Source organism: Bradyrhizobium iriomotense, assembly GCF_018130765.1.
In the GTDB taxonomy this organism is placed as follows: domain Bacteria; phylum Pseudomonadota; class Alphaproteobacteria; order Rhizobiales; family Xanthobacteraceae; genus Bradyrhizobium; species Bradyrhizobium iriomotense_A.
The window spans coordinates 106,946-334,193 of the sequence record NZ_JAFCJZ010000003.1; the positions used below are offsets into that span (position 1 = coordinate 106,946).

The window sequence follows — 227,248 nt, forward strand, 5'->3', positions numbered from 1 at the left end:
GCTCTTTTCTTAGGATGCAGTTGCCGACCACCAGCATGTCGAGCTCGTTGCCCATGAAACAGCGGAAGGCATCCTCCGGCGTGCAGACGATCGGTTCGCCGCGAACGTTGAAGCTGGTGTTGACCAGCACCGGGCAACCCGTGAGCGCCTTGAAACGAGACAGTAGGCGATGGAAGCGCAAATTGGTGTCGGCGCTCACCGTCTGGATTCGGGCGGAATAGTCGACATGCGTCACGGCGGGGATCGACGAGCGCACCACGTTGAGCTTGTCGATGCCGAACAATGCTTGCTCGTCCGCGCTCATCATGTGACGGCGGTCGCCCCTGACGCCGGCAACGAGGAGCATGTACGGACTGTCGCCCTCGAGTTCGAACCAATCCGCAACGTCCTCGCGCATAACCGCCGGTGCGAACGGCCGGAAGCTCTCGCGAAACTTCACCTTGAGATTGAGGTTCTTCTGCATGGAGGGCGAGCGTGGATCGCCAAGGATCGAACGTGCGCCGAGCGAGCGCGGGCCGAATTCCATCCTGCCCTGAAACCAGCCGACCGCGAGCTGGTCGGCCAGGGCCGCCGCTGTCGTCTCGATCATTGCATCTTCGCTGAGGACATCGAAGCGGCCGCCGGCGGCGCGCAGTCGCTGCTCGATCGCCTCTTGCGAGAATTCAGGTCCCAGAAAAGCGCCGGACATGCCGTCGCCGGCCACGGCATGGCGCGGTTGCTGCCTGAACTGATGGTAGGCAGCGAGTGCGGCCCCAACCGCACCGCCGGCGTCGCCGGCTGCAGGCTGAATCCAGATCGAATCGAATTTGCCGTCCTGCAACGCCTTGCCATTGGCGACGCAATTGAGCGCAACGCCGCCCGCAAGACACAGATTGCGCGCACCGGTCTGAACCGCAAGGCTGCGCGTCAAACGAAGTACCGCCTCCTCGAGGACTGCCTGGATGGAGGCTGCGATATCCATGTGGAAAGGCGTGAGCAGTTCGTCCGGGCCGCGCACCGGCTGGCCAAACAGCTTGGCGAAGCGGTCATTGGTCATCGTCAGCCCGGTGCAATAGTCGAAATACGACATGTCGAGGCGAAACGAGCCGTCCAACTTCAGATCGATCAGTGAATCGAGGATGAGCTGCGCGTATTTCGGCTCGCCATAGGGGGCAAGGCCCATCAGCTTGTATTCGCCGGAATTGACCTTGAAGCCGGTGTAGTAAGTGAAGGCCGAGTACAGCAGACCGAGCGAGTGGGGAAAATGAATTTCCTGGAATATCTCGAGGCGGTTGCCATCTCCCATCGCCGCCGAGGTCGTCGCCCATTCGCCGACGCCGTCCATCGTGAGCACGGCCGCCTTCTCGAACGGGGAGGGGAAAAACGCACTTGCCGCGTGACTCAGATGGTGCTCGGTGAACAGGAGCCGGTCGAGGGCGAAATCAGCGTCAAGCTTGGCAAGTTGTTTCTGCAGCAGGCTCTTCTGAAACAGTTTCTCCTTCAGCCAGAGCGGTACGGCCATCTGGAAGGAGCGGAAACCGCGCGGCGCGAGGGCGACATAGGTCTCGAGCAGCCGCTCGAACTTGAGGAACGGCTTGTCGTAGAAGGCGACCTGATCGATGTCGGAAAGCCTCGCGCCGACGGCCTCCAGACAGTACGCGATGGCATAGTGCGGAAACGCTGCGTCGTGCTTCTTTCGGGTGAAGCGTTCCTCTTGCGCCGCGGCAATCACGCGGCCGTCTTCGATCAGAGCCGCAGCGCTGTCGTGATAGAAGGCCGAGATGCCGAGAACGCGCATATATCAAGGCTGCGTGCTGATGAGTGGCGCGGCCACGCCGGGAAAGCGCCAGATTTCGGGAAGCAAGCCGATCATCAGAACTGATCTCGCATGGTTTCGGGCGCGGGGCCGGGCGTGCGGTGAATCCAATAGCTCTCGGCGCTTTCGTCGCGCTTCAGCCGCAACGCATCCTTGCCGCGCCAGCGCATGACGAGGCCGGTTGGCAGGATCGTGCCGTAGAAGATCAGACCCATCAGAATAGGGTTGGCAATCTTGTGCAGAAGCAGACCAAGCTTCGTCCAGGCGCGGTTCAGCGGGTGCAGTGCGGCGGGACGGATTGCGGCAGTGACCGCGAATACCGCGGCAAGAAGAAGCGTCCATGGCCACAAGCGGCCGGAATGCCAGGCGTTGAAAAGGGTGACGAGCGCGAGGGCTGCAGCCATCACCCATCCAAAAGCCCGGTCGGAGCCAACAACCACTTGCTCCTCTCGGGCGAAAAGCTCGTGAGTGTTCTGCTCCACCCTCACTCCAAGCAAGCCAAAAAACGGTGGTGCGTTGCGGCAGTCATCTCGTTTGGCTCAGCTTCGCTTCAAACGTTTTTCGATTGTGCACGAAGTGCATGCCACTGCAACGCGAGCCGAGTCAATTCGACTGAGAACGAATCCCTTCCGGTGAGGCCGATCCCGGGCGCCGTGTCCAACCGCGGTCACATCGAGCGCCGGCACCCGTCATTTATTTATTCCTTTAAGGAATTGATTATATTGCATTTTTCTACTGTGCATGGGGTTGTTTTTGCAGAAAAAGCTTGGCCGGGGCCCGTCGCTGGCCTGTGGTGAGCGGATCCCCTGTGATTGGCGACCGCCTCGGTCAATCCGACGACGGTGACACGGGGACACCGAGGAGTTCCGTGAAGCGGTCGGCAACCGCGGTCTGATCGAACTGCCGCGACCGGAAGTGTCGGTAGGCCGCCTGCTTGTGCTGCTTCAGCAGGTCCGGATTTTCCAGATAGCCGACAATGGCAGCGGATAGCTCCCGCCTCATGTCGGCGTCCGACGTCGCCGACAGGATTTGCCCGGTAACGCCATCTTCCACCGCCTCGCGGCATCCGGGGTGGCTGGAGGCGATCGACGCGAGGCCAGTTGCCGCAGCCTCGATCAGGATGCGGGGGATTCCCTCGCCATATTGTGTCGGCAGGCAAACGATGTCGCATTGCCGGAGCAGGTTCGGCATGTCCCTGACATGGCCGAGGAAACGGATTTCCGTCATTCGTTCGAGATCTCGGTGCGGTATCGCGTCGGGATCGTTATCTTCCGGAACGCCGGCGACAACGAACTCCACGTCGCCCCGATGTGCCAGATCGCGGGCCACCTTCAGAAAAGTGCTCAAGCCTTTCGACTTTAGGAGCCGCGAAGCAAACAGGACCTTTGTCGCGCGACGAGGTCGTGGGGCCTCCAGCGGGTAGAATAGATTGGGGTCCACGCCAGCGCCGTCGATGAGTGATGAATTCCCGTCATTGGCGATGCCCCTGTCCGCCCAAAATTCGCAATCGTGTCTTGTCTCGAAAGTGAAGTGCACGTAGTCCCGCCGCGACAGTATTCGAAATGCCAGAAGCGTAAGCGTCCTTGCGACCGGGTAGCGCCGCTGGCCCGGGACCTTTGGCGACATCATCCGGCCCAAACCCGGAAGCGTGATCAGAACTTGTTTCGGGTCCGCATGGAAAAAGCGCGAGACGATCGACACAAGTCCGGAAAAGATGGCAGGCTTGAGCGTGACGAGATGCACGGCGTGCGGCTTGAACGCGTGGATCGTCCGCGCCGTTCGAATCATCAGCGCCGCATCGCCAAAGGGATCGAATCTGAAGCGCTCGATCGGCACATAGATGTATTTCCAGCCCTGAATGCTGTCTGCAGGAATTGGATAGCCGCCGGCGATAACCGTCACATCGACACCGATGGACGCAAGATGGCTGACGACCGACAGCCGATGGCGAAGAAAGTAGGCGCTATCGTTGCAGATCACGAGAACCCGATATCCGGACCCGCAGTATTGGGGGCTCTCGAATGTTGCGGGCAGGTTTCCCTGACGCTCAGAATTCCGCCCGCTCATTTGTCCACTCTGGATCATGTTGCCTTTCGAGGCCTTCCTCCTGAAAGGTGGACGGTTCCTCGACAAACCGCTACCCAAATATCGGCATTTACTGAAAAAATGACGCGTCCAACCTCGTCAAAGGCCCGGAAACGTGTTCTTGATAGCATCCAGCGCACGGTTGTCATGAGGGAGAAGTTCAATCGGTCGCCGAAAGCGCTGCCTGCCAGCCCTATGGAACCGGTGCAACAGTCCCCGAAATCCTGCACGACGGTCGAACATGACTGAAGCCGGGCGTCGCGTATCGACGGTTTCGAACTGGGTCGCCCTTGTTGCCTCCAAGTTCAGCCGGGCCGCACTGCCTCTCGAGGCCAATCTCCTCGTGGTTCTCGCGGCGGTGGCCTTGCCCTGGTCCACGAGCGCCGTCGCGATATTGTTCGGATTCTGGCTGCTGTCGCTGGTCCGGCTGCTTCCGACCTTCGATTGCCGGGCGTTCCTGCGCTTGCTCGCAGATCCGATATGTCTGTGGCCGCTCGCCCTGGTCTTCCTCGCGCTGGTTGGAATGCTGTGGGCGGATATTCCGTGGCAGGAACGGCTTCAGGGCTTCAGTCCCGTCGCCAAGCTGCTGGCCCTTCCGCTCCTGCTCTACCATTTTTCGCTCTGGCAGCGGAGCATCTGGGTTTTCGTCGGGTTTCTTGTCTCCTGCACGATTCTGATGGGGCTATCCTGGATCGTGTGGTTCGCGCCGGAACTGGCGTTGGCGTCGGGCAGGAGCCCCGGCGTACCTGTGAAGAACTATATCGACCAGAGCCAGGAATTCGCGCTGTGCATGGTGGCTCTGACGCCGTTCATTTTCGCCTTCTATAAGCAAGGCAGATACGCGGCGGCGCTGGGCTGCGCGGTCTTGGTGTTGGGCTTCTTTGCCAATATGGCGTTCGTCGTGTCAGCGCGCGCGGCGCTGATTTATGTCCCGGTGCTGCTGGCGGTGTTGGCCTTCGTGCACCTTGATCGTCGGGCGACCGCGCTGTTGTTCGCAGGCGTTGTCGTGCTGGCCGCCACGGTGTGGTTCACGTCGCCCTATTTGCAGGGCCGGATCGCAGCGTTTGCGGTTGAATATCGCGACTATCAGCAAAATATTGCTGCATCGACCGGCAGGAGGCTCGAATATTGGCAAAAGTCGCTCGGCTTCTTTGCGGATGCGCCGCTCATCGGTCATGGAACCGGCTCGACCCGGCATTTGTTCGAGCAGGCTGCGGTCGGACAAACCGGGCTTGCCGCGGAAATCACCAAGAACCCGCACAATCAGACACTCAGTGTCGCGGTCCAATGGGGGATCGTTGGAATAGCGGCGCTGTATGCGATGTGGGCTGCGCATCTGCTGTCATTCCGCGGCCAAGGCCTGGCGAACTGGATCGGACTATTGGTCGTCGTCCAAAATCTGGTGAGCTCGCTTTTCAATGCTCATCTGTTCGATTTTGTCGAAGGATGGATGTACGTGCTGGGCGTGGGAATTGCGGGGGGTATGAACCTTCGAGCGCAACGACGCAGTGGAGGATATCAGGGCCTGTCGGCTGACGATCCACGGACGGATTGTGCCGATGCGCCCGGCCATTCGCGGCTTTGAAACCGTTCGCAGTTCGTTTAATGAGAACAGGTGCCCTGGTTCGGCAACTTACAAGGGTGGGATCTGGTCGCGGAAGCTGAATGAGAGTTTCAATTATTACGTTGACCATTGATTCGTCGGACTATGTCGATGAAGCTATTGGCAGCATCGAGCATCAAGGGCCTTACGAACTCGAGCATATTGTCGTCCACGATGGTACCGAGGGCTTCACCCGGCGCCTGGCGCAGAAATATCCGCACATCAAATTCGTCGGAGGAAGCGGGGCCGGTGCCACGGCGGCGGCGGCGCTCGGGGTCGAGGCGTCGACCGGCGATTTCATCCTGCTTGTTCATAGCGACGACCGAATTCGTCCGGGCGTGCTCGCCCGATTGGCAAGCGAGGCAGCCGCTCGGCCTGACGTGAAAATCTGGACCGGTGGCGCACAGATGTTCTGCACGCTCCCCGACGGCGAGGAGCTCGTCGTGCGCCGAATGGTCGGCGAGGACATGACCCGGTTGTCGCTCGAGAACGTCTGCGATGATATGCCGCTGTTGTCGGCGCGGTTCTGTCATCGCTCTGTATTTTCCCAGATCGGCAATTTCGATCCGTTGTTTTCGGAGAGCAGTGATCGCGAGTTCCTGCTGCGGGCGGCCATTGCCGGGGTGCGGGAAGGCTCGCTCGACGTTGTCGTGTCCGAAATGAGGGTGCACGATGACTCGCGCACCATGCACTTTCGCAAGGACTCGACGCCCCCCTACCTGGAGGAGCATGTGCGCATCGCGGACCAGTGGCTGGCCCGCAAGGACATCCCCGGCGAAGTTCGGCGCTTCCTGCGAAACTGGCGGGCACGCGAGACGGTGAGGTTGATCGTCTATCAATACCGCGCCCGGCACTGGAGAGAGGCGACGCGGGCATTTTTTCGCGAAGAATTGGCTGACCCCTTGTGGATTTTTCGCGCCTTGAGCATCGTGGAGGCGCGTCGGCTCCGGCACAGGCTTTACAACGCGAAGGCTGTCGACCGCCTCCGCGTGAGCGAAACGAAGTGAGGCATGAACTCCCGAAAAATCGCCCCCGAATTCTCGTTCCGGTTCACCGCTGAAGATATCCGCCATACCTATGGTTCGGCGGACAATGCGTTCGCGCGCGGCGACTTCCTGAACGTTACGCAGATGGCGCCCGCGGATTCAGAGCTGCGGGGTTGTGCGCTGATCCTCGGCGGACTGCTCGAGCAGGGCCTGGCGCTGCTCGATGGCCTCGCGACCGTCGGTGACCGGGCGAGACTGTGCAGGGCGCTCGCGTTCTGGTCGCTGAAGCGGGATGCCGAGGCGGTCGCGGATCTGGCAAAGGTCAGCAGCGCGGAGTTCATGCCGGCCGCTACCGCCTTCCGGACCCTCATCGAGCGCGACAATGTGACCATCTTCGTGCCCGGCGCGATCCTGTCGGTCTTTCCGGAGCACTATTCGGAGAGCTTCATTGCGCCGGTCTACAAATATGGTTCGATCACGGTCAAGTACGTCGGAAGTCAGCTTGCCAGCAATGCCTACGATTATTCGCCGACGGACTCGTTCAGCGAGTTTATCGATAATCTGCCTGCGGACCAGCGGCCCGACCTGATCTTCTCATTGAGCCCGCAATGGCTGGTGGCAAAGGACTTCCATAAGGTCACCGTTCCGAAGGTGATCTGGTGTCACGACTCGGATGCCTTCCAGTACCGCAACGCCGACAATTATGCCCTCTACGACGTTGCGATCTGCAACTGCTCGCAGGAACATTTTGAGCTCAGTCAGGGGACGCCGGGTCTCTACTGTGCCGCCAATATGCTGTTGCATCCGATCGCGACACCGTTTCCCGAGGCATCGCCACATCGCGAAAAGCTCGTCGATATCATCTTCACGGGCTCGGCGTTGGCGCCATTCCATTCCGAAAAGCCCCGATTCCTGTTCAACCTGTCGAGCCTTGCCCCGCGTTACAAGGTCAAGGTGATCGAAGGGCATATGCCGGAGAAGGACTATTTCGAGGTCGTCTCGCACGCGAAATTCCTCCCCATCGTCAATCGTTATGCCGGTTCGCCGTCGCCGCGATGGCGGGATGCGCTTTCCAACGGCGCGTTTCTGCTGTTTCCGGAAGGGGCGTTCTACGACGAGATCGCGCCCGGCTGCTATTCGTTTCGCGCGGAGACCATGACGGCCGATATCGCGGCGCATCTGGATCGCTGCGCGGCCAACCATCCGGATTACAAATTTGCGACCGTCGTACCGGTGGTGAACGAGCGCTTCGCGATCCATCGCGAGCCGCGTGAGGAAAGCTATCAGCGGCTGCTGAAGTACGCTCTGTTCATGGGATTGGTCTGGCCGCATGCCACGCCGGTTCCCAAACAGCAGCGCCAGCGGAGGCTGGTATGGCTGACGCCGGCAGTCGATTGCGGTTGTTTCGGTACCGATAACATCCGCGAACAGATTGCAAATTTCGGCGAGAAGGTGGGGCCGGGTGATCTTTCCGATGAGATCGATTACAACAACGCTGCGCATCTGCACGCCCAGGCAGTCTTCACGTTCCACGAAAACAGAAGCGCCGGGAAATGGGCGGCGCGCGCCGATCAATACTTCAGGGAAGGGCTGGCGCGCTTTCCGAATTCGCTCCTGCTGCTGTTCAACGAGGCGCACTGGAGCTTTTTCAAGCCCGGCGCCGATTTTCGAGCGGCTGAGGAAAAATTCCTCAATATTATCGATCGGGACGCGGCGCTCGTCTTCGATCCGCGCGGCGCAGACGTCGCGTTTGCCTATACGTTGCACGGCAATGACGAGGTGTTTCCCTGTTACGAATATGCCGACGTCGCGACCAGCGAGTTGGTGTTGGAAAATACTCCGGAGCTTCGTGATCGAAAGCAGCTGCCTTACAGCACGCGCGACATGATCATCGCCGCGTGTCATGGCTACGTCGGTTGGGCGAAGCTCAAGCGCAACGACAATGAGGACGGCGTCGCATGGTTGCGGCGTGGCACCGAGCTCTATCCGCATGGGTTGCCGATGTTGCGTCTCTACTTCGACACGCTGCTTCGTCTGGCCGCGAAGGTTCCGAAGCTTCCGGCAACGCTGGCGTCCGATCTGGCCGAGGCTTTCATTGCGGTCGCGAATGTCAATCCGTCGATCCTGCTGACGCATGTCTATACCATCGTTCCGATCCTTGCGGAGAACGGCGAGCGTCAGGCGGCGAGAGAGGTGCTGGCGGGCTGGCACCAGCTGTCCAACATCGTCCACAAACTGCGGGTCGACGACGAGGCGCATCAACTGGCGCTGTACGGGTTGCTCTGGAATCACCGCTCCCTGCTGCCCAAGACGCTGCTGGATCGGATCGATGAAACGCTCTGGGACAGGGAATCCGTGCAGGATCTGACACAGCTTGAACGGCGCATGATCGAAGTCGCGCGGATCAGCAATTCCCCCGAGAAGAAGCGGAAATGGTGGACCCTCAAGTCTGAAAAGGCCCAGGCAAACGACCAGATTGCCAGGTTGCTGGCCGAGAGTGGTTACGGGCATGAGCGCGTGCTGTTTTCCAGCATCCTGCGTGCGATGGAGATCTGGCTGCGCGCGCCGAGCGATGTGCGATGGATCTACCTCAAGAAGGCCGTGCGCCTCGGATTGCGCGGCGAGGTCAAGCAAGCGCTGGTGCGTACCCAAAAATGGTCGGCGGTCAGCAAATGGTCCCAGGGGGAAGGCTTGAACGCGCTTCCGCGGCGGCGAAGAGGGGGAATCTTCTCGTTGCGGATGTGGCTGACGCGGCTGGGCGGGGGTCCTTTCCGGCGTGAGTGATCGGTGCGCATCGATTTGCCGGTGGTTTCGGAAGGTGCGGGGATTGCTCTGGGGGCGGTCGTCGCTCAGGAACACGGTTGTGACGTGGTGAGGAGTGGCTAGATGGGGCGTGGCGTTCGACTCCTGATGAAGGTTCCAGCCGTACGGCGCGTAATGCTGCGACTGTGGAATTTGGAAGATGGGCTTGCGAAGCAGCAGGCTGCGCTCAACGCGCTTGAGAGTCATCGGGGCCAACTCAGTGCGGAGCAGTCCAATCAACAGGAGCGGCTCGCCCAGCTAAGTGACCTCGTTCAGATCCAGCGAACGCAGATCGAATGGCTTATCCAGAACCAGCAAGCAGAAATCAACGAGCTAATGGCGCAGCAAGCCCAGCCGGCCGTGCGTGAGGCGGCCCAATCCATGCAAAGCCAGATCAATGGGCTGATCGCGCAGATCGACCGATTGGTCGCCGATGGCGATAGATACAGCGCTGGGTTGGCCGAGGTCTCGCAGCATCTGCCTCCGGCGCACCGCATGAACCTGGAGGCCGCTCTCCACGGACAGCAGCTCCAACTCGGAGCGTTGAATTCGACGATCACCGCGCAGCAGATGCAGCTTGCGGCGCTCAACGACATCGTCCGACAGATGACGGCGGCGCCGGCGAGCGCGCCGGCTGCCGTTGTCAAGGCCGCGGAGGTAAATCGGAGCGAGCAACCCGCGCGACGCGCCGTGCAGCCCTACACGTTTGAGCAGTTGTTGAATCGGGAGGTGGAATCTCTCGGACTAGACTTGGTATTTAACATTCATATTCCAAAGGCTGCGGGCAACACCGTCAATGCACTGTTCCGGCAGTTGGGCTTCGTTCCGGTGCCGCTCGATATGAACACCAACGATTTCTTCGCCACCATTCGGGAGGATCGCTGGTTCGAAGGATATGCTGCGCCGCCACCGCGTGATGCCTATTTGATGACGGGGCATATGCGGCTCGATCAACCGATGTTCCGCCGGCTTTGGATGCCGCACATGATCGTATCGGTGTTGCGCGATCCCGTGGAACGTATGCTGTCCAACTACAATTTCACGCTACGCAGGCCCGCCAATCCCTGGCACGACGAGGTGGTCAACAAGGGCATGTCCTTCGTGGAATATTCGTCCAGAATGCTCGACGCGATCGGCCCGCAATACAGCTTCTTCGATGAGACGGGCAAAGGCGTATTCGCTCGCACCGGCAATGCGACGGTGGAGGACTGCCTGGCCAATCTGCTGACGAAAGTCAGCTTCTACGGATTGAGCGAACGCTTCGACGAGTTTGCGGCGCTGACCGGATACCTGCTCGGCCGCGCAAAGATATTGGCGATCGCTCCGGCCAACGTCACGAGCGAGATCAAGGATTTGACCGGACTTCCGCTGAAGACGGAGCTGACGGCGGAGGAGCGGGATGGTCTGGGAACCGTGATGAAAGACGATATCTGGTTCTATCAAGAGGCGGTCAAGGAATACGAAAGGCGCATGGCCGATCATCGATTGCAGGCTGTTCTTTCCAGCGTGCTGCCGCTGATCAAATCGAGTCGCGAGGCCATGAGTGAGATTCTGACGCTGAGGGATCCGGCAGAACCCGGCCGCCGCGCATTCAGGAGACAGAATGACGACTGAGACGTTGATGGCGCCCGCCGGAATGCGCTTTTCGAGTGCTGATCGCTGAGCAATGGAAGTGGTCGCGTGACCAAGCCAAGACTGACCATCGTCATTCCGATCAGGAATCGGCAGGAGCTTGGAGAGCGAGCGCTGAGGAGCGCCGCGGCCCAATCCGTTTCGCAAGCCGAAATCATCATTGTCGATGATGCGTCGGAGCCGCCGTTCCAGATTCCGGTCGACCTCCGTTCGAATGAATCGATAAGATTCATCCGCCACCCTGACAACCTTGGGGCTGCCTCGGCAAGAAATACCGGGATTGCCAACGCCGGAGCGGATTGGATCGCATTCCTCGACTCGGACGATTACTGGCTGCCGGGGACGTTGGCGCCCCGGCTGGAAAATGCCGAGGCCGGTTTCGCCATCGACCGCAATCCGCTGGCGGTCCACGCCGCAGGCTTCATCCTGGAAAGCTCGATCGCGAAGCGGCTGGAAACGCGCATCCCCCGCGAAAGTGCGGATCCCCTGGATTTCGCAAGCGGCTGCTGGTTCGCGCCCGGCTCGACGCTCTTGGCACGCAAGGAGGCATTTGATCGGATCGGTCCTTACGACATCGAATTGCGTCGTCTCGAGGATTTGGACTGGTTCTTGCGGTTGGCGCTTCGAGGAGGGGAGCTGAAAGTCTGGAACAAGCCGGCCGCGCTTATCGGCTTTGACTCTCATTTTGCCGAGGTTCATTTGACGCGAGCCGTCGCGCGCTTGAGCGACAAGTATCTTGCGAAACGGAGCCCGGATCGTCTCTCTGGAAAGCTGGCACGTCGATTCAGGGCCTATATGAACATTGAACGAGCGGCGTCTTGCTCGAATCGAAAACGATGGTTCGGCGTGTTGTTTTATCTTGGGTGGTCATTCTTTCAGGTCCCCCGCACGGCCCTGCATCTCACGAGATTTTGGCGTTTCGAGGCGCCGCCGATCGATATCGCGCCGGCAGGCGACGTCGGTGGGCGCGCCAAGCACGACTTTCCTGCCAGCAGCTAGCGTGGACCTCTGGTTGAGTGCGCGCGACCTGTCGGGTTTCGCTTTGGTGTGCTGGATTTGCTCGGCTAAGTATAGAATTTAGCCCACTCGTGCTGGGCAATGAACGAGGGGAAGTGCGCCTTCCTTCGATCGTAAAGGGCGACAGCTTCCTCATAGAACGCGATGTCGTCAGCCAGGATAGATCTCAGTTCGGAGACCTCTTCACGGCCAACTTTGGCCGCGTCGAACGACGTTCTATTCAAGGATTTGTAGACCCACGTTTGAAATCCGAGCAGCGACGAAAGTGCCGTGGTAAATTCGTCAAACTTCGATGAAAGACCAAAGAGCGACACTTCATGCTCCAGTCGCCGGACGGCATCGTTGACGGTCCCATTTGGCGCGAATACGCCGAACTGGGTGCCGATCGCTCCAGCGAACTTGTGATGATAGTCGAGGACGGACATGCCCTCTTCATAGATGGTTTTCTGGAATACGCCCGGTTGCGTCGAGTTGAAGCGATAGTGGGAGATCACGCGCTCGACCGGGTCGCGCAGGACCGCAACGGTTACGAAGCGGCCGGGCATCAGGCTGAATATTTCGTTGTCCAGATCGACATGGCCGGTGAAGAAGGTTGGCCGGACGCGATCATCTTCTGATCGAGGTGGCCCGGCAAGAGTAATGATTTCATCTCTGGTGTAGCGAGGAATGAAGTCGACGCCACGCGAAGACGCTCGCATCTTGTAGTTCTTCATCAGGAGCCCATTCAACGTCGAACCAGCGGACTTCTGCACATGAACGTGGATTAGCGGCGGAGCCAGAGGCTCTCGCCGATTGAGTAAATCGTCGAAGCTGTAGACGCTCATCGAGGCAAACTGGAACTGGTCATTCGCGGATTGGCTACCAGCATGTTGCGCTGGACTGCTGGTTGGATTTACTCGGTTTGCTTGCATCACGTGCTATGTTCGATGCCAGCTCGGATTGCGCGGCCCATTTTGCGACATTGTTCGCTCCCTCAGCCAAATGAGCATCGACGTTCGCCGACGTCAAGCGAACCCCGAAATCTTCATGAGTTGCACGACCGGGATCACGGTAATCGAACAGCCGATCAAGGATGAGATCGCCTGTTTCCTTTCGATAGTGCGACCGTTCCCAAAACCAGCGCATCGGCGAACGGTCGCCCAGCTTCGGTATTGGCTCGGTGGTAATGGAGCTCGGCGCACTGAAGTCCCAAAGAGGAAAGGGTTGGCGTCGGGCTTTTGATGCCTCTTCCTCGTTGATCCGTACCAATTCCTTGAGCCAGAACGTATAGCGCTCTCCGAGCCCCAGAGCCTCGATCGTGCTGCGTACCACGACATGAAGTGGTGTAACGAACAGCCGCAGATCAGTGCCCTCGGCGTAGGCCTTCCGGATCATGAAGCGATACGGATCGAACGTCGTCATTCCCGTTTCGGTATTCGTGAAGCAATATTGCATTTTTGGCGGGACCAGCATGGGATTCCATGCCTTTACGAGCCTGTGAATGACCGCGGTCGCGCCGCCGACGCGATCCAAGACTGCTTCCTGGCCGTGCCAGACCCGCATGCCCAGCGAATTGAAAACGGCCGGCTCGGACTGCCCGCGGAGCGTCGCGATGGCGTCGCGCAGAGTTGTCGTCGAGAACAGCAGACTGGAGCGATCGCCGGCGACATAGGCCGCGTGGTTCAACGACGGATGTTGCAGCAACAGCCAGTCGAGCAAGTTCGCGGGAGGGACGGCGCCAGGGAGGCCCTGTTTGCTGCCCGTCGCCGCATAGTGCAGGTAGCCGTCCCGATATTCCCCGCGCGCTATCCGAATCCTTACGAAGGGATTGGCGGCGAGATATCGCGCTTCATCCCAATCCACACGCCTGAACCCGCCCAGCCGTCCTTCGGCCCGTCCTGCTGCGAGCCAATGGTGATAGCCGCTTACGAATCTGCCGTCTTCGACAGCGGCCGTAACGTCGGGGTTGACCTGGAGATAGCCCACCTCATCCCAATCCGCGGGCACGACGGCTCCCTTGCGGCCTTCGGCGCGTCCGGCGAGCTCGAAATGCTCGCGGCCGGATTTGAATTCCTTGCGACCGATCGCCGCTGTCACATCCGCGTTGACAGCAAGGTAGAGCGCCTCATTCCAGTCGCGCGTGGCGGTCGACGCCGGCGCGGATTTGGCGCGGTTGCGAAGCGCGTCGTCGAGATATAGTGCAAATTCGTCGGCCGCACTTTCATAAAAACGTTGTTCCTGCAGCGTGCCCGCAAGTGGAAAGTTGATATTGTAGGCAAAGAAATCGAGGCCGACGACGGCCTGCTTCAGCGGAGCGCCATACTTCTGCGCATGCAGGAATGCGAGCATGACGGCGTAGGAATTGGACGAGGGAAGGGCGAAGTTGAAGACAGTGCCCGGTGTCCAACCCTTGTGCCTGGGATCGAGACCGACCTCGACGCGCGAACTTCCCAATGATACGGCGCTGGGGTGCAGGCGGGCGACCTGGTACGGCTTGGCTATGATCACCTTCGATTCGTAGGCGGGGCGCACCACATTGATGCCAGGCCAACTCGGCGATCCCCAAACGAAATAAGGATCCACCGCGATCGTAAAGCTGGCGAAGGCCGCCGGCGGAATCAGCAGGAACGCCAGCACGGCAAATGCGAATCGGCGATAACCGGTCTGCGGTCTCGTGGCGTCGGTCCTGAACGGGACGTCGCCCGGTTGCCAAATGAGCGTCAAGCTGACGTCCCGATCAGTTGCGTGTTCCGACTATACCCGGTCTGCGCCGGACCGAATAGTCTGCGCAGGTCGGACCCAGATGCCCAACCCATGGTGATGCCGCCGGAAATCCACTGGGAAGGCATACTGGTCTGTTTTGCGATCGTGTGGCAAGGTCTCGACATGCTCCTGATATCCCTTGCACGAGCTGAATGTCCCGACTGCTTCCGCTTGGGCGAGGGCGGATGTCGGTGATGACACATTTGCCCGCCGATCTGCATCGCCTGGAAGCGGAAGCGATTTTCATTCTTCGTGAAGTCGTCGCCGAGTGCCGCAAGCCGGTCATGCTCTATTCGATCGGCAAGGACTCTTCGGTCATGCTGCATCTGGCGCGCAAGGCGTTCTACCCGGCGAAGCTGCCGTTCCCGCTGCTGCATGTCGACACCACCTGGAAATTCCGCGACATGATCCGGTTTCGCGACGAAACCGCAGAGCGTCTTGGGCTCGAGCTGATCGTCCACGTCAATCGCGCAGGGGTCGAGCAAGGCATCAACCCGATCCAGCACGGCTCGGCCGCCTATACCGGCGTGATGAAGACCGACGCATTGAAGCAAGCGCTGACGGCGCATGGGTTCGATGCTGCGTTCGGTGGGGCGCGCCGCGACGAGGAGCTGAGCCGGTCCAAGGAGCGCGTGTTCTCGTTTCGCTCGAAAAACCATGTCTGGGACCCGAGAAACCAGCGTCCGGAATTGTGGAACGTCTTCAACTGCCGCATTGCTCCGGGGGAGTCCATTCGCGTCTTTCCGCTGTCCAATTGGACCGAGCTCGATGTCTGGCGCTACATCGAGTATGAGGATATTCCGGTCGTCCCCCTGTACCTTGCGGCACGACGGTCGGTGGTAAGGCGCGGCGGAAATCTCATCATGGTCGATGACGCGCGGCTGCCGATCGGGGCCGACGAGGTGGTGCAGGAGGTTGCCGTCCGTTTCCGCACGCTGGGCTGTTATCCGCTGACCGGTGCGATCGAATCCAGTGCCACGACGGTCGGCGATATCGTGCGCGAGCTGGAGACGGCCTCGACGTCGGAGCGGCAGGGCCGGCTGATCGATTTCGACCAGGCCGGATCGATGGAAAGAAAGAAGCGTGAAGGCTATTTCTGATCCGAAATCGAAACCGCCGTCAGGCCTGAGTGCGGACCCGGTCCAGCGCGATTTGCTGCGCCTCATCACCTGTGGCTCGGTTGATGACGGCAAGTCGACATTGATCGGACGGCTGTTGCTCGATTGCGGCGCGGTGTTCGAGGACCGCCGGCAGGCGCTGGAGCGGGATTCGAAGGTTGTGGGAACGACCGGCGATGCCCTCGACGCTGCGCTGTTGCTCGACGGGCTGCAGGCCGAGCGCGAACAGGGCATCACGATCGATGTCGGCTATCATCACTTCGCGACGCCGCGCCGGCGTTTCATCATCGCCGATACGCCCGGTCATCTGCATTATACCCGCAACATGGTGACGGGGGCGTCGAACGCGGATCTGGCGGTTCTGCTCGTGGATGCCGGCAAGGAAATGCTGGAGCAGACCCAGCGGCACAGCTTCATCTGCGCATTGCTTGGCATCCGGGATATCATCCTCGCCGTCAACAAGATGGACCTCGTCAATTTCGAGGAGAGCGTTTTCAATCGCATCCGCGACGTCTTTGCGCGGTTTTCCGCGTCGCTTCACTTTCGGAGCGTCGTGGCGATACCGACCTCCGCGGTGCAGGGCGACAATGTCACGCGGCGTAGCGAGCGCATGGCCTGGTATGACGGGCCGACGCTGCTGGCGCAGCTCGAGGCCGTCGAGATCAATCCTGATGCGCCGCAGAGGCCGTTCCGGATGCCGGTGCAGTGGGTCAATCGGCCGGATGCGGCCTTTCGCGGCTATGCCGGAACAGTGGCCTCCGGCGAATTGCGGCCCGGCGACGAAGTCCTGGTCAGCCGGACCAATGTTCGCACGCGAATTGAGCGGATCGTGTCGATGGATGGCGACCTGGCGCGGGTCGGTGCGGGCGATGCCGTCACCGTGTTGCTGGCCGACGATATCGACGTTTCGCGCGGGGACGTGCTCGCCACCCCGGACAAACCGCTCCAGGTCGCCGACGCGTTCGCCTGCGACCTCGTCTGGATGTCGGAGGCCCCCTTGCTTCCCGGGCGCAGCTATTTGTTGAAGTGCGGCAGCCGAACAGTCGGTGCCACGGTCACAACTCTGAAATACCGCGTCGATGTTGCGAATTTCGCGCATTTGGCAGCCAGGCAGCTCGAGCTCAATGAAATCGCCTACGTCAATATTGCGACGGTCGAGCCGATCGCGGTCGACCCATATCAGGAGAACCGCACGACCGGCGGTTTTGTCCTGATCGACCGGTTGACCAACGAGACGGTCGGGGCCGGCATGATCCGCTTCGGCCTCAACCGCTCCGCCAATATTCACCACGCCGATTTCGACGTCACCAAGGCTGCACGCGCGCAGTTGAACGGCCAGCGTCCCATCATTCTCTGGTTCACGGGGTTGTCAGGCGCGGGCAAATCGGCAATCGCGAACTTGCTCGAACGGAAGCTTTACGCGCTGGGCAAGCGAACGTACCTGCTCGATGGCGACAATGTTCGTCAGGGATTGAACCGGGACCTCGGCTTCACGGAAGCTGACCGGGTGGAAAACGTCCGCCGCGTCGCGGAGACGGCCAAGCTTTTTGTCGATGCCGGCCTGATCACGCTGGTTGCGTTGATCTCGCCGTTCCGCGCTGAACGACGGATGGCGCGTGCGATCGTGGCGGAAGGCGAATTCGTCGAAATATTCGTCGATACGCCGGTCGAAATCTGCGAGCAGCGCGATCCGAAGGGACTCTATCGCAAGGCCAGGCGCGGCGAATTTCGCAATTTCACCGGCATCGACTCGCCCTATGAGCGCCCCGAGAATTCGGAATTGACTCTCGATACATCGGCCGAGAGCGCCGAACAGCTCGCCGACCGGATCGTGCAATATCTGCGGCGACGTGGCGCGTTGGATTGACCTGGCATCCAAATTCAAACGAGCGCTAGAACTCGAAATAGATGAATTGGCCCGAGCTCTGCGAGCCAATCGCATAGGCCAGAACGCACGCGACCGCCATGACGGTGCAGACCACGAGCGGAGGGGCCTTCCGCGCGGCAATGCGAACGCGGCGCGCGTCATCCCATGGGTGAAGCAGAAAGAAGCCGACGATCAACGCGAGCTCGAACGCATGCGCCGTGAGGAACGTCGATGCGTTGGCGAACGACCAGGAGAAAAGACAACCCGAGAGTATGGTGAGGGCCGAACCAAAATCCTGTGCCCGGAAGAAGACCCAGAGCAGGGCCACGATGTGAAAGGTCAGCAGAATGAGAACCCATCGAGGCGGCTTCAATCCGCGTAACGACAGCCGCTCCTGGAGCCGGTTCGCCGCCACGCCCAGCCCGTGCAGGACGCCCCAGACCAGGAACGTCCAGTTGGCGCCATGCCACAGGCCGCCCAATGCCATGGTCAGCAGGACATTACGCAAAGTCTTGACGTCGCCGTCCCTGCTTCCGCCGAGGGGGATATAGACGTAGTCGCGCAGCCAATGGGACAGCGTGATATGCCAGCGCCGCCAGAAATCGCCGATCGAGGTCGCTAGATAGGGGCGGCGGAAATTGCCCGGCAAGCGTACGCCGACCAGCCGTGCGAGGCCGATCGCCATATCGGTATAGCCGCTGAAATCGCAATAGATCTGCACCGAATAGCCATAGAGCGCGAACAGATATTCGGCCGTGCCGAGCCCGGCCGGCCGGGCGTAGATTTCGGTGACGACCGATCCGATCGGGTCGGCAAACACCAGCTTCTTGATGAGGCCGACCGTGAACAGCGCGAGGCCCGGCAATATATTCCGGCGCAGGATCGGCATTTGCCGATGCAGTTGCGGGATCAGTTCGTGCGGACGCAGAATCGGCCCGGCAATCAGATGAGGAAAGAACAGCACATATCCGAGCAGCCAGCGAAGCGATGCGCGGTGCGGATACGTGTCCGTTGAAACATCGACCAGGTAGGCAATGAGCGTGAAGGTGACGAACGAAATGCCGAGGGGCAGCCCGAGGCTCAGCAATCTTTCATCGTTTGCAACGCCGGCCAGACGGCTCACGGCGCCGACCACGTCATTCCAGATGAAGTTGGTATATTTGAAGAACAGCAGCGGCGTGAGAAGAATGAGCACGCTGATGCCGAGCCGCCATCTGCGGTATTTCGGGTCAACCGATGTCGTCCAACGTGTTGCGATGAATGTCGCCAGCGTGAGAAGGAACGGCAGGCCCGCGTAGGCCCAGTTCCAATACCCATAGAACACTGCACTGCCTGCGATCATCGTGTAGATGCGAAGATGCCTCGGGGTGAGCCAATGCAGGGTCAAATAGCAGGCGAAGAAAAGGATGAAGACGGGCGAGCTGAACAGCACCTGTCATTCTTCCTTGGAAGGAGGCGTGGCGCCCGAGGCAAGAACCGGATAGATCGCGTCTGCCATCAGTGCGTGCCCTCGTGCGTTCGGGTGAGGGTCGCCGGGCATCGCCCAGATGTCACTGGAAGCTATTCCATTGAGCGCGGGAAGCAGGTCCACGTAGGCGAAGCCATTGTCGCGGGCCGTCTTGCTGAAGATGGCGTGGACAAACTGAAGTGGGTAGTGATCGAGATTATGGATGTCCGGTACCATCGCGAGCGTGACGCGGATGCGGTGCTCTCGCGCATAGGTGGCGAGTTTGGCGAATTCCGCATTCATTCTGGTCACCGCGGATGAACCCGGCGCATAAATCCGCCGATAGTGCGCGATGAGATTTTTCTCGCCGCTCTCGCCAAACACGCGATTGACGACAGTCCAGACGGTCAAGGCGAGCTGGTTGTTGCGCAGCAGGAAATTTCCACCGCCTTGCTCGAGCGGCTCACCATCCCTGACGAAGGCAAGAACCAGCAGTTCGGTCGGCTTGAGCGGCGTCAGCCGGTGGAGAAACCGTTCGACGTAGCGCTCGGTATTGTAGTTGCCGATGCCGGCATTGAGGATCTCGACGTCTTGTCCTGTGGCCTCGAATTTTGCCTGCAGCACACTGGATACGACGCTTTCCTCCGGCACGCCCCAACCGAGGGCAATCGAGCTGCCGAGCATCAAAACGCGTCGGCGACCCGGGGCAGGGGTCTCACTCACGGCACCGCCGCGAAGTCCCCAGGCATTGGTGCGTATGTCGACCGATTGCAACGTCGCCCTTGTATTCGGCTGGTGCTCGTGCCCGAGGACGGCAAGCTCGCTGGCGAATTTAAGCTCGCGGCTATAGCGCCACATCTCGATGTCGTAGTTCCGCATCGAGGCGTTCTTCAACCGGAGCAAGCCCTCGGCTGCGGCGGTGCATATCAACAGGGTCAGGATGACGGTCAGTGCGCCGGACACGAAGAGTCTGACGCGGCTCTGGCCCAATGGCGACCCGTTATTCATATCCACTATCCCGGCGAGGAGAGCAATAATGCAACCTGTAGCGGTTCACACGGGCGGCGTCCACTGCCTGCCGGCGACCGGGGATTGACATGCGCAATGGCGGCAAGCCTTATTTCGAATCTATCGGTCTTTTTCATGGAAGGTGATGTGGGCGGTGCGGCATTTGACCACGCTGGGAACGTTTTTGCGAACGACGTCGCTGATCGTCGGGAATACTGTTCTGCTAACCATCGTCTGCCTGGTGATCGGTGAATGGTGGGCGCGTTCGGTCGCCCCTCCGGTTCCAGAGACGACGAAGATCACGGTCCAAAATCAATACGGCGCCTACCATCCGTGGGCCGGATTTCGCAACACGCCCGGATTCCGCTACGAACTCGGCAATTGGGTGCCGGTCGTCATCAACAGCTGGGGTTGGCGCGGTCCGGAGCCCAAGGTCGAGCGTAGCAAATCGGTCAGACGCGCGATCCTGCTCGGCGACAGTGTCGGGTTTTCCTGCTGGGGGTGTCGCGAGGAAGCCTCTCTCGGAGGCGAGCTCAAGCGGGCGCTCGAACTCAGGACGGACGAGGAGTGGGAGGTCATCAACACATCGGTCGGTGCCGGCTTCTCGAGCGTATCTCTCGGCACTCTGGCGCACGATGCCATGCAATTCCGGCCCGACGTCGTGACCTCGCTGAACGGGATCAACGATATACTTGTGCTGGACGACCGAACCGTCTTGCGGTTCGGAGAAGGTCTTTTCAAGCACTCGCTGTATTACAAGACGCAGGTCGATATGGCCAAGGTGTTCGATCCGCGAACCGGAAAGATACAGCAGCAAGGTGTCCTGCAACAACTCGCAGCCGGTTCTGCGCTGGTTCGCCTGGCCTCGCGATTGCTCGGCGCGCCTCAGGCTCAGCATCCGTTCCAGGGCGAGACCGGCAAGCGGTACGCACCCACGAGCGAGGGCTATTCCACGGCAAACCCCGAGCGTCTCGATGGTTACATCGGCAACCAGCTGGCGATGTCGTATCTCGCGGAAGGTGCGGGCGCGAAGTTCGTGGGATTTCTGCAGCCTTATTTCTCCCTCCAGCACAAGATCGTCGGTGAGGCCGACAAGGAGGTCATCAAGAGGACGGAGCCCTCGTTGCTGAAATGGATGGACGATGTCTATCCGGTCGTGCGTTCGAAACTGCAGGCTGCGGCCGAGCGCAACCCGTCATACCATTATGTCGATTTGAGTTTGATGTTTACCCGCGAACAGGTCTTCGACGATCTCGCGCACATGAAGTACGAATCTTTCGAGCTGAGCACCGGAGGCGAGATGATGGCCGGCCGGATGGCGGACGAGATCGTGCGCGTTCTCTATGCGGGAAAGGCGCTGCCGGACTGGCGGCAAAGCCATATCCCGGGAACGCCGCATGATTGGAAGGAAGCAGCCTATTTGTCGGCCAATTCGGACGTGGCGGCCTTGATCTCGGAGGGCAAGTTCAAGAACGGTTTCGAGCATTACCGGGCCGTCGGCTTTCTTCAGTTCCGCCACAGCGGGTTTCCCAGCTGGAACGAGAAAGCGTATCTCGAAGACAATCCGGACGTCGCCGCCTTGATCCGCTCGGGGGCCTTGGCGAGCGGATATGAGCACTACGTCAAGCAGGGACGGGCGGAGGGACGCCGCAAGGGATTGCCCATGCGATGGATCGAGGAAACCTATCTGGCGGCAAACCCCGACGTCGCCGCGGAGGTGAAGGCCGGCAAGTATGGCAGCGGCGAGGAGCACTATATGAAGGTCGGTGCGCTTGAGAACCGGCGAGGCGGGTTCTCAGGCTGGGATGAAGAAGGTTACACCATCCCCTACGGTGACGTACGAAACGCAATCGTCAGCAAGATGTTCCGGTCCGGAATCGAGCACTATCTGGCGGCCGGCGCGGCCGAGAAACGGAATATTTCGCTGGGGCTTCCATCCTTCCACTAGCGCCGGGGCCTGCATGCCCCTGGACTATCGGAGGTGGCAAATCACGGCCGCTAAAATCTGTTCCGGATCGACCTGAGACATGCAATAGTTTCGCGGTACTTGTTGATCACCGCGAAGGCTGTCGGCGTCCTGCCCGGACTCGATGCATCATCGCTTCTGGGGTTGGACATGCTCTCGTTTCTGAGCGAATTCTGGATGTTCCTGCGGGTACGGAAGAAGTTCTGGCTATTGCCGATCTTCATCATGATGCTGCTGTTCGGCTCGCTGCTGGTATTGTCGAAAGGCTCCGCGGTCGCGCCCTTCATTTATGCAATTTTCTAGATGGACAATATCGGGCCCATGACGAGCCATTCGCTTGAGACGAGAGACTTCGCGCGGCTTCTGGGACATCCGGAGGATCAACTGCCGCCAGGCTGCCTCGCCGAGATCGCGCGATGCGACTGGCGATATGACTGGATCGAGGGCGAGCAACTCGACGATGTCGTGACCGGCTTGCTCGAACGTATCCGCCGCAAGGAGTTTTCGATCGTCGTCCCCGGCGACAAGTCGCGCTGGGTCAAGGGATGGGGCGAGAACCTCACTGATTTCGTGACCAGCAAGGGTGATGTCGACGCGCTGGCGCCGAAATATGTTCGACCGAACATGCCGGTCCGGCTGTACCGGCGGTACGCCCAGCCGGTCGAACCGAACTTCGAGCAGAACTGGCGCAAGGTGTATCAGGAATGGCTGTTCCGCACTTATATGGCGGACAGCGAGCAGATCTTCGAATTCGGATGCGGCTCCGGTGGCCACGTCAGCGTGTTCGCGCAGATGTTTCCGGACAAGAAAATCACGGGTCTCGACTGGGCCGAACCGTCCTGCGAGATCATCAACAACATGAAGAAACTGCGCGGCTGGAACACCGAAGGGCGCCTGTTCGACTTCTACAAGCCCGACTACGATATTGAAATTCCGCGCAACAGTGTCGTCTACACGTTTGCCGCACTCGAACAGGTGTCGGATTCGTTCGGTGCCTTTGTCGAGTTCCTGCTCGCGAAGCGCCCCAAGCTGTGTGTTTTCGTCGAGCCGATCTACGAATGGTATGACCCCGCCAATTTCATAGATCATCTGGCCATGCGCGGGCACGCGATCCGCAACTTCCTGCATGGAATGCCGCGCGCGCTTCATGCCTTGCAGGGGGAAGGGCGCATCGAAATCCTCAAGGAACACCGCGTGGAATTCGGCAGCCTCCTGCACGAAGGCTATTCGCAGACGATCTGGCGGCCGGTCTGAGCGGTCGTCGCGTCGGGCTAGCTCGCCGCCTGCGCGGCGTACCACCGGACGAGGTCGCTCAATCCGGCCTCGATCGGGATCTGTGGCTCAAATCCGAGCACGCGCCGGGCCTTTGATGTGTCGACCGTCCGGATCGGGATCGTCGTCGGCTTGGATGAATCGAAGTGCGGGAGGACGTCGTGTCCTGCCGCGTTCAGGATGGTCTCGACCACCTGACGAATCGAAACGGCCGACCCATATCCGATATTGATGGGATCGCAGACCGCATGCTTTTCGATCGCGAGCAGACAGCCGCGCGCGAAATCCTCGACGTGGAGGAAATCGCGCATTTCATTACCGCTTCCCCACACCTCGAAAGGCTTGGCCTTTTCGACGGCCCTGCGCACCAGCGCGGGAATGACGTGGCTGCGGCTCGGGTCGAAATCATCATGCGGGCCATAGACCGCGGTCGGTCGCACCAGCGCGACCTTGACTGTCGATCGGCTGGCGACGAATTCGGCGAGGTGTTCGAAATAGCGACGCATCCGGCCATAGCCGAGATAGGACGGGTGCGGCGGTTGTTCGTGCAACTCGTCTTCCCGGACCGGGTGATCGGTAGCGGGATAGACCGTGCTGCTGCTGAAGATCAGGATGCGCTCGACCTTGGCCGCCCAGGCGGCGTGCAGCACCTGTGCCGTCAAATTCAGGTTCTTGACGATCCCGGCCATGGCGTCTTCCGGGGACCCGCCGGCGCCGGACACCGCGCCGGCCGCGTGGAAGACCAGTTGCACGCCCTGCATCGCCCTGAGGCAATCCTGCGGGTTGGCAAGATCGCCATGGACGGTCTCCACGCCGGGATCGGAAATGATCGGTGCACGCTGGTGAACGGCAAGGCGCACGCGGCCGCCTGCATTCAGCAGTGCCTGGGCGAGGTGGGTGCCGATAAACCCGGCTCCTCCGGTCACCAGAGAAAGGCGGCGTTGAAAAAACATCAGCGGCTCAACAACCCGTCAGCGCAACCGGGCGCGGTGGTCTCCGTCGGTGTTCAGCGAGGCCGCGCTGCCTGCGAGCGGTCCTCGAGCAACGTCTGGACAGCAGCCCGGATCGAAGCTGGATCCAGGCCGATGCGCTTGCGGATGTCGTGCACGGTCCCGTACCAGCCGCAGAATGCATCCGGCAGGCCGTGATAGCGCATGCGCAGGGCCGGGACTTCGGAAATCGCTTCGTAAAGTCCGTAGGCGTCATGGACGACCAGGATCTCGGTATCGCGGAACTGCTCGATCAGCGCCTTGTCGATCGGCTTCAGGGTATGGAAATAGACGAGGTTGACCGGCAGGTCGCGGCACGCCTCCATCACGTTGGTGAGGATCGGGCCTGCGGTCATCACGGTCAGCGGCGCGCCTTCGTTCTTCAGCACCGTGCCCTTGCCGAATTCGGTATTGGTCTCGATCGTGTGCGGATGATCCGACAGCCGGTAATAGGTCGGCCGCGGGCTCTTGTATTGCGACCGGATCAGCGCGTCGACTTCCCGCTTGGAGCCGAGGTGGAGGACCTCCATGTTCGGCAGCATGCGCAACGACGCAAGATCGGTATAGGCATGATGGGTGGCGCCGTCCCAGGCGTAATCGAAGGTGGCGCCGCAGGTCACGATGTTGCCGGCGAAATTGTTGTAGCACATGTCGAGCTTGATTTGCTCGAGGCTGCGATCGGTCAGGAAGGGGCAGATCGTGTGCACGAACGGGTTGAAGCCCTGCGAACTCAGGCCCGCGGTGACGCTGACCAGCGTGTTTTCGCAGATACCCATGTTGTAGAACCGGTTCGGGTGCTTCTCCCAAAAGTCCTTGAACATGTAGACGCTGATGTCGCCGAGCACGATGACGATGCTGTCGTCCTGCGCGGCCAGCTCCGAGACGGTGTTCTTAAATTGCGCCCGCATGGAGCTCCTCTTGAAGCTTATTCAGTTCGTCCGGTTTCGGCGCGCGGCGATGCCATTCGTAGACGTTCTCGGAGAGGGTTTGGCAACCATAACCCTTCACGGTGTTGCAGACGACGACGCGGACCCGGTCGGTCGGCCTGGCGAGCGCCTGCTTGATTGCCGACAGATCATGGCCGTGCATCTCCGCTACGTCGCAGCCAAATGCACGAAAGCGCTCGGCCGGGTTCATGATCGGCAGGCAGCGTCCCTGTGACTGGTTGTTGTCGTACAGGACCGTCAGATTATCGAGCTTGGTGTTGACCGCGACCATGATGGCTTCCCAGACGCTGCCTTCATTGGATTCGCCATCGCCGATCAGGGTGTAGACCTTGCGCGTCGTGCCGGCGATCTTCGCGGCCAGCGCCATGCCGACCGCGATGCCGATCCCGTGGCCGAGCGAACCGGTCGAGGCCTCGACACCGGGAACCTTGGTGCGATCGGGGTGGCAGCCGAACCGGGAGTCGAACGCGCCGAACCCGTAGACATCTTCGAAGCTGAAATAGCCGTGCGCGGCGAGGGTGCAATAGTAGCCGAGCGAGGCGTGCCCCTTGCTCAGGACGAACAGATCGCGCTCCGGCATGTCGGGCCGCTTGGGATCGTGCCGCATGGTCTGGTAGACGGCAGTCAGCATTTCCACGATCGAGAACGACGTCGGAATATGGCCGTGTCCGCTCTTGTGCGAGATGTTGAGGATTTCCGACCGGATCTTCCTGCAGATATCGTCGTTCATCAAAGCACCACGTAGGATACGCGCGCCGTCATCGGCATTCGCTCCACTCTGAGGTTGGTGACGTCGAACACCTCGCGCAACGCTATCGTCTCGCCGGGGAAGATGTCATCTGCGAGTTCGTCGAACACGAGGACGCTGCCCCTGAACAGATGCGGCTTGATTGCTTCGAGCGCCGCCTTGGTCGGCTGGTAGATGTCGAAATCGAAGATCGCGAGCGACACCAGCGTTTCCGGCTGGCGCTTCAGATAGGCCGGGATCGTTTCCGTCGCGTCGCCCTGCACCAGCTCGAATTTCTTCAGATGCGAGATCGGGTTCAGCGCTTCCTGCAGCGCAAGTACCTCGCCGAGATACTGCTGATAATTGTCGCTGACCGAGAATGACCCGTCGGTGGTCTTGCAGAGCTTGCCGTCCTTGTCGCTCATGCCCTTGAAGCCGGCGAACGTATCGAAGCCGATGATCTTGCGGTGCCGGTTGAACGGCTCGAAAATTCCGCGCAGCGCCGACAGCAGCGAAAGGGTCTGGCCCCAGCGAACGCCGAACTCCATCACCACACCATGGGTGTTGATGATCTTGCGGTAGATTTCATAGAAGAACAGAATCCGCGAAAGCGATTTCGAGGATAGAAACAGACCGAGATTGGCGAGGAGCTCGTCCTCCGGCAACGGCGCCTGCTTGAGCATCTCAACGAATTTGAGCTGCAGGTCCTTCTCGCTTTGGCTCGAAAGCACGATCGCATCGTGCTTCTGTGTCTTGATGTCCGCCATTATGCTTGCCTGGGGTGTCGCGGATGAAAGGTCAGCCGGATCTCGCAGCTGGTTTTATCTACACTGCGGATCAGGGGCGCGTCTAGTGAGTGCCGCAGACCGCGGACACCTACGGGAAGTTGCCTGAAATGCATGCGGGATCTCACGTCACGACATGTCTTCGAGCATTAAGGTCCCTGCAGCCGGCCGGTGCCGACATAGGCTGGACCGAGCCAGTCGATATACCTGTTCAGCGTCTGCCAGGACGGGCGGGCAAAGGCGGGATGCAGCGCGCCGGCTTTGCGGCTGTCGACCGGCCCGATGTCGTACGGATATTCGCCGTAGCGCACCGAGAGGCCAAGTTGATCGACGATGCTGGACAGGTGGACCAGGCCCTCCGATCCCAGGTTGAACGCACCGGTATGGCCGCAATCCATAGCCTGGACCATGAACTCGATGATGTCGTCGTGCATCACGAAATTGTAGCGCGCGGTTGGCGCCAGGAACAGCTGGCAATCCCTTTGGGTCAGTGCCCGGTGAACCGTGCTGGGGCGAATCGAAGGGCCGAGCAGGGTCGTCGTGCGCAGGATCAGGGGCGCGGTTGCGTGTTCCCGCACATAAAGATCGGAAAACAGTTTTGTAAAAGCATAGGGGCCGGCGAGCGGAAGCAGGTCGATGTCTTCGTCCTCGCGGATGGCGCGGCCGGTCGGCGGATAGACCGCCAGTGTCGACACGAAAATGAACTTGCGATGCGGAATGTCGACCAGTTGCTGCGTCAGCAGGAAGTTGTCGGCCATGTAGCCGTAGGCCGTCTTCATCGAGACGTCCTTTGCGGCGTTGACTGCGCAATGGATGATGGCATCGAACGGCGCTGCAGCGCGGATCAAGGGATCGTCGATCGACATCCCGCGCACAAAGGCGATTCCGCCGAGCGCGCGATGCGCGGAATGTCCGAGGCCGCTGCGCGCGCCGGTGATCAGCACATTGCGCGCGGGCCGGGTGGTGCTTGCAGGAAGATTTGCCGCGACGACGTCGGTCATATTGTCTTTCACCGGGCACCGGGGGAGGAAACTGGTCCGGATTGTCCGACACAAGCGGCGCGCCGGAAGCCAAAGCGCGACAGTTGCTCGAGCGGGGATGTGATGAATGGCCGGCCGGAGACTTCAGCCAGGGGCTTTGGTCGATTACCGATGAATGTACGGAGCCGGCTACCTAGACCGCCGACGGTGATGAGCGCTTCACGAGTTATGATTTCACCTTTGGTTGCAAAGCAACTTCGAGTTTGCGCGGTTTCGAAACGTAGCTATAATCAACGTCACGCGCAATAATGGTGTTTAAGATGACGGCCGATTTGCCGCCGAGGATACGAAAAACCCCGCTGGATGGCGTGCTTGTCGTGGAGCCGCTCACCGTATTCGAGGACTTTCGTGGTCAATATGTCGAGCTCTACAACGAGCCGGCGTACAAGGCCGGCGGCATTTCCTATGATTTCATCCAGGACGATATTTCGGTTTCGCGGCAGCATGTCCTGAGGGGCATTCACGGCGACCGGAAGACGGCGAAATTGGTTTCGTGTCTTCACGGCGCATTCTATCTGGTGGTGGTCAACAACATTCCTGACTCGCCGCAGTACCGGCAGTGGACCGCATTTACGCTCTCGGACCGGGACCGCGAGCAGGTGCTGGTTCCACCGGGGTTTGGCAATGGCCACGTCGTGTTGACTGAATCGGCGATGTTCCACTACAAACAGACCACAACCTATGATCGTTCCTCGCAATTCACGTTGCTGTGGAACGATCCCGAGCTGAAAATCTGGTGGCCCATCCACAATCCCATTATTTCGCAAAGAGACGGCGGAACGTCCGCATGAAATCATGAAGGTATTGATTACCGGCATTACGGGGATGGTGGGGAGCCATCTGGCGGAATATTTCCTGTCGACATTTCCCGAGATCGAAGTCCACGGGCTGGTGAGGTGGCGGAGTCCGCTGCGCAACATCAAGGGCATTTTGTCGCAGATCAGACTGCATCAGGGCGATTTGCGCGACCTGAACTCCATGGTGGTGCTGTTGCGCAATGTGAAGCCTGATCGCATCCATCACCTGGCGGCGCAGTCCTACGTCGACATGAGCTTCGTCGCGCCTGCGGACACCCTGAACAGCAACATCGTCGGCACGTGCAATCTGCTGGATGCGATCCGGATCGTTGGGATCAATCCGCGCGTCCATATCTGCTCGTCGTCCGAGGTCTATGGGCAGGTCAGGCCCGAGGAAATCCCGATCACGGAAAAGGCGCCGCTTCGTCCTGCGAGCCCCTATGCGGTCTCCAAGGTCGGCGAGGATCTGATCGCCTTTCAATACGGGCTGTCGTATCAACTCGACCTGGTGCGAACCCGCATGTTCACCCACACCGGTCCGCGTCGGGGCGACGTCTTTGCGGAAAGCTCGTTTGCGCGCCAGATTGCGGAGATCGAGGCGAACAAGAAGAGCGGTCCGGTGCTGGTCGGAAATCTCGACAGCGTGCGTACGCTCGCGGATGTGCGCGATGCGGTGCGGGCCTACAAGCTGTTGCTCGACCATTGTCCGAGCGGAGAGGTCTACAACATCGGCGGCAACGAAACGATGACGGTGGGGGACATCCTGGAGACCCTGAAATCGTTGGCGCGCGTGCCGATCGAGCACAAGGTCGATCCGAAGCGGTTGCGGCCGTCGGACGTCACATTGCAGATTCCCGATACCGGAAAATTCCACAAGGCGACGAACTGGACGCCGCAAATTTCGGCGCGGCAAACCCTGAGCGATCTTCTCGACTACCAGCGCGAGGCGATACGGCTCGAGAGCGTTAGCTGAGATATCGATGGCCGTATACCGGGCCCCATTGCGAGGGTGTCTTTGGAGGCGGCCGCGGCGATCCGGAACGGTGTCGTGACGAGCCGGGCGTGGCGATCGACGACGATCGCCAAGGACATCGTTAGCTGCCGCTGTTAGCGGTCGTTTCCCGGCGCCAGGAGCGCGAAAGCGTGCATGCGGTCCACCAATCGAACAATGTGATTTTGCCACATGACGGCTGAGTTCGGGACGGTCTTTCGGACCCCCTGGTTTGAAATCAGAACTGTTGATCCCGGTCGGGAGCCGAGTGGAACCACGGAACCCTACTACTGTGTGATTCGCCCCAATGGCGTCCTTGCTTTCGTGCTCGATCGCGCGGGAGCGGTCGTCATGGTCGAGCAATACCGCCCGCCGCTCGGCCGGACGACGCTGGAGATGCCGGCAGGCTCGGTGGACCCGGGGGAGACCCCCGAGGTCGCCGTCGTTCGAGAGGTTCTGGAGGAGACGGGGCTGGTCTGCGAGAGCTGGCACGCGATAACGCCCTGCCGCTTTGCCCTTCAGCGGGAAGATGCGATCGACTATTTCTTCGTGGGCCTGGGGGCCCACGAGGCCGAGGGATACCGGCGGACGGAGCATGGAACCGTGCGGTCCCTGCCACGGTCCGAGTTGCTGGATCTGGTGAAATCGCACCGTTTCGACCAGACTGCGGCGCTGAGCGGGCTCTATATAGCCGAGAAGTTATTTGGTATTGACTTACTGACCGCTGATCTGGCGTGTATCCAATCGGCGCTGGCTACTTCAGCGGGTGGGGACCTGGGAACTGACAATGGTTCGGATCGGGCTCGTCCAAATCAACAATAGCTTTTCCGGCCAGAACTACCTGCCGTATTCGATTGCCTGCCTGCAATCCTACGCCGAGCACCGGCTGCCGCCCGGCAAGTTCAGTTTCCTCCCGATGATCTACAAGCGGATTCCGGTGTCCGAGATCGTGGATCGGCTGGAAGGCGCCGACGTCATCGGCTTCAGCATCTATGTCTGGAACGCCAGGATATCGCTCGAGGCGGCGCGGCGCGTCAAACGGCTCCATCCTGACCGGCTGGTGATCTTTGGCGGGCCGCATGTGCCCGACCATGCCGAAAGCTTCCTGCGCGACAATCCGTTCATCGATCTCGTCGTCCACAACGAGGGCGAGAAGACTTTCGTCGAGCTGCTGAACCGGCTTCCGGAGCGCGACTGGAGCGGAATCCGCGGCATCAGCTACATCGACGCCGCCGGCAATTTCGTGCGCGCCGCACCCGTCGAGCGGATGCGCGACCTGGAAGAGCTGCCGTCGCCGTTCCTGAACGGCATTTTCGACGACCTGATCGCCAGCAACCCGGAGGAGCAGTGGATCGGTCTCTGGGAGACCAATCGCGGCTGCCCGTTCCAGTGCACGTTCTGCGATTGGGGCTCGGCGACTGCCGGCAAGGTGACCAAGTTCGAGTTCGATCGCCTGCGCGGCGAGCTTGATTGGTTCGCCGGGCGCGAGGTCAAGTATATCTTCGTCTGCGACGCCAATTTCGGCATTCAGAAGCGCGACGTCGAAATTGCGGAGGCGGTGGCGGAGATCCGTGCGCGAACCGGATTTCCCCACGGCTTCTCGGTGCAGAACACCAAGAATGCCACCGAGCGCGCCTACCAGACCCAGAAGATCCTGTCGGATGCAAAGCTGAACAAGGGCGTTGCGCTGTCGATGCAGAGTCTTGATGCGACCACGCTCAAGAACATCAAGCGCGACAACATCTCGCTGGAAACCTATTTCGAACTGGCGCGGCGATTCACGGCCGACAAGGTCGAGACCTACAGCGATATCATCCTCGGCCTGCCCGGCGAGACCTATGACACGTTCCGGAACGGCGTCGACAAGCTGATCCGCCTCGGCCAGCATAACCGCGTGCAGTTCAACAATCTGACCATTCTGCCCAACGCAGAAATGGGCAACCCGGACTATCTCAAGAAGTTTGGGATGGTGACGGTTCAGTCCGAGATCATCAACATCCACGGCACCCGCGAAGAGATGCCCGACGATGTTCCCGAGGTTCAGGACCTCGTGATCGCGACCTATTCGTTGCCGCCGGAGGAATGGCGCAAGACGCGTGTGTTTGGCTGGATGGCGGCGTTCCTGCATTTCGACAAGCTGCTGCAACTGCCGATGATGGTGGCCTGCGAGCTCGGGGGCCTCGCCTATCGCGATATCATCGATGCGTTCCTGACGGCCCCGAAGGAAGAGTATCCCGTCATCAGCAGCGTGCGCGAGCTCTTCGACAGAGAGGCGCTGTCGATGCAGCATGGCGGGCCCGAATACGTCTATTCGAAGGAGTGGCTCGGGATCTATTGGCCGGCCGACGAATACATGTTCATCAAGCTGACCGCGGAAGGGCAGCTGCAGACGTTCTACGCGGAGGCGGAGAGGCTGCTGCCCGGTCTGCTCGCAAAGTCCATGGTCGATCAATCCTGGCCGCTGCTCGAAGGCGCGGTGAAGGAGGCGATCAAGCTGAACGCCGCCCTGATTTCGCAACCTTTCGTGCTGGACGATCTCCGGATGTCCACGCGCTACAACATCCTTGAATTCTGCGACAATGTCCGTAAGGGCGCGCCTGCGGCGTTGCGTGAGATGCCGTCGGAGGTGTTGATCGAGCGCAGCAAGTCCAGCTATTCCGATATTCTCGACTGGTGCCGTGAAGTCGTGTGGTGGGGCAACAAGAAGGGCGCCTATCTCTATATCAACCGCAGCATCATGGCCGAGCCGCAGCTCGCCGGCCATTACTGATCCCGTAGCGAGCCAAGCCCTTGCACTACCGGCCGCTCGGTTCCACCGGAATTATGGTTTCGGCCATCGGCTTCGGCGCCTGGGGGATCGGGGGCTGCACGCCGGGCGCTACGTCCTACGGCGAGACTGACGATCAGGAATCGCTTCGCGCCCTGAACGCGGCGTTCGATCGCGGAATCACCTTCTACGACACGTCGAATGTCTACGGAAACGGTCACAGCGAAGAACTGATCGGCGCGTGCTTCGAAGGCCGCCGAAGCGACGTCGTCATCGCGACCAAGGCCGGCATCACGGCATCCTATCGCGGGTACGACTTCAGCCCGGCGGCGTTGCGGACGTCGCTCGAAGGCAGCCTGCGCCGGCTGCGGACGGATTATGTCGACGTGCTCCAGCTCCACAACGGCAGTCTCGACATCGTGACGGGCGACCTCGAGGTCGTGGAGCTGATGCAGCGGTTTGTGACCGAGGGCAAGGTCAGGTGCTGGGGCATCTCGACGCTCTCGCCGGAAGATGCGCTCGCGCTGATCGATGTCGCCGGCGTCGGGTGCTTTCAGGTCAACTGCAACATACTGGACTGGCGCGCGATCGATGCCGGATTGCCCGGTCAGGCGGCGTCGCGAGGCATTGGCATGATCGCCCGTACGCCGCTGGCCTCGGGATTTCTGGCCGGAGGCGTCGGCAAGGACACCGTATTTCCTGCCAACGACCATCGCAGCAGATGGCCGCGCGATCGGATCGTCACTTGGATGGAGGCCGCCCAAGGGGTTGTCGACAGCGTCGATCTGGCCGATACGCCCGGGAATCGCGTTGCCTTGGCACTGCGATTTTGCCTTTCGGTGGACGGAGTTGCCACGGTGATTCCAGGCATGCTAACGCGTAACGAAGTTCTGGCCAGCGTCGCGGCTTGCGAACAGGGGCCGCTTGGGCGAGATGTCATGCTGAGCATCGAAGGCGTCTACCGCCGTTACGAAGCCCGGTTGCGGGCCTGACGTCTGGCGCAATCTTGCGGGGCATCGCAAGTTCCTTTGCGCGGACTTCTGGTCCGGCCTGCCTGTCGGGTGCGATATTCAGAACGCGACGCCTGACGCGGAGTGGTGCACGAAGTTGGGAGTGGTCTTGGCCTCAACCGCTGTAAAGCCGATATCAGAACCGCATCCGGTGGCATCAGCGATCCACGGGAGCTTGAACACGTTGTCCAACGCCCTGAGCTGGGCGTGGCTCGACACGGTCTGCCAATATCGGCGGTCGAGAATCGGCCCATTGTGGGAGACCCTCAACGTTCTCGTGATGCTGCTGGGCCTGAGCGTCGTCTCTTCGGCGATCTTTGGCAGCAGCGTCTCCGACATTATCGCCTATGTCGGCGTCGGAATCATCGTCTGGTCGGCCATATCAGCACTGGTCATCGAAGGGGGCGGCGTCTTCGTCAGAAATGCCGGATATCTCAGCAATTCGACGCTCGGTCTCGGTCTCTATGTCGGACGAACCGTTTTCAAGATCATGATCACCTTCGGGCATCACGCGATCATTTATGTGATGGGGGTCGTGTTTGCGCTCGTGCCGCTCAGTTGGACCAGCCTGCTTGCGATCCCCGGGATCGTGCTGCTGTTCGTCAACGGCTTCTGGGTCGTGATGGTGCTCGGCTTCATTTGCGCGCGGTACCGGGACGTCGAACTGATCGTGCGAAACTTGATGCAACTTGCTTTTTTCGTGACGCCGGTATTCTGGAACTACCGGCAAATCGCCAGCAACCGGCAGTTTCTCGTCGAATACAACGTGCTGTTCTATTTCATCGAGATCATCCGCGATCCGCTGCTCGGCCAGGTCCCGCCACTCGCGCACTATCTGACGGTTCTCGGGTTTACCGTGGCCGGTTATGGGCTCGCCTTTTTCGTTTACCGGCGGATGCGCGGTCAACTCGCGTTCTGCGTCTAGAGCATGTCCGGAAAAATGAATACCGGCCTTCCGATGAGATCATGCTCAAACGTTGCCCTGGGAAACGGCTGACCCATGACCTACGTGCGTCTGAAGAACGTCAACGTCAGCATACCGATCTACGATAGCCATGCGCTCCGCCTGATCCGCCTGCCGTCGTTCAGCAATGTCCGGGTCGGCTCCGACACGGCAAGCCGCACCAACGGCGTCATCGTCATTCATGCCCTGAAGAATCTCTCGCTCGAACTGGAAGAGGGTGACCGCGTCTGCCTGATCGGCCACAATGGCGCGGGCAAGACCACCCTGTTGCGGCTGGTGGCCGGAATCTACCCGACGTCCACCGGTTCGGTGGACGTGAAGGGGAGTGCATTCACGCTGCTCAGCGGCAGCATCGCGTTGAATGCCGATGCCACTGGCTACGAGAACATCAGGCTGATCGCAAACCTCTACAATTGGCCGAACGACAAGTATCAGGGCCTGGTGCGCGACATCGAGGAATTCACCGAGCTCGGCGTCTATCTGTCGTTGCCGACGCGCATCTACTCGGCGGGTATGCAGGCCCGGCTCGCCTTCGCGCTTGCGACGGCCCAGAACCCCGACATCCTGTTGATCGACGAAGGCATCGGCGCGGGCGATGCACACTTCCAGGAGAAGGCGCGCGAGCGCGTTAATCAGTTCGTCAGCCGCGCGCGGATCTTGATGCTGGCGTCACATTCGAAAGAGCTGTGCCGGTTGATGTGCACAAAGGCGCTGGTCCTATCCAAGGGCGAGAGCGTCTTCTTTGGCGGCGTCGACGAAGGCTTCGCCTTCTATGAGCAGATGAGCTGAGCCGTTGTCACGAGGCGGTTCTATGTCATGCAGCTTCAGAACGTGAAGTAGATGAATTCGCTCACGCGATTGACCGCCACCAGATTGTAGGTGAAGGCGACGCCGAACAGCAGGCCGAGCGCCGCCGCCCAGCCGAGCGTCGGACGCCATACCAGCCAGGCTTTTTTCGGTCGCCCTTCGCCGAGGAGAAATTGCTGGGTGTTCGGCAGCCCCCACACGATCGCCAATGCCGCGATGAACCAGCCGAGCAGCACACCGCCGGCGAGCCAGTCGCCCTCAACACCGACTCCGATCGCCTTCAGCCCCTCCGAGACTCCCGGAGCAGGGTCGAGCAGAGGGCCGTGGAGCCAGCCATGCATACCCCTCATTCCATCGAGAATGCGATTCGCTGCATCGAAGCTCTCGGCCCGGAAGAAGACCCAGGCGATCACGACCAGGAGAAACGTGGCAATCTGCGCCATCCACTGCCTGAAGACGTTGACCTCGCGCTCGCCGCGAAGAGCCCGCCAGGCGTGGTTGACGAGCAGGAACAGGCCGTGCAGTCCGCCCCAGGCGACGAACGTCCAGTTTGCGCCATGCCAGAGGCCGCCGATCAGCATGGTGAGCATGACGTTGACATAGCGCCGCGCCGGGCCGGACCGGTTGCCACCCAGCGGGATGTAAACGTAGTCACGCAGGAACAGCGATAGCGTGATGTGCCAGCGCCGCCAGAAATCGACGATACTGGTCGCCTTGTAGGGTGAGTTGAAATTGAAGGGGAGCACGATGCCGAACATCAGACCAAGGCCGATCGCCATGTCCGAATAGCCGGAGAAGTCGAAATAGATCTGGAAGGTGTAGGCGAGGGCAGCTCCCCAGGCGTTGACGAACCCGGGCGTTCCGCCATTCGCCGCGGAGGTGAATACGGGCGTCGCGTACGCGGCCATGCTGTCCGCGATGATGGTCTTCTTGAACAGGCCGAACAGCAGGAAGCTGATGCCGAGCGCGAAGTTTTGCCAGGAGAAAAGCGCGAACGTCGGGGCCGAAAACTGCGGCAACAGCTGATGAGGGCGGATGATGGGCCCGGCGATCAGATGGGGGAAGAAGCTGACGAACAGCGAATAGCGTGCCAGCGACGATTCAGCCTGCTTCCGTTGCCGGGTCTCGATCAAATAGCTGATCTGCTCGAAGGTGTAGAAGGAGATCCCGACCGGCAGCGCAATGGTCGGGATGACGAACGAAGCCGAAAACAACTGGTCGATGCTGGAGATGATCAGGCCGGTGTATTTGAAATAGCCGATCAGCGCGAGATTGAGCGCAATGCCGCCGATCAGCCATGCCCGCGATCTCAGGCGAGAATGAGCGATGGCGTAGCCGAAGAGGAAGTTCGCAACAACCGAAACGAGGAAGAGAGCGAAGTTGAACAGGCTCGAATAGGCGTAGAATGCCAGGCATGCCGCGAGCAGGAACAGCAGCGCCGCATTTGGCCGCCGCGAGCCGAGCAGGTAAAAGCCGCCGAGCGTGATCGGCAGGAAGACGAACAGGAAGATGGGCGAGTTGAACAGCAAGGGTTACCAACACGTCGCTTTGTTTTGACGATTCTGAACTTTCGAGCCTTGGGTTGCGGCCGAGATCTGCCTGGCAAATTCGGGATTGGCGGCCGCCCAACCGGCAATTCCCTCCCGGCTATGCGCAAGATGCGCATTGATGTTCTCACCCGTGAGGTGGACGCCAAAATCCGCCGGTGGCGCGGATTCCGGACGATCATGTCCGAAGATGCGATCGAGGATGAGATCGCCGGCGGCACGACGGTAATGCGAAAGTTCCCAGAACCAACGCATCGGCGTCAGATCTGTGCGCTCCGGCACGATTTCACGCGTAACCGAGTTGGCGTCGCTGAAATCCCACAGGGCGAACGGCTTGCGTCCGGCTCGCGCCGCCTCTTCTTCATTGATTCGGACCAATTCCTGCTGCCAGAACTCGTACCGGTCGGAGAGGCCGAGCGCGACGAACAATTGCCGAACCGAAGCGTGCAGCGGCGTCATGAAGAGGCGCAGATCGGTTTCCCGTTCATGGGCTCGCCGAACCAGGAAGCGGAATGCTTCGAAACTGCTCATTCCGGTTTCGCGGTTGTTGAAGCAATACATGTATCGCGGCGGCATGAGCCAAATGTACCAGCGCCAGCTCAGAACGTTGTTGCGGAAGACCCGGCCGTTGCCACCGTTCTTGTGAATGTTGTCGTCTTGCCAATCCCAAACGCGCATGCCACGGCTGTTGAACGACACGGGCTCCGATTGCCCACGAAGTGTTGCGATCGCGTCGTGCACAGCCGTTGTCGAAAAAACCAGGCGGAATAGCTCGCCGATCTGAAACGCCGCCTTTCCGAGCGCTTGCCAACGTGACAGGAGGACGTCCGAATAATCGGCGGCCGGAAGGCCACCCGTCAGTCCCTGCTTTTGACCGACTGCAGCGTAGTGCGAATAACCGTCGCCGTATTCGCCAAGCGCCAATCGGACGCGTGCATCGGGATTTTTGGACAGATAGTTGGCTTCGTTCCAGCCGTCGGGCAGAAAGCCGCCCATCCGCTTTTCCGCACGCCCGGCCGCCAGATAGTGGTGATAGCCGTTCAGAAAAGAACCTTGCGAAATCTGATACTCGACGTCGCGGTTGACCTGTAGATATCTCCTGTCGTTCCAGGCTTTCGGTGTGAAGCCGCCCTCGCGATGCTCCGCTTTGCCGGCGGCGAGATAGTGGTGATAACCGCTGATGAAGGTGCCGCGAGCGACTTCCGCTCTCACGTCGTGATTGACGCTCAGATAGAGCTCTTCGTTCCAGTCGGGCGGTGGCGTGCCGTCCTGTCGGCCTTCAGCGCGCCCGGCGGCAAGATAATGGTGATAGCCGCTGACGAAGGTGCCTCGCCGAACCTCGGCGGCAACATCCGGATAGATTCGAAGATACTGCGCCTCATTCCAGCCGGGTGGCGACACTCCATTCTGCCGACCTTCGGCGCGTCCGGCAGCAAGATAGTGGTGATAGCCGCTGACGAAGGTGCCTCGCCGGACCTCGGCAGCAACGTCCGGATAGAGTCGAAGATAGAGCGCTTCGTTCCAGTCGGCAGGGGGACTGCCCTCCAACATCACGGTAGGATCCGCGGCCGCTTCCGTGCGGGCCACGTCCCCCGGGGTAGGCGTCGCAGCGGAGGCGGAAGGTTCGCCGGCGCTGTCAGACCGGCGCTTCGCAAGCTCGGCTGTCAGAAAATCGGCGAAGGCCCGAACCCCGTCGCCGGAGAATCGACCCTCCAGGTAGGCCTGGTCGCGCGGAAAGAAGATATTGAATCCGAAGAAATCCAGGCCGATCACAGTTTGCTGGAGCGGTGCAACTGATTGTGCGTGGAGAAACGCCAGCATGACCTCATAGCTGGTGGCCGAAGGCAGTCCGAAGTTGAAGACGTTTTTGCCGTTCCATCCGGGATGCTGCGGATCGAGCGCGACCTCGGCACGGGAGCTGCCTAATATGACCGCGTCGGGCTTGATCCGCCGTACCTGATACGGCTTCACGGCGGGAACGTAATTTTCGTAGCGCGGCCGCACGAGATTGATCCCTGCAATGTCAGGGGTTCCGAACACGTAGTAGGGGTCAACGAATAGGATGAGCGCGGAGAGGGCGAGCGGAGGGAAAGCTAAGAATGCAATGAATCCAACGGTGAAGCGTCGAAAGCTGGAACCGATTGGCGACGCGGGATCGGCGGCCTTGCTGTTCGCAGAGACGAGTGCGCTCACCTTGGTCGTGGCTCTCTTGGGGGGACATCGGAGGTTGAGAGCAACCTATCCAAGGACTCCACGAGGGTCAAATAGGCAAAAATGTGAACATCGGAGCGTCGCTTGGGCTGCTGGTGGCGATCCGCGGCACTTGCGATACTGACGGCACGCAGTGCCGCACCGAGGTCGAGAGCTTTTCCAAGATCGTCTCGCCCGGCACCGGCAACAGTGCGACCTCGCTCACTGCCTGGTGCGGGCAGCAACTGTGCGATCCCGAAAATCTGCATCTCATCCTACGCGCATCAGGTGCGGTCTCAGCCTGTTTCGCCTCGCTGTCAATCCGCCTGCGAAGAAATATTCCGCTTTACCGAAATTCGGATTTGTCGTATGTGTTGCCCATCCCGGCTCATTCTTGAGGGGCGATCATGTGGTCGTCATTGTCGCGAGCCGGGTCTGCGGTGGACGCGGCAGCGTCGGGCGCGAGAGGTGCGGGCAGGGCGGATTGCTCTCCGTGAGCCCAAGGTTTCGCGCGGACGAACGGCGCTGACAGGCTCGTCTCGCCAACAGGTCGACGGCAACGTGCACAACGTCGTCGAACCCTGTGGTGAACAAGCGAGCCGCGCGTACGGCAAAACCGTGTGGTCCTGGCCGTCGTTGCTACGGTCAAGCCTTTGCGGATGCGGCAGTCGCGTCAACCGGTGCGGCGCCGGCGACTTTCGCGAAGGCGAGGGAGGCCAGAAGGAATTCGGCTCCCGGGAGAGCGCGGCATAAGCCGCCCGACCATCGCGCAGGGAAGGCCGTGTGTTGGGCTTCACCTGTATGCTGCTGTGCGGTCTCCTTGCGCACCATCTTCGCGCAGCGGACCGCGGGTGCCGCCGGCACCCGGCCTTCCCTGCGCCCTCTTGGCTTTGAGGGGACAGTGACGAAGCAAAGCTCGGGCGAAATCCGCCGCGAGAATGCAGAGGTGTGTCCTTGAAAGAGGTGCAGGAGGATCGCAATGCTGCCGCTTGCTCCGTCATTTCGAGAAGCCCCTTGGCCCGGATATCTGCCTCAGCCGGAGGAACCCGGTAGCCCCCGAAAATCCGCAGCAATAAGATGGGTCACCTTGGGCTCGGCAGCAGCGCCAAACTCGCGGACGGAATCCTGAACGATCCTGTCAGCGTTCGTTACGCGTTGATGTTGTCGTAGATGCTCCAGCCACGAGGCGACCATAAACGTCTCCAGAAAGCGTCCGCTGTCGGCAGCATCTTCGAAGACGTCCCAGGAATAGGCGCCATCACGCCGTCGTTGCTGCTCCAGTTGCTTGATTGCATCGAGAAAGGCGTCTCTTCGCTCAGGAGCGATACGGTACTCCACCGTGACCAGTACCGGCCCGCGGTCGGCATCCGCGTCGACCGCCAGCACGGGGGCCGGCCAATGCATGGAGGGCGCGAGGTCCACCCCCTGGCCGCCCCGCAGCTTCCAGCGCCAGGTCAGCGCGATGCCCGCTACCGCTCCGGCGGCCGCGATGAAGTGCGCCGCGGGCAGGCCGAACGCCGAGGCAAGCTGCCCCCAAAGCGCGCTGCCGGCGGTCATCGCGCCGAAGAACACGGTCACGAACATGGCCAGCCCGCGCCCGCGCACCCAATCGGGCAGGGACATCTGGACCGAGACGTTCAGGCTCGCGAGAACGGCGATCCATGACATGCCTGCGAGGAGGCAGGCCGCGAATCCGATCGCGGAATAGCGTGCGGCACCCAGCAGGACCAAGCTGGACGCCGTGCCGAACGTGCCGACCGCGACGAGCCGGTCGGGTCCTAGAACCGCCTTCAGCCAAGGCAGCGCAAATGCGCCGCCGACGGCACCGATGCCGATCGCGCCGAGCAGAATGCCGTAGAGTTCGGGACCGCCCGCGATCTGATTGCGCGCGACGAGCGGGAGCAGAGCCCAATATGCGCTGGCGAAGAAGAAGAACGCCACCGCCCGTATGAGAGTCGCGCGCAGATCGGGGTTGTATCGCGCATGCCGAAAGCCGATCACGAGGGCTCCGGTCAGGCGCTCCGGCGGAAGTCTGCTTCCTTGCGATGTCGGTGGGCGCCACCAGAGCAGGGCGCCGATCACGGCGAAGTTGCTCAATGCGTTGATCCAGAACGGCGCCGCGATGCCTAGCACGCCGATCACGACGCCACCGAGCGCCGGTCCGATTGCCCTGCTGATATTGACACCGACGCCGTTGGTCGCCACCGCCGCAGCCAGGTCTTGCTTCGGGACAAGCTGCGGCACGATTGATTGCCATGCGGGAGCGGTGAAAGCAGAACCCGCACCGAGGAGGAATGTGAACAACAGCAGAATCGACGGATTGATCAGGTCGAGCCAGACCAGAACCGCGCTCACCGCCGCGACGACGGTGAGTAGGATTTCCGATCCGATGAGAAAGCGGCGCCTGTCGACGATATCGGCCAGAGCGCCGGCGGGCAGCGCGAAAAGGAACATGGGAAGGCTGCTCGCGACCTGGACCAGGGAGACCGTGAGTGGATCCGGATTGAGGCTCGTCATCAGCCATCCGGATGCCGCGTTGTACATCCAGGTGCCGACATTGGCGACGACGGTCGCGATCCAAACTACCGTAAACGCCTTGTGTCGGAACGCGATCCATGGCGAAGCGCTCTGCGTTCGATTTTCGTCAATCTTTGTCATGTGCTCTGCTGTGGCAAATCGCATCCTTTCGCTCTGGCTCAACGAAGGATCGAAACGATGGCGCAAGGGATCAGCTGGAAGCGAAGCTACACCTCCTAGGGTGCAGGGCGGATCATGTCGCGCGCATATGCGAGGCCGATTCCGTATCCACCGCCGTGGGTTTCCACGATGGATCGAGCGCCGTCGTACGTTTCCCGACGGGTCCAGTCTCGCTGAAACTCCAGAAGAACCTGGATCCATGATGTCATATGCGCGCCTGCGTCGCACATACGTCGCAAGGCGAGATCATGGCTCACAGGGGTGAGACCGCCGCACGCGTCGCCAACCACAAAAACATCAAAGCCCTCGTGAAGCGCCGAAAGCACCGGAAACGAGACGCAGGCTTCTGTCAGAAGGCCTGAAACGATCAGCCTTCGCTTGCCCGTTTGAATGACCGCTGTTCGAGCGGCATCATCATCCCACAAGTTCATATTCCGGCGCTCGATGGGGTGGATATCCGGAAGAACCTCCCGAATTGCCGCCATTAACGGACCGCTGTAGACCTTTGAGGCCGACGTTGATGCGACAATCGGTAGCCCAAACACCTTAGCGGTCCGTGTGAGCGCAATCGTGTTGTTGAGAAGCACCTGACGGTCGATCGAACCGACCCCGAATGCGAGGCCTGCCTGCTGATCGATCAGCACGAGAGCACAATCGCTGGGTTGCAGCAGAGTCTTACTGTCGCTCATGACGGGTACCTCTCTCCGAAATGCGCTGTTGAGTTCTCGGGGATTCCAAGTTCGTTCAAACAGACGGCAGTCGGGCAGCCTATATGAACTGCTCCCCCGGCTCTTGAACAATTGGACTGCGCGGTTCGGGCAGGAAGCTCTTCCTTTGTGTGGCCAGCAGTTGGGGCCGGCGACCACGGTTCAGACGCGCGGGTCTGCCTTGCGAGCCGAAGGACGCGCCTCCTCCGAAGAGGCTACCCGTCGCAATTCGTCGAGCAGAGCCTTGGCGCGCCGGAACGGGACGGACTCAAGACCCTCTGTGAATTTTCCGAGCGTTCGGTCCAGTACCGCCGAAGCTTCTTCGTTTTGGTGCTTTCGACGCAAGAAATTTGCAAGGCTCTCGGCCGATTTAAGCTCCCATCCAAGGGCCGCCTGCCGTTCGGAAATCTCCATCGATTCACGCAAATTGACCTCTGCCGACTGCGAGTCGGGGCCCTCCAATGCGGCAAGGACGTCTCCGTGAATCCTCAGCGCATCTGGTAGCAACCAGAGAGCATCGGTCGCCTTTGTTCGCTCCAGGCACTCCGCCGACGCCAACAGTCCCTCTTCGGGGCGACCGTCAACAGCCAGGAGCTCCGCCAAGCGCCCGAGGAATGGAATGGACACATTGTCGTATTGGGCGCCGCTTAGCTTCGAGAGCGCCTCCCGCAACAACCTTTCGGCGGGCTCGATCTCGCCTCTCAGGAAAAGCAACCTGCCTTCGTAGCCGATCGAGGCAAATACATAGCTCTTGATGCTGTTCTCCTGAGCCACTTGCCTGAACCTCTGTAAAGCGCCGGCCGCCCGATCCAAGTCTTCAAGGCTCAGGAAGAGAGAAACCCCGCACCAACTGAGCGCCTGACAGATCGACGTCGGATTGCCGGTCTTTTCTGCCTCGGAATGTGCCGAAAGGCAGGCCAGAACAGTTCGATCGAAGCGCCCAAGATTCCAATAGCACCGCGCCATCACGCACTGCGCATAGATCGAGTGGTTCAGGCCCCAGCGGCCTATGTGCGACGCGTCGCTGTGAATTCGGAAGTATTCGTGCGCCTCGCGTGCGAGATTCAGGGCCGTCGCATACTCCGCTCGGAAAAAGAGCGAGGCGCTCTTCACGCTCTTCGTCATCGCCACGGCCGCGGGCTCGCCGGCGTCCGCCACGAGTCTCTCGATCTTGTTCGTCCCTTCCAATGCGCCCTTGAAGTCGCCGCGCCGGTGCAGGAAGAGCACGAGGCCCAGCCGGGCCCGAAGCTCCCATTGCCGATCGCCGAGCTGCCCCGCCAGCTCGATCGATCTGTTCAAAGCCTCTCGCGACTGACTCGTCATCCCCTCGGTGAACATCACCGCGAGTCCGAAGGCGGCCTTCAGGATCATTTCACTTCGTTCGCTTTCGACGGTGGCTTCGAGAGCCTCGATCGCTTTCGTCGTCCAGACGATGCACTCCGTCAGGAGCGAGTTCTCCAACCAAACCGGCACGGCGGCGGCCGTGAGCGCAATGCCCGCCTGCGGCTGGCCGCCCGGCGAGAACGCCAAGTTCAGCATCCCGCGCACGTTATCGAGTTCCTGGACCGCGTCCCTGAGCGTTTGCACTCGCTTCGGTCCATCGGCGCATTTGCGCAGCATTTCAGTAAGACAGGACGCGAGGCGGACGGCGAGTTCGTTCCGCTCCGATTCCTCGATCAGCTTCGCAAGCGCGAACGCCTTTGTGATCTCCAGCAGCCGAAATCTCGCCGCCTCGGAACCGATGTCGACGGAAACCAACGATTTGCAGACCAGATCCGCGATGATCGATGCTGTGTCGGTCCCCTCTGTCGTTGGAATCACCGCGACGGCCGCCTCGAGACTGAAGCTGCCGGCGAAAATTCCGAGGCAGCGCAGAACGTGTCGCTCGCGCTCGCTCAGCAGTTGGTAGCTCCACTCGAGCGCAGCCGCGATCGTGCGGTGTCGCGCCGGCGTGCCGCGGCGAGCGTCCGCAAGCAGGTGCATGCGGTCTTCGATCCTGGCGGCCAGTCCCTTGACACCGAACGCGTCGACGCGCGCAGCGGCGACCTCGATCGCAAGCGGGTTGCCGTCCAGTTCTCGGCATATCTGCGCCGCGAAGGCGGCATTGGCATCGGTGAGTTCGAAATCATTGACGATAGCGGCCGCCCGTTCGACAAACAACTGAACCGCCGGGTAGCTCAAGACGTCCTTCGCGCCGAGGGTCGCTGCCATCGGAGGCACTTCTAGGGGAGGTAGCCGGAAGACCTGCTCGCCTTCGATGCGCAGCGGCTCCCTGCTCGTGATCAGCGCCTTGATGTCGCCGGAGTTGCGCAGCAGCTGACCGATCGGGGCCGCCGCCCCGTCGATCAGATGCTCGCAATTGTCGAATACCAGAAGCAGGTTCTTGTAGCGTAGCGCAGCGGCGATGCCGGACAGCATGTCGCTCGAGCGGACGTCGATCGGGAGCGCGGACGCAATCATGCTCGCAATCAGCGAGGCGTCTGCGATCGACCCGAGGTCAATCAGCCAAACGCCATCCCGAAACTGCGACAACATCGTTTCCGCCAGTTGAAGCGCGATCGAGCTCTTTCCGACGCCCGGCGGCCCGACGATACTCAGGAGGCGCCCGTCGGTCAGCTTTTGCTTCGTTGACCGAAGCGCTTCCGCTCGTCCGACCAGTCGGATCAGTTGTGCCGGTAGGTTGTGGGCTTCCGGTGACGCCGGCTGGTCGAGGGCCGGGCGCTCCTCTTCGAGCACTCTTATGGGCGCGACGAAACGGTATCCTCGTCCCGGACTATTTACGATGTACTGATTGGCGCGATCATCCTCCCCGAGCGCGCGGCGAAGCGCCGCCACCTGGACGGTGAGGTTGGCTTCAACGACGAACGTATCGGGCCAAGCGATCTCGACGAGTTCGCGCTTGCTCACAAGTTCCCCTGCGCGCTCGAGGAGCGCGATCAGGATCTCGAGGGCTTTGCCGCCAAGGCGAACGACGCGGTCGCCCTCGAGCAGCACCCGCTTTGCGGTGGAAAGGCGAAACGGTCCGAAGAGGAATGTGCGCTCTGGTCTGTTGTCGCGATCGGACATCCTTCAAGCAATCGTCGGCTTTTCGCAAGGGTCCTCCTTACGCCACCGGCCGGTGCGTGTCCATCCATCGAGGTCGCTCGAAAAGGTCATCAGAGGTCGCGCTGAACCTGCACGGCAACCGCTTGTCGGCGCGCGATGATCGCGGTCATCGTGATGCGTTCGGCTTCGACGGCGGACAGGGTCGCCAATTCCGCTGCGACCGTAGCCAGTTGCTCGATCATGTCGGCGCGGGCGTGAAGCTGCGCCGTCTGTCGCCGGGCTATCCAATTGGACAGCGTTTCGGGCACGAGTGCGGTGTCGCGTTCGATGCCGGCCTGCAGCGTGTCACGGAGCTCTGCTGCGCGCGTTGAAAACTCCTTCATGAGAGCGTGCATTCCTTCCAACCGGGCCGCGAGTTCCGCGTCGTTGGCGATGGCGGCCCCGGCGAACAGTCCGTTGATGTTGTCAAGGCTTGCCTGCAGACGAAACAGATGGAGACGCAAATCTTCGCCAAATTGTGTCAGATTCTTCATCGCATCCGCGTCCTTCGAGCACGCCACACCCTGTCGCGAGGATTGGTCGAAGCCAAGTAAAATGTTCCAAAAACGCCGGCCCGGACCGCCACTTTATCCGGCACATCCCGTCCGGGAAATTTTGGAACGATTTATTTCCCTGGCGACGGTCCAGCGAATAACGATCCCAGACCTGAACATGAGAGGTCGAGGATGCCGACGATCAGGACGAAGGACGACGTCGAGATCTTTTACAAGGACTGGGGCTCTGGCCAGCCGATCGTGTTCAGCCATGGTTGGCTGCTGTCGTCGGACGACTGGGATGCCCAGATTCTGTTCTTCCTCGATCACGGCTATCGCGTCATCGGATTGTGTCGCTCATGACCGCTCCGCACGACCAGTCTCAGGGGCACTCGGCTTTGCAGAATCACGCAGACTTCCCTGTGTGGAAGCGTCCGTTCGTCCCGACGAGGCGGGAAGGCGCGACGGTGAAAAGCCTCCATTCCCGATCCTGGAACGGGCTCACCGCCAGCGTGACCGAACTTGTCTGCGCCAAGTCGTACTGCGCAGACCTGTGTTACGATTGCGCCCGGCTGTCGATCATGCTCGACCTCGACGGCAACGTTCCGGAAATGCGTAGCGAGAAGAGTCGGAGCGGCCCGGATCCGGCGAATACCATCCACAACATGAACTTTACGCCCGCCAAGACGGAAATGTGGGCAATCTGCAATGAGACGCGCTACACGCGCCACATCTCCTTCACGTTCGCAGATGACGCTCTCAAACAGTTGGTTGACGAGGAAGTGAGCCCGTCTGCATTCGCTCCGCGTCTGTTGTTTTACGATCCCGCCCTTTTGCATATCGCAAGGCTCTTCGAAGCCGAGGTCAGTCGGGAAGAAGACTCTCCGCGGCTGTACGGGGACAGTTTGTCGGTGGCGCTGCTCCTGCGCCTTGCGGCCTTCGGGAAGGCGTACCGAACGCCGGCCAGGGGTGGGCTGCCGCCCCGGCGCCTGCGGATGGTCACCGATTATCTGCGAGAACATCTTGCGGACAATGTCGGTTTGCTCGAACTCGCGAACATCGCTCAGCTGTCGCGGTCGCATTTCTGCCGGGCTTTCAGAATGTCCACGGGGCAGTCGCCTCACCAATGGCTGCTTGTCGCGCGCATAGAGAAGGCGAAGGAGATGCTGGTGTCAGATCAGTTTCCGATCGCGGAAGTAGCGGCCCTCACCGGATTCGCCGATCAGGCCCATCTGAGCAGGCATTTCAGCCGGATAGTCGGTTGTAGCCCTGGTGTTTGGCGCCGCCAGGCAGCCTCTTAGCGCAGACCGTTTGGAGCGAGCCCTTCACTCGCTGCAAATCCGATCCCTTCGAATCGACGCTCAGGAGCACATCAGCGGAAGAGGGCCGAAAGGAAAATCCGAGCCATGAGTTCGTCCCGCTTGCGAATAACTCGGCTGCGCGGCACTCGCTCGCAAATCACGCGAGCCCCCGCTTCCGCCAGGCATTTTTCGATCTGTAGCGCGGTTTCGTCGGCTGACCCAACGCCCCGTGTTAGGGCGAGCATCACGTCGATCCCGTCAAGGTTCGTAGCTGGCGAGCGCATGGTGTGAGTTGGGTTAATGATGATGGCGGCGCTTATCGCATCTGCATGGCAGGCGATCAGATCAAGCGCAGCGTCCGCTCCTTCGGCGTGGCCAACCACGACCATCGGCACCAGCGTGAGCCCGTGCGCATGTAGTGCATTCCGGATCGTCAGAGCTAGATCATCTGCAAAATCTCTCGATCGGGTTTTGCCGTTGCCGGTGGAGTGCGGGGTCGAGACCGCCAGAATTCCCGAGCCGGCGCTGATGGATTTGCAAAAATTCAAGAAGTCGAAGGGACTGGCCGCGCGACCAGGGATGGCCAGCAACAAAGGCGCACTTTCGTCGCTGCCAGGATGAAACCTGCAGCTTGTTTCCAATCGCCGCAAAGGCACGCCTCTCGCCTAATTCGACATCGTCCGGTGCCGGGACGACCGCCTGCATCTTGCACAAATGGCTACATTCACTGTGCGATATTTCGTCGTGGCTGTATCGCGGAAATTGCGAAAGACGGCAGAACTTGAGCCGTTTGTTCAAAATGCGCTTCGTTCAGCAGCGACCGCCGAACGCATCCGCAATATCACTTAGCTCCGAGAGCGGGCGCACTTGGTTTCGTCGCCACTCAGTTTCCGCCAGCCCGCTCACATGAGCGATTCATCACAGAGAGATCAAAAATGTCGAAACTCGATATGCTCACCCCCGACAACAGCGCCATCGCACTGATCGACTATCAGCCGGCGATGTTCCAGGGCGTTCAGTCGCATGACCGTCTGGTCACGATCAATAACGTCCAGATCCTCGCAAAGGCCGCCAAACTGTTCAAAATCCCGACCGTGCTGACCACGGTGGCCAGGGATTCGTTTTCCGGACCGTTCATTCCGGAAGTGACCTCGCTGTTTCCGAAGCACGACGTCATCGACCGCACGTCCATGAATTCCTGGCTCGATGCGAACTTCCGCAAGGCGGTGGCTGCCACCGGTCGCAAGAAATTCGTGCTGGCCGGTCTGTGGACCGAGGCCTGTGTGATCTTTCCGACCTTGGACATGCTGAAGGAAGGTTATGAGATCTACATTGCCGCCGATGCTTGCGGCGACCTTTCGCTCGAAGCCCATAACCGGGCAGTGGAGCGCGCCATCCAGGCGGGAGCGATCCCCATCACCTCATCGCAGTACGCCTACGAGCTTCAGCAGGACTGGGCGCGCACCGAGACTTACGAAGGCATGATGGACATCCAGCGTGCGCATTCGCCGTACGGAATTCAGATCCGGTTCTCGAAGTGGGCTCTGGGCGAGCACGCATCGGAGGCGGGACCCAAGTAAGGGCCCGGCTTGCTCATGAAGATTTATCTCCTGTCGCTCGGCGCGGGCGTTCTCGTCGGGGTGATCTACAGTCTCCTCAACGTGCGCTCGCCCGCGCCCCCTCTGGTGGCCCTGGTCGGCCTCCTCGGCATTCTCGCCGGCGAGCAGATTGTCCCGGTCGCCAAGCAGATGGTTGCGGGTCATGGCCTTGCCGCCGCATGGCGGCAGGCGAAGTGCGCGCCTCACATGTTCGGCATGCTGCCTGGGCGGCATGCCGACGAGGCTAAGGAAACCACTAACGTCGCGGAGAAAGCATCATGAACGCTCCCGATACTATCTTCCACCGCGGCCTCTTCACCACGCTCGACCGTTCCAACCCGACCGCAAGCGCGGTCGCCATCAAGGATGGCGTCTTCACTGCGGTCGGCCACGACAGCGAGGTCATGAAGCTGGCCGGGCCTTCGACCAAGATCATCGATCTGAAAGGGCGCCGCGTCCTGCCGGGGCTGATCGACAATCACCTGCACATCATCCGCGGCGGGCTCAACTTCAACATGGAATTGCGTTGGGATGGCGTATGGTCGCTCGCCGACGCGATGGCCATGTTGAAGAAGCAGGTCGCCATCACGCCGCCGCCGCAATGGGTACGCGTCGTCGGTGGGTTCACCGAACACCAGTTCGCCGAGAAGCGCTTGCCGACCATCGACGAGCTCAACGCGGTCGCGCCGGACACCCCTGTCTTCATCCTGCATCTGTACGATCGTGCCATCCTGAACGGCGCAGCGCTGAGGGCTGTCGGCTATACCAAGGATACCCCGGAACCGCCGGGCGGCGAGATCATGCGCGATCCGAAAGGCAACCCGACCGGTCTGCTGCTCGCCAAGCCAAACGCCAACATCCTCTACGCGACGCTGGCGAAAGGCCCGAAGCTGCCATTCGAATATCAGGTCAATTCGACCCGCCACTTCATGCGCGAACTGAATCGGCTGGGCGTGACGGGCGCCATCGACGCCGGCGGCGGCTTCCAGAATTATCCGGAGGACTATGCGGTCATCCAGAAGCTCTCCGATGAGGGACAGCTCACGATCCGGCTCGCCTACAACCTGTTCACCCAGAAGCCGAAGGGGGAGAAGCAGGATTTCCTGAACTGGACGCAGACATCGAAGTACAAGCAGGGCACGGACTATTTCCGGCACAACGGTGCCGGCGAGATGCTGGTATTCTCGGCGGCCGACTTCGAGGACTTCCGCGTGCCACGTCCGGACATGCCGCCGGAGATGGAGGGCGAACTCGAGGAGGTCGTCCGTATTCTGGCTCAGAACAAGTGGCCATGGCGGCTGCATGCGACCTACGATGAGACCATCTCGCGCGCGCTCGACGTGTTCGAGAAGGTCAACCAGGAGATCCCGCTGGATGGTCTGCACTGGTTCTTCGATCACGCCGAGACGATCTCCGACGCATCGATCGACCGCATCGCCGCGCTCGGCGGCGGCATCGCCGTGCAGCACCGCATGGCCTACCAGGGCGAGTATTTCGTCGAGCGCTATGGCTATGGCGCCGCCGAGGCGACGCCGCCGGTGAAGAAGATCATCGACAAGGGAGTGAAGATCTCCGCGGGCACCGACGCGACGAGGGTAGCCTCCTACAATCCCTGGGTCTCGCTGGCCTGGCTGGTGACCGGAATGACGGTCGGCGGGCTCCGGTTATATCCGCAGCGAAACTGCCTCGACCGCGAGACGGCGCTCAGGATGTGGACGGAGAACGTCACCTGGTTCTCGAACGAGGAAGGCAAGAAGGGGCGGATCGCAGTCAGACAGCTCGCCGATCTGATCGTTCCAGACAGGGACTTCTTTTCCTGCTCCGAGAGCGAGATCGCCGACACGACGAGCGACCTCACGGTGGTGGGCGGGCGCATCGTCTACGGTACTGGAGCTTTCAAGTCGCTCGATGACGCACCGCCTCCGCCGGCGATGCCGGACTGGTCGCCCGTGCGCAGCTTCGGCGGTTACGGCAACTGGGTGGGTTCGGACGGTAAGGCCTCCGCGATCAGAACCCACGCGATGCAGTCGTGCGGTTGTGCCAACCTCTGCGGTGTGCATGGTCACGACCACGCGCGCGCTTGGGCGGGCAAGTTGCCGGTGTCGGATCTCAAGAGCTTCTGGGGGGCGCTCGGCTGCGCCTGCTGGGCGGTGTGAGATGCGTGCGAACCGCGACACTCCAGGCTGGACAGCGGCCATACTGTTCTGGCCGCTGCTGCTGCCGATTTCGAAGGTCGCGCTGGTCTCGGCCTTCCTGATCGGCGGAATCCAGAAGCTTGTCGATTTCCCCGCAGCGGTCGCGGAGCAGGCGCATTTCGGCCTCCAGCCAGCCTGGCTGTGGGCCGCCGCGGCCATCATCGTCGAACTCGGCGGCTCGGCGCTGGTGATCCTCGGTCGCTGGATATGGCTTGGCGCGGGAGGGCTTGGCGTGCTGACAGCAGTCGCCATGCTCACCGCGAACGATTTCTGGGCTAAGGCTGGCCATGACCGCTTCCTGGCCGTCAACGCATTCTTCGAGCATCTCGGCCTGATTGCGGGCCTGGTGCTCGTCTCCATCCTGTCCCTGCGCCAGCGGGACGCATGAACGCAACGAGGCTCCCCATGTCCGGCAAACGACATCTGATCAACATCCTGCTGATTTCATCGATCCTGATGAGCGCGTCCGCCGCCGCGGCGAAGAATGCGGCTACGCCACAACTCGGCGTCGGCGCGCAATACGATACGACTCACGTCTACGTGGCGCCGGAAGAGGTTGATAAGTTCGTGGCGAGCTTCCTCGCCACCTTCGGCGGACAGAGCACGAAGCAGGTCGTCGCCACCGTGACGCCGACACCGAGCAGCACGACGTCCCAGCTTCTTCAGACGCCGGTCGGCACCGTCTCTCTGTTCGGGTTCAAGACGCCGATCCCCTATCCCTTCGGCGCCGAGCGGACGGGCTATCTCGTCACCGACATCGATGAGGCCGTGAAGGCCGCAAAAGATGCGGGTGCGGATGTCCTGGTGGCGACCTTTCCAGATCCGATCGGCCGGGACGTGGTGATCCAGTGGCCCGGAGGGATCAACATGCAGCTGTACTGGCACACGACCAAGCCGTCCTATGCGGCGTTCACGACCGTGCCCGAAAACAGGGTCTATGTGTCTCCTGAGCGGGCCGACGCCTTCACGCGCGCCTTTCTCCGTTTCTCGCATGGCAAGGTGGTTTCAGACGACGCAAAGGCCTCCGGCATCGAAATCGGCCGTCCCAAGGACATGTACCGCCGCATCCGGATCGAATCCGCGTTCGGCAAGATGATCGTATTGGTCACGGATGGACACCTGCCATACCCCTATGGACGCGAACTCACCGGCTACGAGGTTGCCGACTTGAAGGACACGCTGACGAAGGCGACGGCAGCGGGGGCGACGGTTCTCGTGCAGCCTTTCACCTCGGATCGCCGGGACTCGGCCATCGTGCAGTTCCCGGGCGGCTACGTCGCGGAGATCCACGCGGCGGCGAAATAAGCCCCGTTTGCGGTGCTCATCGAGAGCCCGTACCTTGAACCGATCCGGAGCAAGTGACCGAACATGTTTTCGACGAGACAAGGCAGAGCCGGCGCATTCTTGGCGGTGAGCATCCTTGCCGCTCCCGGCTCCCTGGCCATGTCGTCCTCCGCGCTGGCCGACGAAAAGCCGGCCCGCCCGGAGATCAAGACCAACCGCTGGCAGGAGGATTGGTCGGCTCTCGCCGATCCGGCGCTGCGCACGGAAGTCTTCGATCCCATCAAGTACATCCCGATCATGCCGGGCGATCCGAAGAGCTATGTGTCGTTCGGTATGACACTGCGGGAGCGGTTCGAGGCCGTGAACGCAGCCGCGTTCGGTGTTGGCGGGATCAGGAGCGATGCGTACCTGCTTCAGCGTCTACAATTCCATGCCGACTTCCATCTGGACGAACACTGGCAGCTTTTTCTGCAGGTCGAGGACGACCGCGCCTTCGGCAAGAACGTTGTCACGCCTGTTGACCAGGATCCGCTCGACATGCGGCTCGGCTTCCTGGCTTACGTCAACGCGACCCAAGTGGGGACCTTCAAGGCGCGCGTCGGCCGGCAGGACTTCGACTTTGACCTTCAACGCTTCGTGTCTTCGCGTGAAGGCGCGAACGTGCGCCAGTCCTTTGATGCCGTGTGGGGCGATTGGGAGAGCGGACCATGGCGCTTCCTCGGCTTTCTCAGCCAGCCGGTCCAATACGACTTCCAGCATCCGTTCGACGACACCTCGAACAGCCATTTCCGCTTCCACACGCTGCGCGTCGAGCGGCAGGTGCTCGGCACCAACGAACTGTCCGCCTACTACTCGTTCTACCAGAAGGACAACACCCATTACCTCGACGCCAGCGGCGACGAGAAGCGCAATGTGTTCGATGCCCGGTTCGCCGGGAAGCTCAACCAATTCGATTGGGATCTCGAAGCGATGGCTCAGAACGGCGTCATTGGTGGTAAGGACATTCGAGCTTGGGCCACCGGTGCCCGGGCCGGCTACACGTTCGCCGGCATCACGTGGCAGCCGCGCCTGGGGATGCAGGTCGATGCGGCGTCGGGCGACCACCACCCCCGCGACAACGTGCTAGGGACCTTCAACCCGCTATTCCCGAACGGCTACTATTTTACGCTCGCGGGCTTCACCGGCTACGTGAACCTCGTCCACGTGAAGCCTTCGCTCACGGTGAAGCCGATCACGAACCTCTCGATCATGGGTGCGCTCGGCTTTCAGTGGCGCGAGACGATTGCTGATGCGATCTACGTGCAGCCCAATATTCCGGTCGCCGGCACGGCCGGGAAGGGCAGCGCCTGGTCCGGAGCCTACGCGCAGTTACGCCTGGACTATCGGTTCGACGCTCATCTGACCGGCGCGGTCGAAGCCGTCCATTACAAGATCGGAGACACGATTCGGCAGGCAGGCGGGCACGACAGCGACTATGTCGGCGTCGAATTGAAGTATTCTCTCTGATGGCTACTGAAACACAAGACCGGCTGTTGCTGCCTTTGCTCTTGAGCCTCACCGCGGGCTATGTCGACACGGCCGGGTTTCTCGCCCTGCAGGGGCTCTTCACCGCCCACGTTACCGGCAACTTCGTCACGCTCGGCGCATCCCTGGTACTCGGGACGTCTGGAGCGGTAGCCAAGCTGTTGGCATTGCCCGTGTTCTGCGTGGTCGTGATCGCAGTGCGGCTCCTTGGCTCCTGGCTCTCACCGCGTTTTCATCCGGTCCTTGAAGCCATGCTCGGCCTCAAGATCATCCTGCTGGTCGCGGGGGGCGCGCTCGCGATCCGATTTGGTCCCTTTCACGACGGCGATAGCTGGCAAGCCATAGTCACGGGAATGGTGCTCGTCGCCGCCATGGCAATCCAGAACGCAGTACATCGTGTCTATCTCGGCAGCGCGCCGCCTTCGACGTTGATGACCGGGACCACGACGCAGATCATGATCGATTTGGCCGACGTGATGATGCCAGGAAGCGCAAAGAACCAGGCGACTGGTCGACTCACGAGGATGTCGGTGAACGTCTTGGTGTTCGCACTTGGATGCGGCGCAGCGGCTCTTCTATTCATGCGGTTCGGAGTCTGGTGCTTCGTGGCTCCGCCGCTTTTGGCAGGGTTCTCGCTGGCCGCACGCATCGCGGAGCCGGCAGATAGGTGATCTTATGGCTAGAATGACGGATGCACCCATGCTCCGGTGGGAACGAGCCGACTAGTGCAGTGTTGAAGCAAAGCCGAGGGCTCAGTCGAAGGCGCGAAGTTTAACGTGCAAATTCCTTGCCGCGCTGAATGGCATGTCCGTTCAGAGTCGAGCAGACGGTGGGTGCACTTGATGGCCGGTCTACGACAAATGCCGACACAACAACGGTCTGGGCGCCGTTCAACTCAGGATCACACCAGTCTTGCGAGGATCGCACCTATTGGCGCAAAAGCTGCTGATTTTCGCTCAACCTTTTCGTCTGCTGTAATTAGCTCAAATTGGCCCCATGATGGATTGGACCGAGAGTTCAGTATTTTCAGTTGGTTGGAAGACGACGTGTGCACCGGGAGATCAAGAGAAATCTTGCAACAACCGACGTGAACAAGCTCTCCGGAGTGGGCGAAGCGAGTCCCAAAATTGGCTCCGCGACGAGTTGCCATAGAGGCCCTCTGTAGACCTCAGCGAAGTTGCGCCAACATCGATGCGGGAGCGTTCGCTGCAATCTCCGGCGCCCTCTCTCGCTGCTCGTGAAGTACATTACGTCGGCGTCCTGTGCCGCCGACCTTACCGGCGGCTACGCAGCTGTGGGCGTAGCGCAGCCACACCCAAGTCAAGCGTTTACTCCAGCACGCTGCTCGCTGGTCGATGCCATTCATCTAAAGCTATCAAGCTCACTATCATCACCTGGACCTGGTGATCGCCCTTGCTCCGTCGACGCTCCGGCTTGTCCGCAACAGCGATCAGCTCGTAACGAGAAAATTGCAATCGGCCGAGCGGACGACCAGCCAAACTGCGCTTGCAATGTTTAGTAAATCGTGCATTACTAAACAAATCGAGCCTGCCGGGCCTATAGAATCCGGGTGGCGCGAGGAAACGCCAGTTTAGTTGTTCAGCTCGTCATGGACTGTGTCGCTCTGCTCGAAGCATTCGAGCGGGTAGGAAAGCCGCGCCATGTCGATGGCCGGCCCACTCGGAGGGAACGTGTAATGAAACGAACGATGAAGACGCTTGTAGTGGCATGCGGGGCTGTTGCCGCCGCGTTCGTCGTCGGAGCGGGCACCACGCCCGCGCAGGCGCAAGGCAAGACCATCACGCTGTGCTGGGCCGCATGGGATCCCGCCAACGCGCTGGTCGAATTGTCGAAGGACTTCACCGCCAAATCGGGTATCGGTATGAAGTTCGAATTCGTGCCGTGGACTAATTACGCCGATCGATTCCTGAACGAACTCAATTCGCACGGCTCGCTGTGCGACCTCATCATCGGCGATTCACAATGGATTGGCGGCGCTGCGGAGAACGGCCAGTACGTCAAGCTCAACGATTTCTTCAAGAAAGAAGGAATCAGCATGGACGACTACATGCCGGCCACGGTGGTCGGCTATTCCGAGTGGCCGAAGAACACGCCGAACTATTGGGCGCTGCCGGCGATGGGCGATGCGGTGGGCTGGACCTATCGCAAGGACTGGTTCGCGCGGCCGGACGTGCAGAAGGACTTCAAGGCCAAATACGGCCGCGACATCGGCGTGCCGAAGACGCTCGGTGAGCTCAAGGACATCGCGCAATTCTTCCAGGGCCGCGAGATCGACGGCAAGAAGGTCTATGGCGCCTCGATCTACACCGAGCGTGGCTCGGAAGGCATCACCATGGGCGTCTCGAACTACCTCTACGATTACGGCTTCAAATACGACGATCCGAAGAAGCCCTATGCGATGGACGGGTTCGTGAACTCGGCCAGCGCCGTGAAGGGGCTCGAGGCTTACAAGGACCTCTACAAGTGCTGCACGCCGCCCGGCGCCTCCAATTCCTACATGTCGGAGGGACTCGATGCCTTCAAGTCCGGCCAGGTCGCGCTGCAGATGAACTTCTTCGCCTTCTTCCCGGGCCTCTACAAGGACCCGAATGTCGGCGGCGACAAGATCGGCTTCTTCGTCAATCCGGCCGGTCCCGCCGCGCAGGCGACGCAGCTCGGCGGACAGGGCATCTCGGTGGTCTCGTACTCCAAGAACCAGGCCGAAGCGCTGCAATACATCAAGTGGTTCTCCGGCGGCGACGTCCAGAAGAAGTGGTGGGCGCTCGGCGGCTATTCCTGCGCCAAGTCCGTGCTGAACGATCCGAGCTTCCCGAACAGCGCGCCCTTTGCAAAGGAGTTCCTGCAGTCGATGGGAATGGTCGTCGACTTCTGGGCCGAGCCTTCGTACGCCCAGCTGCTGCAAGCCGAGCAGAAGCGCGTGCACGACTATGTGGTCGCCGACAAGGGCACCGCGCAGGAAGCGCTCGACGGTCTGGTGAAGGACTGGAAGGCGATCTTCAAGGAAGAAGGCAAGAAGTTCTGATGCAAGCTGCCCGGAGCGCGTGCGCTCGCGCTCCGGGTTTCCTTCGAGATGACCGGAATTCGTCGCTGTGTCGACGCCGGGTGCCAGGACGGTTCACGCAATGAACGAATTGAGTGCCTCTTCGCGGATCACCTATCGGGCCGTCATGGTCCGGCCAGGCGTGGCGCGTCGTATCCGGGGCCTGTCGGACAGGACGCTCGCCTGGCTCTTCATCACGCCGACGATCGTGCTGCTGCTGGCGATCAATATCTTTCCGCTGCTCTGGACGATCTATCTGTCGTTCACGAACTACCGCGCGAACAGGGCCAACGTGCCGACGATCTGGCTGGGCGCTGACTGGTACCAGTCGATCCTGACCGATCCTGACATCTGGGCGGCGATGCAGGTGACCGCGCATTTCGTGATCTGGACGGTGGTGATCGAGACCGTCCTCGGATTCGGCCTCGCTTACCTCATCGACAAGAAATTCCGCGGCCACGGGATGTGGACCACGATCATCCTGCTGCCGATGATGCTCTCGCCGGCCGTCGTTGGCAATTTCTGGACGTTCCTGTACCAGCCCCAGATCGGCCTGTTCAATTACGTCGTCGCCTTCTTCACCGGCCGCGCAGCCTCGTCTTTCCAGATGCTGGGCGACGTCACGCTGAGCCCCTGGGCCATCGTCATCGTCGATACGTGGATGTGGACGCCGTATGTGATGCTGATTTGTCTCGCCGGCCTGCGTTCGATCCCCGATTACATCTACGAGGCGGCCGAGGTCGACCGCGCGTCGAAATGGCGGCAGTTCTGGTCGATCACGCTGCCGATGGCGCTGCCGTTCATCATGCTGGCGGTGCTGTTCCGCGGCATCGAGAATTTCAAGATGTTCGACATGGTCAATCTGCTCACCGGCGGCGGGCCGGGATCGACCACGGAAGTTGCCTCGATCACGCTCAAGCGTGCGGCGTTCGAGAGCTGGCGCACCGGCTATTCCTCGGCCTTCGCGATCATCCTATTCGTGACGGTCTTCGGTCTCGCAAACATCTATGTGAAAGCGCTGAACAAGGTGAAAAGCCGATGACATCAGCCACCACAGCCCATTCGGTCGTCGAGCCGTCGGCAACGACACGGCGCTTTGCCGGCTCGCTCGTCGTGCTCTACGCAATCATCACCATGATCCCGCTGGTCTGGATCATGCTCACCGCGTTCAAGTCGCCAGACGATGCGATCTCCTATCCGCCGAAGGTGATGTTCAAGCCGTCGCTCGAAGGCTTCTGCAACCTGTTCACGACCCGCTCGCGCCAGACGCCGGAATTCATCCGCTCGCTGGGGTCGCCGCAGGGCCTTTGCGACAGCATCGCGCGCAGCCGCAACATGGTGGTCGCCGGTCCTTCGAACTATGTGCCGCGCTTCGTCAATTCGCTGATCATTGCGTTCGGCTCGACGGTGCTCGCCGTCGCGCTCGGCACCTTGTCAGCTTACGGCTTCTCGCGGTTCCGCGTGCCCCTGAAGGACGATTTGCTGTTCTTCATCCTGTCGACGAGGATGATGCCGCCGATCGCGGTCGCGATCCCGATCTATCTGATGTACCGCACCATCGGATTGTCGGATACGCGGCTCGGGATGATCCTGCTCTACACCTCGGTCAACGTCTCGCTCGCGGTCTGGCTGCTCAAGGGTTTCATCGACGAAATCCCCCGCGAATACGAGGAGGCGGCGATGATCGACGGATACACCCGCTTCCAGGCGTTCGTGAAGGTGGTGTTGCCGCAGGCCACCACGGGAATCGCGGCAACCGCAATCTTCTGCCTGATCTTCGCCTGGAACGAATACGCCTTCGCGGTGCTTCTCACCTCGGGTAACGCACAGACGGCGCCGCCGTTCATTCCGATCATCATCGGCGAGGGTGGGCAAGACTGGCCCGCGGTAGCCGCCGGCACGACTCTGTTTCTGGTGCCGATCGTGGTGTTCACGGTCTTGCTTCGCAAGCATCTGCTGCGCGGCATCACTTTTGGAGCTGTCCGCAAATGAGTATCGACGCCACCCCATCCATTGCGCGTCGCGGTCTTGCGGACCGCCTTCTGCGCCGCGGCCCGCTCGAAGCCATCGCGACGACGATCATCGCCGTCGGCGTCGTGATGCTGATGCAGCCATTGTCTCTGACACTGTACTCGTGGTCGTTTGCGACGACTCTGTTCGGCACGGTGATGTTCACCATCGTGTCCAAGGTTCGGGAGTAGGGCGCGATGGCACAGATCAAGGTCGAGGCGCTCGACAAATCCTTCGGTGCATTTCATGCGGTCAAGTCCGCCAGCTTCACGGTGGAGGACGGCCAGTTCCTTTGCTTGCTCGGACCGTCCGGCTGCGGCAAGACCACGACGCTCCGCATGATCGCCGGCTTGGAACTGCCGACGGCGGGCACGATCCGGCTCGATGGCGAGGACGTGACGATGAACCGCGCATCGGCGCGCGACATTGCCTTCGTGTTCCAGCTCTTCGCGCTCTATCCGCACATGAATGTCCGGCGCAACATCTGCTTTCCCCTGAAATGTGAGGGCATCGGCGTGGCCGAGCGTGATCGGCGGGTCGTCGAGGCTGCGCGCATCCTGCGGATCTCGCACCTTCTCGACCGCTCCGTCTCCGGCCTTGCCGGCGGCGACCGGCAGCGTGTTGCGCTGGGGCGGGCGATCGTGCGCAAGCCAAAGTGTTTTCTGATGGACGAGCCACTCGGCGCGCTCGATACCGAGATGCGGGACGCCATGATTCATGAATTGCGGGCCCTGCATGACCGGCTGGGCGCGACGACCGTCTATGTCACCCATGACCAGCTCGAGGCCATGGCGATGGCCGACAGGATCGCGGTGATGAACAACGGCGTCGTCGAGCAGGTGGCAAGCCCGCGCGACATCTATGACCGGCCCGCTTCGCTGTTCGTCGCCGACTTCATCGGCTCGCCGCCCATGAATTTCCTGCCGTTCCGTGGTGGCCTGCGAACCGGCGCAGAGGCGATCAGGCTCGGGGAGCGCGATGTAGCGATTCCTGCGGCGCGGGAGGCGACGGCGGAAAGCGAGCTCGTGCTCGGGGTACGGCCCGAGCATGTGCGTTTTACCGATCGTGGCATGGTCCGCGGCGAAGTCTACGGCACCGAATACCTGGGCACGACGCAGATCGTGACCGTGACGACGCACTACGGCGCGCTCAAGGCCCGCTCACCCAGCAGCAGATCGTTTCGGACCGGCGAGACTGTCGGGCTCGATTTCCGGCCCGATACGCTCTCGATCTTCGACAAGGCATCCGGCCGGGCGATTCGCACCGCGCTGCATGAAGGAGGCGCGCATGGCTGAGGTCGAGATCAATGCCGTCTCCAAGGCCTTCGGCAAGACTCAAGCCTTGAGTGATCTATCGCTGACCGTCGGCGACGGTGAGTTCGTGGCATTGCTCGGGCCGACCGGTGCCGGCAAGACCACCGCATTGCGCTTGATCGCCGGATTGGAGCAGCCAGATTGTGGCTCGATCCGTATCGACGGGCGCAGTGTGACCGGCGATGCGCCGGCGGACCGCGATGTTGCCTTTGTCTTCCAGCAATATTCGCTGTATCCGCACCTCACCGTGTTCGAGAACATGGCCTTCGCGTTGCGTGCGCCGACCCGCCGTGTGCCCGAAGCCGATATCCACGCGAAGGTGCAGGAGGTGGCGCGCCTGCTTCATATCGAGACCAAGCTGGACAACAAAGCGACGCAGCTGTCAGGCGGGCAGATGCAGCGCGTCGCGATCGGCCGTGCGCTGGTCCGCTCGCCCTCGATCTATCTGATGGACGAGCCGCTCTCCTCGCTGGATGCCAAGCTTCGCGGCGAACTCCGCCTCGAGCTCAAGCGGATCCAGGTCGATCTCGGCGCGACGATCCTCTATGTCACCCACGATCAGACCGAGGCGATGACCATGGCGTCGCGCATCGGCGTGATCGAAGGCGGGCGGCTGATGCAGATCGGCACGCCGCGGGAGATCTACGAGAACCCAATCAACGCGCATGTCGCGGCGCGGCTGGGCCAGCCGACGATCAATCTGCTGCCGGCGGCACTGTTCGCGGGGGCGCCCGTCGGCGTCGAGACGATTGGCGCGCGGACCGAGCACCTGACGATTGCTCGCGGCGGCGGCGACATATCGGCAACCGTCAAGCGGGTCGAGCATCTCGGCGACCAGAGCCACCTTCATCTCGATCTCGCGGGCCGGCCTGTTGTGACCCTGGCAGATCCCGAGGCGGGTTTTGGGGCCGGAGACGTCGTTTCGCTCCGTCTGAATGAACCACTGTTTTTCGATGCGAAGGGCTGGAGGGTAGCGGCATGAGCCTTGATCGGGTAGCCAGGGAAAGATTGGTGCGTGCGCTGGCAGCGTCGGTGATCGAACACGCGGACGAGTTGACGAGCCTCGACCAGGCGATTGGCGATGGGGATCACGGGTTGAACATGAAGCGCGGTTTCGAGGCGGTGCTGGCGGCATTGCCGGGCCTTGCCGACAAGTCGCTCCCGGAAATGCTGAAGGCGATCGGAATGACGTTGGTGATGAAGGTCGGCGGGGCTTCGGGGCCGCTGGTCGGGACATTCTTCATGGAACTGGGCAAGGCACTTCCGGGGCAGCCGAGCCGGGCCGATCTGGTCGCTGCGACGGAGAAGGCAATCGAGGCCGTCAAGGCGCGCGGCCGTTCGGATGCAGGACAGAAGACGCTGCTGGATGTCCTGGTGCCGGTTCACGCGGTTCTAGCGGGAGGCGGCGATGCCAAGGCGATCGCCGCCGAGGCGATGCAAGCGGCCGATCGCACCACGCCGATGCAGGCGCTTCGCGGCCGCGCGTCGTTTCTTGGCGAACGTTCCATCGGTCATATGGACCCGGGCTCGCGCTCGGCGTCCCTTCTGATCGGTGCAGCAGTTGAGACACTGGAGCTCGGGGTCAATACATGAGCAACGTCGGAATTGTCATCGTGTCGCATTCGCCGAAAGTCGCGGAAGGCGCGGCCGATATGGTGCGCCAGATGGTCGGAGACGCAGTACCGCTGGCCTGGACCGGTGGCGATGTCGATGGCGGGCTCGGTACGAACGTTGCAGGAATCCTCGAGGCGATCGAGACGGCCTGGTCACCGGCAGGCGTTGCGATCCTCGTCGATCTTGGCGGTGCCGAGACCAATTCGGAGATGGCGGTCGAGATGCTCCCCGAAGACCGGCGCGCGCGCGTGCTGGTCTGTAATGCTCCGGTGGTCGAGGGGGCCGTGATCGCTGCGACCGAATCTTCGGGCGGCTCATCGCTTGCCGCCGTCAAGCGCAGTGCGGAGGAATTCTATGCATGATGCCAACGCCAACCGGGCGGCCCAGACGTTTGCGCCGCTGACCGCCTCGGCGGTCCTCGTTAATCCGGTCGGCCTGCACGCGCGGCCGTCGGTGAAGCTCACGCAATGCGCGAAAGGCTTTGCCGCCAAGATCGAAATTGCGCTTGCTGCCGACGGACCCTGGACCGACGCCAAGAGCCCGGTGAAGGTGATGCGTGTGAAAGCGCCGCAAGGCGCGACGCTGTATTTCCGCGTCGCTGGTCCCGATGGTGACGCGGCGCTCGCGGCCATGCTGGCGCTGGTGCATGACGGTTTCGGCGAGGCGTAGAATCGTGGGCGAAATTCATCTCACCGGCCATCCCGCTTCACCTGGCCTTGCCATCGGCCCGGTCGCCGTGCTGACGAGGGCAGTGGCGAGCAGGGCGACGAAGGGCGATCCCGCGCAGGAGGCCGCAGCGCTGAAGACGGCGATCGAGAGGGCCGCCGTGGAGCTCGCTGAGCTGATCGCGACGGTTCATGGCGAGGCCGCGGAGATCCTGGAGTTCCAGGTCGCGATGCTCGGTGACGATGCGCTTGCAGAGGGGGCTTACGAAGCTATTGCGGGCGGCACCGTTGCCGATCAGGCCTGGCGCGCAGCACTCGACGCGGAGATCGCCGGCTATCGCGCGGCGGATGAGGAATATTTCCGGGCGCGCGCCGCCGATCTCGTCGATATCCGCGATCGCGTGCTCGCGGGCCTGAATGGTGCGGATGCGATCGCAAAGATCTCCGGCGATTCCGTCGTCACGGGTGACGATATTTCGCCATCGACGTTTCTGGCCGTCGATTGGACTCGTGGCGGTGCCATTGCGCTCGCTAGCGGGTCGCCGTCGTCGCATGTCGCGATGCTCGCGCGATCGCGTGGCGCCCCGATGGTGGTTGGACTAGGTCCATTGCCATGGAACGGACAGCCGCCATCACTGGCGTTGGTCGACGGCGACAGCGGCACTGTGATCTTCGATCCCAAGCCCGAAACGCGCCGCCTGTTCGAGCGCCGCATGGCGGCTGCGAATGCGGCAAAGATTGCGGCCGACGCCGGTCGCCTCAAGCCGGCGCTGACGGCCGATGGAAGGCGTATCGCCGTTCTCCTCAATGTCGCTGCGCCCGACGACCTTGCGGGTCTCGATCCCGCCATCTGCGACGGCATCGGCCTCGTGCGCACCGAGTTTCTGTTCGAGGGATCGAGGGGCCTGCCCGGTGAGGATACCCAGTACGCCGTCTACCGCCGCATCCTCGAGTGGGCCGCAGGACGGCCGGTGACGATCCGCACGCTTGATGCCGGCGGAGACAAGCCAATTCCTGGCGTGACGGTCGATGGCGAGCGCAATCCATTCCTGGGCTTGCGCGGGATCCGGCTCTCGCTGGCGCGGCCGGAGGTGTTTCGCGTGCAGTTGCGGGCGCTGTGCCGTGCGGCCGTGCATGGGACGCTGAAGGTGATGCTGCCGATGGTGGCGATCCCTTCGGAGCTCGATCGCGCCAACGCCATGCTGGACTCAGAGTTTGCGGCCCTCGGCGCAGAGGGTATCGCCTGCGCCCGGCCGCCGCTCGGCATCATGGTCGAGGTCCCGTCGGCAGCGCTCTGCGCCGAGGATTTCGGCGCGGCGTTCTATTCCATCGGGTCGAACGACCTGACCCAATACACAATGGCTGCGGCACGCGATATCGGCGCTGTTGCCGACCTCAACGATGCCGGTCATCCCGCGGTGCTGGCGCTGATCGCGCGGACGGTTGAGGCCGGGCGCAAACGCGGCGTCGAGGTCTCGCTCTGCGGCGACGCCGCGGCGGACACGCGCTTGACGAAGGCGCTGCTGGCGACTGGCTTGACGACTCTTTCGGTCTCGCCGATTGCGGTGGCGCGGCTCAAGGCCGCCATTGCCGGGGTGAGCGCATGAGTGACGACGCAGGCGAAGACACAAGCCGGCCGGGCGATAGCAATGTCGCGGACTACAAGCTCATTTTGCGGCGGGCCCTCGACAACCGGCCATCGGGGACGCGGTTGAAGCTTGCGGCGGCGCTCGGCAAGAATCGCTCCTTCGTCAGCCAGATTACCAATCCCGCCTATCTGGTGCCGATCCCGGCCAAGCATGTCGCGATCATCTTCGAGGTCTGTCACCTCTCCGGTACCGAGCGTGCGGCGTTCCTCGAAGCCTATGGTCGCGCGCATCCGGGGCGGCTGCGCGGCGCCCATCGCGAGGCGCGCACGCGCATCGTTACCGTGACCGTGCCAGATCTCGGCGACGACAAGAAAAATCGCGCGCTCGAGCAACTGATCGTCGACTTTGCTGCCCAGCTCGCCCGCTACGCCGAGAGCATCGGCTGACGAATTCGAAACGCAAAAAGATAACCGGGAGGACGCCATGAAAAAGCTGATCAACAGCGCCGACACGGTGCTCGAAGAGAGTCTCGACGGGTTGGCGGCTGCACATGCTGACATCCTGCTGCTCGGCGCCGAGCGGAAGTTCGTGCGCCGCCGCACGCTAAAGCCGGGCAAGGTCGCGCTCATCTCTGGCGGCGGCTCCGGCCATGAACCGCTTCATGCGGGTTTCGTCGGCCACGGCATGCTCGATGCCGCCTGTCCGGGCCAGGTCTTCACGTCACCGACGCCGGACCAGATGATCGAGGCGGCGGAGGCCGTCGACACCGGGGCAGGCGTGCTCTTCATCGTCAAGAATTACGAAGGCGATGTGATGAACTTCACCATGGCCGCCGAGATGGCCGGGCGCGAGGTCGCAAGCGTCGTGACCAACGACGATGTCGCGGTCGAGAAATCGACCTACACGACCGGCCGTCGCGGTGTCGCGGGCACGCTGATCGTGGAAAAGATGGTCGGCGCCGCTGCTGAAAGGGGAATGCCGCTCGCCGCGCTCAAGACGCTCGGCGATGACGTCAACCGACGCACCCGCTCGATGGGGGTAGCGCTGCTGCCGTGCACGATTCCGGCGGCAGGCCGGCCGAACTTCACCCTGGCCGACAATGAAATGGAAATGGGCGTCGGCATTCATGGCGAGCCGGGTCGTCGCCGGGTGCCGCTGGCATCGGCCGATGCCATTGCTGCCGAGATGCTCAACGCGATCCTGGGCGATCTCGCGCCGAGCAAGGGCAGTGAAGTGCTTCTTCTGATCAACGGGTTTGGCGCGACGCCGCTGATCGAGCTCTATCTGATGGCCAACAGTGCCAAGCGCATTCTGGACGGAGCGGGGATGACGGCTACGCGTTTCCTCACCGGCTCCTATGTGACGTCTCTCGACATGGCCGGTGCTTCGATCACTGTCTCAGTGCTCGACGCTCAGGCAAAAGAATTGTGGGACGCCCCAGTGCATACCGCGGCGCTACGCTGGGGTATCTGATGGACGGAAACCAGGTTCAATCATGCGCGACAATAAGATACTCCTGAGGCTCGCTATGCGGCCGTCGGCCAAGTAGTCGACCCATAGACACGATCAGTGGAGTGGAGAGTAGGTCCTCGAAAGTTGATGACAGGGCGTTTTGCTCAACGCGGACCATCATTGCCGTGACGCGCTGTTCGTTGCTGTATTTGGCTCAACTTGGTCCATGATGGATCTTACGCCGCAGCGCGCTGCCTTAGACGGCGAAGCGGGAATTACCGGCAGTTCCCAAGGGGCACCCGGCCTGCGAATTATACTCACATCGCGGAATGAGTATAACCGAGGCGCCCTGCGCGCTCCTCCCCTCGTGACGTGTGCACTGAAAATCCGAAGAGGCGATTTCCGCTTCCAATTCACGCATATATAGCCCTAAAACAGCGAGGCTGCGGAAGCCTCGTCAAACCAGATTTCTCAATCGGTCCCATTACAGATAGGGTCGATCGAAGTCGAAATATCTCAGCAAAATGAATGCCTTAGATCGAAAGTTTTCTTGCGCTCCGATGATGGATTGGCGCGAGAGTTTAAGGTTTTCAATTGGTTAGATGGCGCCGTGTGCACGACGTGTGCACCGGGAGATCAAGAATAATCTCATGACAGCCAATATGAGCTGGGCTTCTTAATTGGCACCGCCCCTCTGGGTGGCGAACCTGGACGACCAAAATTTCCGGAGGCGGGGACGGCGTCAGCGCATGCTTGACGTTAAAGAGCCGTCAAACCGGAAGGCGCCTGACATCAGTCGGAGCGATGGAGGCTCATCACGGCATCTCTCAGCCGCAGCGGAAATTAGCGACGCTTCCTCCGGGGCAGTCACCACCTCGATGTAGATCCCGCTTTCGGCGCGCTCCAGCGCCTGGGACTACGATCTCCCGCGATGTTGCACTTCTGACGGTCTCGGGCGAAGCCCACTGGTGCGGATTGCGTTGGCTTGGACGAAGGGTGAAGCAGCCGAGAGCTCGCTGCTTCTTGGTAAGGGCGCTTCAGATTCCGGCCGTATGTGCTTTTCCCGCTACGTCGAGACGCCAAACAGCTTGCGCACTGCCGGGAGCCATTCGCCGGTCATCGTGAACTCGAGCCCGAGTCGAGCTCCACCAGCGATCGCCAGCATCGTGACCGGCGCCGAGACAGCGAGCGTCGAAAACGCGGTCAGTCCCTGTCCGACGGTGCATCCCATTGACATGATCCCGCCGATGCCCATCAGAAGCGCGCCGGTCATGTGCCGCTTCAATTCGCGCGCGTCATCGCAGGCTTCCCAGCGGAAGCCGCGCAAGAGCAATGCGGCGGCAAATGAGCCGGCTACGACACCGGCGACGGACCCGATACCAAAATTCAACCGAGCGCCGGAAAAGGTTGCGATGTAGAGAATTGCGTCGCCGAGTGGAGCGACGAAAGTGAGCGAGGAGACCCGCGCCGGGTCGAACTCGTCATCTGCCAGCCATCCGGTCGCGAACCAACCGAAGGCGATCGCAGCGCCGACCGCAAAGCCGGAGGCCAAGAGACGTGGCGATCGGATTAGTCTGCCATCTGCGAGGGCCCAGAAGGCAAGCGCAGCGGCAATCGAAACGACGAGGATGGCGCGCATCGTGCTCCCCGCGCCGAGCAGCGAGGTCAGCGTCTGGTTATTGCCCTCGGAGAGCCGGAGCGATAACGGCTCGACCAGCGTCACGCGCAGCACGCCGGTGATCCCGCGCATGGTGGCGAGCGCCGAGAGGCCGAGCACGAGAAAGACCACGATGGCGCGCAGATCGCCGCCGCCGATGCGCACCAGCGTACCGAAGCCGCAGGTGCCGACCAGCGCCATGCCGATGCCAAACATCAGCCCGCCGATGATCGCGCCGCCAAGGCCGATCGACGGGGTCAAGTAGATCGATCGCGACAGATCGACGACGCCGAATTCGGCGAGCGCCTGGGTAGCGAGCAGAGCGACCGCCGCAGCCAGCGCGAAGGATTTCAACCGGCGAAAATCCGCCCCGAAGAACGCATCCTCGAGCATCGCGAGCGTGCAAAACCGCCCGGCGCGGCCCGCTACGCCGAGCACGCCGCCAGCAGCCAGTCCGCATGCAAATGCGATGGTTGAGGGACTCAGCATGCCTCCCCGGGATGTTTGTTCTGCTTGTCGGGCAGTCTGCGCTGGGAAGGGGCGAAAATCCAGCGCGGAGAATTACCGGCGCCGCCGCCGCACCGGCTCGCAAAAGACATCGTAGATGGCAGTGAGGATCTTGCGCACGTCCTCATTGGCGAGGCTGTAGTAGATCGCCTTGCCGTCGCGGCGGGTCGTGACGAGCCGGTCGAGCCTGAGCCGCGCGAGCTGCTGGGAGACAGTCGACTGCCGCTCGCCGAGGAACTGCTCGAGCTCGGTCACGGATTTCTCGCCTTCGGCGAGGATGCAAAGCAGCAGCAACCGGGATTCATGCGACAGAGCCTTGAGCATGTCGCTTGCTTCGCGCGCCTTCTCGATCATCTGCTCGAGCTCGGCGGACCCCTCGATCTCCTTCAGCTTTGGCAATGGCATCGCGTCAAATTCCTCAAAGACGTCTGTGGTCACGACCCGCCTTGTGCCCATCCTGATCCAGCCAGGATCCGGTCCAACAGGCCGAAGAAGAAGGCGTCCCCCGGATAGCCGCGAATGCGCCCGATCTCACGGCCCTCTTTTACCACGACGAAGGTCGGCGTGAAGGCACCAGGATCGATTGCAGCGAGATCGGCGGGCAGGGGGCCGTTCAGATTGACGCGGCGGAGCGGCGCCGCCCGGGCTTCCTCGGTCTTGCCGTAGATCGGCGCGATCTCGGCGTCAAAACGCGCGCACCAGACACAGCCGACCCGCTCGAACATGACGAGCTCGGCGGCGCGCGAACGCGCTACCGGGAGCGCGAGCGCGGCAAGGGCTGCGAGCAATGCGATGATTCGGCTCATCCCCACGGAACGACCTCTGGACTTCCCTGACTCTTTATATCATTATATTCGTATATGTACTAGGGATGAAGCGCAATGACTTTGGATGTCTCGCTTGGCGCGGCCTTTGCCGCGGGCCTGTTGTCGTTTCTGTCACCCTGCATCCTGCCCCTGGTGCCACCCTTTCTCTGCTACATGGCGGGCGTCTCGGTCACGGATCTGTCGAGCGACAGGCCCGATCTGCGGCCGCGCATCCTGGCCTCCGCACTGGCCTTCGTGGCGGGGTTCTCGCTGGTCTTTGTCGCGCTCGGCTCGACCGCATCGATCGCCGGGCGCTTCATCTCCGCGCATCTCTCGACACTCGGCGTGGTCGCAGGCGTCCTGATCATCGTCATGGGCCTGCATTTTCTCGGTGTGCTCAGGATTCCACTGCTCTACCGCAGCGCGACGGTGCAGCTCGACAATCGGCCGGCCGGCGTGGCCGGTGCCTTCGTCATGGGGCTGGCATTTGCCTTCGGCTGGACTCCCTGCGCGGGGCCCATTCTCGCCGCCGTCCTTATGATGGCAGGCTCGGAGGAGACGACGGGGAGAGGCGCGCTGCTGCTCTTTGCCTATTCGGTCGGGACCGGCATTCCCTTCCTGATCGCGGCCGCCTCCACCGGTCGCTTCATGGCGGCGCTCGGCCGCGCGCGCCGGCATCTCGGCCTGGTCGAGAAGACGATGGGCGCCTTTCTGGTCGCGACCGGATTGATGTTCCTGACCGGGTTGATGCCGGTGGCGTCGGAATGGCTGCTCGAGCAGTTCCCTGCGCTCACCCGCATCGGCTGAGCTAGCCGTAGCGGAAATCCAGGAGCTGGGCGTAGGACTGCAGCTCGATTAGGTAGCGATGCACGAGCGGCCCGTCGCCGGCCATCGAGGCATGGGCGATTTCGCCGCTACTCGCGATCGCGCCGTCAATCAGGCGGCGAAATTCACCCTGCCCGGAGATCTCCGCGCTCGCCCAATCGTTGCAGCGCTGCAGGCGATCGCGGAATACGCTTGCTGCGGCCACGGTATCTTCGGCGTGCGCCGAAGCGGGTTGCTCGTCGAAACGCGTGGCCGCCATGCGCAGTCTTTCCATCGCCGGCGCAATTTCGAAGACGCAGTCACCGAGATCGTAGAGGCCCGAACGGCGCCTGAGTTGATGAAAGGACTGGCGGAGTGCAAACAGCTCGCGGCCCGCCGCGACGTTGTCGCCGGTGTCCAGCGCACGCGCTGTCTCTGTTAGCTGTTGACTGCCCTTGGTCAGAAATTCCGTCAGCGCAGCGGACGCGTAGGCGGGCGAGGGGCTGGACGCCGTGATGTCCTGAAGCTGCTTCCACGCCGCCAGCGCTTCGTCGGTCTCGATCTGGGCCAGCGCGATATTCCCGGTGCGGGCGTAGCTCGCCGCGGTGCGCAGATTGGCCATGATCGACTGGATCGCCGACGGCATGTCCTTGGGGCCGACGGCATCGGCCCCAAGGGCAAGCCCGCTTGCGACCAGCCATGCCAGCAAAACGATGATGCAGCGCAAGATCGGAAATCCTTGTCACATTCGAGAATTTGAATATCATAATGGGATGACCGGTGTGCAAGATTTTCCAAAGCTCAAATCCCTGACGCCGCCGAGCACGCCCACGCGGCGTGGATTTCTCGCCCTGGCATCCGCTGCCGCCTTTGCCGCGAGCCGCGCCGAGGTAGCCGCCGAGCCTGCGCTCGGCGATGACGGGCTCTATCACGAGTCCTGGTTTCTCCAGAGTTTCCTCGATCTGCGTGAGGACCTCGATGGCGCCGCCGCCAGTGGCAAGCGCCTCGCCATCATGTGGGAGCTGCGCGGCTGCCCCTATTGTCGCGAGACACATCTGGTGAACTTTGCCGATTCCGACATCACCACGTACATCCGCGACAATTTCGAAGTCTTGCAGCTCAATCTGATCGGCTCCCGCAAGGTTACGGACCTCGATGGTCAGGAATTGTCGGAGAAGGATCTCGCCCAGAAATATGGGATCAGGTTCACGCCTACCTTCCAGTTCTTTCCGCCATCGTCCTCCGGCGTCGGCGCAAAAGAGCCGATGGCGCGGGAGGTTGCGCGGGCACCGGGCTATCTCAAGCCGCCCCACTTCCTGGCGATGTTTCGTTTCGTGCGGGAGCGGGCCTACGAGCGCGGAACGTTCCGGGATTTTCTTGCCGCAAACGGTTAGCTGTGACTGCGGTGCACGAATTCCGCTTGACGCCGCCATTTACATCAACATATCATGATAACTGAATTTGATGGATTGTGAGTCCATCGCAATCAAGGGCGGGCGTCACCTCGCCAAAGGGTAGGGAACATGCGGCGCTCGCTTGTGGCTGCGTTTGCACTATGTCTGTCGGCTGGCGTCGCTTGCGCCCAAGAGCCGACGAAGACGCCAATCAAGCTCGATATCGTCAACGACGCGCTGCCGAACTCGCTGACCGGTGCGCCGGGTAATGCCGAGGCCGGCAGGAAGGTGTTTCTGACGCGCACGCTCGGCAACTGCCTGGCCTGTCATCAGGTCACCAGCCTGAAATCCGAGGAATTCCATGGCGAGTTCGGTCCGTCGCTCGATGGTGTCGCCGGCCGCTACACCGAGGCGCAACTGCGCCTCATCGTCGCCGACCCCAAGCGTATCTTCACCGACACAGTCATGCCGGCGTTCTTCAAGAACGAAGGCCTGAGCCGGGTGCGCCCCGAATTCGTCGGTAAATCGATTCTGACGGCCGCGCAGGTCGAGGACGTCATCGCTTTTCTCAAGACGCTGAACTGACGGCGAGGAGGATCAGGAATGAAAGCCATCAATCGACGGCAGGCATTTGCGCTCGGGGGCGGCTTCGTCATGCTGACCCTGATGCCCATGGCGGCCGATGCCGAAGTCACGAACGACGCGGCGAAGTGGATCGAGAAGTTCACCAGCGGCAAGCAGCCTGCCAAGGGCAAGATCTCGCTCGACCTGCCGGAGATCGCGGAGAACGGCAACACCGTGCCGCTGTCGATCAATATCGAGAGCCCGATGACCGCGGAGTCCTACGTCAGGGATGTTCTGATCATCGCCGACGGCAATCCGAATGCGGGCGTTGCGACGCTGTCCTTCACCCCGCTGTCGGGCAAGGCGGAGGCCTCGATCCGAATCCGGCTCGCGACGACCCAGAACGTGGTTGCGGTCGCGAAAATGAGCGACGGCACACTGTTCACGGAGCAGAAGACCGTCAAGGTCACGATCGGCGGCTGCGGCGGCTAAGGGCAGGAGAGGAAAGATGGCAGACAAACCGCGCATCAAGCTTCCGAAGGAAGCGGCCAAAGGCGAGATCATCCAGATCAAGACCCTGGTCTCGCATGTCATGGAATCGGGGCAGCGCAAGGATGCCCAGGGCAAGGTGATCCCGCGCAAGATCATCAACAAGTTTGCCTGCGAGTTCAATGGCAAGCCCGTGTTCTCCTGCGCGCTGGAGCCGGCGATCTCCGCCAATCCCTACATCCAGTTCGACGCCAAGGTGGACGAGGCCGGAACCTTCAAGTTCTCCTGGACCGACGACGACGGCACGGTGATCACGGCCGAAGAGAAGATCGCGCTCAAGGTCTGACGCGCGCGGCGTTTCTAGGGAGGGACGGATGCTGCAACGATTTGCTGGGATCGCCGCCGCGGCCGTCGCGTTCGCGTCGGTGGCGACCTGTGTCTTCGCGCAGGATGCCGAGCGCAAGGGCATCGCGGCGCCGCCCGGCCACGTCTTCAAGACGATCATCTCCGGTTACGAGTTCCGCAGCAAAGAGACCCGTGCGCTGCAGGACGACGATCTCGAAAATCCCGGCTTTCTCGCCGTGGAGCGAGCTGCGGATGTCTGGAAGAAGGTCGAGGGCGCCGCGGGCAAGTCCTGCATGAGCTGCCACGAGCAGGCCGAGACCAGCATGAAGGGCGTCGGCGCCGCCATGCCGAAATGGGACGACAAGCTGCAGAAGCCAGTCAATCTCGAGCAGCGCATCAACATCTGCCGCACCGAGCACATGAAGGCGGAGCCCTGGAAATTCAAATCGCAGGAACTGACCGACATGACCACGTTCGTGCGCTACCAATCGCACGGCATGAAGGTCTCGGTGAAGACCGACGGCCCGATGTCGCCCTGGTTCGAGCGCGGCAAGCAGATCTACTACACGCGGTACGGCCAGCTCGATCTCGCCTGCGAATCCTGTCACGAGCGCAACAACGGCAAGTTCATGCGCGCCGATTTCCTGAGCCAGGGCCAGACCAACGGATTCCCGACCTATCGGCTGCGCGATCAGCGCCTGGTGCCGCTGCACGAGCGCTTCGAAGGCTGCATGTTCGACGTGCGTGCCGAGCCGTTCAAGCCCTTGTCGGACGAGTTTATCGCCCTCGAGCTCTATGTCGCCTGGCGCGGCATCGGGCTGCCGGTCGAGACGCCCTCGGTGCGCAACTGAAACGATGAACCTCCTGGAGCATTGCGCATGATCTCTCGCCGCGAGTTCATTCAGGTTGCTGCGGCAACGGCGGCACTCTCGACCGGTTTGGGCTCCAGTCTGACCCGGGCGGTCGCCCAGCAGCGCCTGACCCAGAAGGAATTGCTGGCCTTCGAGCCGCTCGGCAACGTCACGCTGGTGCATGTGACCGACATCCACGGTCAGCTCATGCCGCTCTATTTCCGCGAGCCGTCGACCAATCTCGGCGTGGGCGAGGCCAAGGGCCTTCCGCCGCACGTCACCGGCAAGGAGTTCCTGGCCCGCTTCGGCATCGCGCCAGGCTCGTCTGCGGCCTACGCGCTGACGTCGGAAGATTTCGAGGCTCTGGCCAAGAGCTACGGCCGGATCGGCGGTCTCGACCGCGCTGCGACCGTGATCAAGGCGATCCGCGCCGAGCGCGGCGACAAGGTTGCGCTGCTCGACGGCGGCGACACCTGGCAGGGATCATGGTCGTCGCTGAAGACGCGCGGCCAGGACATGATCGATTGCATGGCGCTGCTCAAGCCTGATGCCATGACCGGGCATTGGGAGTTCACCTACGGTACCGAGCGCGTGAAGCAGGCAATCGAGGGCCTCGGCTTCCCGTTCCTCGGCCTCAACATCCGCGACACCGAATGGAACGAGGCCGCCTTCGACGGCTTGACCATGATCGAGCGCGGTGGCGTCAAGATTGCCGTGCTGGGCCAGGCCTTCCCCTACACGCCGGTCGCCAATCCGCGCTGGATGATTCCGAGCTGGTCTTTCGGTGTGCGCGAGGAGGACGTCCAGGCGCAGGTCGACAAGGCGCGCAAGGGCGGTGCGCAGCTCGTCGTGCTGCTCTCGCACAACGGCTTCGACGTCGACCGCAAGCTTGCCGGCCGCGTCAAGGGCATCGACGTCATCCTGACCGGACACACACATGACGCGCTGCCCGAGGCGATAAAGGTTGGCAAGACCCTGCTGATCGCATCGGGCTCCTCTGGCAAGTTCGTGTCGCGGCTCGATCTCGACGTCCGCGACGGCGAGGTCAAGGCCTACCGTTACAAACTCATTCCGCTGTTCTCCGATGTGATCACTGCGGACGCCGAGATGGCCGCGAAGATCGCCGAGGTGCGCAAGCCGTTCGCGTCGGATCTCGCCAAGGTGCTCGGCAAGACCGACTCGCTGCTCTATCGGCGGGGCAATTTCAACGGCACGTTCGACGATCTGATCTGCCAGGCGCTGTTGCAGGAGCGGGACTCCGAGATCGCGCTCTCGCCGGGCTTCCGTTGGGGCACCAGCGTGCTGCCCGGACAAGACATCACATTCGAGGACGTCACCAACGCGACCGCGATTACCTATCCGGCGGTCTACCGCATGGGCATGACGGGCGCGCGGTTGAAGGAGATCATCGAGGACGTCGCTGACAATCTCTTCAACGTCGATCCCTATTATCAGCAGGGCGGCGACATGGTGCGTATCGGCGGTCTCTCGTATGCGATCGATGTCACAAGGCCGCAAGGCAGCCGCATCTCGGACATGCAACTGGTCAAAACCGGCGCGCCGATCGATCCCAACAGGGAATATCAGGTCGCGGGCTGGGCCAGCGTCAATGAAGGAACCGAAGGGCCGCCGATCTGGGAGGTCGTGGCCAATTATCTGACCCGACAGAAGACGGTTCGCCTCGAGCCGAATAGAGCTGTCAAAGTCACCGGAGCGTAAGAAGTGATGTCGAAGATGGACAGTCCCCGGCAATCCCGACGCAACTTCCTGGCCGCTAGTGCCGGCGTTGCGGCGTCGGTGCTCGCGAAGCCCGCTTTGGCCGGCGGCGGCAATCCGGCGAACCAGCCGCCTAACGTACCGGAATGGACCAAGTCGCTTGGTGAGGGAGTCGCCGTGCGCCCGTACGGCAAGCCGTCGAAGTTCGAGAAGGACGTCGTCCGGCGCGACGTCGAATGGCTGACCGCCTCGCGCGAGTCCTCGGTGAGCTTCACGCCGCTGCACGAGCTCGAAGGCATCATCACCCCGAACGGCCTCTGTTTCGAGCGCCATCACGGCGGCATCGCCGAGATCGATCCGGCCGATCATCGCCTGATGATCCATGGGCTGGTCGAGCGTCCGCTCATTCTCACGCTGGAGGAGCTGAAGCGCTATCCGCGCGTCAACCGCATCCACTTCATGGAATGTGCGGCGAATTCGGGCATGGAATGGCGCGGCGCCCAGCTCAATGGCTGCCAGTTCACCCACGGCATGATTCACTGCGTGCAGTACACCGGCGTGTCGCTGCGTACCCTGCTGGAAGAAGCCGGCGTCAAGACCAACGGCAAATGGCTGCTGGTCGAAGGGGCCGATGCGGCCGCGATGGATCGCAGCCTGCCGATCGAGAAGGCGCGCGACGACTGCATCATCGCCTACAAGATGAACGGCGAGGCGCTCTATCCCGAGCAGGGCTACCCGATGCGGCTCGTGGTGCCGGGCTGGCAGGGCAATCTCTGGGTCAAGTGGTTGCGCCGCATCAAGGTCGGCGATCAGCCCTGGCACACCCGCGAGGAGACCTCGAAGTACACAGACCTCCTGCCGAACGGCAAGGCGCGTCGCTTTACCTGGTCGATGGACGCAAAATCGGTGATCACGAGCCCGAGCCCACAGGCGCCGATTAAGCATGGCAAGGGTTTTACCATCGTGTCGGGTCTCGCCTGGAGCGGCAATGGCAAGGTCAAGCGCGTAGACGTATCGCTCGACGGCGGACGCAACTGGTGGCCGGCGCGGCTCGACGGGCCGGTGCTCGATAAGGCGCTGACGCGCTTCTACTACGAGTTCGACTGGAACGGAGAGCCGCTGCTGCTGCAATCGCGGGTCCAGGACGAGACCGGATACGTGCAGCCGAGCAAGGCCGAGCTGCGCAAGATTCGCGGCGTCAACTCCATCTATCACAACAATGGCATCCAGACCTGGCATGTGCAGGCCAGCGGTGAGGTCGAGAATGTCGAAGTCGCTTAAGTGTGCTGCCGCGGCGCTGCTCGTTTGCGCGATGAGCGCGCCCGCGCTCGCGCAGCAGAAGACCGATGCCAAAGCCGGTCCGCGCTATCACATCGGTCGCGCGCCAACCGCGGCGGAAATCCGCGGCTGGGATATCGACGTACGGCCCGATGGCCAGGGCCTGCCTGAGGGCAAGGGCACGGTTGCCCAGGGCGAAAAGCTCTTCATGGACAATTGCTCGACCTGCCACGGCGAGTTCGGCGAGGGCAATGGCCGCTGGCCGGTGCTGGCCGGCGGCAAGGGTTCGCTGACGTCAGACAATCCGGTCAAGACCGTGGGCTCCTACTGGCCCTACGCCTCGACCGTGTTCGACTACGTCCGCCACGCCATGCCCTATGGCAATACTGAGTCGCTATCGGTCGATGAATACTATGCGCTGGTCGCCTATGTGCTCTACCTGAACGACGTCGTGACCGACCAGAATTTCGAGCTGACCAACAGAAACCTCGCCACGATCAAGATGCCGAACGAGCAGGGCTTTGTGATGGACGATCGCGCCACCACCGAAAAGTCATTCTGGCAAAAGGACCCTTGCATGAAGGATTGCATCGCGCCGGTGAAGATCACCGCGCGCGCCGCTGCGATCGACGTGACGCCTGAGGACGGCAAGGACAAGAAGTCGCGGGGCGTGGAGTGAGCCGCGGGCAGGCGAGCCGCCGCGGATTGCTTCGCGGGCTGGTCGCTGCCGCTTTCATCGTGACCGGTCTCGCCGCCCCGACCCGCGCGGCCGAGCCGCACAGGCTCGCGCTGCAGATCAGCGACGACGACCCCGTCAGGATGCGCGCTGTTCTCGATGTTGCCGCGAACGTGTCACGGCACTATTCCGGGCGGGGCGAAGACGTCGAGATCGTTGTGGTGGCCTTCAATGGCGGCCTCGACATGCTGCTCGACGGCCGCTCGCCGGTGAAGGAGCGCCTTGTGAACTTCCTGAAATCGATGCCCAACGTGAGCTTCATCGCCTGCGGGAACACGCTGGAGACGCTGGCGGCGAAGGAGGACAAGCGGCCGCCGCTGATCGAGGGCGTCAGCGTTACCCAGGTCGGGGTTGCCGCGTTGATGGATCTTGCGGAAAACAACTGGACAATCGTCCGTCCCTGAGGAGAGAGCCGCCCATGCGATGGTTTATGGGATTGGTCGTCTTGCTCACTCTCGCGCAGCCCGTCGGCGCTGCCGAGCAGGAGCTCGAACTGTCCATCAACGGCCGCACGACGCTTGCGACGCTGCGCACGCCGACCTCGATGGCGTCAGACACGCCGTTCGTCGTGATGACGCACGGCACGCTCGCTCACAAGGACATGGAGATCATTCAGGGCGTCGCGAAAGCGCTTGAGCAGCGCGGCATCGCCTCGCTCGCGCATACGCTGTCGCTCGGGCTCGATCGCCGCAAAGGCATGTATGACTGCGCCATGCGGCACGATTACGTCGCCGAGGACGCGGTTGCGGAGATCGGCGCCTGGGTCGCGAAGGCGAAGAGCATGTCCCGGTTCGTCTTCACGCTCGGTCATTCGCGCGGCGGCAATCAGGTCGCGCGCTATCTGGCGGCGAACGAAACACCTCCCGTCGCGGGCGCGGTGCTGTTGGCACCGACGACCGCGGGAGCCGAAGCGGGCTTGCGCGCTTCCTATGTCCAGACCTATGGCAAGCCGCTCGAGCCGCTTCTGGAGAAGGCGACGAAGGCTGTCGCCGCGGGACGCGGTGGAGAATGGATGGATGCGCCGGGCTTCATCTACTGCCGCAACGCCGTGGTCACCGCGCGGGCCTTTTCATCCTTCTATGCTGCCGATGCCGCCCAGGACACCGCGGCGCTCGTGGCGCGCATGAAGCTGCCGGTGCTGGTGTTCGCCGCAACCAAGGATACCGTAGTGCCCGATGTGGCGGCGTCCTTTGGACCATTGGCCGTTTCGGGCGGCGGCGGCAGGGTGCAACTCGACAAGATCGAGGACGCCGATCATTTCTTCCGCGACCTGTTCGCGGAAGACGTGGCGGACCGGATCGCCGAATTCATCAAGCAGGCACGATAGGAGGGACCATGCTGCGTCGATCCATGCTTCGCGCGAGCCTTGCCGGACTATTTGGCACTCTTGCCGTGCGCGAGGCGGCCGCGGCGACGGAAGCACCGACACGACAGCGCGTCGTCTATCATCTCGCCGATGTCGACCGCGTCGTCTTCGTGCTGGGCAATCTCCAGAACCACGTCGATGGCGTCGGCGGGCCCGGCAAGGCCGATATCAGGCTGGTCGTGCATGGGCCGGCGTTGCGCGCCTTCCACGCGCTGGCCGCGGAGGACCATACCGTTGCGATGATGAAGAAGCTCACCGATGCCGGCGTCGGATTTGATGCCTGCGCCAACACGATGAAGGCGCAGGGCGTCAAGCTCGACGACCTCACGCCCGGCTTCGTGGTAGCCGAGAAGGGCGGCGTGGTGCGGCTCGCCGAGCTGCAGCAGCAGGGATATGCCTATCTGCGCCCCTGACCGGGCGCGGCCATCGCCTGCAATTCTCCGGGCCTTGATTTGGCTCATTTGGCGAGGCCGCGCCGCGCGGTAATCTGGCAGATCTCGAAGGGAACACTGAGGCGGCCGTGCTGACGCCACTCATCGATCTCCTGGGTGAAGACCGGCTGTCATGGCTTGGCGGCCTCCTGGTCGGCGGCCTGTTCGGATTCTTCGCTCAGCGCAGCCGCTTCTGCCTGCGCGCCGCGGCGGTCGAATTCTCGCGTGGTGAGGGCGGGCCTCGCCTGGCGGTCTGGCTCCTGACCTTCGCCGCGGCGCTGGTGGGGACGCAAAGCTTCGTCGCGCTCGGTCTGCTCGACGTCTCTGAGGCGCGGCAGCTCGCGCAGCAGGGCAGCATCTCCGGTGCGCTGGTCGGCGGCGTGATGTTCGGCTGCGGCATGATTTTGGCGCGTGGCTGCGCTAGCCGGCTGCTGGTGCTCTCGGCCAATGGCAATCTCAGAGCACTGCTGTCGGGCCTGGTGTTCGCGGTGACGGCGCAGGCCTCCTATCGCGGCCTGCTGTCGCCCGCGCGCGAGTGGGTGACCAATCTGTGGCTGGTCGACGGCGGGCCGTCGCGCGACATCATGGCGGTGTTCGGCGGCGGTACGCCCGAAAAGCTCGCTTTCGGCGGATTGTGGCTGATCGCGGGGCTCGCCTTCGCCTTTCGAAGCCAATTGCCGCGGCGGTTGATCCTGTCCGCGCTGGCAACGGGCGTGGCCGTCATCGCCGGCTGGCTTGTTACCTATCAGCTCTCGCAGGCTTCCTTCGCGCCGGTGGCGCTGAAGAGCCTCACCTTCAGCGGGCCGTCAGCCGAGGCGCTGATGCTGGTGCTCAACAGCTCGCAGCTCCGACTCGGCTTCGACCTCGGCATCATCCCCGGCGTGTTCCTTGGTTCGTTCATTGCCGCGGCGGCTGCGGGCGAACTGAAGCTCGAGGGATTTTCGGACGGGCTCGGCATGCGGCGCTATCTGCTCGGCGCTGTGCTGATGGGATTCGGCGCGATGCTAGCCGGTGGATGTGCAGTTGGCGCCGGCGTGACCGGGGCCTCGGTGTTTGCGCTCACCGCCTGGCTCGTGCTGGGCGGCATGTGGCTGGGGGCGGGGTTCACAGACCTGTTCGTCGACCGCGGCGGCATGCCGCAATCGCAACGGGCGGAGAGGCACCATACCGTTCCGGAATCGGAACCGAAGTACAGCCGATCACCCACGAGGAGCGGAGCAGATTTGGGAACGGTATAGTAGGGAAACCCGCCCGGCGCGACAAAGCGCCATGCCTCCTGGAATTCAACGACGGCTGAAATCTTCACGCTCGATCGCGTGAGCCCGAGATCTGCCAGCGTCATCAAGGATGTGACCGAGATCTTCCGCCGCTCCGCCCAGCGCGGATCGATAATCGATCACGGCAAAGGCCGAAGCGATGTCGAGCCCATGCTGCCGCAGCGCTTCCATCAACTTTAGCGATCTGCGGCAAATCAACTCAGGATATTTCCTAAGTGATATTGCAATCGAGTGCGCCCTTGTGGTGTCTGCTTCATCTCAGTTTCGTCAATCCAAAGGACATGCATAAGGGGCAGGGGCAGTGAAACGTTCGACTTCGGGCGAGTCGTACGCACGTAATGTGTTGTCACATGAAGACGAGTTGAGGTCATCATCGGCGGCGCGGGGCGTTTCGGTGAGGTTTGCGAGCATTGTCTCCTGGCTACTCCGAGGAGGGGGCGGGGCGCCGCGTAGTCTAATCCTCAGCATCGCGAATGCGTAGCTTCTCCAAATGTACCAGGTTGTGGATTTGATGGAGCGGCCAATCCTATGATGCTGATCGGGTTTGTCTCCACTAACGCCAAAGACGTCGCCATCAGGTTCGTGACGGTCTTCGTCATAAGTCTCCTGCTAGCGCTGTTACTCAATTGGCTCGCGCCGTATCGGATTGACGCGACGCAGGGGTTTGTCCGAGGCGCGGCGGGGGCAATTGCCGCTGGGCGTTATGAGGCGGCGTTCGTTTTCGGCTTTATGTTGGGCTATACTTTCGTGGTCGCTCCGTTTTTTTTCGGCGCTACGCGAAGGATGTGGAGCGCAATTGATGCGGGTCGGTACGATCAGTCGCGCATAAAGGTCTCGCCCATTTACCTGACCGTCCTTGTAACGGCCGTCGTGAGCTATTCGCTCTACTTGGCCGGCGTGTGGGTCAGGCAGACGATTCTCCAGGATTCGATGTTTGGTTATCTCTTCGCGTATCAGGTCTACACCTCGATCTTCCTTCTCTCTGTCTGTGACCTCGCCATTGCGCTGAATCTTCGGTTGCGTGCCGGAGCGAGGCGTGCAGTGAAATGACTCTCGGCGCGAGTTCGCTCCCGTCGACTTTCAGAAATTTTAGCGATGTGCGACAATTCAACTCAGGATTTTGATAGACGTAAATTACTACTCATCTTTCGCTCGTGGTAGCTCTATTCAACATCAGCGCGCTGCGAATTGGAATGAACGACGAAATTTGTGCGGCCAACGTGAGCGCCTCTATAGGCGCAGTTTTCGTCGTCTTCCGCTTCTTGCTCGGCCTCGTGCGAGGAGGCGGAAGTGCAAATTTGACTCGCCGGCCGCGGCTATTTTCTTTTCATCGCTTTGTTGAATGCCTTCATCCTTGCGATCCTAATCGCCGTCATCTTCTTTGTTCGGTTTGCGGACTACATTGGCGCGATTCTGGGCGGCATCTTGGTCATGGGCGCGCTCTATGTACTCCGAAACGCCATCGTCTTCGATCTCGCCTGCCTTCAGCGCCCCCACCTCGCAATCAACGTGTCCAGCGGAACTATGTCTATCGAGGCCCAGCGCCGTGAGCTGGTGATTAGCGCCTCGAACGTTCGTGAGTACTACGTCTACAACAACAAGCTCGTACTTCGGGCGCACGCTCTGTCTGGCCAGCCTAATGTCATGCCCGCCGCCAGAATCCGTAACGGGCAGTTCGTTGTCATCTACTTGTATTAAATAGGAGACGTCGCCGCGTTTCTGCGCGAGCTCCGAACGTTCGACGGCTCTTTCGAGGACAAGCTCAAGGTCAACACAGGGATGTTCATTCAGGCGATAGGAAACGTCTGAATCATAAAAGGGAAGTAGGGGCACTCATGAGCGATAACAGCACCACGGCGGGGCGGTGGGGCGCTGTGTTTGTCGATGAACGAAATCATGTCGTCCCTGAGAACAGAAGCAGCGCTTTGGAACCGGTGGTGACCACGACGAAGCGAAGGAAGCCGACCAGACGGCGTTCAGAGCGAACCGGTCGAGCCGCTTTGCGAGTCGTCGCGCTCCCTTTGATCCACACATCTTGCGCTGCGTCACGTCGTCGCAATGAAGGCGACAGAAGCGCGCAGCAGTCACTCCATCACGAAGATCTGGAAACGCGAGGGCTTATTGCGGCGCTCCGCTAGGGAAATCATGCGCCTCTGATGAACGCACTCTCGTCCATCTTCCTGCAAAAGTTCAGCGGCATTGATCTGGAACCTTCCAAGCGCCATTGGCGCGGCGTCAACTGACTCGAGTTCTCGATGATCGAGACATTCTAAGTCCTGGCGCACGCATTTGCGTTGCGGTCGCGCTAACGTCTCTCTACAGAAGCGGTGCAGATATTTCGCAATCGGACGTTGTCAACGATAGCCGTAGGCAACTAACCCAGAGCGCGAGTCTGCGTAGGAGCTTATTCACGAACCATAAGTGTCGGCCAAGTGCGGGCGCGGCGACGGATCTTCGATCCGTGGCTGCTGCAGCCTGAGCGCGGAGTCGTGTCACGTTGGCCGACGTACTGCCGATGAGGGACTTTCTGGGAATGCGACGTGCAGATGGGATGGGAACGGTAGCTCGCATTGGTGCGACGCTGCTTGGTGGAGTAGCGTTGCTGGCCTGGTTTGAATCGCCCGCGCTATCGCAGACATCGCAAGGCGCGAACTCCCTTCCGCCCGTAACGGTCGATGCGCCGACGCCGAACTCGATCCGCCGTATGCCGATCAAACGGGATGGCGCCAGAGCCCGGTTGGCTTCACGGCGCATCGCGGCAGTTCGTGCTCCGCAGACGGATACAGTCGCGGGACAAGCGCAGCAGTCGCGGTCGGGTGTCGCGCCCGCGTTCGCCGGGGGGCAGGTCGCTCAGGGCGCTCGGCTGGGGATGCTCGGAAATACCGACACAATGAAGTCGCCGTTCAACGTGACGAGCTACACGGACAAATTCATCCGGGACCAGCAGGCTGCGACGGGTGCGGATGCGTTGATCCTCGATCCTTCCGTGCGAAGTTCCCACCCAACGGGCGGTGTGGTGGACTCGTTCAACATTCGCGGTTTCCCGATCAACGAAGGCAACAACGGTGAGTTCGCCTTCGAAGGTCTTTACGGAATTGCGCCGACATACCGCATCTTCACGGACTACGTCGAACGTATCGAGGTGCTGAAGGGTCCTTCGGCCGCGCTCTCCGGAATTGCGCCAAACGGTGGCGTTGGCGGCGTCATTAATGTCGTGCCTAAACGCGCGGAAGAGGACTTGACCCGCCTGACTGCGAGCTACGGCTCGACCGCACGATTTGGCGGTCACTGGGATGTTGCGCGGCGTTACGGCGACGGCAGGGAATGGGGCGTGCGAGCCAGTGGTAGTCTCCGCGACGGCGATACGCCGATTGACCGTCAGTCCGAAACGACGGGCGTCGCATCGCTGGCTCTCGACTATCAGGGCGAACGGTACAGGTCCTGGCTCTACCTCATCGCCCAAGCCGATCGGTTCGACGCTCCGTCACGTCCATTCCTCGTGGCTCCCGGCCTGCAAGTACCAAAGGCGCCGGACGCCCGGCTGAACGTGACGCAACCCTGGGAATGGTCGCATATCAACGATCAATCGGTCCTCTGGCGCAACGAATACGATGTAAACGATCAGGTTACACTGTTCGCCGATGTCGGGGGATCGCGGACCAATGTCGAGCGGTTCTTCGGTCTTCCGACGATCACCAGCGCGAGCGGCAACACCACCTCGACGCCACAATTCTTCGGGCTCAGCATTGATCGGTACACGTATGATGGCGGTGTCCGGTCTCGCTTCGATACCGGGTTCGTTCACCATGCCGTCACCTTCCAGGCCTCGGTCTATCACGACGAACTGTACCGGCGGCTCACCAATGGCAGCCTGGTCGCGTCGAACATCTATAATCCGACGGTAGCCCCAACGCAGTTCGCAAACGAGACCCCGGGGCGTCCTCGGCTCTCGGATAGTCAGCTCACGGGGGTCTCGATTGCCGACACCTTGTCCGTGCTCGATGAGCGGGTGTTGCTGACTTTGGGTGTACGTCGCCAGGGTATCGAAGCGAACAACTATCTCTCCAACGTCGGAACGCTAACGTCGTCCTACGACAAGAGCGCGACCACCCCGGTGGTCGGGCTGGTCATCCGGCCCAAGGACAATGTCTCCCTGTACGCGAACTATATCGAAGGACTTGCCCGGGGCGACGTGGCGCCCCAGACGGCTTCCAATTTCGGCGAAGTGCTTTCGCCCTACATCGCCAAGCAGTACGAGGCCGGCATCAAGGTGGACTTTGGCAGGTTTGCAACCACCTTCAGTGCCTTCGAAATCTCGAAGGCGAGCGGCGAACTGTCCGCCGGGCGCTTCGCCGCGACCGCCGAGCAGCAGGTGCGTGGCCTCGAGCTCAACGTCTATGGTGAACTCGTGCCCGACGTTCGTGTCCTTGGAGGCGTTTCGCTGCTGGACGGCACGCTGACGAAGACAGCGGTCGCCGCCAATTTGGGTAACACGCCAATCGGTGTTCCGAACGTACAGGCCAACATAGGGGCAGAGTGGGATCTCCCGTGGATGAGAGATCTCACATTGAACGGAGCGGTCATCTACACGGGGAAGCAGTTCGTCGATACCGCAAACAAGCAACAAATCCCGGATTGGACACGACTCGATATCGGTGCCCGCTACACGACGGCGATCAACGGCAAGAAGACGGTCTTCCGCGCAAACATCCAGAATGTGACTGGTGAAAGTTACTGGTCCAGCGTGGCCTCATTCGGCACGTTCTTCTTGGGAGCGCCGCGCACGTATCTCCTGTCGATGACCGTCGACATGTAATCGCAGCTCTCACAGCGTGGTGAGACGTTTCGGATCCTGCTGAAGAATCAGGCTGATCGATATGCAAGTTTGCCTCCTTTCGCCAACATGCTTGATCCCAACCGAAGAGGTCGATCCTTACGGGGTGGAGGAGCTACAGGCGCAAATCCTCGGTGCGGGTTGTTGGACAGTTCCGATCACGGCGGAGAAGGATGCCCTGTTTGTGATGGACGGTCATCACCGGCTGGCAGTTGCGCACCTTCTGCAGTTGCCGTTGGTGCCAGTAGTTCTCCTGGACTACACCGCGGTCCGGGTGGAGAGCTGGCGCCCGGACCAGACGATTACACCCGCGTCCATCTTCGCGATGGCGCGCAGCGGCAGGAAGTTTCCCTGCAAGACGACACGGCATATCTTCGATCAGAGCCTTCCCAATTGCAATTTGCCATTGGAGAGCTTGCACGTCCTTGCTCCGACGGAACGCGCTGTAGCTCGTGCCTGAGGGGGAGGCAATGACCTTGTATTGCCACAAGCCCGGCGCAGGCCTCCCGCCGATCCTGCGACCAAGCGTGACGAAGCTCCTGAATGGCAACAGTCGGCTGCTGATCGATTGGATCACCCAATATGGGTCTCCGGTCAATTTGATTTGGCCCGATGAGCTTCAAACGAATCTCGCCGCACTCAGAGGCGTCTTGCGAGAAAGCGGTGTTGCAAGCGCCATCTACTACGGAGCGAAGGTCAACAAATCGCCTGGGTTATTGGCCGCAGCGTTGCGTGCGGGGGCCGGCATTGACGTCTCGAGCCTCTATGAGTTTCGCGATGCCAGGCAACTCGGTGCCGTCGGCACCCAACTCGTGGCGACGGGCCCGGCGAAGACCGCAGCTTTCCACAGGGACCTTATCAACTGTCACGCTCTCATCTCGTTGGATTCACCGGAAGAGCTCGAGGATCTTATCCGCTGGCTGCCGACGGGCGGCGCGGCTCAGCCGGTGCTGCTGCGTTTGCGTCCTACCAACCAGGCGCGGAGCCGCTTCGGGATGCCGGCGGCGGCCATCCGGCACTGTCTGTCCCGGATTGCCAACGAAGACGGACTGCGCGTTGACGGGCTGCACTTCCACCTGAGTGGTTATGATTGGGAATCTCGTGCGCAGGCGATTGGAGAGGCCGCTGACCTGATCACGGAAGCTCGGGCGCGAGGTTTTGCGCCACGTATGATCGACATCGGCGGCGGCCTGCCGATTCAATACGTCGATCAGAGCGCTTACCAGGCGCATCTTGAGAGACTAACGGCTGAGGACTACCGCACCGGAAAGGTGCCTACATCCTTCTATCCCTACGGCGGAGAGCTTTCTGCGGCCGCGTGGCTGCGCGATTTGCTGCGCGCGCGGATGGCCGATGGTCGAAGTCTCGCGAACTATCTTGTTCACGAAGGGCTGGTGCTCGGGATGGAGCCCGGCCGAGCACTGGCCGATCAGGTGGCAATTTCCGTTTTCCGCGTGCTGCGGGTGAAAGCCGTTGGCCCCGATACCCATGTCGTCTTCGTCGAAGGCAGCAGCTTCAGCGCTTGCGAGACCTGGTTTAGCTCCGAATTTCTGGTCGATCCGATCTTGGTGCCGGCCTCTCCGTCGCCTGTCGGCGCGCGATCGATTCGAGCCTATTTGGCGGGCCACAGCTGCCTGGATGATGACGTTCTCAGCAATCGATGGCTCACCTTTCCGATCGCTCCGCGCGCTGGAGACCTCCTGATCTACGCCAACACCGGCGGCTACCAGATGGATCTCCTTGAAAACGAATTCCATCGCCATCCGATGCCGAGCCGCCTTTGCGTGGTTGAGGATGCGAAAGGACAGCTAACGCTCGTTCCCGACACGACAGGAGAGGCAAAATGCTCTGCACGACCGTAAGCCAGTTGATCGGCCAAACGCCGGTTATGCCGATCGCCGTCCCTAACAGCGACGCCACGCTTGTGCTGAAGCTTGAAAAGAATAATCCGGGTGGTTCGATGAAGGACCGCATGGCGCGCAGCATGGTGCTCACCGCGCTTCAGGACGGGCGGCTTCAGCCGGGCGGTACGATCGTGGAGTCGTCATCCGGAAACACCGGCATCGGGCTGGCGTTGGCCGCAGTGGAGTTGGGCCTACGTTTTATCGCTGTCGTCGATCATCACGCTGCGCCGGATAAGATTCGCACCATGCGCGCGCTGGGCGCAGAAATTCGCTATGTCGAGGGCGATTTTCGGGAAGACGAGGTCGCGGTGGTTGAGCGCCAACGGCTGGCCGCCCAACTTGGTGCCCAGCTTCCTGATGCGTTGTTCATGAACCAATCCGACAATCCGGCAAACCCGGAAGGCTATGCGGGTTTCGTCGACGAATTGCTCGCACAGCTTCCGGAGGGCATCGACGCCTTTGTCGGGTGTGTCGGCACTGGCGGGTCAATGACCGGTATCGCCCAGCGTCTGAAGCGGGCTAACGCTGCTATCCGTACCATTGCGGTTGAGCCGGCCGGCTCGATCATCTTCGGCAAACCTGGACATCCCTATTACCAGTCGGGCACCGGAACGCCTGCGGGCGACGAAGTCGGCAAGGTGCTCGACTACGGTTGCATCGATGAAGGGGTCCAGGTCACCGACGGCCAAGCCTTCGAAACAGCACGTTTTATCGCGCGGCGCTACGGGCTTCTGGTCGGGGGCTCGACTGGGGGCACTATATACAAGGCGCTGGAATTCATCGCGGCCGGTAAGCTGCATGGTACGGTCGTCACGCCCGTTGCCGACGGTGGCGAGAAGTATCTCGGCTCGGTCTTCGACGATGAATGGATGGCCAAGCGCGATTTGTTGGATCCGACAATCGCCGCACAACTCGATGCCTGGCTACCTGGAAGAGCGCGCGCAGCATGAAGGTGACGATCTGCGGCGCAGGGCGCACCGGGCATTTGAATGCCGTGCTCTTCAAGCAGCGGCCAGATATCACTGTTTCCGTCCTGACGGGAGCGCCTGCGGTCGCCGACCGGTGGGCGGGCGGTGATGGCGTTTGGCGGGCACAGACGCCCGACGGCCGCCTGTTGAGTGGGCGACCAGACTATGTTGGCATCGATCCGAGTAAGGCACTCGTCGACACCGACATGGTGATCGTGACGCAGCCGGCCCACGCGCGGCCCGCGCTTCTCCACGGCTTCGCACGGCATGTGCCTCGGGACAAGCTGGTTTATGTCGGCGCGATTCCTGGCTTTTGCGGCTTCAACTGGCTCGCGGCCAAAGCTCTTTCGGGCGTGGACAATGTGGTGATCTGGGGCATGAAGGACGTGCCGCATACCGCTTTTGATCTGGCGCCGGGTGAGCGGGTTCGTATGGGTGGGGCCAAGGCTCAGCTCTTTGCGGCGCTCCATCGCCGCGAGACCGCCGCGAGCCGCGACAAGCTTCAGGCGATGCTGAGCCGCCTTTACGAAGCTCCGGTCACCCTGCTGCGTGACTATCTCGAAATCACCCTGACGCCGGGCAACGCATTGATGCATCCCGCCGTGCTCTATGCCTTGATCGGTCCCGGCGCCCCCTGGGAGAACGAGCCCTTTGATCGTCCTCTATGCTGGTGGAGCGATTGCCCGCGCTCGGGTGCTGAATTGCTGGAGGCCTGCGATGCGGAAAACCAGGCAATCTGTCGTTCGGTTGAGCTACGTTTGGGCATTGATCTGAGCTCAGTGAAGCCGCTGCGACAGGAACTGATCGAGGCCTACGGCAGCCAGATCGAGGACGATCGGTCCATGTATACGCTGTTGCGAACCAACCGTGCTTACGCCGGCATTCACGCTCCGCTTGTTCCCAATCCCGACGGACCCGGCCTTGTCATCGATCGCGCAAGCCGCGCCTTCCACGAAGACATAGCTTGCGGGCAGGCGCTGCTTGTGGAATTGGCCACGCGGCTTGAAGTGGCAACGCCGGCGATTGCGAAAACTTACAACTGGGCACTCAACTACCACGGCGGGTTTGCAGAGAGTGCGCCGGCCTGTTTGCCCATCGGCTGGCCGGAGGAAGCGTCGTGAAGAACAAGGTGCTCTCCTCCGCAGATGCCGAAGCCCGGGTGCGCGACGCGCAGCTTTGGTCGGCCGCATCGCGTAATGCGCTCAACCGGTTGGTTCGCTGCCTGTTTGCCGAGCGTCTTCTTGAACCGGATGCATTATTGTGGGCGCGCGACGGCAACCAAGCATGGCTTCCCTTTGGGCCGTCGCGTGGGGGCCTGCAATTCAGCGACCTGCGGCGTGCGCCTGCCGGAACATTGCTAAATCGTGGTCCTATTGAATTCCTGGACGAGACCGGCACACGATCCTCGATCGACGACCCCTCCGAGCTCATCAGGCTGGTCACGCCCAGCCTGGCGATCCCGCCCGCATCGGATGGCGTGCAGCATCTATTGCGCGACGTTGAGAACAGCATGCGCAACGACGTCCTGGCACGCCGTCACCGGGAGCACTGGAGCGCCGATCTGCGAGGGAAGGTCGCCGAAGCAGGCGTGCAGGGGTTTCTCGCATATCTGCAAAAGAGCCAACCACCGCATCTGACGGCGATGGCTCTCGATCAATGGGGCGCGCTGGAAGGGCATCCCTTCTATCCGACGTGGAAGGCCAAGCCAAACCTGTCGCCCGAGGACGTCACGGCCTTGTCGCCTGAGTTCGGTGCGCGCGTGCGCGTTCGAATCGCAGCGTTGCGCAAGGAGTGGTCCTATGTTGAGAAGATGCCCCATGTCGGCAGCTATTCGGAATGGTTCGCGCAGAACTTCCCCGAGCTCTGGCGCGACTGGGCCGCAGGATTGATTGCACGTGGGAAGTCCCCTGAGGACTGGGTACCTCTGCCTGTCCATATCTGGCACCTCGACAATTTCGTGCACCGCGAATTTTCATCCGAAATCGCTTCCGGAGCCTTCGATCCTGACGGCCCAGAGGTTGTGACGCTGCCGTCAATGTCGTTCCGCACAATGCTGCCGGATACACAGGAACCGAGGCCCTTTATCAAACTGCCGGTGGCGATCTGGATGACCAGCGAACAGCGCACTCTGCAGGCCAAGTCGATTCACATGGGGCCGCGTCTTAGCACTCTGATTTCCGATATTCTGTCAAAGGAGAGGGATATCTCCGACAGGTTGGAGATCTTCACCGAAGAGCTGGGGGCGATCCTGCATCACCCCGCAACGGGCGACGAGCATCCGGGCCGTTTCCTTTCGGTTGTCTACCGCAATTCCGAGGCTCTGGCACGGGACGATGGATTGCTGCCGATTACCGTCGCGGCACTGTTGACGGCGAGCCCGATCGATGGCCGCCCGCTCATTTGCGAATTGATTGCACGAAACGGCAATGAGAGCGAAGCAGAGATATCTGCGTTCTTCCGCGCCTATGTGGAGACCGTCATCCGGCCCACGCTCGCCATGTATCTGCTTTACGGGATTGCCTTCGAGGCGCATCAGCAAAACAGCACGATCCTGTTCGACGAAGCTGGCCGCCCGCAAAAACTCCTGATCCGTGATTTCGGTGACGGCCGCAGTTTTTCACCGCTCTCTAGGGAACGAGGGCACCAGCTCAAGCCTTTCACTCGCGCGGGGATATTACCCACCACGTTCGATGACGATATCAGTCTTGTGCGTTCGTTTGTCATCGACGCGTGCTTCGTCTGTCACCTCCACGAGATGGCACTGTGCCTCCGCGAACATTATTCTATGTCGGGTGCAGGCCTCTGGCGGATCTTGCGGGAGGAGACCGAGGCAGTTTTCGACACGATCAGGCCGCGCATGTTGTCGGACGTTTTCTGGCAGGAGGAACTCACGGCCTTTCTTGAAAAACCCTGGCGGAGTCGTTCGGTGCTGCGGATGCACTTGGAGCGCTATCGCGACTATCGGGTTGAGCACGAGTTGCCAAATCCACTGGCGGGAGCGCAATGACAAATGCTTCCGTCGCGGTTCGCGGCTTCGGACCTGTTTTTGCTTTGCTGTTCGGCCTGCAATTCGTTTCCATGGGGGCGATGGAAATGAGCGGTCCATTCTGGCCGATCCAGATCAAGGCATTGAGCCCATCCAACGGCGTCTTCGGACTGGCAGGCGTTGCCGTCTATGTCGGCCCGATGATCGGAATGTCTCTCACCAGCGCCCTTTGGGGGCGAGTCGGCGATCGCTATGGCAACCGGCTGATGATGGTTCGCGCGCTCGGCGGTCTGGCCGTCACGCAGCTACTCGTTGCCATTGCACCGGATGTCTGGACGATCATGGCGTTGCGCTTCCTGCAAGGTGGCTGCGCCGGCTATATCGCCCCGGCCCAGGCCTATGGCGTCCAGATCACCGGCGGGAAGGATCGCGCAAGCCTCTTTGCCTGGCTTCAGGTTGCCACCAACGTGGGCTCGCTGGGTGGCGCTTTCCTGGGTGGGCTCATTCTCGATCGCTTCCCTTTTGCGGCCGTCAATCTGACGGCCGGGATAATTTGTGCGCTGTGCGCTGCCGTTGCCTGGTCGAGCCTGCCGGTGCCGGCGCCAGGAGCGGTTGTTGAGAATCCCGGAAACGCAGCTACGGCAAAACCTTCGACGTCGACCGTGGTTCCGATCGCAGCTCTCCTTGCCTTGATGGGAATGCTGCTGGCCAGCCGCATGGTCCTCCAAGTTCCTTTCTCATTGTACATGACCCAGGTATTTGGTGTCCGGCACTGGGTGTCCGGCCTGACCTATGGGCTACTGGCTTGTGGCTTTGTTCTGGCCGCGCCGCTGTGGGCGCGACTCTTTGAGAATCGAACGCCATCCTATGTGCTGGGGGGCAACGTGCTCATTTCGGCCGCGTGCGCGTTGGTTACGCATCTGGCCGGCGGCACGGGCTCGGTTGCCGTGTTCGCGCTCCTGTATTTTATCTGGGGCGCGCTTCTTGGGGGAACGACGCCGGTTCTCCTCGCGCATGTTTCGACAACTGCGGCCAATGATCGGCAAGGGTCGGTTCTGGGTCTTGCGCAAGCGTCCCAGCAAATCGCTTCCGCAAGCGGCATCATTGCCGGCGTCAGCGTTACGCAGCTCTTTGGTCTTGAAGCCGCGTTTCCGCTCGTCGCGACGCTCTACGCTTTGTCATTCTTGTCGGCGCTGGGCATCTGGCTCAAGACTGCGCACCCCAAAGGAAGCTGACGATGACGGAATATCAATCGCTGCTGCATGCCGCGGTGACTGCACTTGTCCTGACCGCCTTGCTTCCGACAGCAGCTGCTGCCGACGAACCTGGACCGACGCAGACACAAGCGCCGCTGAGCTCCCTTCGTTCAAGGGCCAGGAAGACAGCCTGATCGACATTGAATCGGCGATCATCCAGAAGCCTGATGTGGTGGTGTGCACGGAGGACGGAATGGCTTCATCAGGAGAACGCCATGCAGGGGAACTCGGTGAACGCCGCGGTGCGTGTGCACTCAGGGCTTCGTGTGCGCCCTGTGTGCACTGAGACCCAAATTTGGTGTTTTGGCATCTACCCAGGGGATATGAATCTGTAAAAAAGCAAAATATATCAAGGCTTGTTCATGCTGGATTTGCCAATCGGTCCGGCCCGTTAGAGGCGCGAATGGCGCCAAAATAGATCAATGAAATGAACCGCTTAGACCGCAAATTTTCCTGCGCACCGATGATGGATTGGACTGACCGGCATTGCCGGGTGTTCCACCGTCACCTGACCCAACGGGCGCTGCTCTATACGGAGATGCTGACGACTGGTGCCGTCATTCACGGCGATCGGGAACGGCTGCTTGGGTTCGATGGGATAGAGCACCCTGTGGCGCTTCAGCTTGGCGGCTCGGATCCGCGCGAGCTCGCGCTGGCCGCGCGGATCGGCGAGGATTTCGGCTATGACGAGATCAACCTCAATGTCGGTTGTCCGTCCGACCGCGTGAAGGACGGCCGCTTCGGCGCCTGTTTGATGGCAGAGCCGGAGCTCGTGGCGCGGTGCGTCGACGCGATGAAGCGGGCGGTCGCCGTGCCCGTCACGGTGAAGTGCCGCATCGGCATCGATGACCAGGATCCTGAAATGGCGCTCGATACGCTTGCGCGCGCGGTGGTTGCGTCCGGCTGCGACGCGTTGATCGTGCACGCCCGAAAGGCCTGGCTCAATGGATTGTCGCCGAAGGAGAACCGCGACATCCCGCCGCTTGATTACGATCGCGTCTATCGTCTCAAGCGCGCGATGCCCGATGTGCCTGTCATCATCAATGGCGGCATCCCTGATATCGATGAGGCGAAGGCGCATCTTGAGCATGTCGACGGCGTGATGCTCGGCCGCGCCGCCTATCAGGAGCCGTGGCGGCTGCTCGCGGTCGATCACGAGATTTTCGGCGCGCCGGCGCCGCACGCGACCATGCAGGACGCGCTTGCGGCGATGATGCCCTACATCGAGGAGCAGCTCGCGCGCGGCACGCGGCTGCACGCCATCACGCGGCATTTCGTCGGCGCCTTCCACGCCGTGCCCGGCGCACGTGCGTTCCGCCGGCATCTCGCCGAGCAGGGTGTCAAGCCGGGCGCAGGCCTCGACGTGCTGCGCGATGCGATCGCGCGCATTGGTGCGCGCGTGCCGGCGGAGGCCGCTGCTTAGCCGCGCCCATACAATATAGGAGCCGGATCGCAGGATCCGGCCCTTGGTCGATCCGCAATCAGCGGAACAGGTCGAAATGATAGTTCACGCCGACGCGGAAGGTGTGGAATTTCGCGGCATTCCAGTCCGGCAGATCGTCGTGCTTGAACTCGGTGTAGAGATACTCGGCCTTGGCCGACCATTTCGGCAGGAATGCCCACTCGACGCCGCCGCCTGCGGTCCAGCCCATCTTCATCTTGTTGATCGGGCCGTCCTTCAATTCGCCCGCGGCAAGACCCGCGGTCCCGAAGAACAGCAACCGTGAATCCATCGTCGCGATGCCGGCGCGGGCCCGGCCGGTCATGAACCAGGGGATGCTGACGGCGGCGCTGTTGAGCGCATCGTGGTTCTTGATATCTCCCCCCTCGAAGTCGTTCTCGATGCCGACCACGAAGATCGGCGAGAGCTGATAGTTGTAGCCGACTTGCACGCCGCCGAAGGCACCCTTGACCTTGCCGCCGCTCACGCCGACGAGGTTGTTGAAGGCATCGTCGCCGCTCTCGGTGTAACCCGCGTTGAGGCCCGCATAGAGACCCGTCCACGAATAGACCGGCTGCGGGGCCGTGTAGGCGGCGGAGGGCGCAGCATAGCGCGGCGACAGGTCGGCAGCGCTGGCACTGCCCGCGGCGACCGTCGCGGCAAAGGGCAGGGCGCGCATCAGGCGACGTAAGGCGGCTCTGGCAGTCATGACTCAAATCTCCCACTTGGCCGCTTCCGGCGGGAAGCAGCACTTGTCCAACCCCGATCCGGGAATGCCTCTGTTATAAACCGACCAGACGGTTTGTAAATAGCGCAAATGCCACACCTCTGCGCATTCGGGCGGGCCTGCCCAGGATCGTGGTTGAGATGGAAGGATCAGTCGACCGCGGTGCGCGAGCGGCGATGGCTGCTCTGCAGCTCGGGATAGCCCGTGAGCATCAGCTTGTCGGCGCGCACGCCCCAGCTCTCCAGGCGGTCGAGAAAGCTCATGCCGAGCAGATTGGTCTTCATCTGGCCGCGCTGCACGACGAGGGCAGGCACCGATTTCTCGACGAGATGGCCGACGGCGAGACGATCGAGCGTGAGCCGGGCCGCTTTGGTGTGGCCGCCTGCGGTCTCCAGGTCGACGTCGTATTCGAGCATTTCCAGCGGCAGCCCGATCGCTCTCGCTGTCTCCCAGGTCAGCACCACGGAGGTCGCGCCGGTGTCGATCACCATCGGTGTGGCGACGCCGTTGATCTTCGCGCGCAGCGCGAATTCGCCGCCCTGGCCGCGCTGGATCTGCACGGCGGGGGGCGGGGCGGCGGCCTGTCCGCGGAAGATGTGCGAGACCTTGTGGCTCGCGCGCGCGATCTGATCGGGGTCGCCATAGGCGACGACGGCGCCCGCTGTGCCGGCGAGCATGACGAGGACGAGGAGGAAGCGGATCATTGCGCACCTCCAAAAGTGCGCAGGCCGGTCAGGGGCGTTTCGGCGATCCCGCGATCGGCTGCAAACCAGCGTCCGCCATGCGTGCTGGCAGCCGCGACATGACCGAGAGCCGTTCCGCGCTCTCCATGGCGTGCCAGCGCGCGATCTCCGGCAAGGTGCGGCCGCAGCCAAAGCACAGCTTGGTCTTGGGATCGATCATGCAGACGGCGACGCACGGCGTTTCTTTGCTCATTCGGACATAGTGGAGGATTGTCGGGCATGTCTGCAAGCATCTGGTTAGGAGCCCGTGCCTGCGCTCATGATCGGCTTGTGGCGCGGACGACGTTTGTCGTCGGGTACTGCGGACCCTTCCGGCTGGAGCGGCGGAGAATCGTCCGACAGCGGCGCCAGCGCGCTCATCACCCGCTCCGGCGGGAAGGTGACGATCACCTCGGTGCCGATGCGCAGCTTCGATTTCAGCGTGAATGTGCCGCCATGCAGGTCGATCAGGTTCTTGGCGATCGGCAGGCCGAGGCCGGCGCCCTGTTCGGCCGATTTGATCGAGTTGGAGCCCTGGCCGAAGGAGGCGAGCACCACAGGGATCTCGTCCTCGGGGATGCCGGAGCCGGTATCCTTCACCGACAGATATTGTCCGCCCGAAGCGGTCCAGCCGGCCTTGAGCCAGATCTCGCCGCCCTGCGGGGTGAATTTGATCGAGTTGGAGAGCAGGTTGAGCACCACCTGGCGGATCGCGCGCTCGTCGGCCCAGAGCCGCGGCATCGCCTGCTCGAACACCTCGTGGATGGTGATGCCGCGGCTGGACGCGCGCAGCTTCATCAAATGATGGCAGTCGGCGACGATGCCGACGAGCGATACGGCTTCCTCGTTGAGCTCGTAACGGCCGGCCTCGATCCGCGACAGATCGAGGATCTCGTTGATGAGGTTGAGCAGGTGCACGCCGGAATTATGGATGTCCGCCGAGTACTCCTTGTAGACCGGCACTGCATGCGCGCCGAAGATCTCGCTCTTCATCACCTCGGAGAAACCGAGGATGGCGTTCAGCGGCGTGCGCAGCTCGTGGCTCATCTGCGCGAGGAAGCGCGACTTGGCGACGTTGGCGGATTCGGCGCGGTGACGCGCTTCGTCCGAGATCGCCTTGGCCTGTTCCAGTTCGCCGATCAGCGCGTCCTTCTCGGCGCGCGCCTCGAGCGTCGCGAAGGTCGAGGAGTGCAGACGATGCGCCAGCAGCACGAAATAGCCTTCTGCGGCAATTGCCAGCGCGGCCAGGATGTAATTGTCCAGCGAGCCGATCATCGCAAAGCTCAGTGCCATCGCAACCGCGACCGGAGCGGTGGCGGCAAGGGCTGCGATCGGCAAGTTGGCGGCCAGCATGCTCGATACTGCGATCACCAGCAGCATCAGGAACATCATCAGCGTTTCCGTGACCATGTCGAGCACGGGATGGATCAGGATCGCCATCCAGCACAGGCCGTAGAGCAGGTCGAGCACGACGAAGCGGGTGCGCCAGGCGCGCGTCGCCGCGGGCGAGGCGGGCGCGGTCAGGAAACGGCGGCAACTGCGGACCATCGCACCGTGGATGCAGAGCATGCCTACGGTCCAGAGTGCGGCCGGGATCGGCTGCATCCACAGCCCGAACAGCACGCCGGTGGCGACAACCAGCAGCATCACGACATAGGAGGCGGACAATCGCGTCTGTGCATATTGGCGCAGCATCTCGGCGTCGAAGGCCGGCCGGGTTCCGCTGGTCGACGTTAACTTATCGCGGGCCTCGCGCACCCGCTGCGCCGCAGCCCTTCGGCTGCTCGCCGATGGAGCGCTCACCGGCTCGGCCGGAAGCTGCACTACCTCAGGCTTTTCAGCGGGGTTACTCATCGAACAACAACGATTCCTGCCCACGCCGGGCGCGGGCCTTCTGCATTGTCTATCTCTGGCAAGAAATCCTTAAGAGGTGACTTAAGGAGCTAAAGAATTACGTTAACCCGGCGTTAATTTTGGGGGGCGATTCACGCCGTCAGTGCAGTGCAGCGTGCTGGGCGACGTAGACAGCAGCTCCCGCCAGATAGCCCGCGAGCGCGGGCGGGGCGATGCGGCGGGCGTACCAGAGGAACTCGATCCGCTCGAGGCCCATGGCGGCAACGCCCGCGGCCGAACCGATGATCAGGATCGAGCCGCCGGTGCCGGCGCAATAGGCGATGAACTCCCAGATGAAGCTGTCCGGCGGATAATGCGCGAGGTCGTACATGCCCATGGTCGCGGCGACCAGCGGCACGTTGTCGATAACGGCGCTGAGCAGACCGAGCACGACGACGATGACGTCCTGGCGGCCGATCGCGGCATCGAGCCAGCGCGCCAGCATCGACAGCAGGCCGGCATGCTCGAGGCAGGCGACCGCAAGCAGGATGCCGACGAAGAACACGACCGAGCTCATGTCGATCCGGGTCAGCGCGTGCACCAGCGTGAGAGGCTGGCGCACGTGTTCGTCCTTGTGGCGATGCACGATCTCGCCGACCAGCCAGAGCACGCCGAGCCCGAACAGGATGCCCATGAAGGGCGCCAGATGCGTGACCGCCTTGAAGGCCGGCACTGCGATCAGCGTGCCGAGCCCGAGATAGAACATCAGGTTGCGCTCGAACCGGGCGATGGCGTCACGGTCCTCCTTGCGTGGCGGCGCAATGCTCTTGCCCCGCCGCGAATAGCTGATCACCGCGAGGGGCAGGAGGAGGTTGACGAGGGATGCCGGAAACACCGAGGCCATGATGCGCAGCGGCGAGATTTGTCCGCCGATCCACAGCATCGTCGTGGTGACGTCGCCGATCACGGTCCAGGCGCCGCCGGCATTGGCGGCGATCACGATGATGGCAGCGAACACCAGGCGGTCGTCGCGGGCGCCGACCAGCTTCTGGATCAGCGAGATCATGACGATCGTGGTGGTGAGGTTGTCGAGGATTGCGCTCAGGAAGAAGGTGACGAAGCCGATCAGCCAGATCAGCGTGATCTGGCTTGTGGTGCGGATCAGGGAGGTGATGACCTCGAAGCCGTCATGGGCGTCGATCACCTCGACGATCGTCATGGCGCCGATCAGGAAGAAGACGATCTGCGCGGTAGAGGCGACGGATTCGTCGAGCTGGCGGCCAACCAGCGCGTGGTCGCCCGTCGCAATCGCGTAGATGGTCCACAGCAGTCCCGCGCCGAGCAGCGCGGTGGCGCTCTTGTTGACGCGAAGCGGGTGCTCGAGCGCGATCGCCGCATAGGCAAGGACGAAGATGGCGGCGATCGCGATCAGCAAGGTGGTTTCAGATGGTCAGGCGTCAGCGATTGAGGCGGGCGAGCAGGCTCGACGTATCCCAGCGCTTGCCGCCCATCTTCTCGACCTCGGCGTAGAACTGGTCGACCAGCGCCGTCACCGGCAGATTGGCGCCGTTGCGGCGGGCTTCGGCGATCGCGATCGAGAGGTCCTTGCGCATCCATTCGACCGCGAAGCCGAAATCGTACTTGTTCTCGTTCATGGTCTTGTAGCGGTTTTCCATCTGCCACGACTGCGCAGCGCCCTTCGAGATGGTCTCGATCACTGCGGCGACGTCGAGGCCGCTCTTCTTGGCGAAATGGATGCCCTCGGAAAGACCCTGCACGAGGCCCGCGATGCAGATCTGGTTGACCATCTTCGTCAGCTGGCCCGAGCCGGCGGGCCCGAGCAGCTTGCACATCCGCGCGTAGGCGCCTGTGATGATCGGCTCGGCGCCGGCATAGACATCTTCAGCGCCGCCGCACATCACGGTCAGCACGCCGTTCTCGGCGCCGGCCTGGCCGCCGGAAACCGGCGCGTCGATGAACTTGAAGCCGGCCTTGGTGGCGGCAGCATCGAGCTCGCGCGCGACCTCGGCGGAGGCGGTGGTGTGGTCGACGAAGGTTGCGCCCTTCTTCATGCCGGCGAATGCGCCGTCGGCGCCGATCGTGACCGAGCGCAGGTCATTGTCGTTGCCGACGCAGCACATCACGAAATCCTGGCCCTCGGCGGCGGCCTTCGGGGTGGCCGCGGTCTTGCCGCCGAACTTGTCCGCCCATTCCTTCGCCTTGGCCGCGGTGCGGTTGTAGACGGTGACCTCATGGCCCCCTTTTTTCACGAGGTGTCCGGCCATGGGGAAACCCATCACGCCGAGACCGAGGAAAGCGACTTTAGCCATGTGTGGTACCTTGTCCGTAGCTTGGGTTTTACGGTTGTAGCCGGGCGGGGGGCGCCCAGGCGGCATCTTCGGGGTTCCGCCCTGGAGCGGATCGGGGCGCACCATAAACCCTTAAGGGCGGAGGGCAACGGCTTCGTTTGGCGCCCTCCTGTGCTAGGATGGCGGACCTCAAGAACTTCAAAACAAGGGAGCGAAACATGGGTGTGGGTTTGGGCGGCGTGAGCGTTGGCGTCCTCGATCATTTCAACATCCGGACCCGGAATCTGGCCGAGACGGTCCGCTTCTACGAGGACGTGCTGGGCCTGGAAAAAGGCGCCCGGCCGAATTTCGCCTTCCCGGGGGCCTGGATGTACAGCGAGGGCAAGCCGGTGGTGCACCTCGTCGATATTTCTCCGACCTCGGAGCCACAAAAGCCGGATTCCGGCGTTGTCCACCATGTCGCCTTCGTCAGCCGCGGGTTTGACGGCATGAAGCAGCGGCTGACGTCCAAAGGGATGAAGTTCGACTCCCGCCAGGTGCCCGGCGGCGACCTCTGGCAGATCTTCGTCCACGACCCCAACGGGGTCATGATCGAGCTCAATTACGAGGCGGCGAAGGAGCAGGGGGCTGCGCCCGCCGAGATGGCTGACGATATCGGCAGGCAGTAGCCTTTTGGTCGTTTCCGCTCTAATGGGGCATCCTGAAGCCTTGGGCCTGATCTGACCGGATCATGCCCCGTTTGGGAGATGCGCTTTGAGCGTGACGCAGCAACAGGTTCTCGACAGCCTCGCCCGGATCAAGTCGCCGCGCGGGGTTGCGCTCACCAATGCCAATGTGCTGAGCCCGATCAGCGCCTCCGACGGCAAGGTATTCTTCTCGATCAATGTCGATGCCGCCGAGGCGCGGACCTGGGAGCCCATCCGGGCCGAGGCCGAGGCCGCGGTGCGCAGCCTTGCCGGCGTCACCACCGTGATGGTGGCGCTGACCGCCGAGCGCAAGCCAGGCTCCGCGCCGCCGCCGCCGCCAACGCCGAGCCGCGGCACGCCGGGCGTGCAGCCGGTCCATGCTCACAAGCCGCCGCAGGGCGGCCAGTCGCCGATGGCGCGGCAGTCCGAAATTCCGGGCGTTGCCGCCGTCATCGCGGTCGCCTCCGGCAAGGGCGGCGTCGGCAAGTCGACCACTGCGCTCAACCTGGCGCTCGGCCTGCGCGACCTCGGCCTCAAGGTCGGGCTGCTCGATGCCGACATCTACGGCCCCTCGGTGCCGCGGCTGACCGGTCTGCGCGACAAGCCGGAACTGGATGGCGAGCGCAAGATGATTCCGCTGCGGCGCTTCGGCCTTGCCATCATGTCGATCGGCTTCCTGGTGGAAGAGGAGACCGCGATGATCTGGCGCGGGCCGATGGTGATGTCGGCGGTGACGCAGATGCTGCGCGACGTTGCGTGGGGCAAGCTCGACGTGCTCGTGGTCGATATGCCGCCCGGCACCGGCGATGCCCAGCTGACGCTGGCGCAGAACGTGCCGCTGAAGGGCGCCGTGATCGTCTCGACCCCGCAGGACCTGTCCCTGATCGACGCAAGGCGGGGGCTTGCGATGTTCAGGAAGGTCAACGTGCCCGTGCTCGGCATCGTCGAGAACATGAGCTATTTCCAGTGCCCGCATTGCGGCACGAAATCCGACATCTTCGGCCATGGCGGGGCGCGGCACGAGGCCGAGAAGCTCGGAGTCCCGTTCCTCGGCGAGATCCCCTTGCACATGGCGATTCGCGCCACCTCGGACGCCGGAAATCCGGTCGTCGACAGCGAGCCGGACGGCCCCCATGCGGCGATCTACCGCGCCATTGCGGGACAGGTCCGCGACCAGCTCAAGGGCGTGATCGCCGCGGCCTGAAGCGGAGAGGCCAGTCCATCGGAACATGCGACTTTCGTAGAGCCCCGTCATGCCAATGTCGCGTTCCGAAAGGCGGGCTTCCGTGTTAAAGGCCCACGGCAGTCAAGCCCCTTCGGTTCGACGCGGCCTCAACGCGTCGCCGGAATGAGCGGCGGCAAAAGAGAAGTTAAGGGGAAACGCCCCAGCAAGGAGAGACCTGAAGATGAAGCGTCGTGATTTTCTCAAAGTGTCGGCAGCAGGCGCGGCGGCGACCGCTGTGGCCTCGCCGGCGATCGCGCAGTCCTCGCCCGAGATCAAGTGGCGCCTGACGTCGAGCTTCCCGAAGTCGCTCGACACCATCTATGGCGCCGGCGAGCAGGTGGCGAAGTACGTCGCCGAAATGACTGACAACAAGTTCCAGATCCAGGTGTTCGCCGCCGGCGAAGTCGTGCCCGGCCTCCAGGCACTCGACGCGACCTCGAACGGCACGGTCGAGATGTGCCACACCGTCTCGTACTACTATGTCGGCAAGGACCCGACCTATGCGATCTACGCCTCGGTGCCGTTCGGCCTCAATGCGCGCCAGCAGAACTCCTGGTGGTACCAGGGCGGCGGCATGGAGCTCGGCAACGAGTTCTTCAAGAAGTCGAACGTGATCGGCTTCGCCTGCGGCAACACCGGCGCCCAGATGGGCGGCTGGTTCCGCAAGGAGATCAAGACCGTTGCCGATCTCTCCGGCCTGAAGATGCGCATCGGCGGCATCGCCGGCCAGGTGCTGCAGAAGGTCGGCGTGGTGCCGCAGCAGCTCGCCGGCGGCGACATCTATCCGGCGCTGGAGAAGGGCACCATCGACGGCGCCGAATGGGTCGGCCCCTACGATGACGAGAAGCTCGGCTTCGCCAAGGTCGCCAAGTACTACTACTATCCGGGCTTCTGGGAAGGCGGCCCGATGGTGCACTCCTTCATCAACCTCGACAAGTGGAACGGCCTGCCGAAGAACTACCAGGCGATCCTCACCAACGCGATGGCCAACGCCAACAGCTGGATGGCCGCGCGCTACGACATGCAGAACCCGGCGGCGCTGAAGCGACTGGTTGCCGGCGGCACGCAGCTGCGTCCGTTCACCAACGAGGTGCTGGAAGCCTGTCTCAAGGCGACCAACGAATTGTGGGCGGAGATCTCGGCCAAGAACGCCGACTTCAAGAAGTCGATCGACGCCATGCAGGCCTACCGCTCCGACGAATATCTGTGGTGGCAGGTCGCCGAGTACACCTACGACAGCTTCATGATCCGCTCGCGCACTCGCGGCTGATCTTTCGAACGAGTCGCAAGAGGGAAAAGCCCGGCCTCCAGGAGAGGTCGGGCTTTTTCTTTTGCCGCGACGTGTCCGAAGGGCCAAACAAAAAAATATCGAAAACAACCCCATGCACAGTAGAGGCGGGGTGGAGCGACGTTGTTCGGTGGATGCTGCCAACGGTTTGACGGATCGGGGCAAATCGGCTGGAGAGGCACAATCGTGGCGCAGCCGATTCGCTGCGCTCGCAATGACGGCGGATGGAGCTGGGCTCAGCCGAGCAACGAAGCCGTTTTGACTCGTCGGGCAAAACAGTGGCAGAATGTCATCGTCGTATAATCCGAAATCGGTAGATGGTGCCGATCCCCAGGAAATGACGATGAGCTTCAATCCCGATGACGTTCAACGCGCGCTGCGCAAGGCATGGTCGCTGTCGACTTCCAGCCAATGGACGGTGGACAATCCGGCGGCGGGGCAATGCAACGTCACGTCGCTGCTGATCCACGATCTCTTTGGCGGTGACCTGCTGAAAACGCCTCTGCCGGCCGGCGACCATTTCTACAATCGGATCGACGGTAAGCGGTACGACTTCACGGCGAGCCAGTTCGATCAGCCGATCGTTTACGTGGACGTGCTCACAGATCGGGTCGACGCGGAGCGGGGAGCGACACACGATGAGCTGGCTCAACTCAGGGCGGCATTTCGGAAGCACCACATCACATCAGCTTAGAGACTGCGACGGCTTTCAAGCGCTAACCATCAGCTTCCTTGCAGAAGACGTATGGATCTCGCTGAGTTCGCGTGGCGCCACAGGCTTCCGAACCTATCCGGGCGTGCGGGGCTCGATGCCCACCATCTCGACGTGAGTGCGGTACGTATTTTTTCGGTGTTCCTTTCCCGGAACGATCAGGCTATCGGAATCCCGCAATCGGGCTGAAGTCGCGGCGGCATCACCACCGCCGTTCCGGCATCACGGGACGGTATACCGGACCCAACAAGTCCCGACGGGAATTCAACCTTCATCGAATACGGCGGCTCTCGATCCTCGATCGAGAGCCAGGACGGCCGTTGCCTGGGGATTTATCAGTGACAATGGCAATTGAGATTTTACAGCTCCTGGTGCAATCGGCCGACAATTGGCTTTTTGAAGGCAGTCTTTCGGGTCTGAGCGATCGGGAATGGATGGCCTTGCGCTATCTCGCCCGCGCAAACAGGTTTTCGCGGACGCCGAGCGCTCTTGCCGGCTTCCTGGGCACGACCCGCAGCGCCGCATCGCAGATTGCCGCCGTGCTGCAGAGCAAGGGGTTGATGGTCCGCAAGCCAGTTGCAGAGGACAAGCGCTCGATTGCACTCTGTCTCACGGGAGCAGGCGAGAGATTCCTCGAGCATGATCCGATGAACGCTCTGCGAGATCGGCTTGTGGCACTTGATGTCACCGATCGATCTCAGCTGCGCGATACGCTTCGCCGCCTCCTGGACGGCCTCGATGTTGCCAAGCGCCGTCATCATGCCGACGTTTGTACTGGGTGCATGTTCCTGATCGAGAGGGGAGAGGGGAAGGACCGACATTTCAGGTGCCAATTCTTTCGGAAAGCCATCGCCCAAAAGGACACGACCCAGCTTTGCGCCTATTTCGAGGAACGGAGCTAGAGCGGAATGGCTCTAAATTGAATCGACTGGCCGCGGGCTCGTTCGAGCTTCTCCCGCTTGCGGGAGACGTCGGCATAGGCGGCCTTTGGGCACCGTTCTATAGGACGCCGATGCTTCGCATCGGCTATGGCGCCGGGTGGGGTTCTCTCCACACAGGGGTTCTCGCTTGTGGAGACACCCTCTTCCCGTAAGCGGGAGAGGGAGCGCACCTCCTTCGTTGCGTGCCACCGCGAGGAAGGCGAGGAGATCGCCGGTTTCGTCCCGGTTCATTAATTAGCCCAGCCAATAACTGCATTCGAAATCTATCGCCTAATCAGGGGCGCGCGGAAGCTCTAGGGTATCTCTCGCAAGGGCTCGCAAGCCCTGCGCTCGGACTGATTGCGATAGGCGCGCGGCTCAACACCGTGTTTCTCGTCAGCGCCATGACCGTGCTCTGCGCCGCGCTCGTCGCCTGGTGGCTGATCGTGCACCCCACAACATTGGAAGGACCCTCGCGATGAAGCTGCTCGCAGTCACGCTGTTTTCATTTTGCCTGTTTGCCGGCGACGTGAGCGCCGCCAGCGAGGTACAAGGAGCCGATCTCATGTCGAGGCCTGAAGACGTCCGCGCCGTCGCGCCCGCGCTCGAAAGTTTTGCGCAGAAGGTTCTCAAGGACGATCTCTGGAAGCGGCCGGGGCTCTCGGTTCGGGACCGCAGCATCGCCACCGTCGCGGCGCTCATCGCCCGAAATCAGACGGTGGAACTGCCGGCCTATCTCGGTCTTGCGCTCGACAGCGGCGTGAAGCCGTCCGAGATCTCCGAGATCATCACGCATCTGGCCTTCTACACCGGCTGGGCGAATGCGATGGGGGCGATCCCGGCGGCGAGGGACGCGTTCAGGAGCCGCAATATCGGCGCCGATCAGCTTCCGCCGGCGTCGGGGCCGCAGCTTCCGCTCGACGAAGCCGCGGAGAAGCAGCGGGCGAGCCGGGTCGGCGAGCAGTTCGGACAGATCACGCCGAGCCTCGTGCAATACACGACGGACGTGCTGTTCCGTGATCTCTGGCTGCGACCGGGGCTGGCGCCGCGCGATCGCAGCCTCGTCAACGTGAGTGCGCTGATCGCGACCGGCCAGGTCGCGCAGATCACCTATCATTTGAACCGGGCGATGGATAACGGGTTGACGCGTGAGGAGGCCGGCGAGGTGCTCGGGCATCTCGCCTTCTACGCCGGCTGGCCCAGCGCGTTCTCCGCAGCGCCGGTCGTCAAGGACGTCATCGAGAAGCGTCCGCATTGAAGGAAGCCGGGCCATGCCTCATGTCACACGCAGGGCCGCGCTGATCGGCGGCGCCGCTGCGATCGGATTTCACCGGCCGCTTGCGGCCGCAGCACAGAAGGAACCTGACATGGACATCGACATCAAACGAAACGGATCGCGCCCCTCTCAGAAGGGCCCGGCCGACTGGTTCACCGGAACGGTGCGCATCGATCCGCTGTTCCAGGCGCCCGATCCCGCGCGCGTGGCGGCCGGCCAGGTGACGTTCGAACCGGGCGCCCGAACGGCCTGGCATACGCACCCGCTCGGCCAGACCCTGATCGTCACCGCCGGTCTCGGCTGGGTGCAGCGGGAGGGCGGCCCGATCGAGGAGATCCGGCCCGGCGACGTCGTGTGGTTTCCGCCGGGACTGAAGCACTGGCACGGGGCCTCGCCGACGACGGCGATGACGCACATCGCCATCCAGGAATCCCTCGGCGGCAAAACCGTTGACTGGATGGAGAAGGTCAGCGACGAACAATATCGCAGGGGATAGCGCGCAGAGCCGTTACATCCGGCTGCGTTCTGGATCAGGGAGCAGCGCATGGCGATCGTCTTCATCACCGGCAGCACGGATGGACTCGGCCGGGCGGCGGCGCAATCGCTGCTCGATCAGGGACACCGCGTGGTGCTGCACGCGCGATCGGCCGAGCGCGCCGCGGCGGTCGCGGACTTCGCCGCGCATGCCGCGGGCATCGTGGTCGGCGATCTCAGGAGCGCCGTCGAGACGAAGAACATCGCGGACCAGGTCAACGCGATCGGGCGCATGGACGCGATCATCCACAATGCCGGCGTCTACACCGAGCGGAGCCGCGGCCCGACCGCGGAGGGCCATGCCGGCACGCTGGCGATCAACACGCTAGCGCCGTACCTGCTGACGGCCCTGATCGCGCGGCCGAAGCGGCTGGTCTATCTCAGCAGCGGCCTGCATCGCGGCGGCGAGGGCTCATTGCGCGACCTCGACTGGACCCAGCGAAGCTGGGATGCGGCACAGGCCTATGCCGAAAGCAAACTGCACGCGGTCGCGCTGGCTTACGCGCTGGCACGGCGCTGGCCGCATGTCCTCTGCAATGCGGTCGATCCCGGCTGGGTGCGCACCAGAATGGGCGGTGCGGGTGCCCCCGTGGATCTCGACACCGGACAGCGCACGCAGTCCTGGCTCGCCGTCAGCGAGGAACCGGCCGCGATGGTCAGCGGCCGCTACTGGCATCACCTGCGGCAGGAGCAGCCGGCCGGTGAGGCGACCGACCCGGCATTCCAGGACGCGCTCATCGCCAGGCTGGGCGAGCTGACGGGCGTGCAGCTTCCGGTGGCGTAGCCTGCAACTCACACGCTCCAAACCACGCGCGGGATCAATAAAGCGGGAGATGTGAAACGGCTCACAATCGTGCCGGGGAATTGGCTCTAGAAAAGCCCAGGAGCCGGCAAGCTTTTCGCTCTGCGCCGATGGCCGCGATGCGGTGCGCCAGCTGCGGCTGGCGCGCAAGCCACGGTTCCGCGTCGTTTTGACGATCATTCGATTGGATTTCAATCGGGCGCCCACCATGGACGGTGAGCGTCCTGGACGGAAAACAGACCGGCAGGATGCCGGCACCGCAGGATGCGGAGAACAGCGCCGGCTCGATTCGCCCGTTGCGCGCTTTTCTGTCCGGTATAGACTTTGAGTAGGCGTGAGGTTTTTTGCGCCGGCTGTTGCGCGGCTGAGGGTTGCGTCGTGGCGAAAGTCGTTTTCAATCTGACCATTGAAGATAGTGGCGAAAGTCATTGCCGCATCGTCGCGGACTACAATTCATCGAGCCGCGAGATTGAAGTCGAAAAGCTCAAGCCGAGCTTCCGCCAGAATCTGAGGCCGTTGCAGGAAGCAATTCTCCAGTGCGCTGCCGCGCGCAACGCGAACGCGTCCGCGACAGGTGGCGGTGATGAAGCGAGACCCGCTTTGCGTGACGCTGCCGGAGGCCTGACCAAGGGGTCGGACGAGCGGATCGTGCAGGAGATCGGATCGCAACTCTTCGAGTTCATCTTTCAGCGCAAGATCCTCGAACTCTATCAGGAATGTTCCCAGGCGGCGCGAAAGGACGATCAGCCGTTCCTGATCCGTCTGCGGGTCACCGACCCCACGCTCGCTTACGTGCCATGGGAGACGATGTACGACAAGAGGAACCGCTTCTACGTGACGACGTCGCAAAGCACGCCATTCATGCGGGCCGTCGACGACTATGGCGAAGAGCGCCGGGTATCCGCGGCAAGGCCGATACGGATGCTGGGCATGGCGGCGCGGGTCAAGGTCCTGAACGGATTGCCGCTGGACGAGATCGAGGTCGATGCCGAGCAGGTCGCGATCAAGAACGCGTTGAGCGAGCTGAACGACGGCAAGAGGCTGAAACTGTCGTGGATCCCCTCGGCGAAGGCTCGGGATCTCAACCGCCGCTTCCTGAGGGGAGACGAAGGCAAGCGGTGGGACCTGTTTCACTTCATCGGGCATGGCGGCCATGATCCCGAGCGGCAGATGGGCTTTATCGTGGTCCAGGAGGAGGGCGGGCCGAAGGGGAGAAGGCTTTATGCCGACTCGCTGAAAGAATTCCTGACCCAGCCCGGTCAAACGCCGAGTCTCGTCGTCCTGAACTCCTGCAGCGGCGCGCAGGGCGAGCCGGGCTCCCTGTTCTCGAGCACCGCCGCCGAGCTCATTCAGGGCGGCGTGCCCGCCGTGATCGCCATGCAGTTCGAGATCAGCGACAACATGGGGCTCGCCTTCGCCGATACGTTCTACACCTATCTGGCGGAAAACGTCTCGATTCAGGCCGCGCTGGCGCATACCCGGGCCGAATTGAAGGCGCGGCAATTCGCCGAATGGATTTCGCCGGTCCTGTACATGCGCGGCCTCGACGGGGAAATTTTCGTGGACCGGGCCGGATCGGAGTGAGTTTTCATCCATGCATGGCCTTGACCCGTCGATCGTAGCTCTCGGCCTCGGTGCGATTGCGATCTGCGTCGTCAGCGCGATCGACTTCCACGCACCTTTCGAAACCGCGGACATCCGCTTTGCCGTGATGCGCGATCGCTATTATTTCGCGGTCTTCGCCTACGTCACGATCGCGGTGGTGTTCTATTTCTTCGTCGCGATCCTGATGTCGCGCGGAACTGGCCTCGTCGTCGCGATCCCTGCGACGATCGCCTTCATGGTGCTGACGCCCCATTTGCCGGTGCTCGGTTGGGTGATCGATTTCCTGCGACGCATGATGCAGACATTGGCACGCTATCCGCAGGTGGTGGAGACCGTCATCGTCGCCATCGCGCGGTCACCCATCAAGGTGACGGAGCGGGCAAGGCCCGAGTTGCAGCGCGAGCTCGAAGGGTACGGCGTTCCCGCCGGGCTGATCGAGAAGGCGCTCAACGACGACGACCAGGTGCTCGCACCCGGCGCCGCAACCATGATCAAGCAGGTCGCCTCCCTCCACACCAGTTTCGTCGAGCTGCGCAACAACAAGCGATTCAAGAGATTCTTCCGCGCCCGGAAAGCCGCCTTCGACGAGATGGAAAGGCAATATCGGCGCATGCTGCGGCGATCGGCCCGTGCCCTCCTGCTGACGGAGGACATCACGGTGTCGGACGTGGACGCGCTGGAGCTGGTGCTCGAGATTTCCGATTTCATCTCCGAGGAATGCGAGGATCTGCGCGTCGCCTACCAGCGTCGATTGGCCGAGGCGACGTTGTCGGTGGTCGACAGGCGCGATTCCCGCACGGAGCTGATCTCCAGCTTCGGATATCAGACCGTTCTCCCCCAGCCGCTGCCGTTTGCGCCGCTGGTGATCATCTTCGTGCTCGACTTCGTGGTCTCCGTCGCACCGCTGTTCTTCATGGACCTGTCGAAGAATTACGAGGTCGACTCGCTGACCGGAGGGCTCTCCTCCGCCGCACATGCGGTTGCCGTGATGATCTCGATCTTCTTTGCGATCTACCCGAAGGCCTCGACAAATTTCGCGCGTCCCTCGCTGTATGCCTTACCCTGGCGCTCCTACATCGTCTTCGGCGCGCTATCCTATTTGCTCGGCAACGCCGTGCTCTGGATCACCTACAGCGCGATTCCGATCGCGCCCGGTTGGCTGGCAAGCGGTCATCCGCTTGCGGCGAGCTCGCTGGTGTCCCTGGTCTTCCTGGTCAATACGCTGGTCCTGAGCATTCTTCTCGACGTGCGGCTGAGAGCCGATTCACTGGACTATCACGAGGCAAGGCTGAGGGACGGCGCGACCCATGCGGTGGTCATGGCGTCCGTCATGCTCTGTCTTCTCATCGGATTCACATTGGTGAGCAGATATTTCGGCCTGAACATGCCGTATATCTCCTGGCTGCAATACGCTTTCACCATAGCGCTGTTCGGTGTGCTCGGATTCGTCATGGGCTATCTCGTGCCGTCGACCGCGGAAGCCTACATCGAGGCCAACAAGCTGATCCGGAAGTCGTCGGCGCTTGACGGCAACCGGCTCGAATGGGCGGCGCCGGCGTCTCAGCCGAGCACGCAGCTCAGGTCTTGATTTCACGCCGGGCCCGCAAGGTCCGTGCGGCACATGAGGATGCGACGAAGCAGACCGTCTGGACAGGGGCGTAGTCATGGCTGAACTCGAAGTAGCGAACGGGATCGTGGTCCGTAGTCCCGACGATGTCGAAATCAGGATCGTTCAGGACGGTCCGGTTCGCCGCGGATTTCGCCGAGGCACTGCCAGCCAGATCGATGGCGCCGATCAGCTCAAGGGGGCGTTGTCGGCGTCCGACTTCACCATAGCGGCCGAAGTCGAAATGGTACCGACGCGCCCGGGAACGCGGGCCTTGCGACGGGACCCATCGACGCCGACGCAGATCGAGGTCGAAGTCGGCCCGTCGGAAAGGGCGCTGGTCCTGATCGAGGGCGCAGGCGGTGTCTATGCCTGGACGTATCCGCAAGCGGCGGGCCAACCGTCAAGGCAGCGTGGAGGCGGACAAGTTCTGGTCTTTCCGCTGACGGCCGGGACGCGGGGCTCCGCACGCGGAGTCGCCCCCGCCAGCGGCAAGCGCGGTCCCGTTCTCGACTGGGTGTCCGACAAGCTGATCGATCCGGTCCGCGCCTATGTGCTGAAGTTTGCCGCCCGAACGGCGATCGACGTGGCGACCGACTATATCGAGGGGGACAGGGAAGAGGGCATCGTGGTGATGGCCGGGCTCGATCCGGCCGCATGGACACCGGCGCGATCGGCGCGGCCCCAACTGCCGCAGCACCGCCCGCTGAAGATCCTGCTGATGGTGCATGGCACGTTCTCGTCGACGGCGAGCGGCTTTGCGCAGCTGGCCGGCTCCGACAGCGGGAGGACGTTCCTGTCGAAGGCCGGCGCGAATTACGACGTCGTCCTCGGCTTCGATCACAAGACCCTGACCGTCACACCTCGAGAGAATGCGGCCGCTCTTTTGGCCGCGCTGCAGGCGCTCGGCATCCCCAAAAATTCCGCGATCGACGCCGTCATCCACAGTCGCGGCGGACTTGTCTATCGCGTGGCCGAACATCTGCTTGCGGACAAGCGGCCGGACATCCGGCTCGGCAAGGCCATCTTTGTCGGCTGCACCAATGCCGGAACGCATCTGGCCGAGCCCGAGAACTGGGCGGCGATGATCGACCTCTACACCAACGGGATCATGGCCGGCGTCCGCGCGGTTTCATTCCTTGCGGGAGGCGCTGCGCTGAGTCCCATCGTGTCGCAGGGGATCAAGACCGTCGGCCGTTTCGTCCAGGCGTTTTCCGAGGTCGCCATCGACGAGGGCCGGGTGCCCGGACTTGCCGCGATGCGGCCGACAAGTGATCTCGTCAAGGAGTTGAACGGCGCGGACGGTCCGCTCGACAGGCTCGCGGCCTATCATGCGATCACGTCGAATTTCGTCGCGCAGATTGCACCCGACAAGGGCGTGACGAAGGAGTTCGCCGAGTTCATTGCCGATCGTGTGACAAATAGGCTGTTCCAGCTCGACAACGATCTGGTGGTGGATACGGCGTCGATGACATCGTTCGGGACCCGTGGCCCACGCCTTGCGAAGGACGCGACGTTTGCTTTCGGCGATACGGACGACGTATTTCACACCACGTATTTTGCGACGGATATCGTGCCCGCGAAATTGAGCGAGTGGCTGGGCCTTGGTGCATCTCGTCCCGAGAGAGTCCCGGTGCAAATCGACCTGCAGCAGCCGCCGCCGCGGCGATCGAGACGGGGAGTGGCGTCCATCGTCGAAAGCCCGCTCGAATCCGGTTCGGCTGCGCGCGAATGGGAAGGTCCCGGATCAGGCTCCATGTCGGACACGCTCACATTGCGACGGACGCGATCGCGCTCCGCTCCTTCGGCCCGGCCGCCCGCGGCCAAGGAGGCACCTACCGCAGGTGACACGCCGCCCGCGGCATCGCCGTCGCCCGGTTCACGAACCGCGGCCTGCTATTTTGCTGCGGAGATCGAGTCTCACCCGCCGCCGAAGAAGCCGGTCCCGCTGTTCGTCACGGTCTCCCGACAGAAGATTGAGGCCGCGGAGAGCCCGGCCTCGGCCGCCCTGGATGCGCCGGTCAACGTCGATACGGCACGCGCGATCGTCGTCGAAGTCATCGCGCGCAAGAATTGCCGGGTCGTCGGAGACACCAGCGCCGAGGTCGACCTGCCGCGGGATCAGCGGGCGGAGTCGTTGCGCTTCGTTGTGGAGGGCGCCGCGGAAGGCGCGGCCGACATCCTGGTCGAAGCGCGGCAGGGCCCGCGCATTCTCGCGTCGTTTACCTTGGCCCCCGTGTTCGTCGACGCCGACAGCAAGACCTTGCGCCGGAGCCAGGTCGGATTGGCCATGGCGGCCCATCCGGACGAGCCGGCGGTGCTGCGGATCTACGAGATCATGGAGAGCGGCAAGGTGACGCTGCGCTTCGATCTCGCCTGTGCCGATCCGAACATCGCGGTGTCGGAATCGCGCACGCTTCCGGGTGGCTTCTCCCGCGACGTCTATGTCGCGGAGATCTTCAAGGGCATCGAGAGCGCGTGGCTCGCAACGAACCGCCTGTATGACCAGTTCCTGTCGCGCCTGCAGGCCAACGGAATCGTCATGGCGAACGAGCTGCTGCCGGACAAGGTCCGCGAGGCGCTGTGGACCCACCGCGACGCGATCCGCGCGATCCAGGTCATCTCCGAGGAGCCGTTCATTCCCTGGGAGCTGCTCTACATCAACGACCGGAAGTCCGGACCGGATGGGAAGGGTTTTCTCGCCGAATGGGGGCTGGTGCGCTGGCTGCACAGCACGCCGTGGCCCGGTCCGCAACTCGGCATGCGCAATGATCACGTCAACTACGTGATCCCGGCCTATGTCGATCCCGGCCTGCGGCTCGAAGGCGCCGATGCCGAACGCCAGATGCTGGCCAATCTGTTCGGCAGCCCCCGCGAGGTGACGGCCGAGAGCATCGCCGTCACCAGCTTCCTGCAGAAGGATGCGAGGGACTGCGACGTGCTGCACTTTGCCTGCCATGGCGAGGCGGCACAGCGGGCGGTGATGACGGCTGACCTGTTGATGACGGGCACCAAGGTCGACGGCAATTTTGCCCAGGACTCGCTCTCGGCGGATCAGGTCAAGGCGTATGCCCGCTTCGCCGAGAGCGGGCCGAATCCGATCGTTTTCATCAACGCCTGTCAGACGGGGCGTGCCGGGCGCGGCATCGGCGGAGGTGTCGCCGGTTTCGTCGATGCATTCCTGCGGCCGTACTCCGAACGCGGCGCGGGCGCACTGGTCGGCGCGCTCTGGTCGGTCGACGACAAGCTGGCCTACAGCTTTGCCGAGGCGTTCTATCGCTCGCTCAAGCAGGGGGAGACGCTGGTCGATGCCGTCCGCGCCGCGCGCGAGGCCGCCAAGAACCGGAAGGAACTGACCTGGCTGGCCTATTCCGTGTATGGCAATCCGTTCGCGCGCGCCTCGGATGCTCCGTAGGTAGAAGCCGGGATCTATCCGTCGCCCTCTGCGTGTGGAGTTCGCGCCGGACCCGCTTACATGAACCTGACAGGGGCGGGAGGCGGGGCCTGCCGGGTGCTTTTTCGCTAGCCGAAACCGGACGAATGGGGGAAGAGAGCACGGATGCGGCGCGAGCCGTGCTGTGACACCGGAACATCCGGCGGGAAATGCGATGCGCCTTCTGATCGTCGAGGACAATGCCGAGCTGTCGCGGCTCGTGGCCGGTGGGTTGTCGGCGGCCGGCTATGAGAGCGACATCGTGGGCAGCGCGGCTGAGGCGCGCGAGGCGGTCAGCAGCGTCAGCTATGCCGCGATGATCCTCGACCTTGGCCTTCCCGACGGCGACGGCCTGTCGGTGCTGCGCGAGCTGCGCCGGCAAATGGAACCGCTGCCGGTGCTGGTGCTGACAGCGCGCGGCGGCCTGCAGGACCGCGTGAGCGGCCTGCGCAGCGGCGCCGACGACTATCTCGCAAAGCCTTTCGCGATGGAGGAGCTGGTGGCGCGGCTTGAGGCGATCCTGCGCCGGCCTGGCCAGCTGCTCGGCCGCTCGCTGCATCTGGCCAACCTCGTCTACGACACCGAAAGCCGCCAGATCTTCGTCGACGACCAGCCGCGGATCATCTCCGCGCGCGAGACCTCGGTGCTCGAGATCCTGTTGCGCCGGCAGGGGCGGGTGGTGCCGAAGAAGAACGTCGAGGACCACATCTTCGGCCTCGAAGGCGAGGTCGCCTCCAATGCGGTCGAGGTCTACGTCTCGCGGCTGCGCAAGCAGCTCGCCGAGCACGGCGCCAAGGTCGTGATCCACACCATCCGCGGCGTCGGCTATTTGATGGCCGAGGAGAAATAGCGTGTTCGCCGTCCGGTCATCCGCCAGGCCGACGTTCAAATCGCTGATCTGGCGCATCGTGTTCATGCACATCGTCGCGGTCGCGGTGGTTGCGATCTTCCTGCCGCTGGTGCTGTTCTGGCTGCTCAATTCCGAAGTCGACCAGTTGCACCGCGACGCCATGCGCGCTCAGGCCGAGGTGCTCGCCGAGCGCATCGTCCCGCAGGCGGACGGCACCTTGACGTTCATTCTTCCGGACAGCCTGCGAGGTCTCTATTCGGAAGCCTACGGCCGGTACCTCTACGACATCCGCGACGAGGACGGACGCGTGTTGTTCTCTTCGCGGCGAAAGGCAGGCGATGCCACGCCGCCGCGTCTGTCCGAGACGATTTCCGGTGCTGGCGTCAGCCGCGTGATCGAGGGCAAGACGGTACGCATCCGCGTCGCCGAGGACCTTTCGCACCGCGACGTCATCATCGACGACATCATCTCGAACTTCTTCCGGCGGGTGGGGTGGATCACCATCCCGATCCTGCTGGTCCTGCTCGCCACCGACATCATCATCTTCCGCCGCGCGATCGCGCCGCTGTGGAAGGCCTCGGAGGAAGCCAGCAATATCGGCCCGGCGCGCACTCACATCCGTCTGCCGACGGAGCATATCCCGCGCGAGATCATGCCGCTCGTCACCGCCGTGAACCAGGCGCTGGACCGCCTCGAGGATGGCTTTCGGGTGCAGCGCCAGTTCACCGCGGATGCCGCGCACCAATTGCGCACGCCGCTGGCGATCCTGCGCACGCGGATCGAGACGCTGCATGACGGCGCGGCAAGAGAGGTGCTGCATGCCGACATCGAGAGCATGAGCCGCATCGTCGCCCAGCTCCTGGAGATCGCCGAGCTCGACACGCTGGTGCTCGATCCCGGCGAGACCGCCGATCTGCGCGCCGTCTGCACCGAGGTGGTCGGTTCGATCGCGCCGTTCGCGCTCGCCCAGCACAAGGACATCGCGCTAAGGGGCACCGATGCGCCGGTGCTGATCCACGGCAATGCCGAGATGCTCCAGCGCGCGATCTTCAACCTCGCCGAAAACGCCATCAAGTTCACCGCGACGGACACCGCGGTCGACGTCGAGGTCGGCGAGGACGGTTCGGTGCGCGTGCGCGATTGCGGCCCGGGCATTGCGGAAGCCGAGCGCGATTTGATCTTCCAGCGCTTCTGGCGCGCCGACCGCCAGCGCAGCGACGGCGCCGGTCTCGGGCTCTCGATCGTGCGCGGCGTGGCCGACGATCACGCCGCGACGGTGGCGGTGGAGAACCTTCCGGGGGGCGGCGCGGAGTTCACGCTGCGGTTCCGGTTGGCGGAGGAGGGTGGCGACGGCGCGTCGAAGATGGCGCGGCATTGACGCTGCACCCTCTCCCCCTGCGGGAGAGGGTGGCTCGCCGCGATAGCGGCGAGACGGGTGAGGGGTTCTATCCGCGAGTCCCGCTTTCAGTTGGGCGCGCTGAGAGAACCCCTCATCCGGCGCTTCGCGCCACCTTCTCCCACAAGGGGAGAAGGAAGAGAGCGGCGCTATTTCAACTTGCCGGTGGACAAGTCCATGATCATGCGCGTGGTCAGGTAAAGACGCGGCACGATGGAGTCGAGCTCCACGTATTCGGCATCGTTGGAATGCGCGCCGAAGCCCGAGAGGCCCATGCCTTCGACCACGGCGCCCTTGGTCTTGAGGGCGGCAAAGGCGGCATCGGTGCCGCCGCCGGTTGCCTTCTCGTCGACCTTGAGAGGCATTCCGAGCTCCTGATAGATCGTCTTGCCGTAGGCCGCCACGCGGCGCGAGGCGTCGTTGGCCTCTAACGGCGGACGGCGCACCTCGAATTTCAGCTCGACCTTGGAATCGGGCAGCAGGCGGTTCTTGATCTTCTCCTGCAACGCCTTTTCCAGCCCGTCGAAATCCGAGACCTTGAGCGCGCGCGCATCGGCCTGGGCCGTGGCTTCGGCCGGGATCACGTTGCGGTTGGTGCCGGCCTTGGAGACGGTCCAGTTCAGCTTCTGGCCTTGCTCGGGCTTGGACAGGTCCTTCATCTGAAGCACCTGGTGCGAGAGCTCGTAGAGCGCGTTGATGCCGCCCTCAGGCCTTGCGCCGGCATGCGACGACTTGCCGATCACCGAGAGATAGGCCGAGCCGATGCCGCTGGTGGCGAGCCGCAGCGTGCCGTCGGTGCCGCCGCCTTCGAACGAGAATACCACGTCCTGATCCGAGGCGAATTTTGTGATGGTGCTGCGCCAGCCGGGCGAGGAAATCTCCTCATCGCCATTAGTAAGCACCGTGAGCGTGCCGTAGTCCCTGAAGTTCAGTTTCTGCAGCATCGCCACGGTGTGGAGAATGAGCGCGACGCCCTGCTTGTCGTCGGCAATGCCGAGGCCATAGGCCTTGTCGCCGTCGATGCGGAACGGCTGGTCCTTCAGCATGCCCTTCAGGTACACCGTGTCCATGTGGGCGATCAGCATGATCTTCTTGGCTCCGGTGCCCTTGAAAGTGGCGTGCACGGCCGGACCGATCTTCTCGGGCGTGTCGTCGAGGCGATAGATGTCGGTGGGCTGCAGGATCTCCACAGTGCCGCCGAGCTGCCTGAGCTGACCGGCAACGCGCTCGGCGATCTGGTTCAGGCCCTCGACGTCCTTGCTGCCGGATTCGATGCTGACGAGATCACGCAGCGTGTCGAGCAGCGGCTGCTGCTCCTTCTGTGCCAGTGCATGGACGTCGGCCACCGGCTCGGCGTGCGTGACGGTGGCGGCACATGCCAGCCACAGCGAGGCGATCAACGGAGCGACGAGCGAGGGAACAGAGTGCGATCGGGGCATGCGCGGCGGTCCATCGGTTGGAGGATGGGCCGGTATGCCTGCGTTCGCGACGCTTGTCACGCTCGCTGCTGAACCCTCTCCCCCTGTGGGAGAGGGTGGCTCGCCGCGATAGCGGCGAGACGGGTGAGGGGTTGTCGCCGCGAGTTCAAATGACAATCGGACTCGCGGAGAGAGACCCCTCATCCGGCGCTTCGCGCCACCTTCTCCCACAAGGGGAGAAGGGAAGAGGGCAGCTCGCGTTCGCCTTACTTCTGCGGCGGGCCGAGATCCAGCGGTGGCAGCTCGATCTGGGGGACCTCGATCTTGACCTTGTCGAGATCGACGTTGAGCGGCTTGTCGAGCAGGCCCGTCACCACGGACGGGAAGATGATCACGAGCAGCACCATGATCATCTGCAGGCCGATCCAGGGCATCGCGCCCCAATAGATGTCGGAGCTCTTCACTTCCTTCGGCGCGACGCCGCGCAGGTAGAACAGCGCGAAGCCGAACGGCGGATGCAGGAACGAGGTCTGCATGTTCACGCACAGCATCACGCCGAACCAGATCAGCGCCGCGTCCGGTCCCACCACGGGGGCGAGGATCTTCTGCGCGATCGGGGCGATCATCGGCAGGATGATGAAGGCGATCTCGAAGAAGTCGAGGAAGAACGCCAGGAAGAAGATGAAGAGGTTGATGAAGATCAGGAAGCCCCAGACGCCGCCGGGCAGCGAGGTCAGGAGATGCTCGAGCCAGACGCCGCCGGAGACGCCGAGGAACACCACCGAGAAGCAGGTCGAGCCGATCAGGATGAAGGTGACCATGCAGGTGAGGCGCATGGTGGACTCGTAGCCCTGCTTGATGAGGTCGCGCAGGTCCGGAATGCGCGCGGCCTGGAAGCAGATCCACGCCACCGCCAGATAGGTCACCGCGAAGGCGAGCTTGAAGATCAAATTCTCGCTGTACAGCATCGCGACGATGGTGCCGATGCCGGCGGCGACCACGCCCGCGATCAGCACCTTGCGATCGTTCCTGGTGAAGTCCTTGTGGTGGATCGCGGCGAGCACGATGGCGCCGACCGCGCCCATCGCGCCGGCTTCCGTCGGTGTCGCAAGGCCCATCATCATGGTGCCGAGCACGACGAAGATCAGCACGGCCGAGGGAATGATGCCCATCAGGCATTTCTTCCACAGCGGCCAGCCGGTCAGCGTGCGGGCCTCCTTCGGCACTGCCGGCACGTGGCCCGGCTTGATCAGGCCGAGGATGAAGGTGTAGCCGGCGAACAGCATGATCTGGAACACCGAGGGGCCCCAGGCGCCGAGATACATGTCGCCGACCGACTTGCCGAGCTGGTCGGCGAGCACGATCAGCACCAGCGAGGGCGGCACCAGCTGCGTGATGGTGCCGGAGGCAGCCAGCACGCCGGTGATGTAGCGCATGTTGTAGCCGTAGCGGATCATCACCGGCATCGAGATCAGCGCCATGGCGATCACCTGCGCCGCCACCGTGCCGGTGATGGCGCCGAGGATGAAGCCGACGATGATGACGGAATAGCCGAGGCCGCCGCGAATCGGGCCGAACAGCTGGCCCATCGAATCCAGCATGTCTTCGGCGAGCCCGCATCGCTCCAGTATCGAGCCCATGAAGGTGAAGAACGGGATCGCGAGCAGCAGCTCGTTGGAGAGCACGCTGCCGAACACGCGGCCGGGAATGGCCTGGAGGAAGTTGAGGTCGAAGAAGCCGAGATGGATGGCGAGGAAGCCGAAGGACAGGCCGACCGCGGCGAGCGTGAACGCTACCGGGAAGCCGATCAGCATCGCCAGAACCAGGCCGCCGAACATCAGCGGCGGCATCATTTCCAGCGTAATCATTGGGTCGGCCTCTCGTACTTGGCGTCGATCGTCACATAGCCCTGGAGAGCCGCGATACGCTTGATGACTTCGGAAACACCCTGGAGCGCCAGCAGGACGAAGCCGGCGGGAATCACGAACTTGATCGGCCAGCGGATCAGGCCGCCGGCATTGCCGGACATCTCGCCGACGTCATAGGCCTGCATGAAGAACGGCCAGGACAGGTAGGCGAGCAGGAGGCATGCGGGAATCAGGAAGAACAGAGTGCCGATCAGATCGAGCAGGAGCTGGCCGCGCTCGGACAGCAGCAGATAGAAGATCTCGACCCGGACGTGCTCGTTGCGCTTGAAGGTGTAGGACGCGCCGAACATCACCAGGATCGCGAACATGTACCATTGCATCTCCAGCCAGCCGTTGGAGGAGTAGCTGAAGGCGTAGCGGATCATGGCGTTGGCCGCACTGACCAGGCAGGACAGAAGCACCAGGAGGTTACAGACGTAGCCGATCTTCTCATTGAGGAGGTCGATGGCGTTGCTCACCGCCAGCAATGGACGCATCTTATTTTTTCTCCGTCGCGGTCTAACTTCACGGGAGCAGCATCAGCACGCATCGCTCGGCCCGCATGCGAAAAAGCACGCGACCGCACGGCTTATTTTCCGAAAGCGCTGCGGCGTCAGTCCTCCCCTCGTGCCTTGCCGTCTTGACCGCGACCGCCAACGGGCGGGCCGGCTTATTGCTGCCGGGCAAGCAAAGGCGGTCGCACCAAACCAGCGGCTTTACCTGCCGTCAATCGGAAAATGGACAAATTGACGCGTGGTCAAAAGCTTAGGTTAGCGGCGGCCGGCCTGGAACGCCTTCATCCGGCCGATCAGGAATCTGAGCAACTGGCTGGCCGCGTTCGGCAGCTCGCGGCCTAACCGGGTGATGATGTGGGCTTCCGCCGAGGCGAGCAGCACATTGTCGACGGGGACGGCGATCAGCGATCCGTCCTCGAGGTCGGCTGCCACCGAAAACGCCGGGAGCAGGGTTACGCCAAGGTCGGAGCGGACGAAATCTCGCAAGATGCTGATCGAGGTCGTGGTCAGCTTCGGCGATAGACCGATCTTCTCGGATGTTTCGGCCATCGCGAGCAACTGACGCGTGCCGTAACCCGCGTGCATGATCCCAAGCGTGTGCCTGGCAATCTCCCGGAGCTTGACCGGGCGGCGGAGCTTCGCAAGCGGATGGTCGGGGCGCGCGATCAGGCAGATCGGCTGCCGGATGGCGGCGCAGGAGCGGATTCGCGGATCCTGCGGCGGGTGATAGACCAGCCCGATATGGCAGCGGTCGTCGGCAATGGCGCGAATGACCTCGCTGGTGCCGGCGAGTTCCAGCGAGATGGTCAGCCGCGGATGCTTCCGCCAGAACTCACCAAGCGCGCCGCCCATGAGATCGGCGACAAAGCCTTCGCCGAGCACGAGGTCGATGTGACCCCGCTGCAGCCCCTGGAGTTCCCGCAAGCGGGCCAGGGTGTCGTCGCGGTCCACGGTGTGGCGCCGATAGTGCGCGATCAGGAGCTCGCCGGCCTCGGTCGGCCGCACGCCGCGGCTATGGCGATCGAGCAGGGCGGCATCGAGCTCCCGTTCCAGCAGGGCGATCTGGCGGCTGACCACCGACGGATTCACCCCTAGCGCGTCGGCGGCAGCCCGGACGGCGCCGTAGCGGGCGGCCTCGAACAGATAGCGGAGCCGGTTCTCGTCGAGTGCATTGCTCATGCCCAGATTGCTCACGCCCAAGTGTTGCCCATGAGGCAACATTAGGCAACCGCCCCGCTGATGCCCAGTCCCGGGCCGGATCCGTATGGTCTTCCGGCGATATCGGGGTGAGGGAGAGGGACATGGCGGTCGTCGGCGTCGTTGGGCTCGGGAATATGGGGCGCGGCATGGCGCTCTCGCTGACGCGGGCCGGGCATGAGGTGCTCGGGACCGACGCCTCGGAAAAGACGCGCAGCGCGCTCGCATCCGAGGGTATCGCCATTTTCGAAGGCGTCGGGCCGCTTTGCGCCCGCGCCGATCTGGTCGTCCTGTCGCTGCCGACCGCCGAGATCGTCGATGCCGTCGTCGCCGGCGAGGGCGGAATCATCACGCACGCACGGCCCGGCCTGCGCGTGGTTGACACCTCGACATCCCATCCCGAGACGACCCGCCGTCTTGCCGCGGCTCTCGCCACGCACGGTATGTCCATGATCGACGCGCCGGTCAGCGGCGGCCCGAAGGGCGCCATCACCGCCACCATGACCATGGTGATCGGCGGTGCGGACGCCGACGTGGCCGCGGTTGAGCCTGTCCTTGCCGACATGAGCGCAAAGCGCGTGCATGTCGGATCGGTCGGAGCCGGTCACGTCTGTAAGATCATCAACAATCTGCTGTGCGCGGCGCATCTGTTGACCGCCGCCGAAGCGATGCGGATCGCGCGCGCGGCCGAGGTGGATCCGGCCCGGCTGCTCGAAGGCCTCAATGCCGGCTCCGGCCGGTCCGGCGTTACGCAGGTCAATCTGCCGACCTGGGTGCTGAACGGCGCGTTCGATTCCGGTTTCACCATGAAGCTGATGCGCAAGGACGTGCGCCTGGCGAGCCAGCTTATCGGCGAGCTTGCGCTCGACTTGCCGATCGCAGAGGAAGCCGCACGGATCTGGTCGGAATGCGCCGCCTCGATCGGCGACGGCGAAGACTTCAACAGGATCGTCGAGACTCAGCTCGGCAAGATGTGAGTGACAGCATGACCTCCTTCATCGACACACGGCTGCGCGATGCGCTCGCGCCGTTCTGGCCTGATTGCGCGGCGATCGGTTCTCACGTTGCGGGCCGTACCGTTCCTGGCGCCGGCGAGGTCATCACAGTTGATGATCCCGCAACCGGCGCGCCGCTCTATGCCTATCGTGATGCAGGTGAGGCGGTCGTTGCCGAGGCGGCAGCAGTGGCTGTCACGGCGCAAGCCGCCTGGTCGCGGCTCACCGGCGCGGCCCGCGGGCGGATCATGCAGGCGATCGCGCGGGCCATTCAGGGCAAGGCCGAGGAGCTGGCGCGCCTCGAGTCGCTATCGGCGGGCAAGCCGATCCGCGACACGCGCGTCGAGGTCGCCAAGGTCGCCGAGATGTTCGAGTATTATGCGGGCTGGGCCGACAAATTCCATGGCGACGTGATCCCGGTGCCGTCGAGCCATCTCAACTACACGCGGCGCGAAGCCGTTGGCGTCGTGCTCCAGATCACGCCGTGGAATGCGCCGATCTTCACCTGCGGCTGGCAGGTCGCACCCGCCATTGCCATGGGCAACGGCGTGCTGCTGAAGCCATCGGAGCTGACGCCGCTGACCTCGATGGCGGTGGCGCTTCTTGCAGAACAAGCGGGATTGCCGGCCGGTCTCGTCAACGTGCTCGCCGGCTACGGCCACACGACGGGGCAGGCCGCGCTCGGCCAGCCGGCGGTGAAGAAAGTCGTGTTCGTGGGGTCAGTGCCGACCGGCAGGCTGATCGCGGAAGCTGCCGCCAAGCGCCTGTTGCCATGCGTGCTCGAGCTCGGCGGAAAGTCCGCCAATATCGTGTTCGCCGATGCCGATCTTGCACGCGCGGCGATCGGCGCCCAGGCCGCGATTTTCGCCGGCGCCGGCCAGAGCTGTGTCGCCGGCTCGCGGCTGCTGGTCGAACGCTCCGTCTACGACCGCTTCGTCAGGATGGTCGCCGATGGTGCCGCGAAGCTGAAGGTCGGCGCGCCTGATGCCGCGGACACCGAGGTTGGGCCGATCAACAATGCCCGGCAATACAATCGCGTGCTCTCCATGGTGAAGCAGGGCCTTGCGGAAGGCGCAAAGCTTGCGACCGGCAGCGACGGCAGTCTGGGGAAGGGCGGCTTCTTCGTCGCGCCGACCGTGCTGCGTGACGTCAGCAACAGCATGGCGGTCGCCCGCGACGAGATTTTTGGACCTGTCGTCGCCGCGATCCCGTTCGATTCCGAGGAGGACGCGATCGCACTCGCCAACGACAGCGATTTCGGTCTCGCCGGCGCAGTCTGGACGCGCGACGTCGCGCGGGCGCATCGGGTTGCCGCGCAGGTCAGGGCCGGAACGTTCTGGATCAACTCCTACAAGACGATCGACGTCGCCTCGCCCTTCGGCGGCTTCGGCATGAGCGGCTACGGCCGTTCGAGCGGTGTCGAGGCGCTGTTCGAGTACACGCAGGTCAAGAGCGTCTGGGTCGAGACCGCGGCCGAGCCGGCGGTGGGCTTCGGCTACGCGCCGGGGATTCGGGAGTAAGGCTTTAGGCTATTGTTTGAGCGGCCGTAGATCTTGCCGGGGGCAATCGGGCAGGCTTGAAAAATGCTCTCAGCGGCGGCAATCTCCACCTGACTGAGGCCTCGATCTGCAGAATCTCGGCTTATGCCGACCGATGCGAGGATCGACGATGAAGCCGCGGCTGATCATGTGGCTTGCCGTTGTTGCGGGCGTCGCCCTGGTGCTCGGCGTCGCCTGGGCCGCCGTCCTCTGGACCCGCCCGGAGCCTATTCGCATCGCGTTCGCCAATTCGCTCTCTGGCCCATCCGCCCCGGCTGGGACGGAAAGCCTGATCGCGATGCAGCTTGCAATCGACGAAGTGAACGCCAAGGGTGGCGTCAACGGACGGCCGATTGAACTCGTTCTGTTCGACGACGCAAGCGATCCAGCCGTGGCGCGCGCGAATGCGCAGGCGATCGCCGACAGCCCATGCGTCGCTGTGCTCGGCCATTATCTCAGCTCCGCATCGCTCGCGGCAGCGCCGGCATATAAGGATGCACGGATTCCGGCGCTCACGGGAAGCGCGGCTGCCGACGAGCTGACATCCACCAGTGATTACTATTTTCGTGCGCTGTCGCCGGTCTCCGCACAGGCGCGCTCGATCGCGGAACATCTGCGGGCCGTGATGAAGGAGCCAAGAGTCCGCCTTGTTCACACGCGCGATTCCTACGGCAAGAGTTTTGAGCGTGGATTTGCGGCGGCCTATCCGTCGGAGCAGTTGCGCGTGTTCGGACTGGACGTCGCAGCCGGTCAGATCCGATCGATGGATGAGGCGCTGGACGCTGCCGCGCAGGAGCCCGGTCCCGGTGTCATCGTCGTCGGCGCGGCAGCCGACTATATCGCAGACATCGTCAAGGCGCTGCGTCGCCGCGGCATCAAGGGGACGATCATCACAACCCAGGGCGCGGGCCGCGAAAGCTATTTGAGAAATTTCGTCAACGAGCCCGAAGAACAAACGCGTCCGGGTTTCTTCAGTGAGAATCTGTATGCGGCATCGTCGCTGATTTTCGACAGCGCCGGCGTGGCGGCGCAGGCTTTCGCCGCCGACTACAAAGCGAGAGCGGGAACCTCCCCAAGCTGGGTTGGCGGTGGCTCGTATGACGCCGCGCGCCTGATGATCGACGCGCTGAGACGGGCTGCCGTGCATCGCCGGTTTATGGGGCAGGGGATTCAGAAACCATCCGACAGCAAGGTTGCGGATCGCGACCGGGTGCGCCTCGCACTGGCCGCGATCAACAGTCCGAAATCAGCGGTCGTCGGACTGACGGGGCGGCTCTATTTCAACGCGAACCGCGACATTCCGCGCCCGATCCGAATGGGTTTCTTCCGTTACGGTCGGTTCGTCACGGCGCCGCTGCAACTCGTGCGCATCGATCAGCCGGACGGAATCGATCTCGACGCCGAACGGGAGAAGGGCCATGTCGTCGCGTTCGAGGGGCGGCGCTATTGGATTCAACGCGTCGTTTATACCGGCATCGACATCATTCGCGTCAGTCGGATCGACGTGAAGCAGAATTCGTTCAACGTCGACTTCTATCTCTGGATGCGGTTCGCTGGCGACGATGAGGCGCAGACGCACGTCGAATTCCCGGCCTTGCTGGATCGCGGGGCGTTCGATGCAGCTCGGCCGGTTCAGGCTGGACAGGAAGACGGCCTGAGCTATCGGCTCTATCGCATCAACGGCGATTTCAAGGCCCGTTTCGATCTCCATGATTATCCGTTCGACACGCAGGAATTGCGTCTGCATTTCCAGAACACGGAGCAGCGGCGGGAACTCATCACCTATGTCATCGATCGGTTCGGCTTGCGCCTTGCCGACGACGGAAGCTCGCGGGCCGAGGACGGGGCCTATTCCGGACTTCCGCTCTGGCGATTTCTCGGACTGAACTATTTCGTCGAATCCATGTCCAGCGGATCGACGCTCGGCAAGGCGTCTTTGTTTGATGCCGGGGCAATGACGGAATTCGCAGGATTCGATGCGACCATCGTGCTGCGCCGCAGCTCCTCCATCTACATGCTGAAGAACCTGCTGCCGATGTTCCTGCTCGTGCTCGTCGTATTCGCGACGCTGTTCTTTCCCGAAACCATGTTTCGTGAACGCGTGACGATCCCAGTGACCTCGATCCTGGCGAGCGCGGTGCTGCTCGTAGCGGTGAGCAGCCAGATCGGCGATGTCGGATACACGGTGGTGGTCGAAGAGATGTTCTACATTTTCTTCGTACTATGCCTGATGACGATATTGGCGGGCTACAAACATGAAAAACTTCGGGCCACCGGCCGAAAGCGCGCCGCTGTTGTTCTGGATCACGCAGCGCAGGTCATTTATGCCGGGACGGTGCTCGCTGTCATCGTCGTGCTCTACCGGCGTTATGCCTTGTGAGGCACGCGTCGATACCTCGCCGGTCCGCCACACCTTCTTGAAATTCGCAGCATGAGTCCGGCCCTCCAGGGCCGGATCATGCTTCAGCCGCCGGTGACGCTCATGTGCCTGGAGACGCTGGGCCGGTTGTGGCGACGGTCGATGATGAAATCGTGGCCCTTGGGCTTGAGCCCGATGGCGCGGTCGATCGCATCGGCAAGCAGCATATCGTCATCAGATGCCCGCAGCGGCTTGCGCAGGTCGGAGGCGTCCTCATGGCCGAGGCAGGTGTGCAGCGTTCCCGTGCAGGTGATGCGCACGCGGTTGCAGGATTCGCAGAAATTATGGGTCATCGGCGTGATGAAGCCGAGCTTGCCGCCGGTCTCGGCGACGCTGACATAGCGCGCCGGCCCGCCGGTGCTCTCAGTGAGATCCGTCATGGTGAACTGCTGGGCGAGGCGTGCGCGCACCAGCGACAGCGGCAGATACTGGTCGATGCGGCCCGCGCCGATCTCGCCCATCGGCATGACCTCGATCAGCGTCAGGCCCATGCCCTTGCCGTGGGCCCAGCGCATCAGAGAAGGCAGCTCGTCCTCGTTGAGGTTCTTCAGCGCGACCGCGTTGATCTTCACGGCTAGCCCAACGGCCCGCGCGGCCTCGATTCCTTCCAGCACCTTGTCGATCTCGCCCCAGCGCGTGATCTCGCGAAACTTCTTGGGATCGAGCGTGTCGAGCGAGACGTTGATGCGGCGGACGCCGCAATCGGCAAGCTCCTTCGCATGCTTTGCCAGCTGGGTGCCGTTGGTGGTCAGCGTCAGCTCGTTGAGCGCACCGCTCGTCAGATGCCGCGACAGCGAACGCACCAGCGTCATCACGTTGCGGCGGACCAGCGGCTCGCCGCCAGTGAGGCGCAGCTTCTTCACGCCCTTGGCGATGAAGGCCGAGCAGAGCCGGTCGAGTTCCTCCAGCGTCAGCAGGTCCGCCTTGGGCAAGAACGTCATGTCTTCCGACATGCAGTAGAAGCAGCGCAGGTCGCAGCGGTCGGTGACGGAAACGCGCAAGTAGGTGATTGTCCGTCCGAACGGATCAGTCATCGCGCTCGACAGCGCAGCGCGGGGGCTCGCGGAAAGTCCGTTCATACCAAATGCCTTGTCACTTACGGCGACGGCGCACCTTTGCTTCGGCGGTGCTCTGGAAGCAATCTAAGCATCGGACGCGTCAAGGACAATCGGGTGGTATACGTAACTCACCCCTGGATCAGCGCTTGCCCGCATTCGGATCGGGGAACGGCGAGCCGGCTGCGGGCGCAGCGTCGGCGGGCGCCGCGGCGGTCGCGGCCGGTTTCGGCTTCTTCGGCCGGTGCGGCTTGCGGACGGGTTTCGGCGGCACCGCCGGCTGGAGTTCCGCAAACACCGGATTCGGGTCGGTGGTGACCGAGGCGGGCGTGGTGAAATCTCCGGGATTCTTGATCACGTTCACCGGCACGCTCGCGGGCTGGTGCTTGGGCAGCGCGAAGGCGACGGTGAACGGCGCGTCCGGGGCGGGAACCGAGACCGAGCAGGGCGTTTTGCAGCCCTGGCCGAGCGAGGTGGTCGCATCAGCCCCGGGGGGATTGGATTCCAGCCGGACCTGAACGGTCGGCGGTGCCGATTTGAACATGTCCCACGACATCGAGGAGCAGCCACCCAGACTCGCTCCCACCAGCGCAATCGCGATCACACGACGCATGAACCACCCACATCTACTGCGACGAACCGCCACATCCCCGGGCGGACCTTAGGGGCGTCGCTGAGGTCAGGCAACCGGCGCGCGGCGCATGGTTAATAGTTGGTTAACGCGGGGTGTCTTCGATTTTTGCTGGGATTTCAGGGTCTTGTCGAACGCTAAGCCATCAGGCTGCTGGCGGCCGCCGGAAGATCGCGCATGTGGTGGATCAGCCGGTCCGGCTTCAGCTCGGCGATCGGCACGTCCGTGTAGCCGAAGCTGACCCCGATCACGGGAACCCCGGCGCGCCGGGCGACCCCGACGTCGGTTCCGGCGTCGCCGACCATGATGCTGGCCTTCACGTCCCCGCCGGCCCGGGCCACCGTCTCCCGGAAAATGGTCGGATCGGGCTTCTGGACCCCAAATGTGTCGGCGCCGCAGATCGCCGCGAAGCGGCGGCTAAGGTCGAGTTGGTCGAGCAGCCGCTTGGACAGCCATTCCAGCTTGTTGGTGCAGACCGCCAGACGATGGCCTTGCGCCGCAAACTGGTCGAGAGCCGCCTCGAGCCCCTCGAAGGGACGGGATTCGACCGCAATATGCTCGGCGTAATAGGCGATGAAATCCGCCGTCATCCGGTCCATGTCCTTCGGGGTGACGGTGCGGCCCTCGGCCTCCAGGCCCCGCTCGATCAGCTTGCGGGCGCCGGCGCCGATCATGTTGCGGGCCGAGGCCATCGGGACCGGCGGCAGGCCTTCGCGGTCGAGCACGTGATTCAGCGCGGTGATCAGGTCGGGCGCCGTATCCACAAGCGTGCCGTCGAGATCGAAGACGAGGGTGTAGGAGGAGGTCGTGGAGGACGAGGTCATGGGCCAAGCGCTATCGGGCCGGCCGGATCGGCGCAAGGGCAGAAGTCATAAGTTCACCTTATAAGATCGGCCCAGAGGCCTGTTCCCGCGGGGAAAACGAGGCTACATAGGCCGCCGCAAGCAGCTATACCGGCGGCACTCTCAAGCCAGAGGCGGGCGCAAACGTGAATATGGACCAGTTGAAGCGGCAGGCGGCGGCGCGTGCTCTTGAGGAGGTGCGTGACGGCATGCAGCTCGGGCTCGGCACCGGCTCGACCGCAAAGCACTTCGTCGAGCTGCTCGGCGAGCGCGTGGCCGCCGGGCTCAAGGTGATCGGCGTACCGACTTCCGAGGCGACGCGGGCCGATGCTGAGCGTTGTGGCGTGAAGCTGACCACGCTCGATGAGATCGACCATCTCGACATCACCGTCGACGGCGCGGACGAGATCGATCCCGAGCTCAATCTGATCAAGGGCGGCGGCGGCGCGCTGCTGCGCGAGAAGATCGTGGCGGCCGCCTCGGATCGCATGATCGTGATTGCCGACGACAGCAAATGGGTGCCGACGCTCGGCAAGTTTCCGCTGCCGGTCGAGGTCATCCCGTTCGGGCTTGGTGCGACGCGCCGCGCGATCGAGAAGGCATTTGCGGACTGCGGCGTTTCCGGGCAAATGGCGGTCCGCAAGGCCAAGGACGGCCACGTTTTCGTCACCGACGGCGGCCACTGGATCGTCGATGCCCAGCTCGGACGTATTGCGGATCCCCCCTGCCTTGCCAAGGCGTTGAGCGCGATTCCCGGCGTCGTCGAGCATGGATTGTTTATCGGCTTGGCCAGCTCGGCTGTTTTGGCCGGCGGCGAGGGAATCCGCGTGATTGAACGGCGAAAGCCCTAAGGAGACTAGGAATGAAGAGCGTTTTGAAATTGTTGCCGGCCGTGACCCTTGCTGCTGGTCTCGCCGTCTCGGCAGTCCCGGCGATGGCGCAGCAGGCTCCACCGGCCCAGCCCAAGGCGCCCGCCGCGCCGGCCCAGCCGAAGGCCTCGCCGGCGGCGATTGCCGCGGCCAAGGAGATCCTGCAGATCAAGAACGCCACGGCGATGTATCAGGGCGCCGTGCCCGGCCTCGTCGAGAAGACCAAGATCGCGCTGACGCAGCAGAACCTCAACTACCAGAAGGACCTCAACGAGGTCGCCCCGATCGTGGCCCAACAGCTCCAGGGCCGGCAGAACGAGATCGGCGAAGGCATGGCGCAGATCTATGCCAGCGAGTTCACCGAGCAGGAGCTGAAGGATCTCGTCACCTTCTACAAGTCGCCGCTGGGCAAGAAGCTGATCGAGGCCGAGCCGCGCGCCATCGGGCTGAGCATGGCCTTCATGAACTCCTGGGCCCAGAACTTCTCCGAGACCGTCATGGGGGCCTTCCGCGCCGAAATGCGCAAGCGTGGCAAGGAAATCTGACAGTACCTATCTGACAGCGGGTACCTGATCGGGACTCCCTGAAAGAGGTCGGAGTGGACAATGGCTGAATTCGACGTCGACCTCTTCGTCATCGGTGGCGGCTCGGGCGGCGTGCGTGCCGCCCGCATCGCGGCCGGCCACGGCGCCCGCGTGATGATCGCGGAAGAGTACCGCATGGGCGGCACCTGCGTGATCCGCGGCTGCGTGCCCAAGAAGCTGTTCGTGATCGGCTCGCATGTCCGTCACGAGATCGAGGACGCCGCAGGCTTCGGCTGGACCATCCCGTCCATGAGCTTCGACTGGGCGACGCTGATCGCCAACAAGGACAAGGAGATTGCGCGGCTGGAGGCGGCCTACACGACGAATGTCGAGAAGTCGGGCGCGCGGATCGTCAAGAGCCGTGCGGTGATCGAGGACAAGCACACCGTCCGCCTGCTCGCGGACGACAAGAAGATCACCGCAAAATACATCCTCATCGCCACCGGCGGCGCGCCCAACCACGGCGCGGCGATTCCCGGCATCGAGCACGTGATCTCGTCCAACGAGGCGTTTCATCTCAAGAAGCTGCCGAAGCGGATCGTGATCCAGGGCGGCGGCTACATCGCGCTGGAATTCGCCGGCATCTTTGCCGGCTACGGCTCCGACGTCACCGTGATCTATCGCGGCGACAACATCTTGCGCGGCTTCGACGAAGACGTGCGGGCTCACGTCCGCTCCGAGATGGAGAAGCAGGGCATCACTATTCTCACCGGCTGCACGGTGACCAAGGTCGACCGCCATGGCGAGGACTTCACCACCCATCTGTCGAACGGCTCGAGCATCGCCTCGGACCAGGTGATGTTCGCGATCGGCCGCCATCCCAACGTCGCCAATCTCGGCCTGGAGAATGCCGGCGTCGCCATCAATCTGAAGAATGGCGGCATCGCGGTCGATCATTTCTCCAAGAGCTCGGTCGACAGCATCTATGGCATCGGCGACGTCACCCACCGCCACAACCTGACGCCGGTCGCGATCCGCGAGGGGCATGCGTTTGCCGACACCGTGTTCGGCAAGCGCGAGGTGCAGGTCGATCACGCCAACATCCCGACGGCCGTGTTCTCGCAGCCGGAGGTCGGCACGGTTGGCTTGACGGAAACCGAGGCGCGCGCGCAGTTCAGCCACGTCGACATCTACAAGACGACGTTCCGCCCCATCAAGGCGACGATGTCCGGCCGCGACACCCGCGTGCTGATGAAGCTCGTGGTCGACGGCTCGACCGACCGCGTGCTCGGCTGCCACATTGTCGGTGATGCCGCAGCCGAGATCACGCAAGCCGTCGCGATCGCGGTGAAGATGAAGGCCACCAAGGCGGATTTCGATGCGACCATCGCGCTGCATCCGACCGCGGCCGAAGAGCTCGTCACCATGCGCACCCCGACCGCGCGCCATGTGCGTCAAGCGGCGGAGTAGGGACGGCGCACGAGCGGCTCTCAAGCGAACGCGTTCTTGCTGGGCCATGTACCTATAGACCCGGCGGCGTCATGTACGGGTGACTGTGTCCGCTTTGCTCCTATAGCGACCAAATTCGTGCGGCAGCGCAGTATGTCGCGATGGGCCAGTAGAGGTAATTCGACTTCTCGACACCTGGTACGCTTGATACACTTGGACGATGTCCCAGCGCTTGGATGCCGGTCGCCGCTGGATGGGGTGAACGCATGGTCAATGGCGCTGCGTTGGTGTGCATCGTCGGCGCTGGTCCGGCAGGCCTTGTGCTTGCCCACATCCTTCACAGGTCGAACATCTCGTTCGTGATCCTGGAACGTGAGCAATTGGGCGAGCTGCGCAGCCGGACGAAAGCCGGACTGATCGAGCAACGCGCGGTCGCCGCACTCCGACCCTTCGGTCTTGCCGACACCATCATCGAGCGCGGAGGCCGCAACGGCACCTGCGAATTCCGGATCGATGGCGAAGTTATCGTCTGCAACTACGGGGCTCCCAGCGATGATGGTCAGGGCCACTACATCTACCCGCAACAGGAGCTTGTAGGCGACTGGGCCGATGCACTTGTCGCGAAGGGCGGTCAGATCCGTTTTGGGGTTAGGGTTGTCGACGTTGCTCAGAACGACACGGATGTTGAGGTGCGGGCGGTTACTGCAGCGAATGGTGAACCTTTCACCATCCGTGCCGAAGCTGTCGTGGGCTGCGACGGCGCCGGAAGTCTGGTCGCGCGCGCAGCGGGGTTCAAGACGTTCGATATTGCCCACCCCTTCCGCTGGCTTGCGATAATCGCTGCAATTGCCCCGCCGAGCCCCCGCACGGTTTATGCACTGCATCCCAAAGGGTTCGCAGGACAGTTTCGGCGCTCTGCGACGTCGACGCGATACTATCTGGAAGTGCCTGTTACCGACACGGTTGCCGACTGGCCCGACGAACGTGTTTGGGCAGAGCTGGAAGAGCGCATGGCAATTCCCGGTCAACCGCCCCTGGTTCGCGGCGATCTCATCGAGCGGGATTTCCTCGATCTGCGCGTTCGCGTGCGCGAGCCGATGCAGTTGGGGCGTATATTCCTCGCCGGTGATGCCGCTCATATGGTGACGCCAGCGGGCGCCAAGGGCATGAACATGGCTATTCAGGATGCGGTCGAACTCGCGGCTGGCCTATGTGAGCGTTACGGCGATGCCGCCAGCGGCGACCGCCTCAAAGGTTACACGGCTTCGCGGCTTCCGGACATCTGGCGCTATCAGGAGTTCTCAAATTGGGTGCTCGGCCTTCTCCACACCGGGCCTGCGGAGCAGGGTGGGATGACAGAAAAGCAGGACTTCGCCCATCGCTTGCGCCGGGCGCGGCTTGACCGGATGATCAACGACCCGGATTACGCGCGTTGGTTCGGCCGCACCTACAGCGGGTCCTGAGCTCCAATTCCAACTGAAGAAGACCTCGGCGCCCAGCTGCGAACCGTCTAACCGTACAAATATCCGACCGGCTTGCCTTCGGTGCGGAGGGGGCGGACGTCCTTGTGGGTGATGATCTGACCGGCGAGGCCGTCGATCTCGTCGCGCTGTGTCGGCGTCCAGCTGCGTAGCTCGTTCATGCCCTTGAGCAGGCCGAGCCGCAGCACCTGGGTGTTTTCGCCGATGCCAATGAGGCTGATCGACTCCTTGCCTGCCGTCACCACGTCGCCGGCAGAGAGTTCAAAGCCCTCGCCGGACTTCTTCCTGAACTCGGCCGTGCCGCGAATGACGCGATAGATCACGACCTCGCCCTTGGCAAAACGGCTGGCGTCTGCGGCGATCGACGTGCTCTTGGGCAGCAGTGAATGGCCGTGCGGGTCGGTTGCGATGATGTGGCCGGTGACGAGATGACCGCTCGGCACTTCGATGCCGATATCGCGCACGTAAACCGGCATCGCCGATTTGACCGAACCGTCGGTGAGCGGCTTGAACAGCGCGTCCAGCGCCAGGGGATCCTGCAGCCAGAAGCCGGCATCGGCGGGCCGGTTGTGCAGCGGATGGCTCCAGGCCACGCGCGGCGTCTCGGCCTCATTGATCTGGTCCGGACCGACGATGGTCGGGTTCGGAAAGGTGGTGGGATCGGTGATGAAGGCTTCGAGGAATTTGCCGGAATAGCCCATCGAGATCGGATCAGGCACGATTGTCTGCGGTGTCCTCAAGTTCTCTTCGGTCGACAGGCCCGACCAGGTGTAGAACAGCTGGCGATGCACGATCGCGCTTTGCAGCATCACGGCGCCGGGGCCGACATTGTAGAAGCGGCCGTCATAGTCGAAGGTGAACGCGCCCGAGGTGACCAGCACAAGCTGGAAGCCGCCCGGCGGCAGATGAAGGTGAAAATCGGTGGGGCCGGTGTCGGGCCGGTAGATCGGCAGGTTGGTCGCGACCTCGTGCAGCAGGAAGGTCTCGTTGTTGGCGTGAAAGCCCTCGTTGGCGCGGTTGTAGAGCGCCTGCGGCCGGTAGGTTGCCTCGAACTTCGCATTCTTGTCGCGATCGATCGCGACAAAGTCCTGATCGTTGAGGCGAAGAGGGGAGCCATCCGGACGGGTGAGGCCAGTAAATTTGAGATCGCCGGCAGCATGCACGTTCATGGCATTCTCCGATTTGAGAGCGTCATCCCGGAGCTGGGCGCGCGCAATCATGCTGCTCCTTGTCGCGGGAGGGCAGGGAATCAGGCCTGATGCTGTCTTGCGAATTTTGGGCCAGTCAGCGCGCGGCGCAGCGCGCGCGCTCTCCGGCTTCACGAGGCGCGAAAAAAATCGAGATTGCGCCTGAGGTTAGAGAACACGTTTAGCAACCGGTCCGAGCCTGCTGGCAAAGCCCGCAAGTCCGGTGCAGGGGTGTATCTTGTCTAATTTGTCGGCATGTCCTGCAAAGGGCATGCAGCCCCCGCGAGCCTCGGGGACAGGCTGATGCCGCCGGCTCAGCGTCCGAAGCCGCTCATTCGAACGACCGACGAGCCATCCGCTCGGGCTTGCCGGACGGGCTGTCCGCCCACTTCGCCATGTCCACCGCGCGCGCGTCGATGCCTTCGCACCAGAGGCAGCTCAGCTCCGCGCGGCCCTTGGCCGTCAGCATCGGGACAAGCGCATGGCCGCAGCCGGTGCAGGACGTGATGCTATGCATGCGACTCTCCGCGATCATCGAACTCAGGACGACCTTTTCGCTGCCGAAGCTTGCGCGGGCGCTATGACGGCGCAGGAGCGCTCGCTCACCGTCCCGTGCGCATCTCGTCGAGCGGGAGTGAGCTGCGTGCTCCACACTCCGCTGTCATTCCCCGCGGAGGCGGGGAATCCAGTACGCCGCGGCTTCGCGATAGTCACGGACGTCTCGGAGTACTGGATCGTCCGCCTGCGCGGGCGATGACAGCGACGATGTGATCAGGTGCGTAAGCCCGCAACTGCTTAACCAAACATGACAACACGGAACCGATGCGGCGGCTGGTCGCAGTCATGTCGCCTTGATTCCGACAGACCCATCTTTATTTCTGAGGCGAACAAGAATCCGGGCCCCTCTGGCGAGGACGCCGACAAATGTCGGCAAACCTCGCGATGTCGGATGACCTGTCCCGCGCGAATGCGATGGATCGGCTGATCGTCGGGCCCTCTCGAGTTCCTTCCGACCCGTCGTCCCCATCGCAGCTCCGCGCGGGCATTTGCGCAAAACGAGGAGCAACGATGTCTGACGCCAAATTCTCAAATCCGATCGAGATCACCGAACCGTCCAGCCTGAACGAGCAGGCTGCGGTGGCGCTGGTCATTGCCGGCGCGCTGGTCGCGGTGGCCGACCGGCGCGTCTCGCCGGTCGAGCGTGACGAGGTGATCCGCTTCATCAGGGATCGCGGATTGGCGCCGCATGTCGGCGACGAGCGGCTGCTTTCGATGTTCGACGAACTGGCGGAACGATTGGAGGAGCCGGACTTTGCCAACGTGGTGATCGACACGCTGCGGCCGGTTTCGAACATGCCGCTGTCATCGCATCTGATCGAGCTGTCGGAACGCGTCGCGGCCGCGGACGAGGACGTGCATCCCCATGAGGTGCAGGCGATCAAGCTGCTGCGGCTTTTGACGCTGGTGCTGCCGCGCGCAAAGCAGGTCGGGCCGGGTGCGGTGAGCACCGCCCCAAAGGAGTGAGCATGAGCACAGCATCGGATGAGCACACGACCGGGACCGCGGGCGCCGCCAGCCAGATGGCCGGCGGCGATCCGCGCCTCGACAAGCTTGTCCATCGCCTGCCGCCGCGCATGGGCGACACCGTCACCTATCTGCTCAAGCCCTCCAGCCGCTGGGTGCGGATTCCCTCGGGCGGGCTGCTCGTCGTGGGCGGCGTGCTCTCGTTCCTGCCAGTGCTCGGCGTCTGGATGCTGCCGCTTGGCCTTGCGTTGCTCGCCGAGGACGTGCCGGCGCTGCGCTCTTCCCGTTCAAAGGTCTTCGACTGGATCGAGCGGCGCAAGCCGCATTGGCTCGATCCGTCCACACCGAAAAATGATCAGCCATGACTGAATTCATCACCGCCGACGCGCTGAGTGCGCTGCTTCAGGTCGTCCTGATCGACCTCGTGCTTGCCGGCGACAACGCCGTCGTCATCGGCCTTGCCGCCGCCGGCCTTCCGGCCGGGCAGCGCCGGCGTGCCATCATCGTCGGCATTGCCGCCGCAACCGCGCTGCGTATCGTGTTTGCCGGCGTCGCGACCCAGCTGTTGCAGGTGATCGGCCTTCTGCTCGCCGGTGGCGTGCTGCTGCTCTGGGTCTGCTGGAAGATGTGGCGCGAGCTGCGCGAGCATTCCGCGCATTCGAGCCAGCTCGCGTTCAGCCATGGTGGCGCGAGTGCTGCGCCGGCGCAGAAGACTTTTGGCCAGGCGGCGGTGCAGATCGTTGCCGCCGACGTCTCGATGTCGCTCGACAACGTGCTCGCGGTCGCGGGCGCCGCACGCGAGCATCCCTACATCCTGGCCTTCGGCCTGCTGTTGTCGGTCGCGATGATGGGCGTTGCCGCCGATTTGCTCGGCCGGGTGCTGCAGAAGCAGCGCTGGATCGCCTATGTCGGTCTCGCCATCATCGTTTACGTCGCCTTCGAGATGATCTATCGCGGCTCGCTCGAGCTTGCGCCCGTGATCGCGAGTCTCTAAGCGGACGCGTCCTGCCTGCACTCCGGAGTGATCAATGACGTCTGAATCCACAGCACCTTCGGCTGCGCCGTCGCCGCGGCCGGAAATCGGCCCGTTCGCGCAGCTAATCTTCGGCTCGCGCTGGCTGCAGGTGCCGCTCTATGTCGGCCTGATCATCGCACAGGGCGTCTACGTGCTGCTGTTCCTGAAAGAGCTCTGGCACCTGGTCGTGCATTCCTTCGACGCCAGCGAGCAGCAGATCATGCTGGTCGTGCTCGGGCTGATCGACGTCGTCATGATCTCGAACCTGCTGGTGATGGTGATCGTCGGCGGTTACGAGACGTTCGTCTCCCGGCTCAACCTGAGCGGCCATCCCGACGAGCCGGAATGGCTCAGCCATGTCAACGCCAGCGTACTCAAGATCAAGCTGGCGATGGCGATCATCGGCATCTCCTCGATCTCGCTGCTGCGGACCTTCATCGAGGCCGGCAATCTCGGCACCACGCGCAGCAATTTCACCGAGAGCGGCGTGATGTGGCAGGTCCTGATCCACCTGACCTTCATCATCTCCGCGATCGGCATCGCCTGGGTCGACCGCCTCGGCGACAACGGTCACCGCAAGGGCGCAAGCCACGGCTGAACGGGGCGCCTGGACATCACTGCGTCTGGGGATAGGCCGCGTTCTCCCGACGCTCGCGCTCGCCGAGCTCCCGCACCAGCTCCTGAAGGAAGGACTCGGTATAGGCGGGCAGGGTGCGCTCGGCACGGACATAGATGCCGAGATCGGACCAGACCGGGCTGCCGGCATTGTCGAGCGGGAGGAAGACGAGCTGGCTGTCGCGCGACAGGCGGCCGATGCCGAGCTGGGTCTGGAAGGCGACGCCGACGCCGCGCGCGGCGAGCTCACGCATCAGGTCGATCGAGTTGGCCTGGATCGCCGGCTCCGGCGTCTCCGAGAGCTGTGCGATCAGCGGCTGCAGCAGATGATAGATCGACAATTCCGGCAGCGCGTTGATGACGGGGAAGGCGAGGCATTGCTCCAGCGTCACCGTCTTGCGGCGCGCCAGCGGATGCTCGCGGGCGACCACGGCGCCGAGGCGAAACCGCTTCAACGCGACCTGCCGCAGGTCCGGCGGATGGCGGAGCGCCATGGCAATGCCGATGTCGGCTTCGCCGCGGCTTAAGGACTCCAGCACGTCGGAGGATCCCTTCACCTCGGTGGTGAAGCTGACGCGCCTGGCCCGGCCGCGGTGGGACGCGATCAGATCCGGCAGCACGGATTCCGTCAGCGATTCGATGCAGGCGATGCTGACGGTGCCGCTCCAGGCGCCGGACAGGGACGCGACGTCCGAGCGGAAGCGGTCGAGATCCTGGAGCACGTTCATGACGTGCCGGGCCAGCATCTCGCCGACCGTCGTCAGCGTCAGCCCGCGCGCATTGCGCTCGAACAGGGGTGATCCAACCTCTTGCTCAAGCTTGAGAATCTGGCGGCTGACGGCCGAGGAGGCAACGTTCAGGACGCGCGCTGCGGCCCGGATCGAGCCGGTGCGGCGGACCGCGTGGAAGTACTGGATGGAAGGCGAGTGAAAGCGCATGGGACCCCCAGCCCGACTATAGCCGTTGCCGAAACGGCAGCAACATGTACGAAATTCTCTGCTTTTCGAGAACGCTACTCACCCCTAGGTTCGCCGCCGGCTTGGCCGGCCCTGCCGGGAAGACGCCATGCCTTGCGCAACGCGGCGCCAGGGGATTTCGGGGTGAACGAGAACATTGCTTGCGAGCTGGAGCACGGGCCGGACACCCGTCTGGTCGACCGCCGTCGGGCGGCCGCCTATGTCGGCGTGACCGCCGGCCGTTTCGAGCAATTGGTGCGCGACAACGTCGTGCCGCCGCCGGTCATGGTGGACAACAAGCGGCGCTGGCCGATCGCCTTGCTCGATGTCGCCAGGGAAGCGGTCGTCAGCAGCATGCCGTGCCTGCCGCAGGTGATGGCCGACGCCACGCCGGAGGCGCGCCCCTGCGAGCGCGACCCGGCACCGGCCGCGCAAGAATTGCCGGATCAGGCCTGGTTCGAGCAGCGCGCGCGGTTCGTGCAGCGCGTGCGGCGATCGCTGCTCTCGGGCAACGAGATCCGCCTCTTGCGCGAGTTCAAGCTGCTCAAGCAGAACCAGATCAGCATGTTCGGCTATTACGGCAGCTTCGAAGCGCTGATGGTGCGCGGCTACATCGTCGAGATCGATCGCAAGCCGCCATCGAGCCGGCCGCTGGTGACCTATCGCCTGACCGAGCGCGGCGAGCAGGTGGTGTCGGCGCTGAAGGACGAGCCGCTGATCTGAACGGCCGCCGGTTCGAGATATTCCAAAAGAACCGGCTGGACCTGATCGCACTCATCGCTATATCTTATAGGATATAGCGGAACTGCGCTCCGGAGTTCTCGATGGAAATCAAGGTCAGATCGCTCACGACCTGCGAGGTGGCAGCCGACGGCGGCGCGATCTCGCTGGGCTTCGAGGACGTGACGGGCAATCCCGCGGCCGTCAGCGTCTCGCTCAACCAGGTCGGCGCCCTCATCATGACGCTGCCCGGATTGCTCGAGACGGCGCTGAGGGCGCGTTACGGCGACCAGCGCCTGCGCTACGCCTATCCGCTGGCGTCCTGGGTGCTGGAGCAATCGACCGACACGACCCAGCGCATCATCACGCTGCAGACCGAAGACGGCTTCAAGGTCCGCTTCTCGATCCCGAAGGCGGAACAGAGCCTGCTGGGTGAGGCACTCACGCAGCCGATGCCAGAGGTGGCGGTAAGGCCGAATTAGGTCAAGACTTCCGCGAACGGGCGATGTCGCTCCTGAGCGCCATCAGCTCCTTGTGCACCGCGCGCGCGGCGTCGCGCTCGATCTTGCGGTAGCGCGCAACAAGCTTTTCACCGAAGGGAGTCAGCATTGCGCCGCCGCCGTTCTTGCCGCCGGCCTGCGGCTCGACCACGGGATGCCCGCAGATGCGCTTGATCTCGTCGACGAGGTCCCAGGCCCGCTTGTAGGACATGTCCATGGCGCGGCCGGCCGCCGAGATCGAGCCGTGCTCGCGGATCTGCTCAAGCAGCTCGATCTTGCCGGGGCCGATCCGGTCCTCGCCGTCGAGGTCGATGCGAAGGCTCAATTGGGGAAGCGATTTGGCGCTCGCGCGCGACATGATTGGTATCTCTTGGACTTTGCCCGACGAGATTGCCACTCTTGCCCATCGCCGACAAGGTGAGGGCGCATTCATCACCGCACGGCGTGCATCTCCAGAAACGCCTTCACGCCGGTCACGGTACCCGTATCCGACGGCACGTAGCCGGGCAGGGTGGCGACGGCGGCGCGAAAATCGGCGCTGCGGATGATCTCGAGGATGCGCTGCATCGGCGCGGTATCGAGAAAGGCGCGCTTGCAGACGAAGAAATAATCCTCGGTGAGGATGCGGATGAAGTCGAGGCCGAACTGGCGGGCGGCGGCCTCGACGCCGAAGCACGCATCCGCCATGCCGCTTGCGACATAGGCCGCGACCGCGGCGTGGGTGAACTCGATCTGCTGCGCGCCGTTGATTCTACTCTCGTCGATGCCGTTTGCGGCGAGCAACTGGTCGAACAGCAGCCGCGTGCCGGAATCATGGTCGCGGTTGACGAAACGGACGTTCGGTTTGGTGAGGTCGTGAAGCGAGGCGATGCGCAGCGGATTGCCGCGCGCGACCATCAGGCCCATCTCGCGGGTGACGAAGCTGATGATGCGATCCTCGCGCGGATCGAGCCATTCGCGCGCGGCCTTGATGCCTTGTGCGCGTAGCGCGCCGTGCGGCAGATGCAGGCCGGAGAGGTCGCAGGCGCCTTGCGCCAGCGAGACCAGCGAATGCTGGTTGCTGACATAGCGCAAGTCCACGCCGATGCCGGGCTCGCGGTCGAGGAATTCGCGCAGCTTTGCGACCGCAAAGCCGTGGCTTGCGTGCACGCGGATCACCGCGGGGCGCTGCTCGAGGAACGGCTTGATCTCGCTGGCGAGCTCCTGGGCCAAATTGTCGAGCTGTGGCCCGAGCCGCGCCTGCATGCGCTCGCCCGCCCACACCAGCCGCTCGCCGAACGGCGTAAGTTTTGAGCCCTTGCCGCGCTGGGTCTCGACCAGCGGTGTGCCGAAGAACTCCGACCATTGCTCGATGAGATTCCAGACATGGCGGTAGGACAGATGCGCGTCGTTGGCCGCGCTCGTGATCTTGCCGGTCTTCCGGATTTCGTTGAGCACGCCGAGCATGACGGCGACGGTGCGCGGGCTGCCCTCGCGGCGAAACCGCCAGACAGCCTCGATCTCGATCTGCAGCATTGGCGTTCCTTATGAACTTGGCTTCATATATTCGGCGTCCATTTGCAGATCATATCATATTTACTCCAGCCAATAGGCGCCTAGTCTGGCATACCAGAACAGGAGGAAATATGATGTCAGTTGCATATGACTTTGCGCATTCGCCGGCGACCGAATTCATGGGCCGGCCACAGCATCTGCTCATCGACGGCCGCCGCGTCCCCGCCAGCTCCGGCCGCACCTTCAAATCCCTCAATCCTGCGACCGGGCAGGTCATCGCCACCTTCGCCGAAGGCGGCGAGGCCGATGTCGAACATGCGGTCGCCGCCGCGCGCCGGGCGTTCGAAGGTCCGTGGCGGACGATGCGCGCCTCCGAGCGCGGCCAGATCCTGTTACGCTGGGCGGACCTGCTGAAGCGGAACGCCGAGGAAATCATCGAGCTCGAGTCGATCGATGCTGGCAAGCCCATTGCTGCAACGATGCGCCAGGACTTTCCGGCTGCCGTGGACACGCTGATCTATTACGCCGGCTGGGCCGACAAGATCAGCGGCGATGTCGTGCCCGTGCGCGACGATGCGCTGACCTACACCATGCGCGAGCCGGTCGGCGTGGTCGCGGCGATCGTGCCGTGGAATTTCCCGCTGATGATCGGGATGTGGAAGCTCGCGCCGGCGCTGGCCTGCGGCTGCACGATCGTGATGAAGCCGGCCGAGCTGACCTCGCTGTCGGCGCTGCGCATCGCCGAGCTCGCGCTCGAAGCAGGACTTCCGGCAGGCGTCTTCAACGTCGTGACGGGTCCGGGCCGCGTCGTCGGCGACGCGCTGGTCAATCACCCCGACGTCGACAAGGTCACCTTCACCGGCTCGCCCGGTGTGGGCCGCGGAATCATGAAGGGCGCGGCGAGCAACTTCAAGCGCGTCTCGCTCGAGCTCGGCGGCAAGTCGGCCAATGTCATTTTCGACGATGCCGATCTCGAAGCAGCGAGCAAGGCGGCGGCCTCCGGCATCTTCTTCAACGCCGGCCAGGTCTGCTCGGCCGGCTCGCGCGTGCTGGTGCAGGAGAAGGCCTATGACGAGGTCGTCGAGCGGCTGGCTGCACGCGCGAAATCGCTCAGGATCGGCGATCCGCTCGACCGCAAGACGGCGCTCGGCCCCGTCATCTCCGAGAAGCAGATGAAGTCGATCCTCGACTATGTCGCTATCGGCCGGAGGGAGGGCGCGAGCCTCGTCACCGGCGGGACGCGGGTCGGCGAGCGCGGCTACTTCATCAGCCCCGCTGTGTTCGCGGGCGTGGCGCACGAGATGCGGATCTCGCAGGAGGAGATCTTCGGCCCCGTCGTCAGCGTCATCAAGTTCAGGGACGAGGCCGATGCGCTGCGGATCGCCAACGGCACAGCCTACAGCCTCGCTGCGGGCGTCTGGAGCCGCGACATCGGCAAGCTGCAGCGCTTCGCCAAGAGGGCGCGCGCCGGCACGGTCTGGATGAACACCTATGGCTACACCGACGTGCGCCTGCCCTGGGGCGGCGAGCGCGACTCCGGGCTCGGCCGCGAGCACGGCACCGCCGCACTCGACAATTTCACCGAGCCCAAGGCTGTCTGGATGAATCTGGCCGTCTGATTACCTCCCGATCGGCCAATCCTGGGCCCGCCTGATCGTCCGGTCAGGCGGGCTCTTTTTTCGAGATCGATAAAATTGTCTGCATTCGGCTCAGCGGCCGCAAACCCTCCCGACAAGAAGCACGGCGCCTTAAACCAGAGCTTTGGAACCGGCCTGCATCCTGCCCGCAACAGGGCAGGGCATTATCATGTCAATCTTCAGGGAGATCGTCGTGGCGGTTGCGGGAGTCTACGCGCTCCTGTTCGCCTGCGACGCAGTGTTCGGCGTCGGCGAGCCGCGCTTCGACGACGCCTATTACCGCGCCGGCTTCTATGCACCCAAGCCGAAGGAGTTTCGGTTCGCGAGCGACACGCCGCCGGCGGTCCGCGTCAGCGACGCCTTCGCGCAGTTTGCGCCGAGCGACGCAAAGCCGAACAGGCGTTACTCGTCGCTGACGACGATCATTCGCTGACCCTCATTCCCCCTGGATCCACTCCGCAAGCCCACGCCACAGCGTGTCGCGGTGCTCGGGGCGGAAGAAGCCGAAATGGCCGATGGCCTTGGCGCCGACGTCGGAGGGCTTCACCGTCAACACCTCCGGCTTGATCGCAGTGAAGCCGCCCGTGAGCAGCTCGACCGCGGGCCGTGTCGCCCAGGGATCGTCGGAGAAACACAGCGCGCGCAGCTCGCCCCTAAACTTCGCGAAATTGTCCAGCGCGGGCAGCTTTGAATCGAACAGATAGCGCGGCATCCGGACCCACTCGGCCCATTGCAGGAAGACGCCCTTGGGCAGATCCTCGCCGATGCCGGCCCAGCCCGGCGCGTAACCGAATGCGTGGGCCAGCGGCACGCCAATGAGGTTCATGAAGGCGTAGACGCGGTATTTCTCCGGCGAGGTCATCAGCCGCCAGGTCGCGGCCTGCGAGGCCACGAAGGCGGCGCGGGAAATCTCGCTGTTGTTCTCGATCAGCCCGAGCGCCTGGCCGCCGTAGGAATGGCCGATATAGGCAAGGGGCAGAGTGTTGTAACGCTCGCGCATCCAGCGCACGGCGGCGGTAACGTCGAGCGCGGCCCAGTCCGACATCGAGGCCTTGAAGCCGACCAGCGATTTCGGCTGGTTGTAGCCGACCATCGCTGGCAGCCGGGAGTCGCCGATGCCGCGGTAGTCATAGGTGAGGACCGCGCAGCCGCGATGGGCGAGATAGGACGCAAAGCCGCGATAGATCTTTCGCGGCACGGCGGTGGCCGAATTGATCAGGACGGCGTGGCGCTTGGCGCCGCGCGGCAGGAACAGGGTGCCGGCCAGCGCATACCCGTCGGTCGCCGGGAAGCTGATCTCGTCGATGAAAACGTCGTCGCGCGCCGCGTCCATGGGCAGAAGCTGTCCTGCCAGTTTTCCTAGCCATCCCAGCAAATGCGAATTTGGCTTTCCCTGCAAGGGTTTGCAGTGCGAAACGGATTTACAACTGGCGATGTCGCGCCAGCCTGTGTATAAGGCGGCCCTCGCAACCCTTAGATCAGGTTGTGCTTTTTGCTTCACGGAGAGATTGCGATGTCCGAGCGGTGGACGCCCGAGTCCTGGCGCAGCAAGCCGGTGCTACAGGTGCCCGATTATCCCGACGCCAAGGCTCTGGCCGACGTCGAGGCGCAGCTTGCAACCTTTCCGCCGCTGGTGTTCGCGGGTGAGGCGCGCAATCTGAAGAAGGCCCTGGGCCGCGTTGCGGCCGGCGAGGCCTTCCTGCTCCAGGGCGGCGACTGTGCCGAGAGCTTTGCCGAGCACGGCGCCAACAACATCCGCGACTTCTTCCGCGTGCTGCTGCAGATGGCGGTGGTGCTGACCTATGCCGGCGCGGTGCCGGTGGTAAAGGTCGGCCGCATCGCCGGACAATTTGCAAAACCGCGGTCGTCGCCGACCGAGAAGGTTGATGGCGTCGAGCTGCCGAGCTATCGCGGCGACATCGTCAACGACATCGCCTTCACCAAGGAAGCGCGCGTGCCGGATCCGCAGCGCCAGCTGATGGCCTATCGCCAGTCGGCCGCGACGCTGAACCTGCTGCGCGCCTTCGCGACCGGCGGCTACGCCAATCTCGGCAGCGTGCACCAATGGATGCTCGGCTTCCTCAAGGATTCACCGCAGTCCCGGCGCTACAAGGAGCTGGCCGATCGCATCTCGGACGCGCTCAATTTCATGCGCGCCTGCGGCCTCGATCTCGAGGCCCATCCCGAGCTTCGCTCGACCGATTTCTACACCAGCCACGAGGCGCTGCTGCTCGGCTACGAGCAGGCCATGACCCGCGTCGATTCCACCACCGGCGACTGGTACGCGACTTCGGGCCACATGATCTGGATCGGTGATCGCACCCGGCAGCTCGATCACGGCCACATCGAATATTTCCGCGGCATCAAGAACCCGATCGGGCTGAAGTGCGGCCCGTCGCTGAAGCCCGACGAACTGTTGAAGCTGATCGACGTACTCAACCCCGACAACGAGCCGGGCCGGCTGACGCTGATCGGGCGCTTCGGCTCGGACAAGGTCGGCGAGCATCTGCCGAACATGATTCGCGCCGTGAAGCGCGAGGGCAAAGTGGTGGTCTGGTCGTGCGATCCCATGCACGGCAACACCATCACCTCCACGACGGGCTACAAGACGCGCCCGTTCGACCGGATCCTCTCCGAGGTGAAGTCGTTCTTCGCGATCCACGCGGCCGAAGGCACCCATGCCGGCGGCGTGCATCTGGAGATGACCGGCAAGGACGTCACCGAATGTCTCGGCGGCGCCCGCGCGATCACGGACGAGGATCTCAACGATCGCTACCACACGGTCTGCGATCCCCGCCTCAATGCCGAGCAATCCATCGACATGGCCTTCCTGGTCGCCGAGCTGCTCAAGCAGGAGCGCGCCGGCAAGACCAAGCCGATGCCGGTCGCAGCGGGGCTCTGATACCTTGCTGCGAATCTGGAAGGCCACGATCAATTCCCGCAACGGTCTGGCTTTTGCGTTCCGCTCGGAGCAGGCCATCCGCGAGGAGATATTTGCGCTCCTCGTGTCGCTGCCGGTGGCCTGGTTCATCGGCGCGACAGCGATGCGTGCGGTCGAGTTGATTTGTGCGGTCGCGTTCGTGCTGACGGTTGAGCTGCTCAACACCGCGATCGAGAAGCTCGCCGACCGCCTGACCATGGATCACGACAAGCAGATCGGGCGCGTCAAGGACATGGGCTCGGCTGCCGTTGGTGTGGCGCTACTCATGGCGGGCGCGTTCTGGATCTTTGCCATCGTCGAGCGGCTGGGTTTCGTCTGACGAAAATTGAAAAGGGCCGTCATGACCGAACGTCTCAATGCATTCGCGGTCACGCTCGCCCAGCTCAATCCGACCGTGGGCGACATCGAGGGCAATGCCGCGAAGGTGCGCGCCGCGCGCGCGCAAGCCGTCGGTGACGGCGCCGATCTCGTGCTGTTTCCGGAATTGTTCATTTCCGGCTATCCGCCGGAAGACCTGGTGCAGAAGCCGGCCTTCCAGGCCGCCTGCCGCGCTGCAATCGAAAGCCTCGCGCGCGAGACCGCGGATGGTGGCCCAGCCATGCTGGTCGGCACGCCCTGGGTCGAGGACGGCAGGCTCTACAATGCCTGCGCACTGCTCGACGGCGGCCGCATCGCCACACTTCGCTTCAAGTGCAATCTGCCGAATTACGGCGTGTTCGACGAGAAGCGGCTGTTTGCGCGCGGGCCTGCTGCGGGCCCCGTGACCGTGCGCGGCGTGCGCATTGGCGTGCCGATCTGCGAGGACATCTGGCTCGAGGAGTCCGAGGACTACGAGAACGTGGTCGAGACGCTGGCCGAGACCGGCGCCGAGATCATCCTGGTGCCGAACGGCTCGCCTTACGCCCGCGACAAGAACGACGTACGGCTGTCGGTCGCGGTGGCCCGCGTCACCGAGAGCGGCCTGCCGCTGGTCTATCTCAACCAGGTTTGCGGCCAGGACGAATTGGTGTTCGACGGCGCCTCCTTCGCGCTCAATGGCGATCTCTCGCTCGCAGCGCAACTGCCGGCGTTCGAGGAAAACGTCACCACGCTCCGCTTCACCAGAAACGGCGAGGACTGGCGCTGCACGGGATCGATCGCGGAGCAGGTCGAGGGCGACAAGGCCGATTACGCAGCCTGCGTGCTGGGCCTGCGCGACTACGTCGCCAAGAACGGTTTTCCCGGCGTGCTGCTCGGCATTTCCGGCGGCATCGATTCGGCACTCTGCGCGGCGATCGCGGTCGATGCGCTCAGCGCGGACCAGGTGCATGGCGTGATGCTGCCCTATCGTTACACGGCGGCACATTCGATCGCCGACGCCGGCGAGCTCGCCGGCCATCTCGGCATCCGCTACGAGGTGTTGCCGATCGCGGAAGCCGTGAACGGTTTTGAGACCATCCTCTCGGGCATCTTCAAGAACCTGCCGCCTGATATCACCGAGGAGAACCTCCAGGCCCGCACCCGCGGCACGCTGTTGATGGCGATCTCCAACAAGACCGGGCTGATGGTGGTGACGACAGGCAACAAGTCGGAGATGTCGGTCGGCTACGCCACGCTCTACGGCGACATGAACGGCGGCTTCAACCCGATCAAGGATATCTACAAGACGCAGGTGTTTCGGCTGGCGAGCCTGCGCAACAGCTGGAAGCCGGATGGCGCGCTCGGGCCCGCAGGGGAGGCCATTCCCCCTGATATCATCACGCGCCCGCCGACGGCGGAGCTGCGCGAGAACCAGACCGATCAGGATTCATTGCCGCCTTACGACGTGCTCGATGCCATCCTCGAGCGTCTGGTCGAACGTGAGGAGCCGCTCGAGGCCATCATCGCCGCCGGCTTCGACCGCGAGACCGTCACCCGCATCGACCATCTGCTCAATGTCGCCGAATACAAGCGCCGCCAGGCGGCGCCCGGGGTGAAGGTGACACCGAGGAATTTTGGCCGCGACCGCCGCTATCCCATCACCAACCGTTTCCGCGACAAGGGCGAGGGGCTGCCCGCGCCGGACGAGACGCTGGTCTCGCGCGGCAACAAGGCGTCGATCGACGCGTTCGAGGGGTGAACTCGCTGATTTTGGGGACTGGCGTGGTGGGGTGGTCTCGCCACCATCAAGCTGTCATCATCCGCGAAGGCGGATGATCCAGTACTCCGCGGCGGGCATTGTAGGAACCGACTGCCGACATGAGTTACTGGATGCCCCGCCTTCGCGGGGCATGACAGCGAGAAACTCCGATTGCCGCTATGACGGGGCTGCGAAAAACAGCACCCGCAGGAAGTGCGTGTATTCGGATTCGAGCACCATGATCGATACAAATACCAATACCGCGATCGGCGGCAGCAGGATGGCATAGGCCAAGGCCAGTCGCTCCCAGGCCATGTGCATGAAGACGGCGACGATCAGGCCGGCCTTCAACATCATGAACAGCAGGATCAGCGACCACCTCAGATAGCCGTGCAGGCCAAAGTAGTCGACGAGATAGGAGCACGTGCTGAGGACGAACAGCCAGCCCCAGACCACGAGGTAGAGCTTGATCGGGTGCTGCTGACCCTTGGCGTGAACGGCCCCCGTTGCGACTGCGCCATGCGCCGGAGCGTGGAGCTGTCCTTCCATGTGTACCGCCGCGTTTGTCATGCGCCGACCTCACCAAAGGTAGAAGAATGCAAAGATGAAGACCCACACGAGGTCGACGAAGTGCCAGTACAGGCCCATGATCTCGACGATCTCGTAGTACCCCTTGCGGCTCGTGAAGAAGCCGCGCCTCTCGACGTCGAAGTCGCCGCGAAAGACCTTCCGCGCAATGGCGATCAGGAAGATCACGCCGATCGTCACGTGGGTGCCGTGGAAACCCGTGATCATGAAGAAGCTCGAGCCAAACTGCGCCGCGCCCCATGGATTACCCCAGGGTCGAACGCCCTCCATGATCAGCTTGGTCCATTCGAAGGCCTGCATTCCGACGAAGGTCGCGCCGAAGGCTGCCGTGACCAGCATCAGGATTGCGGTTCTCACGCGATCGCGGCGGTAGCCGAAATTGACGGCCATCGCCATTGTTCCGCTGCTGCTGATCAGCACGAAGGTCATGATGGCGATCAGGATCAGGGGGATGTGCTTGCCCCCGATATTGAGGGCGAAGACTTCGCTGGGATTCGGCCACGGCAAGGTCGTCGACATGCGCGCCGTCATGTAGGAGAGCAGGAAGCAACTGAAGATGAAGGTGTCGCTGAGGAGGAAGATCCACATCATGGCCTTGCCCCAGGACACGTTCTTGAAGGCACGCTGATCGGACGCCCAATCGGCGGCGATGCCACGCCAGCCTTCAAGCCGCGCAGTCGATTGGCCCGAATGTGTCAGCACGGTCTCAGCCATCTGGTCTTGCCTCCCTAGCTCAGCAATCGGCGGCAGATGTCGACGAAATCATCGGTCCAGCCGGTGAGAAGACCGAGCAGGACAAGCCAGACCAACAGCAGGAAGTGCCAATAGATGGCGCATAGCTCCACGCTCAATCGCATGTCGGCGATCCCGGCGCCACGCCACATCTTGGCTGAGGTTCGGCCCAGGGCCACCAGACCGCCCGCCAGATGCAGCCCGTGTACCGCGGTCAACAGGTAGAAGAAGGAATTCGCCGGATTGGACGCCACGAAATATCCGGCAGCCCCGAGCCGTTGCCAGGCCAGGAGCTGTCCGGCGAGGAAGATCACGGCAGATGCTCCGCCGGCGAGCAGACCGATCGTGACGCTCTCAATATCGTGTCGGCGGGCAGCCACGTACGACCATTGCAGCGCGACACTGCTCAGGACCAGCACGCCCGTGTTGACCCACAGCAGCCGCGGTACCGGCAGCGGCCGCCAGTCCACCACGCTCATGCGCATCGAGTAGGCGCTGATGAAGAGGACGAACAATGCGCTCGCGACAGCGAGGAACACGCCAAGTCCGACCTTTGCTGCCGGCCAGGTCATGGCATCGCCGCCGGGGAAGTCACCGGCCGGGCCTTCCTCCAGCCAGGGCTTGGCCGTCAGCCGCTGCTGCGACAGCCACCATCCGGCGATCACCGCAAGCACAGTCAGGAACAGAATGATGGCGCTCACGAAGCAGCTCCCTGAATGAGCTGCGTCGCGCGTGGCGGCTGGTTCTGCGGAATGAAGTCCTCCGCGGCGCCGGGCACGCTGTAATCGTAGGCCCAGCGGTACACGATCGGGAGCTCCTTGCCCCAGTTGCCGTGTCCTGGAGGCGTCTCCGGCGTCTGCCACTCCAGCGTCGTTGCCCGCCACGGATTGCCGCCCGAGGCCTCACCTTTGAACAGGCTCCAGGCAAGATTGAACAGGAACACCATCTGGCTGAAGCCGACGGTCAAGGCCACCACGGAGATGAAGGCGTTCAGCGAATGGGCTGAGGTCGGGATGAACGCCGCATCCCCGAGTTCGAAATACCGGCGCGGAACCCCGAGCAGTCCAAGATAGTGCATGGGGAAGAAGATCAGGTAGGCGCCGAGGAAGGTGACCCAGAAGTGAAACTTGCCGAGGGCGTCGTTCAGCATCCGTCCCGTCACCTTGGGGTACCAATGATAGATCGCGCCGAGCACGACCATGATCGGTGCCACGCCCATCACCATGTGGAAGTGCGCGACCACGAACATGGTATCCGAGAGGGGCACGTCCACGACGACGTTGCCGAGGAAGAGGCCGGTGAGCCCGCCGTTCACGAAGGTGATGATGAAGCCGAGGGCGAACAGCATCGGCACCCTGAGATGAATGTCGCCGCGCCACAGGGTCAGCACCCAGTTGTAGACCTTGATCGCGGTGGGGATTGCGATGATGAGCGTCGTGGTGGCGAAGAAGTACCCGAATTGCGGGAACATGCCGCTCACATACATGTGGTGCGCCCAGACGATGAAGCTGAGCGCGCCGATGGCCACGATTGCCCAGACCATCATGCGGTAGCCAAAGATGTTCTTGCGCGCATGCGTGCTGATCAGATCGGAGACGATGCCGAAGGCGGGCAGGGCGACGATGTAGACCTCGGGATGGCCGAAGAACCAGAACAGGTGCTGGAAGAGTAGCGGGCTGCCGCCGCCATATTTCGACAGCGTGCCCATCTCGACGAGCGAAGGCATGAAGAAGCTTGTTCCCAGGAGACGGTCGAGCAGCAGCATGACCGAGGCAACGAAGAGGGCAGGGAATGCCAAGAGCGCCATCACGGTCGCCGTGAAAATGCCCCACACGGTCAGCGGCAGGCGCATCAACGTCATGCCGCGGGTGCGCGCCTGGAGCACCGTCACCACGTAATTCAGCCCGCCCATGGTGAAGCCGATGATGAACAGGATCAGGGACGACATCATGAGAATGATGCCCCAGTCCTGTCCGGGCGTTCCGGAGAGGATTGCCTGCGGCGGGTAGAGCGTCCAGCCGGCGCCGGTGGGGCCGCCGGGCACGAAGAATGTCGAGGCCAGCACCAGGACCGCGAGCAGGTAGACCCAGTAGCTCAGCATGTTCACATAAGGGAAGACCATGTCCCGGGCGCCGACCATCAGCGGGATCAGGTAGTTGCCGAAGCCGCCCAGGAACAATGCGGTGAGCAGATAGATCACCATGATCATGCCGTGCATGGTGATGAACTGGAGGTACTGGTTGGCATCGATGAAAGAGAAGGTGCCGGGGAATCCCAGTTGCAGCCGCATCAGCCACGACAGCACCAGGGCCACGAGCCCGATGGCCGAGGCCGTCAGCGAATACTGAATGGCGATCACCTTGGCGTCCTGCGAGAAGACATACCGTGTCCACCAGCTCCTCGGATGATAGAGCTCAACGTCAGGTACTTCGGCAGGCGGGATGCCTTCGATCCCTTCATATGGAATATCGACCATAGAAACCTCCTCGGTCGTTTCCATCGGAAGCGAGGCGTTGGCCTCATGCACCCGATCTGTTTCGCGGCGGCAGCTTGCTACTTGCCGCCGGATTGGTACGTCGCCTTCACGATGGCTTTTGCCGACGACAATTCGGCAAACGTCTTTTGTTGCTCCAGCCAAGCGTGATACTCACGCTCTTCGTCGACGATGACCTTGGCCCGCATCTGATAGTGAGCCGCGCCACAGAGCTCCGCACAGAGAACATCGAACGTTCCGGTTCGGATCGGCGTAATCCAGAAATAGGTCACCATGCCTGGAACCATGTCCATCTTGGCCCGGAATTCGGGCACGTAGAAATCGTGCAGGACATCAACTGAGCGGAGCAGAACCTTGACCGGCTTTCCCACTTGAAGGTGCAGGTCTCCGTTCTCGATCACGACGTCGTCCTGCGCGTGTGCGTCGTCACGATTGAGCCCCATTGGATTGTCGGCAGCGATGTTGCGGACATCGGATGTGCCCAGCCGCCCATCCTTGCCCGGAAGGCGGAAGCTCCACTGCCATTGCTGGCCCATGACCTCGACCTCGGTGGCATCCGCAGGCACCGTCACGAACTGGTGCCAGACCACGAGGCCAGGCGCCAGCATGGCCGCGACGCCGACGCCGGTCCCGACGCTCAGCCACCACTCGAGCTTTTTGTTTTCCGGATTGTAGTCAGCCCGTCTTCCCTCTTTGTGGTGAAAGCGGAAGACGCAGTAAGCCATGAAGGCGATGACCGCGACGAAAACAAAGCCCGTGATCCAGAACGTGATGTTGATGGTGTGGTCGATATAGGCCCAGTTCGTGGCGATCGGCGTCCACCACCACGGGCTGTAGATGTGAAACAGCACCGAGCCGATCGCGACCAGAAGCAGTATCAATGCGACAGCCATCCTGATCCATCCTTGCCATCGAAGGCTACGGATACGAATCCAGGGCGGAGCTCATGTCGGTCGCGATGGCTGGCCTTTCTCGGTTGGCATTCATGCCATCGCCGGCCTTTTGCCTCGCCCATTCCACCGGTCGCGAAATCAAGACAACGCTCGCGACCAAACTCCAAGGGCGTCTGGGTCTAAAATGATACCGGCCTAATCCGGCGTCAATAGAGCAATGTAGGTGCTCCGGCATGGCGACATGGCGTGGTTGCCGTCGCCCGGCCAGTCGACAAAGCTTCAGGCGCGCATGTTGGATGGCGGCGTCCTGGGCGATGCAGCGCACAATCAGACAATTCACCTAACCGTGAGCGCCGCCGTGCCGCGCGCGCGCTAAGCTTGCGAAGCAGGTCGCGACGGGTTCCGTCCGGCCAGGCTCTGTTCGCTGAACCTGGGTTGCCGTACCCGACCCCTCGCGTTTCCTGCTCGTCAGGCGGACACGCGTGGCTGGAAAGCGCGTGTTATCGAAAACCGCGATTTTCAGCACGGGAGGGTCCGTTCATGGCCACTCTGTACTCCCACGACATCATCAGGCGGCACGTATTCGGTGAAGCGGCCTCCTATCCCATTCGTAAGATCAGCTTTTCCGACCTGACCGAGGCCCTGCGCCTGGGTTGGGAGGATTTCCAGGCGATGCCGAGCCACGCGATCATCGTGTGCGTGATTTATCCCGTTCTCGGTCTCGTCCTGTTCAGGATGGTTCTCGGCTATTCGGTGCTGCCGCTCCTGTTTCCGCTGGCCGCCGGCTTCGCGTTGATCGGGCCCTTTGCCGCGATCGGTCTCTACGAACTCAGCCGGCGTCGCGAGCGTGGCGAGGAGGTCGATGCGTGGGATGCGATCAAGGTGCTGCGCGCACCGTCGTTCGGTGCCATGGTCGAGCTCGGCGTGCTCCTGCTGGTCCTGTTCGGGGCCTGGATCGGTGTCGCGAACGGGATTTATGTTGCGATCTTCGGTCACGCGGCGGCTGCAAGCATTCCCGACTTCGCAACGCGCGTGCTGACGACACCGGAAGGCTGGTCGCTCATCCTCGTCGGTTGCGGTGTCGGCTTCCTGTTTGCGGTCGTGGCCTTGTGTGTCAGCGTCGTGTCGTTTCCGTTGATGCTCGACCGGCATGCGACTGCGATCGACGCGATCCGCACGTCGCTCCGGGCGGTGGGGGCAAATCCGGTTGCGATGGCCGGATGGGGCCTCATCGTGGCGGCGCTGCTCGTAATCGGCTCGCTACCGCTCTTCGTTGGTCTTGCTGTTGTTCTGCCGGTGCTCGGTCATGCCACCTGGCACCTCTATCGGCGGGTGGTCGAGCCCAATCCGAATCCACCGGACGAGCCGCCGCCGCCCCCGAAGGGAAAGCGCTACGCAGCGGACTTTCCGGCCAATCTCTTCCCGTGGAGCCGCGAGGGCGAGCAGTAACAGTGAAGCGGCCGCGCCGGGCGGCCGCCTTCACAGGGCATGACGGGTTAGGGCCTATTTCTGCTGCTGCGGCAGGAAGGTCGGGCCGACCGAACGGATCGGCTTGTTCTCTGAACTCGGCGCAGCCGTGCTGGTGTCCGCTGGCGGTGTCGCGGCCGGTGCCGTGGCCGTCGTCGGCGCGGGCGCGGCGCCTTTCTTGGCATTGGCGGGCTGCGGCGCGCCCTTGTTGAGGCGCGGCTGCTGCATCTTCCTGGCGCTCTCTTCGGTGACGATGATGTCGCCCTGCTGCTCGACGGTCGCCTTGTCGTCGGCCGATTTCAGCGCGTCGGCCCAGGTCTGTCCGGCCGCCTTGCAGGAGCAGGACGGGTTGAACTCGCTGCGGAATTTGAACGCGGTCGGCAGCGCCGTGTAGGGCTGGCCGCCGATCGAGACCGCCGAATTCATGTCCTCGCCGGGATTGCGATGGGTGTAGAGCACGGCTTCCGCGGCCGGGCACAGTGCCTTGCAGGTCTTCTCGTCGTCGGCGAAGCGCGCCGGCACGGTGGCAAAGGAGACCGGGAAATAGGCGCCGTCGCAGGTGCGCACGCACACGGTGCGGAAGGTGCCGGATTGCGGGCCGAGATCGGAGGGCGGCACGGCCTGCGGATTGTTCGGGTTGTTGTTGCCGCCGAACAGGTTGCTCAGGAAGTTGCCGCCGCCTTGCGACTGCGCGGCGTTGGCGTATTGCGGACCGCAATTGTTCTGCGCCAGCGCCATCAGCACCGAGCGGCGCTGGTTGTCGCGCTCCGGGCTGAAGCCGCCGCCGCGCAGGCGTTCGAGATTGCCGGTGATCTGGTCCAGATTGGCGCGCATCTGCTGGATCTGGGTGTTGACCGGGCCGCACTGCGCCGACTGGCCGTTGAACAGCGAGAAGAAGCCTGAGGAGTCGCAACCCATGCGCTTGGCCTGCATGGTGACGCGGTCGAGCTCGGCCTGCTGCTTGGCCTGGGAATCCTGGTAACGGCGGATCTGCTCTTCACGCGCGGGATCGCCACCGCCGCCGCCACGGTCGAGCGCGGCGAGCTGGCCTTCCAGCCGCGCGCACATCGGATTGGGGCCAAGCCCGTTCTGGCCGGGCTGAGGCGGCGGGCCGGGGGGACCTGCCTGCGCGAAAGCGCCATCGGCGAGCACGACGGTGCCCAGGAGCACGGTGCAGGCAAGGAGGGAGCGGGCACGGGAGAGAGACAAAAATTCAGGCATATCCGCCATTCTAGCGAGGTCGCGGCCCAGCGTGATTTTGGGGGCCGAAGCGCGCCCTCCAATAGCCGCTTCCTGCGGCATCGTCACGTCGTTTCAGGGGCCGAAGATGGGTCCTAAAGTCCGCCAGCTCCGAGGGAATTCAGCGCTGGCAGGTGATTGCGACATATTCGTCGCAATGGCCATGGGAGCAGTTTGCGCCGGTTTTGGGGACAGAACCGGTAATTTCGTCGGGATCGACCCGGCGATAGCTTGATGCCTGGGCAAAATCCCGTGACTGGCAGTAGGTGCGCGCGACCTGCGCCCCGCATTTGTCGCCCCTGGCCAGGCACTGGTCGATCCCATAGCCGTCCGCCTGGTTGGCGATGATGAAGACGCGGGTCTCGGCGAATGCGCCGGATGCCGCGACGAGGGAGGCACAGGAGACGAGCGCGAACAGGGATCGCATGGGGTACCGGGGGCTTGGAGACAGCCCGCTCTTAATAAACTCAAAAGGTTAAGGGGAATGGAACCATTGCGGCAGACCGGCGCGCATTGCGGGGAGAAGACGGCATTTTCGCGGCTCCCTTGACGTCAGGGGCCTTCGTGGCCCATATGTTCCCGCATGAACGGTCTCCTCGCCATTTGCATCATTTGCGAGATTACGAGCTAGCGATTCGCTGGCTGGAGCCGTCTTTTCTCAAACACATTGAGAGCACTGGACGCCCGGCCGCGCAACGGCCCGGTTCTCGCATTCGCATGTCGTCGCGGCAAATAGGGTTGCGAATGCGAGAACCGGACCGCTGCGAAGAAATGAAGTTTTTGTGCCGCTTGCGATTTGAAGTTCCTGGTCGAGTTTGCTGCTATCGCTGCAGGAACTTCAAATCGCATTCGGCACTACGACGGGTATCCATATGGAATTACGCCTTTACGATACGCTGAGCCGGGACAAGCGCACCTTCGTGCCGCTCGATGCGAAGAACGTCCGCATGTATGTCTGCGGGCCGACCGTCTACGACTTCGCCCATATCGGCAACGCGCGGCCGGTGATCGTGTTCGACGTGCTGTTTCGGCTGCTGCGCCACACCTACGGCGAGGCACACGTCAAATATGTCCGCAACATCACCGACGTCGACGACAAGATCAACGACCGCGCCGCGCGGGATTTTCCCGGCCTGCCGCTGAACGAGGCGATCCGCAAGGTCACCGAGCAGACCGGCAAGCAGTTTCACGCCGATGTCGATGCGCTCGGTGCGCTCAGGCCGAGCGTCGAGCCGCGCGCGACCGAGCATATCGGCGAGATGCGCGAGATCATCGAGAAGCTCATCGCCGGCGGCTTCGCCTACGCCGCCGAGGATCACGTGCTGTTCTCGCCGCAGGCGATGAACGCGGCCAACTCCTCGCTGCCGCGCTACGGCGCGCTGTCCAATCGGTCGCTGGACGAGATGGTCGCCGGCGCCCGCGTCGATGTCGCGCCCTACAAGAAGGGTAACACCGACTTCGTGCTGTGGAAGCCCTCCAAGCCAGGCGAGCCGTCATGGCCGTCGCCGGCCGGCATCAAGGCCGAGGGGCGTCCGGGCTGGCACATCGAGTGCTCGGCCATGGCCTGGAAGCATCTCGGCGAGCACTTTGACATCCATGGCGGCGGTATCGATCTCGTGTTTCCGCATCACGAGAACGAGGTCGCACAGACCTGCTGCGCCTTCCACCAGCAGCGCATGGCGAACTACTGGATGCACAACGGCTTCCTGCAGGTCGAGAGCGAGAAGATGTCGAAGAGCCTCGGCAACTTCATCACGATCCACGAGTTGCTAAAGGACTGGCCGGGCGAGGTGCTGCGCCTGAACATGCTGAAGACGCATTATCGCTCGCCGATCGACTGGACCATGAAGTCGCTGGAGGAGAGCGCCAAGACGCTCGACGACTGGTATCGCGTCGCCGCCGACGTCGCGCCGGGCGAACCGGCTGCGTCCGTGGTCGAGCCGCTGCTCGACGATCTCAACACGCCGCTGGCGATCGCGGCGCTGCACGGCCTGCGCGGCGATGCTGCTGCATTGTCGGGATCGTTGCGGCTGCTCGGCTTCCTGTCGGAGAGTGCCGCGCAGTGGGAAAGCCGCAAGCAGCAGGCGAGCGGTGTCGATGCCGGGGAAGTCGAGCGTCTGCTTGCGGAGCGGACAGCCGCGCGTGCGCGGAAAGACTTCAAGGAGTCCGATCGCATCCGCGATCTGCTCGCCGGGATGGGCGTTGCGATCAAGGACTCCAAGGACGGGACGACCTGGGAGGTCGCGCGATGAAGCGGCCCGACACGCCTTTTCCGCGGCACTGGCTCTATTACATCGCGCTGAAGATCCTGCTGCTCGGCGCCGCGGTGGCGATCGTGCTGAAACTCTATGGGATGTGGTGAGGACGATGGGACAGACTTTGCCAAAGCCCGGCCTGCGGCCGTTCCTGCCCGATGACGTGCCGGTGCTCGCCGCGATCTTCACCGCCAGCATCGAGCAGCTGACCGGCGACGACTATAGCGAGGCACAGCAGCAGGCCTGGATGGAGGCGGCGGAGGACGAGGAGTTCGGCAAGCGGCTCGCCTCCGACCTGACGCTGATCGCGACGCTCGAAGGCTCGCCCGTCGGCTTCGCCTCGCTGCGCGGCACCGATCACATCCGGATGCTCTACGTGCATCCGGCCGTCAGCGGACAGGGCATCGCGACCATGCTGGTCGATGCGCTGGAGAAGCTTGCCGGCGGCCGCGGCGCCAAGAGCCTCTCGGTCGATGCCAGCGATACCGCGGAGGGCTTCTTCGCCAAGCGCGGCTACACCGCCCAGCAGCGCAACAGCGTCACCATCAATGACGAGTGGCTTGCCAATACCACCATGAAGAAGACGCTTGGAGCTGTGCCATGAGCAAGGAGCGTCTCTATCTGTTTGACACCACGCTGCGCGACGGGGCGCAGACCAATGGCGTCGATTTCACGCTGACCGACAAGCAGGTCATCGCGGCGATGCTCGATGATCTCGGTATCGACTATGTCGAGGGCGGCTATCCCGGCGCCAACCCGCTCGACACGGAGTTCTTCGGCTCCAAGCCGAAGCTCAATCACGCGCGCTTCACCGCCTTCGGCATGACGCGCCGGGCCGGGCGCTCGGTCTCCAACGATCCCGGCGTCGCCGGTCTTTTGGAAGCGAGGGCGGATGCAATCTGCTTCGTGGCGAAGTCGTCGGCCTATCAGGTGCGCGTCGCGCTGGAAACGACCAAGGAGGAGAACCTCGCCTCGATCCGCGACAGCGTCGCGGCGGCGAAGGCAGCCGGCCGCGAGGTCATGCTCGACTGCGAGCATTTTTTCGACGGCTACAAGGAGGACGCGAGCTTCGCGCTTGCCTGCGCGAAAGCCGCCTTCGATGCCGGCGCGCGCTGGGTGGTGCTGTGCGACACCAATGGCGGCACCATGCCTGATGAGGTCGAGGCCATCGTCACCGAGGTGACGAAACACATCCCGGGCGACCACGTCGGCATCCACGCCCATAACGACACCGAGCAGGCGGTGGCCAATTCGCTCGCCGCGGTGCGTGCGGGCGCGCGGCAGATCCAGGGCACGCTGAACGGCCTCGGCGAGCGCTGCGGCAACGCCAATCTCTGCTCGCTGATCCCGACGCTGAAATTGAAGAAGGATTTTGCCGACGTTTTCGAGATCGGCGTCACGTCCGAGAAGCTGGCGACGCTGGTGAAGGTGTCGCGCACGCTCGACGACATGCTCAACCGCGTGCCGAATCGGCATGCGGCCTATGTCGGCGAGAGCGCCTTCGTCACCAAGACCGGCATCCACGCCTCCGCCGTGCTGAAGGATCCGCAGACCTATGAGCATGTGCTGCCGGAGCTGGTCGGCAATCATCGCAAGGTGCTGGTCTCCGACCAGGCCGGCCGCTCCAACGTCATCGCCGAGCTCGACCGCGCCGGCATTGCCTATGAAAAGAGCGATCCGAAGCTGACGCGTCTCGTCGAGGAGTTGAAGGAGCGCGAGGCACAGGGCTACGCCTACGAATCCGCCAACGCCTCGTTCGATCTCCTGGCGCGCCGCACGCTCGGCAAGGTGCCGCATTATTTCGAGGTCGAGCAGTTCGACGTCAATGTCGAGCAGCGCTACAACGCGCTCGGCGAGCGCGTCACGGTGGCGCTCGCGGTGGTCAAGGTCGACGTCGCCGGCGAGCATCTGATCTCTGCCGCCGAGGGCAACGGCCCGGTCAACGCGCTCGACGTCGCGCTGCGCAAGGACCTCGGCAAGTACCAGAAATACATCGAGGGCTTGAAGCTGATCGATTACCGTGTGCGTATCCTCAATGGCGGCACCGGCGCGGTCACGCGCGTGCTGATCGAGAGCGAGGATGAGAACGGCGACAGCTGGACCACGGTCGGCGTGTCCCCGAACATCATCGACGCCTCGTTCCAGGCGCTGATGGATTCGGTGATCTACAAGCTCGTGAAATCGGGCGCGCCGGCGTAAGAAAAATGTAGCCCGGATGAGCGAAGCGATATCCGGGGCAGTCTACGCTGCGGAGATAGTGACCCCGGATGTCGCTTCGCTCATCCGGGCTACGGGATCGAGGAGGGGGAGCCAATGATCGACCACATCTCCGTCGGCGTCAGCGATCTCGATCGCTCCGCAACGTTCTACGAGGCAACGCTCGCCTCCCTCGGCCTCACGCGTCTCGTCACGCGGCCGCGCACGGTGGGCTTCGGCAAGGCCTATCCGGAATTCTGGATCAATTTGCGCGAGGCCATGCCGCGCGTCGCGCCGGAAAGCGGCGTGCACATCTGCCTGCGGGCGAAGACGACCGGCGAGGTCGATGCATTCCATGCGGCCGCGCTCGCAAACGGCGGCGCGTCCGACGGCGCGCCGGGCCTCCGTCCCCACGATCGCGTGCGTTACTATGCGGCCTTCGTCTTCGATCCAGACGGCAACCGGATCGAAGCAGTCACCTTTCCGAGCGAGTAGCTCTTACAGCTTGCGCGCGACTTCCGGGGCGAGCTGCTTTTCCTCTTCGGCGATCTGTGCCGCGGCCGCTTTCAGCTTCGGCAGGATCTCCTCGACGCGATCGGCCTTGAGGATGTCGACCGTCAGGCCGGCGCGAATGAACTCGGTCTGGCGCATGTGCGACAGGAGCGAGAACAGCGGCTCCCAGAAATTGTCGATATTGGCGAGCAGCACCGGCTTGGCGTGACGGCCGAGCTGCTTCCAGGTCAGCTGCTCCACCAGCTCCTCCAGCGTGCCGACGCCGCCCGGCAGGGCCACGAAGGCGTCGGAGCGCTCGAACATCAAGCGCTTGCGCTCGTGCATGTCGGGGGTGACGATCATCTCCTGCACGCGCGTCAGCGCGTTCTCGCGCAGCCGCAGGAATTCGGGAATGATGCCGGTGACGGTGCCGCCGTGATCGAGCACGGAGGTCGCGACCGAGCCCATCAGGCCGAGCGAGCCGCCGCCATAGACCAGGCGAATGTTGTTCTCGGCGAGGGCCTTGCCGAATGCCTTGGCGCCTTCGGTGAAGCGGGGATTGGTTCCGGGGCCGGAGCCGCAATAGACACAGACGGTTTTGATCGTGCTCATTGGTGCCATGATGCATTGCAGCGAAGAGGCGTCAAGCCCAATCGGTGATTCGGACTGTCCGGAAATCTACCGGTAAACGGCGAGAAACAATCGAAGATTCGCCATCTGGCGGGGTGCACGGGCATCGGGAAGGCTCTATATGACAGGCGAAAATCGTTAATCGCAGCGACGCCCGCATCCGGCGGGCTTTTAGGTTTGTTGATGGACCAACCCCAATCGTTCGACGGCGCCGACGTTCCTGGTTCTCCCGCCGGGGGACCGCTGGAGCGGGCCACGCTGATGGGCACGCTGGCGCATTTGTGGCCCTATATCTGGCCGGGCGACCGCGTCGATTTGAAGATGCGCGTGGTCTGGTCGCTGGTGCTGCTGCTCGCCGCCAAGCTGATCACGCTCGCCGTCCCGTTCAGCTTCAAATGGGCCACCGACGCACTGACCGGCGCCAACACCGCGCCGGTCGCGGCCGACAATTGGCACCTCTGGGTGATCGCTTCGCCCTTGCTGCTGACCGCGAGCTACGGCGTGATGCGCATCCTGATGGCGGTGCTGACGCAATGGCGCGACGGTATCTTCGCCCGCGTCGCCATGCACGCGGTGCGCAAGCTCGCCACCATCACCTTCATCCACATGCACGAGCTGTCGCTGCGCTTTCACCTGGAGCGCAAGACCGGCGGCCTGACGCGCGTGCTGGAGCGCGGCCGCGAGGGTATCGAGGTCATCGTGCGCATGGTGATCCTGCAGCTGATCCCGACCATCGTCGAGGTCTCACTGCTGATGGCCGTGCTGCTCTGGCAGTTCGACTGGCGCTACGTGGTGGCGACGCTGATCACGGTCGCGGTCTACATGTACTACACCTACATCGCGACCGAGTGGCGGATCGGCATCCGCCGCAGGATGAACGATTCCGATACCGAGGCGAACACCAAGGCGATCGACTCGCTGCTCAACTACGAGACGGTGAAGTATTTCAGCGCCGAGGCGCGCGAGGCGCAGCGCTACGACCGCTCGGTGGCGCGCTACGAGGAGTCGAGTATCCAGGCCTATACCTCGCTCGCCGTGCTCAACACCGGCCAGGCCGTGATCTTCACGCTGGGCCTGACTGCGACCATGCTGATGTGCGCAATCGGCGTGCGCAACGGCACCAACACGGTCGGCGATTTCGTGCTGGTCAATGCCATGATGATCCAGCTCTACCAGCCCCTGAATTTCATGGGCATGGTGTATCGCGAGATCAAGCAGGCGATCATCGACATCGAGAAGATGTTCAACGTGCTGGGGCGCGAGGCCGAGATCAAGGACGCGCCCGGCGCGCAGCCGCTGGCCGTTTCCGCCGGCACAGTGCGCTTCGAGGATGTGCGCTTTGCCTATGAGCCGACGCGGCCGATCCTGAAGGGCATCAGCTTCGAGGTGCCTACCGGCAAGACGGTTGCGATCGTCGGTCCTTCCGGTGCAGGCAAGTCGACCATCTCGCGCCTGCTGTTCCGCCTCTATGACGTTTCCGGCGGCAAGATTTTGATCGACGGCCAGGACATCCGCGAGGTCACGCAGGCCAGCTTGCGCGCCGCCATCGGTATGGTGCCGCAGGATACCGTGCTGTTCAACGACACCATCCGCTACAACATCCGCTATGGCCGTTGGGACGCCAGCGATGCCGAGGTCGAGGAGGCCGCGCGCCTCGCGCAGATCGATCATTTCATCCGCATGGCGCCTAAGGGCTACGAGACCCAGGTCGGCGAGCGCGGCCTGAAATTGTCGGGCGGCGAGAAGCAGCGCGTCGCGATCGCACGCACAGTGCTCAAGGCGCCGCCGATCCTGGTGCTGGACGAGGCGACCTCGGCGCTCGACACCCATACCGAGCACGAGATCCAGGGCGCGCTCGACCGCGTGGCGAAGAACCGCACCTCGCTGGTGATCGCGCACCGGCTCTCGACCATTGTCGGCGCGGACGAGATCATCGTACTGGACCAGGGCCGCATTGCCGAGCGCGGCACCCACGCCGTGCTGCTGGCACAGGGCGGTCTCTACGCCAGCATGTGGAACAGGCAGCGCGAGGCGGAGGCGGCGCGCGAGAAATTGGCCAAGATGGCCGATTCCAGCGAAACGCCCAACCGGGAGCCGCCGCCGGTCGCCGACGCCCTCGCGACGTCTGCGGCCGCGGAGTGACCTTGTCTCCGGTCCCAACTCTGGCCTAAACAAGCCCGCGCGACGACCCGCGCCATTAACCCCAGGCGGCAGATAACGATGTCCATTCTCGATTCGATCCAGCGTCAGATCCCGCCGATCCACAAGGAGGGCTATCCCTTCATCGGCGGCTTTGCGCTGGCAAGCCTGATCCTGTTCTGGCTGTGGTCGCCTTTGGGATGGATCGGCACGATCCTGACGGTGTGGTGCGCGCTGTTCTTCCGCGACCCCGTGCGGGTGACGCCGGTGCGCGAGGGTCTCGTCGTGTCGCCGGCCGACGGCCGCGTCTCGATGATCACCATGGCGCTGCCGCCGGCCGAGCTCGGGCTCGGCGACCGGCCGCTGCCGCGCATCTCGGTGTTCATGAGCGTGTTCAACTGCCACGTGAACCGCAGCCCGATCGCGGGCAGGGTGGACCGCATCGCCTACCGGCCTGGCCTGTTCATCAATGCCGAGCTCGACAAGGCGAGCGAGGACAATGAGCGCAATTCGCTGGTGATCACGACGCCGACAGCGCGGATCGGCGTGGTCCAGATCGCAGGGCTCGTCGCCAAGCGCATCGTCTGCTTCGTCAAGGAGGGGCAGGCGATCGGCGCCGGCGAGCGCTTCGGCCTGATCCGCTTCGGCTCGCGGCTCGATGTCTACCTGCCTGTCGGCACCAAGGCGCTGGTCTCGGAAGGGCAGACCGCGATCGCCGGCGAGACCATTCTGGCCGACCTTGCCGGCGAGGACCCCAGCCGCGCCTTCCGCGCCAATTAACCAAAGTCGGTCCTTGCGGGCCTTCCGCCGCAATGGCGGAGGAGAACGGGGCTTGCTATATCTCGCCCTAGGATAAGGACGAGCCATGACGCCCTATGACGTGAGAGATCCCGATGTACGCCGCCGCCGGTTCCGCCCCATTCCGGTGCGGATGCTGGTGCCCAACGTCATCACGCTGCTGGCGATCTGCGCCGGCCTGACCTCGATCCGCCTGTCGATCGAGGGGCGGATGTCGCTCGCCGTCTACGCCATCGTGTTCGCGGCCGCGCTGGACGGTATCGACGGCCGCATCGCGCGCATGATCAAGGGCCAGTCCAAGTTCGGGGCCGAGCTCGACAGCCTCGCCGACTTCGTCAATTTCGGCGTCGCGCCTGGCCTGATGCTGTATTTCTGGCAGCTGCACGAGCTCGGCAATGCCGGCTGGATCGCCGCCATGGTGTTCGCGATCTCCGGCGGCCTCCGTCTGGCGCGCTTCAACGCCACGATGGACGATCCGAACAAGCCGGCGTTCGCCGCCAATTTCTTCACCGGCGTGCCGGCGCCGGCCGGCGCGATCACGGTGCTGCTGCCGATCTATGTCGCGTTCCTCGATCTCGGCCGGCTGCCCGCGGCGGTGACGGCGACCTATACGCTGCTGATCGCCTTCCTGATGGTGTCGCGCCTGCCGGTGTTCTCCGGCAAGACCAAGCGCATGCGCGTGCCGCCGGAGCTGGTGCTGCCGGCCTTTGTCGCGGTGATCGTCTTCATCGCGATCCTGATCGCCTATCCCTGGCACGTGCTCTCGATCGGCACGGTGCTGTATCTTCTCGCCTTGCCGCTTGGCTACAAATCCTATCGCGACCAGGCGCGCGCGATGGAAGCCACCGCGCCGTCAGGAGGCGAAGTCCCATCGCCGCCGTCGGCGCCGACATTGGCAAACCTGTCGGAGCCGCCGCACGACGACGATCGGCCCGGACGGCTGCACTGAGCGGCCCCGCGCGGATATCTGCCATGAGGCCCTCTGAGTTGGGTTGAGGCCTGATCTCGGCTATATCGCCCTGTGCCGGCGGCATCGCGTCAATCAGCCGCCAATCTGGGAGAGAACGCCGTGACTGATACCGTAACCGGGCCGCTGCCCGCTTTCGTCCTCGAAGCGCTGGGCCGCTACGACACTCCGACGATCTGCAACGCCATGGAGATCGTGGCGCCCGAGCGCCGGCTGATCGGCTACACCACCAAGCAACTGGTCTGCCCGTTTCCCGACCTGCCGCCGATCGTTGGCTATGCCCGCACCGTGGCGATCCGCTCGGTGCTGAAATCCTCGCTGCCGGCCGAAGAGCAGTCGAAGCGTCGCATCGAATATTACGAGTATGTCGGCACCGGCCACGGTCCGCGTATCTCGGTGATCCAGGACATCGACGGTCCCGACGTCGGCTACGGTGCGTTCTGGGGCGAGGTGCAGAGCAACGTGCACAAGGCGCTCGGCTGTCTCGGCGTCATCACCGATGGCTCGATCCGCGACATCCCGCAATGGGCGCCGGGCTTCCAGGCGCTCGCCGGCTCGATCGGCCCGTCGCATGCCTGGGTGCATGCGGAAAGCTTCGGCGGCGAGGTGCGTGTCGCCGGCATGACCGTGAAGTCCGGTGATCTGATCCACGCCGATCAGCACGGCGCCATCGTGATCCCGCTCGACGTCGCCGCAAAGCTGCCCGAGGCCGCCGAGCTCTGCGGCCGCCGCGAGACGCCGATCCTGGAGATCGCCCGCAGCCCGGACTTCTCGCTGGAGAAGCTGAAGGCCGCGCTGAAGCGCTCGGCGGAGATCCACTGACGGATGATTGGGCGACCTACGGCCGCGACGCCGGCCGTAGATCGCCTTGCTCGGTCAGAAAGAGGGCGGCCTGATCCGGCTCGCCCAGCACTGCGGCGGCGCATCCGATCAGGGTGAAGCCGCCGGCAAGATCCCACAGGGTGATGTCGTCTGCACTGTCGGAGCTGTGAAGCAACCGCGCTGCGATCACGGCGAAGGCGGCCTCGACAAAGAGCAGGGCGCTGAACGCCGGCAGGACAAGCTCCGGTTCGAGCAGATGGAGCGCCAGCACCGCCGGCAACGCGGTGAGAAGACTGAACAGCGTCAACATCGCGATGGCTCCCGCGATCGAGCATGCCGCAAGGCCAGAAGATACCAAATGACCTATGGCCTCGATGTGACGCAGGGCCGCAGCCGGAGCGTCGTTCCGGCGCGCCCGCTTATGGTTAGCGAAGTGTTGAGATTCCTGTCGCTTGCCGGCAAAGCCGGCATTCTCAGAGCGCATTGCGCCGGTCCGGTGCGCCGGCTCAACTTAACCTTTACGCGGCTTTAAGGGCGGCGCTCTAGGGTTCCTGATGCGGTTCGGGGTTGGGCCGCGCCAGCGGCCAGGATGGCCGTTGTTGCGGACGCGTTGGAGTCTCCCATGGATATCATGACGGGCGTTGGGCTCACGGCGGGCATCATCGTCATCACGGCGATGATCCTCATGGGCGGCGACCTGCACATGTTCATCTCCGAACATGCGATGATCATCATCTTCGGCGGCTCGATCTCCGCGACCATGATCCGCTTTCCGCTCTCGGCGCTGCTGCATGGCCTCCCGCTCGGCGCCAAGTTCGCCTTCACCATGAGCCGCCTGTCGGCCCACGACCTCGTCGACGAGCTCGCCCGCATCGCCGAGATCGCCCGCAAGCAGGGCCCGGTGGGTCTCGAAAAGGTCGAGACCGACGAACCCTTCCTCGCCAAGGGCATCCGCTACGTCGCCGACGGCTACGACCTCGACTTCATCCGCGACAATCTCGAGCGCGACCGCGACAACTTCCTGATGCACCTCGATGAGGGCAGCAAGATCTACCGCGCCATCGGCGACTGCGCCCCGGCGTTCGGCATGATCGGCACGCTGATCGGCATGGTGCAGATGTTCGCCAACATGACCGATCCTTCCAAGCTCGGCCCGTTCATGGCGACCGCGCTGCTTGCCACGCTTTACGGCGCGCTCGTCGCCAACCTGTTCTGTCTGCCGATCGCCGACAAGCTGCACGGCAAGCTGCTGGACGAAGAGACCAACCGCACCCTCATCATCGACGGCATCCTGATGATCCGCGACTCCAAGAGCCCGACCTTGGTGCGCGAAATGCTGCTGGCCTATCTGCCGGAGAAGCATCGCCACGCCGAGGGCGAGCCGGTGCCGGCGTAAGGCCGCTCCCCGGGATCAACAGAGATGGCCAAGAAGAAACGCGGCGATGCTCACGGCGGCGGCCACGGCTGGTTCGTGACCTTCGCCGATCTGATGGGCCTGATGATGAGCTTCTTCGTGATGCTCGTCGCGTTCTCGACGCAGGACGCCAACAAGCTGAAGATCGTCGCCGGCTCGATGCGCGACGCTTTCGGCGTGCAGAGCGAGGCGCGCTACGCCGGCATCGTCGAGTCCGACGGCCTGCCGACACGTCCGCGGCTGAAGAACGTCGATCACATCCAGCCCGAGGATGCCTCCAACACGCCGACGCCGGACCAGGAGGATCGCGACCGCACGTCGGGCGCCAAGATGAAGATCGACCGCAATTTCGCGCTCGCTGCGGCCTCGCTGCGTCAGGCTTTGCAGGACATGCCGGAGCTGACCGAGATGTCCAAGCACATCATGTTCGAGGAGACCAAGCAGGGCCTTAATCTCGAGATCGTCGACCAGGACGGCCGTTCGATGTTCGCCGACGGCTCGAAGGTGCCCTACGACCGTACGCGCCGGTTGGTCGAGAAGCTCGCGGTCCCGCTCAAGGCCACGCCGCTGCGCGTCTCCATCGCCGGCCACACCGCGGCCGGATTCGTGCCGAGCCGCAGCGATTACGGCGCCTTCGATCTGTCGGCCGACCGCGCCAATGCCGTGCGCCAGATCCTCGAGCGCGAGGGCCTGCCGGCCTCCCATATCTTCGCGGTCTCCGGTAAGGCGGACACCCAGCCGCTGTTTCCGGACGATCCCTCGCTCGCCGCCAACCGGCGCGTGACCATTACGCTGATGCGCGAAGATCCGCCGCTGCCGCCGAATTTGAAGCCCTAGGGCATGATCCGGAGAAGTGGGCACCGGTTCTCCGACGAGATCATGCCCAAACGATAAGCCCCCTTGCGCTACCATCTTACCTGAGGCATCTCGTCGCGTTGGCGAGATGCGTGGCCACGCCGTCGCGGCAACCGGCTCCGTGCCTGCTATGCTGTACCGATTGACAGATGCGCAGGAAGCGTCAAAAGGCGCCGGATCAAATTCAGGGACGAAGCGTTTTCCACCCTCATGGCGGCGAGCATCACACAGACCGAGGCCCAGGAAGGGCCGGTCACCTCGGGTTTTTGGGCCCTTACGCTCGGGAGTATCGGCGTTGTCTTCGGCGACATCGGTACCTCGCCGCTCTATGCATTCCACGAGGCTGTCAGGGGCGCAGCTGGCGGTGAGCCGGTCTCGCGGGTGATCGTGCTCGGCGTGCTCTCGCTGATCCTGTGGGCGCTCCTGATCGTCGTGACCGCCAAGTATGTCCTGCTGCTCTTGCGTGCCGACAATAACGGGGAGGGCGGTACGCTCTCGCTGATGGCCCTCGGGCAGCGCGCGCTGGGACGGCGGAGCTGGTTCCTGCTCGCCCTCGGCGTCGTCGGCGCCTCCATGTTCATCGGCGATTCCATGATCACGCCGGCGATCTCGGTGCTGTCGGCGGTCGACGGACTGAAGCTCGCGACGCCTGCATTCGAGCACTATGTCGTGCCGCTCACGGTCCTGATCCTGGCGCTGCTGTTCGCGGTGCAGAGCAAGGGCACCGCACTGGTGGCATCCGCCTTCGGGCCGGTGATGGTGGTCTGGTTCACGGTCCTTGCGGTGATGGGCGCGGTCCACATCGCCGACGATCCGTCGGTGCTGGCGGCGATCAATCCCTATTACGCCCTGCAATTCCTGCTGACGCACGGCACGATCGGCCTCGTGACATTGGGAGCCGTGTTCCTCGCGGTGACCGGTGGCGAGGCGCTTTACGCCGATCTCGGCCATTTCGGCCGCAAGCCGATCCAGTCCGCCTGGATGTTCTTCGTGCTGCCCGCGTTGCTGATCAACTATTTCGGGCAGGGCGCCCTGGTGCTGTCCGATCCCAGCGCGATCGAGCACTCGTTCTACCGCATGGTGCCTGAGAAGCTGGTGCTGCCGCTGGTCGGGCTTGCGACCGCCGCGACCGTGATCGCGAGCCAGGCGGTGATCACCGGTGCCTATTCCCTTGTCTATCAGGCGGTGCAGCTCGGCCTCTTGCCGCGTTTCGAGGTGCGCTACACCTCCGAATCCCATGCCGGCCAGATCTATCTGCCGCGCGTGAACCGGCTGCTGCTGATCGGCGTGATGCTGCTGGTGCTGTTGTTCCGCACGCCCAGCGGCCTCGCTTCGGCCTATGGCATCGCGGTGTCCACCACGATGGTTGCCGACGGCATCATGGGCTTCATCGTGATCTGGAAGCTGTGGAACTGGCGCGCCGCGACAGCTTCGATCGTGATCCTGCCCTTCGTGATGGTCGACATGACCTTCTTCAGTGCCAATCTGCTCAAGCTGCTGGAGGGCGCCTGGGTGCCGCTGCTGTTCGGCGCCGCCATGGCGGGGACGATCTGGACCTGGCGGAAGGGCACCGGAATCCTGATCCAGAAGACGCGCCGGATCGAGGTGCCGCTGGATGACCTGATCCGCAGCCTGGAGAAGCGGCCGCCGCACATCGTCAAGGGCACGGCGGTGTTCCTGACCAGCGATCCCTCCTTCGTGCCGACCGCGCTCTTGCACAATCTCAAGCACAACAAGGTCCTGCACGAGCACAACGTGATCCTGACCATCGAGACCGCGCAAACGCCGCGGGTCGATCTGTCCGAGCGCTTCCGCATGGAGAAGGTCAGCGACAAGTTCTCCAAGGTCCGGTTGCGCTTCGGCTTCATGGAGCAGCCGAACGTCCCCAAGGCACTGGCGATCGCGCGCAAGCAGGGCTGGCAGTTCGACATCATGTCGACGTCGTTCTTCGTGTCGAGAAGGTCGCTGAAGGCTTCGGCGCAGTCGGGCATGCCGCTCTGGCAGGACCATCTGTTCATCGCGCTGAGCCGGTCCGCCAACGACGCCACGGACTATTTCCAGATTCCCACCGGCCGGGTGGTTGAAGTCGGCACCCAAGTCACCATCTGAGGTCACCATTTGAACCGGATTGACCCACCTATGCGAATTCTGCATGGTGAGGGCCCAAAATCGGGCTAGGCTATGCCGGTAGCGCAGGACTATAAGCCCCGCGCTCTTCCGCCGTTGTGCAGTGAAGCATTTTTAGAGGCCATCGGGCTCTCCCATGACAAGCGACGTAGCAGTTCCCGCCCCGGAAACGGCGGCGGCCAATGGGCATGGCGAGGCCCACACCACCGCCGGGTTCGGCGCGCTGACGCTCGGCAGCATCGGCGTCGTCTATGGCGATATCGGCACCAGCCCGCTCTACGCGTTCCGCGAGGCGGTGATGGCAGCCTCGGGGGCCGAAGGCGCGCCCACGCCGGCAGCCGTTCTCGGCGTCGTCTCCCTGATCCTGTGGGCGCTCATCGTGGTGGTGACGCTCAAATACGTCGTGATCCTGCTCCGCGCCGACAATAACGGCGAGGGCGGCACGCTGGCGCTGATGGCGCTGGCCCAGCGCGCGGTCGGAACCGGCGGGGCGACCATCGTCCTGCTCGGGATCATTTCCGGCGCGCTGTTCTACGGCGATGCCGTGATCACGCCGGCGCTCTCGGTGCTGTCGGCGATCGAAGGCATGAAGGACGTCACGCTGACGTTCGAGCCATACATCGTCCCGCTGACCGTGGTGATCCTGGTCTGCCTGTTCGCGGTGCAGTCACGCGGCACGGCGCGCGTTGCGGCCTTCTTCGGTCCGATCATGTGCGTCTGGTTCGCGGTCCTCGCGGTGGCGGCGATCCACCCCATTATCGAGCAGCCGCAGATCCTGTTCGCGCTGAACCCGCTCTACGCCGTGTCCTTCATGCTCCACCACGGCATCATCGGCTTCGTGACGCTGGGCGCGGTGTTCCTGGCCGTGACCGGCGCCGAGGCGCTCTATGCCGACCTCGGCCATTTCGGCAAGCGGCCGATCCAGACCGCCTGGCTGTTCATCGTGCTGCCGTCGCTGGCGCTGAACTATCTGGGGCAGGGCGCTCTCGTGCTCGGCGATCCCGGCGCGATCGTCAGCCCGTTCTTCCAGCTCTTCCCGCAAGGCATTTTCCGCGGCAGCATGGTCGTGCTGGCCACCATGGCGACCGTGATCGCGAGCCAGGCCGTCATCACCGGCGCCTATTCGCTGACGCGCCAGGCGATCCAGCTCGGGCTGCTGCCGCGCTTTGAAATTCGCCATACGTCTGAAGCCCATTCCGGCCAGATCTTCATCCCGCGCATCAACCAGCTGCTGCTGGTCGCGGTGGTTCTGCTCGTGCTGCTGTTCCGCTCCTCCAGTGCGCTGGCGTCCGCCTACGGCATCTCCGTTACCGGGACCATGGTGGTCACGGCGATGATGGGCTTTGTGGTGGTCTGGAAGGTGTGGCGGTGGTCGCCGATCGCCGCTGGTGCGCTGATCGCGCCGTTCCTGTTCCTCGACCTGACCTTCCTCGCCGCGAACCTGCTCAAGGTGTTCGAGGGCGGCTGGGTGCCGCTGGCGCTCGGCGCGGTCATGATCATCCTGATGTACACGTGGCGGCGCGGCAGCCGGCTGCTGTTCGAGAAGTCGCGCAAGCTCGAGTTCCCGCTCGCCGACCTCGTGGCGATGCTGGAGAAGCGGCCGCCGCAGCGGGTGCCCGGAACCGCCGTGTTCCTGACCTCGGACCCGCTCAGCGCGCCGACCGCGCTGATGCATAGTCTGAAACACTACAAAGTGCTGCACGAGAAGAACGTCATTCTCACGATCGAGACCGCGCAGACCCCGCGGATCGATCCGGCCGAGCGTGTCCGGCTGGAGCAGATCTCGCCGACCTTCTCCAAGGTGACGCTGAAATTCGGCTTCATGGAATCGCCGAACGTGCCGAAGGCCCTCGCCATCGCCCGCAAGCTCGGCTGGCAGTTCGACATCATGTCGACCTCGTTCTTCCTGTCGCGCCGGGCGCTGAAGCCCGCCGCCCATTCCGGCATGCCGCGCTGGCAGGACCGGCTGTTCATCTCGCTCAGCCGCTCCGCCAACGACGCCACCGACTATTTCCAGATCCCCTCTGGGCGCGTGGTCGAGGTCGGCACCCAGGTGACGATCTAGGGCAGGGGATTCAAAGCGGACTTCAAGTCGCTGCGATTTAGCTTTAACTTGCGCCGCGCGGCTCAAGCCTTTGTGGCGCTTGATTTTCGTTTCCCGAGAGGCGAGGTTGCCCCGCACCGGGATCGCCCCGGCTTGCAGCCCGCGACGTTGGAGGATGAAGTGGCAAACCAGGTACAGGATCTGACCCCGGACGAGGTCTCCAAGGGTGTCGCGGAAGGGCGCTATCTGCTCGTCGACGTCCGTGAGCCGAACGAGGTCGAGGCCGAGGCCTACCCCTACGGCGTCGTGGTTCCGCTCTCGACCTTCGATCCGAAGGCGATCCCAGATCCGCAAGGAAAGCAGGTCGTGTTTGCCTGCCGCTCGGGCAAGCGCTCGGTGACGGCCTCGCTGGCGGCGCAGGCAGCGGGCCTTCCCTACGACAAGCATCTGGCCGGCGGCATGCTCGGCTGGAAGGCGGCGGGTCTTCCCAGCAAGGTCGGTGGCTGATCGGCCCCAATGCCTAACAAGATGTCCAAGAGCTCGTCCCTGAACAAGGTCTTCGCCGACCTTCCCGTCACCATCTTCGAGGCGATGTCGCAGGCCGCGCGCGACAACAACGCCATCAATCTCGGCCAGGGCTTCCCTGACGATCCCGGCCCTGAGGACATCCGCCGCGCCGCGGCCGAGGCCTCGCTGAACGGCTACAACCAGTACCCCTCGATGATGGGCCTGCCGGAGCTGCGCCAGGCGATCGCGACCCATTACGGCCACTGGCACGGTCTCAAGCTCGATCCGATAAGCGAGGTGATGGTCACCTCCGGCGGCACCGAGGCGCTGACCTCGGCGATCCTCGCCGTGGTCCAGCCCGGCGACGAGGTGGTCTGCTTCCAGCCGGTCTATGATTCCTATTTGCCGATCATCCGCCAGGCCGGCGGCATTCCGCGCCTCGTCCGGCTCGAGCCGCCGCACTGGCGGTTGAATGAGGACATGCTGAAAAGCGTCTTCAATTCAAAGACCAAGGCGGTGCTCTTCAACAATCCCCTGAATCCGTCCGCGGTGGTCTATCCGCGCGAGGACCTCGAGCTTCTGGCGCGCTACTGCCAGGAGTTCGACGTCATCGCGATCTGCGACGAGGTCTGGGAGCACGTCACCTTCGACGAGCACAAGCACATCCCGCTGATCACCATCCCGGGCATGCGCGAGCGCACCATCAAGGTCGGCTCGGCCGGCAAGATCTTCTCGCTGACCGGCTGGAAGATCGGCTTCGTCTGCGCCGCGCCACAGCTGCTGCGCGTCGCCGCCAAGGTGCACCAGTTCCTGACCTTCACCACCGCGCCGAACCTGCAGGCCGCCGTCGCCTATGGCCTCGGCAAGTCCGACGACTACTTCCTGTCGATGCGCAAGGATCTGACGCGGAGCAGGGACCGCCTGACCAAGGGACTGGAGAGCCTCGGCTTCCCCGTGCTGAAGTCGCAAGGCACCTACTTCCTCACCGTCGACCTGTCGCCGCTCGGGCTGAATGAGAGCGACACCGAGTTCTGCTGGCGCATCGTGAAGGATTACAAGGTCGCGGCGATCCCGGTCTCGGCGTTCTACGAGCAGGACCCGGTGACCTCGGTGGTGCGCTTCTGCTTTGCCAAGAAGGACCAGACGCTCGACACCGCGCTGGAGCGGTTGTCGGACGCGGTGCGCGGGCGCAAGAGGTAGATTTGAGATGACGAACGTCAGCCGCTCGGGGTTTCGCCTTGGTCTCACCATCGCCGCCGCGCTGACGTTGCTTTCGCCTCCCGCCGGGGCGGAGGAGCGCGTCGTCAACTTCTACAACTGGTCCAACTACATGGCGCCGGATGTCCTTGAGAACTTCACCAAGGAGACCGGCATCAAGGTGGTCTACGACACCTTCGACGCCAACGAGACGCTGGAGACGCGCCTGATGGCCGGCAAGTCCGGCTATGACGTCGTGGTGCCCACGGCCTATTTCCTGCAGCGTCAGATCAAGGCCAACATTTTCCAGAAGCTCGACAAGTCGAAGCTGCCGAACCTCGCCAACGCCTGGCCCGTGGTGACGCAGCGCCTTGCCACCTACGACCCCGGCAACGTCTACGCCGCCAACTACATGTGGGGCACGACGGGCATCGGCTACAACGTCGCCAAGGTGAAGCAGATCCTCGGGCTAGATGCCAAGATCGACAGCTGGGACATCGTCTTCAAGCCGGAGAACTTGGCAAAGTTCAAAGACTGCGGCGTGCACATGCTCGACTCCGCCGACGACATCTTTCCGGCGGCGCTGAGCTGGCTCGGGCTCGATCCGAACTCGACCAAGCAGGCCGACCTCGAGAAGGCCGCCGACGCCGTCGCAAAAGTTCGCCCGTCCGTGCGAAAATTTCACTCCTCCGAATATCTGAGCGCGCTTGCCACCGGCGAGATCTGCTTCGTGGTCGGCTGGTCCGGCGACATCATGCAGGCGCGCGCCCGCGCGGCGGAAGCCAAGAGCGGCGTGGAGATCGGCTACACCATCCCGAAGGAGGGCGCGCAGATGTTCTTCGACAATCTTGCGATCCCCGCGGATGCCAAGAACGTCAAGGAAGCCTACGAGCTGATCAACTATCTCTACCGCCCGGATGTCGCCGCCAAGAACTCGGACTTTTTGTCCTACGCCAACGGCAACCTCGCCAGCCAGAAGCTGGTCGATCCGAAAATCCTAGGCGACAAGAACATCTATCCGGACGAGGCGACGCTCGCAAAGCTGTTCGTCATCACGGCGCGCGAGCCGGCGACCCAGCGCATCATCAACCGGCTCTGGACCAAGGTGAAGACGGGGCGCTGAGGGGTGCATCCGTATTTTCGAGCTGAGCGACTTGTCCGCCGAAGCGTTGGCGAAGGCGGGAGCAAACCAGAATCTCTCCGTGGGCGCGCTCCGGATTGCTGCGGCGCCTCGCGTCTGGCAATGACGCCGTAGCTACCGCCACCTTCTGTGCAGCCACAGCCACTGCTCGGGATGCTCGCGCACCCAGCTCTCCACTACGCTGGTGATCGCCTGCGTCGTGCCCTGGATGTCGATCTTGCCGTCGGCATCGCGCACAGACGGGACTTCCTCGGTGATCTCGGCCGTGAAGCGGCCGCCGGGCAGGCGGATGATGCGGACCCCGTGGATCGGGCATTCGACCTGGCGCAAGAGGCGCGCCAGCATCGGGTTGGCGCGGGTCTTGCGGCCGAAGAAGGTGACCTCGACGCCGCCGGTCAGATACTGGTCGATCAGCATCGCGACGTGCTTGCCGTCCTTCAGCGCCTGCGCGAGCCGCAGCGGCGCGTCGCGGCCTGCCGGGATCAGCGTGCCCATGTTGACCTGGCGCATCTCCTGGATGATGCGGTCGGCGGAGGCGATGTTGGGACGGCGATAGAGGATCGCGGCGTCCAGCCCATGCGCGACGGCGGCGAGCGCCGGCAATTCCCAGTTGGCGAGATGCGCGGCGAAGATCAGCGCCGGCTTGCCGTCGTCGCGGATCTGGTCGAACAGCTCGATGCTGCGCGCCGGGAGTTCGATCCGGCTCTTTTCCGGATGGTCGCGGTCGTAGTCCCAGACGTGGTCGATATGGGCGAATTCGGCGCCGACGCGGCCGAGATTGTCCCAGACGCCCATCAGGATGTTTTCGATCTCCTCCGGCGACTTCTCGGGAAAGGCCGCACTGAGGTTGGCGCGGCCGATGCGGTGCTCGCGCAGGCGCGGCCCGATCATCTTCACGGCGCGCGCGAAAAAGTCCGAGGTCTTGACCGGATCGAAATAGCGCGTGGTGCGCAGCATGCCGACCGTGGCGGCGCCGATCAGGCTGCCGCCGATCGATTTGGCAGCCTGCCGCGCGCGGGCCTTCGTGCTCGCAGTCAGCAGCGCCATGCGTCCGGTCAGGCCGGTTCGCGGGTCAGGATCAACGAGGCGTTCTGGCCGCCGAAGCCGAACGAGTTCGACATCACCGCGGTCACGCGGGCATCGCGCGCCTTGTTGCCGACGACGTTGAACAGGATCGTGGGATCCGGGGTCTCGTAGTTGATCGTCGGCGGGATGCGCTGGTGCTCGAGCGTGAGCAGCGAGAAGATCGCTTCCACTGCGCCCGCCGCCGAGATGGTGTGGCCGACCATCGACTTGTTGGAAGTGACCGGAATCTTCTGCGCGAGCTCGCCGAACACGGCCGATGTCGTGTTGAACTCCATCTTGTCGTTCTCGGGCGTCGCGGTGCCGTGCGCGTTGATGTGGTCGATCTGGTCCGGTGTCATGCCGGCATCGGCCAGCGTCTTGTTCATGCAGCCGATGATCGGTTTTCCATCAGGCGAAGAGCGGGTGCGATGGAAGGAATCGGTGAGCTCGCCGCAGCCGGCGATCACGCCGAGGATTTTTGCGCCGCGCGCGGTGGCGGCTTCATAGCTTTCCAGCACGAGCGCGCCGGCGCCCTCGGCCATGACGAAGCCGTCGCGATTCTTGGAGAAGGGGCGGGACGCCGCCTGCGGCGGATCGTTCTGGGTCGACAGCGCCGAGAGCAGCGAGAAGCGCACCAGCGCTTCCGGATTCACCGTGCCGTCGGTCGCAACGCACAGCGCCGCATCGGTCTCGCCGCGGCGGATCGCCTCGACGCCGAGCTGGATCGAGGTCGCGCCCGAGGCGCAGGCCGTCGACAGCGAGATCGGCGAGCCCTTGGTGCCGAAGGTCTCGGCGAGGTGGGCTGCGACCGAGCCGAACATGAAGCGGTGATGATAGGCGGTGTACTTGCCGCCGCCGGAGATGCGCAGCAGATCGTCATAGTTGAAGTCCTGCGCGCCGACGGCGCGGCCGAGCTCACGGCGCTGCGGCCATTCGACCTCGACCGGCGCGACAGCCAGGAAGAGGGGACCCGGGAAGTCGGCCTTGGCGCCGATGCCGGCCTGCTCGAGCGCTTCCTGCGTCACGATCTCGGCCATCCGCTCGGAGAGGCCCGTGGAGGAAAACGGATCGACGCTGACGAAATCGACGGTGCCGGCCATCGTGGTCTTGAGACCCTCGACCGGAAAGCGCGTGATGGTGCGGATGCCGGATTCGCCGGCGACGAGCTTGGCCCAATTGTCGTCCTTGCCGGCGCCGAGCGAGGTCATGATGCCCATGCCGGTGACGACGACGACGGGGCGCCCGAATTTGTCGCGTGGTGCAGTCATGTGTCCCCCGATCAAGCTAGAGCATCATCCGGCCAAAGCGCGAGGCGCTTCAGCCGACCGCCTCGACCAGCGCCATGCCTTCGCCGCGCCAGTGTCCGGCCCCCACCACGACAATCTGGGTGGGCGCCCCCTGCATTTCAATCTCGGTTCCGGTCGAATCGTTCGGCGGAAACAGCGCGCCGCGCGAGATCGACAGCGCCGCGAGCGCGATACCGAGCGGGAATTGCGTTTCCATGGTGTGACCGAACATCGTGCCGGTCGAGCGCACCGGGAAGTCGGCATGGCCCTTCAGGAAGCCGCGCTCTTCCGAGGTTGCGGGCTCCGCGCCGGTCGCCCCCGTGATGATCGCGCCCTTGCCCTCGCGCTTCGGCAGCTTGGCCCAGAGCTTTTCCAGCGTCGCGGTCATGTCGCCGGGCTGCCTGCGGCGGGCGAGATCGGCAACGACGCTCGACAGCTTTGCATAGGGCTTTGCGCCACGCGCCTCTGCATGCGCGCGAGACTCCAGCACCAGGAACGCACCGGCCGAGCCGAGCGCGAAGCCGGCATGGTCCTTGCGCGCCCATACTGGCGCAAACTTGTCCTTGAGGTTGAAGTCGCCGAATTCGTAGAGGACGAGCAAGTCCTTGCGCTCGCCATTATGCGAGCCGCCGACGAGGGCAATGTCGCTTTCGCCCGAGGCGATGCGCGCAAGCGCGATGCGGGCGGCATCGGCGCCGGCGACTTCTTCGCCCATGAAGGTGCGCGAGGTGCCGCCGAGGCCGTGCACGATGGCGATGTTGCCGGCGAGCAGGTTGGAGAGCTGGGCCAGGAACAGCGTCGGCCTGAGATCGCTCATCAGGCGTTCGTTGAGGAAGCCGGGCGCGTTGGCGCCCTTGGCTTCGGCCGTGAGCACGCCGGTGTCGACGTTGAGGTCGCGCTCGCCGCCGCCGGCGGCGACCACCATGTCGATCTTCGACAGGATGTCCTTGTTGCCCTTGATCCCGGCGGAGTCGAGCGCAAGGCCGGCCGCATAGGTGCCGATGCGCTGCCAGGCTTCCATCTGGCGCTGGTCGCCCTTCTTCGGAATCTGGCTGTCGAAGGAGACGGGCATCAGGGGATGCACGATGTAGGGCGCAAAGCCCTTCTCATCGACATTGATGCGCTTCTCCTGAAGCGCGGCCCAGTTGGCGTCCAGCCCCTCGCCGAGCGAGGTGGCAAGCCCAATGCCGGTGATCCAGACTTCCGTCTGGCCGGGCTTCGAAGCGATGTCAGTCATGGCGATATGGCCTGTTGCGGAAAGCCGACGCGTTTTGCGACCGCGTCCATGTATCCGCGCATATCCGAATTGGGGAAGGGGATCAGCGTGAAGGTGAGCGTCGAATTCGCGCGCAGCTTGCCGTCGACCCTGATCTTGGCCTCGGTCATGGCATAGCCCGAGCCCTCATGGGCCACGCTCGCCTCGAGGGTCATCAGGTCGCCCGGAAACACCGAGCCGCGCACCTTGGCTTCCTTCACGGCGGCGAGAATCGGCATGCGCTCGAACTTCAAGACGCCCAGCAGGAGAAAGCCCGAGGCCTGTGCCATCGATTCGATAAGGAGCACGCCGGGCATCAGGGGATAGCCCGGAAAATGCCCCTCGAAGACGGTGCTCTCCTTCGGGACCTGGGCTTCGACGACAATCTTCTTCTCGTCGACGTTGAGGTCGACGATCCGATCGATCATGTGGAAGTATTCGAGTTGCATGACCGCCCGATTAGGCGCTTGCGCCCTTGGCGGCAACCAGTTCGTCGATGCGCGCGCACAGGTTCTTCAGCACGAAATATTGTTCGGTGGTCGCCTTGCCGTCGTTGACCTCCTGGGTCCACTTTTCCAGCGGCAGCTTGATGCCGAACTGCTTGTCGATCGCGAAGGCGATATCGAGGAAATCGAGGCTGTCGATGCCGAGGTCATCGATGGCATGGCTATCCGGCGTGATCGTGTCGCGCGGGATGTCGCAGGTTTCAGCGATGATCGTGGCGACCTGATCGAATGTGGAAGACATCACTAAGCCTTTGATATATTGCGGATATTTGTCAGATTTTCCAGAGTGGCGCGATGGGAGGGCATCGCGCCCCTGATGACGCCCTCAAACCCCCCTCTGGCCGGGTCGAGAGCCCGTATATCGGAGCGCCGCCCTGAGTTCAATGGAGCCGGGAGGACCTAGGAACAGGCTGGGGACGCCGCCGGCAGAGCCTTGCGGCCGGAGGCGGGGGCCTAGATGTGGGGCGTCGTGATCTTGGCGCAGTCGCGGCGGCCCATCAGCACGCAATCCTGGGTCCGGCGCAGGTCGGCGATGCTCACCGCGAGCCAGATCCCGATTGCAGTCAGCGCGATGGTGAAGGCGAGCGCGGCGATGTTGGCAAGCATGCGGTGGCGGAAATCGTCCGGCTTGGCGCGGGGCTGCTCGTAGCGCGACAGGTCGAGCGGCTCGGGCGTGACGCGCAGCGGCTGCACGGTGCCGTTGCCCCGGTGGACCGGCGGGGTGGGCGCAGTGCGCGGCCTGAACTGGAGCACCCGGTGCTCGTCATCCGAGCTTATGGGCCGCTGGGTTTTCATGGGGCGGGGATCACTCCGAAGCAGCGATTTTTAGATAGCACACGTGATGAAAGCGTTGCAGAAAATCTTCTCAACGCAAACGTGTATTGCGTCTCTTGCACGCCCCGTCTTGCGGAAGCCCGACAGACCCGGGCAGGACGCGCGGGTTGCGTTGCAGCAACGAAGGATGGCGCCGCGTCCAGCCTCGTGAACATCGGCTTGTGATCTCCCCGTGCAGGTCGAACGCATTTACCGCCATGGGGCCCATGGCATAATCCAGGGAACCCGGGCGACCGGTTGCAACGATGTGAGGGCCCCTTCGACCATGACCAATACGCGCGAGCCGCGAGTGCATCCGGTGCCGATCCTGTCGCTTCGACCGACGCAGATGACGGTCGGCATGCGCGAGGTCAAGGAGAAGCGCAAGCGCTGGCGCGAGCACGACAGGAGGAAGCAGGCCGACCTGCTCGGCAAGCACATGATCCCCGTCGTCTACGGGCCGGACCTGCGCTACTACGTCATCGACCATCATCATCTCGGCCGTGCACTGCACGACGAGGGCGTCAAGGAGGTGCTGGTGACCGTGGTCGGCGATCTCCGCATGGTCGAGCGCGAGGCGTTCTGGGGCGTGATGGACAACAAGCGCTGGGTCTATCCTTACGACGCCAAGGGCGAGCGGCGGTCGTTCCGCGATCTGCCGAAATCGATCGCCGATCTCAAGGACGATCCCTTCCGCAGCCTTGCCGGCGAGCTCCGCCGCTTGGGCGGCTTCGCCAAGGACACCACGCCGTTCTCCGAATTCCTGTGGGCGGACTTCCTGCGCCGGAAGCTGTCGCGCAAGGCGGTGGATGCCGATTTCGACAAGGCGCTGGAGAAGGCCCTGGCCGCGGCCAAGAGCAAGGATGCGGTCTATCTGCCCGGCTGGTGCGGCCCGGCGGAGGATGATTGAGCGCACCCGCTCATATCAGTTGCGCTGGAAGATCTTGGCGCCGGGATAAGCGCGCCGCGCGTAGGTGACGACCAGCGCGCGGTCCTGGGTTGCCAGGAAGGGCGTTCGGATCCGGCACGATCCGATGATCAGGTGCCATAGACCATTGAGCTTCTGAATGACGACTTTCATTTGAGTAGTCCTCGGCGATTCCGCATTCCAGCAAGTGCTGCCTGTCGCGGCGGGTCCTGCGATCCACGATCGTGATCACGGGAGCAAAATTCCCGGTTCCGGCCACGCCGCTGCAAGACCACGGCCACTCTTCTTAGTTGGTGACGGCAAGCGGCCGGATAAGCCGGCTCTCATCACAGCCGCTTGAGCGACATCATTTTCCGCGGCGACGAAACCGTCCTGAAACAGAGCCGTCCCAACTATCCGGGTATCGAGCTCACACAGGAGGCAGAAATGCGCCGTCTGTTTTTCGCAATTGCCTTGCTCGCCGTCGCCTCAGCAGGGATCTCGGCCTCGTTCGCCGCAGTTCACCACGCCAAGACACTGACATTTGCCGAGCGATTTGCCCCGGCGCTCGACCTGATGGCGAAGCAGTAGCGGCCTCGCAGCTCGCAGCTGCAGGCCGGGCAGCGGTGCGATCACTTCGGGTCTTGCGGGCCGGGTGAAGAGAGCAGCCGTTCGATCTCCGCGGCGGTCTCACCGTCGCGCGCCTTTTGCGGCAGCGTGTGGCGCCTGGCGCCGGCTGGCAGCTTGCTCGCGGCAGCGCGGGCGTCCTGCGTGAATTTGTTCAAGCGCTCCTGAAGTGAGAGGGCCGGTCGCGTTCGGCTGCGCTTCCTGGTCATGAATTGCCCTTACCGGTGCAAGACAACCATGGCTGCGCGAGCAATGTCCTTAACATTTGTTGGAGTTGCCAACCGACCGCAGGCATTCCGTGGAGCTGCATCGAGCCTGGCACGGTGCTCGATGAGCGGAAACTTTAGGAACTGGCGGATTTCGACGGCCTTTACCTGGAGCAGTCGCCAACGCTCCGAGGGCGCCCGATGCCGCGATTCCATTTCGACATCCACGAGAACGGCCGGATGTTTCCCGACGAAGACGGGCAGGATCTTGCGAACGAGAACGCCGCTCGCAAGGAGGCGGTCATGTCCGGCGCTTCGATCGCCCGCGATGCCTTCGTCTCGGGCAGCGCGCGGCACGTCGTCATCGACGTTCGCGAGGAAGGCGCGCCGTTCCTGAAGGTGTCGATCACGCTCCAGGTCGACGAAGCCTAGGCGTGCGGTGTCGGCAGGCGCGTGACCGGTTCGCACCTGCGGCAGAGCGGCGCATGCGATCTTGACGTATCGCAAAGTGACGCGGTCGGCGGCCGGTAAGGTCTGCTTGCATGACTGCCGAACCAGCGTTGCGCTCCCGCGTGGGCAAATGGACTCCGGATCATGCTGACCTGGAGATGCCACGATGAGCCTGATCTTTCGCATTCTGTTCGTCCTCGCCGGAGCCATCACCGCGCTGTTCGTCGCGCGCGACGCGCTCAACTTCACCATCATCCAGACTTTCGTCGCCATCCTGCTCGTGACCGCCGTCTTGCTCGCCGGGAGTCTCTGGAGCCTGCGGCGGAAGACGTGAGCGGCAAGGCGGGCGCGCGACCGGCCGGACTGAGCGAGGCCGAGGCGAAGGCGCGGCTGGAAAAGGACGGCGCCAACGAGTTGCCGCGGCCCGAACGGCGCAGCCCCCTGCGCATCGTCGTGGAGGTGCTGCGCGAGCCGATGCTCCTGCTGCTGCTTTGCGGCGGGCTGATCTACCTCGTGCTCGGCGATCTCAAGGAAGCGCTGATCCTGCTGGCCTTCGGTGCGATGTCCATCGTGATCACGGTGGTGCAGGAGACGCGGACCGAGCGGGTGCTGGACGCCCTGCGCGACCTGACCAGCCCGCGAGCGCTGGTGGTGCGGGACGGTGCGCGCCGGCGAATTCCGGGCCGAGAGGTCGTGCGCGGCGATCTCCTTGTTCTCGGCGAAGGCGACCGGGTTCCCGCCGATGCCGCGCTCGTGGAGGCGCGCGATCTGCAGATCGACGAGTCCCTGCTCACCGGCGAGTCCGTGCCGGTCCGTAAGCAGGCCGCGGACCGGATCGCAACAGCCGATCACCGGCCCGGCGGCGAGGATCAGCCCTTCGTGTATTCCGGTTCGCTCGTCGTGGGTGGCGAGGGGCTGGCGCTGGTCGAGGCGACCGGCCCGCGCAGCGAGATCGGGAAGATCGGACTGTCGCTGCGTGGCTTGCAGGCCGAGCCGCCGCGGCTGCAGCAACAGACCGCAAGGCTGGTGCGGCTCTGCTTCCTCGGCGGCGCCGTGGTTAGCCTCGCCGCCGTCGCGCTCTATGGCGTCTTGCGCGGGGACTGGTTACAGGCGCTGCTTGCGGGCGTCGCCATCGGCATGTCGATGCTTCCGGAAGAGTTCGGCGTCGTGCTCACGGTCTTCATGGCGATGGGCGCGTGGCGGATCTCGCAAGCCCGCGTGTTGACACGGCGCGCCGCCGCCATCGAGGTCCTGGGGTCTGCGACCGTCCTGTGCACCGACAAGACCGGAACACTGACGCAGAACCGCATGTCCGTCGCGGAGCTGCGGTTGCCCGATGGGGCGCGGATGCGCCCCGCGGCCGGAGAAGATCGTGCCAGGCCGGAATTTGTCGAGCTGGCGCGCTGCGGCGCCCTGGCGAGTTCGCCGGAACCGTTCGATCCCATGGAGAAGGCGCTGCACCTGTTCGCGCATGAGGCCTTGCGGGACGGCGATGCCATGGATGGCGAGCGGACGCTGCTGCGCACCTACGGTTTGCGGCCCGAACTGCTGGCCATGACCCAGGTCTGGCGGACAGCCGGCCGGGCGGACCTCGTCGCATGCGCCAAGGGTGCGCCCGAGGCGGTTGCGCGCCTGTGCAGGCTGAACGATGCCGACCAGGAGTCCGTGCGGGATGCCGCCAGCGCGATGGCGAAGGACGGGCTTCGGGTGTTGGGCGTGGCCGTTGCCGCCTGCGACGACGCCTCACTCCCGCAGTCACAGGAGGCCTTCGCGTTTCGCTTTGTCGGGCTGGTCGGGCTTGCCGATCCGCTGCGGCCCCACGTCCCGGAGGCGGTCCGCGAATGCCGTGCGGCCGGAATCCGCGTCGTCATGATCACCGGCGACTATCCGGCAACGGCCGTTGCCATCGCCAACCAGGCCGGCCTCGACGTCCAGGACGTCATGACCGGCGATCAGGTCAGGCTGGCGGACGATTCGGAGCTTGCACAGCGCGTCAGGCATGCGAGCGTGTTCGCACGGGTCCTGCCGGAGCAGAAGCTGCGCATCGTCCAGGCGATGAAGGCCGACGGCGAGATCGTGGCGATGACCGGCGACGGCGTCAATGACGCGCCATCGCTCAAGGCCGCCCACATCGGCATCGCGATGGGCGGGCGTGGTACCGACGTCGCGCGGGAGGCGTCGTCGATCGTGCTGCTCGACGACGATTTTGGCTCGATCGTCTCGGCCATTCGCCTGGGCCGCCGGATCTATGACAATCTTCGCAAGGCGATGGCCTTCATCTTCGCCGTTCACGTCCCGATCGCCGGACTGGCGCTGTTGCCGCTGGTGTTCGGGTTGCCGCTGATCTTCAGCCCGGTGCACATCGCGTTTCTGGAGCTGATCATCGACCCCGTGTGCTCGCTGGTGTTCGAGGCCGAGCGCGACGAGCGCGATGCGATGACGCGTCCGCCGAGACGGGCCGATGCCAAGCTGTTTTCCTGGGCCCTGGTCGGCTGGAGCGTTCTTCAGGGCGCGCTCGCCTTCGCCCTGACCGCAACGATATTCGTCGGCGCGCTGCGCTCCGGCCTTGCCGCCGACGAGGCGAGGGCGCTCGCCTTCGTGACGCTCGTGGTCTGCTTCGTCGCGCTGGTCCTGGTCAACCGGTCCTTCAGTGCTTCGTTCATGTCGGCTTTCTTCCGTCCAAATCCCGCACTGGTCTGGATCTTCACGGCGGTCGCCGCCGTTCTCGCCGCCGCGCTGCTCTGGCCGCCGGCCTCCAGCCTGTTCCGCTTCGGTCCGCTGCATGCCGATGACCTGTTGATCACGCTCGGCGCAGGACTGCTGCTGCTGACGCTGCTCGAAGCGCTGAAGCCGCTGTGGGCGCGGCGGCTTCGATTCTAACGCGCGATGAGATTGGGAGGAATCGTCATCGCGCTTTAGGTTATTGTTTGAGCATGATCTTTTCGGAAAACCGCTTCACACTTTTCCGGATCATGCTCTAGTTCGCACCCGGAGAGCCCGGCTTCGGCGGCGCATGGGTTTCGCGCGGCTCGTGCCTGCCGCCGAGCATCCGGTGCAGCCAGTGCTCGGTGCGGTTGCCAACGGTGAGGATCAGGAAGGCCAGCGTCAGCGCCGTGCCGACGATCGGCCACTGGCCGACGCCGCAGGCGATGCCGAGGCAGGCGGCGAGGAAGGTGCAGGCGGCGCTGGTCAGGCCGCGGACGCGGAACCTGTCGCTTTCGTGGACAATGACGCCGGCACCGAGGAAGCCGATGCCGGTGAGGATGCCCTGGATGACGCGGCTCGCCGCATCGGTGATCTTGCCGGCCTCGGCAAACTGCACGGCCAGCAATACGACGGTCGCGGTCGAGAGCCCGACGATGCCGAGCGTCTTCAGCCCGATCGGCTTGCCGTGCAAGTCACGATTGAGGCCGATGGCGCAGCCTGCGAGCGTGGCGACGCCGAGGCGCAGAAGGATTTCGGGCCAGTCCAGCACGGTCATTTTTTCGGCAGGCGTCCCATCAGATAGAACTCCTCGTTCGGCCGCATGCCCGTGAAATTCGCCAGCCGGTTCGACAGCGCGAAGAAGGCGGAGATCGCGGCGATGTCCCAGATGTCGTCGTCGCTGAAGCCGTGCGGTTGCAACGCTGCGAAATCTTCCTCGCAGACGCGCTGCGCGTCGGCGGAGACCTTCATCGCGAAATCGAGCATCGCCTTCTGGCGCGGCGTGATGTCGGCCTTGCGGTAGTTCACCGCGACCTGGTCGGCGATCAGCGGATTCTTGGCGCGGATGCGCAGGATCGCGCCGTGGGCGATCACGCAATACTGGCACTGGTTGGCGGCCGACGTCGCCACCACGATCATCTCGCGCTCGGCTTTCGTCAGACCGCCATCCTTCTCCATCAGCGCGTCGTGATAGGCGAAGAAGGCGCGGAACTCGTCGGGGCGGTAGGCCAAGGTGAGGAACACGTTCGGCACGAAGCCGCTTTTTTCCTGCACGGCGAGGAGGCGGGTGCGGATGTCCTCGGGAAGCGCGTCGAGGGCGGGAGCAGGGAAGCGTTGTGCGGCGGTTTTTGTCATGTGCATGGATTCCGGCTGGGGCCGGCAACCATAGTCGATGCGGGCGGCCGCCTCAACGTGCCGCGGTATGCCAGGGGCGCGTGCCACACACTCGCGTCATCGCCCGGCGAAGACCGGGCGATCCAGTATTCCAGAGACGGTGATGGCATACGGAGAGGCAGCGGCGTACTGGATGCCCCGCCTTCGCGGGGCATGACAGTGTGCTTGGAGCGCGAGCGCGGCCTTACCGCAGCGGCTTCTTCAGCAGCGAGAAGCGGTCGGGATCGAGCCCCATCGAGGGCTGCAGCATCGGGGCTTCGAGGCTGGACATCGTCTTCGTGGGCGGGGCCGAGAACACGGGATCGTTCGGAGAGGAATCGCGCTGCGAGGTGGCGCCGCGCCAGCGCTCCAGCACGGCGCTGACGAAATGCATGTCGTGACCGGCGGTGACCGACGGTACGCTGCTGATGGTGGCTTCGCCGCGCGGCAATTGGTGTGGCGGCACCTCCTTGAAGCGCAACCGGGTCGGCAACGCGACGCCTTCGCCGAACGCCAGCACCTCGCGGGTGCCGAGCGAGGGAACGAAGGAGAGCAGGTTCGCGGCCGCATCCGACACAGCGGCGCGCAGCAGCGCCTGGTCGCGGTCGTTGGCAAGACGCATCGTGAACAGCGTGTTGCACTGGGAGATGATGGTGGCGTCGAGCTCCGCGGGGCGCTGCGTGATGAGGCCGAGATAGACGCCGTATTTGCGGCCTTCCTTGGCGATGCGCGAGACCGCCTTGCGGGTCGGGCCGAAGCCGACATTGCGGTCGGCGGAAGCGTAGCGGTGCGCTTCCTCGCAGACGAACAGCAGCGGCGAGACGCCGTCGCTCCACAGGCCGAAATCGAAGGCCATGCGGCACAGCACCGAGACGACGGAATCGATCACTTCGGCCGGGAAGCCGGCGAGCTGCATCACCGTCATCGGCTTGCCGTTCGCCGGCAGGCGGAACAGATGGCTGATGACCTCGGCCATGGTGTCGCCGCCGACATTGGCGTTGTCGAACATGAAGGCGTAGCGCGGGTCGTTGCGCACCGCCTCGATGCGCGAGATCAGCTTGTGATAGATGATGCGCGAGGAGCGGTTCTCCAGCTTGCCCATGCGCTCGTCGATCAGCGACAACAGGTCGACGAGGCGGTACGGCACCGGCGTGTCGACGGTGTAGCCGACCTGCTTGGGATCGATGCGCTTCAGGCCGATGCGGTCGGCGTTCTGGTACTGGGTGTAGACGCCCTTGGCGAGCGGGATCACCTCGGCGAGAATGTCGAGCTCTTCGGGCACGCCGGCGCGCCCGCCGAACAGCACGTCGACGATTTCCTCGAAATTGAACAGCCAGAACGGCAGCTTCAGGTTCCGCGGGTTCAGCACCAGCGCGCGGTCGCCGAAGCAGCGGCCATATTCGTTGTGGACGTCGAGCAGGAAAATGCGCAGGTTCGGCCGCGCCTTCAGGATCTCGTTGAGCAGCAGCGACACGCCGGTCGATTTGCCGACGCCGGTCGAGCCCAGCACGGCGAAATGCTTGGACAGCATTTCCTCGACGTCGACATAGGCGACGACGGAGCGGTCCTGCTGGAGGAAGCCGACATTGATCTGGTCCGATCCGGTCGGCGCGTAGATCGTGCGCAGCTCCTGGCTGGTGATCAATTCGACCGCATCTCCGATGGTCGGATAATTGGTGACGCCGCGCTGGAATTTGGCCTTGTCGGCGGCGTTCAGGATCTCGCCGAGCAGGTCGACCGAGGCGATGGCGATGTAATTGTCCGTGCTCGACAAATTCTCGCAGGAGACCTCGGTGATCATCGCGACGATGACCGAGCTGGCGCAGCGAATGCTGACGAAGCGGCCGACGGTGGCCCGAACCTCCGAGATCGGCATCTGGCTGGTCGCCAAAAGCCCGACCCGGGCGAGCGATCCGCGAACCGAAATCACGCGTCCAAAGGATGTCACGATGAATGAACCTGGCAAGAGCAAGGGGTTTGGTCGGACTATGCGCGGCCGTCGCTGGACAAACGGTTAAACGGCGGGCGCGCCCGCTCCGTTAAATCCGCGGTAATTCGGTCTGAAGCTTTGTCGCGAATGGATGTTTGTGGGTGGAAACGCCGGGAAAACGCGGCATTTCGAGGCCGGTGAGGGCCCCCGGCGCGCTAAGGAATGGTTTACCATAGACCAAAGGTCGGCCTGGAATGCGGCGCAGGCCGAGGCGACCGGCAAGGGAGACGCAGCGGATGTCGAGCAGGACCGTCAAACAGCGGGTCGGCCCCGGTATCTACCTGCTTCGCTTCAAGACGCAGTACGAGCTGACGTCGACCTTCCTGCGCGTGCAGGAGCACTACGAGTCCCCCGAATTCCACGGCCGCGTGTTCTCGCTCGAGCAGTACATGGACTGGTACGCCGAGCAAAACGGTAACTTCACCTACTACCAGGACTGGTCCGGCTTCAACGTGCCTTCGACGGCGTTCGCTCCGTTCTACTCCGGGGCGTTCGACCCGCTCTCGCGGAAGGAGAAGAGGCTGCTCGGCATGTTAGCGAGGTTGCGCGGACGCTTCTATGTGATCGGGATCTACCAGGGGGGCGGCAGCACCCTGAGGCACGAGCTCGCGCACGCGCTGTTCTTCACCGATGCCGACTACCGCAAGCAGGTGCGCGAGGCGATGCGCTCCTACGATACGCGCGCGTTGGGGCGGCAGATCGCGAAGGCCGGCTATGCCCAACACGTCATCGAGGACGAGACCCAGGCCTATCTGATCGCGCCGTCGGGCAAGCTCGGCGCGGCATCGAAGGCGCTGCTGCCGCTGCGACGAAAGCTGAGGGCGCTGTTCCGCGAGCACGCGACGAAGCTGTCTGTGCCGGCGAGCTAGGGGAAGCTGGTTCGGATGAATGCGATGGTTCTCGGCTGACGGAAATAATTGCAGTGCCAGACCTCTGAAGAATTGCCGAAATTCTCCACGCCCTGGATGGCGAGCGGGAAGCCCGTCGCTCCGAGGTCCGTCATTGAGGCGGTATCGACCACGAGATCGTTGTCGCCGGGGAATATCTGGTCGGCGGCAAGATCGCCGGCGCGCAGTGCCCTGAAGTTCTTCCAGAACTGCCAGCCGGGATCCTCGGTCTCGAAATTCGACTGGACGACGAAATAGGCCGGCTGCGTCGTGCAGGGACCGAGGCGTAGCAGGTTAAGCTCGTAGTTGTTTTCGATCATGGATTGTCCGAACAGTCCCGGAATCAGGGCGACAAGACCGTCCAGGAGCGGCGTGTTCGCAAGGGTCCCGGTCACGGTCATCACCACCTCGACCAGCTTGCCGGCAACCCACAGGAACGGATTGGCGCCGCCGGCGAGCTGCAATGTCTTCTCGGCGAAGGTTCCGATATTGGAAATCAGACTTAGCGCGTGCTGGAGCTTGTCGGGGGCGGCAAGCGAGGTGCCGTGCAGCGGCGAGCCGGCAAAGACGACGCGTGTCGTGGCGGCGAGCGAGCGGCCGAAGGCCTCGAGCCACCACCGCACGATCAATCCGCCGCGGCTATGGGCGATGACGTCGATCTGTCCCGATGCATCGGCAAATGCGCGTCCGAGCTCGAGCGCATTCAGGACCGGGCTGACGGCAAGGGTCGCATGCTCGAACACGAGGACCCGATCGTACTTTTCGGGGCCGTTCAGGGCCGCGTCGAGAAACGCCTGGCCGTCGGCCGTGGCCTCGAACTCGCCGATCATGTTGACGGCGTTGGAGAAGGTCCCATGGACAAACAACAGGGTACGACCGTTGAAGGGGCCATGGACATCGGCGGGGGCGATGACAAAGCTGGTCGGGCCACCATGCAGTTGCCGTATGTGGGAACGCAGCGACGCATCGATCGCGGAATTGAGACGCATATCGATCGCGCCGATCGCGGCGGCAGCCTTGTTGGGCTTGAGCCTCGGAAACTCCCTGGTCAGGACCACCGTCTGGTCCGGGAGCGGCGGAGGCCCTCCGGCTCGCCGCGCCCGGCGGCGGCGCTGCGGCGCTTCCTCGCGGGCGGGAACGCCGTCATACCAGCGCAGGACGCCGTTTTCCTCGACCAGCGAGGCCGCAAGGATCACGTCGTCGGATGTGTTGGCGGCGCGGCGCCGGCGGCGGCGCAGGCCGGCCACGGAATCCATCCTCTCGTCGTGATCGACATAGAGATGCTCGAACAAGTCGTCGTTGTCCTCGACCGCCTTGATCTGCGACAGAAAACGTCCGGGATCTTCCGCAACAAACTGTGACATGTTCGATGCCGTCATTCGTTGATGATCGGAAGCGGGGTGACGTTCAGGGTTCGCGCGTGCTGGATGTCGAGCAGGCTGTCGAATTCCTTCGGGCTGCGCAGGTTGGCCCGTCCTTCGGTTTGCGCGTCCTTGAAGCCGTAGGCCCCGGTCAGGTAGGTGGCTTCCAGCATGACGAGATCGCCCGACGTCACATAGGCCATGATCTCCGCGTAACTCATCCTGGTGAGCCGCCAGCCGTAGGGATCGACGTAGCACAGGCCCGCATCGCGGGTCGTGGCGTCGCCGACGGTCGGTACCGTGGCGGGCACCTTCGCCACGCCCACGAAGTCGTCATGCGCCTCCTCGGACCTCCAATAGCCTACGAAGGCATGACCGGTGAGCAGAACCACGACCGGGAAGATGCCGACATATTCGAGGCACGAGGCGAGCAGCAGTGCGAGGTCGATGCAGGTGCCGGTGTTGGAGGCGACGATCTCGCTCGGCGTGCGCAGCCGCTGCGTCTGCTCCGAATAGGCCGGAGGAGGGTTGATATATTGGAGGCGATATTCGTTCACGAGCGCGGTCCAGATGGACTGGACCTGGCGATCGACCGCGTGCCGGTCATCCTGTTGATACCCGTCGAACCCCGCGCCGGGATCGTCGAGGATACCGATCAGGTAGCGCCGCGAAGCGTTGATGATCTTCAGGATCGCCGGATCTCTCGGCAGCACGAAGGAGGGCAGCCAGGGATTGTTCTTGGTGTCGTCGAGCCATTCGTCCACGGGGATCAACGTGACGCGTCTCGTGTCCTCGAAAGCCGTCTCTCCCCCGCAGGTCACCTTGACGTAAACGGCGGACTGCACACGTTCGTGCAATGAGCGGCTCAAGCTGGCCGTGAGAGGGATGATCACGTTGGAAGACAGCGGCAGCTGCACTTCCGTCATGACCGGGATCGTGTAGCGGTAGGGGTAGTTCTCGGCGCCGACACAGAGTTCGACTTGAATGTAGATCGCTTCCACCGGCTTCTGGGTCAGCCGTGTCAGCGTCAATTTGTCGAGCAAGGGTCTGTTGTTGTGCAGCAGGGAGTAGTTGATTTCCTCCGCCACTTCCAGGTCGACCTGGATCGGGATCATCTGGCTGCCCTCTTTTTTCGGGGAGACGCCTTCTTGACGGAACGCGATCCCGGTGCCGACTTCCTGATCGACTCGCTGCCGGGCGCGAAGATGCTTCGTCCCATCCAGATCACGATCGACGTGCCATGCACCTTGTCCGAAGGCATCGCCTCCCACGCCTTGAGGAATGCATCCGGGATCGAAAGGGTCAATTTCTCCGTTCCGTGAAACCAGTTCCAGTAGAAGGCCTGGAAGAACAGCTCGGCCACCTCGTCGTCGATCTCGTCGAGAAATCCGAGAGCGACGTGGGCCTTGTTTTTCACCAGTTCGCGCGCGATACGCGCGCCGGAATAATAGAGATTGAGCGTGACGATACGGGGTGGCGTCGGACCCACCAGGATCTTGGCGAGGTCGCCGTAGGGAACGGGCAGCTCGCTCTCATGACCTTCGCGAAGGATCATTCCATCCGGCAGCCGTCCGGTGGAGTCGACGAGCGTGTCGAACAGCGGCTTGTTCTTGTCTTTCATGTCCACATAGAAATCGTCGACGATCCACGCGGCCTGATGGGTATCTATCCCTGTGACGTGGATCGCCTCCCATTTCGAGCCGTGGATTTTCTTGGCGAGCTCGCTTGTCTGCGGCGTGCGGAGGATCGTCCAGTAGTCTTCGTCATCCGGTCGGTTGGGCGCACCGACTGCGACGCTGATGCGGTTTTCCTCGTCCGAGAATTCGTACTTGTCCCTGAAGCGTCCGGGCGCGCTCTCGACGAAGAGGACGCCGGTCGGCGGGTGTGGCCTGACCTGCGCCAGCCCGTTGTCGAACAGGCGGGTGATCAAGGTGCTGTGGTAACGGCCTTCCGCGCGCGTGCCGGCACTGAGCAGGTACTCCCAGGGAATTTCGCAGGCTGCTTCGTGGATCGCGCATGTCCGCGCATCCGAGCGTTCCCAATCATGCACCTCGATCTCGATACGTTCGGCTGTCGCCAGCTCGCGCAAACGCTCGGAGGTCACGCCTACGCTTGCGAGGGCCTTGACGGCGCGCTCGGCGACGGATTTGCGCAATTCGGTATCGGAGGCCCAGCGCGAGCGTGCCCGTAGGAGATAGGTCCACTCTTGCGCTATGCGCGCGAGCAGCTCGGGATGCTTGATGTGTGTGTCTTCGACGCCTGCGGCACGAATGGTGGCGATACGCTTGTCAGGCGGCGAATTGCCGCGCGGACGCGTACTCCCTGATTTCTTGGCCATCGAGCTCCCCCCAACTCCCGGCACACCGAGCACTTTGCTTGTGCTCGGGGTCCCCAAGCTACACGTTTAGATAGCGCGTGTCCGCAAAATAAACCGTGCGTGTGCGCTTTCCCCCGGGCGTTGATGCAACGTTCGAGATTTGGGCCCGCGAGCCGTATCCCGGTAAGCCAGATCCCAGGAGTTTGTTGACGAGACCTAATCATTTGTACATTAGTACAAATGAACCGGCGGCTTTAGCGCCGCTCGGGCGTGCGAGCGCGTTGCGGCCCTGTGCCCGATTGCGCGATCCGGCGAACGGATCGCAAGCCACGCCTTAATGGACAAGCCCTGGAGGAAAGCATGCAGCCCGAACCGATCCTCGATCTCGCCCATCTCGGTCACATGGAACTGCTGACGCCGAAGCCTGACGAGAGCCTGAAATTCTTCGTCGACGTCATGGGCATGACCGTCAGCGGGCAGAAGGGCGAGTCCGTCTACTTGCGCGGCTGGGACGATTACGAGCGCTATTCGCTCAAGCTCACGGCGTCGAAGACGTCAGGCATGGAGCACATGGCGCTGCGTGCGCGCAGCCAGCAGGCGCTGGAACGCCGCGTCGCCGCCCTCAAGGGCTCCGGCTTCGACATCGGCTGGATCGACGGCGACATGGGGCAGGGGCCGACCTTCCGCTGCCGCGACCCTGATGGCCACATCGTCGAGCTCTATTACGAGACCGAATGGTATCAGGCGCCGCCGGAGCTGAAGCCCGCATTGAAGAACCAGGCGCAGCGTTTTCCCGCGCGCGGCGTCAATGTCCGCCGCCTCGATCACCTCAACTGCCTCGCCGTCGACATCAAGGCCAACCGCGAGTTCTTCGAGAATTATCTCGGCTGCCGGCTCACCGAGCAGATCGTGCTCAACGACGGCCGGGAAGCTGCGATGTGGCTGACGATGTCGAACAAGAGCTACGACTTCGCCTATTCGCTGGACCATTCCGGCGTGCCTGGCCGCTTCCACCACGTTACCTACGCGCTCGACAGCCGCGAGGAGATTTTGCGCGCTGCAGATATCTTCCTGGAGAACGGCGTGCATATCGAGACCGGCCCGCACAAGCACGCGATCCAGCAGACCTTCTTCCTCTACGTCTACGAACCCGGCGGCAACCGCGTCGAGGTCGCCAATGCCGGCGCGCGCCTGATCCTCGCGCCTGACTGGAAGCCGATCGTATGGACGGAAGAGGAGCGCAAGAAGGGCCAGGCCTGGGGCCTGAAGACGATCGAGTCCTTCCACACCCACGGCACGCCGCCGGTGGAGGTGAAGCACTCTTAATGTGCTGAGGCGCGCAGGCGTGCGATCGTCTCGCGCACGCCGGTCCAGGCCGGCTTGCCCGGCGCGAACTGGCCGCGCAGGAAAGTGACGAGCTCCTCGATCTGGGTGTCGCTCATGCTGTTCCTGAACGCCGGCATGTAGCCGAGATCGCTGGAGACCGGCTCGGTGATGCCGTGCAGGATCACCTGCACGAGATTGTCCGATGTGGCGCTGTGCAGATTGCTGTTGAGTGCGAGCGAGGGACGGCTGCCGAACAGCGGCAGGCCGCCGACCTCATGGCACACGGCGCAGGCGCCTTGATAGAGGCGCGCGCCGGTGGAGGAGGCGACGGTGACCTGCGTCGCGCTTTCCAGCCGTGCCGCAACCGCGTCCGGCGTCTCGGCTGCGGTGTCGTTGAATGAATTGAGATAGACCGCCATCGCACGGATGTCCTGGTCAGGCAGGGCCTTGAGGTCCCTGACGATTGGTGCCATCGGGCCGGCGGCGACGCCGTGATAGCGCGAATGGCCGGTGCGCAAATAAGCGTAGAGCTCGTCCTCGCTCCACGGGATCGGCGCCTGTGAGAGCGAGGTCAGCGGCGGCGCTTCCCAGCCTTCGGCAAAGCCGCCGGCGAGATAGGCGTTGCGCTGCTCGGCGCCGAGCGCGTTGCGCGGGGAATGGCAGGCGCTGCAATGGCCGAGGCTCTCGACGAGATAGGCGCCGCGATTCCACGCCTCGGATTTGGCGGGGTCGGGCTTGAATTCGCTCGTCTCGTGGAACAGCGCATTCCAGCCCGCAAGCAGCGGACGGAGATTGAACGGGGAGGCGAGCGTGTTCGCGGGCGTCGTCGCGCGCACCGCGGGCTGGGCCATCAGGTAGGCGTAGAGCGCCTGCATGTCGGCGTCGCTGGTCTTGGCGAAATGCGTGAAGGGGAAGGCGGGGTAGAGCTGGCGGCCGTCGCGATGCAGGCCATCGCGCATCGCGCGTTCGAAGGCGGGATAGGACCAGGCGCCGATGCCGGTCTCGACATCGGGCGTGATGTTGGTTGAATAGATCGTGCCGAACGGCGTCTCCAGCGCGCGGCCGCCGGCGTTGAGCGCGCCGTTAAAGCTGGTGTGGCACTCCGCGCAATTGCCCAGCGCCGCAAGCTGCTGGCCGCGCGCGATCGTCGCGGCGGAATAGACTGACGCATCGGGCCGTGCGATCGGCGCAATGGCGCGTCCCGGCAGAAGCGCGGCGCCGACGCCGATAGCTGCGGTGCAGACGGCGGCGATCGTTGCGAAGATGCCGGCGCGCTTGGCGAAGGGATTTTCCCAGACGCGCGACGGAGGCGGGGCTGCGGGCGCGGGCAGGCCCTGCGGTGTCGCCAGTGCCTCGCCGTGCAATCCCCTGAGGATACGTTCGGGCGTGAACGGCGGCTCGCGAAAGCGCACGCCAGTGGCATCGAAGATCGCGTTCGCGATCGCCGCCGCACTCGGCACCGAAGCGGACTCGCCGACGCCGAGCGGCGGCTGGTCCTGCCGCGGCAGCAAGAGCACGTCGATCTTGGGCGCGTCGGGGAAGGGGATGATCGGATAGGCGCCCCATTCGCGCGCCGCCACCGCGCCGCGCTCGAACGAGACCTCCTCCATCAGCGCTCGGCTGGTGGACTGGATGACATTGCCGTGGATCTGGTGGCGGACGCCGTCCGGATTGATCATCAGGCCGGAGTCCTGGCCGGCGACAACGCGCGTCACGCTGACATCGCCGGTCGACTTGTTCACCGCGACGTCTGTGACCCACGCCGACCACGCCGCGCCAAAGCCCGGAAACTTGCTGTGGACGTAGAGTGCATAGGCAAAGCCGCGCCCGTGCACGATGTCGCCATCCTTCTCCTCGCGGCCCGGGCGCGGCGTCCAGCCCGCGCGCTCGGCGACCGCATTGACGAGATCGACGGCGCGCTGGTCTTTCAGATAGCGCAGGCGATATTCGATCGGGTCGACGCCGGCCTCGGTCGCGGCCTCGTCGATATAGGATTCATGCGCAAACGTGTTCGGCAGCGCCGAGACGCCGCGAAACCAGGAGGCGCGCACGATCGGCGCCATGTCGTGGGCAACGACACGCATATGATCGTAATCGTAAGGCGGGATCGCGGTGCGATCGCCCATCTGCAGCACGGCGGGATCGGGTGAGATGCGACCGGTCAGCAGCAGCGCCAGCGTCGGGGCGGCGTTCGAGGGATAGCGCGTGGCGAGATCGTAGGCGGCGATGCCGCCGTTGGCATCGAGCCCGCCATTGACGTCGATGAGCTGCGCGGTGCCCTTGGGCTCCCAGGCATGCTCCTGCTCGCGCGTCAATTGCACGCGCACGGGCCGGCCGACCGCGCGCGACAGCAGCAGGGCATCCGCGGTGACGTCGTCGGCGCAATTGCGGCCGTAGCAGCCGGCGGCCTCCAGCCGGATGACCTCGATCTCGCTCTCGGGACGCTCGATCAGCAGCGCCAGATCGCTGCGCAGCACATGCGGATTCTGCGTGCCGGACCAGACGCGGATATTGCCGTCCTGGAAATCGGCGACCGCGCATGAGGGGCCGATCGAGGCGTGCATCTGATACGGCCAGACGTAGGTGCGCTGCATTGGCCTGGCCGCGCCGGCAATGGCAGCATCGACGTTGCCCTTGTCGATCAGCGTGCGCGGCGTCGACGGATTGGCGCGCAGCGCGGTCTCGACATCTGAGAGGTCGGTGAGGGAGGGCGTTGGCTTCCAGCTCAGCTTGAGCTGTTCGGCGGCGCGAATCGCATTCTCTTCGCGCTCGGCAACGACACCGACGAAATCGCCGATGTGCACGACGGCGATGATGCCGGGGATGTCGCGCACCGAGGATTCATCGACCGCGAGCAGGCTGGTGCCGACGAACGGGCCGGCATCGACGCCGGCATAGGGCGGGCGCACCACGCGGCCGTGCAGCATGCCCGGCAGGCGGATGTCATGCACGAAGGTCAATTCGCCCGTGGCCTTGGCCGGCAGGTCGACGCGCGGGACGGAGTGGCCGACGATGGCGTAATCGCCGACGGGCTTCACAGTGACGTCGTCTTCGAGCTCGAGCCGGATCTCGTCGCCGCCGATCAGCTCGCCATAGCTGACGCTGCGGTTGTCGTGGCCGCGCACGAGGCCGTCTTCGATCTTGAGGTCGGCGGCCGGCAGCTCCAGCCGTTCGGCCGCGCGTGCGATCAGGAAATGACGCGCTTGCGCTGCGGCTTTGCGTAAGGGAACGGCGGTGATCTGGATGGTCTCGCTGGCGATCGTCGCGCCCTGGTTCGGCACCACCGACGTGTCGCCGAGCACGACGACGACGCGCGCAAAGGAGACGTCGAGCTCTTCGGCGACGATCTGGCCGAGTGCGGTGCGGATGCCGGTGCCGAGATCGACATGGCCGTTATAGGCGGTGACGGAGCCGTCCGCGGTGATGCGGACGAAGGTCTCGGATGTGACCTCGTCCACGCTGCGGGCGACGACGAGCGAACCCGATGGGCGCTCAACTCCGTTCGAAACAGGGGAGGCCATCAATCTGCGGCCTCGGCGAGTTGACCTGATGCGCGCATCACGGCGCGCAGGATCTCGACATGCGTGCCGCAGCGGCAGAGATTGTAGCGCAGCGCCGCCAGCGCCTCCTGCTCGGTCGGATGCGGGTTCTGAGCGAGCAGCGCCTTGGTGGTCATGATCATGCCGTTGAGGCAGTAGCCGCATTGCGCGGCCTGCTCGTCGACGAAGGCCTGCTGCACCACATCGGGCTTGTCACGCGTGCCGAGGCCTTCGAGCGTCACGATGTCGCGCCCGGCGCAGCCGCCGATCGGAATCACGCAGGAGCGCGCCGCGGCGCCGTCGATCAGGACAGTACAGGTGCCGCATTCGCCGAGACCGCAGCCGTATTTCGGGCCGTTGAGCGCGAGATCGTTGCGCAGCACATAGAGCAGCGGCGTCTGGCGCTCTGCAGCGACCTCGTGGATCCTGCCGTTTACGGTGAGGCGGATCGGTGTCTGCGTCATCCCTGGTCCCAAGCCCAACACTATGCAGTCGTAAAAATTCTACGTCGCGACGATACCGTTTGTACACAAACGTGCAAGCCGTGCATGTCGCACTGCAGCGCGACTGCCTTCTTTGTGGACAGAGCCGATAGGCAAATGAGGTTTTATGCGGCAGCGACATCTTTTGCGCTGCACCGCAGCTTGACAGGCCTAGGGGACCACGCGCAACATCGTTCGTATACGAATGATAACGATGTCTCCGCTGGCTATGGCTTGGTGATGGAAACTACGAGCGCTGCCACCGACAAGATCCGCTGCGATGCCTGTCCGGTGATGTGCTACATCAAGCCGGGCGCGGCGGGCGCCTGCGACCGCTATGCCAACCACGACGGCAAGCTCGTCCGCGTCGATCCGCATGTGATCCTGGAGCGCACCGTCTCGCATGGCGGCAAGCTCGTTCCGTTCAGCCGCACGGAAGACTGGGACGGCAAGATCGTGCACGAGCCTTCAACCTTTGTGACGGCGATCGGCGCGGGTACGACCTATCCCGACTACAAGCCGGCGCCGTTCATCGTCTCCGCGGAGGTCGACGGCGTCGACATGGTGACCGTGGTCACCGAGGGCATCTTCTCCTATTGCGGCATCAAGGTGAAGATCGATACCGACCGCTATCTCGGCCCGGAGACCGCGACTGTGCGCGCCCAGGGCGAAGCGGTCGGCCACGTCACCACCAGCGAGTACGGCTCGCAGATGCTGTCGCTCGGCGGCGTGCATCATCTCACCGGCGGCTCCAAGAAGGAGGGCCGCGTCACCTGCGACACGCTGATGGACCTCGCCAACTGCAAGGCGGTGGAGCTCACCATCGACGGCGGCGCCACGGTAGTGGTGCAGGCCGGCCAGCCGCCGATCGTCAACGGCGCGAAAGAAGAGCGCATGCGCGTCGGCTGCGGCTCGGCGACGATCGGCATGTTCGCCAAGCAATGGCACGGCAAGGTCGACGAGGTCGTCGTGGTCGACGACCACATCACCGGCGTCCTTTCGGAGCATCAGGCCGGCAAGCTGCTCGACATCGCCGACACCGGCATCAAGATGAAAGGCCGCCGCTCGACGCCCGGCCGCTATTTCCAGGTCGCCGATCCCGGCACCGGCTGGGGCGGTACCAACATTTCCGATCCGCTGTCGATCCTCGGCCCCTTCGACAAGAAGGAGGCGAAGGCCGGGTTGACCATGCTGATGGTGTCCACGACCGGCGAGCATTCGTCCTATTACGTGCTCGACGAGGCCTTGACTCCGGTCGAGACCGAGATGCCGGCCGACCTCAAATTTTCGGTCGAGCGCATCCAGGAGAATTGCGAGCCGGCGCTGTGCACGGTGCTGTTCATGGCAGGTGCCGGCGGCTCGCTGCGCGCCGGCGTCACCGACAATCCGGTGCGGCTGACGCGCTCGGTGAAGGACGCGCTGACGCGGGTCACCAGCGGCGGCGCGCCGGTCTATGTCTGGCCCGGCGGCGGCATCACCTACATGGTCGACGTGACGCAGATGCCTTCAGGCGCGTTCGGCTACGTGCCGACGCCGGCGCTGGTCGCGCCGATCGAGTTCACGATGAAGCTCTCCGACTACGCCGCACTCGGCGGACACATGGATTATGTGAAGCCGCTCTCCGAGGTGCAGAACGGTGACGATGTCCGCCAGTTGCCCTGGCAGAACCCGATCCCGGGACCTCGGGCATGACACGGCTCCCGCAAATCGCCTTGCTGTCTGATGGCCGGCGGCTGCATTTGCAGGATGGACCGATTGATCTGATCGTGGAGGCGAGGGGGCGCGCGGGCGCAGTGCGTGCGGCTTATGAGGCGGCAGCGCAGCGCTTTACGGGACTTCTCGACGAGCTTTGCGCGGAACTGCCGCAATTGCGCGCGGCGGCCGCCAGGCGGACTTCGTTGAATGGTGTGGTGGCGCGGCGGATGCACGCGGCTGTCGCGCCTTATGCCGACGATTGCTTCATTACGCCCATGGCCGCAGTCGCAGGCAGCGTGGCGGAGGAGATTCTCGGCGCGATGCTGCGCATGGGTGCGCTCGATCAGGCCTACGTCAACAATGGTGGCGATATCGCGCTTCATCTTGGCGAGGGCGGGCATTTCTCGGTCGGCCTGATGGATCGGCCCGATCGCGAGGGCGTGATGCGAGCCATGAGGATCGACGCGAACGATCCCGTGCGCGGGATTGCGACCAGCGGGCGTCACGGCCGCAGCTTCTCGCTCGGGATCGCCGATGCGGTGACGGTGCTGGCGGCAACGGCATCGCAGGCCGATGCGGCCGCAACTGTCATCGCCAATGCCGTCGATCTGCCCGGGCATCCCGCCATCACCCGGATGCCTGCGAACGAAATTCAGCCCGATAGCGATCTCGGCGCGCGCCTCGTGACCAGCGATGTCGGTGAATTGTTGCAAAATGAGATCGCGGCCGCGCTGGAATCTGGCGCGGAATGTGCACGGCAATTGTTCGATCGCGGCTTGATCGAGGGTGCCGTGCTGCAGCTCAGTGGTGATATGCTTGTCATCGGACCGAAAGATATTGAACGGCAACGATCGCGTCCGCTTGCGCTGGAGAACGCGGTTCATGCCTGAACAGGAAGCGACTTGAGGAAACAATCATGAGCGCGATCATCCGCAAGATCGTCACCGTCGTCGAAGAGACGCAGATGGAGATGGGCCGCCAGGTCTCGCCGCCGACCCGGCGTGCTGCCGCGATTGCCGTGATCGAAAATCCCTTTGCCGGAAAATATGTCGAGGATCTCTCGCCGCTGATCGCGATCGGCGAGGAGCTCGGCGAGCTCCTGTCGAAGCGCGCGGTGGCGGCGCTCGGCATCGAGGGCGCGAAGGCCCAGAGTTATGGCAAGGCCGCAGCCGTCGGCGAGAACGGTGAGCTCGAGCATGCCGCCGCCATCCTTCACCCCAAGATGGGCGCGCCGGTGCGTAAAGTTCTGGGCAAGGGCGCGGCGCTGATCCCGTCGTCGAAGAAGCGCAGCGGGCCGGGCACCACACTCGATATTCCGCTCGGGCACAAGGACGCCGCCTTCGTGCGCAGCCATTTCGACGGCATGGAGGTGCAGATCAACGACGCGCCGCGCGCCAATGAGATCATGGTTGCGGTCGCCGTCACCGACAGCGGCCGTCCGCTGCCGCGCGTGGGCGGGCTGACGGTTGCGGAAGTCAAGGGCGAAGACGGGTTGCGATAGGGTTTGAACCGGGGAGGCGGGCACAGCTTCCCCGACAAGATCACGCTGAAGACGTAGAGAGTTCAAAACTGGAGGTTGGGATGCGAGCGAGAAACTATTTTGTGGGCGCGGCCTTCGCGCTTCTGGCGGGTGGTATGGCCCATTCGGCGGTGGCGCAGGACATCAAGATCGGCGAGATCAACAGCTATTCGCTGCTGCCGGCATTCACCGAGCCCTATCGCAAGGGCTGGCAGCTCGCGGTCGAGGAGATCAACGCAGCCGGCGGCATCAACGGCAAGAAGCTCATCGTCGTCTCCAAGGATGACGGCGGCAAGCCGGCCGACGCGCAGACCGCCGCCAACGAGCTGGTGTCGAGCGAGGGCGTCGCGATGCTGACGGGTACGTTCCTGTCGAATATCGGCCTTGCGGTTTCGGACTTCGCCAACCAGAAGAAGGTGTTCTTCCTCGCGGCCGAGCCACTGACGGACGCGGTGACCTGGTCCAAGGGCAACAAGTACACCTTCCGCCTGCGCCCCTCCAACTACATGCAGGCCGCGATGCTGGTGGAAGCTGCCAGCAAGCTGCCCGCAAAACGCTGGGCGACGATCGCGCCGAACTACGAGTACGGCCAGTCGGCGGTCGCGGTGTTCAAGAAGCTGATGTCGGAGAAGCGCCCGGACATCCAGTGGGTCGATGAGCAGTGGCCGCCGCAGGGCAAGATCGATGCGGGCCCGGTGGTGCAGGCGGTTGCCGCGGCCAATCCCGAGGCGATCCTCAACGTCACCTTCGGCGCCGATCTGGTCAAGCTCGTGCGCGAAGGCAACACCCGCGGCCTGTTCAAGGGCCGCGAGGTGGTGTCCTTCCTGACCGGCGAGCCCGAATATCTCGATCCGCTCAAGGACGAGACGCCGGAGGGCTGGATCGTCACCGGCTATCCCTGGTACTCGATCAAGACGCCGGAACACGATGCGTTCCTCAAGGCCTACCAGGCCAAGTACAACGACTATCCGCGTCTCGGCTCGATCGTCGGCTACCAGACCATCAAGTCGGCAGCCGCCATTCTCGCGAAGGCCGGCTCGACCGATCCGGAGAAGCTGATCGCTGCGGCGGAAGGGCTGTCGATGGGCTCGCCGTTCGGCGAGATCACCTTCCGCAAGATCGACCATCAATCGACGCTTGGCGCTTACGTCGGCAAGACCGCGCTGAAGGACGGCAAGGGTGTGATGGTGGACTCCGTCTACAAGAAGGGCGCGGACTATCTGCCCAGCGACGCCGAGGTCGAGAAGCTGCGGCCGAAGGATTGATCCCCGCTGCCGTAGGGTGGGTTAGCCCTGCGGATGCGCAAAGCGCATCTGCGGGGCGTAACCCACCACCTTCGGCGTCACACGAGAAATGGTGGGTTACGCCGGGCGAACTGCGCTCCGCGCAGTCGCAGGGCTAACCCACCCTACGATTTCACCTAACCCGGACCGAAGATGGCCTTTTACGTCGTACAGTTTCTGACCGGTCTCGCCAGCGCAGCGTCGCTGTTCCTGGTGGCGTCGGGCCTGTCGATCATCTTCGGCGTGACGCGGATCGTGAATTTCGCGCATGGCGCCTTCTACATGATCGGCGCCTACATCGCCTTCACGCTGACGGAGCGCCTGTCCGGCGCGTTCGGCTTCTGGGGCAGTATCGTGCTGGCCGCGCTCGCGGTGGCGCTGATCGGCGTGCTGGTCGAGATGGTGCTGCTGCGCCGCATCTATCATGCCCCCGAACTGTTCCAGCTGCTTGCGACCTTTGGTTTGACCCTGATGGTCGAGGACCTCGTGGTGCTGATCTGGGGGCCCGACGATCTCGTTGGCCGCCGCGCGCCGGGCTTCAAAGGCGCCATCGATTTCTTCGGCCAGAACATCCCGAGCTACGACCTGTTCCTGATCGTGCTCGGCCCGGTCGTGCTTGGCATTCTCTGGCTGCTGTTCCAGCGCACGCGCTGGGGCGTGCTGGTGCGCGCGGCGACGCAGGATCGCGACATGGTCGCCGCGCTCGGCGTCAATCAAAAATGGCTGTTCACGTCAGTGTTCGCGGTCGGCGTCTTCCTCGCCGCCCTAGGCGGCGCGCTCCAGATCCCGCGCGATGCCGTGCATCACGCGATGGATCTGCGCATCATCGTCGAGGTGTTCGTCGTCGTGGTGATCGGCGGCCTCGGCAGCATCGTCGGCGCGTTCGTTGCGGCGGTGCTGGTCTCCGAGCTCAATGCCTTCGGCATCCTGATCTTCCCGAAGATCTCCATCATCCTGGTCTTCCTGGTGATGGCGGTGGTGCTAATCGTGCGGCCCTGGGGCCTGTTCGGCAAGCCGGAGGCTGCCGCGCGCAAGACACCGGGTCTCACCGTCAATCCCTGGCGGCCGCTGACGTCGAACGAGCGGCTCGCTTCGCTGGCGGCGCTGGTCATCGCGGCGACGCTGCCGCTGTTCGCCGGCAACTACGCGCTGACCGTCGGCTCGGAGATCGCGATCTTCGTGATCTTCGCCGTCTCCTTGCATTTCCTGATGTCGGTCGGCGGCCTCGCATCGTTCGGCCACGCGGCCTATTTCGGCCTCGGCGCTTACGGCATCGCCTTCCTCGCCAAGATGGCGGGGTTGCCGATGATTGTTTGCCTTTTGCTCGGACCGCTGCTCGGCTGCATGGGCGCCGCCGTGTTCGGCTTCTTCGCCGTGCAGCTCTCCGGCGTCTATTTCGCCATGCTGACGCTCGCCTTTGCCCAGATCGTCTGGTCGATCGCGTTTCAGTGGGTGAGCGTGACCGGCGGGGACAACGGCATTCTGGGGGTGTGGCCCGAGAAGTGGGCGGCGAGCCCGTCGCACTTCTACTGGCTGGCGCTTGGCGTCGCCGCGCTCGTGACCATTGCCTTGCGGATCGCTGTGTTCTCGCCGTTCGGCTACGCGCTCCGGGCCACGCGTGACTCGCTTCTGCGCAGCGAGGCCATCGGCATCAACGCCAAGCGTATCCAGTGGACGGCTTTCGTGATCGCGGGCACGACTGCCGGCATCGGCGGCGCGCTGTTCGCGTACCTGAAGGGCAGTGTCTTTCCTGACAATCTCGGCATCTCGCTCTCGGTCGATGCGCTGGTGATGGTGCTGCTCGGCGGCGTCGAGACGGTGTCGGGCGCGGTGATCGGCGCCATCGTCTACAAAGCCCTGAACATCTGGCTGGTCAGCCAGACCGATCTGTCAAAACTCGTGCTCGGCGGCTTCATCGTGCTGATCGTCGTCGTCTTCCCCAAGGGCATCGTCGGCATGCTGGAGATGCTGGCGCAGCGCCGCAGGAAGTCGTCGCCGCCGGGATCCTCCTTGCTTGCCAAGCCGATCGAGTCCGCCGAATGAGCGTTGCACCCCCACTTCTCGCGGTCGAAGGCCTGACCAAATCCTATGGCGGCATCCATGCCGTGCGCGGCGTCTCGTTCTCTCTGCGCGCCGGCGAAATCCTGGCGCTGATCGGGCCCAACGGCGCGGGCAAGAGCACCTGCTTCGACATGCTCAACGGCCAGAACAAGCCTGATAGCGGCCATGTCCGCCTGCTTGGCGAGGAGACCACCGGCAAGAGGCCGCGTGAGATCTGGCGGATGGGGGTGGGGCGCACCTTCCAGATCACAGCGACCTTCGCCACCATGACGGTGCGAGAGAACGTCCAGGTCGCGCTGATCTCGCACGGCAAGCAACTGTTCAATCTCTTTGGCTCGGCGCCGAACTTCGATCGGGGCGAGGCCGGCCGGCTGCTCGAGCTGGTCGGCATGGGCGGCTACGCGGATCGTCCTTGCGGCGAGCTCGCCTATGGCGACCTCAAGCGGCTCGAGCTCGCGGTCGCGCTCGCCAACGAGCCAAAGCTGCTCCTGATGGACGAGCCGACCGCCGGCATGGCGCCGCGCGAGCGCGTCGACCTGATGCGGCTGACCGCGCAGATCGCGCGGGAAAAATCGATTGGGGTGCTCTTCACCGAGCACGACATGGACGTGGTGTTCGAGCATGCTGACCGCATCATCGTGCTGAACCGCGGCACACTGATCGCCGAGGGTTCGCCGGCCGAGGTGCGCAGCAATCCGCAGGTGCAGGCGGTCTATCTCGGCGAGGGCCTGCTTTACGAGGCCGAGCATCGCGAGGGAGCATCGACATGAAGCTCACGGTGCAGGACCTCAACAGCCATTATGGCCCCGCGCATATCCTGTTCGACATCGGCTTCGAGGTGGGCGAGGGCGAGGTCGTGGCGCTGCTGGGGCGCAACGGCGCGGGCAAGTCGACGACGTTCCGCTCGATCGTCGGTCTCGTGGCGCAGCGCTCCGGTCGCATCATGTTCGAGGGCAAGGACGTCTCGGCGAAGCCGACCCACGAGATCGTGCGCGATGGCCTCGGCTACGTGCCGGAGGAGCGGCGCATCTTCACCGACCTCACGGTGGAGGAAAACCTCGAAGTCGGCCGGCAGCCGAAGCGGCCCAACGCGCCGCACTGGACGCGCGAAAAGCTGTTCACGCTGTTTCCCAATCTTGGCGAGATGAAGAACCGCCCGGGCGGGCGCATGAGCGGCGGCGAGCAGCAGATGCTGACCATTGCGCGCACGCTGATGGGCAATCCGTCCTTGGTGTTGCTCGACGAGCCGTCGGAAGGCCTGTCGCCGAAGATCGTGGAGCAGATGGTCGACGCCATCCTGACCATGAAGAAGGAGGGCGTCAGCATCGTCGTCTCCGAGCAGAATTTGCATTTCGCGCGGCTGATCTCCGACCGCGCCTACATCATCGAGCGCGGCCGGATCTGCTTCGGCGGCACCATGGCCGAGCTCGACGCGCGTCCGGACATCCGCGACGCGCATCTGTCGTTGTGAAGGCAAGGGGAAGGCAGCGAGCGGATGGCGAGAAGCGTCGTGGCGAAGAAGAACGGCAAACCGGCCAAAGCGCTTAGCAAGCCGCCTTACGTGCTCGACGAGCAGGTCGGCTTCATTCTGCGCCAGGTCTGGCAGCGTCACAGCTCGATCTTCTCCCGCGACATCGGCACCAATCTGACGCCGACGCAGTGGGCGGCGCTGTCGAAGCTCGCCGAGACCGGTCCGTGCTCGCAGAACCAGCTCGGCCGGCTGACGGCAATGGACGTCGCGACCATCAAGGGCGTGATCGATCGCTTGACGGCGCGCGGCCTGACCGAGACCAGCCAGGATCCCGAGGACGGCCGCCGCCTGCTGGTGAGCCTGACGCGCGCCGGTCAGCAACTCGCCGAGAAGCTCGCGCCGAATGCGCTGGCGATCACCCGCGAAACGCTGGCCCCGCTCGACGCCAAGGAGCGCGAGACGCTGATGGCGCTGTTGAACAAGCTGCGGTGAAATTGACTGTCATTCCGGGGCACGCGCGTTGCGCGCGAACCCGGAATCCGGAGATTGCCGCGCGAGATTCCGGGTTCGCGCTTACGCGCGCCCCGGAATGACAGCAAGTGCCGTCACTTCGCCACAACCTCCGGCACCTTGCCGGCGGGGGGCGTATTGCGGCTGCGCTGGGTGCGCACGATGCCGTCGATGATGGTCATGCCGATGCCGGGGAGATCGCCGAGCTGGACGCTCTCCAGGATGTTCTTGCCGGGCGAGTGCTGGGCCTTGTCCATGATGACGAAATCCGCGGCGCGGCCGACCTCGATCAGGCCGCAATCGAGCGCGCGCATCCGCGCGGTGTTGCCGGTGGCAAGGCAGAACGCGATCTCGGCCGGCAGCTCGCCGATCGAGGACAGCATCGAGACCATGCGCAGGATGCCCAGCGGCTGGACGCCGGAGCCGGCCGGCCCGTCGGTGCCGAGGATGACGCGGTGCAGCTCGTTCATTTCGCGCGCGATGCGCAGGGTGTAGAGCGCTGAGCGCTCGTTGCCGTTATGGACGATCTCGAGCCCGCGCTTGCAGCCCTCGCAGATGCAGCGGATCTGGTCGTCGGGGAGGGCGGTGTGGCCGCCGTTGATGTGGCCGACCACGTCGGTGTCGGCCTCCAGCACCACGTCCTTGTCGATCAGGCCGGAGCCGGGGATCGAGGGGCCGCCGGTGTGGATGGTGCTCTGGATGCCGTATTTGCGGGCCCAGCCCACCATCTTGCGTGCGGTGGGGCCGTCCTTCACGCCGCCGAGGCCGACTTCGCCAAGCAGCTTGACGCCGGCGGCAGCCATTTCCTTGAAGTCCTCCTCGACCATCTCGCATTCGATGACGGGTGCGCCGGCGTGAACCTTCACGCCGCCCGGACGAAGCGTCCAGAACGCGCGCTGGGCGAAGATCGCCATGGCCTTGAGGCCGACGACGTCGCGGGGGCGGCCGGGCATGTGCACTTCACCCGCCGAGATCATGGTGGTGATGCCGCCATGGAGGGAGCTGTCGATCCAGTTGATCTGGTTCTGGCGGGGCGTCCAGTCACCGGCGACGGGATGGACGTGGCTGTCGATCAGGCCGGGGGTCACCGTCGTGCCATTGGCATCGACGATGGTGGTGGCGCCTTCGGTGTTGCAGTCCTTGTAGCGGCCGATCGCGGTGATCTTGCCGTTCTCGGCGACGATGGTGTCGCCGTCCAGGATCGGCTTTTCCAGCGCGCCGGACAGGATCAGGCCGATATTCCGGATCACCAGCTTCGAGGGTCCGGTGGCCTGGGGGGCGTCATGCGCCATGGAAGGGGCTCCTTATTCGTAACTGCAACGCTTCCGATCTTGGGCAGCCTTGACCGCGGGATCAAGCCGGATTATTCATTAGTATACGAATGATCGTGTACAAACGACGCATAGCTGACCGCCTCGGAACCGCATTGGAAGCGAAACGGAAGGGTGAGATGAGCAATTTCAATCAGGAAAGCGTTTTGAGCGTCCACCACTGGACCGACACGCTGTTCTCCTTCAAGACCACCCGCAGCCCGACCTTCCGCTTCCGCAACGGCGAATTCACCATGATCGGGCTCAAGGTCGGCGAGAAGCCGCTGCTGCGGGCCTACAGCGTCGCCAGCGCCAATTACGAGGACACGCTGGAGTTCTTCTCGATCAAGGTGCCGGACGGTCCGCTGACCTCGCGCCTCCAGCATCTGAAGGAAGGCGACGAGATCATCGTCAGCCGCAAGGCCACCGGTACGCTGGTGATCGACAATCTGGAGGAGGGGCGCAACCTCTACCTGATCGGCACCGGCACCGGCCTTGCGCCGTTCCTGAGCGTCATCAAGGACCCCGAGACCTATGAGCGGTTCGAGAAGGTGGTGCTGCTGCACGGCTGCAGGCACGTGAAGGAGCTCGCCTATGGCGAGATGATCACCGAGCACCTGCCGAAGGACGAGCTGCTCGGCGAGTATATCCGCAATCAGCTGATCTACTACCCGACCGTGACCCGCGATCCCTTCCGCAATCGCGGCCGCATCACCGACCTCATCACATCAGGCAAGCTGTTCACCGATATCGGCCTGCCAGTGCTGGAAGCCGCCCATGATCGCGTCATGATCTGCGGCAGCCCGGCGCTGGTGGCGGATACCCGCGTGCTGCTCGGCGAGCGCGGCTTCGTCGAGGGCAATCACGGCGAGCCGGCCCAGTTCGTGGTCGAAAAGGCCTTCGCCGAGCGCTGAAGCGTTTTCGAGCGAAGTGGATACCGGTTCGCGTAAAGAAAACGCGTCAAAATAAGAATCTAGAACCCCGTTCCGGGGCTCCAGGCACGAAATTTCTGCGCGAGAAGATCGTATTTTCGCCACCGCCGGGGCGTTGCGGCGTCGATTCGGCGCACGATACTATGTGGGACCGAATCAGCGGAGTTCCCACATGGTTGCGGACAGCGACAGCAACATCGCCTGGCACCGGGTTCAGTTGAAGAAGAATCGCGCCGAGTTGAAGGCGCTGGAGACCGCGCGCTTCACGATGGGCGAGATCGCCTCGTCCAAACGGAACGGCCAGACGCAGAAGACGATCGCGGAACTCAAGCGCAAGATCGCGCAGTCCGAACGCGTCATCGCCGACCACGACAAGCGCACGCGCCGCCCGCTCGGCACGGACCTGCAAAGCCTCAGCAATGGCAGCTGGAGCCATTGGGACTCCTATACCAACCAGCAGCAGCGCAAGACCGGCCAACGGTCGCCCGGGCGCGGATAGGCGCACTTCGCCTTCCGCCGGTTCCGGCCCTTGCGCGCCGCCGCGCGCACACCATCTGGTTGAGGCGCCACCAACCATACCGGTGATCCCATGGCACCGCGCCTCGATTTCACCAGTGAGGCCTTCTTCCGCGATCCGCCCAGGGCGATCGCGGCGTTGCGTGCATCCGGCCCGGTGGTCGCGACGCGCTTTCCCCTTGTCGGCGACGTCTGGATCACCACCACGCATGACGCCACGGCAGAGGTCCTGAAGGACGGCGCGACTTTCACGCTGCGCAAGGAGGATGGCGACATCGCGGGTCTGCGCTGGTGGATGCCGAAATATGTGAAGACCATCGCCAACAACATGCTGACGATGGACGAGCCGGATCACACGCGGCTGCGCAGCATCGTGGATGAGGCCTTCCGTCGCCGTGCGATCGTGGCGATGGAGCCGCGTATTCGCGCTATTGCCGACGGCCTGGCGGACGATCTGTTTGCCGGCGGCAGCCCCGCCGATCTCGTCCAGCGTTATGCCCGCATCCTGCCGGTGTCGGTGATTTGCGAATTGCTGGGCCTGCCGACCGCCGATCGTCCGAGGTTCATCGCCTGGGCGAATACGATGTCGTCTCTCACGAACGTCCTCAGCTTCTTCCGCCTGCTGTTCGCTTTCCGCAAGATGCGACGTTATCTCGAAGAGCAGTTGCAGATCGCGCGCGTGCGGGGCGGCGAGGGGCTGATCGCCGAGTTGGTCCAGGTCGAGCGCGAGGGTGGGCAGATCACCCCGGACGAAATGGTGTCGATGGTGTTCCTGCTGCTCGCGGCAGGCTCGGAAACCACCACGCATCTCATCACTGGTTCGGCCTATGAACTTCTTAAGGATCCGGCTTTGCGCGACTGGCTGGAGCAAGACCGCAGCCGCATCGCGCTCGCCGTCGAGGAGTTCCTGCGCTTCGTCTCGCCGGTGCAATTCTCCAAGCCGCGCTATGTACGACGGGACACCGTGCTCGAGGGCGTGCCGCTGAAGAAGGGCGATCGGGTCATGGTGATGCTGGCCGCGGCGAACATGGACCCGGCGGTGCACGATCAGCCGGAGCGCCTCGACCTCACGCGCAAGCCGAACCGCCACATGTCGTTCGGGACGGGAATTCATTTCTGTCTCGGCCATCAGCTCGCGCGGATCGAAGCGGCCTGTGCGCTGGAGGCGCTGTTCACGCGATGGCCGAAACTCGCTCTCGCCGTCGATCCCGCGGACATTCACTGGCGCAAGCGGCCGGGGATGCGTGCGATCGCAAGGTTGCCGGTCATTGCAGGCGGGAACGGCCGGCCGCGCCTCGCGGCGGCCGCCGCCGAACCGCAGCTTGCGGATTGACACCGCACGTGCACCGCGCGGGAACAGGGCGCGTCATCTTGCGCAAGGTGCGAAACAATCCGGATTGCGCCCGCGTTGCCTCTATACACGCAACAGCAAGGGAGCAGTTCATGCCCAACGGCGGCAAGACGCATATCGGATCGGGCGCGCATGGCAAGGGCGCGGGGACCGGCGCACTGACGGATCTCCCAAAGGATAAGGTCGGCGACAACATGATCCTGTCGAACCGCGACAAGGCGCAGCATTCCGACATTCGCGGCATGGATGGCAAGTTCATCCAGACGGAGCAGTACCAGGACCATTCGGCCAACCGGCTGAGCGACGACGAGGAGGCAGACGAGTAGTCCTCGCTGCAAGCGGCAGCTTCAGGAGCCGGTCGACTTCCCGGACGCGACGAGATCGCGCTCCCAGCCGAATACGGAGCGACCGTCGAGATCGGGCGAGGCGGCGCGTTCACCGGCGATGAACGCCTCCACCGACGGCCCCCGCGCGGCGCGCTCCAGCCGCCGCGCCTGGTCGTCGAGGCGCCTGATCGCCTGCATCTCTTCCTCGCGCCCGAGCTTGGCGTTCTGGATCGCGCCTTTCAGCACACGGATGGTCTCGTCATAGACCTTGATCGGGACGGGATAGGGATGCCGGTCCTTGCCGCCATGGGCGAGCGAGAAACGCGCGGGATCCGTGAAGCGATAGGGCGCGCCGTGCACGACTTCGGCCACTATCGCCAGCGAACGCACCGTGCGCGCGCCGACGCCGGGCGTCAGCAGCAGCTCCGGGAAGTCGACCGGACCGCGCTCTGCGGCGGCTGCGAGTGTGCCGTGCAGGCGCCGCGCGAACACATCCTTGGGCCTGACGTCGTGATGATCAGGCATGATCAGATGCGGCAACATGGCTTGCGCCGGCTCCGGCGCCGTCACAGTGAGCCGCTCGAATTCGGAGACGATGCGATCGGGGCCGAGATCGGAGAGCAGCTCCAGTTGCGCCGTGCGCGAGACATCGGCGCGGTGATCCGTGAGATTGACGATCTCGCCCTGCTGCGGACCGTCGATCGCGCTGTGCGGCGTATCGACAAAACTCTTCAGCGCCTCGGAATGCCAGTGATAGCGGCGGGCCTGCCGCTTGTCGCCGTTCATGCCCTGCTGCACCACCGTCCACTTGCCGTCGGCGGTGACGAAGAAGCCGTGGAGATAGAGATCGAAACCGTCCTGCACCGCGGCGCTGTCGACCTTCGCCACCAGGCGGCTGGCGCGCGTGAGCTTTACGCCGTCGAAGCCGACGCGATCGCCGAGTTGCAACAGCTCATCCGGGGTCTTGCGCGAATGCTGGCCGCGGCCGCCGCAGACATAGATGCCGAGCTCGTCCTGGAGCGGGCCAAGTCCGCGCTTCAGCGCGCCGATCACCGAAGTGGTGATTCCCGAGGAGTGCCAGTCCATTCCCATCACGGCGCCGAACGACTGGAACCAGAACGGATGCGACAGACGCTGAAGGAATGCGTCGCGTCCATAATGATGCACGACCGCCTGCGTGACGATCGCGCCGAGCGTTGCCATGCGGCTCGCGAGCCACGGCGGAACCCGTCCGGTGTGGAGAGGAAGATCGGCGCTGCCGGTTCGTCTGGTCATGCGCGTGCAAGACTAGCGCGGTTCGGCGGCGGTTGCATCAGGCAATGCTGCTAAGCGGCCCCGACAACGGCGGGGTGCTCGTTCGATCGAGGGCGCCGCTTGCGCAGCTTCCGCCGGGCCCAGATCAAAAGCCCCGTCGACAGCAGCGTCAGAAGCGCGACCGAGGTGATGACATTGAGCGGCGAGGCGATCAGGGCCGACCAGTTTCCCTCGTGGATCAGGCGTGGCCAGTTGCGCGGCAGCGGCGTGACACCGCTCGAATTGATGGTGTAGGCGCGCAGCTCTCCGTCCTCGTAGATCCGCGCCATCACGCGGCCGCCACGCGTGCCGACCGAGATCACGTGGGTGAGGTCGTGCTGGTCTGCGACCATGCGAACGGCGTCCGGCAGGGCAACGGGACGTCCACCACCGGCCGGAGCGGCTGCGTTCTGAAACGTCAGGCCGAACGCCATGCACAGGCCGGTCAGCGGGCTGAGCAGGATCAGCGGCAGCGCGAACCACGCGGTGCCCTTGTGCCATCCGGAGAGCGTGTTGCGCAGCCGCGGCAGCCCCATGAAGAGGCCGAGCACCATCAGCGCGACCATGGCGACGGTCGAGCTCGTCACCAGCCATCCCTGGCCGAGCAACCGTTCATGGTTGATGCGGGCCCACAGCAGGAGACCGGAGAGGCTGGAGCCTGTTGCGGCGGGCTCGCCGGTTGCGAGATCAATCGCCGGGGTGCCGGTGCCTTGCAGCGTCATCCGCTGGTTCTCGGCATTGATCGAGAGCCCGCGCGCCTTGCTCTCCGGATCATATCGCTTCACCAGCTCGACGACGCGCGCTGCGTCAATGGCAGGACCGCTGGTGCCACTGACTTGCACGAGCGGTTCGAACGAGAGGATCAGTCCGGTGGCAATGATCGCGAGCAGGGGCAGGGCAAAGACCAGCGTGATCCAGCGATGCAGTCTCAACAGCAGGGGCTTGCTCATGTTCGGTCTCCGACGATCCGCCGCTTTGGTCTCCCAATGCAGCGCCGAAGACAAATGACGCTTTGTCCATGTTGTTGCGTTGATTTGCAGCAAACGGATCGAGCGCGCAGCTTCACTGGCGAATGCTAATCGTTCGCAGGTTCGAGCGTCGCCAGCAGCTTGTGCAGCAACGCGGACGGCGAGAATGCCGACCTCCTCAAGCAGGTCGAGGGCATCGTCGAGCGGCATCTCGTCCGCTTCGCCTTCCGCGATCCGCCGGAGATCGTCTGGCGGTCCGCGGAGCAGGCGACGAATTAGGGCCTACTCGCGTTTGGCCTTGCTCGCGCCGCGCAGGCCCGCCTGCTGCTGGATCGTGTCCAGCGCGCCTGACGACTGCTCCTCCGTCACGAAGCGGTTGAGCAGGGGAAGCGCGTCCTCGCGTCCTTTGGGGATCGCGATTGCCATGTGCTCCAGCCCCCAATTGCCGTCGAGGATTTTGGCGCCCGGCATCTGGTCGGACATCTCGAACAGCGTCGGCTTGTTGGTGGCGTAGAGGTCGATCTCGCCACGGCCGAACATGGCGATGGCGACCTTGACGCTTTCGGCGGGGACGATGGTGGCGTTCTTGAATTTCGCCGGCAGCGTCCGCTCGGACGTCGAGCCCTTGGTGACGCCGATCTTCACGCCGGGCTTGTCGATATCCTCGACCTTGCTGATCGGCGAGTTTGCCGGGACGAGGAAGCCGAGCTCGATCGCCAGCACGGGCTGGCTGAAGCTGACCTCGTTCGCGCGCGCCGGCGTGGCGTTGGTCACGGTGAAATCGACCTGGCCGTCGTGGATCGCGGTGACGATGTCGGCGACGCGCTGAAACCTGACATAGTCGACGCCGACACCGAGCCGTTTTGCCAGCTCCCCGCCGAGATCGTAGGCGAGGCCGTGCGGCTTGCCGGTCGCATCATTCACCATCGAGGTCGGGCTGCCCGGATAGATGCCGACGCGCAAGGTCCCGCTCGGCGCCAGCAGCTTTGCTTCGCCGTCGCCGCGCGCGGGCGCGCCGAGCAGGCTGGTGACGGCAACCGCGAGCAGGGCGGTATGCGCAAGGCGTCCGAAACAGGTCTTCATCTGAAGAGCCCTATTGCGCGCGGATGTTGGCGGCCTTCAGCACGGGCTCCCATTTGGTCGCCTCGGCGCGCATGTAGGCGTCAAAATCCTTGGCGGAGGAGCCGACGGGAGCGGCGCCGATCTTGCCGAGCGTCGACAGCACGCTGAGGTCTTGCAGCGCGGCCTTGAGGTCGGTCTCGAGCTTCGCGACGATCTCCGGCGGCATCTTTGCCGGACCCAGCACGCCCCACCAGACCGAGACGTCGTAGCCGGGGACGCCAGCCTCGGCGATGGTCGGAACATCCGGCAGCGCCTTGGAGCGTTCGGTCGAGGTCACCGCGAGCGCGCGCACCGGGCCGCCTTCGAGCTGGCCGATCGCTTCCGCAAGCGGATTGATGCTGAGCGGGATCTCGCCGGCGATCACGGCCGTCAGCGCCGGCGCGCCGCCCTTGTAGGGGATGGCGACGATCTTGGTGCCGGACATGTGTTTGAGCAGCTCGCCGGCGAGATGCGCCGAGGTGCCGTTGCCGGACATGCCATAGGAGAGCTTGTCCGGATCCTTCTTCGCGGCGGCGAGGAGGTCGCCGAGCGTCTTGTAGGGGCTGTCCTTCGCGACCACGATCGCGAGCGGGGAGGAGGCGACTTCGGTGATCGCGGTAAAGTCCTTGAACGTGTCGTAGGGCACGCTGGGATAGATGAACTGGTTGAGCGGATGGCCGCTCGCGACCAGGATCAGCGTGTAGCCGTCGGGCGCAGCCTGCGCCAGCGTCTGCGACGCCACGATGCCGCCGGCGCCGGGACGGTTGTCGATCACCGGCTGCTGGCCCCAGGTTTTTGCGAGTGCCTGTCCCAGCGTGCGGGCGAGGACGTCGACCGCACCGCCGGCCGCATAGGGCACGAGGATGTGGACCGGCTTGCTTGGATAATTGTCGGCCCGCGCGGCGCTGCCGGCCAGCAGCAGGCCGGCGCCCAGCATCAAGCCGGTGATCTTCTTGTTCAAACCCAGCATTCCCAGCACTCCTTGAGGGCGTTTGCGCGCGGAGGGCGGTCTCGAAGCCGCTCCGGACGTTGCCCATGGTTTTTGTTGACGAGACCTGATCTTTTGTACGATAGTACAAATCACATGGTACGCAAGCCCACCAGCAAGGAAACGGCCCGCAAGCCGAACATGCGCGAGGCGATCCTCGCCGCGGCCGAAGAGCTGTTCGCCACCAACGGCTTCAATGCCGTCTCGGTGCGCGACATCGCGCAGGCCGCCGGGGCCAACCCCGGCAGCGTCACCTATCATTTCAAGACCAAGGACGGCCTGCTGCTGGAGATCTACCGGCGGCATTGCGGGCCGATGAATTTGCGCCGCTCCGAGCTGCTGGCCGCCGCCAAACGCGTGCGCGACCTGCAGGACCGGCTGGAGGCGATCGTGCGCGCCTATGTGGTGCCTGCCTTCACCTCGGGCAGCGATCTTGCCGGCGGCGGCGCGCGCTTCACGCGCCTGCGCGCGGTGATGTCGGCTGAGGGCAACGAAGTTGCGCGAAAAATCATCGCGCAGACCTTCGACGACACCAGCCACGCCTTCATCGACGCGATCCACGAGAGCCTGCCCCACATTCCGCGCACCGACATCGTCTGGCGGAGCCATTTCCTGCTCGGCGCGCTCTATTACTCGCTGGTGACGCCGGACCGTGTCTCGCGCCTGTCGCGTGGCGAAGCCGACGGCAGCGATGCCGCGGGCGCGATCGAGCAATTGGTGCAGGCCACCGTCGCCGCGTTCCAGGCGCCGGCGCTGGATCAGGCCGCGCCTGCACGGCGGCGAGCGGTCGTCAGCAGCAAGACTTGAAAGAAACCGCCGGGCGGAGGCGCGTAACAGCGCTTTCGCTCGCAAGCGGGCCATGTGACAGGGTGTTTTGGGAAATGAACAGGCGGGAGTGCTTGCATCTCTTGACCGGATTGGCCGGTGCCGCGCTTGCCGGTGAAGCGCGCGCGCAAAGCGCGGAACCGAAGGCGATCCCGACGATCACGCCACCGGACCCCAATCCCAAGACGCCGTCTTTCAAGCTGCCGGCGAAATCCTGCGATACGCATACGCATATCTTCGGTCCCGCGGCCCGTTACCCTTTTGCCGAGAAGCGGCCCTACAACACCGCCGATGCGCCGCTGGAGACGTTCCGCAGTATGCACGAGAAGATCGGCGTCGAGCGCTGCGTGATCGTCAATGCCACAGTGCACGGCACGGACAACCGGGTCGTCACCGACGCCATCGCCCAGAGCGAGGGCGCCTACAAGGGCATCGCCAACGTCAGCGACGAGATGACCGAGAAGGAGCTTGCGGCGCTCGACAAGGGCGGCATCTGCGGTTGCCGCTTCGCCTTCCTCAAGCGCCTCGGCGGCGTCGGCGACATGACCAAGTTCCAGCGCATCGTGCATCGCGTCGCCGAACTCGGCTGGCACATCGACGTCTATTTCGATCCGGGCACGATTGCCGAATTCGCGCCCATCCTCACCGCGCTGCCGGCGCCTTACGTGATCGATCACATGGGGACGGTGCAGGCCGGGAAGGGGTTAGATGATCCCGGCTTCACCGCGCTGCTCGATCTCCAGAAGAAGGACGAGAAGTGCTGGGTCAAGATCACGGGCCTGGAGCGCGCTTCCGCGACCGGCAAGCCGTTCCATGACGCCGTGCCGTTCGCGAAGGCGCTGATCGACAATGCGCCCGATCGCGTGCTCTGGGGCACCGACTGGCCGCATCCGAACGTCAAGGTCATGCCGAATGACGGCGAGATCGTCGACCTCATTCCTCTCTTCGCGCCCGACGCCAAGGTCCAGCACAAGCTGCTGGTCGACAATCCGGCACGCCTGTTCAAGTTCAGCTGATGACAATGATGTACACACCGACCATTCCGCCGCCCGATCCAAACACGCGCACGCCGAAGTTCAAGCTTCCAAGACTGGCCTGCGATGCGCATTGCCACATCTTCGGGCCCGGTTCGAAATATCCTTACGCGCCGGACCGTTCCTACACGCCGCCGGACGCGCCGCTAGAGGATTTCAGGGCGCTGCACGCCAAGCTCGGCGTGGAGCGCGCGGTCATCGTCAATGCCAGCGTGCACGGCACCGACAACACGGTGGCGCTCGATGCGATCGCAGAGAGCAATGGTGCCTATCGTGCGGTCGCCAATATCGACGACAGCATCACCGAGCGCGAGCTCCGCGTGCTGCACGAGGGCGGCTTCCGCGGCTGCCGCTTCAACTTCGTCCGCCATCTCGGCGGCGTGCCCGACAAGGGTGTGTTCGACCGCATCGTCGCGATGGTCACGCCGCTCGGCTGGCACATCGACCTGCATTTCGATGCGATCGACCTGCCCGAATATGCCGACATGCTGACTAGGCTGCCGCTGAGCTACACCATCGACCATATGGGCCGAGTGAAAGCCTCCGAGGGGCTCGACCAGCTCCCGTTCAAGATCCTGATCGAGCTGATGCAGCGCGACCAGAAGTGCTGGGTGAAGATCTGCGGTTCCGAGCGCGTCTCCTCGGCCGGTCCGCCATTCACGGACGCGGTGCCGTTCGCGCGCAAGATCGTCGAGACCGCGCCCGACCGCGTCATCTGGGGCACCGACTGGCCGCATCCCAACGTCAAGGTGATGCCGAATGACGGCGACCTCGTCGATCTGATCCCGTTGTTCGCGCCGGAACTGGAGTTCCAGCAGAAGATCCTCGTCGACAATCCCGCGCGCCTGTTCGGGTTCGACCGATGACGGCAATCGCGATCGACAAGCCGCGCGGCCGCGCCTGGTGGAAGGAGCTCTGGATCCAGGTGCTCATCGCCATGGCGGCCGGCATCGCGCTTGGGATCGTCAGCCCCGAGGCCGGCGCCAAGATGCAGCCGCTCGGGGACGCCTTCATCAAGGCGATCCGGATGCTGATCGCGCCGATCATCTTCTGCACCGTCGTGCATGGGATCGCCCACATGGCCGACATGGCGCGGGTGGGGCGCGTCGCGGTCAAGGCGATCATCTATTTCGAGATCATGACCACGATCGCGCTGATCATCGGTCTCGCCGCGGTGAACCTGCTCCGGCCCGGCGTCGGCATGAACATCGATCCCGCCAGCATCAATGCCAGCGCCATCGAGCCTTATGTCAAGCAGACCGGCGCCATCGGCTTCGTGCCGTTTCTCTTGAACATCGTGCCGGCCACGTTCGTCGGTGCTTTTGCGGAAGGAAACATCCTCCAGGTGCTGTTCATCTCGGTGCTGTGCGGCTTCGCGCTCGTGCAGCTCGGCGAGAGAGCCGCGCCGCTGGTCCATCTGATCGACATCGCCGCCAAGATGGTGTTCGCGGTCGTGGGCTTCGTGATGTGGGCGGCGCCGATCGGCGCGTTCGGTGCGATTGCGTTCACGGTCGGCAAATTTGGCGTCGGTTCGCTGGCTTCGCTCGGCAAGCTTCTCGGCGGCTTCTATCTGACCTGCTTGGTCTTCATTGCTATTGCGCTCGGTCCAGTCGCGCGGCTGTGCGGCTTCTCTCTGCTCAAGCTGATCCGCTACATCTGGGAAGAGCTGCTGATCTGCATCGCCACGACGTCATCCGAGACCGTGCTGCCGCGGATGCTGACCAAGCTGGAGAAGGCCGGCTGCGAGAAGAGCGTGGTCGGGCTGGTGATCCCGACCGGCTATTCCTTCAATCTCGACGGCACCTGCCTCTACCTTGCCGCGGCCTCGGTGTTCCTGGCGCAGGCGACCAATACGCCATTCGGTCTCGCCGAGCAGATCGAATTGCTGCTGATCCTGCTCGTGACCTCCAAGGGCGCGGCGGGGATCGCGGGCGCCGCCTTCGTCGTGCTGGCGGCGACGCTGTCGGCGACCGGCACCATCCCGGTGACCAGCGTTGCGCTGGTGCTCGGCATCCACCGCCTGATGTCGCAGGGGCTGACCCCGACCAACCTGATCGGGAACGCGGTTGCGACCATCGCGATTGCCAAATGGGAAGGCGCGCTCGACGGCGAGCGATTGCGCCGCGTGCTCGACGGCGAGGAACCGGTGGTCGCTGCTGCCTGAACGAACTTGCTTCCTGCATGAGGCAGGCGGCCTATGATGCTTACGAACGAAAGAGGGGAGTTTGTCCCATGAAAACAGGTCTCGTCGTCACCGCCCATCCGGGCGATTTCGTCTGGCGCGCCGGCGGCGCTATCGCGCTGCATGCGAAGAAGGGCTATCGCATGAAGATCGTCTGCATGTCCTTCGGCGAGCGCGGTGAGAGCCAGTTCGCGTGGAAGGAAAAGGGCGCGACGCTAGAGTCGGTCAAGGCCGGCCGCAAGGACGAGGCGGAGCGGGCGGCCAAGCTGCTCGGTGCCGAGATCGAGTTCTTCGACTGCGGCGACTATCCGCTAAAACTCACCGAAGCGCATTTCGACCGCATGGTCGACATCTACCGCGAGCTCAATCCGAGCTTCGTGCTGACGCACGCGCTGGAAGACCCCTATAATTTCGACCATCCGAACGCGGCGCATTTCGCGCAGGAGACGCGCGTGGTCGCACAGGCGATGGGCCATAAGCCCGGAGCGCAGTACAAATATTCGGCGCCGCCGGTGTTCCTGTTCGAGCCGCACCAGCCCGAGCAGTGCAATTACAAGCCGGACACGATTCTCAAGATCGACGAGGTCTGGAAGGAGAAATACGAGGCGTTCCAGATCCTCGCCGCGCAGAAGCACCTCTGGGGCTATTACGAGCGCGTCGCGCTCAACCGCGGCATCCAGGGCAGCCGCAACACCGGCGTGCCCATGACCTATGGCGAGGCCTATCAGCGCCTGTTCCCGACGGTTGCGGAGGAATTGGCATGAAGCCCGTCGTCGTCCGGAACATCAAGCGAGCCGATCCCGCCGCCATGGCGGAGTACGGCGTCTCCACCGTGCATGAGGCCTATGGCCGCCTCGGCCTGATGAAGCCTTATCTGCGTCCCGTCTGGGCCGGGGCGTCGATTGCCGGCCCCGCCGTCACCGTGCTGGCGCAGCCAGGCGACAACTGGATGATCCATGTCGCCGTCGAGCAGTGCAAGAAGGGCGACATCCTCGTCGTCGGCTGCACCACCGACAATACCGACGGCATGTTCGGCGAGCTGCTGGCAACCTCGCTGCAGGCGCGCGGCGTGCAGGGGCTGATCATCGATGCCGGCTGCCGCGACGTCAAAGCGCTGCACGAGATGAACTTCCCGGTGTGGTCGCGCGCGGTTTCGGCCAAGGGGACGGTCAAGGCGACGCTCGGCTCGGTCAACGTTCCCGTGGTCTGTGCCGGCGTGAACGTCGATCCCGGCGACATCATCGTGGCCGATGACGACGGCGTCGTGGTGGTGCCGAAGCGTTATGCGGCCGAGGTCGCCGAGAAGGCGAAGAAGCGCAACGCGGACGAAGGCGGCAAGCGCAAGCGGCTCGCCTCGGGCGAGCTCGGCCTCGACATGTACAGCATGCGCGAGGCGCTGGCGAAGGCCGGCCTCGTCTATGTCGACAATCCCGAGGACGTCTGAGCGGAATTAGAAAAGCGGAGCGGGCGGATGGATCGTCTGAAGCTGAAGGCCGTGCTCGGCAGTCATCCCCATGTGCAGGCGGTGAAGAGCGGCGCGCTCCGCTCCGACCTCTTCGATCTCGACTTCATCGAATACACGCCGACCAACACCGCGTTCAAGCCGATGGTGCGCGAGCAGGCCTTCGACGTCTGCGAGATGGCTATCGTCACCTATCTCATGGCGAAGGCGCACGGCAAGACGCTGGTGCTGCTGCCGGCGACCATGATGGGCCGCTTCCAGCATTCCTATGCGCTCTATAATCCCGCGCATGGCACGCTCGGGCCGTCCGATCTCGAAGGCAAACGCGTCGGCATCCGCTCGTTCACGACCACGACGGGCGCCTGGATCAGGGGCATCCTCGCCAACGACTACGGCGTCAATCTCGACAAGATCCGCTGGGTGACGTTCGAGGATCCGCACGTCGCCGAATATGTCGACACCACCGAGCGCGCGCCGAAAGATAAGAAGGTGTTGCAGATGCTGCTCGACGGCGAGCTCGACGCCGTGCTCGGCGAGACCTCCAACGATCCCAAGCTGAAGCCGCTGTTTCCCGATCCGGCCGCGGAGGCGACGAAATGGTACGCCCGTCGCGGCGTCGTTCCGGTCAACCATCTCGTGGTCGTGACCGAGCAGCTCGCAAAATCGCGTCCTGACGTGGTCGCAGGCGTCTATGATCTGCTCAAGCGGAACAAGGCGCAGGCGGGGCCCGCGGTGACGCCCGACCTCGTTCCGTTCGGGATCGAAGCCAACAGGAAACCGCTCGAGCTGATCATCGACTACGCATTCCAGCAGGCGCTGATCCCGCGCCGCTATGCGGTCGAGGATCTCTTCGACGAGACGACACGAGGATTGAACTGATGGCGGGTGATCCCAGGCGCTGGCAGATCGGGCTGATCGGCTATGGTGAGGTCGGCCGTATCCTGGCCGAGGATTTGCGCCAGCGGGACATCAAGGTCTCGGCCTATGACATCAAGCTCGGTGGCGAGCAGGGCGCGCCGCTAAGGGAGCATGCGGCGAAATTCGGCGTGACGCTCGCGGCGTCTCATGCCGAGCTGACCGCGAAATCCGACTTCATCATCTCCGCCGTCACGGCGAGCCAGGCTGTTCCCGTCGCAAAGGCCTGCGCGGCCGCGATCAACCAGGGTACCTGGTTCCTCGATTTCAACTCGGCTTCGCCCGGCGCCAAGCAGCGCGCGGCGGCACTGATCGATGGCGCTGATGGCCGCTACGTCGAGGGCGCGGTGATGACGTCGGTGCCGCCGTATCGCATCAAGGTGCCGCTGCTGCTCGGCGGCCCCGGCGCGAGGGAGCTGGAGCCGCTGCTGAGCGCGATCGGCTTTGCGGCGAAGGTGGCCAGCGACAAGCTCGGGGTTTCCTCGGCGGTGAAGATGTGCCGCAGCATCATGATCAAGGGCCTCGAGGCCATGGTGATCGAAAGCTTCACCACCGCGCGCGCCTATGGTGTCGAAGATGCCGTGCTGGCATCTCTCACCGAGACATTCCCCGCCATCAATTGGGAGAAGCAGGGCGCCTATTTCTTCCAGCGCGTGATCGAGCACGGTCGCCGCCGTGCCGAGGAGGTGCGCGAGGTTGCCGAGACCGTGCGCGAGGCGGGACTGACGCCGTGGTCGGCGCAGGGTACGGCCGAGCGTCAGGCCTGGGTGGCTGATCTTGCCGATGAGGGGCTGTTCGGACCCAAGGGGACCAAGGAGTTTGCCCGCAGCGCGGACTGGCGCACGGAAGCTGATCGGATCCTGGCGAAGATCAATCGCGGAAAATAGGGCGGCTTCGGCTCAGGATTTCGCCGAGCAACAGCCCGTGAGCTCGTCGCGGGCGCGGTCGATCAGATCGGTCAGGCTCTTGGCTTCCCGGGCAACTACGGTCGCGCGCTCGGTGCGGAATTCGGCAAGGATCATGCGGATGCACTTGTCGGCGGTCTCGAGCGTCCACAGCATGCGGGCCATATCGTCCTCGGTGCGGATCGCCGAGATATCGAGGCCTGACAGGACTTCGCCGATGCCGTTCAGCCGCTTGACGGCGGTCTCGGCGGGTGTCCCGGCCCGAACGGAATGAGAGTCGATGCTGCTGAATGCGCTGAACACGTCCATGCTTCCCGGTTGAATGCAAACATCAGTGCGGTCTCGCCATGACCGGCACCGCGGGACTTGCATTGCGTGCAGCAGCTATCGGGGAATCGGAGAGAATCTACTATCCGGGAGAGTACCGGATTCGGAATTTTGGAACTGTGAACGGTAACATCGGACGGTAATCCGGCGCGCTGCAATGCAGATATGCGTTGGGGGCCGTTCACGGGCCTGGGCGGAATAGGGCGGGCCGCTGCCGCGCAAAGGTTTGCCGGCCGCCTTTGAAGCCCATCATGACGTCGGGCAACTCGGCAATGGCAAAGCGGCTGTTCTTGATATCGAGCACGATGAGATCGGCGGGATTGCCGATCTTGATGCCGTAATCAGCGAGGTTCATCAGCCGCGCCGGCAGGTCAGTGACGAGGTCGAGGCAGGTGTCGAAGTCGCTGACCGAGGCGTGCGCGACATTGGCGTAGAAGTTCGCCATCCGCAGCAGTGAGGCATCGCCAAAGGGCGTGAAGGGATTGAGCACGTTGTTGGTGGCGACCGAGCACAGCACGCCGTCGGCCGCAAGCTTGTGGGCAAGCGTCAGCCCGCGCGGTGCGTTATGGGTGGCCTCGCGGCCCATCAGGTAGAGATCGGTCGCGGGCAGCACGGTGACGGCAACGCCTGATTTTGCCAGTTGCGCGGTGGCGGCCTTCATCCGCTCAGGCGGCAATGCCGAGAGTTTCGTGGCATGGCCGATCGCCACGCGTCCCCCGTAGTTGCGCCGCTCGGTCTGCCGGCAGACCTCGTCGAGATGCCACCAGGAGGGATCGAGGTCGAAATCGAGATGGAGGTCGACGTCGAGGTCGAACTCCTCGGCGAGATCGAAGATGCGCGCGAGATGGGCGTTCGGGTCGGTGTCCATGTAGGGACAGCCGCCGATGACCTCGCCGCCGTCGCGCAGCGCCTGGATCAGCAACTCCTCACTGCCGGGATCATTGGTCAGGCCTTCCTGCGGGAAGACACAGAGTTCGAGGTCGATTGCCCAGGCGTAGTCGCGCTTGAGTGCCTTGACCGCCTCGAAGCCGCGGAGGCCAATGCGCGGATCGATCTCGACATGGGTGCGCATGCGCGTCGTGCCGTGCACGATGGCTCGCTCCAGCACGCGAGCGCCACGCGCGTAAACGTCCTCGACCGTAAAGTCCTTCTTCATCCCGGCGACGGCGCGGATCGCTTCGGAGACGCTGCCGTGATTGTGGCCGCAGCGGCCGAGCAGGCAGGCCTTGTCGAGATGGATGTGGGTGTCGACGAAGCCGGGCAGGGCGAGGTGCCCGCCGAGGTCGACCTCGGCGGCCTCACAGGCAAGCTTGGGCTCGATCGCGGCGATGCGGCCGCCCTTCACGCCGATATCGACGGGTGCGGCGGATGATCGCAACAGCGCGTTGCGGAAGATCAGGTCGAAGGCGGATTGCGTGGTCATAACTCGTGCGCAGGGAATTTAGGATAATCAGCCGCGACTGGCGGCTCCACATTGTCGGCAATGTAGCGAGGGAAATGTTCAAAATATATGCACGAATCCCGGGGGAGTGACGCTAGTATCCCGCAAACCCGGAGACTTTGCCATGTCCGTTGTCGCAAGAGCCGAAACTGGTCCGTTGTCCGACGCCGCGATCGTCGAGGCCTATCTCACGGCTTCGATGATTCCCGATCCCGACGCCGCAGCAGCCTATGTGGCGCCAGGTGCGATCATCACGTTCACGGGCGGGCGCGAGTTCGATCATCCGCGCGGCCCGACCGCCTTCAACGCCAAGCGCTACCGTTGGGTCAAGAAGAAGATGGACCGGTTCGACGTTTGCCCCGGCGACTCGGAGACCGTGGTCTATAGCGTCGGCACGCTCTATGGCGAATGGAAGGATGGGACCCCCTTCGAGGGCAACCGCTACGTCGATCGCTTTGTGGTGCGGAACGGCAAGATTATCAAGATGGACGTCTGGAACGACAGCGCCGAGCGCATCCTGGTCCAGCGCGGCATCGACGCGTAAGACTCATCCCCGGCGCTGAGGGGCGGGCCGCTCCGGCGGCGCCGCACTGCCGCTCATCGTATCGAAAGCGGTGATAGCTGATAGACGTAAGCGCGTCTGGCGGCTGGCGCGTGCCTGCGCTATCAACTCAGGTGATTGCGCCCGACATGGAGGCGCAAGCCCCTTGAGGAGCCCTCCGATGCGTCTACCCATCATTCTTCTGGCCGTGACATGTCTTGCCGGCGCCGCTTCAGCCGAAGACCTCACGGGGACGCTCCAGAAGGTGAAGGAGACCAAGAAGATCACGCTGGGCTATCAGGAAGCCTCGGTCCCGTTCAGCTATCTCGACGGCAACCAGAAGCCGGTCGGCTTCGCCATGGACATCTGCCTCAGGATCGTCGATGCCGTGAAGAAGCAGCTCAACATGCCCGACATTTCCGTCGAGACTCTCGCGGTGACGTCGTCGAACCGCATTCCGCTGATGGTCAACGGGACGCTCGACCTGCATTGCTCGGCGACCACCAACAATGCCGACCGCCAGAAGCAGGTCGCCTTCACCAACACGCATTTCCTCAGCGCGACCCGGTTCGCGGCCAGGAAAGCGGCGAACATCAAGGCCATCGACGATCTCAAGGGCAAGGCGGTCACGGCGGTGGCGGGATCTGTGAACCTGACCCAGCTTGCCAAGGTCAACACCGAGCGCAATCTCGGCATCAACATCATGCCGGCCAAGGACCAGGCCGAGGCGTTCCTTCTGCTGGAGACCGACCGTGCCCAGGCCTATGCGCTCGACGATGTGCAGCTCGCCGTCGCGATCGCGCGCTCGAAGGACCCTCAAGCGTTCATGATCAGCGAGGAGACGTTCTCCAAGCCCGAGCCCTACGGCATCATGCTGCGGCGGGAGGATGCACCGTTCAAGGCGCCGGCGTTCGGGAACTCCACCAGAAGCTGACGCGACCTGGTCGCCATTTCGTGATCGGCGTTAGATTGCGAACGAATAGATAGTTTCCTATCCAATCGGCATGGCTGTCACCCAGGCCCACATCCACGCCGAAATCGGCCGGCTCATCGCGCGCTTGGGGCGGATGTGGCGGCGCGAATCGGATCAGGCCCTGTCCGAGCACGGTCTGTCCTATGCGACTGCGATTCCGCTTCTGGTGCTGTCGCGCCAGGGCGAGAATGTCCGGCAGGGCGTGCTCGCGGACGAGCTCGGCATCGAGGGGCCGTCGCTGGTGCGTCTGATCGATCTGCTGCAGGCCGAGGGTCTGGTCGAACGCCGGGAAGATCCCACCGACCGTCGTGCCAAAACGCTACATTTGACGAAAGCCGGCGTGGCCAAGGTCGAGGAGACCAACCGGGTGCTGCGCCGGGTGCGGGCCAGCCTCCTGAAGGATATCGGGCCCAAGGAACTTGCGATAACATTCGAGACTCTTCAGCGCATCGAACAGCGGGCCAGTCGGCTGCAAGACTTCAAGACTGGTCCCGAGGCGAAATAGCCATGCGCGCAGATGAGCCGTTCCTGGTCCGCCACGCGGACCTCATTTTTGCTTTGAAGACGTTCGCCGCGTCGATGCTGGCGCTCGTCATCGCGCTCGCGATGGACCTGCCGCGGCCTTATTGGGCGATGGCGACCGTCTATATCACCTCGCAACCGCTGGCGGGGGCAACCAGCTCGAAAGCGTTCTTCCGCGTGATGGGCACGCTGGTCGGCGCCGTCATGACGGTGGCGCTGGTGCCGAACCTGATCGACGCACCGGAACTGCTCTGCCTCGCCATCGCGCTGTGGGTCGGGCTTTGTCTCTATCTATCGCTGCTCGACGGCACGCCGCGCAGCTATGTCTTCATGCTGGCGGGGTACACGGTGGCGTTGATCGGTTTCCCGGCGGTCTCCGAGCCCGGTGCCATCTTCGATACCGCAGTGGCAAGGCTCGAGGAAATCTCGCTCGGCATCATCTGTGCCAGCCTGGTCTCGACCATCGTGTTTCCCCGCAGTGTCGCGCCTGCGGTCGCCCATCGCGTCGACACCTGGCTATCGGACGCGCGCCGTCTCAGCCAGGTCGTGCTGCTGCGCGAGGGCACCAATGAGACCCGCCGCGGCAAGCGCCTCAAGCTCGCGACCGATATCGTCGAGATCGACACGCTCTCCACCCATCTTGCCTATGACCGGCTGACGGATCGCAATGCCGTCAATGGCCTCAGTGAAATCCGGCTCCGGATGTTGACGCTGCTGCCGGTGATCGCCTCGCTCGAGGACCGGCTGGCGGCGCTGGGCGAGGACGGCTTGCGCCGGCAGCCCGAGCTGAAGCGGCTGCTGGAAGACCTCGCGCAATGGGTCGTGAGCGACGTCAGCGCGCGGCAGCCGGCCGAGCGGATCCGCGCCGCGATCGCGGAGCAGCAGGCGGTGCTCGACGACAGCGCCGACTGGGAGCGGATCATCACCACAAGTCTGCTGTTGCGGCTGCGCGAGCTCGTCGACCTCTCGCGCGACTGCCGCGAGCTGACCGAGGCGATCGCCGAGAACAGCAACGTTTCAACCGTCGACCTTGCGTTCCATTCCGAGGCCGGCGCCGCGCCCGTGCGCCACCGGGATCGCGGCCTTGCGCTGTGGTCGGCGGCCGGTGCCGCCATTGCCATCTTGATCAGCTGCGCGTTCTGGATCGGCACCGGTTGGCCGGACGGTGCATCGGCGCCGATGATGGCCGCGGTCGCCTGTTCATTCTTTGCCGCGCAGGACGAGCCCGCGCGTTTCATCCGCAGCTTCGGCTTGTGGTCGCTGGTCGCCATCGTGGTGGTCGCGGTCTATTTGTTCGCGCTGGTGCCCGCGATCTCCCATATCGAGGTTCTGATCGTCGCGCTGGCGCCGACCTTCCTGCTCTATGGCTTCCTGATCAGCCGGCCAGCGACGGCGGGCACCGGCATGGCGCTCGCGGCGAACACCGCGACGCTGCTGGCGCTGCAATCGACCTACAGCGCGGATTTTGCGGCCTTTGCCAACTCCGCCGTCGCCTTCTTCGTCGGCGTCGTCATCGCCGAGCTGGTGACGCGGATCGCGCGCGGGGTGGGTGCCGAATGGATCGCCAACCGCCTGGTGCTGTCGAACTGGAAGACGCTCGCGGTCGCCGCCGAACGCCGCGGCAAGCGCGACCGCGCGGAGTTCGCCGGCCTCATGCTGCACCGGCTTGGGCTCCTGGTGCAGCGTATCGCGTTTCTCTCGGAGAGCGACCGCCGCGACGCCGACAGTCTGGCCCAGCTCCGCATCGGCATCAACATCATCGACCTGCGCCGCGCCCGCTACGGGCTTGCGGCATCCACCATTGCCGTCATCGACGACATGCTCGATCAGCTCGCGATGGCCTGCCGCAGCTATACGGGGAATGGAATGCCGAGCGAGCTGCTGACGAGCGTCGACCGGGCGTTGGCCCAGGCGGTGAAGGATCCCAATGACAGCGCGCGCGAGGACGCCCTGATCGGCCTCGTCGGCATCCGCCGCGGCCTGTTTCCGGACGCGCCGGCCTACCGGCCGCGCGCAGAGAGTGTTGCGGCATGAGATATGTGATCGACATCTACGGCGTGCTGGTGCCAGCACTGCTGCTCTGGATCATCGTCGCCTATGTCCTCAGCGCGCTTCTCCGCCGGCTGATGCAGCGCTTCGACCTCTACCGGCTTGTC

216 protein-coding genes and 3 pseudogenes (2 of these 219 cut by a window edge) are annotated in these 227,248 nt (G+C 63.4%); 143 read left to right on the forward strand and 76 right to left on the reverse strand.

The window, feature by feature from the left end; all coding sequences use genetic code 11:
• From JQ635_RS06715 to JQ635_RS06725, 3 genes are all read right to left on the reverse strand, one after another.
• Positions 1-1,777, reverse strand: partial view of a carbamoyltransferase family protein gene (locus JQ635_RS06715; RefSeq protein ID WP_211409086.1) — the 5' portion only. Its footprint begins 53 nt before the window's first position; only the first 1,777 of its 1,830 coding nucleotides appear in the window; the start codon lies at positions 1,775-1,777; the stop codon falls past the left edge of the window.
• A 74-nt stretch (positions 1,778-1,851) separates the two neighbouring features.
• On the reverse strand, positions 1,852-2,277 hold the full coding sequence (locus JQ635_RS06720) for a hypothetical protein (RefSeq protein WP_211409087.1): 426 nt from the start codon (positions 2,275-2,277) through the stop codon (positions 1,852-1,854).
• Between the two features lie 346 nt (positions 2,278-2,623).
• Positions 2,624-3,775, reverse strand: coding sequence for a glycosyltransferase (locus JQ635_RS06725; RefSeq protein WP_211409088.1), 1,152 nt, complete (start codon positions 3,773-3,775; stop codon positions 2,624-2,626).
• A 346-nt stretch (positions 3,776-4,121) separates the two neighbouring features.
• Here JQ635_RS06725 and JQ635_RS06730 point away from each other — a divergent pair, with 346 nt between their 5' ends.
• The 5 genes from JQ635_RS06730 (at position 4,122) to JQ635_RS06750 (ending at position 11,902) form a co-directional block, all read left to right on the forward strand.
• Positions 4,122-5,465, forward strand: coding sequence for an O-antigen ligase family protein (locus JQ635_RS06730; protein WP_211409089.1), 1,344 nt, complete (start codon positions 4,122-4,124; stop codon positions 5,463-5,465).
• 80 nt (positions 5,466-5,545) lie between these two features.
• Positions 5,546-6,490, forward strand: coding sequence for a glycosyltransferase (locus JQ635_RS06735; RefSeq protein ID WP_211409090.1), 945 nt, complete (start codon positions 5,546-5,548; stop codon positions 6,488-6,490).
• Positions 6,491-6,493: 3 nt separating this feature from the next.
• Entirely contained in the window at positions 6,494-9,253 is a 2,760-nt protein-coding gene (locus JQ635_RS06740) for a hypothetical protein (RefSeq protein WP_211409091.1), read from the forward strand.
• A gap of 102 nt (positions 9,254-9,355) precedes the next feature.
• On the forward strand, positions 9,356-10,885 hold the full coding sequence (locus JQ635_RS06745; protein WP_211409092.1) for a hypothetical protein: 1,530 nt from the start codon (positions 9,356-9,358) through the stop codon (positions 10,883-10,885).
• A gap of 66 nt (positions 10,886-10,951) precedes the next feature.
• Positions 10,952-11,902: a glycosyltransferase family 2 protein gene (locus JQ635_RS06750; protein WP_211409093.1), complete on the forward strand. Its 951-nt coding sequence runs from the start codon at positions 10,952-10,954 to the stop codon at positions 11,900-11,902.
• 65 nt (positions 11,903-11,967) lie between these two features.
• On the opposite strand, the gene JQ635_RS06755 is transcribed toward JQ635_RS06750, so the two are convergent.
• Both JQ635_RS06755 and JQ635_RS06760 read right to left on the reverse strand, forming a co-directional pair.
• A complete protein-coding gene (locus tag JQ635_RS06755) occupies positions 11,968-12,744 on the reverse strand; it encodes a sulfotransferase family 2 domain-containing protein (protein ID WP_211409094.1) in 777 nt (258 codons plus the stop codon).
• 34 nt (positions 12,745-12,778) lie between these two features.
• Positions 12,779-14,623, reverse strand: coding sequence for a hypothetical protein (locus tag JQ635_RS06760; RefSeq protein ID WP_211409095.1), 1,845 nt, complete (start codon positions 14,621-14,623; stop codon positions 12,779-12,781).
• A gap of 233 nt (positions 14,624-14,856) precedes the next feature.
• On the opposite strand from JQ635_RS06760, the gene cysD reads away from it, so the two are divergent.
• Entirely contained in the window at positions 14,857-15,762 is a 906-nt protein-coding gene (gene cysD / locus JQ635_RS06765) for a sulfate adenylyltransferase subunit CysD (RefSeq protein ID WP_211409096.1), read from the forward strand.
• Entirely contained in the window at positions 15,746-17,647 is a 1,902-nt protein-coding gene (gene cysN / locus JQ635_RS06770) for a sulfate adenylyltransferase subunit CysN (RefSeq protein WP_211409097.1), read from the forward strand. The genes cysD and cysN overlap by 17 nt, the downstream gene beginning before the upstream one ends.
• A 25-nt stretch (positions 17,648-17,672) precedes the next feature.
• On the opposite strand, the gene JQ635_RS06775 is transcribed toward cysN, so the two are convergent.
• Together JQ635_RS06775 and JQ635_RS06780 are read right to left on the reverse strand one after the other, a co-directional pair.
• Positions 17,673-19,079, reverse strand: coding sequence for an MBOAT family O-acyltransferase (locus JQ635_RS06775; protein WP_211409098.1), 1,407 nt, complete (start codon positions 19,077-19,079; stop codon positions 17,673-17,675).
• A gap of 3 nt (positions 19,080-19,082) precedes the next feature.
• Positions 19,083-20,102, reverse strand: a complete 1,020-nt coding sequence (locus JQ635_RS06780) for an SGNH/GDSL hydrolase family protein (protein ID WP_211409099.1) — start codon at positions 20,100-20,102, stop codon at positions 19,083-19,085.
• A gap of 163 nt (positions 20,103-20,265) precedes the next feature.
• Here JQ635_RS06780 and JQ635_RS06785 point away from each other — a divergent pair, with 163 nt between their 5' ends.
• From JQ635_RS06785 to JQ635_RS06795, 3 genes are all read left to right on the forward strand, one after another.
• Positions 20,266-22,050, forward strand: coding sequence for an SGNH/GDSL hydrolase family protein (locus JQ635_RS06785; protein WP_211409100.1), 1,785 nt, complete (start codon positions 20,266-20,268; stop codon positions 22,048-22,050).
• Between the two features lie 168 nt (positions 22,051-22,218).
• On the forward strand, positions 22,219-22,371 hold the full coding sequence (locus JQ635_RS06790) for a DUF5989 family protein (protein WP_092183768.1): 153 nt from the start codon (positions 22,219-22,221) through the stop codon (positions 22,369-22,371).
• Between the two features lie 18 nt (positions 22,372-22,389).
• Positions 22,390-23,322, forward strand: coding sequence for a class I SAM-dependent methyltransferase (locus JQ635_RS06795; protein ID WP_211409101.1), 933 nt, complete (start codon positions 22,390-22,392; stop codon positions 23,320-23,322).
• A gap of 17 nt (positions 23,323-23,339) precedes the next feature.
• Here the strand turns inward: JQ635_RS06795 and JQ635_RS06800 are convergent, their stop codons facing one another.
• The 5 genes from JQ635_RS06800 to JQ635_RS06820 form a co-directional block, all read right to left on the reverse strand.
• Positions 23,340-24,293, reverse strand: a complete 954-nt coding sequence (locus JQ635_RS06800; protein ID WP_211409102.1) for an NAD-dependent epimerase/dehydratase family protein — start codon at positions 24,291-24,293, stop codon at positions 23,340-23,342.
• 53 nt (positions 24,294-24,346) lie between these two features.
• A complete protein-coding gene (locus JQ635_RS06805; protein ID WP_211409103.1) occupies positions 24,347-25,237 on the reverse strand; it encodes a transketolase family protein in 891 nt (296 codons plus the stop codon).
• Positions 25,221-26,006, reverse strand: a complete 786-nt coding sequence (locus tag JQ635_RS06810; RefSeq protein ID WP_211409104.1) for a transketolase — start codon at positions 26,004-26,006, stop codon at positions 25,221-25,223. The genes JQ635_RS06805 and JQ635_RS06810 overlap by 17 nt, the downstream gene beginning before the upstream one ends.
• Positions 26,006-26,770: a hypothetical protein gene (locus JQ635_RS06815; RefSeq protein ID WP_211409105.1), complete on the reverse strand. Its 765-nt coding sequence runs from the start codon at positions 26,768-26,770 to the stop codon at positions 26,006-26,008. Before JQ635_RS06815 ends, JQ635_RS06810 begins: the two co-directional genes overlap by 1 nt.
• Before the next feature lie 167 nt (positions 26,771-26,937).
• A complete protein-coding gene (locus JQ635_RS06820; RefSeq protein ID WP_211409106.1) occupies positions 26,938-27,789 on the reverse strand; it encodes an NAD-dependent epimerase/dehydratase family protein in 852 nt (283 codons plus the stop codon).
• 299 nt (positions 27,790-28,088) lie between these two features.
• On the opposite strand from JQ635_RS06820, the gene JQ635_RS06825 reads away from it, so the two are divergent.
• The 7 genes from JQ635_RS06825 to JQ635_RS06855 all read left to right on the forward strand — a co-directional run bounded on the left by JQ635_RS06825 (position 28,089) and on the right by JQ635_RS06855 (position 35,146).
• Positions 28,089-28,619, forward strand: coding sequence for a dTDP-4-dehydrorhamnose 3,5-epimerase family protein (locus JQ635_RS06825; RefSeq protein ID WP_211409107.1), 531 nt, complete (start codon positions 28,089-28,091; stop codon positions 28,617-28,619).
• 4 nt (positions 28,620-28,623) lie between these two features.
• A complete protein-coding gene (locus JQ635_RS06830; protein ID WP_211409108.1) occupies positions 28,624-29,598 on the forward strand; it encodes a GDP-mannose 4,6-dehydratase in 975 nt (324 codons plus the stop codon).
• A 210-nt stretch (positions 29,599-29,808) separates the two neighbouring features.
• Positions 29,809-30,438: an NUDIX hydrolase gene (locus JQ635_RS06835; RefSeq protein ID WP_211409109.1), complete on the forward strand. Its 630-nt coding sequence runs from the start codon at positions 29,809-29,811 to the stop codon at positions 30,436-30,438.
• Positions 30,404-32,386, forward strand: coding sequence for a B12-binding domain-containing radical SAM protein (locus JQ635_RS06840; RefSeq protein ID WP_211409110.1), 1,983 nt, complete (start codon positions 30,404-30,406; stop codon positions 32,384-32,386). Before JQ635_RS06835 ends, JQ635_RS06840 begins: the two co-directional genes overlap by 35 nt.
• Before the next feature lie 20 nt (positions 32,387-32,406).
• Complete coding sequence (locus JQ635_RS06845) at positions 32,407-33,375, forward strand: aldo/keto reductase (protein ID WP_211409111.1); 969 nt, start codon at positions 32,407-32,409, stop codon at positions 33,373-33,375.
• A 202-nt stretch (positions 33,376-33,577) separates the two neighbouring features.
• Positions 33,578-34,318 carry an ABC transporter permease gene (locus JQ635_RS06850; RefSeq protein WP_211409112.1) on the forward strand — a complete coding sequence of 247 codons (741 nt, stop codon included), beginning with the start codon at positions 33,578-33,580 and terminating at the stop codon, positions 34,316-34,318.
• 75 nt (positions 34,319-34,393) lie between these two features.
• Positions 34,394-35,146, forward strand: a complete 753-nt coding sequence (locus JQ635_RS06855; protein WP_211409113.1) for an ABC transporter ATP-binding protein — start codon at positions 34,394-34,396, stop codon at positions 35,144-35,146.
• A gap of 35 nt (positions 35,147-35,181) precedes the next feature.
• Here the strand turns inward: JQ635_RS06855 and JQ635_RS06860 are convergent, their stop codons facing one another.
• The gene (locus JQ635_RS06860) at positions 35,182-36,693 is read right to left on the reverse strand and encodes an MBOAT family O-acyltransferase (protein WP_211409114.1); all 1,512 of its coding nucleotides are present in this window, start codon (positions 36,691-36,693) and stop codon (positions 35,182-35,184) included.
• Positions 36,694-36,696: 3 nt separating this feature from the next.
• Positions 36,697-38,904: a hypothetical protein gene (locus JQ635_RS06865; RefSeq protein WP_211409115.1), complete on the reverse strand. Its 2,208-nt coding sequence runs from the start codon at positions 38,902-38,904 to the stop codon at positions 36,697-36,699.
• Positions 38,905-38,987: 83 nt separating this feature from the next.
• On the opposite strand from JQ635_RS06865, the gene JQ635_RS06870 reads away from it, so the two are divergent.
• On the forward strand, positions 38,988-39,299 hold the full coding sequence (locus tag JQ635_RS06870; RefSeq protein ID WP_211409116.1) for a hypothetical protein: 312 nt from the start codon (positions 38,988-38,990) through the stop codon (positions 39,297-39,299).
• Between the two features lie 634 nt (positions 39,300-39,933).
• Here the strand turns inward: JQ635_RS06870 and JQ635_RS06875 are convergent.
• From JQ635_RS06875 to JQ635_RS06890, 4 genes are all read right to left on the reverse strand, one after another.
• Complete coding sequence (locus JQ635_RS06875; RefSeq protein WP_211409117.1) at positions 39,934-41,559, reverse strand: MFS transporter; 1,626 nt, start codon at positions 41,557-41,559, stop codon at positions 39,934-39,936.
• 95 nt (positions 41,560-41,654) lie between these two features.
• Positions 41,655-42,287: a hydrolase gene (locus tag JQ635_RS06880; protein WP_211409118.1), complete on the reverse strand. Its 633-nt coding sequence runs from the start codon at positions 42,285-42,287 to the stop codon at positions 41,655-41,657.
• Between the two features lie 180 nt (positions 42,288-42,467).
• On the reverse strand, positions 42,468-45,371 hold the full coding sequence (locus JQ635_RS06885) for an ATP-binding protein (RefSeq protein ID WP_211409119.1): 2,904 nt from the start codon (positions 45,369-45,371) through the stop codon (positions 42,468-42,470).
• Between the two features lie 89 nt (positions 45,372-45,460).
• Entirely contained in the window at positions 45,461-45,883 is a 423-nt protein-coding gene (locus tag JQ635_RS06890) for a hypothetical protein (RefSeq protein WP_211409120.1), read from the reverse strand.
• Positions 45,884-46,075: 192 nt separating this feature from the next.
• Between JQ635_RS06890 and JQ635_RS06895 the strand changes: the two are divergent.
• A pseudogene (locus JQ635_RS06895) lies at positions 46,076-46,228 on the forward strand (alpha/beta fold hydrolase); the annotation flags it as partial.
• 14 nt (positions 46,229-46,242) lie between these two features.
• A complete protein-coding gene (locus tag JQ635_RS06900) occupies positions 46,243-47,184 on the forward strand; it encodes a helix-turn-helix domain-containing protein (RefSeq protein ID WP_211409121.1) in 942 nt (313 codons plus the stop codon).
• A 71-nt stretch (positions 47,185-47,255) separates the two neighbouring features.
• Here JQ635_RS06900 and JQ635_RS06905 read toward each other — a convergent pair whose 3' ends face one another.
• A complete protein-coding gene (locus JQ635_RS06905) occupies positions 47,256-47,777 on the reverse strand; it encodes a hypothetical protein (protein WP_211409122.1) in 522 nt (173 codons plus the stop codon).
• Between the two features lie 342 nt (positions 47,778-48,119).
• Here JQ635_RS06905 and JQ635_RS06910 point away from each other — a divergent pair, with 342 nt between their 5' ends.
• From JQ635_RS06910 to dhaK, 19 genes are all read left to right on the forward strand, one after another.
• On the forward strand, positions 48,120-48,764 hold the full coding sequence (locus JQ635_RS06910; RefSeq protein ID WP_211409123.1) for a hydrolase: 645 nt from the start codon (positions 48,120-48,122) through the stop codon (positions 48,762-48,764).
• A gap of 15 nt (positions 48,765-48,779) precedes the next feature.
• Positions 48,780-49,064, forward strand: coding sequence for a XapX domain-containing protein (locus JQ635_RS06915; protein ID WP_038966833.1), 285 nt, complete (start codon positions 48,780-48,782; stop codon positions 49,062-49,064).
• Positions 49,061-50,938 carry an amidohydrolase gene (locus tag JQ635_RS06920; protein ID WP_246583348.1) on the forward strand — a complete coding sequence of 626 codons (1,878 nt, stop codon included), beginning with the start codon at positions 49,061-49,063 and terminating at the stop codon, positions 50,936-50,938. Before JQ635_RS06915 ends, JQ635_RS06920 begins: the two co-directional genes overlap by 4 nt.
• Position 50,939: 1 nt before the next feature.
• Entirely contained in the window at positions 50,940-51,365 is a 426-nt protein-coding gene (locus tag JQ635_RS06925; RefSeq protein ID WP_211409124.1) for a DoxX family protein, read from the forward strand.
• Between the two features lie 17 nt (positions 51,366-51,382).
• Positions 51,383-52,282: a glyoxalase gene (locus tag JQ635_RS06930; RefSeq protein WP_211409125.1), complete on the forward strand. Its 900-nt coding sequence runs from the start codon at positions 51,383-51,385 to the stop codon at positions 52,280-52,282.
• 63 nt (positions 52,283-52,345) lie between these two features.
• Positions 52,346-53,767, forward strand: a complete 1,422-nt coding sequence (locus tag JQ635_RS06935; RefSeq protein ID WP_211409126.1) for an alginate export family protein — start codon at positions 52,346-52,348, stop codon at positions 53,765-53,767.
• Positions 53,767-54,456, forward strand: a complete 690-nt coding sequence (locus tag JQ635_RS06940; RefSeq protein ID WP_211409127.1) for a YoaK family protein — start codon at positions 53,767-53,769, stop codon at positions 54,454-54,456. The genes JQ635_RS06935 and JQ635_RS06940 overlap by 1 nt, the downstream gene beginning before the upstream one ends.
• A 1,037-nt stretch (positions 54,457-55,493) precedes the next feature.
• Positions 55,494-56,828 (forward strand): ABC transporter substrate-binding protein, encoded by a 1,335-nt coding sequence (locus tag JQ635_RS06945; RefSeq protein WP_433996553.1) that lies wholly within the window; start codon positions 55,494-55,496, stop codon positions 56,826-56,828.
• Between the two features lie 100 nt (positions 56,829-56,928).
• On the forward strand, positions 56,929-57,888 hold the full coding sequence (locus JQ635_RS06950) for a carbohydrate ABC transporter permease (RefSeq protein WP_211409129.1): 960 nt from the start codon (positions 56,929-56,931) through the stop codon (positions 57,886-57,888).
• Positions 57,885-58,838 (forward strand): carbohydrate ABC transporter permease, encoded by a 954-nt coding sequence (locus JQ635_RS06955; RefSeq protein ID WP_211409130.1) that lies wholly within the window; start codon positions 57,885-57,887, stop codon positions 58,836-58,838. The genes JQ635_RS06950 and JQ635_RS06955 overlap by 4 nt, the downstream gene beginning before the upstream one ends.
• On the forward strand, positions 58,835-59,047 hold the full coding sequence (locus JQ635_RS06960) for a hypothetical protein (protein ID WP_211409131.1): 213 nt from the start codon (positions 58,835-58,837) through the stop codon (positions 59,045-59,047). Before JQ635_RS06955 ends, JQ635_RS06960 begins: the two co-directional genes overlap by 4 nt.
• 6 nt (positions 59,048-59,053) lie before the next feature.
• Positions 59,054-60,151, forward strand: a complete 1,098-nt coding sequence (locus JQ635_RS06965; protein ID WP_211409132.1) for an ABC transporter ATP-binding protein — start codon at positions 59,054-59,056, stop codon at positions 60,149-60,151.
• Entirely contained in the window at positions 60,144-61,151 is a 1,008-nt protein-coding gene (locus JQ635_RS06970) for an ABC transporter ATP-binding protein (protein WP_211409133.1), read from the forward strand. The genes JQ635_RS06965 and JQ635_RS06970 overlap by 8 nt, the downstream gene beginning before the upstream one ends.
• A complete protein-coding gene (gene dhaL, locus JQ635_RS06975) occupies positions 61,148-61,762 on the forward strand; it encodes a dihydroxyacetone kinase subunit DhaL (RefSeq protein ID WP_211409134.1) in 615 nt (204 codons plus the stop codon). The genes JQ635_RS06970 and dhaL overlap by 4 nt, the downstream gene beginning before the upstream one ends.
• Entirely contained in the window at positions 61,759-62,145 is a 387-nt protein-coding gene (gene dhaM / locus JQ635_RS06980) for a dihydroxyacetone kinase phosphoryl donor subunit DhaM (protein WP_211409135.1), read from the forward strand. Before dhaL ends, dhaM begins: the two co-directional genes overlap by 4 nt.
• Positions 62,138-62,452, forward strand: a complete 315-nt coding sequence (locus JQ635_RS06985) for an HPr family phosphocarrier protein (protein ID WP_211409136.1) — start codon at positions 62,138-62,140, stop codon at positions 62,450-62,452. Before dhaM ends, JQ635_RS06985 begins: the two co-directional genes overlap by 8 nt.
• 4 nt (positions 62,453-62,456) lie before the next feature.
• Positions 62,457-64,055, forward strand: coding sequence for a phosphoenolpyruvate--protein phosphotransferase (gene ptsP, locus JQ635_RS06990; RefSeq protein ID WP_433996554.1), 1,599 nt, complete (start codon positions 62,457-62,459; stop codon positions 64,053-64,055).
• The gene (locus JQ635_RS06995) at positions 64,052-64,483 is read left to right on the forward strand and encodes a hypothetical protein (protein WP_211409138.1); all 432 of its coding nucleotides are present in this window, start codon (positions 64,052-64,054) and stop codon (positions 64,481-64,483) included. Before ptsP ends, JQ635_RS06995 begins: the two co-directional genes overlap by 4 nt.
• Positions 64,484-64,520: 37 nt before the next feature.
• Positions 64,521-65,510 carry a dihydroxyacetone kinase subunit DhaK gene (gene dhaK / locus JQ635_RS07000; RefSeq protein WP_211409139.1) on the forward strand — a complete coding sequence of 330 codons (990 nt, stop codon included), beginning with the start codon at positions 64,521-64,523 and terminating at the stop codon, positions 65,508-65,510.
• A gap of 1,045 nt (positions 65,511-66,555) precedes the next feature.
• On the opposite strand, the gene JQ635_RS07005 is transcribed toward dhaK, so the two are convergent.
• From JQ635_RS07005 to JQ635_RS07015, 3 genes are all read right to left on the reverse strand, one after another.
• A complete protein-coding gene (locus JQ635_RS07005; protein WP_211409140.1) occupies positions 66,556-67,635 on the reverse strand; it encodes a YeeE/YedE family protein in 1,080 nt (359 codons plus the stop codon).
• Between the two features lie 72 nt (positions 67,636-67,707).
• The gene (locus JQ635_RS07010; RefSeq protein ID WP_074116877.1) at positions 67,708-68,058 is read right to left on the reverse strand and encodes an ArsR/SmtB family transcription factor; all 351 of its coding nucleotides are present in this window, start codon (positions 68,056-68,058) and stop codon (positions 67,708-67,710) included.
• A gap of 29 nt (positions 68,059-68,087) precedes the next feature.
• Entirely contained in the window at positions 68,088-68,459 is a 372-nt protein-coding gene (locus JQ635_RS07015; protein ID WP_211409141.1) for a thioredoxin, read from the reverse strand.
• 75 nt (positions 68,460-68,534) lie between these two features.
• Here JQ635_RS07015 and JQ635_RS07020 point away from each other — a divergent pair, with 75 nt between their 5' ends.
• Positions 68,535-69,266, forward strand: a complete 732-nt coding sequence (locus JQ635_RS07020) for a cytochrome c biogenesis CcdA family protein (protein WP_211409142.1) — start codon at positions 68,535-68,537, stop codon at positions 69,264-69,266.
• 1 nt (position 69,267) lies between these two features.
• Here JQ635_RS07020 and JQ635_RS07025 read toward each other — a convergent pair whose 3' ends face one another.
• Positions 69,268-69,990 (reverse strand): hypothetical protein, encoded by a 723-nt coding sequence (locus JQ635_RS07025; RefSeq protein ID WP_211409143.1) that lies wholly within the window; start codon positions 69,988-69,990, stop codon positions 69,268-69,270.
• Between the two features lie 46 nt (positions 69,991-70,036).
• On the opposite strand from JQ635_RS07025, the gene JQ635_RS07030 reads away from it, so the two are divergent.
• From JQ635_RS07030 to JQ635_RS07085, 12 genes are all read left to right on the forward strand, one after another.
• Complete coding sequence (locus JQ635_RS07030; RefSeq protein ID WP_211409144.1) at positions 70,037-70,657, forward strand: SoxW family protein; 621 nt, start codon at positions 70,037-70,039, stop codon at positions 70,655-70,657.
• Between the two features lie 129 nt (positions 70,658-70,786).
• Complete coding sequence (gene soxX, locus JQ635_RS07035; RefSeq protein WP_211409145.1) at positions 70,787-71,242, forward strand: sulfur oxidation c-type cytochrome SoxX; 456 nt, start codon at positions 70,787-70,789, stop codon at positions 71,240-71,242.
• An 18-nt stretch (positions 71,243-71,260) separates the two neighbouring features.
• The gene (gene soxY / locus JQ635_RS07040) at positions 71,261-71,713 is read left to right on the forward strand and encodes a thiosulfate oxidation carrier protein SoxY (protein ID WP_211409146.1); all 453 of its coding nucleotides are present in this window, start codon (positions 71,261-71,263) and stop codon (positions 71,711-71,713) included.
• Positions 71,714-71,729: 16 nt separating this feature from the next.
• Positions 71,730-72,056 (forward strand): thiosulfate oxidation carrier complex protein SoxZ, encoded by a 327-nt coding sequence (gene soxZ, locus JQ635_RS07045; protein ID WP_211409147.1) that lies wholly within the window; start codon positions 71,730-71,732, stop codon positions 72,054-72,056.
• A gap of 28 nt (positions 72,057-72,084) precedes the next feature.
• Complete coding sequence (gene soxA / locus JQ635_RS07050; RefSeq protein ID WP_211409148.1) at positions 72,085-72,906, forward strand: sulfur oxidation c-type cytochrome SoxA; 822 nt, start codon at positions 72,085-72,087, stop codon at positions 72,904-72,906.
• A 27-nt stretch (positions 72,907-72,933) separates the two neighbouring features.
• On the forward strand, positions 72,934-74,625 hold the full coding sequence (soxB, locus tag JQ635_RS07055; protein ID WP_211409149.1) for a thiosulfohydrolase SoxB: 1,692 nt from the start codon (positions 72,934-72,936) through the stop codon (positions 74,623-74,625).
• A gap of 6 nt (positions 74,626-74,631) precedes the next feature.
• Positions 74,632-75,903, forward strand: a complete 1,272-nt coding sequence (gene soxC, locus JQ635_RS07060; RefSeq protein WP_211409150.1) for a sulfite dehydrogenase — start codon at positions 74,632-74,634, stop codon at positions 75,901-75,903.
• Positions 75,887-76,579 (forward strand): c-type cytochrome, encoded by a 693-nt coding sequence (locus JQ635_RS07065; RefSeq protein ID WP_246583349.1) that lies wholly within the window; start codon positions 75,887-75,889, stop codon positions 76,577-76,579. The genes soxC and JQ635_RS07065 overlap by 17 nt, the downstream gene beginning before the upstream one ends.
• Positions 76,580-76,605: 26 nt before the next feature.
• Positions 76,606-77,040, forward strand: a complete 435-nt coding sequence (locus JQ635_RS07070; protein ID WP_211409447.1) for a DsrE family protein — start codon at positions 76,606-76,608, stop codon at positions 77,038-77,040.
• A gap of 14 nt (positions 77,041-77,054) precedes the next feature.
• The gene (locus tag JQ635_RS07075) at positions 77,055-77,963 is read left to right on the forward strand and encodes an alpha/beta hydrolase (protein WP_211409152.1); all 909 of its coding nucleotides are present in this window, start codon (positions 77,055-77,057) and stop codon (positions 77,961-77,963) included.
• 8 nt (positions 77,964-77,971) lie between these two features.
• Positions 77,972-78,415 carry a DsrE family protein gene (locus JQ635_RS07080; protein WP_211409153.1) on the forward strand — a complete coding sequence of 148 codons (444 nt, stop codon included), beginning with the start codon at positions 77,972-77,974 and terminating at the stop codon, positions 78,413-78,415.
• A 107-nt stretch (positions 78,416-78,522) separates the two neighbouring features.
• Positions 78,523-79,671 (forward strand): YeeE/YedE family protein, encoded by a 1,149-nt coding sequence (locus tag JQ635_RS07085; protein ID WP_349631841.1) that lies wholly within the window; start codon positions 78,523-78,525, stop codon positions 79,669-79,671.
• Here JQ635_RS07085 and JQ635_RS39380 read toward each other — a convergent pair.
• Both JQ635_RS39380 and JQ635_RS07095 read right to left on the reverse strand, forming a co-directional pair.
• A pseudogene (locus tag JQ635_RS39380) lies at positions 79,632-79,775 on the reverse strand (hypothetical protein); the annotation flags it as partial. The gene JQ635_RS07085 and the pseudogene JQ635_RS39380 sit on opposite strands and share 40 nt — an antisense overlap.
• The gene (locus JQ635_RS07095) at positions 79,717-79,884 is read right to left on the reverse strand and encodes a hypothetical protein (RefSeq protein ID WP_211409154.1); all 168 of its coding nucleotides are present in this window, start codon (positions 79,882-79,884) and stop codon (positions 79,717-79,719) included. The pseudogene JQ635_RS39380 and the gene JQ635_RS07095, both read right to left, overlap by 59 nt.
• A gap of 354 nt (positions 79,885-80,238) precedes the next feature.
• Between JQ635_RS07095 and JQ635_RS07100 the strand changes: the two genes are divergently transcribed.
• The 10 genes from JQ635_RS07100 to dusA all read left to right on the forward strand — a co-directional run bounded on the left by JQ635_RS07100 (position 80,239) and on the right by dusA (position 93,081).
• Positions 80,239-80,760, forward strand: coding sequence for a hypothetical protein (locus JQ635_RS07100; protein ID WP_211409155.1), 522 nt, complete (start codon positions 80,239-80,241; stop codon positions 80,758-80,760).
• 288 nt (positions 80,761-81,048) lie between these two features.
• A complete protein-coding gene (locus JQ635_RS07105; RefSeq protein ID WP_211409156.1) occupies positions 81,049-81,408 on the forward strand; it encodes a hypothetical protein in 360 nt (119 codons plus the stop codon).
• 1,006 nt (positions 81,409-82,414) lie between these two features.
• A complete protein-coding gene (locus tag JQ635_RS07110; RefSeq protein WP_433996557.1) occupies positions 82,415-84,526 on the forward strand; it encodes a TonB-dependent receptor in 2,112 nt (703 codons plus the stop codon).
• A 61-nt stretch (positions 84,527-84,587) separates the two neighbouring features.
• A complete protein-coding gene (locus tag JQ635_RS07115; protein ID WP_211409157.1) occupies positions 84,588-85,004 on the forward strand; it encodes a ParB N-terminal domain-containing protein in 417 nt (138 codons plus the stop codon).
• A gap of 10 nt (positions 85,005-85,014) precedes the next feature.
• Positions 85,015-86,406 (forward strand): Y4yA family PLP-dependent enzyme, encoded by a 1,392-nt coding sequence (locus tag JQ635_RS07120; protein WP_211409158.1) that lies wholly within the window; start codon positions 85,015-85,017, stop codon positions 86,404-86,406.
• On the forward strand, positions 86,388-87,398 hold the full coding sequence (locus JQ635_RS07125) for a PLP-dependent cysteine synthase family protein (RefSeq protein WP_211409159.1): 1,011 nt from the start codon (positions 86,388-86,390) through the stop codon (positions 87,396-87,398). The genes JQ635_RS07120 and JQ635_RS07125 overlap by 19 nt, the downstream gene beginning before the upstream one ends.
• Entirely contained in the window at positions 87,395-88,537 is a 1,143-nt protein-coding gene (locus tag JQ635_RS07130; RefSeq protein ID WP_211409160.1) for an NAD/NADP octopine/nopaline dehydrogenase family protein, read from the forward strand. The genes JQ635_RS07125 and JQ635_RS07130 overlap by 4 nt, the downstream gene beginning before the upstream one ends.
• Positions 88,534-90,423: an IucA/IucC family protein gene (locus JQ635_RS07135; RefSeq protein WP_211409161.1), complete on the forward strand. Its 1,890-nt coding sequence runs from the start codon at positions 88,534-88,536 to the stop codon at positions 90,421-90,423. The genes JQ635_RS07130 and JQ635_RS07135 overlap by 4 nt, the downstream gene beginning before the upstream one ends.
• A complete protein-coding gene (locus JQ635_RS07140) occupies positions 90,420-91,637 on the forward strand; it encodes an MFS transporter (protein ID WP_211409162.1) in 1,218 nt (405 codons plus the stop codon). The genes JQ635_RS07135 and JQ635_RS07140 overlap by 4 nt, the downstream gene beginning before the upstream one ends.
• A 448-nt stretch (positions 91,638-92,085) precedes the next feature.
• A complete protein-coding gene (gene dusA, locus JQ635_RS07145) occupies positions 92,086-93,081 on the forward strand; it encodes a tRNA dihydrouridine(20/20a) synthase DusA (protein WP_211409163.1) in 996 nt (331 codons plus the stop codon).
• A gap of 58 nt (positions 93,082-93,139) precedes the next feature.
• Here dusA and JQ635_RS07150 read toward each other — a convergent pair whose 3' ends face one another.
• The 6 genes from JQ635_RS07150 to JQ635_RS07175 all read right to left on the reverse strand — a co-directional run bounded on the left by JQ635_RS07150 (position 93,140) and on the right by JQ635_RS07175 (position 98,711).
• Positions 93,140-93,808: an outer membrane protein gene (locus JQ635_RS07150; protein ID WP_211409164.1), complete on the reverse strand. Its 669-nt coding sequence runs from the start codon at positions 93,806-93,808 to the stop codon at positions 93,140-93,142.
• Positions 93,809-93,975: 167 nt separating this feature from the next.
• Positions 93,976-94,530 (reverse strand): TIGR02281 family clan AA aspartic protease, encoded by a 555-nt coding sequence (locus JQ635_RS07155; RefSeq protein WP_211409165.1) that lies wholly within the window; start codon positions 94,528-94,530, stop codon positions 93,976-93,978.
• 28 nt (positions 94,531-94,558) lie between these two features.
• A complete protein-coding gene (locus tag JQ635_RS07160; protein WP_211409166.1) occupies positions 94,559-94,762 on the reverse strand; it encodes a DUF1289 domain-containing protein in 204 nt (67 codons plus the stop codon).
• Positions 94,763-94,806: 44 nt separating this feature from the next.
• Complete coding sequence (locus tag JQ635_RS07165) at positions 94,807-96,402, reverse strand: sensor histidine kinase (protein WP_211409167.1); 1,596 nt, start codon at positions 96,400-96,402, stop codon at positions 94,807-94,809.
• A 139-nt stretch (positions 96,403-96,541) separates the two neighbouring features.
• Positions 96,542-97,816 (reverse strand): sodium:proton antiporter NhaD, encoded by a 1,275-nt coding sequence (gene nhaD, locus JQ635_RS07170; protein WP_211409168.1) that lies wholly within the window; start codon positions 97,814-97,816, stop codon positions 96,542-96,544.
• Positions 97,817-97,838: 22 nt separating this feature from the next.
• Entirely contained in the window at positions 97,839-98,711 is an 873-nt protein-coding gene (locus JQ635_RS07175) for an NAD(P)-dependent oxidoreductase (RefSeq protein WP_211409169.1), read from the reverse strand.
• Between the two features lie 197 nt (positions 98,712-98,908).
• Here JQ635_RS07175 and JQ635_RS07180 point away from each other — a divergent pair, with 197 nt between their 5' ends.
• From JQ635_RS07180 to JQ635_RS07240, 13 genes are all read left to right on the forward strand, one after another.
• Positions 98,909-99,358, forward strand: coding sequence for a VOC family protein (locus JQ635_RS07180; RefSeq protein WP_246583351.1), 450 nt, complete (start codon positions 98,909-98,911; stop codon positions 99,356-99,358).
• Positions 99,359-99,443: 85 nt separating this feature from the next.
• A complete protein-coding gene (locus JQ635_RS07185; protein WP_211409170.1) occupies positions 99,444-100,580 on the forward strand; it encodes an Mrp/NBP35 family ATP-binding protein in 1,137 nt (378 codons plus the stop codon).
• A 202-nt stretch (positions 100,581-100,782) separates the two neighbouring features.
• A complete protein-coding gene (locus JQ635_RS07190) occupies positions 100,783-101,871 on the forward strand; it encodes a TRAP transporter substrate-binding protein (RefSeq protein WP_211409171.1) in 1,089 nt (362 codons plus the stop codon).
• 361 nt (positions 101,872-102,232) lie between these two features.
• Positions 102,233-102,583, forward strand: coding sequence for a YunG family protein (locus JQ635_RS07195; RefSeq protein WP_211409172.1), 351 nt, complete (start codon positions 102,233-102,235; stop codon positions 102,581-102,583).
• A gap of 362 nt (positions 102,584-102,945) precedes the next feature.
• Positions 102,946-103,503: a MarR family winged helix-turn-helix transcriptional regulator gene (locus JQ635_RS07200; RefSeq protein ID WP_211409173.1), complete on the forward strand. Its 558-nt coding sequence runs from the start codon at positions 102,946-102,948 to the stop codon at positions 103,501-103,503.
• Between the two features lie 496 nt (positions 103,504-103,999).
• Complete coding sequence (locus JQ635_RS07205) at positions 104,000-104,779, forward strand: carboxymuconolactone decarboxylase family protein (RefSeq protein WP_211409174.1); 780 nt, start codon at positions 104,000-104,002, stop codon at positions 104,777-104,779.
• Between the two features lie 115 nt (positions 104,780-104,894).
• Positions 104,895-105,293 carry a (R)-mandelonitrile lyase gene (locus JQ635_RS07210; protein ID WP_211409450.1) on the forward strand — a complete coding sequence of 133 codons (399 nt, stop codon included), beginning with the start codon at positions 104,895-104,897 and terminating at the stop codon, positions 105,291-105,293.
• Positions 105,294-105,341: 48 nt separating this feature from the next.
• Complete coding sequence (locus JQ635_RS07215; RefSeq protein ID WP_211409175.1) at positions 105,342-106,115, forward strand: SDR family NAD(P)-dependent oxidoreductase; 774 nt, start codon at positions 105,342-105,344, stop codon at positions 106,113-106,115.
• 396 nt (positions 106,116-106,511) lie between these two features.
• Positions 106,512-107,717, forward strand: a complete 1,206-nt coding sequence (locus JQ635_RS07220) for a CHAT domain-containing protein (protein ID WP_211409176.1) — start codon at positions 106,512-106,514, stop codon at positions 107,715-107,717.
• Positions 107,718-107,727: 10 nt separating this feature from the next.
• Positions 107,728-109,326: a hypothetical protein gene (locus JQ635_RS07225; protein ID WP_211409177.1), complete on the forward strand. Its 1,599-nt coding sequence runs from the start codon at positions 107,728-107,730 to the stop codon at positions 109,324-109,326.
• A 76-nt stretch (positions 109,327-109,402) separates the two neighbouring features.
• The gene (locus tag JQ635_RS07230) at positions 109,403-112,759 is read left to right on the forward strand and encodes a DUF7379 domain-containing protein (RefSeq protein ID WP_211409178.1); all 3,357 of its coding nucleotides are present in this window, start codon (positions 109,403-109,405) and stop codon (positions 112,757-112,759) included.
• Positions 112,760-112,952: 193 nt separating this feature from the next.
• On the forward strand, positions 112,953-113,627 hold the full coding sequence (locus JQ635_RS07235; RefSeq protein WP_211409179.1) for a response regulator transcription factor: 675 nt from the start codon (positions 112,953-112,955) through the stop codon (positions 113,625-113,627).
• Between the two features lies 1 nt (position 113,628).
• The gene (locus JQ635_RS07240) at positions 113,629-115,005 is read left to right on the forward strand and encodes an ATP-binding protein (protein ID WP_211409180.1); all 1,377 of its coding nucleotides are present in this window, start codon (positions 113,629-113,631) and stop codon (positions 115,003-115,005) included.
• A gap of 167 nt (positions 115,006-115,172) precedes the next feature.
• On the opposite strand, the gene JQ635_RS07245 is transcribed toward JQ635_RS07240, so the two are convergent.
• From JQ635_RS07245 to JQ635_RS07260, 4 genes are all read right to left on the reverse strand, one after another.
• Entirely contained in the window at positions 115,173-116,462 is a 1,290-nt protein-coding gene (locus JQ635_RS07245; protein WP_211409181.1) for a M20/M25/M40 family metallo-hydrolase, read from the reverse strand.
• Positions 116,463-116,707: 245 nt separating this feature from the next.
• A complete protein-coding gene (locus JQ635_RS07250; protein WP_211409182.1) occupies positions 116,708-118,309 on the reverse strand; it encodes a TRAP transporter large permease in 1,602 nt (533 codons plus the stop codon).
• Positions 118,306-118,845, reverse strand: a complete 540-nt coding sequence (locus tag JQ635_RS07255; protein ID WP_145831530.1) for a TRAP transporter small permease subunit — start codon at positions 118,843-118,845, stop codon at positions 118,306-118,308. Before JQ635_RS07255 ends, JQ635_RS07250 begins: the two co-directional genes overlap by 4 nt.
• A 273-nt stretch (positions 118,846-119,118) precedes the next feature.
• Positions 119,119-120,042: a LysR family transcriptional regulator gene (locus JQ635_RS07260; protein ID WP_211409183.1), complete on the reverse strand. Its 924-nt coding sequence runs from the start codon at positions 120,040-120,042 to the stop codon at positions 119,119-119,121.
• Here JQ635_RS07260 and JQ635_RS07265 point away from each other — a divergent pair.
• From JQ635_RS07265 to JQ635_RS07275, 3 genes are all read left to right on the forward strand, one after another.
• Positions 120,030-121,037 (forward strand): NAD(P)-dependent oxidoreductase, encoded by a 1,008-nt coding sequence (locus JQ635_RS07265; RefSeq protein ID WP_349631842.1) that lies wholly within the window; start codon positions 120,030-120,032, stop codon positions 121,035-121,037. The two genes, JQ635_RS07260 and JQ635_RS07265, sit on opposite strands and share 13 nt — an antisense overlap.
• An 8-nt stretch (positions 121,038-121,045) precedes the next feature.
• Positions 121,046-122,575 (forward strand): aldehyde dehydrogenase family protein, encoded by a 1,530-nt coding sequence (locus tag JQ635_RS07270; RefSeq protein ID WP_211409185.1) that lies wholly within the window; start codon positions 121,046-121,048, stop codon positions 122,573-122,575.
• Between the two features lie 148 nt (positions 122,576-122,723).
• Positions 122,724-124,973 carry an ABC transporter substrate-binding protein gene (locus JQ635_RS07275; RefSeq protein WP_211409186.1) on the forward strand — a complete coding sequence of 750 codons (2,250 nt, stop codon included), beginning with the start codon at positions 122,724-122,726 and terminating at the stop codon, positions 124,971-124,973.
• Between the two features lie 83 nt (positions 124,974-125,056).
• Here JQ635_RS07275 and moaA read toward each other — a convergent pair whose 3' ends face one another.
• From moaA to JQ635_RS07290, 3 genes are all read right to left on the reverse strand, one after another.
• Positions 125,057-126,091 (reverse strand): GTP 3',8-cyclase MoaA, encoded by a 1,035-nt coding sequence (gene moaA / locus JQ635_RS07280; protein ID WP_211409187.1) that lies wholly within the window; start codon positions 126,089-126,091, stop codon positions 125,057-125,059.
• 118 nt (positions 126,092-126,209) lie between these two features.
• Entirely contained in the window at positions 126,210-126,680 is a 471-nt protein-coding gene (locus JQ635_RS07285) for a hypothetical protein (RefSeq protein ID WP_211409188.1), read from the reverse strand.
• A 155-nt stretch (positions 126,681-126,835) separates the two neighbouring features.
• A complete protein-coding gene (locus JQ635_RS07290; RefSeq protein WP_211409189.1) occupies positions 126,836-127,522 on the reverse strand; it encodes an HAD family hydrolase in 687 nt (228 codons plus the stop codon).
• Positions 127,523-127,686: 164 nt separating this feature from the next.
• Between JQ635_RS07290 and rpiA the strand changes: the two genes are divergently transcribed.
• The 4 genes from rpiA to JQ635_RS07310 all read left to right on the forward strand — a co-directional run bounded on the left by rpiA (position 127,687) and on the right by JQ635_RS07310 (position 131,845).
• Complete coding sequence (gene rpiA / locus JQ635_RS07295) at positions 127,687-128,391, forward strand: ribose-5-phosphate isomerase RpiA (protein WP_211409190.1); 705 nt, start codon at positions 127,687-127,689, stop codon at positions 128,389-128,391.
• Between the two features lie 11 nt (positions 128,392-128,402).
• Complete coding sequence (locus JQ635_RS07300) at positions 128,403-128,954, forward strand: DUF2059 domain-containing protein (RefSeq protein ID WP_211409191.1); 552 nt, start codon at positions 128,403-128,405, stop codon at positions 128,952-128,954.
• Positions 128,955-129,014: 60 nt separating this feature from the next.
• Positions 129,015-130,403, forward strand: a complete 1,389-nt coding sequence (gene gor / locus JQ635_RS07305) for a glutathione-disulfide reductase (protein WP_211409192.1) — start codon at positions 129,015-129,017, stop codon at positions 130,401-130,403.
• Between the two features lie 245 nt (positions 130,404-130,648).
• The gene (locus tag JQ635_RS07310) at positions 130,649-131,845 is read left to right on the forward strand and encodes an FAD-dependent monooxygenase (protein ID WP_211409193.1); all 1,197 of its coding nucleotides are present in this window, start codon (positions 130,649-130,651) and stop codon (positions 131,843-131,845) included.
• A 47-nt stretch (positions 131,846-131,892) separates the two neighbouring features.
• On the opposite strand, the gene JQ635_RS07315 is transcribed toward JQ635_RS07310, so the two are convergent.
• Both JQ635_RS07315 and JQ635_RS07320 read right to left on the reverse strand, forming a co-directional pair.
• Complete coding sequence (locus tag JQ635_RS07315; RefSeq protein ID WP_211409194.1) at positions 131,893-133,032, reverse strand: hypothetical protein; 1,140 nt, start codon at positions 133,030-133,032, stop codon at positions 131,893-131,895.
• A 349-nt stretch (positions 133,033-133,381) separates the two neighbouring features.
• Positions 133,382-133,567: a hypothetical protein gene (locus tag JQ635_RS07320; RefSeq protein WP_026312396.1), complete on the reverse strand. Its 186-nt coding sequence runs from the start codon at positions 133,565-133,567 to the stop codon at positions 133,382-133,384.
• Positions 133,568-134,118: 551 nt separating this feature from the next.
• Here JQ635_RS07320 and JQ635_RS07325 point away from each other — a divergent pair.
• From JQ635_RS07325 to JQ635_RS07340, 4 genes are read left to right on the forward strand one after another with little or no spacing between them, the layout of a single operon-like run.
• On the forward strand, positions 134,119-134,574 hold the full coding sequence (locus JQ635_RS07325; RefSeq protein ID WP_211409195.1) for a TerB family tellurite resistance protein: 456 nt from the start codon (positions 134,119-134,121) through the stop codon (positions 134,572-134,574).
• A 2-nt stretch (positions 134,575-134,576) separates the two neighbouring features.
• Entirely contained in the window at positions 134,577-134,939 is a 363-nt protein-coding gene (locus tag JQ635_RS07330; protein ID WP_211409196.1) for a hypothetical protein, read from the forward strand.
• Positions 134,936-135,568: a TerC family protein gene (locus tag JQ635_RS07335; RefSeq protein ID WP_211409197.1), complete on the forward strand. Its 633-nt coding sequence runs from the start codon at positions 134,936-134,938 to the stop codon at positions 135,566-135,568. Before JQ635_RS07330 ends, JQ635_RS07335 begins: the two co-directional genes overlap by 4 nt.
• Positions 135,569-135,602: 34 nt before the next feature.
• Positions 135,603-136,187 carry a TIGR00645 family protein gene (locus JQ635_RS07340; RefSeq protein ID WP_211409198.1) on the forward strand — a complete coding sequence of 195 codons (585 nt, stop codon included), beginning with the start codon at positions 135,603-135,605 and terminating at the stop codon, positions 136,185-136,187.
• Positions 136,188-136,203: 16 nt separating this feature from the next.
• Here JQ635_RS07340 and JQ635_RS07345 read toward each other — a convergent pair whose 3' ends face one another.
• Complete coding sequence (locus JQ635_RS07345) at positions 136,204-137,142, reverse strand: LysR family transcriptional regulator (protein ID WP_211409199.1); 939 nt, start codon at positions 137,140-137,142, stop codon at positions 136,204-136,206.
• Positions 137,143-137,304: 162 nt separating this feature from the next.
• Here JQ635_RS07345 and JQ635_RS07350 point away from each other — a divergent pair, with 162 nt between their 5' ends.
• On the forward strand, positions 137,305-137,883 hold the full coding sequence (locus tag JQ635_RS07350; RefSeq protein WP_211409200.1) for a hypothetical protein: 579 nt from the start codon (positions 137,305-137,307) through the stop codon (positions 137,881-137,883).
• A 101-nt stretch (positions 137,884-137,984) separates the two neighbouring features.
• Entirely contained in the window at positions 137,985-138,362 is a 378-nt protein-coding gene (locus JQ635_RS07355) for a hypothetical protein (RefSeq protein WP_211409201.1), read from the forward strand.
• 1 nt (position 138,363) lies between these two features.
• Here the strand turns inward: JQ635_RS07355 and JQ635_RS07360 are convergent, their stop codons facing one another.
• Both JQ635_RS07360 and JQ635_RS07365 read right to left on the reverse strand, forming a co-directional pair.
• Complete coding sequence (locus tag JQ635_RS07360; RefSeq protein ID WP_211409202.1) at positions 138,364-138,738, reverse strand: winged helix-turn-helix domain-containing protein; 375 nt, start codon at positions 138,736-138,738, stop codon at positions 138,364-138,366.
• Positions 138,739-138,812: 74 nt separating this feature from the next.
• Positions 138,813-139,895, reverse strand: a complete 1,083-nt coding sequence (locus tag JQ635_RS07365) for a substrate-binding domain-containing protein (protein ID WP_211409203.1) — start codon at positions 139,893-139,895, stop codon at positions 138,813-138,815.
• A gap of 113 nt (positions 139,896-140,008) precedes the next feature.
• On the opposite strand from JQ635_RS07365, the gene JQ635_RS07370 reads away from it, so the two are divergent.
• Both JQ635_RS07370 and JQ635_RS07375 read left to right on the forward strand, forming a co-directional pair.
• The gene (locus tag JQ635_RS07370; RefSeq protein ID WP_211409451.1) at positions 140,009-141,493 is read left to right on the forward strand and encodes an aldehyde dehydrogenase family protein; all 1,485 of its coding nucleotides are present in this window, start codon (positions 140,009-140,011) and stop codon (positions 141,491-141,493) included.
• Between the two features lie 187 nt (positions 141,494-141,680).
• A complete protein-coding gene (locus JQ635_RS07375; protein WP_211409204.1) occupies positions 141,681-141,944 on the forward strand; it encodes a hypothetical protein in 264 nt (87 codons plus the stop codon).
• 3 nt (positions 141,945-141,947) lie between these two features.
• Here JQ635_RS07375 and JQ635_RS07380 read toward each other — a convergent pair whose 3' ends face one another.
• Positions 141,948-142,844 carry an alpha/beta hydrolase family protein gene (locus tag JQ635_RS07380; protein ID WP_211409205.1) on the reverse strand — a complete coding sequence of 299 codons (897 nt, stop codon included), beginning with the start codon at positions 142,842-142,844 and terminating at the stop codon, positions 141,948-141,950.
• Positions 142,845-143,024: 180 nt separating this feature from the next.
• Here JQ635_RS07380 and JQ635_RS07385 point away from each other — a divergent pair, with 180 nt between their 5' ends.
• Genes JQ635_RS07385 through JQ635_RS07395 form a run of 3 tightly spaced genes read left to right on the forward strand, consistent with a single transcriptional unit; the run spans position 143,025 to position 146,550 of the window.
• Positions 143,025-144,413, forward strand: a complete 1,389-nt coding sequence (locus tag JQ635_RS07385) for a class II 3-deoxy-7-phosphoheptulonate synthase (protein ID WP_211409206.1) — start codon at positions 143,025-143,027, stop codon at positions 144,411-144,413.
• Between the two features lie 4 nt (positions 144,414-144,417).
• Positions 144,418-144,771 carry a diacylglycerol kinase gene (locus JQ635_RS07390; protein WP_211409207.1) on the forward strand — a complete coding sequence of 118 codons (354 nt, stop codon included), beginning with the start codon at positions 144,418-144,420 and terminating at the stop codon, positions 144,769-144,771.
• 21 nt (positions 144,772-144,792) lie between these two features.
• Positions 144,793-146,550, forward strand: a complete 1,758-nt coding sequence (locus JQ635_RS07395) for an NAD+ synthase (protein ID WP_211409208.1) — start codon at positions 144,793-144,795, stop codon at positions 146,548-146,550.
• 177 nt (positions 146,551-146,727) lie between these two features.
• On the opposite strand, the gene JQ635_RS07400 is transcribed toward JQ635_RS07395, so the two are convergent.
• The 5 genes from JQ635_RS07400 to JQ635_RS07420 all read right to left on the reverse strand — a co-directional run bounded on the left by JQ635_RS07400 (position 146,728) and on the right by JQ635_RS07420 (position 151,257).
• The gene (locus JQ635_RS07400) at positions 146,728-147,120 is read right to left on the reverse strand and encodes a cytochrome C oxidase subunit IV family protein (RefSeq protein ID WP_211409209.1); all 393 of its coding nucleotides are present in this window, start codon (positions 147,118-147,120) and stop codon (positions 146,728-146,730) included.
• A gap of 9 nt (positions 147,121-147,129) precedes the next feature.
• Positions 147,130-147,852, reverse strand: a complete 723-nt coding sequence (locus JQ635_RS07405; RefSeq protein WP_211409210.1) for a heme-copper oxidase subunit III family protein — start codon at positions 147,850-147,852, stop codon at positions 147,130-147,132.
• A gap of 14 nt (positions 147,853-147,866) precedes the next feature.
• Positions 147,867-148,571 (reverse strand): cytochrome c oxidase subunit 3, encoded by a 705-nt coding sequence (locus JQ635_RS07410; RefSeq protein WP_211409211.1) that lies wholly within the window; start codon positions 148,569-148,571, stop codon positions 147,867-147,869.
• Positions 148,568-150,346 carry a cbb3-type cytochrome c oxidase subunit I gene (locus JQ635_RS07415; protein ID WP_211409212.1) on the reverse strand — a complete coding sequence of 593 codons (1,779 nt, stop codon included), beginning with the start codon at positions 150,344-150,346 and terminating at the stop codon, positions 148,568-148,570. The genes JQ635_RS07410 and JQ635_RS07415 overlap by 4 nt, the downstream gene beginning before the upstream one ends.
• Positions 150,347-150,423: 77 nt before the next feature.
• The gene (locus JQ635_RS07420) at positions 150,424-151,257 is read right to left on the reverse strand and encodes a cytochrome c oxidase subunit II (protein WP_211409213.1); all 834 of its coding nucleotides are present in this window, start codon (positions 151,255-151,257) and stop codon (positions 150,424-150,426) included.
• Between the two features lie 540 nt (positions 151,258-151,797).
• Here JQ635_RS07420 and JQ635_RS07425 point away from each other — a divergent pair.
• Positions 151,798-152,706, forward strand: a complete 909-nt coding sequence (locus JQ635_RS07425) for a DUF2189 domain-containing protein (RefSeq protein ID WP_211409214.1) — start codon at positions 151,798-151,800, stop codon at positions 152,704-152,706.
• 54 nt (positions 152,707-152,760) lie between these two features.
• On the opposite strand, the gene JQ635_RS07430 is transcribed toward JQ635_RS07425, so the two are convergent.
• Both JQ635_RS07430 and JQ635_RS07435 read right to left on the reverse strand, forming a co-directional pair.
• The gene (locus JQ635_RS07430) at positions 152,761-153,954 is read right to left on the reverse strand and encodes a DUF2865 domain-containing protein (RefSeq protein WP_211409215.1); all 1,194 of its coding nucleotides are present in this window, start codon (positions 153,952-153,954) and stop codon (positions 152,761-152,763) included.
• A gap of 130 nt (positions 153,955-154,084) precedes the next feature.
• The gene (locus JQ635_RS07435) at positions 154,085-154,390 is read right to left on the reverse strand and encodes a hypothetical protein (RefSeq protein WP_211409216.1); all 306 of its coding nucleotides are present in this window, start codon (positions 154,388-154,390) and stop codon (positions 154,085-154,087) included.
• A gap of 445 nt (positions 154,391-154,835) precedes the next feature.
• Between JQ635_RS07435 and cysS the strand changes: the two genes are divergently transcribed.
• The 4 genes from cysS to JQ635_RS07455 all read left to right on the forward strand — a co-directional run bounded on the left by cysS (position 154,836) and on the right by JQ635_RS07455 (position 158,909).
• Positions 154,836-156,215, forward strand: coding sequence for a cysteine--tRNA ligase (gene cysS / locus JQ635_RS07440; RefSeq protein ID WP_211409217.1), 1,380 nt, complete (start codon positions 154,836-154,838; stop codon positions 156,213-156,215).
• 115 nt (positions 156,216-156,330) lie between these two features.
• Positions 156,331-156,822, forward strand: a complete 492-nt coding sequence (locus JQ635_RS07445; RefSeq protein WP_211409218.1) for a GNAT family N-acetyltransferase — start codon at positions 156,331-156,333, stop codon at positions 156,820-156,822.
• Positions 156,819-158,417: a citramalate synthase gene (cimA, locus tag JQ635_RS07450; protein ID WP_211409219.1), complete on the forward strand. Its 1,599-nt coding sequence runs from the start codon at positions 156,819-156,821 to the stop codon at positions 158,415-158,417. The genes JQ635_RS07445 and cimA overlap by 4 nt, the downstream gene beginning before the upstream one ends.
• A 114-nt stretch (positions 158,418-158,531) precedes the next feature.
• Entirely contained in the window at positions 158,532-158,909 is a 378-nt protein-coding gene (locus JQ635_RS07455; RefSeq protein ID WP_211409220.1) for a VOC family protein, read from the forward strand.
• A 3-nt stretch (positions 158,910-158,912) separates the two neighbouring features.
• Here the strand turns inward: JQ635_RS07455 and JQ635_RS07460 are convergent, their stop codons facing one another.
• Positions 158,913-159,518, reverse strand: a complete 606-nt coding sequence (locus JQ635_RS07460) for a TIGR00730 family Rossman fold protein (protein WP_211409221.1) — start codon at positions 159,516-159,518, stop codon at positions 158,913-158,915.
• A 201-nt stretch (positions 159,519-159,719) separates the two neighbouring features.
• Here JQ635_RS07460 and JQ635_RS07465 point away from each other — a divergent pair, with 201 nt between their 5' ends.
• From JQ635_RS07465 to JQ635_RS07480, 4 genes are all read left to right on the forward strand, one after another.
• Positions 159,720-161,678, forward strand: a complete 1,959-nt coding sequence (locus JQ635_RS07465) for an ABCB family ABC transporter ATP-binding protein/permease (protein ID WP_211409222.1) — start codon at positions 159,720-159,722, stop codon at positions 161,676-161,678.
• A gap of 54 nt (positions 161,679-161,732) precedes the next feature.
• Positions 161,733-162,455 carry a phosphatidylserine decarboxylase gene (locus JQ635_RS07470; RefSeq protein WP_349631846.1) on the forward strand — a complete coding sequence of 241 codons (723 nt, stop codon included), beginning with the start codon at positions 161,733-161,735 and terminating at the stop codon, positions 162,453-162,455.
• Positions 162,456-162,540: 85 nt separating this feature from the next.
• The gene (locus tag JQ635_RS07475; protein ID WP_211409224.1) at positions 162,541-163,422 is read left to right on the forward strand and encodes a CDP-alcohol phosphatidyltransferase family protein; all 882 of its coding nucleotides are present in this window, start codon (positions 162,541-162,543) and stop codon (positions 163,420-163,422) included.
• 120 nt (positions 163,423-163,542) lie between these two features.
• Positions 163,543-164,262, forward strand: a complete 720-nt coding sequence (locus tag JQ635_RS07480; RefSeq protein WP_211409225.1) for an RraA family protein — start codon at positions 163,543-163,545, stop codon at positions 164,260-164,262.
• Between the two features lie 16 nt (positions 164,263-164,278).
• Here the strand turns inward: JQ635_RS07480 and JQ635_RS07485 are convergent, their stop codons facing one another.
• Positions 164,279-164,572, reverse strand: coding sequence for a hypothetical protein (locus tag JQ635_RS07485; RefSeq protein WP_211409226.1), 294 nt, complete (start codon positions 164,570-164,572; stop codon positions 164,279-164,281).
• Between the two features lie 48 nt (positions 164,573-164,620).
• Between JQ635_RS07485 and JQ635_RS07490 the strand changes: the two genes are divergently transcribed.
• The 8 genes from JQ635_RS07490 to JQ635_RS07525 all read left to right on the forward strand — a co-directional run bounded on the left by JQ635_RS07490 (position 164,621) and on the right by JQ635_RS07525 (position 173,529).
• Entirely contained in the window at positions 164,621-164,794 is a 174-nt protein-coding gene (locus tag JQ635_RS07490; protein WP_211409227.1) for a hypothetical protein, read from the forward strand.
• A 90-nt stretch (positions 164,795-164,884) separates the two neighbouring features.
• Positions 164,885-165,658, forward strand: coding sequence for a motility protein A (locus JQ635_RS07495; RefSeq protein WP_080138159.1), 774 nt, complete (start codon positions 164,885-164,887; stop codon positions 165,656-165,658).
• 24 nt (positions 165,659-165,682) lie between these two features.
• Entirely contained in the window at positions 165,683-166,513 is an 831-nt protein-coding gene (locus tag JQ635_RS07500) for an OmpA/MotB family protein (RefSeq protein ID WP_211409228.1), read from the forward strand.
• Between the two features lie 228 nt (positions 166,514-166,741).
• Entirely contained in the window at positions 166,742-168,640 is a 1,899-nt protein-coding gene (locus JQ635_RS07505) for a potassium transporter Kup (RefSeq protein WP_211409229.1), read from the forward strand.
• 154 nt (positions 168,641-168,794) lie between these two features.
• Positions 168,795-170,723 carry a potassium transporter Kup gene (locus JQ635_RS07510; protein ID WP_211409230.1) on the forward strand — a complete coding sequence of 643 codons (1,929 nt, stop codon included), beginning with the start codon at positions 168,795-168,797 and terminating at the stop codon, positions 170,721-170,723.
• 159 nt (positions 170,724-170,882) lie between these two features.
• On the forward strand, positions 170,883-171,209 hold the full coding sequence (locus JQ635_RS07515) for a rhodanese-like domain-containing protein (protein WP_080138282.1): 327 nt from the start codon (positions 170,883-170,885) through the stop codon (positions 171,207-171,209).
• Between the two features lie 21 nt (positions 171,210-171,230).
• A complete protein-coding gene (locus JQ635_RS07520; protein ID WP_211409452.1) occupies positions 171,231-172,409 on the forward strand; it encodes an aminotransferase in 1,179 nt (392 codons plus the stop codon).
• Between the two features lie 7 nt (positions 172,410-172,416).
• A complete protein-coding gene (locus JQ635_RS07525; protein WP_211409231.1) occupies positions 172,417-173,529 on the forward strand; it encodes a polyamine ABC transporter substrate-binding protein in 1,113 nt (370 codons plus the stop codon).
• A 132-nt stretch (positions 173,530-173,661) separates the two neighbouring features.
• On the opposite strand, the gene JQ635_RS07530 is transcribed toward JQ635_RS07525, so the two are convergent.
• From JQ635_RS07530 to JQ635_RS07555, 6 genes are all read right to left on the reverse strand, one after another.
• The gene (locus JQ635_RS07530) at positions 173,662-174,594 is read right to left on the reverse strand and encodes a lipid A biosynthesis lauroyl acyltransferase (protein WP_211409232.1); all 933 of its coding nucleotides are present in this window, start codon (positions 174,592-174,594) and stop codon (positions 173,662-173,664) included.
• Between the two features lie 8 nt (positions 174,595-174,602).
• Positions 174,603-175,880, reverse strand: a complete 1,278-nt coding sequence (locus tag JQ635_RS07535) for a beta-ketoacyl-ACP synthase (protein WP_211409233.1) — start codon at positions 175,878-175,880, stop codon at positions 174,603-174,605.
• Between the two features lie 49 nt (positions 175,881-175,929).
• Complete coding sequence (locus JQ635_RS07540) at positions 175,930-177,135, reverse strand: beta-ketoacyl-ACP synthase (protein ID WP_211409234.1); 1,206 nt, start codon at positions 177,133-177,135, stop codon at positions 175,930-175,932.
• Positions 177,132-177,602 carry a 3-hydroxyacyl-ACP dehydratase FabZ family protein gene (locus JQ635_RS07545; RefSeq protein WP_211409235.1) on the reverse strand — a complete coding sequence of 157 codons (471 nt, stop codon included), beginning with the start codon at positions 177,600-177,602 and terminating at the stop codon, positions 177,132-177,134. The genes JQ635_RS07540 and JQ635_RS07545 overlap by 4 nt, the downstream gene beginning before the upstream one ends.
• 10 nt (positions 177,603-177,612) lie before the next feature.
• Positions 177,613-177,900 carry an acyl carrier protein gene (locus JQ635_RS07550; protein WP_007592476.1) on the reverse strand — a complete coding sequence of 96 codons (288 nt, stop codon included), beginning with the start codon at positions 177,898-177,900 and terminating at the stop codon, positions 177,613-177,615.
• Between the two features lie 212 nt (positions 177,901-178,112).
• Positions 178,113-178,454 (reverse strand): hypothetical protein, encoded by a 342-nt coding sequence (locus tag JQ635_RS07555; protein ID WP_211409236.1) that lies wholly within the window; start codon positions 178,452-178,454, stop codon positions 178,113-178,115.
• Between the two features lie 304 nt (positions 178,455-178,758).
• On the opposite strand from JQ635_RS07555, the gene JQ635_RS07560 reads away from it, so the two are divergent.
• On the forward strand, positions 178,759-179,382 hold the full coding sequence (locus JQ635_RS07560) for a ParB-like protein (protein ID WP_211409237.1): 624 nt from the start codon (positions 178,759-178,761) through the stop codon (positions 179,380-179,382).
• Positions 179,383-179,397: 15 nt separating this feature from the next.
• Here the strand turns inward: JQ635_RS07560 and JQ635_RS07565 are convergent, their stop codons facing one another.
• Positions 179,398-179,553 (reverse strand): hypothetical protein, encoded by a 156-nt coding sequence (locus tag JQ635_RS07565; protein WP_211409238.1) that lies wholly within the window; start codon positions 179,551-179,553, stop codon positions 179,398-179,400.
• A gap of 183 nt (positions 179,554-179,736) precedes the next feature.
• Between JQ635_RS07565 and JQ635_RS07570 the strand changes: the two genes are divergently transcribed.
• Entirely contained in the window at positions 179,737-179,970 is a 234-nt protein-coding gene (locus JQ635_RS07570) for a hypothetical protein (RefSeq protein ID WP_211409462.1), read from the forward strand.
• A gap of 41 nt (positions 179,971-180,011) precedes the next feature.
• Here JQ635_RS07570 and JQ635_RS07575 read toward each other — a convergent pair whose 3' ends face one another.
• On the reverse strand, positions 180,012-180,164 hold the full coding sequence (locus JQ635_RS07575) for a hypothetical protein (protein WP_246583354.1): 153 nt from the start codon (positions 180,162-180,164) through the stop codon (positions 180,012-180,014).
• A gap of 249 nt (positions 180,165-180,413) precedes the next feature.
• Between JQ635_RS07575 and JQ635_RS07580 the strand changes: the two genes are divergently transcribed.
• The 3 genes from JQ635_RS07580 to JQ635_RS07590 all read left to right on the forward strand — a co-directional run bounded on the left by JQ635_RS07580 (position 180,414) and on the right by JQ635_RS07590 (position 183,542).
• Positions 180,414-180,644: a DUF6894 family protein gene (locus JQ635_RS07580; protein WP_211409240.1), complete on the forward strand. Its 231-nt coding sequence runs from the start codon at positions 180,414-180,416 to the stop codon at positions 180,642-180,644.
• 184 nt (positions 180,645-180,828) lie between these two features.
• Positions 180,829-180,996, forward strand: coding sequence for a hypothetical protein (locus JQ635_RS07585; protein ID WP_211409241.1), 168 nt, complete (start codon positions 180,829-180,831; stop codon positions 180,994-180,996).
• A complete protein-coding gene (locus JQ635_RS07590; RefSeq protein ID WP_211409242.1) occupies positions 180,993-183,542 on the forward strand; it encodes an HAD-IC family P-type ATPase in 2,550 nt (849 codons plus the stop codon). The genes JQ635_RS07585 and JQ635_RS07590 overlap by 4 nt, the downstream gene beginning before the upstream one ends.
• 97 nt (positions 183,543-183,639) lie before the next feature.
• Here the strand turns inward: JQ635_RS07590 and JQ635_RS07595 are convergent, their stop codons facing one another.
• From JQ635_RS07595 to JQ635_RS07605, 3 genes are all read right to left on the reverse strand, one after another.
• Positions 183,640-184,143, reverse strand: coding sequence for an MgtC/SapB family protein (locus JQ635_RS07595; protein ID WP_211409243.1), 504 nt, complete (start codon positions 184,141-184,143; stop codon positions 183,640-183,642).
• Entirely contained in the window at positions 184,140-184,721 is a 582-nt protein-coding gene (locus JQ635_RS07600) for a peroxidase-related enzyme (protein ID WP_211409244.1), read from the reverse strand. The genes JQ635_RS07595 and JQ635_RS07600 overlap by 4 nt, the downstream gene beginning before the upstream one ends.
• A gap of 223 nt (positions 184,722-184,944) precedes the next feature.
• Positions 184,945-186,687, reverse strand: coding sequence for an ATP-binding protein (locus tag JQ635_RS07605; protein ID WP_211409245.1), 1,743 nt, complete (start codon positions 186,685-186,687; stop codon positions 184,945-184,947).
• A 278-nt stretch (positions 186,688-186,965) separates the two neighbouring features.
• Between JQ635_RS07605 and JQ635_RS07610 the strand changes: the two genes are divergently transcribed.
• Positions 186,966-187,598, forward strand: coding sequence for an ABC transporter ATP-binding protein (locus JQ635_RS07610; protein ID WP_211409246.1), 633 nt, complete (start codon positions 186,966-186,968; stop codon positions 187,596-187,598).
• On the opposite strand, the gene JQ635_RS07615 is transcribed toward JQ635_RS07610, so the two are convergent.
• Genes JQ635_RS07615 through JQ635_RS07625 form a run of 3 tightly spaced genes read right to left on the reverse strand, consistent with a single transcriptional unit; the run spans position 187,595 to position 191,315 of the window.
• A complete protein-coding gene (locus JQ635_RS07615) occupies positions 187,595-188,980 on the reverse strand; it encodes an esterase/lipase family protein (RefSeq protein ID WP_246583356.1) in 1,386 nt (461 codons plus the stop codon). The two genes, JQ635_RS07610 and JQ635_RS07615, sit on opposite strands and share 4 nt — an antisense overlap.
• A gap of 11 nt (positions 188,981-188,991) precedes the next feature.
• On the reverse strand, positions 188,992-190,092 hold the full coding sequence (locus tag JQ635_RS07620) for a hypothetical protein (RefSeq protein ID WP_211409248.1): 1,101 nt from the start codon (positions 190,090-190,092) through the stop codon (positions 188,992-188,994).
• Entirely contained in the window at positions 190,089-191,315 is a 1,227-nt protein-coding gene (locus JQ635_RS07625) for a hypothetical protein (protein ID WP_211409249.1), read from the reverse strand. The genes JQ635_RS07620 and JQ635_RS07625 overlap by 4 nt, the downstream gene beginning before the upstream one ends.
• A 339-nt stretch (positions 191,316-191,654) precedes the next feature.
• On the opposite strand from JQ635_RS07625, the gene JQ635_RS07630 reads away from it, so the two are divergent.
• Positions 191,655-192,620 carry a catechol 2,3-dioxygenase gene (locus JQ635_RS07630; RefSeq protein ID WP_211409250.1) on the forward strand — a complete coding sequence of 322 codons (966 nt, stop codon included), beginning with the start codon at positions 191,655-191,657 and terminating at the stop codon, positions 192,618-192,620.
• On the opposite strand, the gene JQ635_RS07635 is transcribed toward JQ635_RS07630, so the two are convergent.
• On the reverse strand, positions 192,617-196,141 hold the full coding sequence (locus tag JQ635_RS07635; RefSeq protein ID WP_211409251.1) for a molybdopterin cofactor-binding domain-containing protein: 3,525 nt from the start codon (positions 196,139-196,141) through the stop codon (positions 192,617-192,619). The genes JQ635_RS07630 and JQ635_RS07635 overlap by 4 nt on opposite strands.
• Positions 196,141-196,623: a (2Fe-2S)-binding protein gene (locus JQ635_RS07640; RefSeq protein WP_211409252.1), complete on the reverse strand. Its 483-nt coding sequence runs from the start codon at positions 196,621-196,623 to the stop codon at positions 196,141-196,143. Before JQ635_RS07640 ends, JQ635_RS07635 begins: the two co-directional genes overlap by 1 nt.
• A gap of 252 nt (positions 196,624-196,875) precedes the next feature.
• Between JQ635_RS07640 and JQ635_RS07645 the strand changes: the two genes are divergently transcribed.
• The 8 genes from JQ635_RS07645 (at position 196,876) to JQ635_RS07680 (ending at position 205,162) form a co-directional block, all read left to right on the forward strand.
• Entirely contained in the window at positions 196,876-198,333 is a 1,458-nt protein-coding gene (locus tag JQ635_RS07645) for a 6-hydroxynicotinate reductase (protein ID WP_211409253.1), read from the forward strand.
• Positions 198,330-199,226, forward strand: coding sequence for a UPF0280 family protein (locus JQ635_RS07650; RefSeq protein WP_211409254.1), 897 nt, complete (start codon positions 198,330-198,332; stop codon positions 199,224-199,226). Before JQ635_RS07645 ends, JQ635_RS07650 begins: the two co-directional genes overlap by 4 nt.
• Before the next feature lie 26 nt (positions 199,227-199,252).
• Positions 199,253-199,837: an amino acid synthesis family protein gene (locus JQ635_RS07655; RefSeq protein WP_018645575.1), complete on the forward strand. Its 585-nt coding sequence runs from the start codon at positions 199,253-199,255 to the stop codon at positions 199,835-199,837.
• Between the two features lie 80 nt (positions 199,838-199,917).
• On the forward strand, positions 199,918-201,120 hold the full coding sequence (locus tag JQ635_RS07660) for an ABC transporter substrate-binding protein (protein WP_211409255.1): 1,203 nt from the start codon (positions 199,918-199,920) through the stop codon (positions 201,118-201,120).
• Positions 201,121-201,291: 171 nt separating this feature from the next.
• On the forward strand, positions 201,292-203,181 hold the full coding sequence (locus JQ635_RS07665) for an ABC transporter permease (RefSeq protein WP_211409256.1): 1,890 nt from the start codon (positions 201,292-201,294) through the stop codon (positions 203,179-203,181).
• Positions 203,178-203,969, forward strand: a complete 792-nt coding sequence (locus JQ635_RS07670; protein WP_211409257.1) for an ABC transporter ATP-binding protein — start codon at positions 203,178-203,180, stop codon at positions 203,967-203,969. Before JQ635_RS07665 ends, JQ635_RS07670 begins: the two co-directional genes overlap by 4 nt.
• Positions 203,966-204,670: an ABC transporter ATP-binding protein gene (locus JQ635_RS07675; protein ID WP_211409258.1), complete on the forward strand. Its 705-nt coding sequence runs from the start codon at positions 203,966-203,968 to the stop codon at positions 204,668-204,670. The genes JQ635_RS07670 and JQ635_RS07675 overlap by 4 nt, the downstream gene beginning before the upstream one ends.
• 24 nt (positions 204,671-204,694) lie before the next feature.
• Positions 204,695-205,162, forward strand: a complete 468-nt coding sequence (locus JQ635_RS07680) for a MarR family winged helix-turn-helix transcriptional regulator (protein ID WP_211409259.1) — start codon at positions 204,695-204,697, stop codon at positions 205,160-205,162.
• A gap of 113 nt (positions 205,163-205,275) precedes the next feature.
• Here JQ635_RS07680 and JQ635_RS07685 read toward each other — a convergent pair whose 3' ends face one another.
• The gene (locus tag JQ635_RS07685) at positions 205,276-206,472 is read right to left on the reverse strand and encodes an amidohydrolase family protein (RefSeq protein ID WP_211409260.1); all 1,197 of its coding nucleotides are present in this window, start codon (positions 206,470-206,472) and stop codon (positions 205,276-205,278) included.
• Between the two features lie 158 nt (positions 206,473-206,630).
• On the opposite strand from JQ635_RS07685, the gene JQ635_RS07690 reads away from it, so the two are divergent.
• The 4 genes from JQ635_RS07690 (at position 206,631) to JQ635_RS07705 (ending at position 209,615) form a co-directional block, all read left to right on the forward strand.
• On the forward strand, positions 206,631-207,404 hold the full coding sequence (locus JQ635_RS07690; RefSeq protein WP_211409261.1) for a ferredoxin--NADP reductase: 774 nt from the start codon (positions 206,631-206,633) through the stop codon (positions 207,402-207,404).
• Positions 207,405-207,594: 190 nt separating this feature from the next.
• Positions 207,595-207,921, forward strand: coding sequence for a hypothetical protein (locus JQ635_RS07695; protein WP_211409262.1), 327 nt, complete (start codon positions 207,595-207,597; stop codon positions 207,919-207,921).
• A 90-nt stretch (positions 207,922-208,011) separates the two neighbouring features.
• Complete coding sequence (locus JQ635_RS07700) at positions 208,012-209,271, forward strand: cytochrome P450 family protein (RefSeq protein ID WP_211409263.1); 1,260 nt, start codon at positions 208,012-208,014, stop codon at positions 209,269-209,271.
• Between the two features lie 110 nt (positions 209,272-209,381).
• Positions 209,382-209,615 (forward strand): hypothetical protein, encoded by a 234-nt coding sequence (locus JQ635_RS07705; protein ID WP_211409264.1) that lies wholly within the window; start codon positions 209,382-209,384, stop codon positions 209,613-209,615.
• A 21-nt stretch (positions 209,616-209,636) separates the two neighbouring features.
• On the opposite strand, the gene JQ635_RS07710 is transcribed toward JQ635_RS07705, so the two are convergent.
• Complete coding sequence (locus JQ635_RS07710; protein ID WP_211409265.1) at positions 209,637-210,890, reverse strand: DUF763 domain-containing protein; 1,254 nt, start codon at positions 210,888-210,890, stop codon at positions 209,637-209,639.
• Positions 210,891-210,940: 50 nt separating this feature from the next.
• Complete coding sequence (locus JQ635_RS07715; protein ID WP_211409266.1) at positions 210,941-211,858, reverse strand: PepSY-associated TM helix domain-containing protein; 918 nt, start codon at positions 211,856-211,858, stop codon at positions 210,941-210,943.
• 159 nt (positions 211,859-212,017) lie between these two features.
• Here JQ635_RS07715 and JQ635_RS07720 point away from each other — a divergent pair, with 159 nt between their 5' ends.
• Positions 212,018-212,155, forward strand: coding sequence for a DUF2218 domain-containing protein (locus JQ635_RS07720; protein ID WP_211409267.1), 138 nt, complete (start codon positions 212,018-212,020; stop codon positions 212,153-212,155).
• Between the two features lie 3 nt (positions 212,156-212,158).
• Here the strand turns inward: JQ635_RS07720 and JQ635_RS07725 are convergent, their stop codons facing one another.
• Positions 212,159-212,959: an ABC transporter substrate-binding protein gene (locus tag JQ635_RS07725; protein ID WP_211409268.1), complete on the reverse strand. Its 801-nt coding sequence runs from the start codon at positions 212,957-212,959 to the stop codon at positions 212,159-212,161.
• 10 nt (positions 212,960-212,969) lie between these two features.
• Positions 212,970-213,947 carry a tripartite tricarboxylate transporter substrate binding protein gene (locus JQ635_RS07730; protein ID WP_211409269.1) on the reverse strand — a complete coding sequence of 326 codons (978 nt, stop codon included), beginning with the start codon at positions 213,945-213,947 and terminating at the stop codon, positions 212,970-212,972.
• Positions 213,948-214,061: 114 nt separating this feature from the next.
• Here JQ635_RS07730 and JQ635_RS07735 point away from each other — a divergent pair, with 114 nt between their 5' ends.
• From JQ635_RS07735 to JQ635_RS07770, 8 genes are all read left to right on the forward strand, one after another.
• A complete protein-coding gene (locus JQ635_RS07735) occupies positions 214,062-214,772 on the forward strand; it encodes a TetR/AcrR family transcriptional regulator (protein WP_211409270.1) in 711 nt (236 codons plus the stop codon).
• Between the two features lie 74 nt (positions 214,773-214,846).
• Positions 214,847-215,806: an amidohydrolase family protein gene (locus JQ635_RS07740; RefSeq protein WP_211409271.1), complete on the forward strand. Its 960-nt coding sequence runs from the start codon at positions 214,847-214,849 to the stop codon at positions 215,804-215,806.
• Complete coding sequence (locus JQ635_RS07745) at positions 215,806-216,690, forward strand: amidohydrolase family protein (protein ID WP_211409272.1); 885 nt, start codon at positions 215,806-215,808, stop codon at positions 216,688-216,690. Before JQ635_RS07740 ends, JQ635_RS07745 begins: the two co-directional genes overlap by 1 nt.
• Complete coding sequence (dctA, locus tag JQ635_RS07750; RefSeq protein WP_211409273.1) at positions 216,687-217,988, forward strand: C4-dicarboxylate transporter DctA; 1,302 nt, start codon at positions 216,687-216,689, stop codon at positions 217,986-217,988. The genes JQ635_RS07745 and dctA overlap by 4 nt, the downstream gene beginning before the upstream one ends.
• Positions 217,989-218,056: 68 nt before the next feature.
• Entirely contained in the window at positions 218,057-218,770 is a 714-nt protein-coding gene (locus JQ635_RS07755; protein WP_211403268.1) for a PIG-L deacetylase family protein, read from the forward strand.
• The gene (locus JQ635_RS07760) at positions 218,767-219,450 is read left to right on the forward strand and encodes a 4-carboxy-4-hydroxy-2-oxoadipate aldolase/oxaloacetate decarboxylase (protein WP_211409274.1); all 684 of its coding nucleotides are present in this window, start codon (positions 218,767-218,769) and stop codon (positions 219,448-219,450) included. The genes JQ635_RS07755 and JQ635_RS07760 overlap by 4 nt, the downstream gene beginning before the upstream one ends.
• A gap of 27 nt (positions 219,451-219,477) precedes the next feature.
• Positions 219,478-220,347, forward strand: coding sequence for a hypothetical protein (locus JQ635_RS07765; RefSeq protein ID WP_211409275.1), 870 nt, complete (start codon positions 219,478-219,480; stop codon positions 220,345-220,347).
• Positions 220,347-221,270 (forward strand): DUF1932 domain-containing protein, encoded by a 924-nt coding sequence (locus tag JQ635_RS07770; protein WP_211409276.1) that lies wholly within the window; start codon positions 220,347-220,349, stop codon positions 221,268-221,270. The genes JQ635_RS07765 and JQ635_RS07770 overlap by 1 nt, the downstream gene beginning before the upstream one ends.
• Positions 221,271-221,282: 12 nt before the next feature.
• On the opposite strand, the gene JQ635_RS07775 is transcribed toward JQ635_RS07770, so the two are convergent.
• Together JQ635_RS07775 and JQ635_RS07780 are read right to left on the reverse strand one after the other, a co-directional pair.
• A complete protein-coding gene (locus JQ635_RS07775; RefSeq protein ID WP_211409277.1) occupies positions 221,283-221,597 on the reverse strand; it encodes a hypothetical protein in 315 nt (104 codons plus the stop codon).
• Between the two features lie 199 nt (positions 221,598-221,796).
• Positions 221,797-223,038 carry an amidohydrolase family protein gene (locus tag JQ635_RS07780; RefSeq protein ID WP_211409278.1) on the reverse strand — a complete coding sequence of 414 codons (1,242 nt, stop codon included), beginning with the start codon at positions 223,036-223,038 and terminating at the stop codon, positions 221,797-221,799.
• Positions 223,039-223,180: 142 nt separating this feature from the next.
• On the opposite strand from JQ635_RS07780, the gene JQ635_RS07785 reads away from it, so the two are divergent.
• From JQ635_RS07785 to JQ635_RS07805, 5 genes and pseudogenes are all read left to right on the forward strand, one after another.
• Positions 223,181-223,600, forward strand: coding sequence for a nuclear transport factor 2 family protein (locus JQ635_RS07785; RefSeq protein ID WP_211409279.1), 420 nt, complete (start codon positions 223,181-223,183; stop codon positions 223,598-223,600).
• Between the two features lie 178 nt (positions 223,601-223,778).
• A pseudogene (locus JQ635_RS07790) lies at positions 223,779-224,507 on the forward strand (amino acid ABC transporter substrate-binding protein); the annotation flags it as partial.
• A gap of 94 nt (positions 224,508-224,601) precedes the next feature.
• Positions 224,602-225,075: a MarR family winged helix-turn-helix transcriptional regulator gene (locus JQ635_RS07795; RefSeq protein WP_211409280.1), complete on the forward strand. Its 474-nt coding sequence runs from the start codon at positions 224,602-224,604 to the stop codon at positions 225,073-225,075.
• A 2-nt stretch (positions 225,076-225,077) separates the two neighbouring features.
• Positions 225,078-227,126 carry an FUSC family protein gene (locus JQ635_RS07800; RefSeq protein WP_211409281.1) on the forward strand — a complete coding sequence of 683 codons (2,049 nt, stop codon included), beginning with the start codon at positions 225,078-225,080 and terminating at the stop codon, positions 227,124-227,126.
• Positions 227,123-227,248, forward strand: the 5' portion of a protein-coding gene (locus tag JQ635_RS07805) for a DUF1656 domain-containing protein (protein ID WP_211409282.1). It continues 81 nt past the right edge of the window; only the first 126 of its 207 coding nucleotides appear in the window; the start codon lies at positions 227,123-227,125; its stop codon lies beyond the right edge, outside the window. The genes JQ635_RS07800 and JQ635_RS07805 overlap by 4 nt, the downstream gene beginning before the upstream one ends.

Bases quoted from the DNA above. Each gene is read 5' to 3' on its own strand.
- JQ635_RS06730 (WP_211409089.1), top strand. From the start codon at position 4,122: ATGACTGAAGCCGGGCGTCGCGTATCGACGGTTTCGAACTGGGTCGCC.
- JQ635_RS06735 (WP_211409090.1), top strand. From the start codon at position 5,546: ATGAGAGTTTCAATTATTACGTTGACCATTGATTCGTCGGACTATGTC.
- JQ635_RS06740 (WP_211409091.1), top strand. From the start codon at position 6,494: ATGAACTCCCGAAAAATCGCCCCCGAATTCTCGTTCCGGTTCACCGCT.
- JQ635_RS06745 (WP_211409092.1), top strand. From the start codon at position 9,356: ATGGGGCGTGGCGTTCGACTCCTGATGAAGGTTCCAGCCGTACGGCGC.
- JQ635_RS06755 (WP_211409094.1), bottom strand. From the start codon at position 12,744: ATGAGCGTCTACAGCTTCGACGATTTACTCAATCGGCGAGAGCCTCTG.
- cysD (WP_211409096.1), top strand. From the start codon at position 14,857: ATGACACATTTGCCCGCCGATCTGCATCGCCTGGAAGCGGAAGCGATT.
- JQ635_RS06780 (WP_211409099.1), bottom strand. From the start codon at position 20,102: ATGAATAACGGGTCGCCATTGGGCCAGAGCCGCGTCAGACTCTTCGTG.
- JQ635_RS06790 (WP_092183768.1), top strand. From the start codon at position 22,219: ATGCTCTCGTTTCTGAGCGAATTCTGGATGTTCCTGCGGGTACGGAAG.
- JQ635_RS06795 (WP_211409101.1), top strand. From the start codon at position 22,390: ATGACGAGCCATTCGCTTGAGACGAGAGACTTCGCGCGGCTTCTGGGA.
- JQ635_RS06800 (WP_211409102.1), bottom strand. From the start codon at position 24,293: ATGTTTTTTCAACGCCGCCTTTCTCTGGTGACCGGAGGAGCCGGGTTT.
- JQ635_RS06805 (WP_211409103.1), bottom strand. From the start codon at position 25,237: ATGCGGGCGCAATTTAAGAACACCGTCTCGGAGCTGGCCGCGCAGGAC.
- JQ635_RS06810 (WP_211409104.1), bottom strand. From the start codon at position 26,006: ATGAACGACGATATCTGCAGGAAGATCCGGTCGGAAATCCTCAACATC.
- JQ635_RS06815 (WP_211409105.1), bottom strand. From the start codon at position 26,770: ATGGCGGACATCAAGACACAGAAGCACGATGCGATCGTGCTTTCGAGC.
- JQ635_RS06820 (WP_211409106.1), bottom strand. From the start codon at position 27,789: ATGACCGACGTCGTCGCGGCAAATCTTCCTGCAAGCACCACCCGGCCC.
- JQ635_RS06825 (WP_211409107.1), top strand. From the start codon at position 28,089: ATGACGGCCGATTTGCCGCCGAGGATACGAAAAACCCCGCTGGATGGC.
- JQ635_RS06830 (WP_211409108.1), top strand. From the start codon at position 28,624: ATGAAGGTATTGATTACCGGCATTACGGGGATGGTGGGGAGCCATCTG.
- JQ635_RS06835 (WP_211409109.1), top strand. From the start codon at position 29,809: ATGACGGCTGAGTTCGGGACGGTCTTTCGGACCCCCTGGTTTGAAATC.
- JQ635_RS06840 (WP_211409110.1), top strand. From the start codon at position 30,404: ATGGTTCGGATCGGGCTCGTCCAAATCAACAATAGCTTTTCCGGCCAG.
- JQ635_RS06855 (WP_211409113.1), top strand. From the start codon at position 34,394: ATGACCTACGTGCGTCTGAAGAACGTCAACGTCAGCATACCGATCTAC.
- JQ635_RS06875 (WP_211409117.1), bottom strand. From the start codon at position 41,559: ATGACAAAGATTGACGAAAATCGAACGCAGAGCGCTTCGCCATGGATC.
- JQ635_RS06880 (WP_211409118.1), bottom strand. From the start codon at position 42,287: ATGAGCGACAGTAAGACTCTGCTGCAACCCAGCGATTGTGCTCTCGTG.
- JQ635_RS06885 (WP_211409119.1), bottom strand. From the start codon at position 45,371: ATGTCCGATCGCGACAACAGACCAGAGCGCACATTCCTCTTCGGACCG.
- JQ635_RS06890 (WP_211409120.1), bottom strand. From the start codon at position 45,883: ATGAAGAATCTGACACAATTTGGCGAAGATTTGCGTCTCCATCTGTTT.
- JQ635_RS06900 (WP_211409121.1), top strand. From the start codon at position 46,243: ATGACCGCTCCGCACGACCAGTCTCAGGGGCACTCGGCTTTGCAGAAT.
- JQ635_RS06910 (WP_211409123.1), top strand. From the start codon at position 48,120: ATGTCGAAACTCGATATGCTCACCCCCGACAACAGCGCCATCGCACTG.
- JQ635_RS06915 (WP_038966833.1), top strand. From the start codon at position 48,780: ATGAAGATTTATCTCCTGTCGCTCGGCGCGGGCGTTCTCGTCGGGGTG.
- JQ635_RS06920 (WP_246583348.1), top strand. From the start codon at position 49,061: ATGAACGCTCCCGATACTATCTTCCACCGCGGCCTCTTCACCACGCTC.
- JQ635_RS06925 (WP_211409124.1), top strand. From the start codon at position 50,940: ATGCGTGCGAACCGCGACACTCCAGGCTGGACAGCGGCCATACTGTTC.
- JQ635_RS06930 (WP_211409125.1), top strand. From the start codon at position 51,383: ATGTCCGGCAAACGACATCTGATCAACATCCTGCTGATTTCATCGATC.
- JQ635_RS06935 (WP_211409126.1), top strand. From the start codon at position 52,346: ATGTTTTCGACGAGACAAGGCAGAGCCGGCGCATTCTTGGCGGTGAGC.
- JQ635_RS06940 (WP_211409127.1), top strand. From the start codon at position 53,767: ATGGCTACTGAAACACAAGACCGGCTGTTGCTGCCTTTGCTCTTGAGC.
- JQ635_RS06945 (WP_433996553.1), top strand. From the start codon at position 55,494: ATGAAGACGCTTGTAGTGGCATGCGGGGCTGTTGCCGCCGCGTTCGTC.
- JQ635_RS06950 (WP_211409129.1), top strand. From the start codon at position 56,929: ATGAACGAATTGAGTGCCTCTTCGCGGATCACCTATCGGGCCGTCATG.
- JQ635_RS06955 (WP_211409130.1), top strand. From the start codon at position 57,885: ATGACATCAGCCACCACAGCCCATTCGGTCGTCGAGCCGTCGGCAACG.
- JQ635_RS06960 (WP_211409131.1), top strand. From the start codon at position 58,835: ATGAGTATCGACGCCACCCCATCCATTGCGCGTCGCGGTCTTGCGGAC.
- JQ635_RS06965 (WP_211409132.1), top strand. From the start codon at position 59,054: ATGGCACAGATCAAGGTCGAGGCGCTCGACAAATCCTTCGGTGCATTT.
- JQ635_RS06970 (WP_211409133.1), top strand. From the start codon at position 60,144: ATGGCTGAGGTCGAGATCAATGCCGTCTCCAAGGCCTTCGGCAAGACT.
- dhaL (WP_211409134.1), top strand. From the start codon at position 61,148: ATGAGCCTTGATCGGGTAGCCAGGGAAAGATTGGTGCGTGCGCTGGCA.
- dhaM (WP_211409135.1), top strand. From the start codon at position 61,759: ATGAGCAACGTCGGAATTGTCATCGTGTCGCATTCGCCGAAAGTCGCG.
- JQ635_RS06985 (WP_211409136.1), top strand. From the start codon at position 62,138: ATGCATGATGCCAACGCCAACCGGGCGGCCCAGACGTTTGCGCCGCTG.
- JQ635_RS06995 (WP_211409138.1), top strand. From the start codon at position 64,052: ATGAGTGACGACGCAGGCGAAGACACAAGCCGGCCGGGCGATAGCAAT.
- dhaK (WP_211409139.1), top strand. From the start codon at position 64,521: ATGAAAAAGCTGATCAACAGCGCCGACACGGTGCTCGAAGAGAGTCTC.
- JQ635_RS07005 (WP_211409140.1), bottom strand. From the start codon at position 67,635: ATGCTGAGTCCCTCAACCATCGCATTTGCATGCGGACTGGCTGCTGGC.
- JQ635_RS07010 (WP_074116877.1), bottom strand. From the start codon at position 68,058: ATGCCATTGCCAAAGCTGAAGGAGATCGAGGGGTCCGCCGAGCTCGAG.
- JQ635_RS07015 (WP_211409141.1), bottom strand. From the start codon at position 68,459: ATGAGCCGAATCATCGCATTGCTCGCAGCCCTTGCCGCGCTCGCGCTC.
- JQ635_RS07020 (WP_211409142.1), top strand. From the start codon at position 68,535: ATGACTTTGGATGTCTCGCTTGGCGCGGCCTTTGCCGCGGGCCTGTTG.
- JQ635_RS07030 (WP_211409144.1), top strand. From the start codon at position 70,037: ATGACCGGTGTGCAAGATTTTCCAAAGCTCAAATCCCTGACGCCGCCG.
- soxX (WP_211409145.1), top strand. From the start codon at position 70,787: ATGCGGCGCTCGCTTGTGGCTGCGTTTGCACTATGTCTGTCGGCTGGC.
- soxY (WP_211409146.1), top strand. From the start codon at position 71,261: ATGAAAGCCATCAATCGACGGCAGGCATTTGCGCTCGGGGGCGGCTTC.
- soxZ (WP_211409147.1), top strand. From the start codon at position 71,730: ATGGCAGACAAACCGCGCATCAAGCTTCCGAAGGAAGCGGCCAAAGGC.
- soxA (WP_211409148.1), top strand. From the start codon at position 72,085: ATGCTGCAACGATTTGCTGGGATCGCCGCCGCGGCCGTCGCGTTCGCG.
- soxB (WP_211409149.1), top strand. From the start codon at position 72,934: ATGATCTCTCGCCGCGAGTTCATTCAGGTTGCTGCGGCAACGGCGGCA.
- soxC (WP_211409150.1), top strand. From the start codon at position 74,632: ATGTCGAAGATGGACAGTCCCCGGCAATCCCGACGCAACTTCCTGGCC.
- JQ635_RS07065 (WP_246583349.1), top strand. From the start codon at position 75,887: ATGTCGAAGTCGCTTAAGTGTGCTGCCGCGGCGCTGCTCGTTTGCGCG.
- JQ635_RS07075 (WP_211409152.1), top strand. From the start codon at position 77,055: ATGCGATGGTTTATGGGATTGGTCGTCTTGCTCACTCTCGCGCAGCCC.
- JQ635_RS07080 (WP_211409153.1), top strand. From the start codon at position 77,972: ATGCTGCGTCGATCCATGCTTCGCGCGAGCCTTGCCGGACTATTTGGC.
- JQ635_RS07100 (WP_211409155.1), top strand. From the start codon at position 80,239: ATGATGCTGATCGGGTTTGTCTCCACTAACGCCAAAGACGTCGCCATC.
- JQ635_RS07110 (WP_433996557.1), top strand. From the start codon at position 82,415: ATGCCGATCAAACGGGATGGCGCCAGAGCCCGGTTGGCTTCACGGCGC.
- JQ635_RS07115 (WP_211409157.1), top strand. From the start codon at position 84,588: ATGCAAGTTTGCCTCCTTTCGCCAACATGCTTGATCCCAACCGAAGAG.
- JQ635_RS07120 (WP_211409158.1), top strand. From the start codon at position 85,015: ATGACCTTGTATTGCCACAAGCCCGGCGCAGGCCTCCCGCCGATCCTG.
- JQ635_RS07125 (WP_211409159.1), top strand. From the start codon at position 86,388: ATGCTCTGCACGACCGTAAGCCAGTTGATCGGCCAAACGCCGGTTATG.
- JQ635_RS07130 (WP_211409160.1), top strand. From the start codon at position 87,395: ATGAAGGTGACGATCTGCGGCGCAGGGCGCACCGGGCATTTGAATGCC.
- JQ635_RS07140 (WP_211409162.1), top strand. From the start codon at position 90,420: ATGACAAATGCTTCCGTCGCGGTTCGCGGCTTCGGACCTGTTTTTGCT.
- dusA (WP_211409163.1), top strand. From the start codon at position 92,086: ATGAACCGCTTAGACCGCAAATTTTCCTGCGCACCGATGATGGATTGG.
- JQ635_RS07150 (WP_211409164.1), bottom strand. From the start codon at position 93,808: ATGACTGCCAGAGCCGCCTTACGTCGCCTGATGCGCGCCCTGCCCTTT.
- JQ635_RS07155 (WP_211409165.1), bottom strand. From the start codon at position 94,530: ATGATCCGCTTCCTCCTCGTCCTCGTCATGCTCGCCGGCACAGCGGGC.
- JQ635_RS07160 (WP_211409166.1), bottom strand. From the start codon at position 94,762: ATGAGCAAAGAAACGCCGTGCGTCGCCGTCTGCATGATCGATCCCAAG.
- JQ635_RS07165 (WP_211409167.1), bottom strand. From the start codon at position 96,402: ATGAGTAACCCCGCTGAAAAGCCTGAGGTAGTGCAGCTTCCGGCCGAG.
- JQ635_RS07175 (WP_211409169.1), bottom strand. From the start codon at position 98,711: ATGGCTAAAGTCGCTTTCCTCGGTCTCGGCGTGATGGGTTTCCCCATG.
- JQ635_RS07180 (WP_246583351.1), top strand. From the start codon at position 98,909: ATGGGTGTGGGTTTGGGCGGCGTGAGCGTTGGCGTCCTCGATCATTTC.
- JQ635_RS07190 (WP_211409171.1), top strand. From the start codon at position 100,783: ATGAAGCGTCGTGATTTTCTCAAAGTGTCGGCAGCAGGCGCGGCGGCG.
- JQ635_RS07195 (WP_211409172.1), top strand. From the start codon at position 102,233: ATGAGCTTCAATCCCGATGACGTTCAACGCGCGCTGCGCAAGGCATGG.
- JQ635_RS07200 (WP_211409173.1), top strand. From the start codon at position 102,946: ATGGCAATTGAGATTTTACAGCTCCTGGTGCAATCGGCCGACAATTGG.
- JQ635_RS07205 (WP_211409174.1), top strand. From the start codon at position 104,000: ATGAAGCTGCTCGCAGTCACGCTGTTTTCATTTTGCCTGTTTGCCGGC.
- JQ635_RS07215 (WP_211409175.1), top strand. From the start codon at position 105,342: ATGGCGATCGTCTTCATCACCGGCAGCACGGATGGACTCGGCCGGGCG.
- JQ635_RS07225 (WP_211409177.1), top strand. From the start codon at position 107,728: ATGCATGGCCTTGACCCGTCGATCGTAGCTCTCGGCCTCGGTGCGATT.
- JQ635_RS07230 (WP_211409178.1), top strand. From the start codon at position 109,403: ATGGCTGAACTCGAAGTAGCGAACGGGATCGTGGTCCGTAGTCCCGAC.
- JQ635_RS07235 (WP_211409179.1), top strand. From the start codon at position 112,953: ATGCGCCTTCTGATCGTCGAGGACAATGCCGAGCTGTCGCGGCTCGTG.
- JQ635_RS07245 (WP_211409181.1), bottom strand. From the start codon at position 116,462: ATGCCCCGATCGCACTCTGTTCCCTCGCTCGTCGCTCCGTTGATCGCC.
- JQ635_RS07250 (WP_211409182.1), bottom strand. From the start codon at position 118,309: ATGATTACGCTGGAAATGATGCCGCCGCTGATGTTCGGCGGCCTGGTT.
- JQ635_RS07255 (WP_145831530.1), bottom strand. From the start codon at position 118,845: ATGCGTCCATTGCTGGCGGTGAGCAACGCCATCGACCTCCTCAATGAG.
- JQ635_RS07260 (WP_211409183.1), bottom strand. From the start codon at position 120,042: ATGAGCAATGCACTCGACGAGAACCGGCTCCGCTATCTGTTCGAGGCC.
- JQ635_RS07270 (WP_211409185.1), top strand. From the start codon at position 121,046: ATGACCTCCTTCATCGACACACGGCTGCGCGATGCGCTCGCGCCGTTC.
- JQ635_RS07275 (WP_211409186.1), top strand. From the start codon at position 122,724: ATGAAGCCGCGGCTGATCATGTGGCTTGCCGTTGTTGCGGGCGTCGCC.
- moaA (WP_211409187.1), bottom strand. From the start codon at position 126,091: ATGAACGGACTTTCCGCGAGCCCCCGCGCTGCGCTGTCGAGCGCGATG.
- JQ635_RS07285 (WP_211409188.1), bottom strand. From the start codon at position 126,680: ATGCGTCGTGTGATCGCGATTGCGCTGGTGGGAGCGAGTCTGGGTGGC.
- JQ635_RS07290 (WP_211409189.1), bottom strand. From the start codon at position 127,522: ATGACCTCGTCCTCCACGACCTCCTCCTACACCCTCGTCTTCGATCTC.
- JQ635_RS07300 (WP_211409191.1), top strand. From the start codon at position 128,403: ATGAAGAGCGTTTTGAAATTGTTGCCGGCCGTGACCCTTGCTGCTGGT.
- gor (WP_211409192.1), top strand. From the start codon at position 129,015: ATGGCTGAATTCGACGTCGACCTCTTCGTCATCGGTGGCGGCTCGGGC.
- JQ635_RS07310 (WP_211409193.1), top strand. From the start codon at position 130,649: ATGGTCAATGGCGCTGCGTTGGTGTGCATCGTCGGCGCTGGTCCGGCA.
- JQ635_RS07315 (WP_211409194.1), bottom strand. From the start codon at position 133,032: ATGAACGTGCATGCTGCCGGCGATCTCAAATTTACTGGCCTCACCCGT.
- JQ635_RS07320 (WP_026312396.1), bottom strand. From the start codon at position 133,567: ATGCATAGCATCACGTCCTGCACCGGCTGCGGCCATGCGCTTGTCCCG.
- JQ635_RS07325 (WP_211409195.1), top strand. From the start codon at position 134,119: ATGTCTGACGCCAAATTCTCAAATCCGATCGAGATCACCGAACCGTCC.
- JQ635_RS07330 (WP_211409196.1), top strand. From the start codon at position 134,577: ATGAGCACAGCATCGGATGAGCACACGACCGGGACCGCGGGCGCCGCC.
- JQ635_RS07335 (WP_211409197.1), top strand. From the start codon at position 134,936: ATGACTGAATTCATCACCGCCGACGCGCTGAGTGCGCTGCTTCAGGTC.
- JQ635_RS07340 (WP_211409198.1), top strand. From the start codon at position 135,603: ATGACGTCTGAATCCACAGCACCTTCGGCTGCGCCGTCGCCGCGGCCG.
- JQ635_RS07345 (WP_211409199.1), bottom strand. From the start codon at position 137,142: ATGCGCTTTCACTCGCCTTCCATCCAGTACTTCCACGCGGTCCGCCGC.
- JQ635_RS07355 (WP_211409201.1), top strand. From the start codon at position 137,985: ATGGAAATCAAGGTCAGATCGCTCACGACCTGCGAGGTGGCAGCCGAC.
- JQ635_RS07360 (WP_211409202.1), bottom strand. From the start codon at position 138,738: ATGTCGCGCGCGAGCGCCAAATCGCTTCCCCAATTGAGCCTTCGCATC.
- JQ635_RS07365 (WP_211409203.1), bottom strand. From the start codon at position 139,895: ATGCTGCAGATCGAGATCGAGGCTGTCTGGCGGTTTCGCCGCGAGGGC.
- JQ635_RS07370 (WP_211409451.1), top strand. From the start codon at position 140,009: ATGTCAGTTGCATATGACTTTGCGCATTCGCCGGCGACCGAATTCATG.
- JQ635_RS07375 (WP_211409204.1), top strand. From the start codon at position 141,681: ATGTCAATCTTCAGGGAGATCGTCGTGGCGGTTGCGGGAGTCTACGCG.
- JQ635_RS07380 (WP_211409205.1), bottom strand. From the start codon at position 142,844: ATGGACGCGGCGCGCGACGACGTTTTCATCGACGAGATCAGCTTCCCG.
- JQ635_RS07385 (WP_211409206.1), top strand. From the start codon at position 143,025: ATGTCCGAGCGGTGGACGCCCGAGTCCTGGCGCAGCAAGCCGGTGCTA.
- JQ635_RS07395 (WP_211409208.1), top strand. From the start codon at position 144,793: ATGACCGAACGTCTCAATGCATTCGCGGTCACGCTCGCCCAGCTCAAT.
- JQ635_RS07400 (WP_211409209.1), bottom strand. From the start codon at position 147,120: ATGACAAACGCGGCGGTACACATGGAAGGACAGCTCCACGCTCCGGCG.
- JQ635_RS07405 (WP_211409210.1), bottom strand. From the start codon at position 147,852: ATGGCTGAGACCGTGCTGACACATTCGGGCCAATCGACTGCGCGGCTT.
- JQ635_RS07415 (WP_211409212.1), bottom strand. From the start codon at position 150,346: ATGGTCGATATTCCATATGAAGGGATCGAAGGCATCCCGCCTGCCGAA.
- JQ635_RS07420 (WP_211409213.1), bottom strand. From the start codon at position 151,257: ATGGCTGTCGCATTGATACTGCTTCTGGTCGCGATCGGCTCGGTGCTG.
- JQ635_RS07425 (WP_211409214.1), top strand. From the start codon at position 151,798: ATGGCCACTCTGTACTCCCACGACATCATCAGGCGGCACGTATTCGGT.
- JQ635_RS07430 (WP_211409215.1), bottom strand. From the start codon at position 153,954: ATGGCGGATATGCCTGAATTTTTGTCTCTCTCCCGTGCCCGCTCCCTC.
- JQ635_RS07435 (WP_211409216.1), bottom strand. From the start codon at position 154,390: ATGCGATCCCTGTTCGCGCTCGTCTCCTGTGCCTCCCTCGTCGCGGCA.
- cysS (WP_211409217.1), top strand. From the start codon at position 154,836: ATGGAATTACGCCTTTACGATACGCTGAGCCGGGACAAGCGCACCTTC.
- JQ635_RS07445 (WP_211409218.1), top strand. From the start codon at position 156,331: ATGGGACAGACTTTGCCAAAGCCCGGCCTGCGGCCGTTCCTGCCCGAT.
- cimA (WP_211409219.1), top strand. From the start codon at position 156,819: ATGAGCAAGGAGCGTCTCTATCTGTTTGACACCACGCTGCGCGACGGG.
- JQ635_RS07455 (WP_211409220.1), top strand. From the start codon at position 158,532: ATGATCGACCACATCTCCGTCGGCGTCAGCGATCTCGATCGCTCCGCA.
- JQ635_RS07460 (WP_211409221.1), bottom strand. From the start codon at position 159,518: ATGAGCACGATCAAAACCGTCTGTGTCTATTGCGGCTCCGGCCCCGGA.
- JQ635_RS07465 (WP_211409222.1), top strand. From the start codon at position 159,720: ATGGACCAACCCCAATCGTTCGACGGCGCCGACGTTCCTGGTTCTCCC.
- JQ635_RS07475 (WP_211409224.1), top strand. From the start codon at position 162,541: ATGACGCCCTATGACGTGAGAGATCCCGATGTACGCCGCCGCCGGTTC.
- JQ635_RS07485 (WP_211409226.1), bottom strand. From the start codon at position 164,572: ATGTTGACGCTGTTCAGTCTTCTCACCGCGTTGCCGGCGGTGCTGGCG.
- JQ635_RS07490 (WP_211409227.1), top strand. From the start codon at position 164,621: ATGACCTATGGCCTCGATGTGACGCAGGGCCGCAGCCGGAGCGTCGTT.
- JQ635_RS07495 (WP_080138159.1), top strand. From the start codon at position 164,885: ATGGATATCATGACGGGCGTTGGGCTCACGGCGGGCATCATCGTCATC.
- JQ635_RS07500 (WP_211409228.1), top strand. From the start codon at position 165,683: ATGGCCAAGAAGAAACGCGGCGATGCTCACGGCGGCGGCCACGGCTGG.
- JQ635_RS07505 (WP_211409229.1), top strand. From the start codon at position 166,742: ATGGCGGCGAGCATCACACAGACCGAGGCCCAGGAAGGGCCGGTCACC.
- JQ635_RS07510 (WP_211409230.1), top strand. From the start codon at position 168,795: ATGACAAGCGACGTAGCAGTTCCCGCCCCGGAAACGGCGGCGGCCAAT.
- JQ635_RS07520 (WP_211409452.1), top strand. From the start codon at position 171,231: ATGTCCAAGAGCTCGTCCCTGAACAAGGTCTTCGCCGACCTTCCCGTC.
- JQ635_RS07525 (WP_211409231.1), top strand. From the start codon at position 172,417: ATGACGAACGTCAGCCGCTCGGGGTTTCGCCTTGGTCTCACCATCGCC.
- JQ635_RS07530 (WP_211409232.1), bottom strand. From the start codon at position 174,594: ATGGCGCTGCTGACTGCGAGCACGAAGGCCCGCGCGCGGCAGGCTGCC.
- JQ635_RS07535 (WP_211409233.1), bottom strand. From the start codon at position 175,880: ATGACTGCACCACGCGACAAATTCGGGCGCCCCGTCGTCGTCGTCACC.
- JQ635_RS07540 (WP_211409234.1), bottom strand. From the start codon at position 177,135: ATGACTGACATCGCTTCGAAGCCCGGCCAGACGGAAGTCTGGATCACC.
- JQ635_RS07545 (WP_211409235.1), bottom strand. From the start codon at position 177,602: ATGCAACTCGAATACTTCCACATGATCGATCGGATCGTCGACCTCAAC.
- JQ635_RS07550 (WP_007592476.1), bottom strand. From the start codon at position 177,900: ATGTCTTCCACATTCGATCAGGTCGCCACGATCATCGCTGAAACCTGC.
- JQ635_RS07555 (WP_211409236.1), bottom strand. From the start codon at position 178,454: ATGAAAACCCAGCGGCCCATAAGCTCGGATGACGAGCACCGGGTGCTC.
- JQ635_RS07560 (WP_211409237.1), top strand. From the start codon at position 178,759: ATGACCAATACGCGCGAGCCGCGAGTGCATCCGGTGCCGATCCTGTCG.
- JQ635_RS07565 (WP_211409238.1), bottom strand. From the start codon at position 179,553: ATGAAAGTCGTCATTCAGAAGCTCAATGGTCTATGGCACCTGATCATC.
- JQ635_RS07580 (WP_211409240.1), top strand. From the start codon at position 180,414: ATGCCGCGATTCCATTTCGACATCCACGAGAACGGCCGGATGTTTCCC.
- JQ635_RS07585 (WP_211409241.1), top strand. From the start codon at position 180,829: ATGAGCCTGATCTTTCGCATTCTGTTCGTCCTCGCCGGAGCCATCACC.
- JQ635_RS07595 (WP_211409243.1), bottom strand. From the start codon at position 184,143: ATGACCGTGCTGGACTGGCCCGAAATCCTTCTGCGCCTCGGCGTCGCC.
- JQ635_RS07600 (WP_211409244.1), bottom strand. From the start codon at position 184,721: ATGACAAAAACCGCCGCACAACGCTTCCCTGCTCCCGCCCTCGACGCG.
- JQ635_RS07610 (WP_211409246.1), top strand. From the start codon at position 186,966: ATGTCGAGCAGGACCGTCAAACAGCGGGTCGGCCCCGGTATCTACCTG.
- JQ635_RS07615 (WP_246583356.1), bottom strand. From the start codon at position 188,980: ATGTCACAGTTTGTTGCGGAAGATCCCGGACGTTTTCTGTCGCAGATC.
- JQ635_RS07620 (WP_211409248.1), bottom strand. From the start codon at position 190,092: ATGATCCCGATCCAGGTCGACCTGGAAGTGGCGGAGGAAATCAACTAC.
- JQ635_RS07625 (WP_211409249.1), bottom strand. From the start codon at position 191,315: ATGGCCAAGAAATCAGGGAGTACGCGTCCGCGCGGCAATTCGCCGCCT.
- JQ635_RS07630 (WP_211409250.1), top strand. From the start codon at position 191,655: ATGCAGCCCGAACCGATCCTCGATCTCGCCCATCTCGGTCACATGGAA.
- JQ635_RS07635 (WP_211409251.1), bottom strand. From the start codon at position 196,141: ATGGCCTCCCCTGTTTCGAACGGAGTTGAGCGCCCATCGGGTTCGCTC.
- JQ635_RS07640 (WP_211409252.1), bottom strand. From the start codon at position 196,623: ATGACGCAGACACCGATCCGCCTCACCGTAAACGGCAGGATCCACGAG.
- JQ635_RS07650 (WP_211409254.1), top strand. From the start codon at position 198,330: ATGACACGGCTCCCGCAAATCGCCTTGCTGTCTGATGGCCGGCGGCTG.
- JQ635_RS07655 (WP_018645575.1), top strand. From the start codon at position 199,253: ATGAGCGCGATCATCCGCAAGATCGTCACCGTCGTCGAAGAGACGCAG.
- JQ635_RS07660 (WP_211409255.1), top strand. From the start codon at position 199,918: ATGCGAGCGAGAAACTATTTTGTGGGCGCGGCCTTCGCGCTTCTGGCG.
- JQ635_RS07665 (WP_211409256.1), top strand. From the start codon at position 201,292: ATGGCCTTTTACGTCGTACAGTTTCTGACCGGTCTCGCCAGCGCAGCG.
- JQ635_RS07670 (WP_211409257.1), top strand. From the start codon at position 203,178: ATGAGCGTTGCACCCCCACTTCTCGCGGTCGAAGGCCTGACCAAATCC.
- JQ635_RS07675 (WP_211409258.1), top strand. From the start codon at position 203,966: ATGAAGCTCACGGTGCAGGACCTCAACAGCCATTATGGCCCCGCGCAT.
- JQ635_RS07680 (WP_211409259.1), top strand. From the start codon at position 204,695: ATGGCGAGAAGCGTCGTGGCGAAGAAGAACGGCAAACCGGCCAAAGCG.
- JQ635_RS07685 (WP_211409260.1), bottom strand. From the start codon at position 206,472: ATGGCGCATGACGCCCCCCAGGCCACCGGACCCTCGAAGCTGGTGATC.
- JQ635_RS07690 (WP_211409261.1), top strand. From the start codon at position 206,631: ATGAGCAATTTCAATCAGGAAAGCGTTTTGAGCGTCCACCACTGGACC.
- JQ635_RS07695 (WP_211409262.1), top strand. From the start codon at position 207,595: ATGGTTGCGGACAGCGACAGCAACATCGCCTGGCACCGGGTTCAGTTG.
- JQ635_RS07700 (WP_211409263.1), top strand. From the start codon at position 208,012: ATGGCACCGCGCCTCGATTTCACCAGTGAGGCCTTCTTCCGCGATCCG.
- JQ635_RS07705 (WP_211409264.1), top strand. From the start codon at position 209,382: ATGCCCAACGGCGGCAAGACGCATATCGGATCGGGCGCGCATGGCAAG.
- JQ635_RS07710 (WP_211409265.1), bottom strand. From the start codon at position 210,890: ATGACCAGACGAACCGGCAGCGCCGATCTTCCTCTCCACACCGGACGG.
- JQ635_RS07715 (WP_211409266.1), bottom strand. From the start codon at position 211,858: ATGAGCAAGCCCCTGCTGTTGAGACTGCATCGCTGGATCACGCTGGTC.
- JQ635_RS07725 (WP_211409268.1), bottom strand. From the start codon at position 212,959: ATGAAGACCTGTTTCGGACGCCTTGCGCATACCGCCCTGCTCGCGGTT.
- JQ635_RS07730 (WP_211409269.1), bottom strand. From the start codon at position 213,947: ATGCTGGGTTTGAACAAGAAGATCACCGGCTTGATGCTGGGCGCCGGC.
- JQ635_RS07735 (WP_211409270.1), top strand. From the start codon at position 214,062: ATGGTACGCAAGCCCACCAGCAAGGAAACGGCCCGCAAGCCGAACATG.
- JQ635_RS07740 (WP_211409271.1), top strand. From the start codon at position 214,847: ATGAACAGGCGGGAGTGCTTGCATCTCTTGACCGGATTGGCCGGTGCC.
- JQ635_RS07745 (WP_211409272.1), top strand. From the start codon at position 215,806: ATGACAATGATGTACACACCGACCATTCCGCCGCCCGATCCAAACACG.
- dctA (WP_211409273.1), top strand. From the start codon at position 216,687: ATGACGGCAATCGCGATCGACAAGCCGCGCGGCCGCGCCTGGTGGAAG.
- JQ635_RS07755 (WP_211403268.1), top strand. From the start codon at position 218,057: ATGAAAACAGGTCTCGTCGTCACCGCCCATCCGGGCGATTTCGTCTGG.
- JQ635_RS07760 (WP_211409274.1), top strand. From the start codon at position 218,767: ATGAAGCCCGTCGTCGTCCGGAACATCAAGCGAGCCGATCCCGCCGCC.
- JQ635_RS07765 (WP_211409275.1), top strand. From the start codon at position 219,478: ATGGATCGTCTGAAGCTGAAGGCCGTGCTCGGCAGTCATCCCCATGTG.
- JQ635_RS07770 (WP_211409276.1), top strand. From the start codon at position 220,347: ATGGCGGGTGATCCCAGGCGCTGGCAGATCGGGCTGATCGGCTATGGT.
- JQ635_RS07775 (WP_211409277.1), bottom strand. From the start codon at position 221,597: ATGGACGTGTTCAGCGCATTCAGCAGCATCGACTCTCATTCCGTTCGG.
- JQ635_RS07780 (WP_211409278.1), bottom strand. From the start codon at position 223,038: ATGACCACGCAATCCGCCTTCGACCTGATCTTCCGCAACGCGCTGTTG.
- JQ635_RS07785 (WP_211409279.1), top strand. From the start codon at position 223,181: ATGTCCGTTGTCGCAAGAGCCGAAACTGGTCCGTTGTCCGACGCCGCG.
- JQ635_RS07795 (WP_211409280.1), top strand. From the start codon at position 224,602: ATGGCTGTCACCCAGGCCCACATCCACGCCGAAATCGGCCGGCTCATC.
- JQ635_RS07800 (WP_211409281.1), top strand. From the start codon at position 225,078: ATGCGCGCAGATGAGCCGTTCCTGGTCCGCCACGCGGACCTCATTTTT.